The organism is Lysinibacillus sp. FSL M8-0134 (genome assembly GCF_038069745.1).
Taxonomy (GTDB): Bacteria; Bacillota; Bacilli; order Bacillales_A; family Planococcaceae; genus Lysinibacillus; species Lysinibacillus irui.
This window is the reverse complement of sequence record NZ_JBBPAJ010000002.1, coordinates 346,030-576,715: the sequence shown is the minus strand read 5'-3', so window position 1 is coordinate 576,715 and position 230,686 is coordinate 346,030. Positions and strand designations below refer to the sequence as shown.

Below are 230,686 nucleotides of genomic sequence, written 5' to 3'. Positions count from 1 at the left end.
GATGATAAACATTTATCCATTTCATAAAAGGGAAAGGTAAAAATGTTCTTCTTGGATCCAGTAGTGAAGGTATATCCAACTCTTCTAGCATCATTTCAATTTCTTTGCCACTATATCCTGCTGCGATAAATGCTGCTAAAATAGCACCTGCACTTGTACCAGCTACGCGTTTAAATCGGAAATGCTCTGCTTCTAATACTTGATAAGCCCCAACCAGTGCAAAACCCTTCAAGCCTCCACCAGAAAAAACTCCATCAATCCACAAAATTCCCTCTCCTTTTTGCTGTAATCTTTATATTATAAGATTGGTTAATGCTGAATAGAACTGAAATTTACATATTCTTGTCGTTATCATTCGATTCAATTTAAATATCTTCGATATAAAGGCAATTTTTAAAAGAAAAAGGTTTTAAGGAATTAATAAAAGGATGAAATGGAGAGTGAGTGATGCATAGAGGCAAGGCGTTAGTATAGCACAAAAGTGTGCTTTATATACGAGAATGTCTTTGTTTAACTATGTAATTAAAATCTAAGACATTTAAAGACATCTCTCACTATCTACATAATAAACACAAAAAGCTATATGTAAATAAAAAAACAGCCAGCACACAGCTGACTGTTTCATTGCCTAGCGACGTCCTACTCTCACAGGGGGAAGCCCCCAACTACCATCGGCGCTAAAGAGCTTAACTTCCGTGTTCGGTATGGGAACGGGTGTGACCTCTTTGCCATCATCACTAGACAGTTATTTAATTAAAAGATTATTCTTTCAAAACTGGATAAACGGTGCATTGAATGCTTCAAACAATTTGGTTAAGTCCTCGATCGATTAGTATTCGTCAGCTCCATGTGTCACCACACTTCCACCTCGAACCTATCTACCTCATCGTCTTTGAGGGATCTTACTTACTTGCGTAATGGGAAATCTCATCTTGAGGGGGGCTTCATGCTTAGATGCTTTCAGCACTTATCCCGTCCACACATAGCTACCCAGCGATGCCTTTGGCAAGACAACTGGTACACCAGCGGTGTGTCCATCCCGGTCCTCTCGTACTAAGGACAGCTCCTCTCAAATTTCCTACGCCCACGACGGATAGGGACCGAACTGTCTCACGACGTTCTGAACCCAGCTCGCGTACCGCTTTAATGGGCGAACAGCCCAACCCTTGGGACCGACTACAGCCCCAGGATGCGATGAGCCGACATCGAGGTGCCAAACCTCCCCGTCGATGTGGACTCTTGGGGGAGATAAGCCTGTTATCCCCGGGGTAGCTTTTATCCGTTGAGCGATGGCCCTTCCATGCGGAACCACCGGATCACTAAGCCCGTCTTTCGACCCTGCTCGACTTGTAGGTCTCGCAGTCAAGCTCCCTTGTGCCTTTACACTCTACGAATGATTTCCAACCATTCTGAGGGAACCTTTGGGCGCCTCCGTTACCTTTTAGGAGGCGACCGCCCCAGTCAAACTGTCCGCCTGACACTGTCTCCTGCCCCGCTAAGGGGCATGGGTTAGAATTTCAATACAACCAGGGTAGTATCCCACCGACGCCTCCTTCGAAGCTGGCGCTCCGAGATCTCTGGCTCCTACCTATCCTGTACAAGTTGTACCAAAATTCAATATCAGGCTACAGTAAAGCTCCACGGGGTCTTTCCGTCCTGTCGCGGGTAACCTGCATCTTCACAGGTACTATAATTTCACCGAGTCTCTCGTTGAGACAGTGCCCAGATCGTTACGCCTTTCGTGCGGGTCGGAACTTACCCGACAAGGAATTTCGCTACCTTAGGACCGTTATAGTTACGGCCGCCGTTTACTGGGGCTTCAATTCGCAGCTTCGCTTGCGCTAACCACTCCTCTTAACCTTCCAGCACCGGGCAGGCGTCAGCCCCTATACGTCACCTTACGGTTTTGCAGAGACCTGTGTTTTTGCTAAACAGTCGCCTGGGCCTATTCACTGCGGCTCTCATGCGCTTGCACGCTCAAGAGCACCCCTTCTCCCGAAGTTACGGGGTCATTTTGCCGAGTTCCTTAACGAGAGTTCTCTCGCACACCTTAGGATTCTCTCCTCGACTACCTGTGTCGGTTTGCGGTACGGGCACCTCTCACCTCGATAGAGGCTTTTCTTGGCAGTGTGAAATCAGGAACTTCGTCCATACGGACTCGCCATCACAGCTCAACGTTACAGTGTGCGGATTTGCCTACACACACGCCTTACTGCTTGGACGCGCATAACCAACAGCGCGCTTACCCTATCCTACTGCGTCCCCCCATTTCTCAAACGGTGAGGAGGTGGTACAGGAATATCAACCTGTTGTCCATCGCCTACGCCTGTCGGCCTCGGCTTAGGTCCCGACTAACCCTGAGCGGACGAGCCTTCCTCAGGAAACCTTAGTCATACGGTGGACGGGATTCTCACCCGTCTTTCGCTACTCATACCGGCATTCTCACTTCTAAGCGCTCCACCAGTCCTTCCGGTCTGACTTCAACGCACTTAGAACGCTCTCCTACCACTGACATCGTAGATGTCAATCCACAGCTTCGGTGAATCGTTTAGCCCCGATACATTTTCGGCGCAGCGTCACTCGACCAGTGAGCTATTACGCACTCTTTAAATGATGGCTGCTTCTAAGCCAACATCCTGGTTGTCTGTGCAACGCCACATCCTTTTCCACTTAACGATTACTTTGGGACCTTAGCTGGTGGTCTGGGCTGTTTCCCTTTTGACTACGGATCTTATCACTCGCAGTCTGACTCCCGTGTATAAATATCTGGCATTCGGAGTTTGTCTGAATTCGGTAAACCGGGATGGCCCCCTAGTCCAAACAGTGCTCTACCTCCAGTATTCTCATCACGAGGCTAGCCCTAAAGCTATTTCGGAGAGAACCAGCTATCTCCAAGTTCGATTGGAATTTCTCCGCTACCCACACCTCATCCCCGCACTTTTCAACGTGCGTGGGTTCGGGCCTCCAGTAAGTGTTACCTTACCTTCACCCTGGACATGGGTAGATCACCTGGTTTCGGGTCTACGACCACGTACTATTTCGCCCTATTCAGACTCGCTTTCGCTGCGGCTCCGCCTTCTAAAGCTTAACCTTGCACGTAATCGTAACTCGCCGGTTCATTCTACAAAAGGCACGCTATCACCCATTAACGGGCTCTAACTACTTGTAGGCACACGGTTTCAGGATCTCTTTCACTCCCCTCCCGGGGTGCTTTTCACCTTTCCCTCACGGTACTGGTTCACTATCGGTCACTAGGTAGTATTTAGCCTTGGGAGATGGTCCTCCCGGATTCCGACGGAATTTCACGTGTTCCGCCGTACTCAGGATCCACTCAGGAGAGAACGAACTTTCGACTACAGGGCTTTTACCTGCTCTGGCGGACCTTTCCAAGTCGCTTCATCTAACTCGCTCTTTTGTAACTCCGTATAGAGTGTCCTACAACCCCAAGAGGCAAGCCTCTTGGTTTGGGCTCTTCCCGTTTCGCTCGCCGCTACTCAGGGAATCGATTTTTCTTTCTCTTCCTCCAGGTACTTAGATGTTTCAGTTCCCTGGGTCTGCCTTCAAGACGCTATGTATTCACGTCAAGATACTACGCGATTAAACGTAGTGGGTTCCCCCATTCGGAAATCTCCGGATCAAAGCTCACTTACAGCTCCCCGAAGCATATCGGTGTTAGTGCCGTCCTTCTTCGGCTCCTAGTGCCAAGGCATTCGCCGTGCGCCCTTAATAACTTAACCAAGTTATTAAGCCTATAAAAAACTTAAAAAATAAATGTGTTTGTTACAATTTCAATGTCGTTTTATCCAGTTTTCAAAGAACAAAATTGGTGGAGCCTAGCGGGATCGAACCGCTGACCTCCTGCGTGCAAGGCAGGCGCTCTCCCAGCTGAGCTAAGGCCCCAAGAGGTATATATGGTGGGCCTAAATGGACTCGAACCATCGACCTCACGCTTATCAGGCGTGCGCTCTAACCAGCTGAGCTATAGGCCCTCTTGGAAGTTTTATAATATTTCATAAACCTTCAAAACTGAACGCAAAACGTAATCTTACAAACCCTAGGTTTGTATTCCGAAATAATCCTTAGAAAGGAGGTGATCCAGCCGCACCTTCCGATACGGCTACCTTGTTACGACTTCACCCCAATCATCTATCCCACCTTCGGCGGCTGGCTCCAAAAGGTTACCTCACCGACTTCGGGTGTTACAAACTCTCGTGGTGTGACGGGCGGTGTGTACAAGGCCCGGGAACGTATTCACCGCGGCATGCTGATCCGCGATTACTAGCGATTCCGGCTTCATGTAGGCGAGTTGCAGCCTACAATCCGAACTGAGAACGACTTTATCGGATTAGCTCCCTCTCGCGAGTTGGCAACCGTTTGTATCGTCCATTGTAGCACGTGTGTAGCCCAGGTCATAAGGGGCATGATGATTTGACGTCATCCCCACCTTCCTCCGGTTTGTCACCGGCAGTCACCTTAGAGTGCCCAACTAAATGATGGCAACTAAGATCAAGGGTTGCGCTCGTTGCGGGACTTAACCCAACATCTCACGACACGAGCTGACGACAACCATGCACCACCTGTCACCGTTGCCCCCGAAGGGGAAACTATATCTCTACAGTGGTCAACGGGATGTCAAGACCTGGTAAGGTTCTTCGCGTTGCTTCGAATTAAACCACATGCTCCACCGCTTGTGCGGGCCCCCGTCAATTCCTTTGAGTTTCAGTCTTGCGACCGTACTCCCCAGGCGGAGTGCTTAATGCGTTAGCTGCAGCACTAAGGGGCGGAAACCCCCTAACACTTAGCACTCATCGTTTACGGCGTGGACTACCAGGGTATCTAATCCTGTTTGCTCCCCACGCTTTCGCGCCTCAGCGTCAGTTACAGACCAGAAAGTCGCCTTCGCCACTGGTGTTCCTCCAAATCTCTACGCATTTCACCGCTACACTTGGAATTCCACTTTCCTCTTCTGCACTCAAGTCCCCCAGTTTCCAATGACCCTCCACGGTTGAGCCGTGGGCTTTCACATCAGACTTAAAGGACCGCCTGCGCGCGCTTTACGCCCAATAATTCCGGACAACGCTTGCCACCTACGTATTACCGCGGCTGCTGGCACGTAGTTAGCCGTGGCTTTCTAATAAGGTACCGTCAAGGTACAGCCAGTTACTACTGTACTTGTTCTTCCCTTACAACAGAGTTTTACGATCCGAAAACCTTCTTCACTCACGCGGCGTTGCTCCATCAGGCTTTCGCCCATTGTGGAAGATTCCCTACTGCTGCCTCCCGTAGGAGTCTGGGCCGTGTCTCAGTCCCAGTGTGGCCGATCACCCTCTCAGGTCGGCTACGCATCGTCGCCTTGGTGAGCCGTTACCTCACCAACTAGCTAATGCGCCGCGGGCCCATCTTATAGCGACAGCCGAAACCGTCTTTCAGTGTTCCACCATGAGGTGGAACAGATTATTCGGTATTAGCCCCGGTTTCCCGGAGTTATCCCAAACTATAAGGTAGGTTGCCCACGTGTTACTCACCCGTCCGCCGCTAACGTCAAAGGAGCAAGCTCCTTCTCTGTTCGCTCGACTTGCATGTATTAGGCACGCCGCCAGCGTTCGTCCTGAGCCAGGATCAAACTCTCCATAAAAGAAATTTGATTAGCTCAAATTGTTTTGCTGGCATCAATTTTGATGTCCAAAATTTTGTTTCGTTCACTAGCCGAAACTAGTTACTTAAAACTTTATTGATTACGTTTTGCTTGTTCAGTTTTCAAGGTTCATGTTATTTATTTCAGTGTCACCTCTTGGCGACTCATTTATAATATCAAGATTCTAAAATAAAGTCAACACTTTCTACATAAATATTTCAAAACAATGTTAATAGGTATTTCAAAACATCATTCCATTGAAAAAACTACTATTTAAATAATTCTGTCTGCTAATCTTTAAAATATGTATACTTGCTCTTAAAACTATGATAGTTCAAACTAAAGAGCATGATTTTGTTTGTAGGAAATACATTGATCAGCCTTAATAAAAAGGCAGCCATAGTCTGGTATATGGCTTGCCTATTACTTTTATATGTTTGTTATAATTCGTGAAATGTAAAAACTACGGTTTTTGCCTAAATCAAAAATTTCCCCTGAATGAATCAATTTAATAAGTGGACGTGTTGGTGCAAATTTATTCACAAACATTACTTCTCCACGTTCTAGATTAGAAAGCTCTACAATTGTTCCAATAGGAAGATCCGCAACAATATCAATTAATGCGCGCACTACTTTAATATCAAACTTACCGAACTCCGATTCATTTATCATTTCTATAACTTTAAATGAAGATTGCTTTGATCTATACACTCGTTCACAAGTCATTGCATGAAATACATCTGCAACAGCAATAATTTGTGCAAAAATAGAGATGTTAGCAATCCTTTCCCCTTTTGGATATCCACTTCCATCTAAACGTTCATGATGTTGGAAGATTGCTTCTTTCATTGTCTCCTTTAGAACGGTTAAATCTTTCACCATATTATAGCTATATACCGGATGTTTATAAATTTCATTATATTCTTGTTCTGTTAAAGGTGTCTTCTTATCTCTAATACGAGGATGTACTTTGGCCATACCGCAATCCGCTAATAATCCACCAATTGCAACTTGAATGGTAGTTCCTCTATCATATCCAAGTTTTTGAGCAATAACTGCAGAGATCAGACCTGTCGCAACACAATGATGATACAAGTATTCTTTAGGGTTTGAATACTCATTTAAATCAAAAATTATAGTACGATCATCTAATACCATCTCTACTAAAGGTAAAATAATTGTTCTTGCCTTAGCAATATCTACTTTAGCTCCCGCTTCCCAATTTTTAAATTCTCTTTTAAATTGTTCAACGGAATTATTATAAACTTTTCTAAAAGTCGGAATATCTTCTATTACAACTTCGACATCATTTTCTTTCTTTTCAAGTTGAGCATCTTGCTGATTTTTATAAACGGGAACATTGAAAATATTAAAAGCATGAAAAACTTGCAAATGTACATAGGAAATCTTTGTATCTTTAAAGATGATTGGATATTGTGTATTAGCAAAAATATCTTCAGAAATTACTTTACCAACTCCTAACTCTGAAATCGGAACATGTATAGTTTCCATAAAAAAACACCTCTCCACTGTTTCTTGCTTAAATAAGGTACTATCATTTTATCATGGAATTCAAAATAATTACTTATTTTTCATTATTTACGTAAAAAACCGATGACGACAAATTGAATGTCGTTCATCGGTTTAAAATTATTCCTCTATATCCTCTTCATCTTCTTGAGACTCTTCTTCTTTTTCAACTTTAGCCACAGTTGCAACCAATTCGTCATCTCCTAATCGAATTAAACGAACTCCCTGTGTACTACGCCCAATTAATGAAATATCATTTACATCCATGCGGATAAGCATACCGTTAATTGTAATAAGCATGAGATCCTCAGAACCATCAACTGTTTTTACAGCTACCATTGGACCGTTTTTATCTGTAATCTGGATTGTTTTCAGACCTACACCGCCACGGCTTTGTAAACGGTAGTCCTCTTCTGAAGTACGTTTACCATAACCCTTTTGGGTAACAACGAGAATTTCCTGTCCTGGTTCAACAATCTCCATGCCAACGACTTCATCACCGTCACGCAGTTTAATACCTCGAACCCCACCAGCTGTACGACCCATAGAACGAATATCATCTTCTTGGAAACGAACAAGCATACCATCACGTGTACCAATAATAACTTGTTTATGTCCATCTGTTAAACGCACAGAAATAAGATCATCATCTTCTCGTAAGCTAATAGCTATTAAACCATTTGTTCGGATGTTAGCAAATTGAGAGACAGGTGTACGTTTCGTAATCCCTGTTTTTGTTGTAAAGATAAAGTATGCATCTTCATCAAACGATCCCACACGAATCATAGCTGTTACTTTTTCGCCTTTTTCTATATTAAGTAAGTTAACGATTGGTAACCCTTTAGCCGTACGACCGAACTCAGGAATTTCATAACCTTTAGCTCTAAATACTTTACCTTTTGATGTAAAGAATAGAATAGTGTCATGAGTAGAGGTATTCATTAGATGCTCTACAAAGTCATCTTCATTTGTTCCCATTCCTTGTACACCACGGCCACCACGTTTTTGACTACGGTATGTGTTCGCAGCTAAACGTTTAATATAGCCATTATGCGTTAAAGTAACAACTGAGTTTTCTACAGGGATTAGGTCTTCATCCTCAATCATTTCTAAACCACCTGATGTAATTTCAGTACGGCGTGTATCATTAAAACGTTCTTTCAACTCTAAAATTTCAGTGCGAATAATATCAACAATTTTCGCTTCATCAGCTAGAATGGCCTTTAATTCTGCTATTAGAATCTGAAGCTCTTGATACTCCGCTTCTATTTTTTCACGCTCTAATCCACTTAAGCGAACTAAACGCATATCCAAAATAGCTTGAGCCTGTCGCTCTGATAAATTAAAACGCTCCATTAATTGTGGTTTCGCTTCTTCACCACTACGTGAACCACGAATAATAGCAATAATTTCATCAATATGATCTAGAGCGATTCGTAAACCTTCTAAAATATGAGCACGGTCCTCTGCTTTACGAAGGTCGAATTCTGTACGACGACGAATAATTACTTTTTGGTGCTCTAAATAATGGTATAGCATCTCTTTTAAGCCCAGTACTTTTGGCTGTCCATTTACTAATGACAGCATATTAATACCGAAGCTTGATTGCATAGCTGTTTGTTTATACAAATTATTTAAGACAACATTAGCATTGGCATCTTTACGAATTTCAATGACTACTCGCATACCACGACGGTCAGATTCATCACGTAAATTTGTAATACCATCTATTTTTTTATCACGTACTAGCTCTGCAATTTTTTCAATAAGCTTCGCCTTATTTACTTGATAAGGTAATTCATGAATAAGAATAGTTTCCTTACCATTGGACTTTTGCTCAATTTCAACCTTTGCACGAATAATAATGGAACCACGACCCGTTTCATAGGCTCTGCGGATACCGCTACGTCCTAAGATTAATCCCCCAGTAGGAAAATCTGGCCCTGGGATAATTTCCATTAATTCTTCTGTTGTAATAGCTGGATTTTCGGAAAGAGCTATAACGGCATCTATTGTTTCTCCCAATTGGTGTGGAGGGATATTTGTTGCCATACCAACAGCAATCCCTGCAGCACCGTTCACTAATAAGTTTGGATAGCGACTCGGTAAAACGATAGGTTCCTTTTCTGATCCATCATAGTTGTCTGTATAGTCAATTGTATCTTTATTGATATCACGGAGCATTTCCATGGCTATTTTAGACATACGTGATTCAGTATAACGCATGGCTGCTGCCCCATCACCATCAACAGATCCAAAGTTTCCATGACCATCTACTAGCATATAACGATAGCTAAAATCTTGCGCCATACGTACCATTGCATCATAAATGGAAGAGTCACCATGTGGATGATACTTACCCATAACATCCCCAACAATACGTGCTGATTTTTTGTAAGGCTTATCTGCTGTATTTCCTAACTCCTGCATCCCATATAAAATACGACGATGAACTGGTTTTAATCCATCACGTACATCAGGTAATGCACGTGACACAATTACACTCATTGCATAATCAAGAAAGGATGTTTCAATTTCTTCTGTGATATTAATTCCTTTAACACCGGAGCGTTCTTGTTCTGACAAAGTGTAGACCTCCTTTCAAGAAAAACTAAATATCTAAATTAGCGTATACGGCATTTTCCTCGATAAATTGACGACGAGGTTCAACTTCATCGCCCATTAAACGTTCAAATGCTTGGTTTGCTTTAATTGCATCATCTAATTCTACTTGTAATAATGTGCGGTGCTCTGGATCCATTGTTGTTTCCCAAAGTTGTTCAGCATTCATTTCACCAAGACCTTTATATCGTTGTACATTTGGTTTTGGCATTTTAGGTAGACGCTCTAAAATTTCCTTTAACGTTTCCTCATCATAGCAGTATTCAACATGCTTACCTTGTTTAACTTGATAAAGTGGTGGCTGCGCAATATAAATATAGCCTGCTTCCACAAGAGGCCGAAGGAAACGGAAGAAGAAAGTTAAAAGTAATGTACGGATATGTGCTCCGTCAACATCGGCGTCAGTCATGATAATGATTTTATGATAACGCGCCTTTTCTAAATTGAACTCTTCTCCAATACCTGTACCAAAAGCTGTGATCATTGCACGGATTTCTGCATTCGATAGAATTTTATCTAGTCGGGCTTTTTCAACATTGAGAATTTTACCACGTAGAGGCAAAATTGCTTGGAAGTGACGATCACGTCCTGATTTAGCAGATCCTCCGGCAGAATCACCCTCAACAATATAGATTTCACATTCAGCTGGATTTGTTGAAGAACAGTCAGCTAATTTACCTGGTAAGCTTGAAACCTCCAGTGCATTTTTACGACGAGTAAACTCACGAGCTTTTTTAGCCGCTACACGTGCACGTGCTGCCATTAAACCTTTTTCGACAATTTTACGAGCTACTGTCGGATTTTCTAACATAAAACGTTCAAAGCCATCTGAGAATAATGAATTGGTAATTTGACTTACTTCAGAATTCCCTAACTTTGTTTTCGTTTGTCCTTCAAATTGAGGATCGGGATGTTTTACAGAGACAATAGCTGTTAATCCTTCACGTACATCCTCACCTGTAAGATTTGCATCAGATTCTTTTAGTAATCCGCTTTTGCGTGCATAATCATTAATAACACGTGTAAGTGCTGTTTTAAAACCAGACTCGTGAGTACCACCTTCATACGTATTAATGTTATTAGCAAATGAAAAGATATTAGAGGAGAATCCAGCATTATATTGCATAGCAATTTCTACTGTGATTCCATCCTTTTCGCCAAGAACATCAATTGGATCATGAATAGGCTCTTTTGATTGGTTTAAATGTTCTACATAGGAACGAATACCACCTTCATAGTGGTATGTAGTTGAACGTTCTTGATCTTCACGTTCATCAGCAATGGTAATCTTAATGCCACGATTTAAATAAGCTAACTCTCGAATACGATGAGCTAAAATGTCAAATTCATAAACAGTTGTTTCTTTAAAGATTTCTGGATCAGCTTTAAAACGTGTTGTTGTACCATTGTGATCTGTATCACCAATAATCGTTAATTCTTGAACTGTCTTTCCTCGTTCGAATTTAATTTCATGGATATGACCTTCACGGTGAACCTGAACAATTGTTTCCACAGAGAGTGCATTCACCACTGATGCCCCAACTCCGTGAAGACCACCAGAAACTTTATAGCCTCCACCGCCGAATTTACCACCAGCATGTAAAACTGTCATAATAACTTCGACAGCTGGCTTACCCATTTTTTCTTGAATACTTACTGGAATCCCACGTCCATTATCTTCTACGCGAATCCAGTTATCTTTTTCAATTGTTACACTTATATCTGTACAAAATCCTGCAAGAGCTTCATCGATACTATTATCAACAATTTCCCATACTAAATGGTGAAGCCCTTTAGAGCTTGTAGAACCGATATACATCCCTGGTCTTTTACGTACTGCCTCTAAACCTTCTAATACCTGGATCTGATCAGCCTCATAAGCTTGGTTTTGTAAACCTTCGTTCTCTATAGCCACGGCTTTCATCTACTCCTTCATAACATCATTGTGTGTAAATGAATGAACAGTCAACCGAGCTGACTATTACCATTCTTTTGTAATCTAAAAAACTACCCTGGCTAACTTTTATCAATCGCTCCTTGTTTCACGTGGAACAGTTGAGCTTGTTCCATCGTTTCATGATGAATTCCATCTACACTTGTAGTTGTAACAAAGGTCTGGACTTCACCTTGAATGGTATTTAATAAATGCGATTGACGATAATCATCGAGTTCCGACAAAACATCATCTAAAAGTAGTATGGGTGTTTCATTTGTTTCTTGTTTAATTAATTCAATTTCAGCAAGCTTTAAAGATAACGCTGTAGTACGTTGTTGTCCTTGTGAGCCATAAGTTTGAACATCATAGCCATTTACTAAAAACTGCAAATCATCACGATGTGGGCCAACTAATGTGACACCCCTGTCAAATTCACGTTCTCTCGCTTCAATCAATTTTTGATGTAAAGTATTTTCAATTTCGCTAGTAGAGTGTTCTTTTTCAATACCAGCTACCGTACGATATTTTATAACCAATGTTTCCTTACCTTGCGATATACCTGCGTGTATAGGTTCCGCCCACTCCTGCAACAAATCCATAAATTGAAATCTTTTACGAATAATTTGGGTAGCTGCGTGAATATATTGTTCATTGTAGACCTCATACATCACATCATTTGATAAGGACTTGCCCTGGTTCATCTTTAAGAAATGGTTTCGTTGTTTTAAAACTTTTTGAAAGGTTAATAAATCATGTAAGTAGACAGGCGAAATTTGCCCAATCTCCATATCAATAAAACGTCGACGTATTTGCGGACTCCCCTTTACCACGTTTAAATCTTCTGGCGCAAACATAACGACGTTCATTTGACCAATATAATGACTGAGGCGACTTTGCTCTATATGATTTATCTTGCCCTTTTTACCTTTCTTTGTAATCGTAAGTTCGATCGGTAAAATACCATGCCTTTTTTTTACGGCCCCTTCTATTTTACCATAGTCTGAATCCCAACGTATTAATTCTTTATCGTTCGTAGTTCGATGGGATTTAGCCATTGCTAAAACATAGATGGACTCCATAACGTTTGTTTTTCCTTGTGCATTTTCACCAATGAAAACATTAATTTTCGGAGAAAAGTCTAAAGCTAAGGCATCATAATTACGGTAATTTGTAAGTTTTATTTGCTCAATATACATAATTTACTGTCCAGTTGGTCCTACGATTTGAAAACGACCACAGCCAGGAATATTTACCACGTCACCGTCACGTAATTTTCGACCTCGACGATCGTCTACTTCTCCATTAACATATACAGCATTTTCTTGTAAAAACCACTTGGCCATTCCACCTGAACTAATGGCATCAGTAATTTTTAATAGCTGCCCTAACGTGATGAACTCCTCATCAATTTTAATGTCCTGCATAGTGTGTTCCCCTCCGAATACAGACTGTCTATCTCTCTATCATACCTAAAATTACGCCATAAGTAAAAAAAGATAGTCACAATTAGCGACTATCTTAACGGATCTTATAATCTTAGTAAGTTCTTACAGGTAAAATTAATTGTAAAATAGCATCATCATGAACAGAACGTAAAATAAATGGTCTCATTGCCCCAGTAAATTGAATGACCACATCTTGACCATCAATTGCTTTTAATGCTTCCATCATGTATTTAGCACTGAAGGAAATTTTCAAACTTTCCCCTTCTAACGCTTCAACAGGAATTTCTTCTTGCACCTTACCAATTTCAGGTGAATTAGAAGAAACTTCAACTGCTTGATTATCTAAAATTTCAAAACGAACAACATTGTTACGATCACCTCTTGCCACAAGTGAAGCACGGTCAATAGCTTGCAACAAGGATTTCCCATTAATTGTTACATTCGTTTGATATTCTTCAGGAATTAAACGTGTTGTATCTGGATAATTCCCTTCCAGTAAGCGAGAGAAGAATAATACATCGCCAGTTTTAAATAATACTTGCTGACTTGTAATAACGATTTGCACTAAATTTGTAGAATCTTCAAGTACTTTATTTAATTCATTCAAACTTTTTCCTGGGATCACTACGCTATGTTCAACTTTCGGTAAATTTTCCAGTTGGACTTTACGTCTTGCTAAACGATGACTATCTGTTGCAACACAGATTAAAGTTTCATTTTTAATCTGCCAGTTTACACCTGTCAACACTGGTCTACTTTCTGAAGTGGCAACAGCAAACACTGTTTCACGAATAATTGTTTTTAATAGATCAGCAGGAATAGTAAATTTTTGATCTTCCGTTAATTCTGGTAGTAAAGGATATTCTGCAGCATCAGATCCAATTAAATGGAATTCAGATTTTCCTGAGCGAATATGTGTTTGAAAACCTGGTGTTACTTGAATTTCAACATCATTTGTTGGTAATTTACGTACAATTTCATTAAACATACGTGCTTGTACAACAATAGATCCGGTTTCTGCAATGTGAATAATTTGTTGTCCATCTTCTTCAACTGGAATAAAAGTTTGGATTGTAATATCTGCATCACTACCTGTTAAGCGGATGCCTTCTTCTGTTACATCAATTTTAATCCCAGTTAAAATTGGAATAGTTGTTTTAGAACTTACGGCTTTCATGACATCATTTAAACCCTCTAATAAACGGTCACGTAAAATATCAAATTTCATTCGTTTTCCCTCACATATTTATATTATTTATTTATATAAAATAAAAAAGATATAGTAATAGGCTCTGTGGATTTGTGGATAAGTATAGTTTTATGAATAAAATCAGTCTATCCACATGTAGATAGACTGTGTATAAGTTTGTGTTTAAATAGTTGGATTGTCCACAGCAATTACTTCCCTAGCATGCTACGAATTTGTTTAACATCTTGTTGAAGTTGAACGTCATTTTTCAACATAGAAGATATTTTTTCGTGTGCATGGATGACAGTCGTATGGTCACGGCCACCAAACTCTTCGCCAATTTTCGGCAGCGAAAAATCTGTTAATTCGCGTGATAAATACATAGCAATTTGACGTGGAAAGGCAATTAATTTAGTACGTTTTTTAGCAGCAAAATCTTCTAAACGTATATTAAAATGCTCTCCTACAGCATTCTGAATGTCTAATATTGTCACAGTCCGTGGCTTTGAGTTAGGGATAATGTCCTTTAGAGCCTCGGCTGCCAATGTTGCCGTAATATCTTTGTTTACCAGTGAAGAATAGGCGACGACGCGAATAAGCGCACCTTCAAGCTCCCTAATATTGGAGTCAATCTGGTTCGCAATATAAAGCATTACTTCATTTGGAACCTCTAGACCATCTGCTTTTGCCTTTTTACGCAAGATAGCAATACGAGTTTCCAAATCAGGTGGCGCAATATCAGTTATTAGCCCCCATTCAAAACGTGAACGTAGCCGATCTTCCAATGTAGGAATCTCTTTCGGAGGTCGATCACTTGATATAACAATTTGCTTTGATTCTTCATGTAAAGTATTAAAAGTGTGGAAAAATTCTTCTTGAGTTGATTCTTTTCCAGCTAGGAATTGAATATCATCAATTAGCAGTACATCCACGTTGCGGTATTTATTGCGAAAATCAAGTGCTTTATTATCACGAATTGAGTTAATAAATTCATTTGTAAATTTCTCAGATGATAGGTAGACTACCTTCGCATTAGGATTATGCTCTAAAACATAATGGCCAATTGCATGCATTAAGTGTGTCTTACCAAGCCCTACTCCCCCATAAATAAAGAATGGATTATAAGCTTTCGCAGGGGCTTCAGCGACTGCTAGCGAGGCAGCATGTGCAAAGCGGTTACCAGAGCCAATAACAAACGTATCAAAAGTATATTTCGGGTTTAACATACCTGGTGAAATATCATGGTGATCGTTATTTTTTGCTTGGATAATCGGCGCCGGCAAATCGAAATCGTCCGAATCCTGGTTTTTTTGAACAACAAATTTAATAAGCAAGTCTTCGCCTGTAAGCTCCGTTAATATACCTGTAATCAAATGAATATAATGATTCTCAAGCCAGTCTCGAGCAAACGAATTTGGCGCAGCAATCGTTACAGTAGAGCCACTACCATTGTAAGATAGTAGTTTTGTAGACTTAAGCCACGTTTCGAAGCTTGGTTTAGAAATTTTTTGTTCAACTTGAGCCAGGACATTATTCCATAGTTCTTCTAAATGTTCCAAGCTGCTAATCTCCTTTACAGTGTTCAATACATAAAAAAATCGCATTTATAGAAATGGTAAATACGTTCATTTTACAACTCGTCCACATAATCACAAGTTGTGGATAAAAGTTAACCAAAGGCTGTGATAAAAATTATCCACAGCATATTAACAGTTGTGGATAATTAAAATGTTCGTTTCAGTTTTCAACAAAGTGAAGCACAGTAATCGTATCAGAAAAACAAAGCTATTTCAATAGTTTATGAAACTTATCCACATAGCTTGTAGTTATGCACTTCAGAGTTGTCCACAAGCACTGCTTATGTGAAAAAGCTGTAGATAATTGTTGTGGAAAAAAATAATGCAAAAAATACTATACACAACTCTGTGTAAAAAAAACAAGTACTCTGTGGATAAATATTTTATGTTCATGGGAAATAATTAATCGTTATTTATGAGAATACAAATGTTAACTAAATAGAAATTGAGATGAATAAAAAAATAAGTAGAGTGGATGACTAAAAGAAATTTATGAAATACATTGACAAAATAACTAGATACTTTATATAATATTCGAGTCTGTATGTTGAAAAATTCAACTCATTCAGGAGGTGTCTATATAAATGAAACGTACTTACCAACCAAAAAAACGTAAGCACAGCAAAGTTCACGGTTTCCGCGCACGTATGAGCACGAAAAACGGACGCAAAGTTCTTGCTGCTCGTCGTCGTAAAGGAAGAAAAGTTTTATCAGCATAAAATAAGTCCACTGAGCCACATCAGTGGTCTTTTTTTTCTTTATTTTTGGTAAACCTAGAAATGAGGATCAAAAGATATTATCTAATAGCAGGTGAAAGAAATGAAAAAACGCCAAAGAGTGAAAAAAAATGATGACTTTCAAAAGGTGTTTAAAAAAGGTAAATCTTTCGCTAATCGTCAGTTTGTCGTTTATTTTTTAGCAAAAGAGGGGCAAACCGAATTTCGTGTAGGTTTATCAGTTAGTAAAAAGCTTGGGAATGCGGTAACACGCAACCAAATAAAACGCTATATTCGACAAAGTATTCAGGAATTAAAGAATGATTTAAAGCCGAATATGGATTATGTTATTATCGCCAGACAACCGGCGGCCACTATGGATTTTCATGAAGTGAAACAGAGTTTGCAGCATGTACTACGAATCGCAAAGGTTATGAAGAAAGTGTAATGTATGCAAGCAAGTGGTGAAAAATGTCTGTCCTGTTAATAGTAGTGTACAGCGAATTTGCATACGATAATAAGTAAGGGGAATATACGCATAGGGGTATATGAAATACTGTATTTCACTAAAAGTATGTAAATTTCGCAACATAACTTATGAATAAATTTATGTAGTTAGAATATTTAGTAGAGTGAACGTTATAGGCGTGATAAAATAACTGATAACTTTATCTTTATTGAGGACGTCCAAAACGCTGACAGAATTTAGGTAAAGTAGCCGGCAGATCTTGTGGTAGGAAACTGTCTGTGAATGAAAAAATGCATATAGAATTAAGAAAAAGTGAATAGTAATTGTAGGGGGAAGAAGGTTGAAAAAACAACATTGGGTAATTTTGTCACTAGTATCAGTAGCCTTACTACTTTCTGGTTGTACAGAATTCAATGAACCAATTTCCAAAGACAGCACAGGCTTCTGGAATGAATTCATTGTTTGGCCGTTGGTATCAGCGATAAAATACTTTGCTGATCTGCTCGGTACGTATGCATGGGGGATTATTGCCGTAACAATTATTATTCGTTTAGCAATTTTACCTTTAATGATTAAACAAACAAAGAGCTCTAAAAAGATGCAAGAAATTCAGCCAAAATTGAAGGAATTGCAAAAGAAGTATGCTTCTAAGGATGCTCAGACACAGCAACAATATCAGCAAGAAATGATGAAGCTAATGAGTGAATCTGGAGTAAACCCACTTGCTGGATGTTTACCAGTAATCATTCAAATGCCAATTTTAATTGGTTTCTATCATGCAATTAGTCGTATGAATGCTACATCTACATTTGATTTAGGGAATTTCTTTATCTTCCCGTTAGCAGATCCTGCACCTGCATTAGCAATTACGGCAGGTTTAATGCAATTTATCGTATTGCGTACAGGACCAGCAATGGATAATCCTCAAATGAAAATTATGATGTATATTATGCCATTCATGATCATTGCTTTTGGTATGGCCTTACCAGCTGCATTATCACTATATTGGGTAATCGGGAATATTATTTCGATTTTCCAAAACCTGTTTATTTATAAACCTTGGAATAAAGATAAAACACAACCTGCTCAAAATGGAGGGGCTAAAAAGTGAAACAACTTACGCAAATAGGCGCAACAACACAAGAAGCGATCTCATTGGCGTTACAGAAACTTGGCAAAACCCGTGAACAAGTAGATGTTGAAGTTTTACAAGAAGGTAAAAAAGGATTTTTAGGTTTTGGTGCACGTTCTGCAGAGGTACGTGTAACTATAAAGGAAGTTCAGGTTCCGACAATTGAAAACGAAAAAGCCGAACCGCAAAATACGACACAATTAGACGAACCACTGGCAGTAGATAATGTTGAAACAATAAGTTCACAAGTTTCTGAACAACCAAGTGAAATCGAAGCTGTTCAACAAGTCGTTAAAGAACAAAATGAAGAAGTAGATTCAGCAAATCCAATTGAAGATGCAAAAGCGTATTTAGTAAGCATTGCTGAACAACTGGATATTCATGATCTTGATATTGCTACGACTCGTGAAGGGAAATATGTATTATTTCAATTAAAAAGTGAGAAGGCGGCACTGCTTATCGGGAAACGAGGTCAAACACTAAATTCCTTACAGCAATTAACGCAACTAATATTAAATAAAAGTGCTAAGCAATTTTTAATGGTGAAATTAGATGTAGAAAACTATCGCGAACGTAGACAAGTAGCATTAGAATTATTGGCAGATCGAATGGCGGATAAAGCATTACGCTTAAATCAACGTGTGGCATTTGAACCAATGCCGTCTTACGAACGAAAGATAATTCATAATCAATTAGCAAATCGTCTAGATCTTGAAACGTATTCAGAAGGCACAGAACCTAATCGTTATTTAGTAATTGAACCAGTAAAAAACCGTTAGACTGTTGCTCAAAAATCATACAGACAATATATTTTGAAAGGTCATTTTATCTGCGTGATAAAATGACCTTTTTAATGTGACAGAGAATATCGATATTTGTCGAAAATAAGATTAACTATAAAAATGATTTTATCCACATTTGGAAATGATCCTTACTTTAGATTTTGCAGAAAATATGTTAGTCTAAGGTGTTAGTAAGTATTGGTCGGTTTTGATTATCCACATGTGGATAACGTTGAGGAGGTCATTAAATGGAGTTCGATACAATTGCTGCGATATCCACACCAATGGGTGAAGGTGCCATAGCCATCGTTCGTTTAAGTGGGGACGAGGCAGTAACGATTGCAGATAAAATATTCAAATCACCCGGTGGAAAAAGTTTAACTACGAAAGATTCGCACACCATTCATTATGGGCATTTAGTTGATCCTAAAACAAATGAGGTAGTAGAGGAAGTTATGCTATCGCTGATGCGTGGACCTAAAACATTCACGCGTGAGGATGTTGTAGAAATAAACTGTCATGGTGGACTAGTTTCAGTCAATCGCGTATTAAAACTTGCCTTAACAAATGGAGCAAGATTAGCTGAGCCAGGTGAATTCACAAAACGAGCTTTTTTAAATGGACGTATAGATCTTTCACAGGCTGAAGCTGTTATGGATTTGATAAGAGCAAAAACAGATCGTGCGATGAATGTTGCTTTGGGCCAAATGGATGGGAAATTGTCGAGACTTATTGGTGATTTACGCCAAGCTTTACTAGAGACATTAGCACAGGTAGAGGTTAATATAGATTATCCGGAGTATGATGATGTAGAAGAAATGACGGTCCCTGTATTAGTAGAGAAATGTACATGGGTAAGAAATGAAATTATTAAACTTCTACAAACATCTTCTCAAGGAAAGATTTTGCGCGAGGGATTATCAACTGTTATTTTAGGTCGTCCGAATGTAGGGAAATCTTCGCTTTTAAATAGCTTAGTACAAGAAAATAAGGCCATAGTGACAGATATCGCAGGTACGACTCGTGATATTATAGAAGAGTACGTCAATGTACGTGGTGTTCCACTTCGTTTAGTGGATACAGCAGGTATCCGGGAAACAGAGGATATTGTTGAACGAATTGGTGTAGAACGCTCTCGTGAAGCTCTTCGTGGAGCAGATTTAATTTTATTTGTATTAAACTATGCAGATGAATTGACTGCAGAGGATGAGCGACTTTTCGAAACAATTGATTCGATGGATTACATCGTCATTGTTAATAAAACAGATCTACCGCAAAAAATAGATTTAGCACGTGTTAAAGAATTAGCTGGTGACCACCGTATTGTCACGACTTCTCTGTTACAGGAGGAGGGCATTACTGAATTAGAGGAAGCCATTGCAGCATTATTCTTTGAAGGACAAATCGAAGCGGGCGATTTAACATATGTTTCAAATGCAAGACATATTGCTCTTCTGCACCAAGCACAAGCAACAGTAGAAGATGCAATAGCAGCTGCACAGGAGGGTGTACCAGTAGATATGGTACAAATTGATGTAACAAGAACATGGGAAATACTTGGTGAAATTATTGGTGACACAGTACAAGAAAGCCTAATTAATCAGTTATTTTCACAGTTCTGCTTAGGAAAATAAATTTATAAAGGGAAAGGAAGATACGAGCATGCCAACAAAATATGAGGCAGGCACGTATGATGTTATTGTAATTGGCGCAGGTCACGCAGGTTCAGAAGCTGCTCATGCTGCGGCTAAAATGGGCGCAAACACATTAATGCTAACAATCAATTTAGATATGATTGCATTTATGCCGTGTAATCCATCTATCGGTGGCCCTGCCAAAGGAATCGTCGTACGTGAAATTGACGCTTTAGGTGGCGTCATGGGGAAAGTTATTGATAAAACACATATACAAATGAGAATGTTAAATACAGGGAAAGGTCCAGCAGTACGTGCATTGCGCGCACAAGCAGACAAAGTTTTATACCAACAAGAGATGAAACGTGTGTTGGAGGAAACTGAAAACCTAACAATCCATCAAGGAATGGTTGAAGAGTTAATTATTGAAGATGGAGAAGTGAAAGGGGTCATTACACAAATTGGAGCAGTCTATCGTGCTAAAACAGTAGTGGTGACAACAGGTACTTTCTTACGCGGTGAAATTATTATCGGTGATATGAAATACTCAAGCGGTCCTAATAATCAACAACCTTCGATCCGTTTAGCTGATAATTTAAAAGAGCTTGGTTTTGATTTAGTTCGTTTTAAAACAGGTACACCACCACGTGTAAATAACCGTACAATTGATTATGACAAAACAGAGATTCAACCAGGAGATGATGTTCCACGTGCATTTAGTTTTGAAACAACTGAATTCATTATGGATCAACTTCCTTGCTGGTTAACATATACAAGTCCTGAAACACATGAAATTATTGAAGCGAATTTACATCTTTCACCGATGTATTCAGGGATGATCAAAGGGACAGGTCCACGTTATTGTCCGTCGATTGAAGATAAAGTTGTGCGCTTTAATGATAAGCCACGACATCAAATATTCTTGGAGCCAGAAGGTCGTAACACGCGTGAGGTCTATGTTCAAGGTTTATCAACAAGTTTACCAGAGCATGTTCAAACACGTTTACTAAAATCTATCCCTGGCTTAGAAAATGCGGAAATGATGCGTGCTGGTTATGCAATTGAATATGATTCAATAGTGCCAACACAATTATGGCCAACATTAGAAACAAAACGTATTAAAGGCTTATATACAGCTGGGCAAATTAACGGTACATCTGGTTATGAAGAAGCAGCCGCACAAGGCTTAATGGCAGGAATGAATGCTGCTGCGAATGTCCTTGGTAAAGAAGAGTTAATTTTAAGTCGCTCTGATGCCTATATTGGCGTTTTGATCGATGACCTGGTAACAAAAGGGACAAATGAGCCGTATCGTTTATTAACATCTCGTGCAGAATATCGTCTATTGTTACGCCACGATAACGCAGATTTACGTTTAATCGAGCTTGCATATAACATGGGCATGATTCCACAAGAAAGATATAATAAATTCAATGAGAAAAAAGAGCTGATTGAAAAGGAAATTGCACGTCTTCGTGAAGTCATTATTAAACCAAATGAGACAACGCAATCTGTTATTCGTTCAGTTGGTGGTAGTGAATTAAAAGATGGTATTCGTGGCGCAGATTTATTAAAACGTCCTGAAATGCATTATGAGTTAATATCTTCTTTAATTCCGGCAGAAATTGAATTGTCAGATGAAGTGAAAGAGCAAATTGAAATACAGCTTAAATATGAAGGCTATATCGAAAAGGCATTGCAACAGGTAGAGAAGCTACACAAAATGGAAAATAAAAAAATCCCTGAGAATATTGATTACGATGCTATTTCTGGTTTAGCAACAGAAGCACGTCAAAAATTAAAACAGGTTTTACCTCTTTCTATTGCCCAAGCCTCTCGTATTTCTGGAGTTAATCCAGCAGATATATCCATTCTGCTTGTTTACATTGAACAAGGTAAAATTGCGAAAGTAAGCAGCTAATAAGACAGTAAAGTAAATAAGGGGCGGGCATACCATTGTGCCCGCTTCCTATTTTTAAAGTTATCCTATTGGTAGAACAGGATAGCTAGATTAATAAAGGAGACTTTACATGAACGAACAACAATTTATAGAGGCACTGAAAGAGAAAGGCATTGTACTTTCAGATAAGCAGATCTCTCAATTTAAAAAGTACTTTGAGCTACTTGTCGAGTGGAATGAAAAGATGAATTTAACGGCTATTACAGATGTAGAAGGCGTTTATTTAAAGCATTTCTTTGATTCAATTAGTGCCTCTTTCTATTTTGATTTTTCCAAAGTAACCACTGTTTGTGATGTTGGAGCAGGTGCAGGTTTCCCTAGTATACCTATTAAAATCTGTTTCCCACATTTACACGTCACAATTGTCGACTCTTTAAATAAAAGAATTACATTTTTAAATCATCTAAGTGATGAGTTACAATTAGAAAATATGCATTTTGTACACGCACGAGCTGAAGAGTTTGGTCAAAATGTAAAATATCGTGAACAATTTGATGTGGTAACAGCACGCGCTGTAGCTCGGTTATCAGTGTTATCGGAGTTATGCGTACCTTTAGCAAAACAAGATGGATATTTTGTTGCTTTAAAAGCTGCAGCTGGGGCAGAAGAATTAAAGGATGCTAAAAAAGCTTTAACAACATTAGGTGTTAAACTAAGAGAAGAATTTTCTTTCAAGCTACCTATTGAAGAAAGTGACCGCATTTTATATATATTTGATAAAATAAAAGGAACACCGAAAAAATACCCGCGTAAGCCAGGTGTACCAAATAAAACACCGATTCAATAATTAGTGTTTCATGTGAAACTACTCAAAGTAGAAAATATTTTTTCTATTTTGAGCATACATACTAGTTATGGATGGTTCACGCAAAAGACATCTATGAACTATATACATTTGGAGAAATATAATAAATAATAATAGAATGACACAGAGCAAGATAGTTACTTAAAGGTGGTGCCACTTGGATGAAAAGTCCTTTTTCACGTTTTTTTGGAGGCGGGAGTAAAACGGAGCCTATTGTGAAAAATGAAGTAGAACAAGCAGAGGCGGTTCATGCAGCGGAAGAAGTCATAAAGTTGCCTATTAATCAAATTGTACCTAACCGTTTTCAGCCACGTACTATTTTTGATGATGAAAAAATTGAGGAATTATCAAGAACCATTCATACACATGGTGTGATTCAGCCAATTGTTGTACGTAAAACATCAGAAAATCAATATGAAATCATTGCCGGTGAGCGTCGTTATCGGGCGATGAAAAAGCTACAATGGACAGAGGTCCCTGCTATTGTACGTAATTTAACTGATAAGGAAACAGCTTCTATTGCGTTAATAGAGAACTTACAGCGTGAAGAGTTAACTGCAATTGAAGAAGCGGTAGCCTATCAAAAATTATTAGAGCTTCATGAGCTTACACAGGAAGCACTTGCCCAACGACTTGGAAAAGGACAATCCACTGTAGCCAATAAATTACGTTTATTAAGGTTGCCGGAAGAAGTGCAGCAAGCCATTTTGAAGCGCCAAATATCTGAACGACATGCACGTGCATTAATCGCAGTAAAAGATCAACCATTACAATTAGAAATTTTACAACAAACGATTGATAATGATTGGAACGTTCGTCAATTAGAGGAACAAATTCAGATAATATTAAATCCAGTAACAGACGAGCAGGAAGAATCGGCACCAAAGAAAGCAAAGCCAAAGAGAAAAGCTATAAGTAAAGATGTACGCATTGCTTTAAATACGATTAAACAATCGTTAACAATGGTAACAAAAAGCGGTATTACGGTGAAAACAGAAGAAGAAGATACAGAAGAATATTATCAAATTACAGTGAAGATACCTAAAAAGAAAAAGGTGTAATAAATTATTCTAAAAAAGTAATTTAGAGCTTTATCGAACACTGTACAGAGGAGATATCTCAGAAAGATAAATGAGATATCTCCTTTTTTGTATATATTCTTAATATTTTATACAACTCTCTTCAATTTTTTTGATAGAATGAGAGTTAGAATAGCGGATTAAAGAGTGATTTTACAAATGATTTGTCAAAGTAAACTTTGATAGATGAAAGCAGGTGCTTTTAAATGGGTAGAATTATAGCAATCGCCAATCAAAAGGGTGGCGTAGGTAAAACAACAACTTCGGTCAATTTGAGCGCTTGCCTAGCTTATTTAGGTAAGAAAGTGCTTTTAATTGATACTGATCCGCAGGGGAATACAACAAGTGGACTTGGTATTAATAAAGGAGAAATACAGGGCTGTATTTATGATGTGCTCATTGACGACGAAGATGTAGAAAATGTCATTCAAAAAACAAATGTTGAAAATTTATCAATCGTGCCAGCAACAATTTCACTTGCAGGTGCCGAAATTGAGTTGGTTTCTACTATTTCAAGAGAAGTGCGATTAAAACATGCACTGCAAAATGTTAAAGAAGATTTCGATTATATTATTATTGACTGTCCTCCTTCTTTAGGACTTTTAACAATTAATGCATTAACTGCTTCAGATGCACTGATTATCCCGGTTCAATGTGAATACTATGCATTGGAAGGGCTAAGTCAATTATTATCCACTGTTCGACTTGTTCAAAAGCATCTAAACCAGCAGCTTTATATTGATGGGGTTCTTTTAACAATGTTGGATGCACGAACAAACTTAGGTTTACAGGTTATTGATGAAGTAAAAAAATATTTCCAAGATAAAGTATATAAAACGATCATTCCTCGTAATGTGCGATTAAGTGAGGCACCAAGTCATGGTCAACCAATCATCACTTACGACGCAAAATCTAGAGGTGCAGAAGTTTATTTGGAGATGGCGAGGGAAGTGATAAAAAATGGCTAAAGGTTTAGGAAGGGGCATTGGTGCACTATTTCCAGGAGAGTCTTTAGAACAAAGTGGGCAAGTAGAAGAAATTCAATTGGATTTAATTGTTGCGAACCCATATCAGCCTCGTAAAATTTTTGATGAGGAAAGTTTACAGGAGCTAGCAGATTCTATTAAAGAGCATGGTATTTTGCAGCCAATTGCTGTTCGAAAAAAAGGACGTAAATTTGAAATTGTTGCTGGGGAACGCCGTTATAGAGCATGTCTCTTAGCTGAATTAGAGGTTATTCCTGTCATTATTAAAGAGCTATCTGATGCTCAAATGATGGAGCTAGCCATTTTAGAAAATCTCCAACGTGAGGATTTAACAGTTATTGAAGAAGCAGAAGCCTATCAGAGCTTAATGGAAAACCTACATTTAACACAAGAAGAATTATCTAAGCGGCTAGGAAAAAGTAGACCACATATAGCCAATCACGTTCGTCTACTTGCTTTACCAGAAGATGTTCGAAAATTGATGAATGAAGGCACGTTATCAATGGGGCAAGGACGGGCTTTACTCGGCTTGAAAAATAAAAGAAGAATTTCAGAAGTAGCCAATAAGGTAATTAACCTAGGCTTGAATGTACGTCAGGTTGAAATGCTAGTACAAAGTATCAATGAAGAAGTTTCACGTGAAACAATTCCACCAAAGAAGAAAGATATTTTTGTAGCAGCCAAAGAATCCCAATTACGTGATTATTTTGGAACAAATGTACAAATCAAAAAAACAAACAATAAAGGAAAAATTGAAATTGAATTTTATTCCGAAGATGATTTAGAACGTATTTTAGAAATTTTGAACTTACAGGAAGAATAAAATAATATTTCTATAACTTAATCAGAGCGCCAAGCAAACAGGCGCTCTCTATTTTTTAGAGAGAAGGAAGGCTTAAGTGTGGTAATACTAGGGGCATTGATTAATGCTGTGCTAATTATAGCAGGTGCATTAGTGGGGCGCATTTTTAAAAATATTCCTGAATCTATGAAATCTACGGTCCTATCCATTATTGGTTTAGCGGTCACATTGTTAGGGATAAAAATGGGCTTTGAAAGTGATAACTTTATTATATTAGTAGTAAGTTTAGTGGTAGGTACAGTAATAGGTGAATGGTTGGATTTAGATAAGCAAATGAATCGGCTTGGAAAATGGGTCGAGTCATTATTTCGAACAAAACGGAATGATCAAAACCAAATAAGCATCGCAGAGGGCTTTGTCACTGCTTCTCTAATTTTTGTTGTTGGGTCGATGGCTGTGATCGGTGCACTCGATAGTGGTCTACGTAATGATCACAATGTTTTAATTACAAAGGGATTAATAGATGGATTTACATCCATTATTTTAGCATCCACATTAGGTATAGGTGTTATGCTATCGGCTGTACCTGTCTTTGTTTATCAAGGCTTAATTGCACTTTTTGCGGGCGTTATAAGCTCCTTTATACCTGATGCGGCGCTAGAAATGTACATTACTGAAATGACTGCTGTTGGCGGCGTAATGATTATGGCAATAGGGTTAAACATTGCTGGTTTAGCTAAAATCAAAGCTGCTAACTTGCTGCCAGGTATTATCGTTGTTGGCGTTATGGTTGCCATCTTCTACACTTTTCAGTGAATAACGGTGGGCAGCTAATAATAAAGCTCTAGAAAGTTTTTCTGCCATAGCATAAGAAATATGAAGTCTTGTATTTTGTAAAACAAGCATTTCCATAAAGCCTCCAATATTGACGATTCCTTTAACGGAAATGTCTCCGATTGGAGGTAATTCTTTTTTTACAGCCTTGCCGGGAAAAATAGGACCGCTTTGAACTGAAATATGGCCAACATTTTGCTCACTGCCAAGACAGGCATCAATCGCAATAATAAAAGGTTTTGTAGTATGATTGTGTAGCTGTTGCATAGTAGAATCAAGATTTAGAGCATGTAAAGGATCTTCTAAAGAACCAACAATTTCATAGGGAAAGCTAACTGATTTTTTTAGAAAGCTACCTGTTAATGGTCCAAGTGTATCACCTGTACAGCGGTCACTGCCAATACAACAAAAAATTAAACGTTCATGATGAAACGGTATATGTTCTAAAAATAATGTGCTTAATTGCCAAACAGCATTTTTACTCTCGTGATGAAGGGAATAAGGTAGTAACATATTTGGTATAGTATTCATAAAAAAACTCACTTTCTTTTTATATTTAGAAGTGCTCAATTTTTATGCAGTATACGCAAATTTTTAGCAAGTTATTCAAGAGGTGGTAATGATGGAAGAGAATAAAAAAAAGTTAATGGAGAGATATTGGGATAAGCTCACATCTGAGGAACTTTGGGATCATGTGATTGATGCATCCATAGAGATTGTGCTCATTTTATTAGCATCATGGTTAGCTGTAAGATTAGGTAAAAAATTTATTAAAAAAGTGTTCTTAATACGAATGCGTTCCCCATTAAACCACTCAGAGCGACGTCAACGAACAATTGCAAGATTATTACAAAGTGTGATTTCTTATGTAGTTTACTTCTCAGCGATTATAGGAATTCTTTCTTCTTTAAATATAAAGGTAGCAGGGCTATTGGCCGGTGCAGGGATTGTTGGTTTAGCAATAGGTTTTGGTGCTCAAAGTTTAGTAAAGGATGTTATTACTGGATTCTTCATTATCTTTGAAGATCAATTTGGTGTAGGGGATTATATAAAAATAAATGCAGCAGAAGGTACAGTTGTAGAAATAGGTTTACGTACTACAAAAATTAATGGAGCCACGGGGGAGCAGTTCATCATCCCAAATGGTGCAATTGGTGAGGTCGTCAATTATTCTGTTAACAACTCCAAAATTTTTATAGATTTACAAATGACCACAGCTGCTGATTTTGGGAAAGCTGAAGCGGTTATTAATAAGTATTTAGAGACATTACCTACATTGCATAAGGAATTAATAACGACTCCGGTTTTTTTAGGTGTGCAAAATGTTAAAGGGACTGAGGTAACAATACGTATAGCGGCTGAAACATTACCACAGCAACAATATGGCGTTGCACGTACAATTCGCCGTGATGTTACAAAACTTTTTGAAGAAAATAACATACCAATGGCCTATCCAAAAATGATGTTCTATGGAAAAGATGAGGGGAGAAGTGAATAACATGGAAGCTAAAAAATTTGGTTTAAATGATATCGTTGAAATGAAAAAACAACATCCATGTGGTACAAATAAATGGAAGATTATTCGTATGGGCGCAGATGTCCGTATTAAATGTGAAGGGTGTCAGCATAGTGTCATGATTCCGCGCCGTGAATTTGAGAAAAAAATGAAAAAGGTTTTAATATCTGCTAATGAGGCTTAACATCAGGCATATTAGACTTTTTATGAGCGAATCAATATAATAGATAAGGTTATATGAGAGAAAATTTGAACTGAGTATAGAAAGGTTGTGTCCATTCATGGCATTAACAGCTGGAATCGTTGGTTTACCTAACGTTGGAAAATCAACATTATTTAACGCAATTACAAAAGCGGGCGCATTGGCTGCAAACTATCCATTCGCAACGATTGATCCGAACGTTGGTATCGTTGAAGTACCAGATGCACGTTTAGATAAATTAACAGAATTAGTTGTACCGAAAAAAACTGTGCCAACTGCATTTGAATTCACAGATATCGCAGGAATTGTAAAAGGTGCTTCCAAAGGTGAAGGATTAGGGAATAAATTCCTAGCTCATATTCGTGAAGTGGATGCAATTTGTCAGGTTGTACGTTGTTTTGTAGATGAAAACATTACACACGTATCAGGTGCAGTAGATCCAATTGATGATATCGAGGTAATTAATTTAGAGCTTGCGCTAGCTGACTTAGAATCAGTAGATAAACGTATACAACGAGTTAGTAAAATGGCAAAACAAAAAGATAAAGATGCAATGATTGAAGAGCCAGTACTTCTAAAAATTAAAGAACAATTAGAAAACGGTAAACCAGCACGTGCTGCAGAACTTTCAGATGATGAGCTAAAAGTAATTAAAGGTCTTCATTTACTAACAATTAAACCAATGCTTTATGTTGCAAACGTTTCAGAAGATGAAGTAGCAGATGCAGACAACAATGAGTATGTGAAAAAAGTACGTGAGTATGCGTCAGCTGAAGGTGCTCAAGTAATTACAATTTGCGCAAAAATCGAAGAAGAAATTTCCGAGCTTGATGATGAAGAAAAAGCTATGTTCTTAGAAGAACTAGGCATTAAAGAATCAGGTTTAGATCAGCTAATCCGTACTTCTTATGATTTATTAGGATTAGCAACGTACTTTACTGCAGGTGTACAAGAAGTACGTGCTTGGACGTTCCGTAAAGGTATGAAGGCGCCACAGTGTGCAGGTATTATTCATACTGACTTTGAACGTGGCTTTATTCGAGCAGAAACGGTTGCTTATGATGATTTACTAGAGGCAGGTTCTCAAGCAGCAGCTAAAGAAGCTGGTAAAGTTCGACTTGAAGGTAAAGATTATGAAGTACAAGACGGCGATATTATGTTATTCCGCTTTAATGTATAAAAATGGACAGGGGCAATCTACAATGGTTGCCCTTTTTTGATGGATCCGTTATCAGAATTTTTAGTAATGGGGGCAGTTATACAAATGAATCTTTTACAGATTAAAGAACGCGGGTTAGAGTTTGAGCAGCTTGGAAAGCTACCACAAGATGTACTTGATTTTATTTATGAACAAAAATTGTTTAAATTGTTCATGTCAAAAGAATTAGGTGGTAAGGATTTAGATTTAGTGGAAGGTGTAAAAGTATTTCAGCAGATGTCAGCTATAGATGGGAATTTTGGTTGGCTAATTACAATTGGTACAGGGGGGAATGCGTTTATTCCAACCTTCAGTGCAAATGTTTGTGAGAAAATTTTTATGCCTAAGGATGCAGTCATAGCAGGTAGTGGTTATCCAACAGGAATAGCTGTGAAAGAAGAGGGTGGTTATGTTGTAACGGGACAGTGGAAGTACTGCAGTGGCTCCAATTATGCGTCTACTTTTACAATGAACTGCTTTATTGAAGAAGACGGGATCAAAAAAGATGAAATTATTAGTTGTTCAGTGAGTCCACAAGACGTTGAGATATTGAATGATTGGTGTGCGATGGGATTGAAGGCAACAGCCAGTCATACGATTCGTGTGAATAATATTTGGGTACCCGAAGAAGCAACGTTTCAACTAGGAGCAATAAAAAATAGTTATGGCAACTCAGTACATAGCTTTCCATTTGTAACTTTTGCGGAGGCTTCGTTTTTAAGCGTTTGTCTTGGTATTACCGAAAATTTCTTAGAAGAAGCATATAAATTAACAAAGCAACGAAATCATGATATCAATCGAGCTGAACGGATTGGGGCATTACAATTTTTATTGATGCAGCAGCAGAAGCATTATAAGCAATATGAGGAGCGGTTCTATACAACATTGACTCTATATTGGCAAAAACACCAACAGGGTGTCCTTTTAACAGAAGATGAACAATCTCAATTTACACAAATGAGTAAAGAGATTGCTGCTGCTTGCATTGTCATAGCAAATCATTTAATACGAAGTCTTGGTATGGAGGCTATTACAGAAACATCTACGCTTAATCGTATATGGAGAAATTTATATACCGCAGCTCAGCACGGATTTTTAACGCCTTAAAGAATAGATAGAATCTGCAGCTATTTATCTCAATGCTACAGATTCTAACTTATAGTGAGTTATCTTCGTTCTGTTGAGTATATACGTAAAGTTTCGGTAATTTAGGATCATCTCGTACAAGAGCCTGTTTTGGATATTTCCTTAATTCTTTATACATGGCAAAGTCACCTATTGCACCAGCCATTAAAAAAGCTCCTACGATTATTAAAACAGTACTATTAAAATAAAACCCAGCAATTGTCGGAAGAACACCAGTCGTCCAAAAAGGTAGTAATAATGCCTTTTTCATTGCTTGGTTGGAGAGAGGTTGTACTGTAGTCGCATAAGCAACACCAAGCTCTAAATTTATGCCATATTTTAAAGCCTTCAAGGGTACTTTGCCAAAAATCATAAAACCAATTAAATGAAATGCCTCATGTAGAACAATAAAAATAATGTATAGAATCACAAAGAGTACTGTACCAACAATCATATTCCAAAAAGAAAAATGAAAATCTTTAAAGCAAATATATTGAATGGCTGTAAATAATATAACAAGACCACCTGTGATAACCAAATTATCAATCATCAATTTTTTTATATCTAATTCAATAACAATTGGCTCTTTATTTGGTAGCATTGAATCGCCCCTTTCATGGAAGATTGCAATATATATTCTTATTATATACCGAATTATTAGTTTGCGACTTGAAAGATAAGTACCTATATGTTACAATTCATTGATGTGAGTAATAATATTACTTGCTCCTTGCTCCCTTACATAGGAGAGCCTAAGTCCATAAGGAGGTGTAAACAGATGAGAAAATACGAATTAATGTACATCGTACGTCCGAACATTGAAGACGAAGCGAAGAAAGCTTTAGTTGAACGTTTCAACGAAATCTTAACTTCTAACGGTGCAGAAGTCATCGAATCAAAAGAGTGGGGCAAACGCCGCTTAGCTTATGAAATTCAAGACTTCCGCGAAGGTTACTACCAAATCGTGAAAGTAAACGCTCCTTCAGAAGCAATTAACGAGTATACACGTCTAGCTAACATTAGCGAAGACATCATTCGCCACATTGCAGTTCGCGAAGAAGCTTAATTATTGACTTTTAACAAAACGCTGAAAAGGAGGTTGTATTCTGATGATAAACCGTGTCGTATTAGTTGGAAGACTAACAAAAGATCCTGAGCTACGTTATACACCGAACGGAATTGCGTCCACAAGATTTACAGTTGCTGTAAACCGTGCATTCTCAAATCAACAAGGTGAACGCGAAGCTGATTTCATTAGCTGTGTTGCATGGCGAAAACAGGCCGAAAACCTAGCGAACTTCATGCGAAAAGGAAGTTTAATTGGGGTAGAAGGTCGTATCCAAACGGGCAGTTATGAAGGACAAGACGGTAAGCGAGTATATACAACAGATGTCGTGGCGGATAGCGTACAGTTTTTAGAACCACGTAATGGTAGCGGCGCTGCTGCTCCTCAATACGGTGGTGGACAAACTTACGGTAATAACCAACCGTCATATGGCGGTGGTCAGCCACAACAACAGTTTGGTGGCGCTATGCCAGGGCAGGGTTCCTATGGCGGCGATACTTATCAACAAAATCAACCACCTATGAATCAGCCGAATTATACACGTGTAGATGAGGATCCATTTGCGAATAGCAAAGGACCGATAGAAGTATCTGAGGATGATCTTCCATTCTAATGCTTCTATAATATAAAAAAAGATAAGGAGGAGACATACTATGGCACCACGTCGCGGAGGCCGCAAACGCCGTAAAGTTTGCTACTTCACTGCTAATAACATTACGCATATCGACTATAAAGATGTAGATTTATTAAAAAAATTCATCTCTGAGCGCGGTAAAATCTTACCACGTCGCGTAACTGGCACTAGCGCTAAGTACCAACGTAAATTAACTTCAGCTATCAAAGTATCTCGTATCATGGGATTACTTCCATTCGTAGCAGAAGATAAATAAGATTGATGACGTTAAGGTAACTGACCTTACATCAATTTTAAATACCAGCATATTACGATATTCGTATCGGGGTATGCTGGTTTTTTGTTATGGTAAAATGGAATTGGCAGTTGTTTGATAAAATTGATAACAAAGCATATAGTGATCTAAGCGATTTTTGTTCAACACTATGAAAAAATGGTACAATAAAGGATAGTAAGTTTGACTGAAAAAAAGGAAGGTTTTCAATGCCGAATAATCAAACAAAAGCGCTTGTCCAAGGCTCAATGATGGTTGCACTTTTTACGATATTAATGCTTATTTCTGCATATGTACCATTCATCTTTATAGTAGCTTTAATATTTGCTCCACTACCGATTGCTTGGTATAGCGCAAATTACAAGCGTTCCACATCCATACTTGTTGCAATAGTAGGCTGTATCCTAACAACGATAACAAGTGGAATATCCATGCTACCATTTGCCTTTATTTTAGGTCTAGTGGGTGTCGTAATGGGTAACGCAATTTATTTGAAGAAAAGTAAGCTCTTTTTATTTATGTCGACGGGGATTGCTAATCTAATTTCCATGGCAATTGTTTATATTGCTTATGTAAAACTGACGGGAATAGACTTTATTAATATGAGTTTAGAAGTAGCTCGTCAAAATTACGAGCAATCAAATGAATTTGCAAAGAATGTCACTGGCCAGGTAGCTATAAATCCAGAACAGCTTGAGGCAATGTTTAAAACAATTGAGCTAACTATGCCTGCAACAATTACAATATCAGCATTTTTTGCTGGATTTATTATCATTACATTAAACTTACCTGCATTAAAACGACTGGGAGTAGATATTCCTAAGTTTGCTCCGTTTCAAAATATGAGATTACCACGCTCTATTTTATGGTATTACATGATTGTTTTATGCATTAATTTATTTATGCGTCCAGAGGCCGGATCTACGTTAGATATAATTGTATTGAATGTTTCTTATATATTATGGTTGTTACTCATTCTACAAGGGATATCTTTTATCCATTACTTCATTTCAAAAAAAGGGATGCCAAATGGGGTAAAATGGGTTGCTACTTTGTTAGCTATTCCATTATCATCCTTCATGATCTTACTCGGTATCGTTGATTTAGGCTTTGACGTACGTTCACTTGTAAAGGGGAAGACTAAAGAATAAGGGGCTGATTGTAATGGGTACTTTTAGAAAACGACCAATTCGCTATCCGCTTTTTGTTCTTTCCATATTTGGAATTGTGACGTTCGTGCTTCTATGTATTTGGAATATCGGGATAGGTATCGGTTATGGAATAGGTTTTGTTTTATTGATGGCTTACACATGGAAGGTCGAAAAGATAGCTTTTGAAGAAACTGAGAAGCATATTGAATCCATTTCCTTCCGTATGAAAAAAGTAGGAGAAGAGGCATTGCTAGAAATGCCGATTGGCATATTGCTGGTTAACGAGCAATATGAAATAGAATGGTCCAATCCATATATGCAAGGCATTTTAAATATGGAGTCATTAGTTGGAGAAGGTATTGTTAATATATCTGATGACATCTATGTACTAATGAAGACCGAAGAAACAAATGAGGCTACGATTACACTACGTGATCGGAAATATCGTGTTTATTATAAAAAAGAGGAACGTCTACTGTATTTCTTTGATATAACAGAACAGATTGCCATTGAAAAGCAATACTACGCAGATCGTACAGTTATCGCTATATTATTTGTCGACAATTACGATGAAATCACGCAAGCTATGGATGACCAACCACGTAGTTTAACCAATACGATGGTTACATCAATTGTCAATGAGTGGGCTGCTGAGCATGGCGTATTTGTAAAACGAATATCATCAGATCGCTTTTTAGCAGTGTTAAACGAATCTATTTTAACAGAGCTGGAAAAGAAAAAATTTGCTATTTTAGATACCATTCGAGAAAAAACAGCTCAAAAGAATTTATCATTAACATTAAGTATTGGTGTAGGAGCTGGATCATCCTCGCTAGTAGAGTTGGGTGAATTGGCACAATCGAGTCTTGATCTTGTTCTAGGACGTGGTGGAGACCAAGTGGCGATTAAACAACCTACTGGTAAACTTAAATTTTACGGTGGGAAAACAAATCCAGTTGAAAAACGTACACGTGTTAGAGCGCGCGTTATTTCACATGCATTGCGTGATTTAATTCAAGACAGTGACCAAGTGTTTGTAATGGGACATAAAAATCCTGATATGGACTCTATTGGGGCATCTGTTGGTGTACGGAAAATGGCACAAATGAATGATGTAAAGGGTTATGTCATTATAAACTTTGATGAATTAAACGGTAGCGTTACACGACTAATGAATGAAATCGAGAGTAAATCGGATTTCTATGAAAATTTCCTTACACCTGAAGAAGCTGCTGGGAAAATGACAGAAAAATCATTGCTTGTTATCGTGGATACTCATAAGCCTAATTTAGTAATTGATGCACACTTATTAAAACTAGCTGAAAAGGTTGTTGTGATCGATCATCATCGTCGTAGTGAAGACTTTATCGAAAATCCTACACTTGTTTATATGGAGCCGTATGCATCGTCTACGGCTGAGCTAGTAACAGAGCTACTAGAATATCAGCCGAAGCGTGCGAAGATCAATATGCTAGAGGCCACTGCTTTACTGGCAGGTATTATTGTCGATACCAAAAGCTTTACACTTCGAACGGGAGCACGTACATTTGAAGCGGCTTCTTATTTACGGACGAACGGTGCGGATACAGTATTAGTGCAGCGCCTTTTAAAAGAGGATGTGGACACATATATTGAGCGCTCTAAAATTGTGCAAACAGTCAAATTTGTAAAACCTGGAATTGCTGTTGCTGTTGGTGAAGATTCGAAAGTGTATGACTCTGTCTTAATTGCACAAACAGCAGATATTTTGCTAACTATGAAAGATGTAAGTGCATCCTTTGTCATTGCGCATCGAGCAGATGGAAAAATTGGTATAAGTGCACGATCGCTTGGAGAGGTCAATGTACAGCTAATCATGGAGAGGCTCGGCGGTGGTGGACATTTAACGAATGCCGCCTGCCAAATAGATGCTAAATCCATTGATGGCGTGAAAAAACATTTAGAAGAGGCCATAAATGAGGTCATTGAAGGGAGTTCGGACTAATGAAAGTAGTATTTTTAAAAGACGTTAAAGGAAAAGGAAAAAAAGGTGAAATTAAAAACGTAGCTGATGGCTATGCACAAAATTTCCTTATTAAAAATGGCTATGCTGCAGAAGCAAATGCTCAAGCATTAAGTCAATTAGAGGGACAAAAAAAATTAGAAGCTAAAAATGCTGCTGCTGAATTAGCTGAAGCACAAGCGTTAAAAGAAAAAGTTGAAAAATTAACAGTTGAGCTAAAAGCAAAATCTGGTGAAGGTGGCCGTCTATTTGGCTCAGTATCTACAAAGCAAATTGCTGATGCATTACAAAAAGTGCATGGTATTAAAATTGATAAACGTAAGATGACTTTACCTGAAGGTATTCGTGCACTTGGTTTTACAAATGTTCCAGTAAAACTACATCATGAAGTATCAGCAACATTAAAAGTACATGTAACGGAAGAATAAGGAGCGACGATCCATGAGTGAACCGATGATGGACCGCGTTCCACCGCATAACCGGGAGGCGGAGCAATCGGTTATCGGTGCTATTTTCCTTGAACCACAGGCGTTAATAACAGCATCAGAAATTTTATTGGCCGATGATTTTTATTTAAATGCCCATAAGAAAATTTTCGAAACGATGCTGCGTTTGAGTGATCAAGGAAAAGCGATAGATGTTGTAACAGTTACGGAAGAATTATCAGCTAAAAAAGAGATTGAAGACGTTGGCGGGCTATCTTATTTACTAGAGCTCGCCAATGCTGTCCCTACAGCTGCCAATGTCGCACATTATGCAAAAATTGTTGAGGAAAAGGCACTATTACGTCGCTTAATTCGTGTAGCTACGAAAATCGTCGAGGACGGCTATACGCGTGAGGACGAAGTAGAGGCGTTATTAGGTGAAGCAGAAAAGAAAATGATGGAGGTTGCCAATCGAAAGAACGCAGGTGACTTTAAGCATGTTAAAGATGTGCTTGTGGAAACTTTCGATAATATTGAGCAACTGCAATCACAAAAGGGAGAAGTAACAGGAATACCTACTGGCTTCCGTGATTTAGATAACATTACTGCTGGCTTCCAACGCAACGACTTAATTATTGTTGCGGCACGTCCATCTGTAGGGAAAACCGCCTTTGCGTTGAACGTTGCGCAAAGTGTTGCCGTGCAAGCACGTGAAAATGTTGCGATCTTTTCTTTAGAGATGGGTGCAGAACAACTAGTAATGCGTATGCTTTGTGCAGAAGGTAACATAGATGCACAAGTTTTACGTACAGGTGCTTTAACTACGGAAGATTGGGGTAAACTAACGATGGCAATGGGTAGTTTATCGAATTCAGGGATATTTATTGATGATACACCAGGTGTACGTATCAATGAAATTCGTGCAAAATGTCGACGTTTAGCACAAGAAAATGGACTTGGAATGATCTTAATTGATTATTTACAGTTAATTCAAGGTAGTGGTAAGCCAGGAGAAAACCGTCAGCAAGAGGTATCAGAGATTTCACGTTCCTTAAAGGGATTAGCCCGTGAATTAAAGGTTCCTGTTATTGCACTATCACAGCTATCACGTGGAGTTGAGCAACGACAAGATAAACGACCAATGATGAGTGACTTACGTGAATCGGGAAGTATTGAGCAAGATGCTGATATTGTTGCCTTTTTATACCGTGATGACTATTACGATAAAGAATCTGAGAATAAAAATATGATCGAAATTATTATTGCCAAACAACGTAATGGTCCAACAGGAACAGTTACACTTGCTTTTAAAAAGGAATTTAATAAATTCATTAATGTGGATTGGTCACAAATGCCACCACCACCGCCGCGTGATTAGTCATCATTCAGATAAGTTGCCTCTTAAGTAATGAAATATTACCCATAGATTGAATTAATCTGAATGTTCGATAATATTCATATCATTCTGTTATTAAACACGAACGTTGAATTAGATTTTTTGATTATATGTTCGTGTTTTTTAACTTTTTTTTATTGACGGGGCGTTTCTATCATTGTTACAATGATTTAGGCTTAAAAATTGAGATACAAAGGTATCTAACGGAGGTGCTGATTATGACATCAGTAGTAGTTGTAGGAACACAGTGGGGAGACGAAGGAAAAGGTAAAATTACAGATTTCCTTTCGCAAAAAGCCGATGCAATCGCTCGATTTGCAGGTGGGGATAATGCAGGACATACCATTAAAATTGATGGTGAAACATATAAACTACATTTAATTCCATCAGGGATCTTCTATAAAGAAAAAACTTCAGTAATTGGTAACGGATTAGTTGTCAATCCAAAGTCATTAGTGACAGAGCTTAAAGGCTTACAAGAACGTGGTATTGATACAGATAATCTACGTATTTCTAATCGTGCACATGTTATTTTGCCTTACCATATTAAGCAAGATATCGCTGACGAAGCTAGTCGTGGGGAAAATAAAATTGGCACAACTTGTAAAGGGATTGGGCCTTGTTATCAAGATAAAGTAGCACGTATCGGAATTCGAATGGCTGACTTACTTGATAAAGATATTTTTGAGGAAAAACTACGTCATAATTTAGCCATTAAAAATAAATTATTTGAGAAATTCTATGAAGTTGAAGGCGTAACATTCGAAGAAATTTTTGAGGAATACTATGGTTACGGTCAAGAAATTGCAAAATATGTAACAGATACATCTAAAATTTTAAATGATGTACTTGATGAAGGCGGTAAAGTGTTATTTGAAGGGGCTCAAGGTATTTTACTTGATGTAGATCAAGGTACGTATCCATATGTAACTTCTTCAAATCCCGTAGCTGGTGGAGTAGCCATTGGCGCTGGTGTTGGTCCATCACGAGTGACAAGTGTTATTGGTGTATCAAAGGCTTATACTTCTCGTGTAGGAGATGGTCCTTTCCCAACAGAGTTATTTGATGAAGTGGGACAACAAATTCGTGAGGTTGGTCGCGAATACGGTACAACAACAGGACGCCCACGTCGTGTAGGTTGGTTTGATACAGTAGTTGTTCGTCATTCACGTCGCGTAAGTGGTATCACACATCTTGCTCTAAACTCTATTGATGTTTTATCTGGCTTAGAAACAGTCAAAATCTGTACTGCCTATAATTATAAAGGTGAAACAATAACAGAGTACCCAGCAAATCTTCATATTATTGAACAATGTGAACCAATTTATGAGGAACTTCCAGGCTGGTCTGAGGATGTAACAAGCTGCCGAACTTTAGATGAACTACCTGATAATGCTCGCCGCTACGTAGAACGTATTAGTGAGTTAACAGGAATTCAAATTGCTACGTTCTCAGTTGGACCTGCTCGTGAGCAAACAAACGTTTTAGTTGATGTTTGGGAAGCATAATTTAAGATAAATGGAAATGGGCGTGCCATAAGTGGTACGCCCATTTTTTAGTGAATATCCTTCTTCTTAAAGCGACCACCCTTTACCTCTGCGATATTACCAATGGCTAAAAAGGCATTATCATCTATCTCAGCGACAATTGATTTTAGCTTAGATTCTTCTAACCGAGTAATAACTGTGAAGATGACTTTCTTATCGTTGCCAGTATAAGCTCCTTCCCCATGAAGAAAAGTAACACCACGCCCAAGTCGATCCATAATTGTTTGTCCTATTTCATCAATGTCGTCACTAATGATATAAACGGATTTTGATTCCTCTAATCCTTGAATCACAATATCAATCATTTTATAGGCAATATAGTATGCAATAATGGAGTACATTGCTTGTTCCCAATTAAAAACAAAACCTGCCACTGTGAAAATAAGGACGTTGAAGAACATAATAATTTCTCCAACTGAAAAAGGTGTCTTGCTATTAAAAAGAATGGCTAGTATTTCAGTTCCATCCAAAGAACCACCATACCGAATGACAATTCCGACACCAACGCCTAAAATCATTCCCCCAAAAACTGTAGCCAATAATGTATCTTCCGTAAATGGATGTATGTTATGTAAGACAAGGGTTGCTAAGGAGAGTACGGTAATACCTAGCCCTGTAGACAGTGCGAAAGTTTTACCAATTTGTTTATAGCCTAAGAAAATAAAAGGTAAGTTTAAAATGAAGATGAAAATACCAAGGGGTAAATTTAATAAATGAGATGTAATGATGGAAACACCGACAATGCCTCCATCCATAATGTGGTTGGGTACTAAAAATAATTCTAAGCCCAATGCCATTATAATCGCACCTAGTGACACCATAATAATTCTTAGGAAAATTTTATGCATATTCGTTCTCTGATGTCTCAACATTTTTGTTGGATTATCAGCGGTTTGTGAATCACTCAATTTAATCGCTCCAATCAAATAGTGTACCTTCTCTTATATTTTATCGGAATATTAAAAAAGTAAAAAGTATTAAGTCAAAATTCCCTTGAAAAAATTTAGAGATTAGTATACTCACTATTCAGCATTCACTTCATTAATTACCTAATATGTAGATAAAATATCAATAAATAAAAAGTATCTAAAATGTATTCTATGTAACAATTAGTAGTTAAATAATACATTTACATTACAAAAGGGTGAAATTATTCAAACGTTATTTTCTTTATGGTACATTATAAGGGTGCAAAAAATCCTTGTGGGTAAATCATCCTACTGAAGGGTAAAGTTGGAAGGGGCTTTATTGATGAATTCGTTTTTTAAAAGAAAAGAAGAAAACAATAGATTCACCTACAATTTTTCTTCTTTTAAAAAGGCTTCAATCGTTGCAGTTTTAATGACAAGCCTAACGATTAATATGGGTTTTGCCAAGGAATATGACAAAGAAAACTTAAATAAAATTTACCACGTTTATGTGGGGAATGAATATATTGGTGCAGTATCTGATGAGAAGGTAATTCAAGATATCATTGCATCTAAAGAAAAAGCAGCGAGTCAGCAATTTAAAGGGCTTTCTATTGACGCTAGTTCAGCTGTTAAAATAATCCCAGAACAAGTTTTTGTGAATGAAACAAAAGATGCAGAAACACTATCAAAGCTTAAGCAATCATTAGTAGCGAAGTCTGATGCATTTACATTATTAGTTGATCATAAACCAGTCGTATCGTTAAAGAATACAGAGGCTTATGAAAAAACTGTTCAGCTGTTAAAGCTACAATATGTTTCTCAGCAAGAATTAGATAAACTAGCGAATACCCAACAATCTATTAATAATTTACCTGAACTGCAAAATGGTGAATCGCGTCTTTTAGATATTTCCTTTAAACAGGGAGTCTCAGGATTATCACAAAAGGTTACACCAACTGATATTTTATCGCCTGAGCAAGCAGTAAAATATTTAATGACAGGTCATCTAGAGCAAGAAACATATAAAATTCAATCAGGTGATGTATTAGGTTCGGTTGCTAAAAAACACAATTTAACAACTAGTGAACTATTAGCTTTGAACCCTGGTATTACTGTGGATACAGTTTTACAAATTGGGCAAGCATTAAATGTTACAGTGGCAAAGCCATTTGTCACAATTGAGGTAAAAAAGGAAAAGAAAGTTGCAGATGTAATTCCATTTAAAAAAGTGGTCAAAGAAGACCCGACTATGTATAAAGGTGAAAAAGTGATTAAACAAGAAGGCGCTAATGGAAAAAAAGAAACAACCTATGCATTAACATCTGAAAACGGTACGCAAACATCGAAAGTAGCATTAGAAGAAAAAATCATTCAACAACCAGTAGATCAAATTGAAGTAGTTGGCACAAAGGTAATTTCTTCACGAGGTACTGGCGAATTTGCATGGCCAGCAGTTGGGGGCTATATCTCAAGTGGTATGGGTGAACGTTGGGGAGCCTTCCATCGTGGTATTGATATCGCTCGTCCAAGTAACTATAATATTTTAGCTGCTGATAATGGTATAGTTGTTGCGGCTGGTTCTTCAGGCACTTATGGTAATCGTATTGTTATTAATCACAATAATGGCTATACAACACTTTATGGACATTTATCTTCAATTAATGTTGAAGTGGGACAAGTAGTGGAAAAAGGTTCTGTAATCGGCATAATGGGTTCAACTGGTAATTCTACAGGTACTCATTTGCACTTTGAAGTTGAAAAGAACGGTTCATTAGAAAATCCATTATCTTATGTAGGTCGATAAACGTGTTGAATAGAAGGCAGTCCGAATAGTGGACTGTCTTTTTCTATTATTTCCCGAGAAATAATTGTTGAAATATATCCTTTTATGTCACAGTATTGAATGGATTGAATATCGATTAATGCATAGAACTCGAAAGCATGATAGAGTTAAGAGTAGTGAATTTACAAATACACATTGTTTAGAATAGATAAAAAGCGAAAGGGAGAGAATGTATGAACAAAACAATATTAGTTGTTGACGATGAAAAACCAATCGCAGATATTTTGCAATTTAATTTAATAAAAGAAGGCTATAAAGTTATTTGTGCTTATGATGGAGATGAAGCGTTAAAGAAAGTGGAGGAAGAGCAACCCGACTTAATGCTTTTAGATATCATGCTGCCGAAGCGTGATGGAATGGAAGTTTGTAGAGAGGTACGTAAAAAATACGATTTCCCTATAATTATGCTAACAGCGAAAGGCTCTGAAATTGATAAAGTATTAGGATTAGAGATGGGTGCAGATGATTATGTAACAAAGCCATTTAGTACTCGTGAGCTTATTGCGCGTGTAAAAGCCAATATGCGCCGTTTACAAGTGGTTGCTCCTGTGGCAGAAGAGGCTGAGGAAGAGTCAAATGAGATTGTGGTAGGATCTCTTGTTATTCAACCAGATGCATATCTAGTAATGAAGCGTGATGAAACAATTGAATTAACACATCGTGAATTTGAGTTACTTCATTATTTAGGAAAACACATTGGTCAAGTAATGACACGTGAGCACTTACTACAAACGGTATGGGGCTATGATTACTTTGGCGATGTGCGAACTGTTGACGTAACAATTCGTCGCTTACGTGAAAAAATTGAGGATAATCCTAGTCATCCTGCTTGGATTGTCACACGACGTGGTGTAGGTTATTATTTACGAAATCCTGAACAGGAGTAATAGGAATGCAGAAAGTAAGCTTCTTTAAATCCATTCATGTCAAATTAGTGCTGATTTATATTTTATTAATCTTACTTGCTTTACAAATTATCGGTATCTATTTCGCACGTCAATTAGAACAAAATTTGAAGAGCAACTTCCAAGATTCTATTTTCCAGCGGGTTGACTTGATGCAATATAGTCTCCGTGAGGAAATTTTAAAGGAACGCGATGAAAGCATGCCAAAACTAGAGGAAAGCTTAAAGTCAATTGTCATGGAGTTTTCTACTGGTTTAAGGGATGTTTCGAATGGTGATATTCTAGAAATTCGTGTCATTGATGATAGACAAAGGATACTAGCAACATCTGAGCTTGAGAATCAAAATTTAATTGGACAACGCTCTAACACAGACCTTGTACGACGTGCGATATCGGCTGAAACGCTCTTTGATATCATTAAACTTGATAACAAAACAAGGAATCGAGTATGGGTATTGGCGAACCCGATTCGAGCGGGTGCAGGGCCAGATGATGAAATTATCGGTGTTCTATATATTGAAGCGAATATTGAGTCTGTTTTTGAACAAATGAACGAAATTAATCGTATTTTCCTTGGCGGCACAGCAATGTCGTTAGTCTTTACGATCTTTTTAGGTATTCTTGTTGCACGAACAATTACACAGCCAATTGCTGATATGCGAAAGCAAGCTCAGGCAATGGCGAAGGGAAACTATTCCAGAAAAGTACGCGTATATGGTACGGATGAAATCGGACAGCTAGCGATAACCTTTAATCATTTAACTAATCGTTTACAAGAGGCACAATCGACCACAGAAGCTGAACGACGTAAGCTCGATTCGGTTCTGAGTAATATGACAGATGGGGTTATTGCAACAGATCGTAAGGGACGTATTATTTTAATTAATGATCCTGCACTTGAGTTGCTACATATTTCAAGGGATATTACATTAGGTCGCCCTATTGCTTCCGTATTGGGAATCGATCAGGAATATAGTTTTGAAGACTTGATTTATATGAGTGATGCAATCAATTTAAACTTTAGTACAGCGGATGCTCCCTATATATTACGTGCCAATTTCTCCGTTATTCAAAAAGAGACAGGCTTTATTAATGGTCTTATTACTGTACTACACGATATAACGGAGCAGGAAAAGATAGAAATGGATCGACGAGAGTTTGTATCGAATGTATCACATGAATTAAGAACACCATTAACAACAATGCGTAGTTATTTAGAGGCACTAGCAGATGGGGCATGGAAAGATGAAAATATCGCTCCTACATTTTTAAATGTAACGCAAACTGAAACAGAGCGTATGATTCGTCTAGTGAATGATTTATTGCAATTATCACGAATGGATAGTGCAGACTACGAATTGAATAAAGATATTGTCTTATTTAATTCATTCTTTAATCGTATAATTGACCGATTTGAAATGTCTAAGTCCGATAAAGTACAATTTGAACGAATATTCCCTGAAACGTCCTTTTATGTAGAAATTGATACGGATAAGGTGACTCAGGTTATTGATAATATTATTTCAAATGCAATCAAATACTCACCGGATGGTGGTAATATTCGCTTTGGCTTTACTGGACAAGGGGATATGCTGAAAGTCATGATTTCAGATGATGGTATGGGGATTCCTAAAGAAAACGTAGGTCGTATTTTTGATCGTTTCTATCGCGTTGATCGTGCACGGGCTCGTTCAATGGGAGGAACAGGATTAGGATTGGCTATTGCTCGGGAAATGATTGAGGCTCATGGTGGTAAGATTTGGGCTGAAAGTGAGGAAGGACAAGGTACAACCATTTTCTTCACATTACCATATGATGCAGATGAATTTGGTGAGGCAGGTGAGTGGGAATGAAATATATAGAACCAGTTAAATCTGTTGTACTATTTCTACTCGTCATGCTGAGTGTGGTTTTAACCTTTTTGATCTGGACCTATACACCTGATTATAAATATATAGAAAAAACAGAGTTAGAGGAAATTCTAATTAAGCCTCAAAAAGATATGGAGGATGTTATTCGTCCATACAAGGCTATTTTCCGTTCCGATGAGGAATTTAAAGGTACAGTATCTAACGCAGCTATGAAAGATATTATGAAAGTATTTAAAGGCTGGAATGTATTAGACTTAGTGCCTGTTAACAATAATCTTTCTGCAAACTATGTCAATCAAATCATTGGCACAAATAATCGCATGACAATCTTTTTCACTGGAGAGATACCTTTTTCAGCCTTTAACACGATTTTTCAGTATACGGATAAGGAATTACCAGAAACAACATTTAATCGTATGATTATAGATTGGAGCAATTATAATAGCAAGGATTTAATGATTTATTACATTAGTGGTAATAACCAATCATTATTCCGATCACATGTCAGCGTGCCAAACATGAATCAATTTATACAGGAAGTCATAGAGCCTGCAAAAAAATATGGCACTTTTAAAGAAATTGAGCGAGAAAGCCAGACATCTCTTTATGTAGATAACAATAAAACGGAATCTGTAAAATTTACGTACTATATTGAAGAAATCTCACCAGAATTATTTAAAAATGTATTATTTACAGATTCAAATATTGTACGGCGCAATATTGAAAGTGCGTCTTCTGAAAAATATACAGATGGTATGTCATTAATGACGTTAGATACAAATCTAAAGTCATTAAATTATGTTTATCCAGCTGCAGAGAGCGGTATTAGAATTGAGCCATCAAAACTTCTAAAAGATAGCTTTGAATTTATTAACGAGCATGGGGGATTTACTGCAGATTTCCGCTATGCTTCAACGAGTACCAATAAAAATCAAATGGATTATCAATTATATTTGCAAGGTTTACCGGTCTATAGCAATCATGTCATTACCCGGATGACGACAATTTGGGGAGATAGCCGGATTTTCCATTATAAGCGTCCATACTTTTCCTTAGATATGGATATTGAAGCAGAAAAGGAAATAAAAGAATTGCCTTCTGGAGTAAATATTGCCGAGAGATTAAAAAACGCAAATAATATTGCCTTAGCTGATATTGATGAGATTGTTTTGGGTTATTATTTAACGCAAAACCAAGAACTTAATATATTTACATTTGAACCATGCTGGTTTGTCATTCGTAATGGATCTTGGATTAAACTAACTCCTGAAGTATTAGGAGGTGTTAAAAATGGATTGGAATAGAACAAAATCTATTTTTATATTCGTTTTTTTAATTCTAAACATCTTCTTGTATTCCCTTTATGTAAATCGCTATAATGAAGCGAAAGATATTGAGGTTCCAGGTGAAAAAACAATAGAAGCTCGTTTAAAAGATGATAATATTACGTATGGCACACTACCAAATAATATTGAAACTGCTTCGTATATGACAGCTCAAGTCCATAAATTCACAACAGCTGAATTTAGTAATAGCAACCAACAAATTAATATTAAGGATTCAAAGGCGGATTCAAAGGCTCGTGCTATTTTTATAAAACCTGTTAAATTACGTAATGTGAGTGATGATGCAAGCTTTACGGATTTTGTCCTTGCAAACATAACTGAAGGAGAATCTTACGCCTTATGGAAAGTAGACAGGGAAGAACGAGTCGCTGTTTTTTTCCAGAAAACCAATAATCGAATGTTTTATTATAATGGTTCATTAAAAATTAAGTGGAATGCTAACAATGAAGTAACGATGTATGAACAAACAATGATTGATAATATTGAGGAAATGGAACAACAGGAAACTGTCATTCCGCCTCTTCAAATTATTCAAACTTTATATGCAAAGGGAACGCTCAAGCCAGACTCGCGTATTACGCAAATGAAGTTAGGTTACTCCACGCTTGTTAAATTAACTCGAACTCAGGTATTAGTGCCAACATGGGAAGTTCAAGTGAAATTATCTGATGGACAAAAGGAAGAGTATTTTGTCAATGCAGTTGAAGGCAAAGTGATCGAGATCCAGGAGGACAAGCAAGAGAGCGAAGAAGAAGACTGGGGAGTTGAATAATGCGATTTAGTGTTTTAGCTAGTGGCAGTACAGGAAATTCGATTTATGTAGAAAATGACGACTACTCTTTTATCGTCGACGCTGGCCTTAGTGGGAAAAAAATGGAGCAGCTTTTTACAAAAATCGACCGTAATATGAAGCAGCTTAGTGGTATTTTTGTTACACATGAGCATAGTGATCATATTAAAGGGATTGGTGTACTGGCACGAAAATATAATGTACCAATTTATGCAAACGCCAAAACGTGGCAGGCAATGGACGGGCTAGTTGGCGACATTCCTATAGAGCAACGCTTTGAATTTGAAATGGACACAGTGAAACATTTTGGTTCTTTAGCCGTTGAATCCTTTGCCGTTTCTCACGATGCAGCAGATCCAATGTTCTACACTTTCCATGAGAATGATCGTAAGCTTGTCATTATTACAGATACGGGCTATGTCAGTGATCGTATGAAGGGTATTATACGTGGTGCAGATTCTTTTGTTTTTGAAAGTAATCATGATGTTAATATGCTTCAAATGGGACGTTATCCTTGGTCGATTAAACGTCGTATTTTAAGTGATGTAGGACATGTTTCTAATGAGGATGCCGCTATCGCAATGAGTGAAGTTGTGTTTGATAAGACGACCAATATTTATCTTTCGCATTTAAGTAAGGATAATAATATGAAAGAGTTGGCACGTATGAGCGTCACACAAACATTGCAATCTTGTGGCATTCTTGTAGGTGAGCATGTGCATCTTTTTGATACAGATGCAGAGGAACCTACAACATTAGTCACGGTTTAATCATAAGGTATTTAGGGAAAACTTGATGCTGTTCAATGCATTTCACAATGTGCATTGAGCAGCTATTTTTATGTCCATTTTAATTGTTTTTCATCTGATTTTAATGTTTGAATCGTAAGATTAGGGTAACAATTAAACAAATAGCAGTAAATGAAAGGATGAGGAACATGAGTTACTTTCAAGATGATGATAAAAACAGTGATTTCTTAAAAAAGGATGAAATACCGAAATCACCGCTGCAAGAAAGGTTAGAGCGTGAGGAGCAGGAAATGCAGGCCAAGCGTCTTAAAAAGAAAGGCGGAGGAAAAGGCGGTTATTTCTTTAGTGGTTTGATTGGTGTTATTATAGGAGCATTACTTGTATGGCTTATGTTACCGGGACTTGTCAATCAAATGCCTGGAACAACATCAAGTAGTACTGCAAAAAATAATACAACAATTAACCAAGTTGCAACAGAGGTAACGACAGATGTTACTTCAGCGGTAGACAAAGCCTCAGATGCAGTTGTTGGTATTGCAAATATTCAAGAAGTAACAAGTGGAGGTTTTTGGAGTCCACCATCAACAACTACAAAAGAAGCGGGCAGCGGTTCAGGTGTTGTTTATAAAATCGAAGGTGATAAAGCCTTTATCGTCACAAATAACCACGTTATTGAAGGGGCCAAGCAGCTAGAGGTCACAATGCAAGACGGAACAAAAGAACCTGCACAACTAGTCGGTCATGACGTTTGGACTGACCTTGCAGTTATTTCTATTAACTCTAAAAATGTTAAAACAGTGGCGACATTCGGGAACTCAGATGTTTTAAAACAAGGGGAAACGGTCATTGCCATTGGGAACCCACTTGGTCTAGAATTTTATGGCTCTGTTACAACGGGTGTTGTTTCAGGTAAAGACCGCTCTGTACCGGTAGACTTAAATGGTGATGGCACAGAAGATTGGCAACAAGAAGTATTACAAACAGATGCTGCGATTAACCCAGGGAATAGCGGGGGAGCACTTGTGAACTTAGCTGGAGAATTAGTAGGGATTAACTCCATGAAAATTGCTGAATCCTCAGTGGAAGGTTTAGGATTTTCTATTCCAATTAATTCAGCTATTCCAATTATCGAGGAATTAGAGAAAAATGGAGAAATGAAACGTCCAACAATGGGAGTTTCACTGGCTGATTTAACAGATGTCCCATCATTCTATCAGCAACAAACATTAAAATTACCTGCAGAGGTGACAACAGGCGTTGTTGTAACAGATGTTATGAATAACTCACCAGCATCAAAAGCAGGTGTTCAACAATATGATGTTATTGTTGAAATGGATGGTCAAAAAATTGAAACAACAATTGATTTACGCAAACATTTATATAATGACAAAAAAATTGGTGATAAACTAACATTAAAAGTGTACCGTCAAGGTAAATTAGTCGAACTATCACTAACATTAACAAACGGTAATACATTGTAAAGAGTATGAAAAAAACGATGGTGATCTAAAAAATCCCCATCGTTTTTTTATGAGGATGAGGAAAAACTTTAATGAAATATTGTGGATAACTAGAAAATTGTGAATACCATGAAATCGTGAGAAAAAGGCACTTCTTCCATACATGCCATTCCTTTGTTACAATAGATTGTGGATAACATAGACTGATTTGTGAATAAGTTTGTGGAAATTTCGGAAAATAAGGAGACATCAAAAAATGGAAAAGTACAGCTGTGAAAGTCATATAGATCACGCTTTAGACATGTTTGTAGCAGAGCAAAAAGAGTTCCCAATTATGGATAAAATCGAAGAGGATAAAAAGTTATCCACAAAGTGTAGCTACTGTGAACAGCCTGCGGAATATATTGTATCAAGTAAATAACTTTACACAATATATAGGTGGCGGTTGTGGATATGTTGATAACTTTTGTGGATAATTTGTTTGTAAATGAATTGTAAAGGTGGATAACGTGTGAATATAACGATTGTATCAGTCGGCAAACTAAAAGAAAAGTACTTAAAAATGGGTATCGATGAGTACGTAAAACGTCTAGGCGGCTACGCAAAAATAGATGTGATTGAGGTACCAGACGAAAAGGCGCCTGAACAACTAAGTGAAGCCGAAATGGACATCGTCAAGAAAAAAGAGGGGGAACGCATACTAGCTAAAATTAGCCAAGATGCCTACGTGATCGCTCTAGCTATTAACGGTAAAATGAAAACCTCCGAACAAATGGCAGCGGATATTGAATCTCTTATGACCTACGGCAAAAGTAAAATCACCTTTGTCATCGGTGGCTCCCTCGGCCTACATGAAGATGTCCTAAAACGAGCCGACGAACTACAATCCTTTGGCAAAATGACGCTACCGCACCAGCTCATGAAGCTCGTGCTAGTGGAACAGATTTATCGAAGCTTTAGGATTATGAAGGGTGAACCGTATCATAAGTAAGGAAGATGTCCTATACATCTAAAATGCTGCATTTTTAGAGGAAAGAGAAGACTTGAAAGATAATTATATAATGCGAATTTTGTAGAAAAGTGTCGGGTGCTATTAAAAGTGCCTGATACTTTTTTGTTTTATCGGGAGTAGATTGGGTATTAACTATCATAAGCAAGTTATATAGCAAGAGGTATTGAAGGAATAATCGAAAAAGAAAGGAGTTATAGCCAACATGTTGTTGAATAAGAAGTTACTATTAGTCTTTAGTACAATTGTAGTCTGCTTTTTGTCTGGTTGTGCTGAGAAGCAGAAGCTTGAAGACGGATCTGAATTAATAAATAAAAATCAATTTGTTTTTGCTACTTCTGGTGAATTTAAGCCATTTAGTTATATAAATGACGATCTCACAATGTCGGGCTTTGATATTGAGGTTGGTGAAGCGATTGCAAAGGAAATGGGCCTTGAGCCGGTTCAGAAACGAATCAAGTTCAAAGGGATTGTTGAAGGGGTAAAAACAGGCAGAGCAGATGCAGCCGTTGCAAGCCACACGATTAACCCACAGCGAAGTAAACATGTTTCTTTCTCTACCCCGTATTATTATTCAGGACCAAAAATTTTCACCAGACCGGATAGTAAGATAAGGACTGTTGAAGATTTAAAGGGAAAGGAAGTAGCGGTTGCAAAAGGATCAACATATGCCGATACAGCTTCTAAGTATACAGACAAAATAAAAACATATGACAGCGATATTACAGCATTAAAGGCGTTGAGTAGCGGACGTCATGATGCAGTAATCACAGATTTTGTTACAGGAAAAACTGCTGAAAAGGAAGGGTTTGAGATTAAAGGACAGCAATTAATTAATCGCAGTGAACAAGCAATCGTGCTGCCCCAGGATAATCCAAAGCTATTGAAGCGAGTAAATGAAACTTTGGAGCAACTTCGGGAAAATGGAACATTGACTCAAATCAGTATCAAATATTTTGGTGAGGACATTACCAAAAAATCAGAATAAACGAATGCTATAAAAGAAAGGAAGTAGTACTTTGCCAAGTTTTTCGCATTTTTTTCACATACTAATGGAAACAAAAGGTGTATTCTTTAAAGCTATGCTTTTAACATTAGAGCTGACGGTGGTTTCTATCTTACTTGGAATCGTCATCGGACTTGCCTTTGCCTTATTAAAAATTTCTAATATAAAAATTTTAGAACTTATTTCAGATATATATGTCTATTTGGTTCGCGGAACACCGCTGATTGTTCAAATATTTATCCTCTACTTTGGAATTAGCGGGATTTTCCTTCTTCCTGATTTTTGGGCTGCTTCACTTGCTCTAGCGTTACATAATGGAGCTTATATTTCTGAAATTCTTAGGGGAGCAATTCAGTCAGTCGATAAAGGCCAGTTTGAGGCAGGACGCTCTTTGGGAATGACAAAGACACTGACATTAAGAAGGATTATTCTCCCACAGGCATTCCGTAGAGCATTACCGCCTTTAGGCAATCAATTTATCATAAGCTTAAAAGATTCTTCGTTAGCCGCATTTATCTCCATGAATGAGCTGTTTAATGTGGCGACAACACTTGGGTCAAATAATTTTGATGAAATGACTTATTTACTCATTGTAGCAGTCTACTATTTATTACTGGTAGCGTTGATGACATTTGTAGTGAAACGAACTGAACTAAAATTAACAGTAAGCGACAGATAGGAGCTGAAAAGATTGGACACTAAGGAAATGATTAAAATAAAACAATTGAATAAATCATTCGGAGACTTACATGTATTGAAAAATATCGACATGACAGTCTACGAGAGCGATGTTGTTTGTCTAATAGGATCGAGCGGATCAGGGAAAAGCACCCTCCTTCGCTGTTTGAACTTTTTAGAAAGAAAGGATAACGGCCATATTATAATTGAGGGAAATGAAGTCAATCCACGAACAGATGACCTTAACAAGATTAGAGAAAAGGTAGGTATGGTGTTTCAAAATTTCAACTTATTCCCACACAAAACGGTTCTGGAAAATATTATTGAAGCACCTATTATGGTAAAGGGTGTAGGCAAAGAGAAAGCTATCATCAAAGCAAAACAATTACTGAAAAAAGTAGGTTTGGAAGATAAGTCGGATGTCTATCCTAGTAAGCTATCAGGGGGGCAAAAGCAACGGGTGGCGATTGCTAGAGCACTTGCGATGGAACCAGACATTATGCTTTTTGATGAGCCAACATCGGCACTCGATCCCGAGCTTGTGGGAGAGGTTTTAACAACCATGAAAGACTTGGCTGAAGAAGGTATGACAATGGTTGTTGTAACCCATGAAATGGGATTCGCAAGAGAAGTAGCTGATTGGATTGTGTATATGCATGATGGGAAAATTATTGAACGCGGCACACCTGAACAATTTTTCAACCATCCGAAAGAGGAGAGAACTCGGGAATTTTTAACTGCGACAATGCTTAAATAAAACTAAATGGCCCTGCCTATATGAAAGGAAGGACTTCTTATATTTAAGCACTAAATTGTTAATTTATAGAGGAAAGAAGCATTCTTAATATTAATAACTACATTTAGTTAAATCACATCATTAAATTTCATATAAAGCATGTACAAAAAAACTGCAATTAGACTAGTTAAGGCGAACCATGGAAATTTAATAGCAAAAAGAGAAATTGCACAGCGCAATTTCTCTTTTTGCTTGAACTAAAATTAATTATAACTCAACCTCGGTAACTTCATTATTATCTTTACCGTTGCCATTACCATTACCGTTGCCGTTACCATTACCGTTACCATTACCGTTGCCGTTGCCGTTGCCGTTGCCGTTGCCATTGCCATTACCGTTACCAGGCTTTTCAACCACCACATCAAATGTTAATGTGTGATCACCATACGTTACTGTAATTGTCGTAGTACCTTGACCTCTTCCTTTTACAGCCCCCGCTTTTACAGAAGCTATTTTATCGTTTGTTACTTCGTAGGTTGCAAGCGTTGTAACATCTTTTTCTGTTGTTTTTCCCTCAAAAGTAGTTACTTCAGTAATCTTAACTGAAACTTCTTTACCTATTCTAGTTTCAACCTTAGCTTGGTCAACTTCTAGTGTTACGATTGGTGTTTCTACAACAGGTGCTTTAACTGTAACATTTATCTTAGCTTCATTATCACCGTATGAAATAGTAATCGTAGTCGTGCCCTCACCTACAGCAGTTACTAATCCATTTGCTACTGTTGCAACATTTTCATCTCCAACCACATAAGTAGCTTTTGAAGTTACATCTTCCTCTGTTGCTTCACCTTCTGGAGGAGTAGATGTCTCTGTTACCGTAAGTTGTGCAGTTTCTCCAGCTGTTAGGTTTAGCTCTGTTGGATTGACAGAAAGCGTTACTTTTGGTTCAACTACATCTTTTTCATATATTAAGGCTTCACCAACATTCCCGGCAGCGTCTTCAATTTTTACAGATACAGCATTAGTTTCTGCTGTTACTGGGAATGTGAAGCTACCGTCTTGATTTAATTCAAAAGGAACTGGTGCTTGTACTTCGCCATTAATCGTCGAAATATAGGAAGCTTTTAATTTATCATTTAAATTGTAATTTAAACCGTATAAATATAACTCTTCATTGTAGTCGATATACTTATCTGTTACCTGTCCTGTAGCGATACCTTCAGTAACTGAACCAGTAATTTCTGGTTTCGTCGTTTTCACGATAATTGGTCCAACATAATCAGACACTACTCCTGATGCCGCAAGACCAGTAAAGTCAATTGTATAGAGACCATCTGGAATTGTTGTGGCAGGTTCTGGTCCCCATGGTTTGTACTGCCCAGCAATATTCAGCGTATAAGATCCTTTGCCTAGTGCAGTACCTGCGTGAAGATAGCCGATGTAGCCGTCACCATATTCTCCACCTTGAGGATTCATAATATCCCAAAGCTCGATATAGTTAGTTGTTACATCTCCAGTTAATGTAAATGAAAGGACAGCTGAATCTTTCACTCCATCACCGTTGAAGGATAGGTCTGTTTCTGTAATCTTTAAATCTTTAAGTTCAGTTACTGCCTCGCTGCCAAAGTCAGCTGCGAATGGTAATGAAATTTCTGTAGCTCCACCGCTGATGTGAATATACCCTAGTATTTCAGAGCCGTTTGGTGCAGTAGCTTGTGAAGCGGTTAATGTAATATTTAACACTTGCTCACCAACTAGGTTAAATGTTGGCTGGTCGACTGTAACAGTTGCATCACCAAATGTTTTTGTCACATCAATTGATACGTTATAATTACCACCGTTCCCTTTTATATCTTTTACTAAAACTTGTTTTGTTACGGAAATATCCTGATCTTTAAGTGGTTGTGGACCGAACGTAACTGTACCTTTCAAGTTTTCTGAAACAGCTCCAGTTCCATCTAAAATTGCACTATCCAGTGCATAGGCAAGAATTTCTGGATGCGCTGCAGCATAAGCATTTACACGACCTGCTCCTTGAGAGAACACATCGTATTTTGTTTTATCTAAAACCTTTGCTGTATTAGAAAGCGCCACTTTTATGTCGAACGCGTTCCAATCAGGATTTGCTTGTTTAAGTAATGCAACAATACCTGTAATATGCGGTGTTGCCATAGAAGTTCCTGTTTTACGATCATATGCTTCTGCATAATCTGCATCAGGGAAATCCTTTTTATACATTGGAATCGTTGACATAATGTTTGTTCCAGGCGCACTTACATCTGGTTTAATATCAAAGTTTGGTGTAGATGGTCCACGGGAACTTGAATCGTTTACTTCATCTCCTAGTGTCTGTGTGGAAGTAAATTGACTAAAGCTAACTTTTCCAGTTCCGCCTGCTAATGCAGCTCGAATTGCATCGCCATCCGTTTGGGACATATCAAATGTTGGTAGAAAAGCAAATGAATCACCAAGGAATGTACCTGAAATATTAGGTGCATTTGTTCCACCAGCAAAGTTATGAATAATTGTTGCGACTGCTCCATTTGCCTTTGCGTTCGCAATTTTATCAACAAAGGCGATACTGCCACGAGAGATCAATGCCACTTTACCTTCTACATCGATTCCCTCAAAGTCTTTTACTTCCCCGTTTCCAGGGATAGCAACTAGGTCAAATTCTCCTTGAAGCTGTGTTGCTAAATCCCTTCCAAAAGTTGTTCCCATTAATGGGAGCTGTTTTGTTAAGTTGTAGTCACCAACTGTAACATTTACTTCCCCGTTATACTTTGTTTCAGGATTTGTTGTGTTACCGACAGCAATTCCTAAACGAGCGGTTGCAGGCGTGCCCATTGTTCCGCGATTTGGGCCGGAGTTCCCTGTCGCAATTACTCCGATTGTTCCAGCCATCATTGCATTATTAATAGCAAATGAACCAGCATCCGTTTCAGAGTTAGCTCCCCCACCAAGAGAAAGGTTAATAACGTCCATTTTTTCTGTTACAGCGGTTTCAATTGCTTTAACAATACCAGATGTAGCTCCACTTCCATATGCACCAAGAACACGGTAAGCATAAAGGTCTACTTTTGGAGCAATTCCTTTAATACCAAATTTGTTAGCTCCGATTGCTGCAATGGTTCCAGCAACATGGGTACCGTGAGAAGTATAGAACGAGCTTCCTTTTTCATTAAATTCAGGTGTTCCGGCAGGACGCTCAGAAGGCAATGTTTCCGATGCATCGTCATCTGCTCGAGGCTTCGTGTAAGTTGATGAATTTGGAATAAAGTTTTTCCCCCCCTTGTAAATTCCAGCGAATTCAGGGTGATCTGCGTCAATACCAGTATCTAATACTGCTACTTTTATTCCTTGTCCTTCAATTCCTTCATTCCACAGCTGTTCGATCCCAAGGAAAGAAATACTTGTGTTCATTTGGGCCTCTAATTGATCTTCCTTAATAAGTTCCGATGATTTCATTGTATTATCTTCTGATGCGTAAACAATTGCATCAGGTTCGATTAATGTAATTCCTTCTATTGAAAGCAGTTTCGGGAGATCATTTGCTTTCACTGTTGCCGCAAAACCGTTTAAAACAGTATCAAATGTGTAGCCTTGAGTCATTTGAACATTTTTAGTAGCTAACTCTTTTTTTACTTTTGCTTGTTGAGCTTTTACATTTGAACGTACTTCATTTGCTCGCGCATTAGAGAACTTTTGGCCTTTCACCTGGCTCATTCCTTGCTCTAGTGCCACAGGCGTTTCAGATAAATGTACGATGACTGCAACTTCTTGATTGCCTGATACATTTTGTAAGCTTTCGTGAAGAGTTGGACCATCTTTAGACAAGCTTAGCTGTTCAGCGATGGCCGCCTTAAGTTGAAGTATACTTTCACTTTGACTATCCTGTTTAAATGGTTTAGATTCTTCAGCACTAGCGCTCGATAATGGAACCAATAGAAAAAGCACCATAACGAAAGCTATAATACTACTTAAAAACTTCATAAACGTAAACTTTTTCAAAACCCATTTCTCCCTCCACATTTAATTATCACACTAAACAGAAAAGTGTGATAATTCCAATTTATCACAGGAGTAGTAATTCGAATATCGGAATATTTGAATATACCAAAATATTGATAATAAGTATTAGTTTATCAATTATATTTTAATTCTATTTTCCTAGTAATGTAATTAAAAAATAGAACTTTAAAATGAGAAAGGACTTACAGAAATATATTCATTTTGTCAATTTAATTAGTAAAGCACAAATAGGAAAGATTTATTTAAAATCTATTTGACGTTCTGTATTATTTTTTGTACGATATGGAAGAAAAGAATGTGCCCGGACTTGTACGGGAGAGGTTCATAGCTGATACCCTCTATAAAAAACTATGGAAACATGACATTATGCCATGTCCATATCGGACGTGGCTTTTTTATGTTTTTACTTAGTTTTAATAGAATGATTGGTAATGCCTCTCTTGAAAAGTGTTGGGAAACATTTTACAAGGAGGTTTTTTTATGTCTGGTCGAAGTCATGAAGAAGGACTAAAGGATTTAACATTGTTGGGTAACCAAGGTACACAATATTCATATGATTATGCACCTGAAGTTTTGGAAGCAGTAGATAATCTTCATTCCAATCGAGATTATTTCGTTAAGTTTAATTGTCCAGAGTTCACTAGTTTATGTCCGCTTACAAATCAGCCTGATTTTGCAACGATGTATATCTCGTATATCCCTGATAAAAAAATTGTTGAGAGTAAATCACTAAAATTGTATTTATTCAGTTTTAGAAATCACGGAGATTTCCATGAGGATTGCGTTAATATCATTATGAATGATTTAATTACATTACTTGACCCAAGATATATAGAGGTTTGGGGGAAATTTACTCCACGAGGTGGTATCTCGATCGATCCATGGTGTAACTATGGGAAGCCAGGAACTAAATACGAAGAAATAGCCAATTATCGTTTAATGAACCACGATCTTAACCCAGAAAAAATTGATAATCGATAAGTGAAGCAAGAAAGAGGTTTTTAGCTACCCTCTTAAAAAAACTAAGAAGAAAGCAGCACTTTTTCTTAGAGTGCTGTTTTTTCGATATAAGGGAGTCTTTATGGATGAAGAAGGAAAAAGCGATTGTTGTATTTAGTGGAGGTCAGGACAGCACAACATGTTTGTTCTGGGCAAAAGAACGTTTTAAAGAGATTGAGGCAGTAACTTTTGATTATGGTCAAAGGCATCGTCTGGAAATTGAATGTGCGAAGGTGATAACAGAGGAGCTTGGTGTCAAGCATCACATTCTGGATATGTCACTCCTGAATCAGCTTGCCCCGAATGCATTGACACGACAAGACATAGAGGTGAAGGACGGAGAAAATGGTGAGCTTCCATCAACTTTTGTGCCTGGTCGAAATCTACTTTTTCTTTCATTTGCTGGCATCTTAGCGAGCCAAGTGGGAGCAAAGCATATTGTAACGGGTGTGTGTGAAACAGACTTTAGCGGATATCCGGATTGCCGAGATATTTTTATTAAATCCTTGAATGTAACGTTAAATTTATCTATGAATGATTCTTTTGTCATTGATACACCGTTGATGTGGCTGAATAAGGCACAGACTTGGGAGCTTGCTGATCAGCTTGGGGCGCTTGAGTTTGTTCGAGAAAGAACGTTAACTTGCTATAACGGTGTCATAGCAGATGGCTGTGGTGAATGCCCAGCGTGTAACCTGCGAAAAAAAGGGCTTGATGAGTATTTGAGTTATAGGAAGGAGTTTTAAGACATGTCAGATTATAAAATCGTCGAGAGGCTCCAAAAAATAGATGAGGATATTCAAAGAAATCAATTGAAATACCATGCAAAGCGTGTTCTCGTAAGCAAAGAATTTACCTTCGATGCTGCTCATCATTTACATCATTATGAGGGGAAATGTAAAAATCTGCACGGTCATACCTATCGTGTCATATTAGGACTGAGTGGCTACACAGATGAACGTGGTTTGATGATTGATTTTGGCGATATAAAAGAGATATGGAAACAAAAAATAGAGATTCATTTGGATCACCGTTATTTAAATGAAACACTTCCACCTATGAATACGACGGCAGAGAACATTGTTGTTTGGATTTACGAAAAGCTGACTGAGGCCTTGCTTGATGAAGGATATAACGGTGCGTGTGTAGAGTTTATCAGGCTTTACGAAACTCCTACAAGCTATGCAGAAGCAAGACGGGAGTGGATGGAAGTTGAGTAAAGTACCTATTATCGAAATTTTTGGACCAACAATTCAAGGTGAGGGAATGGTAGTTGGCCAGAAGACGATGTTTGTAAGAACTGCAGGTTGTGATTATTCTTGTTCCTGGTGTGATTCATCATTTACGTGGGATGGTAGCGGAAAGCATCTTATTGTCCAAATGACAGCAGAAGAGATTTGGTCTGAATTAAAACGTCTTGGTGGCAGTGGATTTTCATTTGTTACGATTTCGGGCGGTAATCCTGCACTCTATCCAAATTTGCAAGAGCTCATTGCGATTTTAAAAGAAAACAACATAAAGGTTAGTGTGGAAACGCAAGGAAGTAGATGGCAAAAATGGATGTATGAGATTGATGAGCTGACAATTTCACCAAAGCCACCTAGTTCTGGAATGACTACGGACTATTCGATGCTCTCAAATATCTTCGAAAAACTTAAAAATCGAAACAGTAATCACCATACATCCCTCAAAATAGTCGTTTTTAATCAAGAGGATTACGACTATGCTAAACAAATTCATCATCGTTATCCAACGATTCCTTTTTATCTCCAAGTTGGTAACGATGATCTTACGTCGATTGATAATTCACGAATAGCTATCCATTTATTAGATAAATATCATGAGCTCATTGATCGAGTAATAAAGGATGAAGAATTAAGAGATGTCAAAGTACTACCACAGTTACATGCTCTTGTTTGGGGGAATAAAAGAGGTGTATAGGGGTGCCATTACAATAATGTCTTGAAATTGATTTGAGGAGTAATAGGATGAGAATACTATTTTATTTATTATCTATTGTCGTTGCTAATGTGGTAACGGCAGCATTTGCGCCGTTACATTTTGGTATGTTTATCGTGCCAATGGGGACGCTTTTAATTGGAGCGACTTTTATTTTTCGCGATCTTGTGCAAAATAAATATGGTAGAGCAAAGACATATATAGTTATTATTACAGCTTTAATTTTATCAGCAGTAGTGTCATTCCTTCTAGGGGATACACTTTTGATTGTGGTAGCGTCAGCCCTATCATTTGTTGTCGCTGAAACGGCTGATACAGAAATTTATAGTCGATTGAAATTACCAATGGCATGGCGTGTGCTCTACAGTGGAATTGTTGGAGGATTTCTGGATTCTGCTATTTTCGTAGTAATCGGCTTGAGTCCATTGGGGGCTAATATGTTGCCTTGGGAAGCGGTGCCTGCCGCCATTTTTGGACAAATTATTGTGAAAACGATTATTCAAATGTTCGGTGCACTAATTTTAGGCCAAGTTGGTGCAATGAAAGAAAAACGTCTTATTTCAGGATAATTTTTTGAAATATGATGAAGAGAGCTTTTCTGTAAAAGAAGTGTTTCAACAACATGGCTTTAGATGAAGTATTGCATTTCCTTTTCTATATTTTTTAAGAAATATAGTCTTATACTAGTTGCGTCGGACCATAACTTAAGCAACAGAAATTATAAAAAAGTACCAGTCCTCATGGGCTGGTACTTTTTCTTCAAAGTTTAAAAATACTATTTTTATTTTATCTAGCAAGTTCAACAAGTATTATTCTCGAATTATTACTTTACCATTTCTAAGGCTGCTGGTTCTTTATGCTGTATATGACTTGAAGTCCAGCCGATGATGAAAGCGAGTAAAAGGTAAATAAGTAATATACATGCTTGTGTGATTAAGTTTGACCAGCCACCGAGAGAAACAACCTCCTGGAAGCTTTTCAATGAGTGGGCCATCGGTAAAAACCCTCCAACCCTAGCTAACATTGGATTTTCAAGTTCTCCTGGGAAAGTTCCGCCACAGGTTGCTAGTTGAAATACTAAGAGAGTGACAGCTAGTAATTTACCAAGATTCCCTAAGAGAATAATAAGCATCAGGATGAAGGTCATGAAAGTAAATGACACGATAATACTTGATAGGATAAATAACGGTACACTTGCTACTGCTAATTTAAATCCTAAAAGTACGACCAGGTCCACGATAAGTGTCTGAATTATTCCTATTATATAAACTAATCCTAGTTTATTAATAAAGTGAACTGTTCCAGTTACTTTTAGACGTTCTCTACGTCCTAAAGGTAGGATGTTGGCTGCCATAATGCCTCCTACAAAGAAAGCAAGTGATAAGAAGTAAGGAGCAATGCCAGTCCCGTAATTCGGAACTTTGGATAAATGGGATTCTACCAATTCAATTGGTTGTGCAAACATTGTTGAGGTAGAGTCATTGTATTGAAGATTAGACGTTTTTTCTGCAGCTTCATTTAGCTTTGCTGATAATTCATCTGAGCCAATTGCTAGAGAAGAAAGCCCGTCTTGTAGGTCCGCTAATCCGCTTGATTCATGACTGATTCCGTTTGCGAGAGTTGTAATGCCAGTGTTAAGTGTTGTATAGCCTGTCATCCATTTTGTAAACCCACTAGCAAATGCATTCGTACCCTCTTGTAACTGTTTTGCTCCTTCAGTAGTCTGAGTAATGTTAGCACCTAACGTTTCCATCCCAGTTTGAAGCGAAGCCTGTGCAGTAGTAATTTTTTTTGCAGCTATTTCTATCTGATCTTGGTCAGATTTTAAAGTAGTTTCTGTCGTAGATAATTTTTTAGATAAAGCAATAATTTGTTGGAGTTTCCCATCCTGATTTGCTTCAGGATGTTCTTTTACATATTGAGTTATTTGTTCCTCCAAATTCTTAGCGGTGATAGCTGCTTGTTCTTGTCCCTGAGCTAACTTTGTATTTCCAATAGACCAGTTAGTAATGCTTTGGCTTACTTGATTCATTCCCGATTGTAGAGAATGTTCACCATCCGTAAGCTGCTGTAACCCCTTATATAAGGAATTAGAGCCGGTTGTAAGTTCATTTACACCAGAAGATAAGCTCTTTTGGCCAGCTGAAAGTTCCGTGCTCCCTGTTTTAAGTTTTTGTGCCCCTTCATCTAAACTTTGAATACCTTCTGTTAACCTTCTACTTCCGTTTTGTGCATCAACAGTGCCGTTATAAAGTTTCTGTGCTCCAGTTCCTGCATCCATGAAGCCAGCTGAAACGTCCTTGAATTTAGTTAGAATTGTTTCAGAATAGATCTTCGTGACATTGGCATTGATTTTTGTATTCATTTTTTCAACGGCCGTTGTAGTAATTTGTGAGGCTACATAGTTTTTCCCTGGATTGACTTCATATAAAAGTTTAGCTGGTTTTGGTGTTTTATCCATGACCGTTGTTATGTTTTTAGAAAAATTCTTTGGAATTTTAATAATCATATAATAGTCGCCAGCTTCAAGTCCCTTTTTGGCGGTCTTGGCAGAGACAAATTGAAAATTTAACTCTTTGCCTTTTTTTAATTGAGCAACAAAATCATTTCCGATATGAATGGCTTTATTATTGATAGTAGCTCCTTCATCAAGATTGACAACTGCTACGGGAAGTTTATCTAATTGTCCATATGGATCCCAATAGCCAGCTAAAAAGAATCCTACGTAAATTAAAGGAACAAGTGTAAGAAAAATTAAAGCAATGCGTCCATGCTTATGTTTCCAAATGGCCACTAAGTCTTGTAATACTAATTGTAATCCTTTCATGAAATATCCTACCTTTCTTTATGCAAAAGATTATTTCATCTTAATCTAATATGTTGATGTTGTATAATACATAAAAGGTTATGCATAATAGATTTGAGTCTATGATAAAGGGGAGTCTGCATGGAACTTTTGCAATTAAAATACTTTCAAACAGTTGCTCGGCTGGAACATATGACGAAGGCAGCAGAACAACTTCAAATTGCCCAGCCATCCCTTAGTAAAACGATTTCTCGTTTAGAGGAAGATTTAGGAGTGGAATTGTTTGATCGGGAACATCGGAAAATAAGTCTGAATGCAGCTGGAAAAGTTTTTTTAAATCGTGTGGATCGAGCTTTTGCAGAATTGAATGAGGGTCAAAGAGAACTTAATCAATTTATCGATCAAGATCAAAAGAGTATTACATTAGCAGTTACCATTCCAAGAGTGTTACCTTCATTATTAGGTTCTTTTTTATCGAAACATCCCGATGTTCGTTTTCAACAATTTCTAAAATCTGTTTCTTCTATGAAGAAAATGCTATTAGAAGGGGATTTAGATTATTGTATTTCTTCAATTCCAATTGAAGGAGAGGGCGTAAGATGGGAGCCACTCATTACGGAAGAAATATTTTTGATTGTACCACCTAATCATCAGCTAGCAGAGAGGGAAAGTATCCGGCTTGAAGAAGTGAAGGATGAAGCATTTATTAGCATGAATACAGGGTATGGATTCCGAAACTTAACTGACCAGTTTTGCCGGGAAGCAGGATTTGTTCAACATATTGCTTTTGAGGGGGACGAACCTACCGTTATTTCAGACTTAGTTAGGCAAGGATTAGGTGTAGCTTTCGTTTCTGAATTATCATGGGTACCTAAATCAGGACAGTTTCCGCATAAGCTTCGAATAGTTGAACCAACTTGTCAACGAACAATTGGATTAGCCTGGTCCGAAAAGCGCTACTTCACACCAATTGCAAAGCAATTTCGCTTATTTGTTTTAGACTATTTTCTATCAATTTCTCAAAGTAAATAAAATGACCAATCTTTATAGTCATAGTTAAGAATATACGTTTACAAGTAAAGCAAATATAAAGGAGATTGGCATTGCCAGTCTCCTTTAATGTGGTCGATCTACTCCGTTAATACATTGGCAGTATAGGCAGCTAATAGTTCACGTACTTCCTCAGTCGAATGGGCATTTAGTAATTGAACTCTTAATTGACTAGCCCCTTTGAAGCCACGTACATATATTTTAAAGAAGCGTTGTAATGCTTTAAATGAGCGCGTTTCAAATTCTTTAGAGTAATGATCATGGAGATCCAGGTGAAGGGATAGCAAGCTAAGGTATTCTTTAGCACTATGCTCTGTCGGCTCCTTTTCAAAGGCAAACGGGTTTGAAAACACACCTCTGCCTATCATTACACCATCGACACCGTATTGCTCAACTAGCTTTAGGCCTGTTGAACGATCTGGAATATCTCCGTTGATCGTCAGCAATGTTTTAGGAGCAACTTCATCTCGCAGTTTTTTGATATCTGCAATTAATTCCCAATGGGCTGCAACTTTGCTCATTTCTTCTCGTGTACGAAGATGAATAGAAAGATTGGCGATATCCTGTTTCAGTATATGAGTGAGCCAATCACGCCACTCGGCTACATTTGTAAAGCCAAGTCTCGTTTTTACACTTACAGGTAAGCCTCCTACCTTTGCGGCTTGAATGATTTCAGAGGCACGTTCAGGATGAAGAATTAAGCCGGCTCCTTTGCCTCTTTCAGCCACATTATCGACAGGGCACCCCATATTAATATCGATACCTTTAAAGCCTAGTTCCTTCATTCCGATACTCATTTGACGGAAATGTTCAGGGTTGTCTCCCCAAATATGTGCGACAATCGGCTGCTCATCTTCTGTGAATGCTAAACGGTTACGTACATTGTCCATACCATCTGGATGACAATAGCTCGTTGTATTGGTGAATTCCGTAAAAAATACATCGGGCCGTCCAGCCTCACTAATGACATGACGAAAAACGACATCTGTCACATCCTCCATTGGAGCTAAAATGAAAAATGGCCGTGGTAAATCAAGCCAGAAATTATTTTGATTCATTGATGAATATCCTCTCTTTCCAAAATACTACCTTGCAAAAAGATATCATATTTACTTTATTTCTACATAATTAATGCTTCTGCAATTAGTGGGAGATTAAATGTAGTACCCCGCTGCAATTTATGATGGATAATAATTAGTATTTCAAAGAAATATTGACATTTATTTTTCGGGCAACTAAGCTTAATTGAAAATAGAGCTGGGAAGGGGACTGCCAGTGGAATTGATTAAATTAAATTGCCCAAATTGTGATGGGAAAATTGAATACAAAGAAGGGCAATCATTCAAATGTCCTTATTGCGATACTGAAATAATGTTGAAAGAGAATAAGGTGTATTATGTAGATCAAACCATTCATAATTATTACGGAACACCTTCTCCTAGTACGATGCCACGCCCAAAATCAAATCTAAAGGTGCTTCTTATTGTGCCGATTATAATCCTTTGTGCATTTTTTGGTTATTTTCTTTTGGGTAACAATCATACAGAATACGGCAATCAAGAGCAAATCCCAGTTCGAACAATGCCTGAAAGCGAAGTGTTATTATTCTTTTTAAAAGATATTTTTGAAAAAGGTGAAGTATTGCCCACTCAAGAAGAAATCGCAAGCATTCGTTATTTGGCCGCCTATTATTCTGACGATCAATGGCATTTTGATTACAGTCTCGACGATCCATTTACAAATAAAAACGCCAAGATTTCCACTTATATTATGATGGGTAAGTTATTGAATACACAAAAAATCCAACAGAAAGATTTTGAAGCCTTTACAGGACTGGCTGTCTTAAAGCTTATGAATGATTATGAAATCTCACAGAGTGAAAATGTAAGCTTCCTACATCTGAAAAACTTAAAGAGCTATACAGGTAGCTTTAATGAATCATTTAGTAAAATTACGGAATATTTTAGCGATAAATCTAATGTTATAGAGCTCTCAATTCAAATACGAAGTAATAATGAGCTTGCTTTATTATTAGAGTTTCCTAATCTTCAATCACTTGAAATTTCTTATATGACTGAAGAGGTTACAGATTTCCAGCTACTAAATAAATTACCACTAAAATCGCTGTCATTAAAATCTACCAACGATTTAAAGTGGTTGTCTACACTCACTAATTTAGAATCGTTAGCAATAGAAATTAGTGAGGCGACAGATTTTAACTCACTTTATTCATTGAATCAATTACAAGAATTAAAACTCTCATCAGTAAGAAATTTAAAAACGCTTGATTTTATAGATAATATGCCTAACCTACAATCACTTGATCTTGAATATATGAACATTACGAATTTAGAAAAACTTAGAAATAAATCATCTTTGACAAAGCTGCGTTTATCTTCTCCAGGACAATTAGAATTGCTTGATATTGTGAACAGTCTATCATCACTGACTGAGTTATCGGTAACTGGTTATTATGGAGATACGTCAACAATTGTAGTGCCCCATTTGAAAAAGGCCGAACTTCCAGGTTCTTTTATAGAAAAGTTAGAGGCGCCAGCTTTAAAAGATTTGACGGTTTATATAAGTGGGGGAGCAGGAGTGTCCTTTGATGGATCAGAATTACTAAAATACCCACAGCTAGAACAACTTACAGCAAGAGAATATGGTGATTTTACAGGTATTCGTTCTTTCAATCAACTACCGAATCTGCATACACTTAACTTTAATGAGACAGCGTTTTTTCAAGAAACAAGTGAATTATTCAATTTACAGCATGTAAAAACCTTAAATTGTTATAAATGTAGTCTTCAATTAAATAGTACGCAACCATTCACGAATAATGTGTTGGAGCATTTAACCTTGAATGATGTAACGAGTCGAATAGGTAATGGTGATTGGGTACAAGATGTTGAGAAGGTCATACCTTACTTTGTAGACTTTTCAGCTCTCCGTTCATTCACGTTACAAGATAGTTCCTTACAATCGTTAAATATTATGAAAAACTGGCAACAAATTGAGGTTCTTCATCTGGAAAACAACGCTATATCAAATGTAGAGCCTTTAGTGAATCTACCTAATTTGAAAAAGCTTTATATTTCAGGAAATCAGGTGCAAAATAAGTCTGTTCTAGACAAAGAAATTGAGATTTATTGAGGGTAATGAACCTTTTAGTTGCTATAGAATTTATACATTAAAGGCCTGGTCTTTCGTAATTGTTAGATTTAAAATTGTGCGAGAAGCAAGAGAATTTACCTCTTGCTTCTTTAGTAGTGTTATAGTTTTTATGGGAGGGTTGAATGATGAAAAAGGCAGAAAAGATGGATCAGCATTTAAATTCTTATGGAAGAAAAATGAGTAGTTCTGAGATTTTTCATGTTGTTGATTTAATTTTTGGTATTAATTTAGATAAAGCACCTATTCTATCTAAAAAGTTAAAAGAGACATCTTTATCTTCCGGGAGAGGGGTAATAGATTACCATCTACATCAATACGATGGGGCAATAACAGGGGCAAAGATACGCAAAATAATAAATGAAATTTTTGGTGTTAATTTAGAAGCAATATCCTCATTAGAAGGATCACGATTTTCGTTATATTCAAAAGATCAGTGGATTGTTCAACATGAAAAAGACTTATTTGTAGTACACACTGGTGCAGGAGATGTGGATGTGAAGGTCTTTCCTACAAAGTATTTCACTGAACACACAGGATTAGAAGAGCTCCCAGCTGACTTACAAGATGCTCTCACAGGTTTAGGGTATTACTACAATGAAAAAATGGCCAGCTATTATTTCTCAAACCCCTCAGGTGAAGCAGTTTCAGATGCTTTTAAAGGACAAACAATAGGGGCTATACTTGGAGTTATTCGACATTCATTTTCTAATTTGTAAACAATTCGTTAGGTTTAGAGTCGGGAACTTATAATACATAAACAGTTTATAGTAAGATCAAAAAAATCATTTAGAGGGGAGAGATTCTCCCCATCTATATGATCTTTTTATAGTTATGATGCTTTAACGGTTCTATTTCCCAAAAGACGATAAAAATTTAACTCGGTCTCCCATAGGAGGTGTGTTATGATCTGTTAAAACTACTTCCAATACAGCTGGTCCATTTAAATTCATTAAGTTATTAATCATATCGTTAGTAATATCTTGTAGTCCAGTTACTTGGAAACTCGGTATATCCATCGCTGAAGCCATAGCACTTATATTAATTGGATTTTGCTCAAAGGATGGATGAGTACGTTGAAACTGTAAAGCATGTCCATGATATACCATGCCTAAACGAGCATTATTCATGACAATAAATAAAATCGGTAAATTATACTCTTTCGCTGTTAATATTTCCATTCCATGCATGAAGAAACAACCATCACCAGTGATACATACAACAGGACGTTCAGGTTCAGCTAATTTCGAACCAATAGCAGATCCAATCCCACTTCCCATTGCGCCAAAATGAACATTTATATTAAAAGTATCATAATCTAAAACTTTCATATGATGAATGACATAGGACATAAACTCTCCGATATCGATAGTATACCTTGTAGATGCTGGTAAATATTTTTGAATATTTAACAGAACATTTTTCGTGTTATATTCCTCTGCATTTTCAAGAATTTCTTTATTTTCTTTAATCTCAAGGGAGGTTCTTGTTAAACCTTTCGCTCTTAATTCTTCAATAAGTAATAATAAACTTAGATTGATATCACCTAGCACGGGCATATCAATCTCGTATTTTCGATTGAAGACGGATTGGTCAAAGTCCATCTGTATAGAAAAGCGGTTTTTTGTAAGATTTAAATTGTAGTTATTTGTTGCTGTTTCACCTAAACTTGAACCTACAATTAATAATACTTGTCCATCTCCTTCAGCTATCAATTCTGAAGCGGCTTCGTGACCAGCAAAACCGAAAACGCCAACGAGGAGAGGATGATCCTCTGGAATGTACCCTTTGGCTTGTGGTGTTGTAATAATAGGCCAATTAAGAATTTCTGCTAATTCTAATAATGATTCAACAGAATTTCTTACCCCTTGTCCTACCAAAATATAACCATTTTTTCTTTGTATTAGCTGTTCGGCTACATTTTTAATGGTATCTATTTCAGGAACCATGGCTGTTCTTTTTGGTGAAGCTGGTATTTCTACGTTTTCAACTGTTTCATGTTGAACATCGATTGGTATAGCAATATGTACCGGACCAGGAACTCCCGATATAGCAATTTCGGAGGCTTTTACTATTTCCTTTAATAAATCCTTTGATTCTTTAACAGTTACACTATACTTGGTAACTGATTGGAAAATCGGTTGCGCATCCAATTCCTGAGAGGCATTTAGACCAATTGTATTAACAGGAACAGCACCAGTTAAAAATAAAACCGGCAAATGCTCTCGCATGGCATTTGCGGCACCTGTTACAAGATTTGTCCCCCCTGGACCACTACAGCCAATACATACACTTAGATGATTTGTATACTTTGCGTAAGCAGCAGCCATATATGATGCTGCTCCTTCATGCTTTGTGACAATCGGTGTTAATTCCTTCATATCATAGAGTTCATCAAAAAATGCATTGACTGAACCTGCTGGAATACCAAAAATATATTGCACACCGCTATTTTTTAAATACTCTAAGACCGTACGAGCTGCTTTCATTTTAAATCTCCTTTGCTTAATAAATTTAAACACTACTTGAAATATTTTTTCATAATTTCTCCAGATTTCATAGGCTTGCTGAAAAAATATCCTTGCATTAAATGACAATTTTGTGCCAATAAATAGTCTGCCTGTTCTTTGGTTTCAACTCCTTCGGCAATAACCTCCAGTTTTAAGTTTTGAGCAAGCGTAATAATCGTATTCGTAATAGCTGCTGCGTCATCCGTTAACATTTCTTGAACAAAGGATTTATCAATTTTTAATGTAGAAATCGGCAAGTTTTTCAAATAACCTAGGGATGAATATCCAGTACCAAAATCATCAATTGCTAAATTTACCCCAAGTCCTTGCAGTTGTGTCATCGTTTTTAAAGTTACCTCTGTATTTTTAACAATGAGATTTTCCGTAAGCTCTAGTTGTAAATACTCGGGTGACAAATCTGTTTCCTTTAGGACGTTTTTTACAATAGCAAATAAATCATTCTGCTCGAACTGATGGACAGATAAATTCACCGACACACTAATTAAAGGACATCCCTGGTTATGCCATTCTTTTAATTGCTTGCAGGCTTCCCTAAGAACCCACTCACCTATAGGAACAATTAAACCTGTTTCTTCAGCAATGGGAATAAACTTATCCGGTGCTATCATTCCATGTTTTCGATGATTCCATCTTAATAGAGCTTCAACACCCTTAATTCTATTTGTTTTATAATTTATTTGTGGCTGATAGAAGATAATTAGTTCATCTCGCTCTAAAGCTTTATATAAATCATTCTCAAGTTGGATACTTTCAAAAGTTCTTGTATCCATCCCTTCGCTAAAGAAATGGTAGCTAGTACCGGGTGTTTCTTTTGATTTGTACATAGCTGTGTCTGCATTTTTTATTAATGTTTCTGTAGTCTCACCGTTTTCAGGAAACAGGCTTATACCGATACTTGTTTTAATGTAAATTTCATGGTCTATTAAATTAAAAGGTTTAGAGAAGGAATCATTTATACAATTAATAACCTTCAAAATGTCGTTTTCACATTTAATATTAGGTAAACAGATTGTAAACTCATCCCCACCCTGCCTTGACACGGTTGCATCTTCTGGAACGCAAGCACTTAAACGTTTGGCAACATTTTGGAGCAATAGATCCCCATAGCTATGACCGAGTGAATCATTTACTAATTTGAAACGATCTAGATCTAAATAGAGAACTGCTAATTTTTCACCATTCACTTTTGCAGATTTTAAACCTTGAGTTAATCGGTCTAATAAAAGAATTCGGTTGGGTAAATCTGTTAAGCTATCAAAATAAGCGTGGTATTTAATTTTCTCTTCTAGTTGCTTTCTTTGTGTTATATCTTTAAATGTCACAACTTCACCTACGACCTTGTCTCCTTCTTTTATTAATGAGGTTACATATTCGACTGGAAAGTTTGAATTATCTTTTCTAAAAAAAACTTTGTAGCTATTAAAATTTGTGTTTAAGAAGGGTGAAACCATAATTTTGTCCTCTGTTTCACAGCCACTCATTATAATATCGACTGATTTTCCAATCAGTTCCTTCTCTGTTTCATATCCCAACATGTGTGCACCTGCAGGATTGCAAAATGTAATGTTTCGATCAAGATCTAACCCAAAGATCCCCTCCCCTGCGGAATTGAGAATCAACTCCTTTTCACGGCTAAGCTGCTGTAACTCTGCGACAACTCTTTCGAGCTCTTTATTTTTTTCTCTTACTTCGGAGGTTCTTTCCTCGATAATGATCTCTTGCTTTTCCATATATAACAGGTTTGATAATGCAGATGCAGTAGTATCAACAATTGATTGGGCTAATTGTAATTGAGCTTCTGAGTAGTAGAATGGCTTTTTCTCAAGATTTACAATAGAGATTTGTCCTAAAATCTCACCCATTGATATCAAAGGAAACATAACTAAACCGTTTATGCCAAAATTGCGACAGACTTCATGATTAGGTCTGTCATCCTCAAAGACATTTGGAATAAGAATGGCCTTTTTGGTTTCAAAAACCTCCTGCATTACAGCATCATTGCTTTCATCAATTTTTATTTTATTATGTGTTTTTAGCCAATTTTCTTCCGTCCAATCGCTATCCTTACTCAACTTTGCTGGTTTAATATTCTTTTCTGCTAAAGGGTCTAATAGGTGAACGCCAATATTTTTATTGTCTAGAACCTTTTCTAAGTAAAAAAAGCATTTATCAAGACTCTCTTGTAGTGAAGAGCACATTGATAAGTCACGTGTAACATCGAGCAGCAACTGTTTTTCGTTAATAAGGTGTTCTTTATAAGCTAAGTTGTTTGCGTTTTGGATAGCAACAGCAGCCATATTTACATATGCTTCAACCGTTTGAATTTCTTCCTCTGTTAAGTTCATTGGAATACCATAATCAAATAAAAAAACAAGACCAAATAATTCTTGCTCAAAGGAAATAGGTAGTACTAACAAAGATTTAATATGAAATCCTTCAACAGCTCGAGGGTCAGGTCGATTATCCTTTGACGTATCAGGAATATAGATTGTTTTCTTTGTTTCAATTACTTCTTTAGCCAGTAAATCTATTTCGGTGTCAATAATATGCATATTCAATGTCCAACCATTAATTACTTCTGGTTTTCCAACATACCCTCTAAATGTTCCATCTTTTTGTGGCAGATAAATGCCCACAGAATCACATTTGACGATTTCTTCAGATATTGCAGTTGTTACCTGCTCCAATACTTCACGTAAATCTAGCTTCATGTTAATCATCTTCGTAATATTGGCCAGTCGAGAATACCTTGTTTGTTCCATAGACATTTAAGTGAACCTCCCATTTTGTATCGTTGTCCCATAGAAATTTTTATTAAATTTTTGCTTTATTCGTATCGAATGTCTCATTATTTTCATTTTACAGTAGTAATAAACATGTTGGTAAAAAAATGTAGAAATTAGTTAAAAATTTTTAAAAGTATTCTAAGTTTTTGTTATTAGCTTTATAAAGTAGGACTACAATCCTTCTTTATGTGAAGTTCAGTTATCTTTCTTTTGATATGTATTTAATAGGAAAATTAAATCTACCATTCCTGGCATAATTGTTCTAATGGCTATGAATAATACAAAGGTTTTTATAATCTTACTGATAGGAACTACCTTGATTTGTTGTAAATAATCCGATAGTTTTATAATGAATAGACGGTTAACAAGAGGAGTTGAAAGAATATGTTCGCACGTTTTAAAGGTTTCTATTTAGTGTTTTCACTGTTAGCAATCGTTATGATGTTGACAGGCTGTGGTACTGCTAAAGATAGTGAGCAAACAGAGGGAAATACAACTAAAGAATCTCAGAAAACAGCTAATTACGCATCAGAGGTGAAGGAAAAACCAATAGTAACCATTACAATGAATAATGATGAGAAAATTGTCATTGAATTGGAGCCTACCGTAGCACCGAACACAGTTGCTAATTTTATTTCCTTAGTAAATAAAGGGTTTTATGATGGCCTTATTTTCCACCGTGTGATTCCTGATTTTATGATTCAGGGTGGAGATCCATTAGGGAATGGAACTGGTGGACCAGATTATTCGATTGATGGTGAGTTTTCTTCAAATGGTTTTGACAATAACATGAAGCATGAACGGGGTGTTATTTCGATGGCTCGTTCGAAGGACCCTAACTCTGCCAACTCTCAATTCTTCATTATGGTCAAGGAAGCTCCGCACCTTGATGGAGATTATGCTGCTTTTGGAAAAGTCATCGAGGGTATGGAAACAGTCGATGCAATTGTTGCAGCTGAGCGAGATGCTACAGATAAACCACTAGAAGATCAACAAATGAAAAAGGTTGAGGTTGATACGAAGGGCTTTGATTATCCAGCACCTAAGGTAAATAAATAGTTGATGTGAAGTAATAGATATTTAAATAAGTAAAAGGCTAAATCAATGACGATTTAGCCTTTTATATTGGCTATAAAATTCAAAATGTAAATATTTTTAAATAATATGAGAACAATTCCAAATATTAGCGATGTTTTGTATGAAGGGTCCTTTATGATTGTGGAAGAAAGGGTGTTTGGATGAGGATAACAGCTGAAAACTTTATAAAGCATCTAAAGAAAAATCGAGAAGAAGCACTTCAATACGTGATTGATGAATATATCGGAATTGTAAAAGCTATTATTTACAATGCCTTAAAATCTTATAATGATCCTCAAATAATTGAAGAATGTATAAGTGATACTTTCTTAGGTGCATATGAAAATGCTAAACAGTTCAAGGGAGATAAAGAGGATTTTAGAAAATGGATTTGCACTATAGCGAAGTATAAAGCTATTACGAAGCAAAGAAAGCTATCTAAAGCGCCATTTTTTTATGAAATTGATGAGACAGGAAATGCAGTAAAATCTGCTGAGGATGAATATTTAATTAAGTCATCTACAGAGGAGTTACTTATGATGATGAGTCAATTGGAGCAATTGGACCGTGATATTTTTACAATGAAATACTTTTTAAATATGAAAAACGAAGAAATTGCTGAGCATTGTGGTTTAACAAAAGCTGCTATTAATAACCGATTATATCGTGGGAAAAAAAGATTACAGCAAATTCATTTAGGGGGGAGTATGTCATGAAAAAGCTATATCAACAATTTAATCATTTAAATCTTGATCATATAAATATAGAGCCAATGGAAGTGAGTACGCTTGAAAAAGAGAGAATTAAAAGAAATGTGTTAAAGGCAAAAAAGAAAAAGCACCTTATTAGAAATTTTGTTGCTGCAGCAACCTTTTTCATCGCTTCTAGTATTACAATTGGCTATGCATTTCCTACATTTGCAGCGAATATGCCGATTATTGGAAATATCTTCGAGTTGTTCATTGATAACGAAAAGTATGTTTTCGACAATTATGATGAATACTCTACAAATATTGGAATGGTCCAGGAGAGTAATGGGATCGAAGTATCTGTAAACGATGCTGTATATGATGGAGAAAATATTACCATTGCGTACACCATTAAAAGTGCGAAAGATTTAGGAGAAAGGCCAGTATTATATGGTGAAAATCGTGAACTAACTGCTAAGGAATTTGGTAAAAGGTATCAATATGGAGGCTATGCCACGAATCATTTGGTTCAAAAGATAAACGACAATGAGTATGCAGTATTATATATTTTTGAACTCATCAGAGGCTCAAAGCCTGAGGAAGTTCATATTACTTTTCAAGGAGATCAAGTTGTTGATTTAAATAATGTGAATAATGCTGTGGCAGGAAATTGGTCATTTGAATTTACTTTAGGGAAGCTTGAAAGTAAAACACAGCGTATAGAAAAAGATAGCATGAAAACGGAAGCGGAAGGTATAAAAATAGAAGCTTTTAAAATAACGAAAACCCCTATCTCTACAGCAATTTATCTTTCAGAAGAGGTGTTTGTAGAGAAGGAAAATGGTGAATGGCGAGGGGCTGGCATTGAATATGTCGTGAAAGATAATTTAGGGAATGAGTATAATGTTATTCATTTTAGAGGAAATAGTCATAATACAGACTTTGTAGGTCGAGGAAATTTCCCACGCATTGTTATTAATAATTTTGATAAACAAGCAACATCTATAATGATCACTCCTGTAGTAAACTTCTACAAGATCAAGGATAGTACAGGAGCATTGGAACTTATAAAAGAACCGTATACAATAAAGCCGATCGTTGTTCCGCTGCAATAAGCATAAAAAAGGAGTATGTAAATTGATCTTACATACTCCTTTTATTTTTGAATGTCCTCTTTCATCGAAATAAGCCATAAAAAATCATCCTCTATTATTAGTTGAATGTCATGACCCTGATTTATGAGGTGTTCTGCTTTACGTTGTTTAGTACTAATACCACGACGTTTATCTCCAAGAATAACGAAATCTGTTTGCTGTGTAACGGCGCCTTGCAAGGACCCTCCACAAACTTTTACTTGTTTAGCTGCTTCTGAACGGGTCATTGTAGAAAGAGCTCCAGTAAAAACAATTTGTTTATTAAAAAACGGGTGGGTTAGGCTTTCGGCTGGATCTGTAATAAAAATGATTTCAGGGTTGTCCCTATTAGTCATACTGGTACTCCTTAAAAATTTTTTAGCTACCATTTGAGCAATAAATAAATAAATCCACAAAATTTTATATGTATGCTACATTAAAATTAAAAATTTTAAAGAGGTACATAGACATGAATTCACAATTGACTGCTTTTATTACTCTTGGCTGCACATCGGGTGTACTAAATTTGTATTTATGTTTATACGTATTTCTACAACGATTTAACTATACAAAAATTGCGCATTTGTTTATTAGTTATACCGCATTAATATCGATATATTGTTTTGCCTCTGCTTTTGGTTTAATAGCGACAACATTGGGGGCAATAAAGTTTTGGACCGCTATTCAATACGCAGGTATGGCCACTTCAACACCTCTCGGACTATTGTTTATCATGAGATATTTGGGCTTTCAACTGACACGGAAAAAGGTAATTGCACTACTTTCCATTCCCTTTATCAGCTTAATCATGGTTGCTACAAATGATATGCACCATTTTCATTATAGAGTATTTGAAATTGACCCTGTATTGGGATCACCTTATATTCATCAGGAAATTGGAGTATGGTATATCATACATGGGATATTTACATTTGGCTGTATGTTTGTAGCATTTTTATTAATAGTAAAGCAATGGAAAGAAACAAGTAAAGCCTATCGAAAACAACTCATTGCTTTAATGTGTGGTCAGCTGATCCCTATGGTAACCGCATTTATTTACTTGTTGGGCTTAACACCTCAAGGAGTTGATCCCGTTCCAATGGTGTTATGGGCTTCCTCACTGTTGTATTTATGGTCAATAAGTTCCTCTCGTTTATTTAGCGTCATGCCTATTACTAAGGATGTAATATTTCATAATATCAATGATGGTGTCATTGTGCTAGATGAATCGTCACGATTAATAGAGTTTAATCAATCGTGTAACCAAATGTTCCCTCAACTATCTAGATCCATGTTTGGTATGGACTTTGCCCAGGTGTGGCTCCAGGTAACTGGACAATTTATGCCCTTTAATTTGGAAGCGATAGAGAATACGCAAGAAATTGAGCTAAACCATATCAATCGTACTTATCAAGTACGTATATCAGCACTCCAGCATGTTAATCATGGTAATGGGTTACTGCTAATTTTCACGGATTTTACTGAAGTAAAAAAGCTACAACATATGTTAGAACAACAGGCTTACTATGATGAGCTTACACAAATCTATAATCGTCGAGCTTTTTTCAAACATCTAGAAACGTACGAAGAAGCTACTGGCTTTACAGTCGTTTTAATGGATATTGATCACTTTAAACATGTAAATGATACGTATGGACATGCAACTGGGGATCAATTACTTGTTCATGTTGTAAAGGCTTGCCAGAGTGAGCTGAAAAATGGACAATTTTTTGCAAGGTATGGCGGTGAGGAGTTTGTTCTTACACTCAAGGGCTATACATTAGCTGAAGGTGAAATATTAGCAAATCAGCTCTGTCGCAGCATAGAGACTTCTCCCCTTATGACTATTGTGGGCACTATTAGAGCGACGATTAGCTGTGGAGTGGCAGAGGGTAAAATTGGAGAAGAGTCGCTTTATCAGCTTTTGAATAAAGCCGATAAAGCCTTATATGCAGCAAAAGAGGCAGGACGTAATCGAGTCCATGTTTATAGAGAATAAAAAAAGCTAAAATATACAATCAGTCATCGATAGGGAATGATGTATATTTTAGCTTTTTACTTACCAATTTGTATGGAAAACACCTTCTGCATCAATACGTTCATACGTATGAGCGCCAAAGTAATCACGTTGGGCCTGTAACATATTGGCATTTGATGAACCTGTGCGATAACTATCATAATATGTGAGAGAAGCACTTAAACATGGGAATGCATTACCTGCTTGTATACCTTCACACACAATTTTTCTCAATCCCATTTGATAGTCCTTCGTCTTTTCTGCAAAGTATGGGTCAATTAATAAATTATCTAGAGTAGGCTGCTGTTGGTAGGCTTCACTAATAACATTTAAGAACTCTGCACGGATAATACAGCCGCTACGGAAAATTAATGCAATATCCTTTAATGGCAAGTTCCAGTCATAAAGTTCCGATGTCATTTTATATTGTGTGAAACCTTGCGCATAAGCACAGATTTTACCCATATACAAAGCTTGTCGTACGTATTCAACCCAAACCTCTTTATCAAGGCTTTGTTGATTGTAGTCAGGTCCTGTTAATACAGCCTCCGCACGAACTCGCTCCCCTTTTAATGATGAAATATAGCGTGCAAATAAGGCCTCTGTAATAATGGATGTAGGAATACCATTATCAATGGATTGCATACTAGTCCATTTTCCAGTCCCTTTTTGACCTGCTTTATCAAGAATCATATCAATTAGCGGTAATCCCGTTACTTCATCTTTTTTTCTTAAAATGTCAGCTGTAATTTCGATTAAGTAGCTTTTTAGTTCGCCTTGATTCCAAGTTTCAAAGATAGTAGCAATTTCCTCAACAGATAACCCAACATTTTTTCTTAAAAATGTATAAGCTTCGGCAATTAGTTGCATATCTGCATATTCGATTCCATTGTGGACCATTTTAACGAAGTGACCTGCACCTTTAGGGCCAATATACGTACAGCATGGCATCCCTTTTACTTGTGCTGCGATCTTCGTAAGAATAGGCGCAGCTTTTTCATAGACCTCTTGATCTCCACCTGGCATGATAGAAGGACCTGTCAATGCACCAACTTCACCACCAGAAATACCAATGCCTAAATATCCGATTCCTAGTCCATTTAATTCATCATATCTACGCTCAGTATCTTTATAGTGTGAGTTACCACCATCCATAATCACATCGCCTTTTTCAAGGAAAGGCACTACAGACTGAATAACAGAATCAATAGCGTTTCCTGCTGTAACCATTAAAAAAATCTTTCTTGGTTTCTCTAAAGATTGTACGAAGTCTTCTATATCATAGTAGGGAGTAAGCGCCTGTCCTTCGACTTTTTCTAGAAGTTTGTCGGTTAAATCTCGTGTGTAATTATAAACGGCTACTTGTTCGCCATTATTAGCCATGTTTAAAGCGATATTACTGCCCATCACACCTAAACCAATAACGCCTATTGTATTTAACATTGTGCCCGCTCCTTTTTATACATTTCTTAAACAAATAAACTAAGTAATAAAATAAATCCTAAACCAGCCACAGATACTATTGTTTCGAGTAGTGTCCATGTAGCAAAGGTTTCCTTCATGCTCAGCCCAAAATACTCTTTAAACATCCAGAAACCAGCATCATTGACATGTGAAGCAATTAAGCTTCCTGCCCCCGTTGCCAATACGACCAAGGCAAGGTTAACATCGCTTTGACCTAACATTGGAATGACTAACCCAGCTGTTGTTAAAGCAGCAACGGTAGCTGATCCCAATGAAATACGTAAAATAGCGGCGATAATCCAAGCAAGTAAGATCGGTGATAAGGTAGTTCCATGGAATAACTCAGCAACGTAATCCCCAACACCACCATCGATTAATACCTGCTTGAAGGCGCCCCCTCCACCAATTATTAAGAGCATCATGCCGATATGAGTAATTGCTGTGGTACATGATTCCATGACCTGTTTAATAGGGATGTTTCTTGCGATTCCCATCGTATAGGTAGCCACTAGTAAGGAGATTAACATGGATGTACCAGCTTCACCGATGAAGCGGATTCCTGCTAAGAAGCCATTATCTTCAAAGCCTATTGTTTTTTGTAGCAGTGTAATAATAGTAGCGATAGACATTAAAATAACAGGTAGTAGTGCAGTGAAAACACTGATACCAAAACTAGGTGTATCCTCTAGTTCAAATGTTTTTTGTTCACCAAGAGAAGCGATATTACCAGTTTTGTTGAATGATTCAGGCACTAACCTTTTCGCTAATTTTGTGAATAGCGGCCCTGCTAAAATAACGGTCGGAATGGCGATGATAAATCCATAAAGTAAAACTTCACCAATGTTTGCCCCGAATTCACCAGCGATGACAGTTGGTCCTGGATGAGGTGGTAAAAATCCGTGTGTAACAGATAATGCTGCAGTCATAGGAATTCCTAAATATAAAATAGAAACCTTTAATTGTCTTGAAATAGCGAAGACTATAGGGATTAATAGCACTAATCCTACTTCAAAGAAAAGAGCTATACCGATAATAAAGGATGCCGCTACAACAGCCCATTGGATATTCTTTTCCCCAAATTTATTAACAAGGGTCATGGCAATACGCTGTGCCCCTCCTGAATCAGCAATTAGTTTCCCTAGCATAGCTCCAAGTCCAAATATTAATGCTAAGTGACCTAATGTACCGCCTAATCCTGCTTCAATCGTCTTCACGATGCCATCTAAAGGCATCCCAAGAGCCAATGCCACTCCAAATGAAACGATAATTAATGAGATAAACGTATTTAATTTAAAGCCCATTATTAAAATTAACAGTGCGATAATACCAATACCTACAATAATTAATGGCATGTATTCTCCTCCTCTTTAGTCGGGCTTAATTAAGCTCCTTTGATATTGAGCAATGGATGCATAATCATCTGCTAACACCCTGGATAAACGAATGAAAATAGGGAGTAGCTGTCTATATTCTTTTGCTGCATCTTCGATAGGTGTATGTTTATAAGTGTCACCAATCATATCAGCGACAATGTCAAAGGAATCGATTTTTCCGATAGCATATAAGCCTAAAATACAAGCACCAAGACAGGAGCTCTCATAACTTTCAGGGACAACTACTTCCGATTCAAAAATATCAGCCATCATTTGTCTCCAAATCTCAGAGCGTGAAAAACCACCTGTCGCTTGAATACGAGTTACGGGAGTTTCCATACACTCGAGCAATGCTAAATAGACGGTATATAAATTGTAGATAACCCCTTCAAGAGCTGCTCGTATCATATGTTCTTTTTTATGCGACATGGTTAAACCAAAAAATGATCCACGTACATCTGGATTCCATAAAGGTGCACGTTCACCCGATAAATACGGATGGAATAGCAATCCATCAGCACCCGGTCTTACACGTTCTGCAATTTTGGTCAATACTTCATATGGATCAATCCCGAGTCTTTTGGCTGTTTCAATTTCAGATGAAGCAAATTCATCCCGAATCCAGCGAAGTACCATACCGCCATTGTTTACAGGTCCACCAATGACCCAATGATTCTCTGTTAAGGCATAGCAGAAAATTCTACCTTTCACATCAGTTTTAGGCTTATCAATAATAGTGCGAATAGCACCACTTGTCCCAATTGTGACAGCAATTTCACCTTCTCGAATGGCATTCACACCTAGATTAGAAAGTACGCCATCACTTGCACCAATGATAAAAGGTGTTTGTGGGTCAATACCAATTTGTTTAGCTAAAAGGTCATTGCAGTTCGAAAATAATTGAGTTGTTGGTACGAGTGTCGACAATTGTGCTCTCGAAATACCGGCAACAGTTAACGCTTCTTCGTCCCAATCTAATGTGTGGAGATTCATCATGCCCATACACGAGGCTAATGAATAATCGACGACATATTGATTAAAGAATTTTTTAAAAATGTATTCTTTAATACCGATATATTTCTTTGTTTTGCACGCGATTTCAGGATGTTCATGCACAAGCCAAGTAATTTTGCTTAGAGGTGACATTGGGTGAATAGGTGTACCTGTTCTTTTATAAATTTCATGACCATTCCAGTCATCTTTAATTTTATGTGCCCAAGCTTCACTACGATTATCTGCCCATGTGATAACAGGTGTTAACGGTAAATCATTTTCGTCTATAGCGATTACACTATGCATAGCACTGCTAAAGGACACAAATAATAATGATTTATCTGAATGGACTTTCATAATGTTAGAAATGGCTTGCAGTACAGCTTGAAAAATCTCTTCTGGATTTTGTTCAGCTGTTGAAATATCAGGCGTATATAATGGATACCCTATATTTTCTTGTTGAATAACCTTACCTTGTTCACTAAATAACACAGCTTTTGTACTAGTAGTCCCTATATCAACACCTAACATATAGTTAGTCATTTTGTGGCTCAACCCCTTTAGATAGCATTTGCTGTGACCGCCATAGGTCTTCTACCTTGCCTTGAACATCATCAAAATTTTCATGTAAGGATTTGATCATAAGCTCTCGATCTTTGGCTCTAATAGCATCAATATAGAGTTCGTGATTTTTCACAATGCGAGTAAAATCCTCATATTTTTCTTTAAAGCGCATACGCATTGATAATAAAATTAAGCCTTCCATTACTGGTTTTAAATTATTCCAAATCATGGTGATATAGGAATGTCCGATGGAGCGAATAATTGCCTCGTGGAACATAATATCCTGATAAGAAAATTCGTCTGCATCGTTATATTTAATGGCAACCTTCATCATTTCTAATGTTTTGCTAAGCTCTAGCGCTAAGTTAGTTGTATCCATTTTTATAAGACGTTCAAACACAAATGTTTCAATCAGCAATCGAACATCATAAATTTCTTCAATCTCTTTTTCCGATAAACCAAGGACAACAGCACCCATTTTTTCTAATCGAATGATATTTTCAGCCGCTAATATTCTTAATGCTTCACGAATGGGCGAACGACTTACTTCAAAATCTGCTGCAAGTTTATTTTCAGAAAGAATGGTACCGCTTTCAATTAATCCTGAAATAATACGCATTCTAAGTTCATATGCTACGCGATCGCCTGTTGAAGCCTTAGAAAGCCATTTTTGTGGATATAAGTAATCCTTTAATTCGCTCATAATATCACCTTTTCGATCCAGAGTATACTTGTATACAAGTATTATAGTCAGAAAGAAAATAAGATTGCAAGCGACTTAACATTGAAAAAGCCTCAACATTATCCTTAGCTAAATAGAAAATTTAATGCACATTCTTTTATTCCTCGATGGACAAACTTTAGAGTGAGAAGTTTAAAAAACCATATAAACGGTTTTGAAACTTTTCAAATAATCGATGGAGGATGGTTATGTCAAATATGAAAACAAATCGTAACAATGCAAAAGCAAATGGAACGAGAAGTGCAAAGCAATCAATTCAGCAGCGTCAGAAACTTCCTCAGGAAGAGTTTGGTGCTGAATTTGGGCTTGATGCGGCTTCATCACAGGTCAAGAACTTTGCTGAAACGCAAGGAAAAACAGGTATCAAACAACCGGTTAGTGAGAGAACTGCGTGGCACTAGTTTATATTTGACTATCTATTCAACACATTGAGAGGAACTAAGGATTTAGCCTTAGTTCTTTTTATGTCCTGGGAAATATTGTTTTTTAATTTTCTTCCATACATATTTCCTAAGCAATTCATAATACTACTTTTAGAACAATGAAATTTCTTTAGGAAGGGAAGATGTATCAATTGGCTAAACACTCAGATACAAGTTGGAAGCAGGATCATCCTAGTACATTGTTTAGTAATTCTGTACAAAAGGCTGATCGCATGTTAAAGCATGCAAAGTCACATCCAGAAGAAATAGCAATAGAGCATGCCTTTAACCAAATTAAGCATGCAGAAAATGCTCGTTTTAATGCAGAGCAATATGGTGAACATTTAGATACTGTTCAGCAAAATAAAGAATATTTGGATCAGATTAAACAGCAATTGCATGAAATGAAAAATGATATGAATAGATAATGACAAATATGAACGGCTTACACCCATAAAGAGGGAACTAAGCCGTTTATCATTTTAGTGATGTAACTAACACCAAACAATGATTTCATATGGTGAAGTTTGCGCAGGAATACTTCTAGTAGTAGGACCATAAATGACAATGAGGTTGCGATTAGCTGGATTATTTGAAAAAGGTTGACCGTTTTTAAGTGAAATAATAGTAGTAGAAGAAAGATTTAATTGTAATTGTCCATCATTACTAACTAATTGGTTATTAAAATAGTCCACCTTAACATTTTGATAATTACTTTCTTTGACAACAATCAATGCACGATATTGTGGTGGATAAATCATTGGTACTGGTGCATCACCATCATAATAACCTGTAACCCATTGACCTGTTGTAACGATTTCTTGATTTACAAAATAAGTAGAAGGAGAAATGATAAAATTTACGACTCCACCAGTTCCATCTTCTACAGTCATCATTTTATAACAGCCATCTCGGTCCCCATTTTGTCCTACAGGAAAATTATTTATGTTTGTTATCACACCACGAAAAGATTTAAAATTTACCATAGTCATTCCTTTCTTACATAATGATCGATTTTACCGTATTATTTTAATTTATGTGACATTATAAAATTAAGTGACAACTATAAATTAGGGATGACTACTTTATATAAACCCATCTATACTGAACATGCTTACTATAAAGTCAGGGGAGTGAATCTATTGAAGTGGACTTCTAAAAATAAGAAAATTCTTTTATTTTTCATAATCGTTATTATCATCATTGCGGGCGTACTCGATATTAAATATGAAGGACTGTTCTATCAGCTATTACCAACATCTATGCAAACATTTTTATCAAGTTTATTTTAACTAAGAACCGTACTTGAAAGAGAGTACGGTTTTTTTATTCAATGAACTCTATTATAGAAATAGGGAATGACTGAAGAAAAAAATAATACTATTAAAAATTACAAAAGGGATTGATTAATTGTTGGACAAATGGAAAACAGCACTAGAAACGTTCTTAAAAGATTGGCAAGACAGAGATGAGGTTATAGGAGCGCTTGTTTGTGGGAGTTATGTTACGGGGAATCCCTCTAAGCGATCTGACATCGATGTACATATTATTTTGGCAGAAGATGTGGCATGGCGGGAAAGAGGCAATCGAGTGATTAATGGGTTTCTAATTGAATACTTTGCTAATCCTCCAAGTCAAATTCGTCGGTATTTCCTAGATGATTTTAACAAGCGTAGAACTATGTCGATGGTGCAATTTAAAACAGGTAGAATTTTATATGATTATACTGGAATAATAAAAGACCTAAAATATGAAGCAGAAGAGTGGCTAAGCAAAAGATATAAGAAAGTGAATAAAACTGTCTTAGAAATAAAAAAATACGGATTATGGGATGCATTAGATAATTTAAAGGACTGTTATGAACAAGATAGGAAAGACTTTACCTTTACGTACCATAACGAATTAGCTAATTTGTTTACGGAGTACTGTCACTTTTTGAATTTAGAAATGATACCTTCTTATCAAATCTGTGCGTATCTTGAAGATCCACTGTATCTACAAAAATATTGTAAGACAGTATTTCCAGATGATGACTTTAAAAAATCTTTTATGAAAGCAATGCAAGAAGATGATGCTCAAAAGAAGATGGAGTTATTTGAAGCATTAGTCAATTATGTACTCAAAAAAATGGGTGGTTTTCGTATAGATGGCTGGCATATGAAAAGTCCAATCGATGATTAAACTTAAGGAGTAGGGAGTTAGTTCAGAAACAAGACGAGCTCCCTAATTTTATGTTATTATATAGATATAATAAAAAAAGAACCTATTTTTTATGAAAATGTCAACCATTTTTAGGCCGATTATTCCAAAAAGCTTAAATAATCCTAGTTTTATCCGTAAGAAAAAGTGAGTTTTTTGCTTGAATTATGAACGGAAAGACTCGAAAAAAGCGGATAACTCTCATATAAATAGTTGATATTTTATTCTTGAACTAATTGTGATAAACTGCAATAAGGTAATAATTGATACAGAAATGGTGTGCTCCGAGGTTGCTCCATGGCTTACAGTACTTCTAAAGCAGGAGTGCTTACATCCTTTCTGCAAATCTTAATATATAAGGAAGGTAAAAATGAGTAACAGACAAATTAAATCAGATGTTATCTTAATTGGTGCCGGAATCATGAGTGCAACTTTGGGAACATTACTCAAAGAATTAGCACCAGATTGGAAAATTACAGTGTTTGAAAAGCTTGAGAAAGCAGGCGAGGAAAGTTCTCACGAATTGAATAATGCTGGAACTGGACATGCTGCACTATGTGAGCTGAACTACACTTCAGAGAAAAAAGACGGATCAATCGATATCAAAAAAGCGATTAATGTTAATGAACAGTTCCATGTTTCAAGACAATTTTGGTCGTATCTTGTAAACAATAAGCTGATCAATAATCCACAAGACTTCATTATGCCTTTACCACATATGAGTTTAGTACAAGGGAAAGAAAATGTTGAGTTTCTAAAAAGACGTCATGAAACGATGACAAAAAATCCTTTATTTGAAGGAATGGAATTCTCAAAAGATCCTGAAACACTAAAAAAATGGATTCCACTTATTATGGAAAATCGTCCAGCTGGTGAAGATATTGCTGCAACGAAAATTGACACTGGTACAGATGTTAACTTTGGTGCTTTAACACGTATGTTAATTGACCACTTAAAAGCACAAGATGTAGATGTGAACTACAAACACAGTGTTGAAAGTTTAAAACAAACTAGTGATGGTTCATGGGAAGTACGTGTGCATGATTTAGACGGCTGTAAAATGGAATATCATTCAGCGAAATTTGTCTTCCTTGGAGCTGGTGGAGGAAGCCTAGAATTACTACAAAAATCTGGTATTCCTGAAGGAAAACATATTGGTGGATTCCCAATTAGTGGTCTATTCTTACAATGTAATAATCCAGAAGTAGCTGAAAAGCATCATGCAAAAGTGTATGGAAAAGCAAAAGTTGGTGCTCCACCAATGTCAGTACCGCATCTTGATACACGTTATATTGATAATAAAAAATCACTACTATTTGGACCATTCGCAGGTTTCTCACCTAAGTTCTTAAAAACAGGCTCAAATATGGATTTATTTGCTTCTGTTAAACCGCATAATATCACAACTTTATTAGCGGCAGGCGTTAAAGAGATGGGATTAACAAAGTATTTAATCCAACAGCTTATGCTTTCAAAAGAACAACGTATGGAAGAGTTACGTGAGTTCATTCCAAACGCGAAGAGTGATGATTGGGATATTATCGTTGCTGGTCAACGTGTACAAGTTATTAAAGATACAGAAGCGGGCGGTAAAGGTACACTTCAATTTGGTACGGAAGTTGTAAGTGCTGCTGATGGTTCAATTGCAGCTTTACTCGGAGCTTCACCAGGTGCGTCTACTGCTGTACATGTTATGCTTGAGGTTCTTAATAAATGTTTCCCTCAACATATCAAAGAGTGGGAACCAAAAATTAAAGAAATGATTCCATCATATGGTTTATCTTTAGCAGAAAACCCAGAGCTTCTAAAAGAAATTAATGCAACAACAGATAAAGCACTAGGTTTGAAATAAATAAGGAAGAGCTCTCAATCTATTTAAAATTGAGAGCTCTTTTTGTATGCCTTTTCCTGGGAAATTTTTAATGCTTGCCACAATTTTAACAAAGTAACTATAAAAATTAGTATAAATCTTTTTGACTTCATCATGATCTTTTTAAAACTGGAGCCATATATCCTGTTGTTTTGTTATAGGTTGTTTTCTATACTTTTCGTAAATGTAGGAAGGGAGCCATTCAATAGATGATTAAGCTAAAAGATATTGGGACATTTCAGGAGCTACCAGAGATTGCAATGCATATTTATACTGGTAATATCACCGCTTTACGAGTAGCAAAGAATAGGGGCTGGAATATTGAAGAACATTTTATATTAAGTAAGCATACCACGTTAAGTCCATTAAACTTAGCACTGATTTTACAAAAATTTGATGTAGTAAAACTGTTAGTTGAATATAATGTCAACTTGAATGTCGAAAAAAACCCTGCTTTTTTAGTTGCTGTTCGATATTGTAAGGAGAATATCATCCGTTACCTTGTCAAACAAGGGGCAAATCTAGATGGATATAATCAGGTTGGTTCTGGAGCCTTTTCACAGGCCTACTATGGGAATAAAAAAAATATCCCACTTATTCATGAGCTCGGACTAGATATTAAAGAACATGGTGGGGCCGTATTACGTGAGGCTGTAGCTAATTATGATATGAAAACAGTCACTTATTTACTCGATGAGGGGGCAGATATTAATTATCAAAAGTCTGACATGGTTTACCCCTATGCTGCCACACCGTTAACTATTGCCTCACGCATGGGGAATATTGCTATGGTGAAATATTTGGTTGAACGTGGTGCAGATGTCTCTTTAACCGAGAAAAATGGAGAAAGAGCTTATACTATTGCCGTAGGTTTGAAAAATGAAGAGCTAGCGAATTATTTGAAAGCACAAGAACCTGCGGAACTTCATTCAATAGTAAATAAAAAATATGCATTAAATAAATATAATTTACCAGATGAATTGGTCGATTTTCTAACGGGTGATAAATTGTATCTTAAACTTCCACCAAATGATTATGACATTCAGTATATTGAGTTTTTTAAGCTTACAGACACAATTGAGATGAAGCTTGGTCGTCAAAAACTTCTCCGACTTTCGGCATATGTTGATAATTATTCTGACATAGAAGTAGTGTGGAACCCAAATGGAAAGGGCCAAATTGGGTGCTATGATGTGGAGCATGAAGAATACGCTGATTTATGCAGCTTTACAGAGTTTCTTGCTAGACCAGAAGTCTACATCATCAATTTTCTAGAAGGGGAGCTTTAGCAATGTTCCTTAATACTTGATAACTGAGAATGGAACAATGATTACCTTAATAAAAAGAGTCATCGTATTGCTCAGGAAAAGGCAGTTTCCCAAAAGAATATGCCTTTTCTTGATTATTCTAAACGCGAAGTTTGGATATACAGAATACAATAGAACGTTTGATGTATGTGGCGCAAAAGAACAGAAGTACAGCTACTAGAAGTGCTAGAGGGATACTGAAAATAATAGGTATATCTACACCGTACCAGATACTCATTTTAATTTGATCCAGTCCGAATGTTCGTAAAAAGCCAGAGAATATAGATAGTATAGCACTTAAGAGTAAGCCAATGTATAGAACTGACAATACAACAAGAGCTAGTGAGCAAAAAAAAGCTTGTAGCATTTTTAGGAATATCATTCTATTTCCCTCCGAATAATATGATGCACGACTGCATTTGAATCGATTGAATAATCATCTGTATAATAAAGCCTTTCGATGAGACAATTTTCTCCTACTATAACTACTTCACCTTCCACAATTTGTGCATTTGTATAAGATAGCTTTAACTGTTTTCCACAGATTGTGTGACAAATTAACCTTTTCTTAAATAATGGAAGAAGTGTCACTCGATCTTTTTTTATCATTACATTTTCAGCTTGCAGCCTGCCAATTTTACTTTCTCCTGATAATTTCAACTGAAAGTGATTAGCTACTAATTCAGCGGCTTTCACTACACCAAGAGCCTCAAAATGTTCGCTCTGTAGTTTCCCTTCAATTATTACTTTCCCGGTACTATTGATTTTTTGGACACAACCTTTTTTTACTTTAAGGTTACCTGCATTTGTTAGTTCATCGATTTCACAATAATCTTTTAACGTACATGAACCTGTGCTGTTAAATTCATGGACAATAACGGGAAAATAAAATGAGCTATGGCCATGAGTAGACACTTTTTGCATGCGAACTTCTTGATGTATTGTTACGGCTCCACGAATATTTAATTGCTCATACTCAATATCCAAATGTTTAATACGGCCATTCGTAAGTGTTAGGGTACGCAGTTGTTGAAACATAAAAGTCACCTCATATACTTTAATTAATATATATTTTAATTACTAAAATATATATTAATTAAAGTATATGCAACTTCCCTTTGTCAAGAACAAATGAATTCCCTAATTTTGAGGCAATAAAAAAGGATTTCAATTTGTTGAAATCCTAAAAAATTTTATTCATTAATTGATTTACTTCACGTAAAATATTGGCCATATCTATGAGTTTATCCTGTGAAAACTTTAAAAAGATTTCTTGAACCTTTTTGTCCCCATTGCTTGTTAAAGTCATTTTGACGACACGGCGGTCATTATTTTCTCTAATTCGTTGTATCAGCTCTAGTTTTTCCAGTTTATCGCACATGGAAGTGACAGCTCCAGGAGTGATACTGAAGAATTCGGCAATTTCTGTCGCCTTCATACCATCATTTATTTTTAGTTGCAGGAGTAAAATTAATTGGTTTTGTGATAACGCTTCCCCTTTAGATAAAAGCTCTACAAACATTTTTGACTTTTGCTGTATATCTAGCATTTCCTTCATAATAATCTCTACATTGTGTAGACTTTCAGCCATATAATCACGTCCGTTAAAATATTTAATGGTTAAATTATATAGCAACTAAATTAACCTTTCCAATCATTAATAATTGTTTAAAAGCTACAAGTACCTTAGCCCCTTTTATAGATGAGTCCATGGTGGGAATAGTAGCGCCAATAAAAGAAAGGAAACATCATATCAAGGTATATTATGAATTTTTTAATAGACTTCTTTTTTACATTCGTTTCACAAAAGTAGCGTGATACATTCTTCTTTTATAGACATAAAAGTACATACTTAGTGGCCACCATAGTGTCACGAAAATAGGGTAAATTGCCCATATAACGCTTGGTGAAGAAATAACATTGACTGTAATGAAAAAGATACTAATTAGCAATGTAGCTGTAACGGAGAAGGCTACAAAAGTTTTGCGTTGAGCATGATATAAAGCAAGAGGCCACCACATGACTAAAAATGCGGGATAAATCGCCCAAGGATATTGTGGAGATACCATGATATTTAGCAATGCGTAATATATAATTGTAGAAGCACAGCCAATAAGTGCTGTTTGTAACGTCTTTGCTTTTTCTCCTAAATACATTAGAAGTGGCCACCAGATAATCGGATAGATGGCATAAATGAACCATAAATGATTTGGAGCGTATAGATAATTTTCGATAATAAGAAACGAGATAATTATAGCACTACAAACGATAGAGTATTGTTTATACATTTTTTTTGACATAAAAAATAATGTAATAGGCCATAGTAGAAGCAGTATGCAAGGGTAGATAAACCACATTGTTTGAGGCGATGTCGTGTAATTGACAATCCCTAAGAAAATCATTGTCATCAAGCTCCCAGCTATAGAAAAGTTAATAAAGTTCCTCATGATTATTCACCCCATCTCTTACGCGTCCACACAAAGTACATAGATAAAGGCCACCATAGAATAGCGAAGATCGGATAGATTGCCCAAATTGTATGCGGCGTGTAATAAAGATTAATGAAAATAAAAAAGGCAATAATTAAGCTACTTCCCCAAATTGAAAACTCTAAATTTAATTTTGCCATGTTTTTCTTTGCAGGCTCTTTAACGCCCAATTCTTTTTTTAAGTCTTCAATATCTCCAAATTCTACAATTGCTTTATTAATAGCATCTTCTTGTTCTTTTCCTTGATCCATCAAATAAAATACCTTTTCTTCAAGATTTTCAATAATCTCTTGTTTTACCATTTCAGTCTCGTTGTTACGAGGAATATCTTTAAAAAGCTCATCAATATGGTTTTTTATTCTTTTCATTCTAAGCCCTCCATAAATAAATCGATTATTTCTTTTACTTCCGACCATTCTTTCACTAACTCATTTAAATAGGCTCTACCTAATGGAGTAATACGGTAATACTTTCTTTTGCCTCCATGTGAAACATCTCCATAATAGGCTTCAATAATTTCCTTTTTCTCAAGTCGTTGAAAAACTGCATACAAAGTTGCTTCCTTGATTTGAAACCGATTGTTTGTACGGAGACTTATTTCCTGAGAAATTTCGTAGCCATAACGATCCTTTTCTGAAATTAGCCGTAAAATAATCGAATCCAAATGTCCTCGGATAATATCACTGCGAACCATAAGTCACCTACTTTATTTATTGCTCTATCTGTTAGAGTAATATTAGCAAACATTACTCTACCTGTCAAAGTAATTTGTTTTCTTTTTTATAGTGCTAATATGCCGAGACAATACCACACAAAAAGACTCCACTCACTGAAAATCCTAAAAGGATTCTTTCATGGTGAGTGGAGTTCGCACAATCTTTTTACATATACAATGCAGCGAGGAAAATCCCTAAAGCTTCGTCATAAATGTCATCAAACTGGCTGAGGGGGAGAGGATTTGTACCACTTCCCAGCTCAACGGTAAAGCCCGGTCTACGCCAATCTTGAATAAACCAGTCTTTATAGCCTGCATAGCTACCTGCAGATTGAATGGGCTCATAGCCACTAACTCTACTAAATTCATTCACAAGGACTTCGGATTCTGGGGGCTCAAGATTTTCAAAGCCCCAATAAATAACGCGACCTTGTGTATGAAATGCTAGAACTCTTAAAAAATCACGTTGCTTGGTCATGTTGGCCATTGCAATGGCTTCGGGTTCAGATAAAGGCCTTTCCCCACTATAATCTCTAGGGCCAGGTGATTTGGGATTGCGGGCACTTTCTAGCTCCCATTTTGCAGGAAATTGATCATTTAAATCGATCCCATGGATATTTGCTTTCCAACCAGAAAAATCGGAGCTCCCATTATTCCATGTAATCAATTGATTTTTTAATGCTTCATCACTTGGTGGGCCTTGTAATACTAAATCGACTCCATCAGGGTTCACCATGGGTACTATAGAAAGGGATGTTTGTTGATATAAAGAAAATGGAGAAATGCCACGAATACTACTTTGATTAGTGAGGGCGAGCAAATAGTCATTTAAAAATGTTAGAATAATAGGTGTAGTAATCCATTCATTCGCATGAAACGAGCCGTTATAATGAATACGTTTAGCTCCATTGCCAATTAAAAGCTCAGGGAGTTCTTTCCCTAAAACGGAGCTCCCAATGCTTGTACTTTGGAGAAAAGGATATACGTTGAGCAGCTTTTTTATATCATTCATCATATGAGTGTACGTGTAATTTTGTTTACCTTCAACTAAGCGCCATGTAATGCGTTGAGGTATGTGAATGATCTGACCTATTTGTAAGTGATTGGGGTTGAGACCAGGATTAACGAGTAATATGGCGATGAGGGGCAGGTTTCTACTCTGTGCAATCTGCCAAAAAGAGTCCCCTTGTTTGATTTGATAGCTAATGTTTAGAAAACCAGGAATACGAATGCGTTGTCCAACTCTTAAAAATTGGGGATTAATATTTTTATTGGAATCTAGAATTAGTTGAAGTGGTATGTTAAACACTTCACTAAAATGCCAAAGTGAATCTCCTGGCCTTACGATGATATCCACATGTATTCTCTCCTTAATTAGAATTCGTTCACTATATGATGTATATGAAAAAATTCTAGACTTATTAATATGAAATTGGCAAAGTTTCTTTATTGTGAATGTTAAAAGAAGAGATAATTAGTTATTTTTGCATGTATACTAGTAATAATAATAAAGTGAAAGAAAGGTAAAGGTAGGAAAACCAAATGTTAAATAAATTGAAATTGGGTATACGCTCCAAGATTACATTAGGTTATATCGTAATCATTCTTTGCTTACTTGCTGCCGTTGTCATATTAAATAATCAAATTACTTCTTTACAAAAAGAACGGAATTTTATTATTAAATACGATTCCAATGTTCAAACTTTAACCAATGAGATTGAAAAGTATGTATTAGATATGGAATCGAGTCAGCGAGGTTTCATCATTACAGGTGAACCAAGTTATCTAGAGCCCTATGATAATGCGGCTGAAAATTGGAAGTTAGATTTTAATAATCTCTATCAGCAAATGAAGGAAAAACCTTCTCAACAGGAAAAGTTAAAAGAGATAGAGGAAACGATTGAACATTGGATAAATACTTCAGGTAAGCCAACAATCCAATTGAAAAAGGATAATAATATAGAAGCGTTGAATGAATTTTTTAAAGTAGATAGTGGGCGCCAAGATATGGAGAAAATGCGCAAATTATTTGATTCCTTCCGCTCAACTGAAAATGCTTATACACAAGCAAAGGCAAGTCAATTAGACAAACAGAATAGTAAATTAACAAGTGGCTTATTTGGGATCTTAATTTTAGTTTCTGTCATTGCCATTGTGATAGCTAGTGGAATTTCACGTTCAATCGTGAGAACGATAACGGAAGTTACACAAACCATTAAAGAAATGGCTGCTACGAAAGGTGATTTCACGAGAAGAATCCATGTGAGCTCTAATGATGAAATAAATGATCTTGCTGAAGCAACAAATATACTGTTAGAGTCAGTAGAAAAGAGAGAATGGTTACAAAGTAATATTGCAGAAATCGTGACAAAATATCAAGGTGTTTCAGCAATTACAAAATTAGCTGAGATCTTCCTATCAGAAGTAGCACAGAAAACACAAGCCTCCCTTGGTGCATTCTATGTCAGAGAAGTAACAGAGGAACAAGTACATTTTGTGAAAAAGGCTGCTTTTGCTGATGGAGATGACCGTGTCGGTATTGAAAGCTTTAAAATGGGACAAGGATTAATCGGTCAATGCGCATTAGAAAAAAGGATATTATTTTATGATAATATTCCGCAAGACTATCGCTTAATTAGAACGGGTTTAGGTGAAGTAAGGCCGCAAAATATTTTATTGATCCCTATAATTTTTGAGAATGAAGTTATAGCAGTGGTAGAAATCGCAACAATGACTAAATTTAGTGAGTTGCAGCAAGAATTAGTGCAGCAAGTTACTGAAACATTTGGCTTAACAGTGAATAGTGTGTTAGGGCGTATGGAAATTGTTCGTCTATTAAATGAATCCAGAGCAATGACAGAAGAATTACAGGTTCAGTCAGAAGAACTTCAGACACAATCTGAAGAGTTACAAATGCAAACAGAAGAGCTGACAATGATTAATGAGCAACTAGAAGAGCGCACGAAAGAGGCTGAATCTAAATCTAGAGAGTTGGAGAGGGCGAAGAAGGAATTAGAAGAAAGTGCAGAACAACTAATACTTAATTCTAATTATAAATCCGAGTTCTTAGCAAATATGTCACATGAATTAAGAACACCTTTAAATAGCATATTAATTTTATCGGAGATGCTAGCAGAAAATAGTCAACAAAACTTAACAGACGAGGAAACAGAGTTTGCTAAAGTGATTCATTCTTCTGGAGAAGATTTACTTGCTTTAATCAATGATATTTTAGATTTATCAAAAGTAGAGGCTGGGAAGCTTGATATCATTTTTAATGAAGTGAATATGAGTGAAGTACCAGTGCAAATTGAACATACCTTTGCACCTGTTGCAATGAAGAAAAATTTAGCATTCGATATTTCAAAGGCAGATCATGTTGTAGATGTATTCTATACGGATGAAAAGAGATTCCATCAAATCATAAAAAATTTATTATCAAATGCGTTTAAATTTACGGAACAAGGATCTGTATCATTAGCCATTAACCAGCTAACACCACAACAATTAACAAATAATATGCAAGACATAAGCACAGATTGGCTGGAAATTACCGTATCTGATACAGGGATAGGTATTCCAAAAGACAAGCATCAGCTAATTTTTGAATCATTCCAGCAAGCAGATGGTGCTACAGTTCGGAAATATGGTGGAACTGGGCTCGGTCTTTCAATTTGTAAGGAATTTGCTAAGCTGCTTGGTGGCTGGATTACGCTGCAAAGTGCAGAGGGACAAGGAAGTAGCTTTACGTTAACGATTCCAAGTTTACCAAATGGAATTGAAGAGGAACATTGCCAAAAGCTTGCTATGAACGAAGTTGCCGCTACGACGGTAGAAGAGGAACAAATAGAAGAACAACCACAAGAAATGGAGGAAGCTCTTCAACAAGAAGTAGAGGTCTTCCAAGGGAAAAATATTTTAATAGTAGATGATGATAACCGTAATATTTATGCGTTAAAAACTGCTCTAGAAAAAAGAGGTATGAACATTTTAGTGGCCAAAGACGGACTTGAATGTTTAGAGGTCATGCAAGCTAATGCTGAGATCGATCTTATTCTGATGGATATTATGATGCCTAATATGGATGGCTATGAAGCGATGACTATTATTCGTCAACAAATGAAACGCACAGATTTACCGATTATTGCGCTGACAGCAAAAGCTATGAAAAATGATCGCGATAAATCGTTACAGGCTGGTGCATCAGATTATATTAGTAAGCCATTAAATTTAGATCAATTAATATCGGTTTTAAGAGTATGGTTGGTTTCTAAAGGGAGTTAATGAACATGGAACAATTTCAGCCTTTGGAGCAAAATATACAATTAAATAAGCAAACAAATTTAGAAATTGATTTGTTACTAGAGGCTATTTATCGTTTATCTGGGTATGATTTTCGTCAATATAATCGCTCATCGATTTCGCGTAGAATTTTCAATAGGATGAGAATAAATAACATTCCAACGATTTCACGTATACAAGAAAAGGTCATTCATGATAAGGAATTTTTAGAGCAAATTTTGAATGACTTTTCGATAAATGTAACCGAAATGTTTCGTAACCCTAGTTTTTTTAAAGCCTTTCGTGAAAAAGTGATCCCCACTTTACGAGAGTACCCAGAAATAAGGATTTGGCATGCTGGTTGTGCGACAGGTGAGGAAGTATACTCTATGGCTATCTTGCTTCAAGAAGAGGGGCTAATCGATAGGGCAGTAATTTACGCAACAGACATGAATGAGCAAGTATTAGAAAAAGCAAAGAAAGGCGCTTTTCCTATTCATAAAATGCAGGCTTATACGAAAAACTATATGCTTGCTGGGGGTGTCCACGCTTTTTCGGAGTACTATAATACAGATTATCAATATGCCTACTTCCACCCAACATTATTGAAAAATATTATTTTTGCTCAACATAATTTAGTAACAGATCAATCATTTAATGAGTTTCATGTAGTCTTATGTCGAAATGTCCTTATTTATTTTTCACCTAAGCTACAGAGTCAAGTACATCAGTTGTTTTATGAAAGTCTAAGTGAGCAAGGTTTTCTATGCTTAGGGGATAAAGAAACATTGCGCTTTGATGAGGTTATTTCAAAATATAGTGAAATTGCTAGCAATGAAAGAATTTATCAAAAAATATATTAACGAGTAAGAGGCTATCCTAACATTGGATAGCCTCTCTTTGTTATTTATATAGAAGTGCTAGTTGCTTGAATCATTAATACACACATATCATCTGGTTGATTTTCTTGTTTATCCTTCGGTAATAAATTGTCAATCAGGCATTGTGAATAATCCCACTTGGAGGATGTTAGCGTTTGCAAATGCTTTTCTGATTCAATTTCACAGGGTCCCATTGCTTCTAATACGCCATCTGTAAATAGCACAATTTGAATATCCTGTTCATATTGAATACATTGCTTTTTAACTTTAATTTCATCGAAAAAGCCAACCGCACAGCTTCCTTGATTTAATGGAATACATGTTTTTTCGTCTATTAGTGCGTATCCAGGAGGATGACCAGCATTTATATATTCGACTGTTTTTTGCTCTGTATCAATTACTAAATATATGGCTGTAAAATAATAAAGATTATTGTCTTTTCCATCTTGCAACAGGGTCATATAACGATTCAGTTCTTTAATGACAAGTTCAGGCTCGTTTAATTGTTTAACAGCCTCTCTTAAAACAGAGGAGATAAACATACAAACAAGTGCTGCAGATATTCCATGACCCATCATATCCAAAAGTATAATGGCATAGCGATGATCATCTATTTTATACCAATAATACATATCACCCGCTAAATTTGAGGATGGTAAATAAGAAACTTCAATACGGATATCCTTCTCGTTTAATGGTGGGCTTAGTAGGCTTCGTTGTACATGAGTGGCTAAATCGAGTTCATATTGTATTTTCTTTTCATGCTGAGTGTGCCAATCTAATTCCGATTTTAAACGTAATGCAACTCGAATTCTTGCAAGCAGCTCCGTTTTATTAATTGGTTTTGTAATATAATCTACACCACCGATATCTAATGCTTCTGCTAGCTTGTTTTTATCTTCGAGCGCTGTGACAAATATAATTTGAATATCTTTCAAACTTTCATTTTGTTTAATACGTTTGCAGGCCTCAATACCATCTACTTCTGGCATCATAATATCTAACAATATTAAATCTACTGAATTTCCTGTTGGATTTGGTGCATCTAATTGTAAATAATCAAATAGCTCATAAGCAGATGAAAGAGAAACACAGTTATCATAACCTGCATTTTTTAGTATTTTTTCAATGACAAATAAATTGACTTGATTGTCATCTACTAGAAGAATGGTCATAGTTACTTCTCCTTACTCTGATTGAATTGTGCAGATTATTATTCATGTATATAAAATACTTTCAACTTTATCATTATACAAAACATCAGAGAATAAAGGTATTTTGGCGATCTGAATGTATAGTTTGCTAGAAAGTGAATGAAAGAGAGTTTACATTTTAGCTTTTCTAAATCCTTGATATATATCAAATGCATTTACTAATACAGCAGTAATCATACCGAGGAGTAAAATCTTATCTATAAAAAATGTTACCTTAGCTGAAGCTGTATCTGTGATAGTGGCTATATAGGGGATGGAGGCACTATGAATAAAATCTTGATGCATTGCCAGGGCAATAAATACAACGGTTCCTCCACCTTGAAGCAGTGCATTAGTTATAGCGATTGGCATTGTCCATTGACCTGAGCGCCATTTGACGAACGTTAAAACGACACTAAGAATAATACATAGGAAGACTATAGGGGCAAACGTTTGTAAAATATTTTGATTAAAGATCGGCATAACGAATTTCAAGCTACCGTTGTCGTTTGTTGTATAAATACCTAAAAGACGATAGGCATTCCAATAAACAAAAGCAAAAATAAAGATCCCTGAAAGACTAAAAATTGTATCGCTTAAAGTGATGACTTTGTCTTTAGGAATATTTTTTATTTTTACTAAATCATCAGGGGACCATTGTTTCGCGTTCAAAAAAGGCAGTTGAATTTTATTAGAACCAGATCGCTCAACGATGATAAAGACAACCGTGATCCAAAACAATACGTGAAAAAATACAGAAATCACGGCAACAATGATCATGGAAAATGTTGAAATAATTGTTGTGAGAAGTGCCTCTTCCCCTGCAAACAGCACTATTTTTTTAATTACTTGAATAATGATCGTCATGAACATTGCCCAAGGTATGACTAGTTTGATCGTTCCGATGTATTGGTCAAAAATATCTGGGCCAATTAAAAAACGGGGTGTATCCTGATAGCTTGCAGCAATTTTTACAGGGTTACCGAGTTTTTGGAGTACGGTTTTCACATCAGATTCTGAATATTGCTCAGGCAACATATTCTCTATAGTAGCCTTTAGATCAAGCAATATTTCTTCACGCCGCGTATTCTTATGTAGCTTTTTAGACACTTCGTGAAGATAAGAATCAATTAAAGTCATTCAAATTCCTCCTTTAATCATTTTCAATGCTCATGATTTATTGTGGTAATATATGTTATTATGGCATCTAAAAATTAATATGAAAAAATCAAGAACAACATGCAATTCTTTAAAAATGGAGGGGAAATGGTGAGAGTGATAGAGAAAATAGTAAAGGAACAAGACTTTGTATCCTTTGTAAATATCGTTGTAGGAGCCTATCCGGGAAGAATGGATGGGGCACAACCGACAAAAGAGCGGCTAAAGAATCTATTTATGTACAATCAGAGCAATGACAAGTCTCTTCATTATTATGGACTATGGGAAAATGACAAACTCATAGGTGGTATGCGACTACATGACTTTCAAATGAGCCTATTCTCTAACATGCTACCAGTCGGTGGGGTAGGATTAGTTGCAGTGGATTTATTATATAAAAAAGAGAAGGTTGCAAAGGAATTAATCGAGCATTTTTTTAGTATTTTTCTTGAGAAGAATATTCACTTCGTGGCACTGTATCCATTTAGACCGGATTTTTATAAGAAAATGGGCTTTGGGTATGGACCAAAAATCTATCAATACTTAGTAGAGCCATTAAGCTTTCCTAAGGGGCCTACGAAAAAGCACCTAAAATATTTAACCATTGAAGATCAGCAACAGCTAATAGATTGCTATAACAGGGTTGCAGCTAAAAAGCATGGGATGTTTCTTAAAACAACATCTGAGGTATCCTTTATTTTTAAAAACATTGAAAATTATGTGATTGCGATGGAACAGCAAGGTACTGTACAGGGCTATATAGTCTTTTCGTTTAAAAAGCAAAGTGACGATAATTTTATGCTGAACAATTTGGTTATTAAAGAGTTCATCTATGAGACTCCACAAGCTTTATTAGAGCTTAGTACATTCTTAAACAGCCAGGCAGACCAGGTAAATAGGATTGAATGGAATACCCAAGAAGAAAATGTTCATTTCTTTCTAGGGGATGTTAGGAATGGTACAAATCAATTAATTCCAAGTGTCTATCATGCAAGTGCCATGTCAGGAGTTGGACTAATGTATCGTATTATTAATGTGAAGGGTTTTTTTGATGAGCTTAAGACGCGTAATTTTAACGGTGTCACCCTGACACTTAAATTGATCGTTATGGATTCCTTACTCGTTGAGAATAGCCAACAGCTCATTATTGAAGCCGTTAATGGTACCATTAACATTTTAGAAAGTGGTAGCTATGATGTTGAAGTAAGCATTGATGTAGCAGAGCTTTCTTCATTGATAATGGGTGTCGTAACAGTCCAAGAGCTCTTTATGCTTAGTCAAATAACGGTTAGCGATGAGCACTATTTACAGGTATTGCAGCAATTTTTCTTCGTCATTGAAAAGCCAACATGTTTATCGGCATTTTAAAAGACTCTCACGGTTTATTAATGTTCTTTTTCTATAAAAAGAGATGATCTCGAGGGTCTTTCAAGTGGTGTGATATTAATAATAAAGTAACTTATTATTAATATTAGAATAATTAAAGAATAAATTAACGTGTTCAAAGGATGATCGTGCTCTACAATAATTAAACGAATCATCGCTGTGATACCTATATATATAAAATAGCGAAGCGGGAAATGATAATCCTCTTTAAAATATTTAATAATCATTGTGATGAACTCAAAATATAAAAAGAAAATAAGAATATTGGCAAGGAATTGTTTATAATCGCCGCCTTCCTTGGCAAATAATAAAATTTTTAGAAATTCAATTAGCTCCTTAAAAAGTAAAAATGAAAGTATGAGAGCTAGTAATACAAGGCAGACATTGAGAAATAGCTGGAGAGATTTAGGCACAGCTTTAATGAGCTGTAAGTAAGTTGAGTTTTTTTGATTCATGTAATTCCTCCAATCGAATTCCTTATTAAACGTTTCTAAATAATGAGGGAGCAACACATCATTATATGGCTATGCTTTGATACATTATGATATGAATATAACAATTTATCATTAATGTTTCTATTTGGTTTTGTAAAGTTTTGGTATATTTTCATGAAAGAAAGTTTTCAAAATAATTTAGTGGTATGCTAAAATAGATGTGCATGAATATAAAATTTAAAAGGGGTTTTTAAAATGGCAAAAGCTGCAAAAACTGATGCGAAAATTACACCAGAACGTTTAGAAGAAGCGTTAAATGTTCGTGACCGTCTAATTATTGAACTACTAGTACAAGTACTTGATGAAAAGTTAGTAATTGAGCGTCCTGTATTACGTGAGCGTCTAGGTAACCTTGTAGATCTTGCTGATCATGATGCAGAACTTAAGGAAACAATCCACGCTGTTATTAACAAACTATAATAATAAAAAGAATGCTACGGACTATGCGTAGCATTCTTTTTTATAAATTCATGTAAAGCGTTCTACTAAGTCATGCATGCGCTCTGCATCTGTATGAAGTTCCATAGAGGAGTTCATGATAGAGGTTACTGCTGACTTCTGTTCGTCAATAGAAGCATTAATTTGCTCGGTAGCTACACTGGCTATTTTAATAGCTTTCATCACAATAATCCGATTATCAGCTATTTCGTTCAACCCCTTATCGAGTGAGACAAGATGCTCCGAAATGTCGCGGATGAAGTCTGCGAGGAAAGTAAAAGCCCCCTTTACTTCACTAAATGACATCGCCTGACTTTGTGAAAGTTGCAGCGTGTGTATCATCTTTGCATCTGAATTAGCGGTATCACTTCAATATAGTTATATAATAGAAAATTCTGATAACGGATATAAGTTTATAAAGAATTATAAAAGAGGTAAGGTTCATAAAAAACCCCAATTAAGATGTTTGCTCTTAATTGGGGTTACGATTTATTAGTATACTTTATCACCGTTGAAGATAGAGTTCTTCACGATCACATAATCAACATTTCGAATAGCTTCTAGTTTTGTACCACCAGCATAGGAAATAGATGATTGTAAGTCTTGTTGCATTTCAATTAAAGTATCTTTGATGCTTCCTTTATGCTCAACATACATTTTCTTACCTTCGACATTTTTACGTTCGCCTTTTTGGAATTCAGAAGCAGAGCCAAAGTATTCTTTCACTGTTTTACCATCGATTTCGATTGTTTCACCTGGTGATTCTTCATGACCAGCAAATAGTGAACCAATCATCACCATTGAAGCACCGAAGCGTACAGATTTAGCGATATCTCCGTGTGTACGAATACCACCGTCAGCAATAATTGGCTTAGTAGCAGCCTTTGCACACCAACGTAATGCAGCTAATTGCCAGCCCCCTGTACCAAAGCCTGTTTTGATTTTAGTAATACAAACTTTCCCTGGTCCAATTCCTACTTTCGTTGCGTCTGCTCCAGCATTTTCGAGTTCGCGTACTGCCTCAGGTGTTCCAACGTTACCAGCAATGACGAAGCTGCTTGGTAGGTGTTTCTTAATATGTTGAATCATACGAATAACAGCATTTGAATGACCATGTGCAATATCAATTGTAATAAAATCAGGTACTAATTGGGCAGCTGCTAATTCTTCAATAAAAGTATACTCTTCTTCTTTTACACCAACGCTTATGGAAGCGATTAAGCCATCACCTTGCATTTCTTGAATGAAGTTTTTACGTTTTTCTGGTTGGAAGCGATGCATGATATAAAAGTAACCGTTTTCAGCTAGCTTCTTAGCAAGACTTTCGTCGATAATTGTTTGCATATTTGCAGGTACTACAGGAAGTTTAAAAGTATGTCCTCCTAAAGTAACAGAAGTATCACATTCTGAACGACTTTCTACAATACATTTTGCGGGAATTAGTTGAATATCCTCATAGTCAAATACGTTATCCATTATATACACTCCTAAAATACGAATATTTTTAAAGATTTAATTTAAATTGTTCGCCATTTGGTAATTTACATGATTTTTGAGTAAATGTCAAAGCTTTTGTGAAAATAAATAAAAAATTTAAAATTAAATGTAGTAAAATTTTTGGGTAAATGAATTTTTCATTTATAATTTGTGTTCTGATTTGTAATCCATGTACAATAGAATTGTTTCAAAAAATGACAAGGGAGTGTTGGAAATGGCAGTAGAGGTATATTTAATTTTTAATGGGAATTGTCGAGAAGCTGTTACGTTTTATGAAGATGTTTTTAATACGGACAAGGCTGAAATTATGACGTTTGGAGATTCACCCCAAAATCCTGATTATCCCTTACCAGAGGAAGCGAAGGATCTTGTTATGCATACAAGACTTTCTGTATTTGGTAGTAGAATTATGTTCTCAGATACATTTCCGGGCTCACCGTTCTCAGTTGGGAATAATGTCACGCTAGCGATTGTTTCCGATGATGAAGAACAAATGCGAAAAGCGTTTGACAAGCTTAAAGATGGTGGAAAAGTGACAATGGAGTTACAAGAAACTTTTTGGAGTAAATGTTACGGCTCGCTTACTGATAAATTCGGCGTTGAATGGCAATTTAGCCATGAGGTAAATGAATAAATAGCGCAATTAAAAGCACGATGATCCTGGGTTTTACCCAACGATCATCGTGCTGTTTCATTTAGTAATTAAAACGATTTACATAGCCCTGTAATTCATCAGCCATATCGAGTAACGTTTTAGCTGAAGAAGCAATCTCCTGCATGGAAGATAATGTTTGCTCCGTTGATGCTGCCACTTCTTCAGAGGCAGCAGCATTAAGTTTTGCATGGTCTGACAGTTCAATCGCTGTTGCTGACACTTCTTCCACCACCGCAGACATCTCCTGTGCTGATGCAGAAATATCCTCCATTTTCGGTGCCATCTCTCGAAGACTTTCAACGATACTTGTAAATTTCTTTTTTGTATCCTTGGATAACTGTAGACCTTCTTGGACATCTGAGGAAGCTTTCATCATTGTTTGAACAGATTTAGCCGTATCCTGTTGAATACCTGTAATAAGCGCAGAAATTTGTTCCGCTGATTGATGGGATTGCTCTGCTAATTTTCGAACTTCATCTGCCACGACTGCAAAGCCTTTGCCGTGTTCTCCTGCTCGTGCTGCTTCAATAGCAGCATTTAGAGCTAGTAAATTGGTTTGGTCAGAAATAGCACTGATCATTTCTAAAATTGAACCGATTTCTTTAGTGCGGTCATAAAGAGTTTTAATCATTCTATCCGATTGTGTAACAGATTCATGAATATAATTCATTTGTTGTACAGTTTGTTCGACAGATTGGCCTCCTTCTTCAGCTAGTTGAATGGCTTGACTGGATAGGTCTGAAACTTGGAGTGCGCTATCAGCAACTTCGACAACCCCTTTAGCAATTTCCTCAACTGAAATAGCGTTTTGGTCAATGCTGGTTGTTTGCTTCTCAGTACTCATAGCAACCTGTTGCATAGCTTCTGTTACCTGTTCCGATGCTGCAATATTTTGCTCAGCATTTGCAGAAAGACTTTGGGCAGAATTTTGAACCTGTTGTGAGCTTTGGTCAACATTGCGAATTAGCTTTTTTAGGCTAACTTTCATCGAGACAAATGCTTCACCGAGTTGTCCTATTTCATCTTTAGAATGAATGTCAATAAACTCTGTTAAATCACCATCACTAATTTTTAAGGCACTTTGTTTAAGTTTATTAATCGGGTTGACAACCGATTTAATCATGAAGAGCATAAACAAAACGCCAACTAAAATTGAAACTACAATAATGATTAAGTTAATCTTCAATGTGGAGGTAGCAGCCTTTGCAGCCTCTGCAGTAAACATTGTACCAATTACCTTCCAACCAGTTAGTTCATTGGTCATAAACTGCATATGACGGTCCTTTTCAACAATAGATCCGCTTTCTTGTTCATAAATTTTTGTAATATAGCTTTCTGCTGCCTCGGTACCACTTTCTTTATCTGGCTGGGCAATATAAATTTTATTGTTATCTAAAAGGGAAGCAAAGCCAGTCTCTCCAATGCGAATATTATTCGTTATGTCACTTAGTGTCGAAATATTTAAATCTAGTCCTAATACGCCAGAGCCATCTGGTAATGCTTGAGTGATTGTAATAACGATGTCACCTGTAGATTGGGTTACATATGGAGCTGTAATAGAAACCCCGCCATTACTATCTAAAGCCTGTGTATACCAAGGCCGTGTACGTGGATCAAAGCCATCAGGATAGTCTTGAGCAGGCTCGTCCAATAGTTTACCATCAGAAGTACCAATATAAATCAATTCTACTTCAGGGTGCATATTAACGTATTCATTTAGTAATGATTTAAGTTTTGGAACATTTTCATCTTGAAAGAAGGATTTATTAAATTTCTTTGAAAAATATTGTACATCCTCTAATTTTGGTTTAATCATGTTCGTAATGTTGGTATTAAGAATACGTACACTTTCAGTTGCACTTGCTTGTTGTTCTTCTGAAATCTGCTTTTCAGCACTTTGGTAGGAAACAATTCCAATTAACAGTGTTGGGATGAGAAGCATTGCTAAAAACGAGAAAATAAGCTTTTTTCTTAAACTTAGTTGTTTCACTTGTATTATCCTCACATAATTTTTTTGTTCTATACTTTTCCCTAGAAGGTAAATAATTCTCATTCTATCAGAAAAAAAAGAAAAGTTAAGTACTTTAGATTAATTATTTGTGAGTAATATATATGACTATCAATTATTCGAAATTTCTCAAAATTAAATATTGTTAGAAGCTATATAAAGGTCAAGATTGATGTATACTAATCTCAAAAGAGGAGGGAGGAATATCATGATTCATCAAATTGGACAGGTAATGCTCTATGTTAATGATCAAGATGTAGCGGTAAAGTTTTGGACTGAAAAAGTAGGATTTGTTGTCGTTGCTGAACAGGAAGAAGCTGGGATGCGCTGGATAGAAATTGCCCCAACGAAGGAAGCTCAAACATCCTTTGTATTGCACAATAAAGAAATTATCGCTAAAATGCAGCCAGAACTAAATTTAGGAACACCTTCCATTATGTTTTACGCCGATAAAATTGAAGAAATGTACCAAGACTTTCAAGCAAAGGGCATTAAGGTAGGGGATCTAGTAATGATGCCAATGGGTAGAGTTTTTAATTTTGCAGACCCTGAAAATAACTATTTTGCTTTAGTTGAAAAACAAGTATAAATACCAATATCTGCTCGTTTTTGTTAGATTATTGCATTAAAACGAGCAGATTTACTTTTTATCTTATTTAATAGAGATAGTCTCTATGATAAATCCTCTCCAAAAATAGATACTGTTTGTCGGTCTATTATAAATTCACGACCATTCCATTTTAAAATATTTTCTACATAACCTAATCCGTCAGCATGATATCTACCGGCAATTTCTTGATATCCTAAAATTTCATATGTCCCATCTCGATCATAATCAACGGGATATAGTCCACTAAAAGGATCTACCCAGCCTTCAATTGGTTGCTTTAAAGTGCCATCTGGATTATAGATTTCTGCTAAGTAGTCTGTACCCTTATACTGTAAATCGATGGTGTATCGTTTAGCAGGATTCGAACTTTGAACAACAGCCTTGTAGTGATCAACATAACGGACACTATATTTTAGTTTGTTATTGAAAGACTCTGCATCAAAAATAGAAAGTATTTGGTTGTTGATCGAGGCAAATATCTCGCCATTAATTATACCTCCACTACCTCCTGTATCGGAGATTACAAAAATATCCTCAATATGATTACCAGTAAAATCGCCTAAGAAAAGGGTTGGGTTATAGCCTATATTTTGTTTCAGTGGAATTTGTTCCATTTGTCTTGTTTGACCATAAAAAATAGCGAGTGTTATATCTTTCCATAAGGGACTATCAGGCTGTTTAGTGCCCATTAAAAAAATGGTTTCAAAAAAGCCATCACCATTAATATCACCAAACTTAGTTTGAATTACTTGTGGAGCGAAATAGGATAAGGTGCCACCATTTTGTGGCGAAGTGAAGTTGTTCGTCATGTATACACCTCTTTCATTAGTCTTAGCATATGTTGTAAACAAAGCTTGGTGCATAAATAAAAGGGTAAAGTTGAATCATTTTAATTCATATTAAACTAACAAAAAAACTTGTATATTACCCATTGACATTTTTAAATGTGAAAAGTATTATAAGTGTCAACGAATCTGAAAATTCAGTACCTAATAGCATCTCCCTACAATAAGTAGGCAGAGATTTTTTTTCACTAATAATTCTTAGTAAATTTATATGATTTATATTAATTGAACGGAATACTCCTCCTCTAGAGAGGAAGATGATTCATTTCACTGGGTGCTCAATCAAGTAAACCCTTCGGAAGTATCGGATTTGAAGGGGAGCTTTTCGAGCAAGCCCCAAAAAAATTTAGATACAAATATGCCGAGGTGTAATTGATATATTGTGGGAAGAAGGAGATATACTTGAAAAATTTATTTGTAAAAACAGAGCGACAACGATTTTGGTTAGAGCAACTCGCAGCTATTGCAGAGCCGATCAAGTCCAAGGCTGTTGAGGTGGATGAACAATCTCGTTTCCCTTTCGAGGCGTATCGATTACTTTTGCAAATGGGCTACCCGCAGCTTACTTTACCGAAGCAATATGGCGGAGAAGGTCTATCAGTCTATGATATGGTGCTTGTGCAAGAAACGTTAGCAAGCTATGACGAGAACGCATCTCTATCCCTTGGGTGGACATTAGGCGTTGTCGGTGAAATATATGAAACGAAGTTATGGACTGAGAATTTATTAACAGCGTTTGCTGAAGAAATAAAGGGAGGTGCCATCATTAATAGAGCTGTTAGTGAGGCAGCAACGGGAAGTCCAACGCGTGGTGGTCGACCTGGAACAACCGCTGTTTCTACAAAAGATGGCTGGCTATTAAATGGACGCAAGATCTTTACGACTGCATCTCCAGTACTCGATTATTTTCTAACTTCAGCTTGGATTGAAGAAAAGCAACAAATTGGGTTTTTCCTCATTCATAAAGATTCGAAAGGGTTATCCATTGAAGAAAATTGGGAAATGTCTGCAATGCGAGGCACAAGTAGCCATGATCTTGTGTTAAAAGATGTCGTTGTAGCAAAGGAGCATTTAGTTGAGTTACCAAGTCATCCTAGTGGCGGTAAGATAAACGGCTGGATACTCCATATTCCAGCTACCTATTTAGGTATTGCACAAGCTGCCCGTGATTATGCCATTCATTTTGCTAATCATCATCAGCCCAATAGCTTGAATGCTCCGATTAGTACGTTACCAAATGTACAACAGCTTTTAGGAGATATTGAATTAAAGCTCCATCAAGCACGTTTTGTCCTGTATGGGGTGGCTGAAGCCTACGATGATCCAGCAAGACAAGGACTTATCACAAATGAAATGGCTGTGGCTAAACATACAGTTACAAATCTGGCTATTGAAATAGTGGATAAGGCAATGCGGGTAGTTGGAGCAAAAAGCTTACAGCTGACAAATCCATTACAACGCTACTATCGCAACGTTCGTGCAGGACTTCATAATCCGCCAATGGATGATATGACGATTATTAAATTAGCGACTGCTGCAATCGAACAGAAGAAGCTATCTGAAAGTTAATGAAAATTTACATGAGGAATAAGGAGAAATGACATATGAAGAAAAATAAAATTTTTCAACTTGCTGCGGTTGGTTTGGCTTCTATAGCACTTTTAACAGCTTGTAATTCTGGAGAATCAGCTGAAAAGGATTCAGGCGATGGTGATAAGGTTCGTACGGTTAAGGTTGCCTATGATCAAGCATCAAAGCCGATTAGTTATATTGACGATAATGGGAATCCTACAGGTTATGATGTAGAAGTAATGAAATTAGTAGATGAATTATTGCCGGACTATCAATTCGAATATGTAGGCACAACGAGTGATGATTTATTGATTGGTGTAGAGCAAGGGAAATATCAAGTAGGGGTAAAAAATGCCTTCTTTACGCAAGAGCGAACAGAGAAATTTATTTTCCCGAAGGAGTTTTTAGGGTTAAGTAGTGCAGGTCTAGTTTTACGTAAAGAGGATGAAGGTGTGAAAACATTAGCTGATTTTGCGAAAAAGGGCTATTCGTTAGCACCGATTGCTGCTAATAACGCTCAATATACAATTATTGATGAATACAATACGGCAAACCCTGATAATAAAGTTAAGCTTGAGGCTGGCGATGCATTTACAGTTGATGTTGTGCAGTGGGTAAATGAAGGACGTGTTGATGGTGGTGTCATGATTGAGGGACCATTTAAACAACAGGTTCTTGCCGAAGATGGCCCTTATTATAACTTAAAAGATGAGGTTGTTTATAACGAATTTGCTGTCATTAAAACATGGCCATTGTTCAATAAAAAGGAACAAGAATTCGCTGATGCTTATGATAAAGCGATAGCACAAATTAAGGAACAAAAGAAAACAAATGAATTAAGCACTAAGTTCTATGGCCGTGATTTATTTGAAGTATTAGAAAATGTTAATCGTTAGTTGAAAAAGTAACGAATTTATAAGGCTGTTGAGTCAGTGACACTCAGCAGTCTTTATTCATAAAAACAAAAGTTGGTGAGGAAATGGATAAATATTTTGACGCAACATATATTTGGAACGCAATCCCTGTGTTAGTACCCTTTTTAAAAATTACGTTCCTAGTTGCAGGGTCCTCTATTATTTTAGGTACACTGTTTGGCTTATTGTTAGCGGCAGCCAAACTATCTTCCTTGAAATGGTTACAAAAAATCGCAAACTTGTATACAACAATTATGCGTTGTACGCCCTCTATTGTATTATTATTTCTTGTTTATTATGGTGTCCCAGCATTAGCTGAAAATGTCGGTCTCAATCTCCATTCAATTGAGACGGCTATTTTCGTAGTCGTAACTTTCACCCTGCAGTTTGCAGCAATTATGTCTGAGGTAATACGATCCGCTTATTTAGCAATTCCCAAAGGACAGTTTGAAGCAGCTGTTAGTGTTGGGCTAACACCATTCCAGGCCTACCGTCGAATCATTTTCCCGCAGGCACTTGTAGTTGCTCTGCCGAACTTTGGGAATGGCATGATCGCTTTATTACAGGAAGGTGCACTAGCTTATACAATTGGTTTAATTGATATTGTCGGTAAGGCAAATTTAATTATCGCAAGTAATATCAATGCACATGCATTAGAAATTTATATTGCATTAGCCATTATTTATTGGGTGTTATCAATTATTATAGAAAAAATATTTGCTATATTAGAAAAGGTATTTGGCAAGGGTAAGAAGACCTTAGAAACAACGTAAGGAGGCATAACTGTGAATTATCAATTTTTACTTGAAACATTTTTTGTTGCATTATCTGGTGTTCCTATCGCTCTCCTTGTGACAGTTGTTGCTTTGTTGATAGCTCTACCACTTGGTTTTTTACTGGCACTTACGAGGATTAATAAAATTCCAGTTATCCACCATCTAGCGAAAATTTATGTTTCTTTCGTACGAGGGACGCCGATCATTATACAAATCTTTATTATATATAGTAGTATCCCGTTAATGTTAAAAGTTATTTTTGAAAAGTATCATATAGAATATGATATTTATAAAATCAATCCAATTTGGTATGCATTTATTGTTTTCGCGTTCAGTTCAACGGCAATTTTAATAGAGGTATTTCGTTCTGCATTAAGTACGATTGAAAAAGGGCAATTAGAGGCAGCGCATTCAGTAGGTTTAACAACATTCCAAGCATATACTCGAATCATCATTCCGCAAGCTTTAGTAGTTGCATTGCCGAATATTTGCACAGCTACCGTTAATCTTATTAAGGCTACCTCCCTAGGCTACGCAATGTCCCTTCCTGAAATTACATTGAAGGCAAAAGTGGCAGCAAACGTTGGCTATAATTACGTAGAAGCCTATTTGGATATCTTTATCGTGTACTTAATTTTATGTAGTACAGTCGAATACTTGTTTAAGCGCTATGAAAAGTATTTAAGCAAATACAAAGCGGCACATGCCTAAGGGGTGAATAATTATGTTAGAAATTAAAAATATTCATAAGTCATTTGGTGGCAATGAAATTTTAAAAGGTGTTGATTTAGCTATTGATAAAGGGGATGTTGTTGTTATTTTAGGTCCTAGTGGCTCAGGGAAAACAACATTATTACGCTGCATCAATTTTTTAGAAAAGGCAGATCAAGGCTATGCGACATTTGGAGATATCGAAGTTGATTTTCAACATGTAAAGAAAAAAGACGTACATGCAATTCGTCAGCGCGTCGCATTTGTCTTCCAAAATTATAATCTGTTCACAAATAAAACGGCATTAGAAAATGTTACCGAAGGGTTAATCGTTGGACGTAAGATCCCGAAGGCTCAGGCTGTGGAAATTGGCAAAAAGGCACTAGACAAAGTAGGCTTATCTGAAAAATACAACGCCTATCCTAGTCAGTTATCTGGCGGTCAGCAACAGCGTGTAGGCATTGCACGAGCAGTAGCATTGAATCCTGATATTATTTTATTTGATGAGCCAACATCTGCACTTGATCCCGAATTAGTAGGAGAAGTATTGCAAGTCATGAAAAATATTGCGGCTGAGGGTACTACAATGCTTGTGGTCACACATGAAATGGGCTTTGCCAAAGATGTCGCCAATCGCGTGATTTTCATGGATGGAGGCGTTGTTGTTGAAGAGGGTAGTCCCCATAATATATTCGTAAGCCCAAAAGAGGAGCGCACAAAGAAATTTTTAAAACGTGTCATTCCAGAAGACTATACGTTCTATATATAAAATAAACAGGAGAGTCTGTAAAATGCAGAATCTCCTGTAACCTGTTATTGAAGGAAAGAAGTTACTTTATTAATGGAATAGATGAACAACTCATGCATAGCTCTCGTACAGGCTGTATAGAAATAGTACCGTTCACTTTCTCTTGAATAATTAGCGGCAGACGCATTATAGATAATGACAGCGTCAAACTCAATTCCTTTCGCCATATACGCTGGAAGTAATAAAATACCCTTTTTAAATTGCTTAGTGCTGTGAGTAATGAGTTGAATATCTATTTGGTTTCTTAATTGTTCGTATACAGCAGAGCATTCAGCTGTAGTTTTACAAATGACTGCAATTGTTTCAAATTTGGTAGAAAGATTATTGATGTTCTGGATAATTCGATCAACTAACTCTAATTCATTTGGCACAATGGTAATTGAAGGTTCAGGACCATTGCGGTTAAAAGCCTCTACTTCACTACCATCATTTAAAATATTGGAAGTGAGTGAAATGATTTGCTTTGTCGAACGATAGCTTTTGGTTAAAATCATTTTTTCGGCCTGCCCACCATATAATTCAGGGTCAAGTAGTGAAGGATTCTCAAAGGTATGAGGGTGAATCGTTTGGTGTCCATCCCCTAAGATGGTCATTCGAGCTTTTGGAAATAGTTGCTGTAATACTGTGAGTTGGAATGGTGAATAGTCCTGTGCTTCATCAATTAAAACATGACGGATCATCGTATTTGTCTGTTGCCCTTCAATTTTGTCCTGTAAATATAAAAATGGAGCGGCGTCCTCATAGGCAATAAGGCGTTTTGTTAAATTAGTATGTGTGTGTTGGCAAATATCTTCCCAATGATCGGGCATAAGATGCTGTAAAGCTTTGTAAAAAGGGCTATTTTGATCAAAGAGTTGGCGATATATACCTAAAATATGAACAAACTTTAACTTGGTAACAGAATTACGTAACGGTTTAAAGTGTTTTTTAACAATTTGTCTCGCTAATTTTTGGCGTTCTTGATCAAAATCATCGAAGGAGTTTTCTGTATAGCTTCCCTCATATAAAAGCTCACTGTAAGACTTAGAGTAGTCTTCTTTATCTAAAAGTTCAGTTGCTTCTTCTACCCATTCCTTTGTACGCTCAGCTCTTTCAAATTTCGTTAGTTGCTGTAATAACCACTCTTTCACGAATTGTAGGCGATCCGGTATCGATATAGAGGAAGGGAAGGAATAGAAGTATTCCGAAATTTCCTGTGCAGTAATAATACGTTCCCCACGAAATACAATATTTTTAAATAATAAGCCCTTATTCGATAAATAGCTTACATAGTGATCCATTAAATCTTTGAAATCAAGGCTCGCTTTATATGAAATAATACTTAATTTAGTTTCATAATGAGCGTCATCCTTTTCTGTTAAAAGATCTTCTAGTTGCTCATAAGGGTATTCCAATTGGAATTGACGACCTAATCGTTTTTCCACATACTCTATAAAAGTTAATTGTTGCATATTGTCTTCACCTAAATCGGGTAAGACCGTATGGACATATTGATTGAAAAGTTGATTAGGCGTTATTAGTAATATTTGATCGGCAGTCATTTCATTGCGATAACGATACAATAGATAGGCGACCCTCTGTAAGGCCACCGCAGTTTTACCACTACCAGCAACACCTTCGACGATGAGGTATCGGGAGTTTACATGTCGAATAATTTTATTTTGTTCAGCTTGAATCGTTGCAACGATACTACGAATATGCTCGTTTGCATTTTGGGCAAGAATATCTAGCAATAAATCATCGCCAATTGTAAGGCCTGTATTAAACATCGATTGTAGTTGGCCATTTTTAATAATAAATTGTCTTTTTAATAACATTTCTCCATGAATTTCTTCACCTAATGTTTCGTAGGATGCATCGCCAGGTGTGTAATCATAATACATACTTGAGATAGGCGCTCGCCAGTCATATATGATTATATTTTCATCCTGTTCATCCAATAATGTAGCAACACCTATATAAATTTTTAAGGGATCTTTTTCCCCATTTTGTAAAAAGTCAATACGAGCAAAATAGGGTGATTGTTGTAAACGTTCATAGACCTTCACATTTCGAATCGCACGTTGTTGTGCAAGCTCTGAGTCAGATAAAAGCTCTACCTGTTGCTTAATGGCAAAAAAAGTTTCATCGACATCCTCAGCCGTATCTAAATTAACCCTGACGTCATTCCAAAACGTTTTCTTTAAGGCGACAGCATTTTCTTTGAAGCCTTTCTCTTTTAGCTGTATTTCTTTTATTTTGTGATGAATGAGGTTTAAAGAATCCTCAAGATAAAGCTTTTCTTCTAGCCATTCTTTTTGATTTTCCAACGTTTACTCACATTCCTCTCCGTAGTTATTTGCTTCCCTTGACAATAACCCTCACCTATATAAATGGTGAGATGAAGGTAATTGTGATTCACTTTTATAGGTTGTCCAAAGACCCTAGGAAAAAGCAAAAGAGCCTCAATGCAATTATTCGATAGGGTGATTGAAGTAGGAAATTTATCATACCTCTACTCCTGAAGGAAGTATAGTCTAGTAATTTTTGTAAATTTATGCTATAATAAATGTATAAGCTAATAAGTTATTGATATACATAGACTGCTCTAAAAAAGGTGGAGCAGTCTTTTTTATATGTAAAATTGCATCATATTATGACTGATGACCATAAATTTTTATTAGAAATGATAGGCGATATACTAAAGATGACGCCACATTACACGATATAAAAACTTGAAGGGAGGTGAAAATAATGAAGGTGATCTTTACAGTGGGGTTGCCTGGTAGTGGAAAAAGTACATTTGTAAAAGAGCTAGCGAAAAGAGAAAATGCGGTTATCCTATCTAGTGACGCTATACGGGATGAATTGTTTGGTGACGCAACTAAGCAGAAATCGCGTGTGGTCTTTCGTACATTATATGAGCGTCTTAATAACTTAGTGGCAAAAGGGTTTTCTGTCATTGTGGATGCAACCAATATTGAACGGGAGCGCAGGATATTTGCATTACGAAAGTTACCAAGTACCTTTAAAAAGGAGTGTTATTATTTTGATACACCTTATGTAACCTGTGTAGAAAGAAACCAGCAACGGAAACGGCATGTCCCATTAATGGTAATGGAGAAAATGAGAAAGTATTTAGAATTCCCGACAGTAGGAGAAGGTTTTGATGAAGTGCATATTGTACATGAATCAGGTCCTTATGATATTTCTCAACAACAATTTATTTCACTCTTACAAAGCCAGCCCACTTATGAAGAACTTTTTCAAACACTTCGATCAGTTCCACTTTTTAAAGAAATTTATCAATTCGATCAAGAAAACTCATTCCATCAATTTTTATTATGTCAGCATACGTATTTTGTGTATGCGTATATCAATGAGTATTATTTAGAAAGCGATAAACTAGCTCTACAAATAGCTGCATTGTTTCATGATGTCGGTAAACCATTTTGCAAAAAATATAAACCATTACAACAACGCTATGGCTATTTTGGACATGAAAACGTATCTGCTCAACTGGTGTGCCATTTTCTATTAGAGTTAGGCTTTGAAAAGGACTTTGTGTTAAAGGTTGTTCATTTAGTGCAATTTCATATGTTAATCCAGTATGGGGGCGATCGAGGAGGAAGCCAAATTTATCACTTATTAGATGGTGATTTATTAACAAGGCTTTATTTTTTCCGTGAGGCAGATCAATTTGCCAAATAAACAATAGGGAAAGGGAGTGAAAATATGACGAAGTTAATGAAATATCCAAGAAGCTTTCATTTGCCATGGAGCAGAGGCTACACACATGATGATAAGGTTGCTAAAAATGTAAATCATTTTGTTGGGAAAGAGGTTGTTGTAACTGAAAAGTTAGACGGGGAAGGTACAACACTATATAAAGACTATATGCATGCTAGAAGCATCCATTCCGCTAATCATCCCTCTAGACATTGGGTAAAAACATTTCATGCGAGTTTTGCTTATCATATACCGAATGATTGGCGATTATGCGGGGAAAATGTGTATGCGAAGCATTCCATTTATTATAAAGCACTAACAAGCTATTTTTATTTATTTAGTATTTGGAATGAAGAAAATATATGTTTAAGCTGGGACGAAACAGTAGCATATGCGGCTGAATTAGGTATTGAAACGGTTCCTGTTTTATATCGGGGTATTTTTGATGAAGAAAAGATAAAACGTACATTTACTGGTAAATCAATATTTGATGGTGAACAAGAGGGATATGTCATTAGAAATATTGATGCATTCCATTATGATGATTTTCGATATAATTTGGGGAAATTTGTGAGACCACAGCATGTTCAAACAAGTGAGCATTGGCTACAAGAAGAAATCATACCTAATGGCTTAAAATAAAATGGAGCTAATGAAATTAAGGTGACGAATTATACAATAAAAAGGACTGAGAAAAATGTAATACTATAATAATCTTTCAAAAATTATAAACTATGAGGAAGTGTGCAAGGATAGCATATCCCTTTTCAAAGAGATTACAGGTTCGATTCCTGTCATCCTCATCATAAATAAAAATGAACTCTCTTCATTAGGACGAGAGTTCATTTTTGTTTATTTAGTGTAATTATCAAAGTAGCCTTGAATGTAAATCATAGGTGTTCCTTTATCACCTGAACCAGATGTAAGATCAGATAGGGAACCGATTAGGTCAGTTAAGCGACGAGGTGTTGTTCCTTGTGCAGCCATTTGACCAGTTAAATCCTCATCTTTATTCTGAATATATTCCGAAATAGCAGCTTTTAATTCCTCACCTCGAAGGTCCGCAAAATCATTGTCTGCTAAGTATTTTAATTTTACTTCGTTCGGTGTACCATGTAATCCCGCTGTGAACGCTGGCGAAACAACAGGATCTGCAAGCTCCCAAATTTTGCCTACTGGATCTTTAAATGCGCCATCACCGTAAATCATGACCTCTACAGTTTTGCCAGTAGCTTCTTTAATTTTTGCTTGGATTCCGTCAACAATTGGTTGGCAAGTGTGTGGGAATAATTTCACACTATCCTCAGTTGCTTTATTCGAGCCAAGAAGGCCATACTCCGCATTGAAGCCAGAACCGTTAATAGATTCAGCTAAAATGTTATCAAGGCTGTAAACTTTTTCTGCACCATTCGCTGTTAAAATACGTTTTGTGCGGAAACGTGTATGAATGTCACATGTTAAAATACTCTTTGTATAATTTAAAATTGTTTTTGGATTATTAGAGAAGATGACCTCACAGGAAGCCCCTTCCGCTTCAATTAACTCTTTATAGTATTCAATATAATCTACACCAGTAAATGTATGTTTTTTATAGCCAAAATGCTCGCGGAACTCAACCTCATTTAGTGTATCCGTCCATGGGTTAATACCTTTTACATCAAGCTCATCAATATCTACAAGGTGATTACCAACTTCATCGGATGGGTAGCTAAGCATTAATACAACTTTTTTTACACCTTTTGCGATTCCACGTAAACAGTTTGCAAAGCGGTTGCGACTTAAAATTGGGAAAATAACACCTACCGTATCATCACCGAACTTTGCCGCTACATCTACTGCGATATCGTCAATCGTTGCATAGTTACCTTGTGCACGTGCCACGACAGACTCAGTTACTGTGACAATATCACGATCCTCGATTGCATATCCTTCAATTTTTGCAGCATTTAACACTGTATCTACAACGATTTGTTCAATATTATCGCCCTCGTTAATAATAGGACCACGAAGACCTCTTACAACTGTACCGATTACACGTTCCAATTTAATCTCTCCTCATTCTCTCTAACGTCAAATGAAATAAAATCCATATGATTTTACTATACTCTTCATTAATGATATAAGTAAAATTAATAGTTCATATAATAGCTATAAGGGGTGCTTATATGATAGGGAAATTAGATTTATATCGCGTTTTTAGTGTTGTAGCAAAAAATAATAGCTTTTCGAGGGCTGCTAAGGATTTATACATGACACAGCCAGCTGTTAGTCAGGCTATGATGCAATTGGAGAAAGAGCTCGGTACACGTCTTTTTAATCGGACCCCGAAAGGTGTGACTTTGACCACAGAGGGCAGCCTACTTTTCGAATATACAAATTCAGCTTTAGGACTTCTAGATGCTGGAGAAGAGAAGTTACTGGAATTTAAAAATTTAACGACAGGGCAATTAAAGTTTGGGGTAGGAGATACCATTTCACGCTTCTTTTTAATGCCTTATTTAGAAGCGTTTCATACTATGTATCCGAATATTAAATTACAGATGCTAAATGGTACAACCTCTGAGATTTGTAATTTTATTAAATCAGGTGAGGTAGATATAGGATTTTGTAATTTTCCAATAGAAGATTCTACTTTACAGTTAACAGTATGCACAGATATTCAAGATATCTTTGTCTGCGGGGAGAAGTATAAAACACTATCATCTAAAAGTTTACGCTATGAGGATCTGTTGAAATTCCCACTTATTTTCCTTGAGAAAAAATCAAATTCACGAAAATATGTAGAAGATTATCTCCTTGCAAGAGGGATCTATATTGAACCAGAGTTTGAGCTAGGCTCCCACGATCTAGTGCTAGAGTTTGCCCGTAGTAACCTCGGCATTGCGTGTGTAACAAAGGAGTTTTCAAAGGATTATCTTCAACGAGGTCACCTCTACGAATTAACCTTAAAGGAAAGTATCCCGGCAAGAAGTATTGGTATGTGTTATTTGAAAACAGTACCTCTTTCTAGAGCCGCGACAAAATTTGTCGAAATCATTGAATCAAAAAGTTTGAATACGAGAAGGACAATCAGGAAAGCTTAGCGACTAGAAAAGTTGCTAAGCTTTCTTTTTTAATACATCAATGAGAATGTCGACATTGCGTTTATTTTTCACGGTTGGTGAGCAAAGATAAGAAAATGTCCGCATAAAATGCTGTCCTTCAAGTGGCAAAATGGTCATATCGCCATTTTTTAATTCACGTTCAATCACACAGGCAGACAGCAGGGAAAGTCCAAGTCCTTGGATAACGCTCTCCTTGACCCCTTGATTACTGCTAATAGTCAAAAGGGAATGAATCTGTAGACCATTTGCTCTGAATAAATGATCTAAATAATAGCGTGTTCCAGACCCTTCTTCACGTGCAACCCAACTTTGCTGTTGAAGTTTGTCAGCAGTAATAGGTTGTTCCCTTGTGAGAGGATGATTGCTGGCACTGACAATAAATAGCTCATCCTTCATAAATGGTTTAATCAATAGTTCATTATCATGAGCCTGCCCTTCTATGAGACCAATATCAACTTGCAATAATTTTGTATATTGAATGATTTCTTTTGTATTGCCAATAATAACTTGAAGCTCAAGCTGCGGGAACTGCTGCTGCAAGCCTGCTATGATGGGAGGCAATATATATTCTCCAATCGTAAAACTCGCCCCTATTACTAGTGTACCTTGGACCTCTTGATGGTAGGCTGCTATGTCTTCTCTCGCTGCTTCCGCAATAGCCATGATTTGTTTAGCTCTTTTATAAAGAATTTCACCAGTTGGTGTAATTTGTACAGACTTAGGTGAACGAATAAATAAGGTTGTCTGTAATTCCTGCTCTAGATTTTTAATGTGTAGACTAACACTTGGTTGAGAAATATGAAGTAATTCAGAGGTTTTCGTAAAGTTATTCACCTCAACTAGTGTGACGAAAGTTTTTAAAGCGTCGAATTGCATAGCTCCACCTCTATTATTAGAAATATTAATAATAACGATTATATATATGTATTTTACTAATAGTGTGCTTTTTAATAAAGTAATAATCAACAAGGGAGAAAGAAGTGAACAACATGGTTATAAGACAGAATAAAGAAAAATCCACCCTTACTCCAAATTTCTTGAAGGGAATATTGTTAACGCTCCTTATTGCTTTAGTAGCGAAATATATTGCTACATTCCCTTTCTTCTCTATTTTGGGACAGTTGGTTATTGCCATTATAGTAGGAATGGCTTGGCGAGCAGCATTTAAAGTACAGGATACCTGGCAAGTGGGGATTGCATTCTCTAGCAAAAAACTCTTAAGGTTGGGAATCATACTATTGGGCATGCGCTTAAATTTAGCGGATATCTATCATGCAGGTGCGAGCGTTTTCTTGATTGCAGTTATTAATTTGTTGTTTGCGTTAATGGTTGTCTACGGATTAACAAAAATGCTCAAAGTTGATGAGAAGCTAGGAATATTAACTGCCTGTGGGACAGCAATTTGTGGAGCAGCTGCTGTAGTGGCAATCGCACCACAAATTAAAGCAAATCAAAAGGAAACGGCAGTAGGGGCAGCAATTGTGGCCCTATTAGGAACTGTATTTACACTTATTTATACAGTACTCTACTCTATTCTTGACTTAACACCGACGGAGTATGGAATTTTCGCAGGTGGTACATTACATGAAATCGCCCACGTTATTGCAGCAGCTTCAGCTGGCGGGAATGAAGCAATTGATATAGCTGTCATTGTGAAATTAACACGTGTTGCACTGCTAGTACCAGTAGCCATTATTATTGGTATTTTCTATCGAAAAATGGATAAAAGCGAAGAGAAAAAGGGATTTACATTGTCTATTATTCCATGGTTTATTTTAGGGTTTTTAGCGATGAGCGCTATCAATTCATTAGGGATAATACCAGCGAATGTGGCGCAAGCATTTGTAAATATTGCTTATATTTTAATTGCTATGGCGATGGCTGGTCTTGGATTAAATGTCGAGATTAAAACATTTAAGGAGCTTGGTGTAAAGGCATTTATCGCTGGTTTAGTTGGTTCTGTCTGTCTATCCATACTGGGCTATATACTAGTCATATTTTTGACTTGATACGGGTCTGGACAGTGTCTAATTAAATAGAAAAAAGACCCTGCATGGTAGATCAGCGTGCAGGGCTTTTTAGATAGAATCAGAAGATAAGTATTTTAGTTGTTGTTTATGAACGTAAAGCTTCAATAGAAGTTGCTAATTCTGCAACTACGATTTTGCTACCGATAATTGGGCTATCAGCTTTATCTCCCTCAGAACCCGAATTTGGACGATGATGGGCTGCAGCAAATGCATCGCTATTACGCCATGCTTGGAAATGCTCCTTAGATTCCCAATACATATTTACACTCATTTCATCATAAGTAGGATCATCGGTTGAAATTAATACCTCTACTTTATGGAAGCCTTCAAATTGTTGAAGTGGTCCCGGCTTTGTGAAGTTTGGTGCCATTCTTGCAGCAAAGCCTGGCTTTACTTGAATACGATTAGTCACAATAATCATGCTATTACCCCCCCTTATTTTATTTTTGTAGGTCTATGAATGAATTATCAATGATTATCATTCGCAATCAATGATAATTGGCGTAGGAAGACATTGTCAATAGATGCCCCCTAGATATTCTCTTACGGGGGTTATGAGCAGGGGAAGGCTGACATTTAACTGACATAATCCGATGCTATAATAAAGCCAAAAGCGAGCTAGTAGCGAGGTGAATGACGATGGTAAACATACTAGTAGTAGAGGATGAATATGCAATAAGTCAGGTTTTAAAGGTATATTTACAAAAAGTAGGGTATGAGGTGTCACAATGTTTTAATGGTGGGGAAGCCTTGGATATGTTTCTTAAGACAAAGCCAGACTTAGTGTTGTTAGATATTATGTTACCAGAAAAAAATGGTTGGGCTATTTTACAGGAGATTAGGGAGTTAAGTACGTGTCCTATTATTATGCTGACAGCATTAGGAGAGGTTAATTACCGCTTAGAAGGATTTAATCATGGAGCAGACGATTATATTGCCAAGCCCTTTATAGCGGATGAGGTTGTTGCAAGAGTAAAGGCTGTTTTAAGACGTGCCGAAGGAAGCCTAGATTCATCCACAATAAAACGTTATGGATCGCTCCAAATTGATAGGAAAGCACATAGAGTATTTCTGGGAGGCGAAGAAATTATATTAACGCCAAGAGATTTATCGGTGCTTATGTTTTTAGTTGATCATCCTAATCAAACATTTACCCGTGAGCAGCTAATAGATCAAATTTGGGGTTGGGAGTATGAAGGTAGTGATCGTGCGGTAGATTTAGCAATAAAAAGGCTACGAAGGGCTTTAAAAGATTGGGATGTGAAAGAAGGAGAAATAAAAACGCTACGTGGATTGGGGTATCAGTTAAGTGTTCAAAAAAAATAAGCGTATATCCTTACTTCATTATTGGACAAGCCGTTATTTACTTACACTTTTTATAGGATTGGCTATCATTTTTCTCATCTCGGCAGCGTGGATTCGCCATACAACATTTGAAAATCGATTAGAATTAATGGAATTTTTAGCAGACGAGACGGTCTATCGTTTAACGGATACAACAAACCCAAATAATGGTCCAATTAATGGTATACCAGGTTTTATTGGGGATCGAGAGCGTTTTAATATGAGAGAAATAGATCCTATTTTATATGTCGTTGATACAGAAGGCAATATCCTTACAAGTAACCGACCCGTACCACCTGGTAGTGCTAAAAATGTAGCGGGCTTGTTGGACGATGAAGAAGGTACGAAGGAAATAACAGGGGGGCTAGAGCCTGAATATGTGGTGAAAAGAAAGATAGAAGGTAATAATCAGTTATTGGGCTGGGTACTTGTGAAGGAGAAGAAGGACAATCTAACAAGAGTTAACCAAGCATATGGTCAGCTTGCTTTATTAATTGGAGCATTAGCCTTATTGGGTTGGATTGCTATTTACTTCTTATCAAAACGTTTAGCTCGTCCAATTAAACAAGTAGCAGAGGCAGCCAAGCATATACAGGAAGGTAATTATACTGTTGATTTGCCTCAAGATAGTAAGGAAAAAGAGGTCTATGAGCTTGTTACATCTTTTGAAAATATGGCAAACAAATTAGAGCAGCTAGAGAAAACTCGAACGGAGTTATTAGCGGGCGTTACCCATGAATTGAAAACACCTGTTACCTCCATAAGTGGCTTACTACAAGCTGTAAAAGATGGTGTTGTAACAGGATTGGATGCCATGGATTTTATTGAAATGGCTATGGTTGAAACAACAAAAATGAAAACAATGGTCGGTGACTTACTTGCCTTTAACCATTTTGCTGTGGACGCAATTCCAGTTAAAATTCAGTCCGTGGATGTTAATCAGCTGTTGCGAGATGCCGTGGCGCAATGGGAAGTTTTACAGGATGAAGACAGTGTAAAAGTAAATTTACATTTGATTGAACAAGCAGTGTATGTACAGGTAGACATTGTCCGTATTCAACAAATCATGACAAACCTATTAACTAATGCTAAGCAGGCAATGGATAAAGGAACGATCACGCTCATACTAAAGGAGCGAGGGGATAAACTATCGATTATTGTGAAGGATACAGGTCACGGAATTCCTCTAGAGGATCAGGCTTTTATTTTTGAGCGTTTTTATAGAGGAGAGAATAAAAAATATACTATTCGTGGTTTGGGTTTAGGGTTACCTCTTAGTAAAATGATGGCACAATCCAGTGGAGGTGACTTGATATTAATTGAAAGTAATGCCTCAGGAACGTCCTTTGAGTTAGTGCTACAAAGAGCTACTTCGCTATAAAAGCGGAGTAGTTTTTTATTGTAAAAATAGTTGAAGAAAGTGTAAAGCTGACATCTGTCTGACACAAATGCTCTTTATAGTAAAAAGTGTAGACGACAAACAGAGAAGACGTAGTTTGGGATCGTCATACCGCCATATTTCAATGGTCAATGAAATTAAGTAGGGAGAGTGAGTGTGAAATGCCTAGAGTAACTTCATTTAATCCAAATGGGCGTAAGGAAATTAAACAAGCCATTTCCTATCCGGATTATACATTGTTAAAAACGAAGCTTCAGCATGTTATGCAGTTAGACAAGCATGCAGGTATGGACGGAAAATATTTAATTCGTAGTACGTATTTCGATAATTTCGCGAATAAAGTGCTGAATGAGAAGAAGGAGGGTTATATCAATCGAGATAAATATCGGGTACGCATATATGGAAGATCTAGTACCGTTATTAATTTGGAAAGAAAGAGTAAACGAAATAATTTAACGTTTAAAACTAAATGTGCAATATCTCAAACAGAATATGAAAAAATACGGGTTGGAGATTTATCATGGATGGAAAAAGACAATCGAGGATTAATTCAAGACTTATATCAAGAGATGTATTATAGCCAATTAAAACCTACAACGGTGGTGGATTATGAACGAGAGGCCTATATCTATCCATACGGTAATGTGCGAGTTACTTTTGATAGTAAGGTGCAATCAAGTCTGCGTAATACAGATATGTTTAATCAAAACTTGCCTATGGTAGATGTACTCGAGTCGAATCTTGTCATTTTAGAGGTAAAATACGATGAATATTTACCGGATATCATTAAGTATTTGCTACAGTCTGTGGATACACATGCTGAGGCCTATTCAAAATATCAACTTAGTCGGATGTATGGCTAATACAAAGGAGAATAAACATGGATACAATTAAATTTAGTGATATATTTAAATCCAACTTTTTAGAAAAAACAACTTCTTTTTCATTAATCGATTCCATTATTGGTTTAGTAGTAGCGTTTTTTATCGGACTTTTCATTTACGCTGTATATAAGAAAACCTTTAATGGTGTCATTTACTCCCATTCGTTTAATATATCATTGTTAATTATGACGATGGCAACAGCACTTGTCATAATGGGAATCAGCTCAAATGTTCTGTTATCACTTGGGATGGTTGGTGCTTTATCCATTGTACGATTCCGTACACCTATTAAGGATCCAATGGATTTAGTTTATATTTTCTGGGCAATTGTTTCAGGTATTTTATGTGGTGCAGGTTTTATCCCATTAGTCATTATAGGTGCTGTATTAATTGGGCTTGTACTACTAGTATTCGTTAACAAAATTACAGTAGAAAACCCTTATTTATTGATTGTTAAGTATGAAGAAGAGCGAGCAAATGCTGAGGTGGAGAGAATTATTGCCACACAAACAAAAAAATTCGCCCTTAAGTCAAAATCAATAATGCAAAATGAAGAAATTGAAACAACATATGAAATTCGTGTCAAACAAAATGATGCTCAATTGATGGATGAACTGACAAAAGTGACTGGTGTAAAATCTGCCATCATGCTTAGCTACGATGGAAATTTCACAGCGTAATGACCTCATTAATACAAAGGATTACAAAGAGAGGTGCAAGCTATGATTAAAACACGAATAGTCTACCTGTTCATGGCAATATTACTCCTTCTCTTTGTCGTTATATATGCTGTTCTTCCAAATGTAGGAATTAAATCGAAAAATTCTGAGTTTTCCTATGAGAATCTAGTATTTAATAACAATAAAGTAACGACAGTTGATATCGAGATAAATGAGGAAGAGTGGGATGACATGCTCGAAAATGCAGCTGCTGAGGAGTTAAAACAGGCGGATATTACAGTAAACGGCAAAAAAATTGAGAATGTTGCTATTCGAACAAAAGGAAATTTATCATTACGATCGGTTGTCAACAGTGACTCTGATCGTTATAGTTTAAAAATTGATTTTGATTATTATGATGATACTCAAAGTTTATATGGACTGAAAAAATTAAATTTAAATAATAATTATAGTGACGCTACACTGATGAGAGAATATATATCTTATGAATTGATGGAGCAAATGGGTATACCAACGCCTGCACATTCTTATATGTATGTTACAGTAAATGGTAAGGATCGAGGTTTGTTTTTAGGAGTAGAAGCAGTGGATGAGACATTCTTAGCTAAAAATTATGGCTCTAATGATGGCTTTTTATTTAAGCCAGATGGGGTAGGCAGTGATCTGAAATATATAAGTGATAATATAGCAGACTATACGGGCATTGGATTGAAAACTAATGAAGGCAATATAGATCAGTCAAAGTTTATTGAAATGCTAGATGCTATAAATAATAACGGGGACATAGAAAAATATATTGATGTCGATGAAATGTTACGCTATTTTGCCGTCAATACGGCGCTTGTAAATTTAGATAGTTATCAAGGAAATATGAAACATAACTACTATTTGTACGAACAGAATGGAGTTTTTTCTATGATTCCTTGGGATTATAATATGTCCTTTGGTGGCTTTGGTGTTGGAGGAGACAGAGGAAATAGTAAAAATACAGCCGACGATTCTACTATGATGCAAAGACCGTTAGAGCAAAACAATGAATCACTTGATCAGGATTTTAATGGAAATAAGCAACGGCAGGGCGGTGGCTTTAACATGGGAATGGGGATGTCGAGCAACTTATTAACCGAGAGTGCTATAAATTTTAGTGTAACGACCCCCGTTTCTGGCACAACGTTAGAGGAGCGACCACTGTTGAATGCCTTGCTTGCACAAGAGGAATATCGTAATAAATATGAAAGTTATTTAGAAGAGTTTGCCACAACATATTTAACTGAAGACTATGTGCAATCGATTACTAAAAAGTTAGCAGTTTTATTAACTACTTATGTTGAAGCAGATCCAACTAAATTTTCTACCACAGAGCAGTTTTTAGAAGCGGTTGAAGGTGAAAATAGCTTACCTGAATTTGCTAAACAGCGCTCTCAATCTATTTTAAAGCAACTGTCGGGTGAACTTGTCGTAGAAGCCTCTACAGCCTCTCAGAATAGGGGGATACGCACTCCAAATGAAAATGGTGAAATAAATTCTATGCCAGATGATTTTGATGCGAGTCAGCTCCCAGAGGATTTTGATCCATCACAGGGCCCACCGTTTAACAAGGAGGGCAATGGTCCAAGAGAAGGACAGAATGGGGAACAAATGCAACGCCCGGATGAAAATGGAGATCTGATAGGTATGCCTATGCCGAATGCGGCTATTGAAACATCCTATCGAGCACCTGTTATCGATAAACAAACAGTATTTACAGCAGTTGCTTGCCTAGTGATTCTTCTCCTAGCACTCCTCTTTGTTGTTCGATTCAAGCGTAGGGGTCAGTAAAAAAGTAACCATATCCAAAACTTTTGGGTATGGTTTTTGCTTTTTATCGTGCTAAAATAAAGCATTCTTTTCAGAGGAGTCTTTCATATGAATGAACAGCAGTTTGATAAACTTTTGCATATTAACACGGTTGGAGAACAATATGGTTTTCCTAAGCTTGCACACTACCATCGTTATGAGCCTACACCCTACAAAGGATTGGAACAATTATTTGCAGCATATGAGATGCCTGATCATCCTGTATTTATTGATATGGGGTGTGGAAAAGGGCGTGTTCCTATTTATGTGTACCATAAATTTCATATTCCAACCATTGGGGTAGAAATGGATGCAGGGTTTTATGCAGAAGCTGAAGATAATAAACGTAATTATCTCCAAAAGGTACGAGCACATGCACCTATTACATTTATTCATACGATAGCTGAGGCTTATGAAATAAAGCCACGCGATAATGTATTTTTCTTTTTTAATCCTTTTTCGATTCATATTTTTCGCACAGTCATTCATAATATTTGGAAATCCTATGAGCAGCAAATGCGAGATATTCATATAATTTTATATTATCCACCATATGATTATTTACAGTTTTTACATCAGGGAACGCCATTTGAATTACTTCATGAAGTTAATTTAGAAAATGAAACAAATATTAATGAACGTCTTTGTGTATTCGTATTAAAAAAAGCTTAGAGCCTTGGAGAAACCCGTTCTAAGCTTTTTACTATTTTCAAATATTACACAGTTTTAAGTGACGTGAATGAGAGTTTCATGATTATTTGCGCGATTATTTTCAGGGAAATAATCGTAGTAGTAATAGGAGACATTATAATTAGCTAAACTTTATTGTGAAAAAGTGATTCTATCTAAGAGTTTAGCACTAGATTAAAAACCTAATTAAAAGATAATTCACAAATAACTAACTATACTGAAAAATCACTCTAGACTAAATATAAAGAATGTTTTACAATGTAAAAGGCTTATATGAATAATATTTTTCATTTGTTTAAGGTAGTTATAAATAATTATTTTTGCTATTGAGCAAATGAATGTAATTGTTTATAATTATCTGAAATATCTAATATTTGAGAAACTTTCAGGGGGAATTTAATTATGAAAGAGAGCAAAAAGCTTAAGAAGTTCGGTTCACTTTTAGTAGCATCTTCATTACTTGCTGGTGTTCTTGCGGGTTGCGGTAACGGAGACGATTCAAGTTCTGGTGGAGGTTCTTCATCAGGTGGAGGTTCATCTGACGGCGATACAATTAAAATCGGAGCAAACTTAGAACTTTCAGGGAATGTAGCATCTTATGGTTCTTCAATTGGTCTAGGCGCAGAACTTGCTGTAAAAGAAATTAATGATGCTGGCGGTATTGATGGTAAGAAAATTGAACTGATTAAAGTAGATAATAAATCTGAAAACTCTGAGGCAACTGCGGCCGCTATTAAACTAGCAACACAAGATAAAGTAGTAGCAATGCTTGCACCTGCAACATCGGGGAATACAGTAGCAACGGTTCAAATTGCTAATGATAATAAAATTCCGATTGTTACTGGTTCAGGTACGGCTCCAAATATTACAGTGAACGAAGATGGTAGTGTTAATGAATATGCATTCCGTACTTGCTTTATTGACCCATTCCAAGGGATTGTGGCAGCTAACTTCGCTTCTGGTGAGCTAGATGCGAAAAACGTAGCTATCTTCGCAGATAACGCATCAGATTATGCAAAAGGTTTAGCAAAATCCTTTAAAGAAACGATTACTAAGAGTGGCGGAAAAGTTGTAAAAGAAGAAGCATATGTAGCGAAGGATACAGACTTCCGTACACAATTAACAAATATTAAAGCTGCAAATCCAGACTTTATCTTTATCCCTGGATATTATGAAGAAGTTGGATTAATCGTAAAACAAGCACGTGAGATGGGTATTGATGTACCTCTAATGGGTGCTGATGGTTGGGATTCTCCAACTTTAATAGAACTAGCTGGCGCTGATGCATTGAATAACACATACATCACAAACCACTATTCTGCTGAAGACCCAGATCAAAAAATTCAAGATTTCGTAAAGGCATTTAAAGCTGCAAATGGAGACAAAGCGCCTGACGCATTCAACGCACTTGGATATGACTCAATTTACTACATTGCGGATGCGATTAAACGTGCAGGTTCTACGGATGGGGAAGCAATTAAAAATGAATTGGCTGCAACAAAAGATCTTTCTTTAGTAACAGGTACATTCTCAGTTGACGAAAATCATAACCCAATTAAAACAGCAACAGTTCTTGAATTTAAAGACGGTAAACAAGTGTTCAACTCTAAAGTTAATCCTTAATGTTTTGTAAGCAAGGGGAGGCGGGTAAACACGCCTTCCCTTTTTTATGTTTAAGATAACTAGAATGGTAGAGTAAATCATAACTTTTTAGTAAAGATGTATGTACTGATTTTTCAATTTTCAGACAATTCAAAGGAGTGAATACGCATGGAATGGATACAGCAGCTTGTGAATGGTATTTCACTTGGAAGTATCTACGCGTTAATAGCGTTAGGGTATACGATGGTATACGGGATTATTAAGCTGATTAACTTTGCTCATGGTGATGTCTTCATGATCGGGTCATTTATTGGCTTTTACGCAATTGCTAAATGGGAGCTTGGCTTCTTCCCGGCATTATTATTGGCCATGGCCATTTGTGCAATTTTTGGTGTTTTAATTGAACGTATTGCCTATAAACGTCTACGAAATGCAACACGTATCGCAGCGCTAATTACAGCGATTGGTGTGTCGTTGTTAATTGAGTATACAACGATTTTCTTCAGAGGTGCTCAACCGGCAGCCTATCCTGAAGTTTTTAAGAATAAATCATTTGATATTTTCGGGGTACAAATTAGCAGTACATCCATCTTAATTTTATCAGTCGCAATTGTACTGATGATTCTTTTACAATTCATCGTACATAAAACAAAAATTGGGAAAGCCATGCGTGCCGTTTCCCATGATGCGGATGCAGCTCGTTTAATGGGCATTAACGTTGATAATACAATCTCTGCAACATTTGCTATTGGTTCAGCTTTAGCTGGTGCAGCAGGTGTTATCTTCGGTGTTTATTATACAAAAATTGACCCGTTAATGGGGGTAATACCAGGAGTTAAGGCATTTATCGCAGCTGTTCTTGGTGGAATTGGTATCATTCCTGGAGCTATGGTCGGTGGTATGTTACTAGGTGTTGTAGAGTCATTAGTAAGTGCTTTAGGCTTCTCGTTATGGCGTGATGCTGCAGCATTCGTTATTTTAATTTTAATCTTAATCTTCAGACCATCGGGTATCTTTGGTAAAAACGCCCGTGAGAAAGTGTAGGTGAGCGGTTTTATGAAAAAGTCTAAAGTTTTCTGGGGCTATGCCGTAATAGCGCTAGTCATCTATGCCGTTGTACAATTGTTAATTACGACTGAAGTAATTGATATGTACTATAAAAATATGTTGATTACTATGTGTATTAACATCATGTTGGCTGTCAGCTTGCATATTGTTATTGGGGTTACTGGACAATTCTCGATTGGGCATGCTGGGTTCCTTGCTGTGGGAGCATATGTATCAGCTATCATAACAACAAAGTTAATGTTGCCATTCCCACTGGCTATCTTATTAGGGGCAGTTGCAGCAGCCATTGCAGGTCTTATTGTAGGTATTCCAACTCTTCGCTTAAAAGGTGATTATTTAGCGATTGCCACACTAGGTTTTGCAGAGATTATTCGTATTATCTTCTTAAATACGGATTATGTTGGTGGTGCAGCAGGGATGCAGGTTAAATATTTATCTAACTGGACGTATGCATTCTTTGGTGTAGTGTTAACCATCCTAGTTATCTCAAACTTTACAAATTCTCGACATGGTCGTGCATGTATTTCCATTCGTGAAGACGAGATTGCAGCAGATGCTATGGGTATTAATACAACTTATTATAAGGTTGTTGCATTTGCGATTGGCTCTTTCTTTGCCGGTCTAGCTGGAGCTATCTTCGCCCATAACTTTTATATTATTCAGCCGACGACTTTCGGCTTCTTAAAGTCTTTTGATATTTTAATTTATGTTGTACTGGGTGGGTTAGGTAGTCTTTCAGGATCAGTGATTGCTGCGATTTTCCTAACAGTAGTATCTACGTATCTAGCAAACTTCCCAGAGACTCGTATGATCATTTATAGTTTAGTTTTAATTATCGTAATGCTTTATCGTCCAACAGGCTTAATGGGAACAAAAGAAATTACTGATTTATTTAAGTTTGGTAAAAAAGGAGGTACGAAATAATGACTGGAAACCTTCTTATCAATGTTGAAAACATGGGTATTCAATTCGGTGGTTTAAAGGCGGTACAGGGAGTTAACATGTACCTTAATCAAGGCGAATTGGTAGGGCTTATTGGACCTAACGGTGCAGGGAAAACAACTAGCTTTAATATGTTGACGGGAGTTTATACACCGACAGAAGGCACTATTACTTTTGATGGTAAGAAATTAAATGGACTTGCACCATTCCAAGTTACACAAAAGGGGATTAGTCGTACATTCCAAAATATTCGTCTCTTTAAAGAGCTATCTGTTTTAGACAATGTTAAGGTAGCCAACCATTCGCTTGCTAAGCATTCAATGTGGTCTTCAATTTTTCGTTTGCCCAACCACTTCAAAGGTGAGGCAGAAATGGAGCTTCAATCCATAGAGTTCTTAAAAATCTTTGGATTAGACGTCTATAAAGATGAACTAGCAAAAAATTTACCATACGGGATGCAGCGTCGTTTAGAAATTGCTCGTGCATTGGCAGCAAAGCCAAAGCTCCTTTTATTAGATGAGCCAGCAGCAGGTATGAACCCACAGGAAACACATGATTTAATGGAGTTAATTGCTTTTATTCGTAAAGAGTTTGGCTTAACAATTTTGCTTATTGAGCATGATATGAGCCTAGTTATGGGTATTTGTGAACGCATATATGTACTCGATCATGGACAATTAATCGCTGATGGGACACCAGAAGAAATCCGCAACAATCCAAAGGTAATTGAAGCGTACCTTGGCGAGGAGGTTATCGGCTAATGCTAAAAGTACAAAATATAGATGTTTTTTATGGCAACATTCAAGCATTAAAGGGCCTCTCTTTAGAAGTAAACGAGGGTGAAATTGTAACGTTAATCGGTGCAAATGGTGCTGGAAAAAGTACGTTGTTAAAGACATTGTCAGGTTTATTGAAGCCCAAAGGTGGCATTATTGAATATGAAGGCTTTTCTATTGCCGGGAAAGCTGCTCAAACCATTGTGAAGTCGGGGATTTCTCACGTTCCTGAAGGTCGTCGTGTTTTTGCCAATATGTCAGTGGAGGAAAATTTAGAGCTTGGTGCATATCTAAGAAATGATAAAGCAGGTATTAAAAAAGATATGGATCATGTTTTCGAGTTATTTCCACGGCTATTAGAGCGCCGCAAGCAGCAATCAGGTACATTGTCGGGTGGGGAACAGCAAATGCTCGCAATGGGGCGTGCTTTAATGGCGAAGCCAAAGCTACTATTAATGGATGAACCTTCCATGGGACTTGCACCATTGATGGTTAAAAACATCTTTAATATTATTGAGCAAGTCAATAAAGAGGGTACAACTGTACTCCTTGTAGAGCAAAATGCGAATATGGCCTTATCTGTCGCTAACCGTGCCTATGTACTTGAAACGGGACGTATTGTTTTATCTGGTTCGGCAAAAGAGCTTCAGGAGAGCGAGCAAGTAAAAGCGGCTTATTTAGGTGGCTTATAAAATTAGAAGGGTGTCTCAGAAATGAGATGCCCTTTTGGTTTTCCTTGTTATTAAATAATCAAAAGTAGCATGTTTACTTTATTTTTTGGTAAGGTGGAAAAAAGGAGAGATGCTTTTTGAAGTATTCAGCACAATATTTTATTAAACAATTAAATTTAGCCGAACATCCAGAAGGAGGTTATTATGTATCATCATTTCGTGCTTCAGATAATATAGCAGTGAGAGATGTTCAGAGACCAATTTATACTAGTATTTATTTCTTATTACGATCGCAAGATATATCACACTTACATCGATTGCAATCAGACGAACTATGGTATTATCACGCAGGAGGCCCACTAACAGTACATATGATCTTTCCAGATGGTACATATGAGGCGAAGAAGCTAGGCTTGAACGTAGGAGCTGGAGAAGTACCACAAATTGCAGTGCCGAAAAATACAATTTTTGGCTCATCAGTTGAGGAATCTGATACGTTTAGTTTAGTTGGATGTATGGTAGCACCTGGTTTTGATTTTGAGGATTTTGAATTATTTACACAAGAGGAGCTTTTAGCGGATTATCCTCAGCATGAGGAAGTTATTCGTAAAATGGCATACAAAAAAATCATGTAGAAAAATAGCCGTCTCATTGCTTATGAGACGGCATCATTTTTTACCATAATATCTCTTCAGGATAATTGAGCTGAATTTGAATATCATGTAACGCTTTTTTAGTCGCAATCGCTGCTTCCATTAGATGGGCTTTTAAAGCAACATATTCATGGTCCTCTACCAGCAAGCGTACAGCAAATGCAGCTAAATGTGCTTTACGTTCCTCTTTACTTAATTGGATATATTCTAGATTCAGAACATCCACATACTGTGTAGCAAAGCGAAAGGTTAACGGATTTTTAGTATGAAGCATTCTTAAAAAAACCATATAATCTTCCTCATTAACTTCTTGTTCTAAACAATTAGCAATAGCTGCTTGAAACTTGCGGATAATAGCCATCTCATTATTCCACATAGCCGCTTTGTTTAATTTTTGGTGTAAATCAATAAAATCATTTAATGCAATGGTACAAAAGATTATTTCTGGCCAAAGAATTTCTGTGGCAAAATAAACATTTTTATTTGGGAAGATCAGTTCATGTTGGGTAAGGACATTCTTATTAAGTCCATTACCGACAAACTCGAGGTGATGTTCACCGAGCATAGCATGTCTTAGTTTGTAGCAAACGCTTAAAATACGTAGTCGAGGACCCTGATAATCATAGTATTTGTTTTCGTCCCCAGTTACCTTATAAATAGCGTTGATTAATTCGTCTAAATCCCAATAATCGGCACTAATTCGTACCCCTGTGAGTTGCTCTGTACTTTGAATAGCTAACATAGTCCCCGTCCTCCCTTAAATATTTTATTTTGGTGTGTAGTTGAGTAGTCTGAAAAGCTCTGCTCGTTCCTTATCTGTCAAATCACGCCATTGACCGACTTTTAAATTGCCAAGCTTGATATTCATAATACGAATACGCTGTAGACGTTTAACAGAATAACCGAGTGCAGAACACATTCGGCGAATTTGACGATTTAAGCCTTGCTCTAAAATAATTTTAAAAACTTTGTCCGAAATCTTTTCAACTTGGCAAGGTAATGTAGTGGTATCTAAAATATCGACACCCGCTCCCATTTTTTTGATAAATTGCTCTGTTATAGGCTTATCCACCTGAACAATATACTCTTTTTCATGATGGTTTTCAGCACGTAGAATTTTATTAACGATATCCCCATCATTGGTTAATAACAATAATCCCTCTGATTCCTTATCCAAACGTCCAATATGGAATATACGCAAAGGATGGTTGACAAAGTCAACGACATTGCCTTTTATATGGCGCTCTGTTGTACTTGTAATGCCGACAGGTTTATTGAGAGCAATATAGACAAGCTGTTGTTCCTTCTTTACCTCTTTTCCATCAACACAAACTATATCCCCATCCTCAACTTGACTACCAACTGTTGCGAGTTCTCCATTAATCGTTACTTTTCCATCAGCTATCCATTTATCAGCACCACGACGTGATATGATTCCTGTTTCACTTAAATATTTATTAATACGCATAATGTTCTCCTAAATTTTATATTATTGTTAAGTATACATTAACGCCATGGATACAGTGAATTCTAGAAGCTTTTCTAGCAAAAATAAATTAATTGGAAAAGTTTTTGAAAAAGTTGAAATTATTTTATGTTTCTGACAATATATTAGGTGAGAGGGTTTCTATAAAAATATTGTTATTCCGACATAAAATAACGATTTTTGTAGATAGTTCTCATTAATTTGTGTAAAGGGGAGAAGTAAAATGGTTTATGCATTTCCAAACACTGAAGGATCGGTAGTTCAATTCAAAGAGAAATATGATAATTATATTGGTGGCGAATGGACACCTCCAACGAAGGGTCAGTACTTTGATAACGTTACTCCTGTTACTGGACAAGTTTTTACACAAGTAGCACGTTCCACAGCTGAGGATATTGAACTTGCTCTAGATGCAGCACATGCTGCTAAAGATGCATGGGGCAAAACATCACCGACAGAACGCGCAAACATTTTACTTAAAATCGCGGACCGCATCGAACAAAATTTAGAAAAACTAGCCGTTGCCGAAACATGGGATAACGGGAAAGCGGTACGTGAAACATTAAATGCAGATATCCCTCTTGCAATTGATCATTTCCGTTATTTTGCTGGAGCATTACGTGCTCAAGAAGGCTCAGTGAGCCAAATTGATAACGATACAGTTGCTTATCACTTCCATGAGCCAATAGGGGTAGTTGGTCAAATCATTCCTTGGAACTTCCCGCTATTAATGGCAGTATGGAAGCTTGCGCCGGCACTTGCAGCTGGTAACTGTGTTGTATTAAAACCTGCAGAACAAACACCGGCATCTATTATGGTGCTTGTAGAATTAATAGAAGATTTATTACCGCCAGGTGTTATTAATATTGTGAATGGATTTGGCTTAGAAGCAGGGAAACCGCTTGCATCTAATCCACGTATAGGGAAGATTGCCTTTACGGGGGAGACGACAACTGGCCGTCTAATTATGCAATATGCTTCTCAAAACCTTATCCCAGTTACATTAGAGTTGGGTGGTAAATCACCAAATATCTTCTTTGAAGATATTATGGATAAAGATGATGCCTTTTTAGATAAAGCAGTTGAAGGCTTCGTATTATTTGCACTAAACCAAGGGGAAGTATGTACATGTCCTTCTCGAGCATTAATTCAGGAGTCTATTTACGATAAATTTATGGAACGTGTAATACAGCGAGTTGAAGCCATTAAAGTTGGCAATCCACTTGATCCAAATACGATGATGGGTGCTCAGGCTTCAAGCGAGCAAATGGAAAAAATCCTTTCTTATTTAGATATTGGTAAGCAAGAAGGAGCAGAATGTTTAATTGGTGGAGAGAAAAATAATGTAGGTGAAGGCTTCGAAAACGGCTACTACATCAAACCAACTGTCTTCAAAGGACATAATAAAATGCGTATTTTCCAAGAGGAAATTTTTGGCCCAGTTGTTGCAGTAACTACGTTTAAGACGAAAGAGGAAGCACTCGAAATTGCGAATGATACATTATATGGCTTAGGTTCAGGTGTTTGGACAAGAGATATTAATACAGCTTACCGTTTTGGTCGTGAAATTCAGGCAGGCCGTGTTTGGACAAACTGTTACCATGCTTATCCTGCACATGCTGCATTCGGTGGCTACAAAATGTCAGGTGTTGGTCGTGAAAACCATAAAATGATGCTTGCTCATTACCAACAAACGAAAAACTTATTAGTTAGCTACAGCGAAGATAAACTTGGTTTCTTCTAATTTGTAGGGAGGTGCATGAGCGTGGTTGAACGTGTATTAGCTACGACAGAAGCGCTGGCACTAATCGAACTTTTAAAAGAGAAACATGGACCTGTTATGTTTCATCAATCAGGGGGATGCTGTGATGGCTCCTCACCTATGTGCTATCCAGAGGGTGATTTACTTTTAGGTGATCAGGATGTTTGTCTTGGAGAAATTGGTGGTTCTCCTTTCTACATGCACAAAAATCAGTATGATTACTGGAAGCATACACAAATCATACTGGATGTGGTGGATGGAAGAGGTGGTATGTTCTCGCTTGAGGGCGTAGAAGGAAAACGTTTTCTAACAAGGTCAAGAGCCTTCACACCAGAAGAGTTACAGGAGCTAGGGTTAATTTAACAAATATGTTACAGCGGCAAAGAATTCTGCCGCTGTTTTTTATCTTGATTCAAAGATTAACGAGGCTAAATTGTGTTTAATTTTTATGGAAAAGAGTATGTAAATCAATATTATGTGATGAATTTCTTAATAATAAAAATAGTTTTAATCGATCCTTTAAGGTCATAGTAAATAATAGTTTCCTGGTGGTTTTTCCTATCATCGTCAATCCCCCTTTTTATAGTTACTAATATTTCCTATTAAAACAAATAAATTAAGTAACATACATTAAATTAAGTTTACTTTTTATGTTAATTGTTACAAAGCGTGTGAATCTTTCTCACAATATGTAACGTAAAATGAGTAAAGGAGTGTGCTAAATATGGATTACGTGATGATTGAAAATACATTTACCAATACAGTAGAGGAAGTATCCAAAGCTGCGGGCTGGACAGTGGACCGTAAAATTATATTAGCTATTGCTAGTACATTTGTTGCGTCAGGGAAAACGTTTGATACAGCGAAGTATAAAAGTGTATTGCAAGAGATGAAGAAGCAGTCGTCGTGGATGTCTCCTTTACGATCAACAGTTGGATACAGCATTGCTGCTAATTTAATGGAACAAGAAAATGTTGAAAAGGCCGTAAAGGATTTATTAACAAATGTGAGTATCTTAAGGGACGCGAAATTTAGAAGCGGCAATTTTAGCTATATCGGAGCACAATTTTTGACAGAGGATGAAAAGGATAAAAAAGCACATGCACAGGCAGCTAGATCTTTGTTCGATGCAATCCGTAAACACCATCCATTTTTAACATCTTATGAAGATATTCCTTATGCAGTATTGCTAAGTAGCTCCAATGACGATGGTGAGTTACGTGCAGAAACAATGAATCGCTACTATAAAGAATTACGTACCTATAATTTTAACGCTGGTAATGAGCTTCAATGGCTATCGCAAGTATTAACTTTTTTATCACCTCAATTTGATGGTCAACTAGTACCAAATGTTGTGATGCTAAGAGATACGCTCAAAAAGCAAAATATTAAGGTCAGGGCTATGCACTATCCTTTACTTGGTTTTTTGGCCATACTAAATCTTAATAAAACACAACTACAAGATATCATTGATCTTCATCATGAATTAAAGGATTTGAAATTATTAAAATGGCACCGCGAATTTGTCCTGTTTATGGCTGTACAAATTGCCATTTACGACATGGCGAAGGTGCAAAAATCTCTATCCATGACCATTATGTCTTCCATTGAATTATTAATTCAAGCACAGCAAGCTGCGATGATGGCAGCGGTTAGTGCAGCCGCCATTGCTTCTAGTTCAAGTTCTTCGTGATAGAATAAGAAGGAACATATTATTTGGAGGTGCATTCAAGGATGAAGGAAACAAAACTGTGGATTAATGGTCAGTGGCAAGATACAGAGAAAAGCTATGAGCTAACATCTCCATATAGTGGTGAGGTTATTGCTCATATAGCAAAAGCATCGATTCAAGATGTAGAAAGAGCGATCGAAGGCGCACAGCAGGCATTCCAATTGTTTAAAAAAACAACAGCCTACGAGCGTGCCGAAATATTATATAAAGTCGTTGATATAATGCGACAACGTAAAGATGAATTGGCCGAGATTTTAGCATTAGAGGCAGGAAAACCGATAACAGCTGGAATAGCAGAAATCGACCGCACCATTGCAACTTATCAATTTGCAGCAGAGGGCGCAAAACAGGCAAAGGGTGAAACTGTGCCGATGGATGCAGCACCTGGAGCAGGGGATCGTATAGGGTGGACAAAGCGCGAACCGTTGGGCGTTATTTCTGCCATTACACCGTTTAATTTTCCATTCAATTTAGTAGCACATAAATTAGGCCCGGCTTTCGCAGTGGGTAATACGGTAGTGTTAAAGCCAGCAACGCAAACACCATTAAGTGCTATTGTCATGGCTGATATTTTTCGTGAAGCAGGATTACCGGACGGAGCGCTACAGATTGTGACAGGAAGTGGTGGTGAGCTTAGTGATACACTTGTTACACATCCTTATGTCAAAAAGGTAACATTTACAGGTAGTGGTAAAGTAGGTTTAAAAATTAAGGAAAAAATAGGCCTGCGTAAAATAACATTAGAGCTAGGTTCTAATGCAGCGGTAATTGTCGAACCATCGACGCCAATCGATAAAATTATTAGTCGCTGTGTGAGCGGGGCCTTTAATTTTGCGGGACAAGTATGTATTTCATTACAACGTATTTATGTCCATTCTTCTATAGTTGATGAGTTTACTAAAGCATTTGTTGCAGAAACTGAAAAACTTATAGTAGGAGATCCATTAGATAAAAATACCGATGTTAGTGCGATGATTAATCCGAATGAAGTTGTAAGAATTAGGGATTGGATTAAGGAAGCTCAGGAACAAGGTGCAGTGATTGCAACTGGTGGTGTGTTTACAGAACGTTCTTTAACACCGACCGTTATGACGAATGTCACTGCTGATATGAAAATTGTTTGTCAGGAAACATTCGCACCAATCGTCTCAATTGTTTCATATGAAACATTAGACGACGCGATTCGACTTGTGAACGAGTCGGACCTTGGTTTAAATGCAGGTATTTACACGAATATATTATCCGACGCCCTTTATGCAGCAGACGAATTGCAAGCTGGTGCTGTCATTATTAATGATATTCCGACATTCAGGATAGATAACATGCCATATGGTGGAGTGAAAATGAGTGGTTATGGACGTGAAGGAATTAAGTGGGCAATTGAAGAAATGACAGATATGAAATTTATTTCGATGAAAAAGTCATTCTAGATTTGCATCAGCTCTTTTTCTGCGATACGATGACGACAGAACATACATGAAGGGAAGTTGCATGAATTATGCCAAACAACGCTGTACCTATGAGCCAATCACGTACGGTTCAATCGCGTCTCGTATTACCCCCAGACACTAATAATCACAATTCTATATTTGGCGGAAGAGTGTTAGCTTATATTGATGAAATCGCTGCTATTACAGCAATGAAACATGCTAAGGGACTTGTAGTTACGGCTTCTATCGATTCGGTTGATTTTTTATCAGCCGCACATGTAGGAGATATTCTTGAAATCGAGAGTATTGTTTCGTCTACAGGACGTTCTTCAATGGAGGTTTATGTTCGCGTTGTTTCTCGCAATATTGAGACTGGTGAGGAAAAATTAACGACAGAATCATTTGTTACGATGGTTGCGGTAGATGAGAAAGGGAAACCAGTACCGGTTCCTGCGATTTACCCTGAAACAGATGAGGAAAAGCGTTTATTCGAAACAGGGCCAGCAAGACGAGAGCACCGTAAACAAAAACGTGCATTGCCACACTAAGTACAAGGGGAGCTCCACTATTAAAATAGTGAGGCTCCCTTTGTTATTTTACATATTTAGTTCGTTGACGACATTAATGAGCGAGTCAGAAGATGAAGAAACAAGGGTAGCACCTTGTGATAATTCAGTAATTAAATTAGAAATGGCTGAAATATCTCTAGATGTATTGACATATTGCTGTTGAATCCCTGCAACAGCATCTGCAATATCATTAAATGACTTGGATAAATTCTCTTGTGTATTGACACTATGCTGAATTTTTTGATCAACGTTGATAACAGAACTAGCCATGGTTGTAATATTACTTTCTGTTTCTTTAATGAGGTGAGAAACATTCTGCACGGCATTTTTTGTTTCCTCAGCAAGCTTACGTACTTCCTCGGCTACTACTGCGAATCCTTTACCGTGTTCTCCAGCCCGAGCAGCCTCTATCGATGCATTTAACGCTAATAAATTTGTTTGATCAGCAATGCCTGTAACAAGTCCAACAATCTCAGATATTTTTTGAGAAGAGGTACGTAGCTGATTCATCGTTACCTCAAGACTGTTAACACTTTGCAATATAACTTGGATTAAATCATTTTGTTCTTTAAGCTGCTGTTGACCACGTCTTGATTTTTCTTGAGTATCTGCAACGAAGCTCAACCCTTGTTTGGTCGCGACAGCAATATCATCAGTTTGTGAGGAAATTACTAGTAGTGAAGCGGCTGTTTCTTCACTAATCGCATTAAGCTCCTCTGCAGTACTTTGAATGGTCGTAACAAGTGCATTTTTTGTTGCATCGGCAGCTGTACGAATACGTTCTTCTTCTTTTTCATAGGCCTCAATTACAAGTTGTTGCTCAAAATTAATGATTTTACAAAAAGCGTTTATGGCACGAATAGCATCCTTTTTTGAAAGATCTACTTCATTCACAAAATTTGTGAAGGTAGAAGTGAGTGATTGGAATGATGCAATATACCATTTTGATTGTAACCCAATACGCACATGAGCCTCAGCAATTGCTTTTCTTTCGGCAATATAGGCATCATCAATATGACTTTCAAAAATATCACTTAAATGTTTATGTAATGTAATTTTTAAACGATCAATATGCGAAGTTCTATTAATAATATCAAGTAAATCTTGGCTCAAACTAATGGCTGCATAAAATTGCTCCACCATTGCAGGGATTAAGTCCTTTGCTAAAGGTTGTAGTTGCTTAATAATCGCTAAATCCTCAATCGTTAAGTTTAAAAGTTGTAACTGTTTTTGGAGATTTGGATGATTCAATACATCTAGTTTTACATCGCTCTTAAAAATTTCTGGTGTTAATGAAATTGAGTAGCTAGAACTGCTTTTTTTTGAAAACCAACTCATTATTGTTTGCTCCATTCTTAATATCCATAATAAATTGAAAGTAAAAAGTACTTTTGAAATGTTTGTTTTGTAAATTTGATAAATAATTGGTACTAAATCTATTTTACTATTAATTGCTGAATATTTGGATAAAATTTTGGATATTTCTTTATTTTTTTACTTTATTATCAGACCGTTTTGTGGCAAAGTACATTTGAATTTAAATGAGGAAACCTGTAAAATACGAACTGTTTAAACAGCTACTAATTGTTCGTAAAAAAGAAATAGAGGAGGTATTGCATGGAGAAAAAACGTTTTAAATTTGTTATTCCAGTCATGGTTATTGTCGCAATTGGTTCCATTTACATGTTACGAAACTATTATGCTGAGGTACCAGATGTTGAGCAATTATTAATTGCTGTATGTGCAACTTTAGGGTCTGGGGTATTAGCATACTTCTTATTCCCGCAACAAGGGGAAAATAAAATTGATGATCGTGGGCCGTATTAACAATAGATAAATAGCACTGCTCGTTTTTTCCAAAAAAAACGAGCAGTTTTTTGTCCTTATGGTTTAAAAAGTTTAAACCAGCCTTTATGTTTAAAGATAGCAAGCATAAAGATAACGATAATAATCATGATGCCAAGTACAATAAAATAGCTATATTGACCGTGAAGTTCAGGCATATTATCGAAATTCATCCCATAGACGCCAGCAATAAAAGTTAGCGGTATAAAGATGGTCGACACAATCGTTAAAGTCATCATAATACCATTCATACGACTTGAACTCATGGCCATATAACTATCGCGCATATCTGCTGTAAGTTCTCGATTGGATTCAACCATCTCTGTTAATTTAAGTAAATGGTCGTAGATATCTCCAAAATAAGCTCGTTCTGATTTATTTAATGAAAATCGATAAGAATTAAGCACCCGATATAAAAGGTCACGCATTGGTAAAATGGTACGTCTTAAGTCAAGCAAATCGCTTCGAAATTCGAAGACAATCTTCATAGCATTTACATTGCTTTGGTATGTAAGCTCGCCTTCTAGTGCATTTAAATGATCCTCAATTTTATAAACAAGAGGGAAATAACTATCAACGATTTTATCTATAGTTTGATAAGTTAGGTAAACAGTGCCACGTTCCCAATTCTTTGGCTGGTTTTCCAAAAGTTTTTGAACCCTCTCTATTTCGGGTACAGGGTTCTTATGGAATGTCACAATATATTTATTAGAGGCAAAGATATTTACCTCTTCCGCTCCTAATGTCTCTTCGTTTAATCGATGAATAACAAAAAAATGAAAATCATCGTAAAAATCGAGCTTTGGACGCTGTAAGCGCATTAAGCAATCTTCAATAGCTAGCGGGTGGAAATGAAAAAATGAATCCAGCAAGGATTCCTCCTCTGCAGTAGGACAGTTAAAATCAACCCAATACCATTCAAACTCTTGCTGATGTATAGTTTCCAAAGGGAAATCTTTTAGTAGTTGTTGTTTTTTTGTAATGCCAATGGTGCTTATCACAGCTTTCACCTCAAAGTTATTACTACAAAATATTTATTTAATGCTCCTCTTTAAAGCATACCCATCCACCAAACAAAGTAGTGGCAAAAAATCTACTAGGTTTTATAAAACCCGCTTTCTGTAACAATGTCACAATATCTTCTTCTCGCATAAAGGAAAGGGAGCGAATGGATTTTTCCATTTCTGCTACATCGGATACCGAAAGCTTTGTATGTTGTAACCAATAGGAACGCCATAAATCAAATTGAAGCTCTGTTTCGATCGAACCGGGTTCACCATATTTTGAGACAATGACAAAGGGGGCACCGGGTTTTAAATGTTTTGCTATTTCTTTCAATGTCGATAGCTTATCCTCATAATCCTGAATAAAATGAAGGACGAGTACTAGGCTGGCTGCATCATAATTTTCAGTAGATAACTGAGTATCTAGTATTGTTCCTTGATGGTATGACATCCTATTGGTTAGTGATTTTAAACGTTCTTTAGCTATTTTGAGCATGGATTCTGAGGGATCAATGCCAGTAAATGACCAAAAGGGTCTGCCTTCTGCAAGTTGTAAAATCTCGTTGCCGCTTCCTGAACCTACGATTAATATCTCAGCCTTTTCAGGCAATGTAGAATGATAAAAGGTTTGTATTAAACGAAGCATTGCATCATAGCTTGGTAAAGTACGACGAATACCTTTTTCATATTCATTTGCTAAAGTATTGTTAAATTCCATCATGCATCACTGCCTTCCAAAAAAATTTTTAAAAATCCAATTCAATGTGAAACTATTACGGGTATAGTTCCGTAAATAGAAGTACATAAAACATAAACAAAGGATAAGAAAGGGTTGATATATATGGAGAGTAAATGGTCTAAAGTAATCATACACGCTAGTGCATTTTTTGCGCCATGGTTAGTACCCATTATTTTCTTCTTAATTAGTTCTGATGAGGAAGTGAAAGCAATTTCCATTCAAGCATTGCTATTCCAAATCGTTATGGGAGTTTTAATTGCTATTTCTGTTGTTTTAAGCTTTGTCCTTATTGGATTACCGTTTTTACTTATTTTCGGCATTATGCTATTTGTTGTACCGATTATCGGTATCGTTAAAGCACTGTCTGATGAACCTTGGCGTTATCCAATAGTTGGACGTTGGGTATAAATTTTATAAACGCAAGTATATGCTAGTTGCATATGCTTGCGTTTTTTCTATGGCTAATAAGGGTACATTAAGTGTATGAGGAAATAGAAAACCGAACAGATATGATAAAAAAAGAGCTAGTTTCAAGAGCATAAAATAGCCAATTTCAGTACTTTTCATTTTCTATGGGCGAAATCATTGCAATTATTTTCAAGCGTTTTGTATAATATACTCAAAGAAAGTCAAAGATAGTCAAAGTCAGTGAAGCAAGCGAGGTGTATTCCTAAAATGCGTAATATATCAGACATCATAGAAGGTTACTTAAAGCAAGTACTTGAATTAGGTGGAGAAGGGCATATTGAAATTAAACGTAGTGAGATTGCTGATAAATTTCAATGTGTCCCATCACAAATAAATTATGTCATTAATACAAGATTTACTGCCGAGCGAGGTTACCTTGTTGAGAGCAAACGTGGTGGTGGTGGATACATTCGAATTTTACGTGTCCGCGCGAATTCACAGATTGATTTAATCGATGATGTTCTCAGGCAAATTGAAGGTGGAGCCTCACAAACGATGGCAGAGGATTTAATATATCGGCTTATCGATGAGCAGGTAATTTCAAAACGAGAAGCGAAATTAATGTTAGCAGCAATTGATCGCTCAACGATCGATTTACATCTCCCTCTAAGAGATACCATTCGATCAAAAATATTGCGAGCGATGCTGACAACAATCAAATATGAACAGCAAAAATAGTGAGGTGATGGGAATGATATGCGAACATTGTAAACAACGTAATGCAACAGTTACAGTAACACAAGTTCAAAATGGGCAAAAGGTGGAGCACCATTATTGTGACGTCTGCGCCTCACAGTTCCATCCATTTCATGCAGAATTTAAACAAGAGCCAGTTTCTATACAACAGTTATTATCAAACTGGTTTGGCTCACCAACGTGGCAAAAGGTTGGAGAAAAACAACAAGTACAACCACAACAGCAAACATGCCCACAATGTGGATTTTCGTATAAACAATTTTTAAAAGAAGGGAAATTTGGATGCCCAAGCTGTTATGACACATTTAGTGAGCATTTACCAAAGCTCTTTAATCGCATCCAGGCAGGACCCCAACACATCGGAAAAATGCCTGGCGCTCGCAGTAATGTGTATGTAATTAAAAAGCAAATTGAGGATATTCGTAAGCGTATGAAATCGGCTGTTGATGAAGAACAATTTGAAGAGGCGGCTAAGCTTCGAGATGAAGTCAAAGAGTTAGAGAAGCAGCTGCAATTTGAAGGTGGTGATGTGACATGATGATTGAATCATTTTTAGAGCGTGCGACGCCATCTTGGATGCATATCGAGGATGATTATTCAGATATTGTCATTAGTACACGTATTCGCCTTGCTCGAAATTTAGATGGTTATCGTTTTCCGCTGGCATTCTCAGAGAATGAAGCATTGCAAGTGGAGCAGGCAGTTACACATGCAGTAAGTGATAGCCCAACGCTTCAAAATGATTATGCTTATTTTGCTATAAAGGATTTAACACCTTTGCAGCGTCAAATTCTTGTCGAAAAGCACTTAATTAGTCCGCAATTAGCTAAAAAAGAACAAGTGGGCTCTATCCTACTTTCTGAAGATGAATCCGTTAGCATTATGGTGAATGAAGAAGATCATTTGCGCATTCAATGTATGACAGCAAGTTTTCAACTTCAAAGTGCTTATGAACAAGCAAATAAAATTGATCGTATTCTAGAGAAGGTATTACCTTACGCCTTCCGAGATACATTTGGCTATTTAACAAGTTGTCCGACGAATATTGGTACGGGTCTCCGAGCATCCGTCATGATGCATTTACCTGCCCTAACCTTAACGGGACAAATGAATCAAATTATTAACGCTATGACACGCTTAGGCATGACTGTAAGAGGTATATACGGAGAAGGCAGCGAAAATTTAGGCAATGTTTATCAAGTGTCTAACCAAATTACTCTTGGTAAGACAGAAGAGGACATTTTAGCAGATATCCAAAGTGTCGCTGAAAAGATTATTCAGAAAGAACGACATGCAAGAAGTAAATTGATGGAAAAAGCGGAGCTTGCTCTAGAAGATAGAGTATATCGAGCTTTAGGTACTCTAACTCATGCGAGAATTTTAACAAGTGAGGAAGCAGCTACCTGTCTATCTAATGTTCGTCTAGGTGTGGATTTAGAGTTGATTGCAGGTATTCATGCAACAACGTTAAATGAGTGTGTTGTCAGTATGCAACCAGGTTTTTTACAGCACTATGCAGGCGAGGCACTGCCCCCTGCTGAACGAGATCGTGTACGAGCAGAAATGCTTCGTGAGGCGTTATCTCGAGAATATACGAATAAGCCTATAAATGGGGAAAAAGGAGAGGATTTATATGATGTTTAATCGTTTTACACAACGCGCGCAAAAAGTATTACAGCTTGCTCAAGAAGAGGCTATTCGTTGGAAGCACGAATCTATTGGCACAGAGCATATTCTATTAGGGCTTATACGTGAAGGCGGCGGTATTGCTGCAAAAGCGTTAGAAGCTATTGATATTAGTCCTCAAAGAATTGAAGCTGGTATTGAAGAGTTAGTTGGTAAGGGTAAAGAAGACGTTGGCCCAATTGTTCATTATACGCCAAGAGCTAAGAAAGTAATTGAACTATCAGTTGACGAATCACGAAAATTAGGTCACTCATATATCGGCACAGAGCATTTGCTACTAGCCCTTATTCGTGAAGGAGAAGGGGTGGCAGCTCGTGTCCTAAATAACGCCGGTGTCGGTTTAAATAAAGCACGTCAACAAGTACTATTGCTACTAGGTAATAACGATAATGCACAATCTGGACAACAAGCAGCACAAGCTGCCAATACTCCAACATTAGATAGCCTAGCACGTGATTTAACACAAATTGCACGTGAAGGTACATTAGACCCTGTTATTGGTCGAAGTAAGGAAATTACACGTGTCATCGAGGTTTTATCACGTCGTACTAAAAATAACCCTGTATTGATTGGTGAGCCTGGTGTTGGTAAAACAGCTATTGCGGAGGGGCTAGCACAGCAAATTATAAATAACGAAGTGCCTGAAATCCTTCGTGACAAGCGAGTGATGACGCTCGATATGGGAACTGTCGTTGCTGGTACAAAATATCGTGGTGAATTTGAGGACCGTTTGAAAAAGGTAATGGATGAAATTCGCCAAGCTGGTAATATTATTTTATTTATCGATGAATTGCATACATTAATCGGTGCTGGTGGTGCAGAAGGTGCGATTGATGCATCCAATATTTTAAAACCATCTTTAGCACGAGGCGAGCTTCAATGTATTGGGGCAACTACGCTTGATGAATACCGTAAATATATTGAAAAGGATGCAGCATTAGAGCGTCGTTTCCAACCAATTCAAGTGGATGAACCAACAGTAGAAGAAGCGATTCAAATTATTCAAGGCTTACGTGATCGTTATGAAGCACATCACCGCGTAAAAATAACAGATGAAGCAATCGAAGCAGCTGCAAAAATGAGTGACAGATATATTTCTGACCGCTTCTTGCCAGATAAAGCGATTGACTTAATTGATGAGGCTGGTTCTAAAGTACGCTTACGTTCATTTGCAGTGCCACCAAACCTAAAGGCACTTGAAGATAAGCTTGAAAATGTTCGCTCGGAAAAAAATGCAGCCGTATCGGGCCAAGAGTTTGAAAAGGCAGCATCTCTAAGAGACACAGAGCAAAAGCTGAAAGATGAAATTGAAGCTACTCGGAAAAATTGGAAAGAAGAGCAAGGCAAAGCCGAATCAAAAGTGACTGTGGATGATGTTGCAGCAGTAGTATCGATGTGGACAGGAATCCCGGTAGCTAAAATTGCTTCCGAAGAATCATCGAAGTTGTTACAACTCGAAGAGGAATTACACAAACGTGTTGTTGGGCAAGGAGAAGCGGTAGAGGCCATTTCCCGTGCAATCCGCCGTGCAAGAGCAGGCTTAAAAGATCCAAAACGACCAATCGGTTCATTTATCTTCTTAGGACCTACAGGTGTTGGTAAAACAGAGCTTGCAAGAGCGCTTGCTGAAGTAATGTTTGGTGATGAAGATGCTATGATACGTGTCGATATGTCTGAATATATGGAGAAACATTCGACTTCACGCCTAGTAGGTTCACCTCCAGGCTATGTAGGCTTCGATGATGGTGGTCAACTGACTGAAAAAGTTCGTCGTAAACCTTATTCAGTAGTATTATTAGATGAAATTGAAAAAGCACACCCTGATGTGTTCAATATTCTTCTGCAAGTTCTTGAAGATGGTCGTTTAACAGACTCTAAGGGGCGTGTTGTAGACTTCCGCAATACAGTGGTTATTATGACATCTAACGTTGGTGCTGATGCTTTAAAATATCAAAAGAGCCTTGGTTTCAATGTAGGCGGTGCTGCATCTAAACATAAAGACATGAAGGGTACAATGCTAGAAGAATTGAAAAAAGCATTCCGCCCAGAGTTCTTAAACCGTATCGATGAAATGATTGTCTTCCACTCATTAGAAAAAGAGCATTTAAAAGAGATCATTGCAATGATGGGCAATGCATTAACGAAACGCTTAAAAGAGCAAGATATTTCGTTAGAGCTAACAGATGCAGCCCTTGAGAAAATTGCAGAGGAAGGCTATGACCCTCAATACGGTGCGCGTCCACTACGCCGTGCATTACAAAAACAAGTAGAGGATCGATTATCCGAAGAATTGCTTAAAGGTAACGTAGAAAAGGGTAATCAAGTAGTCATTGATTATGTAAATGATGAATTTGTTGTGAAGAAAAAAGAGGGAGTTTCTATCTCTAAATAATTTCATGTAAAGACAGCGAGGCTTTAGGTGCCAAGCTGTCTTTTTTTCTGTACAATTGATGATAAGAACAAATATTCGAGGTGAAAAGAATTTGGCGAAGAAAAAAACGAAATTCGTATGCTCGGGCTGTGGCTATGAATCTGCTAAATGGATGGGTAGATGTCCAGGATGTGGAGAATGGAATAAAATGGTGGAAGAAGTAGAAGTCGTAGCAAAAGGACCACGTGGCGCATTTCAACATTCTGCTACAGTAACCCAGAAAGCCCTTCCGATTATACAGGTTGAAGCAACTGAAGAATCCCGTGTTGCGACGGAAATGGGCGAATTGAACCGCGTTCTAGGTGGTGGCATCGTACCGGGCTCTCTAGTGTTAATAGGTGGTGATCCTGGGATAGGGAAATCTACTTTATTATTACAAGTTTCGGCTTTACTTTCGAATAAGGGGCATCGTGTACTTTATATTTCGGGTGAGGAATCCATTCGTCAAACGAAGTTACGTGCAGAGCGTTTGGGGGTTGTTTCCCAGGAGCTTTACATCTATTCCGAAATGAACCTTGAATTTTTAAACCAAACAATTGATGAAGTACAGCCGAAATTTGTCATTGTCGACTCGATTCAAACGGTCTTCCATCCAGAGGTAACGAGTGCACCAGGAAGTGTCTCACAGGTCCGTGAATGTACAGCAGAGCTTATGAGAATTGCTAAGACAAAGGGTATTGCAATTTTCTTAGTTGGACATGTAACAAAAGAAGGACAAATTGCCGGGCCTCGTATTTTAGAGCATATGGTGGATACCGTATTGTATTTTGAAGGGGAAAGACATCATAACCATCGTATTCTACGAAGCCAAAAAAACCGCTTTGGCTCCACAAATGAAATTGCGATATTTGAGATGCTTCAAGGAGGTTTAAAGGAAGTTTTAAATCCTTCTGAGCTATTTTTGCAGGAGCGCTCACAAGGAGCTGCGGGCTCAACTATCGTTGCATCGATGGAGGGGACAAGGCCAATTCTTGTTGAGATTCAGTCTTTAGTTACACCTACAAGCTTTAACTATCCTAAACGTATGGCTACTGGTGTTGACCAAAACCGCGTGCAACTATTAATGGCGGTACTAGAAAAGCGGATGGGTCTCATGCTACAAGCCCAGGACGCATATATTAAAGTTGCTGGTGGCGTCAAACTGGATGAGCCAGCTATTGATTTAGCTGTTTTAACTAGCATTGTCTCTAGTTTTAAGGATCAAGCAGTACGAGCAACGGACTGTTTTATTGGTGAAGTAGGGCTAACAGGTGAGGTGCGTCGTGTATCCCGTATAGAACAACGTGTTATTGAGGCAGCGAAGCTAGGTTTTAAAAGAGCCTTTATTCCCGCATCTAATATTGGTGGTTGGGATTTTCCACAGGGAATTGAAATTGTCGGTGTAGAAACGATAAAAGATGCGCTTAATGCCTGCTTCAGAGAGTTGTAAAAAAATGTGCATGTTGGATATTATTCTGACATGCATTTTTTCCTTCATTTTTGACGATGAATTCGGAAACTCAAGTAAGGGGATAAACGTCCTTGTTTATAGTAAGAAAAGAGTTATGAAGAAATAATATAAAACAAACTAAAATGGATGTTTGAAGAATTTTATGTAAATAATTTATCTAAGTTCAGGAACATTAAAAATAATGATATTTGATGACCTGATGAAAGATTTTCTACTGTAAACTATGTATAATCTTAACTAACAATAGGAGGTGACAGCTTGTGAAAAAATTTGTTCAAATTGCGTTTTTACTGATTGGAGGAGCATTAGGCCTTGTTTTCTTACCGCCATTATACGAATTGCTTCATCTATCATCTAATCCTTGGCTAGATAATCCTTACGTATCGGTAGCATTAGGCGCACTTTTACTTTTTACCCTTTCGTTTGCATTTTCCGATTATTTTGTGAAGCTCATTAGCTGGATGGAAGAGGTCCTGTTTAAGGTCCCTGTCGGAGATTTATTATTTGGTACGCTTGGTTTAATAATTGGCCTTATAGTCGCTTATTTTTTAGGCTTTGCTATCGATAGTGTGCAAATTCCTGTTATTACAGAGGTACTCCCTATTATCCTGTCATTTGTATTAGGGTATTTAGGCTTTCGTCTTGGTTTTAGAAAAAGAGATGAATTAATACAGCTTTTTACCTTACGGAGTAATAATACAAAGAAAAAAGCTACTGAAGGTGCTGAGATCCCAGAAGTACGAGGGAGCTATAAGCTGCTAGATACGAGCGTTATTATTGATGGTCGTATTGCGGATATTTCAGAAACAGGCTTCATAGAAGGTATCCTAGTTGTACCCCAATTTGTCCTCACGGAGCTTCAGCATATTGCGGATTCTTCTGATACGTTAAAACGCACAAGAGGTCGTCGTGGTTTAGATATTTTAAGAAAACTCCAAGATGAGCGTAAGACAAAAGTTGAGATAACGGACGAGGATTTTGAGGATGTACAAGAAGTAGATTTAAAGCTCGTACGACTTGCAAAGAAAATGGGTAACGACACGCAAATTGTCACGAATGATTTTAACCTTAATAAGGTCTGTGAGCTACACCATGTGAAGGTATTAAATATTAATGATTTAGCGAATGCGGTGAAGCCTGTGGTAATCCCTGGAGAAGATATGCAGGTTGTGGTTATAAAGGATGGTAAAGAGCATAATCAAGGAGTTGCCTATTTAGATGATGGAACGATGATTGTTGTTGAAGGTGGTCGTAACTATATAGGACAGGCAATTACAGTTACAGTAACGAGTGTGCTGCAAACATCAGCAGGTCGTATGATATTTGCGAAGCCGAAGGACGATTAGGATGTGGAAACATGCATTATGAAGTAGTTTTACCTGCAGCGGGAAGCGGAAAACGCATGGGCGCAGGACAAAATAAGTTATTTTTAGAGCTTTTGGATAAACCAATTTTGATACACACGTTAGAAGTGTTTCAACAAGACCCTTTTTGCACAGGGATTTGGTTGGCTGTAAAGCCGGAAGAACGCGTCTATATTCAAGGATTGCTAGAGCAATTTGGGATTACAAAGGTGAAGGGCTTGCCTGCTGGTGGTGCGGAGCGGCAGCATTCAGTTCATTCCTGTATGAAAGAGATGCAACAGGTTGATATTGTGCTTGTCCATGATGCAGCCCGACCTTTTATTACGCATGATATTATCGCCAATCTTGTACAAAGTGCACATCAAAACGGTGCAGCTATTGCTGGGGTTCGAGCGAAGGATACGATGAAAAAGGTCCGTAATGGTATCATTGAAGAGACTGTTGACCGTGACAGCCTATGGATGATTCAAACGCCACAAGCCTTTCAATATGATTTAATAGTGGAGGCTGAGGACGTTGCTGAGAAAGTTGGTTTTCTTGGTACAGATGAAGCTATGCTAGTCGAACGTTTAGGACATACGGTGCACATTGTAGAAAGTAGCTACGAAAATGTCAAAATGACGACACAAGAAGATTTACTATTTGGAGAGGCCATTTTACGCAAGCGAGCATAATTTGTAGTTTAAAAAATCTCATTGGCGATTGTTGCTAATGAGATTTTATGTGTTTGTCAACAAAATACTCACTATTTGCTATCAGCTCAATTTCCTAGGAAATATGTTAAAATGTGAGGGTATAATAGTGAGTAAATATAAAAGTGAAAGAAGGTGAATGAGACTGCGTATTTAGCAAACAAGTACTGATCAAATCCACATGTTTTGTTAAAGTAGTCTCTCTATCATATGTTTCGAATTGGACAAGGTTTTGACGTACATGCATTTGAAGAAGGTCGACCATTAATTATTGGAGGTATTACTATTCCGCATGAAAAAGGGTTAGTAGGACACTCAGACGCTGATGTGCTTTTACACACAGTTACGGATGCGGCATTAGGGGCAATTGGAGAAGGAGATATCGGTCGTCATTTTCCTGATACAGATCCAGCCTTTAAAGATGCAGATTCAGCAAAATTATTAGAGTATATTTGGAAACTGGTTGAGGATAAAGGCTATGTTCTAGGGAATGTTGATTGTACAATCATGGCACAGCGTCCCAAAATGGCCCCATATATTGGACAGATGCAAAATCGCATCGCAGAACTGTTACACGCAGAACCATCACAAGTCAATGTAAAGGCAACAACAACTGAACGATTAGGTTTTACAGGTCGTGAAGAAGGTATAGCAGCTATGGCAACAATTCTATTGATAAAGAAGTGACTGCGGATTAACAACGCTTTTATTTCCAGTAACAGAGTGGTAAAATGAACAAAGTCAATTTTTGATCGAAAATTTAGGAGGCTTTTAATTATGACGAAAGAAGTTCGCGTTCGTTACGCGCCATCTCCAACAGGTTATTTACATATCGGTGGAGCGCGTACAGCATTATTCAATTATTTATATGCAAAACATCATAACGGTAAATTCATTGTACGTATTGAAGATACGGATATTGAACGTAATGTAGAGGGCGGAGAAGCATCTCAGCTAGATAACCTAAAATGGTTAGGTATTGAATATGATGAGTCCATTGATATTGGTGGACCTTATGCGCCTTATCGTCAAATGGAACGTCTTGATATTTATAAAGAGCACGCTGAAAAGCTATTGGAGCAAGGTGTAGCTTACAAATGTTTCTGTTCGTCAGAAAAACTTGAAGCATCTCGCGAAGAACAAAAAGCAAGAGGTGTGGCGGCTCCAACTTATGATGGTACATGCCGTCACCTATCTGCAGAAGAAGTTGCAGCTAAAGAAGCAGCAGGTGAGCCATACACAATCCGTATGCGTGTACCGGCAAATGTAACGTATGAATTTGAAGATTTAGTTCGTGGCCAAGTTACTTTTGAATCAAAGGACATTGGTGATTGGGTAATTGTTAAAGCTAATGGTATCCCAACCTACAACTATGCTGTTGTTTTAGATGATCATTTCATGGAAATTTCTCACGTTTTCCGTGGTGAAGAGCATTTATCAAACACACCAAAACAAATGATGATTTTTGATGCATTTGGCTGGGAATATCCTCGTTTTGGACATATGACATTAATTATTAATGAAAACCGTAAAAAGTTATCTAAACGTGATGAATCAATTATTCAATTTGTTACACAATACAAAGATTTAGGGTATCTTCCTGAAGCGATGTTCAATTTCTTTGCACTACTTGGTTGGTCTCCAGAAGGGGAAGAAGAGATTTTCTCCAAAGAAGAATTTATTAAAATCTTTGATGAAAAACGTCTATCTAAATCACCATCGATGTTTGATAAGCAAAAATTAACATGGATGAATAATCAATATATTAAAAAGCTATCTTTAGAAGAAGTTGTGGCTTTATCTTTACCACATTTGCAAAAAGCTGGCCTATTACCCGAAGAACTTACTGCGGAGCAACGTGCATGGGCGACAGATTTAATTGCCCTTTACCACGATCAAATGAGCTTTGGTGCGGAAATTGTTGAACTATCTAGCCTATTCTTTAACGATCATATTGAATATGATGAAGAAGCAAAAGAGGTCTTAGCAGGTGAGCAAGTTCCTGAAGTAATGGCTGCATTTAAAGCACAGCTCGAGGAATTAGAAGAATTTACACCAGACACAGTAAAAGCTGCTATAAAAGCTGTGCAAAAAGCAACAGGTCATAAAGGTAAAAATCTATTTATGCCAATCCGCGTTGTAACAACAGGTGAAACACATGGCCCAGAGTTACCAAATGCAATTTGCTTAATTGGGAAAGAAAAAACAATTGACCGCGTAGGAAAATTTGCACAATAAGAGAAATTTATTGACAATTCATTCTTTCGTTGTAAAATGTATTTACATTGAAAAAGCGTTGATAAGGAGAAGTAAGTGGCGCACGCTCTCAAGAGAGGACCATCACCGGCTGAAAGTGGTCTGAGTCTAGGTAAAACTGAAATGCACCTTTGAGCGTAAAGCTGAACTATAGTAGGCTTTATCGAGTCGTTCCCGTTAAAGAACGTCCAAAGTGGAAGGCTTTTTTGCCTTCAATCAGAGTGGAACCACGTTATTTTAGCGTCTCTGTCATTCCTTTTTGGGATGATAGAGGCGCTTTTTATTTTTAGTGAAGCATCTCAAGAGCGGCAATTAGGCAAGGCTTAAAGAAGCGTCCTTACCACAATCATCTACCCAGGAGAGTCTGAAGGAAAATGACAATTGCTTTGTAGGAATTCAAAGGATGTAAATTAGACCAACATGAAGAGGGGGAGTTTTTTGTGTTTAAAAGAATGAAGGAAGATGTGGCTACGATTTTTGAGAATGATCCAGCAGCACGTAGTGTTTTTGAAGTGGTGTTAACCTATTCAGGCCTGCATGCTACATGGGCACATCGAGTGGCACATTGGTTCTTTAAAAGACGCTTTTACTTTATAGCTCGTGCCATTTCGCAAATTAGCCGTTTCTTTACTGGTATTGAAATTCATCCTGGTGCGAAAATTGGCCGACGCTTTTTTATAGATCATGGTATGGGTGTTGTTATTGGTGAAACTTGTGAGATTGGTGATAATGTTACCTTGTATCAGGGTGTCACTTTAGGGGGTACAGGAAAAGAAAAAGGGAAGCGACACCCTACTTTAGAAGACAATGTGCTTGTTGCAACAGGAGCTAAAGTTTTAGGCTCTATCACGATTGGCGAAAATAGTAAAATTGGTGCTGGCTCTGTTGTTTTAAAAGAAGTACCACCAAACGCTACAGTTGTCGGTATTCCTGGTAAAATAGTAATTAAGGATGGCGTGCGTCTAGAGAAAAAGCTAGATCATCAAAATATACCTGATCCTGTAGAAGAACGTTGTCAAGGTTTCGAGAAGCAGATCGCCGAATTGCAGCAGGAAATCGAACGCTTACAAAAGGAGAGAGAAACACGATGAGTATTCAAATTTTTAACTCATTAACAAGACAAAAGGAAACCTTCGTACCGCTAGAAGAAGGTAAAGTGAAAATGTATGTGTGCGGTCCGACTGTTTATAACTATATTCATATCGGGAATTCACGTCCTGTAATTGTTTACGATACAGTACGTCGTTATTTTCAATATAAAGGCTATGATGTAAAGTTTGTATCAAATTTTACGGATGTAGACGATAAAATTATTAAGGCAGCAAATGAGCTGGGAGAAGAAGTACATGAATTAACAGAGCGCTTTATTGCTGCATACTTTGAAGATGTAACAGCACTAGGGTGCAAAAAAGCAGATGTTCATCCACGAGTGACAGAACATATGGACGATATCATTCAATTTATTCAAGTGTTAATTGAAAAAGGCTACGCATATGAATCTGCTGGCGATGTGTATTATCGTACTCGTAAGTTTGATGGCTATGGTAAATTATCGCACCAATCAGTGGATGATTTAAAAATTGGTGCCCGTATTGAAGCAGGAGAGAAAAAAGATGATGCACTAGATTTTGCCTTGTGGAAAGCGGCTAAACCAGGTGAGATTTTCTGGAAAAGTCCATGGGGAGATGGCCGTCCAGGCTGGCACATTGAATGTTCTGTAATGGCTCGTGAACATTTAGGAGATACTATTGATATTCATGCTGGTGGGCAGGATTTAACTTTCCCGCATCACGAAAATGAAATTGCTCAATCGGAAGCACATAATGACAAAACATTTGCGCGTTATTGGATGCATAACGGTTATATTAATATCGATAATGAAAAGATGTCCAAATCTCTTGGTAATTTCATTCTTGTTAATGATATCCGTAAACAAATTGACCCGCAGGTACTTCGTTTCTTTATGTTATCTGTTCATTACCGCCATCCAATTAATTTTGCGAAAGATTTAGTAGAAGCTGCTGCATCGGGCTTAGAACGCATTCGTACAGCTTACAACAACGTGAAGCATCGCCTTACTACTACGGCGAGTCTAGGCGACAACTCAGAAGAATGGCTTAGCAAAATTGCTGAACAAAAAGCGCATTTTGAAGAGGCGATGGATGATGACTTTAATACAGCTAACGCTATTTCTGTATTATTTGAGATAGCTCGTATTGCTAATATTTACTTGAATGAAGCTAATACTTGCAAGAAAGTATTAGAAACATTTATTGAAACTTTTGAGGTATTAGGTGACGTCTTAGGTATTGAATTTGCAAAAGAAGAAGAACTATTAGACGAAGAAATTGAAGCATTGCTACAAGAACGCGTAGAGGCACGTAAAAATCGTGATTTTGCTCGATCTGATGAGATTCGTGACCATTTGCAAGCCCAAGGTATCATTTTAGAAGATACACGACAAGGAACTAGATGGAAACGAGGGTAATTAAGTTGGATAAACTTCGCAATGAAGATGTTAAGCAATTAAATGCGCTAGCGTTAGCCTATATGGGTGATGCTGTATTGGAGCAAAAAATCCGTGAACATTTACTACGCTCTGGACGTGTTAAACCAAATACACTCCATCGTGAGGCGACTCGCTATGTTTCAGCAAAAGCACAATCTATGATCGTTCATCGCATGATGGATGAAAATTATTTAACTGAGGAGGAATTGGCTGTGTTCCGTCGTGGACGCAATGCCAAATCCGGCTCTGTTCCAAAGAATACTGATATCCAAACCTATCGTAATAGCTCAGGCTTTGAGGCGGTGCTTGGTAGTTTATATTTATTAAATGAACTAGAACGGGTGTATGAAATCATTGCATATGCTATTCAAATAATCGAGGAATCAAAGGGAGTGTCGAAATAATGGTAGAACAAAATGGTGAAATTATTGCCGGTAAAAACCCAGTGTTAGAAGCACTTCGTTCAGGCCGCGATATGAATAAAGTATGGATTGCAGAGGGTGTTAAAAAATCTGGTGTGAATGAATTGCTAGATTTAGCTCGAGAACGTGGTGTCATCGTTCAGTTTGTTCCAAAAAAGAAAGTCGATCAATTATCGAGTGCTAATCACCAAGGAATTGTTGCTTCTGTTGCAGCATATCAGTATGCTGAACTTGAGGACTTATTTACAGCAGCTGCAAATAAACAGGAAGATCCCTTTTTCTTAATTTTAGATGAGTTAGAGGATCCTCATAACCTAGGGTCTATTATGAGAACGGCCGATGCTATAGGAGCTCATGGAATTATTATTCCTAAGCGTCGATCAGTAAGTTTAACAGCTGTAGTAGCAAAGGCATCTACAGGAGCTATTGAGCACGTGCCAGTTGTACGTGTGAACAATCTTGCTCAAACAATTGATGAGTTAAAAGAACGAGGTATATGGATTGCTGGTACAGATGCGAAAGGTTCTGTCGATTATCGAAAAATGGATGCGACATTACCATTAGCTATCATTATTGGTAGTGAGGGCAAGGGAATGGGTCGCTTATTAAAAGAAAAATGCGATTTTTTATATCACTTACCAATGGTTGGGCATGTTACATCACTAAACGCATCAGTAGCTGCAGCGCTTTTAATGTACGAAGTGTATCGTAAACGTCAAGAAGCGAATGACTAACAATGAAAAACATTTTGCTTGTTGATGGCTATAATATGATTGGATCTTGGAAAGAGCTGCGGCCATTACGTGACACAAATTTTGAAGATGCGCGCAGAAGGTTAATCGAACTTATGGCTGAATATAAAGCAGCTATAGGTTGGCGCGTAATTATTGTTTTTGACGCACACCTTGTACCAGGAGTGGAGCAATCTTATATAGAAAATGATGTAGAGGTCATTTATACTCGGAAAAATGAAACAGCAGATGAACGTATTGAAAAAATGACACATGAATTAAAGGCTAGAAATGTACAAATACATGTAGCAACCTCTGATATGGCAGAGCAAAGCGTTATATTTGGTAATGGCGCCCTAAGGAAATCAGCAAGAGAGCTAGAAATTGATACTAGCATTATCCAACATAAAATTTCACATGATGTAAAGCGAAAACAAGAAAGCAAGCCACCTTCTCGTATAGAATTAAAGCCAGATGTTGCTCTTGCCTTTGAAAAATGGAGACGTGGCTTGAAAGATTGATTGACGCATATTTTCCAATTCCGTTATACTGTTCCTAATTATCTGTTGTGACTGAGGTGATACCATGTTTAAAAATAGCATTGTACAAGTGACACAAGATTTTGAACGATTCAATGATGAAGAACTTATTGAAATGGTGCATCAAGGTAATACAGATGCGTTGGATTTTTTAATTACGAAATACCGTTTGTTAGTAAGAGCGAAGGCAAGATCCTATTTTTTGATTGGAGCAGATAAGGAAGACATTGTGCAAGAAGGCATGATCGGTTTATATAAGGCAATCCGCGATTTTAAGGGAGATAAACTTGCATCTTTCAGGGCTTTTGCAGAGTTATGTATTACAAGGCAAATTATCACGGCTATTAAAACAGCCACTAGGCAAAAACATATACCGTTAAATTCCTATATCTCTTTGGACAAGCCCATATTTGATGAAGAATCAGATCGAACGCTTATGGATGTGCTAACAGGTGCTATTATGGATGATCCAGAAGAATTGATGATTCATAGAGAAGAGTTTGGATATTTAGAAGAAAAGATGAGTGAGATTTTAAGTGAATTAGAGTTACAAGTTTTAGCCCTATATCTAGATGGCCAGTCTTATCATGAAATTTCTGCAAAATTAAACCGTCATGTGAAATCCATTGATAATGCATTGCAGCGAGTGAAGCGTAAATTAGAGCGACATTTAGTTCTTGAGGAAATGTCTTAGCCTTATAGGCCTTTATTGACATTGACAAATATCGGTGTTAGTCTTAAAAAGACATAGTGCCGAAAAAGGTGATTAAATGGCAAAAAAAGTCGTGCTGACTTGCGAGAAATGTGGATCGAGAAATTACACGTTCCCGGCTAAAGAAGGATCTACTGTACGTCTCGAATTAAAGAAATTTTGCTCGCATTGCAATGAACATACAGTGCATAAACAAACGCTATAAAAATGATATGAAAATAGACAGATATGATTGATTCGGAGGTTAAGCTAGAATGGGCAAGATCAAAGGCTTTTTCAGCGATGTAATGTCGGAAATGCGCAAGACAAGCTGGCCAAAAAGTAAAGAACTGACGAAATATACAGTCGTTGTAATTTCAACTGTAGTCATTATGGCTTTATTTTTTGTGTTAGTTGACTTAGGCATTTCATCATTATTCCGCTGGTACTTAGATTTATAATTTAGTAAATAGCATACTTTTGAAATAGCCCGTCCATAGCAATAACGGGTTTTTTCGTTTGTTTTATCTTCATTCAATCGTAGCTCCATATTATTGGTTAGGTGAAATGAAGAGCAGTAATTTATTCTCATTATGATAAGGATGCTACTAGGAGAGTATGATAGTAGCGATAGATGACTATGCTAGTTTCGGTATATATCCGCAAGCTTTTGCTTACTATTAGCGAAAATAAGATTTTCAAATGAGATGTTTGTGAAAAGAGTAAAGAATGCGCTGAGCATATCGCAAATCATTTTCACTTTTATTTGTAAGGGAGGGACGGACGAGAAGTCCTATTAATTATGGAGAAAAATTGGTATGTTGTTCATACGTATTCTGGGTATGAAAATCGTGTAAAAGCAAACCTAGAGAAACGTGTAGAAACAATGGGAATGCAAGATAAAATCTTCCGTGTGATTGTGCCAGAGCACGAGGAAACAGAAATGAAGGATGGGAAAAAACGTACAATGATGCGTAAAGTTTTCCCTGGTTATGTATTAGTAGAGTTAATTATGACAGACGATTCTTGGTATGTAGTTCGAAATACACCGGGTGTTACGGGCTTTATCGGTTCATCTGGTGGTGGAGCAAAACCAACTCCTTTACTGCCAGAAGAAGCGGACCGTTTACTACAACAAATGGGTATGACTGATAAGGTTGTAGAAGTGGATATAACGGTTGGTGAAGCAGTGGAAGTGTTAGAAGGGCCGTTTGCTCATTTCCAAGGACGTGTTGAAGAAATTGACACGGAAAAAGGCAAAGTAAAAGTGACAGTTGATATGTTTGGTCGCGAAACGATTATGGAGCTAGATTTCGAACAAATTCAAAAATTATAGTTCCAATAATAGAACTGTGAGCATGTCAATTGGTAGATGTTTCGCAGATTTTGTTAATTACTACTTGCTTAAAAAAATTAAAAGTGGTATCATTTCATAGGTCAGACTGTCATACTTTGGTTTGACATCTGTAATGATAATTTTAATGTTATCGGCAATTAGCTGACAGACAGATATTGAGTGGGAGGGGCAACCCAATTACCACATCACGGACTTAAGGAGGTGTGTCTCGTGGCTAAAAAAGTTATTAAAGTTGTAAAACTTCAAATCCCTGCTGGTAAAGCTAACCCAGCTCCACCGGTTGGTCCTGCATTAGGTCAAGCGGGTGTGAACATCATGGGATTCTGTAAAGAATTCAATGCGCGTACTGCTGATCAAGCTGGTCTTATTATTCCAGTTGAAATTTCAGTATTCGAGGACCGTTCTTTCACTTTCATTACAAAAACTCCACCTGCAGCAGTTCTACTTAAAGTAGCAGCTGGTATCCAATCTGGATCTGGTGAACCAAACCGTAAAAAAGTGGCAACGGTTAAACGTGATAAAGTTCGCGAAATCGCTGAAACTAAAATGCCAGACCTTAACGCTGCTTCAGTAGAAGCTGCTATGTTAATGGTTGAAGGTACTGCACGAAGCATGGGTATTGTTATCGAAGACTAATCCCATTTACTTGATGTTTTGTTTTTTGGAAGGTTGCGAAGTTTCTTTGTGAACACGCAACCTTTATTCGTGGGAGGTAAAATCCGCTATAACCACAATCAAGGAGGAAATATATAATGGCTAAAAAAGGTAAAAAACTGCAAGATGCAGCAAAATTAATTGATCGTAACTCACTATACAGTGCTCAAGAAGCAATCGAACTTGCTCAAAAAACTAGCACAGTAAACTTCGACGCTACTGTAGAAGTTGCTTTCCGTCTAGGTATTGATACTCGTAAAAACGACCAACAAATCCGTGGTGCAGTAGTGCTTCCAAACGGTACTGGTAAAACTCAACGCGTATTAGTATTCGCGAAAGGTGAAAAACTTAAAGAAGCTGAAGCAGCTGGCGCTGACTATGTAGGTGATGCAGAGTACATCCAAAAAATCCAACAAGGTTGGTTTGATTTCGATGTAATCGTAGCAACTCCTGACATGATGGGTGAAGTTGGTAAACTTGGACGCGTTTTAGGACCAAAAGGTTTAATGCCAAACCCTAAAACTGGTACAGTTACTTTTGATGTAACAAAAGCTATCGAAGAAATCAAAGCTGGTAAAGTAGAATACCGCGCTGATAAAGCTGGTATCATCCACGCTCCTATCGGTAAAGTTTCTTTCTCAGCAGAAAAATTAGTAGAAAACTTCTTAGCTGTATTTGATGTAGTGCAAAAAGCAAAACCTGCTGCAGCTAAAGGTACTTACATGAAATCTGTAAACGTTACAACTACAATGGGTCCAGCTGTTAAAATTGACGCTGCTAATGTAGTAGTAAAATAATTTATATATATGTTGACAACAGCAATCATACATGATATCATGATTGCTGTTGTGAATTATCCATTTGTACCGTAGACAGTAGGAGTGACTTGTCACTTAATGTTCCTACCGAGGACATCGGAATTCAGATTCTTATTTAAAGATGATGACTTTCAGCCTCTGTGTCTATTTGACTCAGAGGCTTTTCTTTTGTCGGTATAAATGACCCATTCTAATAGGAGGTGTCATCATGAGCAAAGCAATCGAAAACAAACAAGTACAAGTTCAAGAGATTACTGAAAAATTCCAAAACGCTTCTTCTGTAGTAGTTGTGGATTACCGTGGTCTTAACGTTGCACAAGTAACTGAGCTTCGTAAACAACTTCGTGAAGCTGGCGTTGAGTTCAAAGTTTACAAAAACACTTTAACTCGTCGTGCTGCTGAAGCTGCTGGTCTTGAAGGAATCAACGACGTATTAGTTGGTCCTAACGCAATTGCGTTCTCAAATGAAGATGTTGTAGCGCCTGCTAAAATCATCAATGAGTTCGCTAAGAAAAACGAAGCTTTAGAAATTAAAGCTGGTATTATTGAAGGTACGATTTCTTCTGTTGAAGATGTTAAAGCACTTGCAGAACTTCCATCACGCGAAGGTCTACTTTCTATGCTTTTATCTGTACTTCAAGCTCCTGTGCGTAACTTCGCACTTGCAACAAAAGCTGTTGCAGAACAAAAAGAAGAACAAGGCGCGTAATTTAATACGCTGCAACACTTCTGCGGCCTGATCGCAAACAATAAAACATTATCCAATTAGGAGGAAATTATAATGAATAAAGAGCAAATCTTAGAAGCTATCAAAGCTATGACAGTTCTTGAATTAAACGATTTAGTAAAAGCTATCGAAGAAGAATTCGGTGTAACAGCTGCTGCTCCTGTAGCAGTAGTTGCTGGTGGTGCTGCTGGCGCTGCTGAAGAAAAATCAGAGTTCGACGTAGTATTAGCATCTGCTGGTGCAGAAAAAATTAAAGTAATCAAAGTGGTTCGTGAAATCACTGGTTTAGGTCTTAAAGAAGCTAAAGAAGTAGTAGATAACGCTCCTAAAGCTCTTAAAGAAGGCGTTTCTAAAGATGAAGCTGAAGAAATCAAAGCTAAACTTGAAGAAGTTGGCGCATCTGTAGAAGTTAAGTAATCTCGCGTTACTTTTTAACAAAAGGAAAGCTCGTCATTTTGGCGAGCTTTTTTCTTCATTCTGAGGAGGCGTGAAAAAATGTCAGATCATTATTATACAAGCAAGCCTCAAACTGAGAGTAAACCACGTCACTGGACATTCAAGTTACTGGGGCATTCGTTTACTTTTGAAACGGATGCAGGTGTTTTTAGTAAAAGCGAAGTAGATTTTGGATCCCGTGTTTTAATAGACGCTTTTCAAATGCCAGATATTGATGGTGCGATTTTTGATGTAGGCTGTGGATATGGTCCAATAGGGTTATCGATTGCCAAAACAAATCCAGACCGTACCGTTTTTATGATGGATATAAACGAACGTGCAGTTGCGCTTTCGCAAAAAAATGCGCAAGTGAACGGTGTTCAAAATGTGCGAATATTTGTGAGTGACGGCCTATCGATGGTTGATAACGATGTGGAAGCAGCAGCTATCTTAACGAATCCACCAATTCGTGCGGGGAAGGAAACGATTTTCCGCTTTTACGATGGAGCTTATGATCGACTAGTGTCTTCAGGTGAGCTTTGGGTAGTAATCCAGAAGAAACAGGGAGCGCCATCGACAGTGAGTTACTTGGAAGGAAAATTTTCAGAAGTCGATGTTGTTGAGAAGAAAAAAGGATACTGGATAGTACGTGCAAAAAAATAAATGAAATATGTATAATTTATTGACTTGACAAATCGGCTATGATAATATGATACAATGCAAAAATATTATTTTGAGGTCGTATGCCCTTTTTGTATAATTTTGTTTTAATGTGGGTATACTTGCCAAGATAAGTTTAGTTAACCGAAAATGAGATCTTTTTGAAGACTCGTTTTCTTTTTGTCTTTCGAAATCATACACTATTTGTATGATTTTGCAAAGACCTAATATCGCTTTATTGAGGGGTGAATGAGTTGACAGGTCAACTAGTTCAGTACGGACAACACCGCCAGCGTAGAAGCTTTGCGCGTATTAAAGAGGTGCTTGAGCTTCCAAATCTGATTGAGATTCAAACGGCGTCTTACGAGTGGTTCCTTGAAGAAGGTTTACGTGAAATGTTCCGTGACATTTCGCCGATCGAGGACTTTACAGGTAATCTTTCATTAGAATTCATCGATTATTCATTAGGTGAGCCTAAATATGATGTTGATGAATGTAAAGAGCGAGATGTTACTTACGCAGCTCCATTACGTGTGAAAGTACGTCTTTACAACAAAGAAACAGACGAAGTGAAAGAACAAGATGTCTTCATGGGTGACTTCCCATTAATGACTGAAACAGGTACGTTCATTATCAATGGTGCTGAACGTGTTATCGTTTCACAATTAGTTCGTTCACCAAGTGTGTATTTCCATGATAAAACTGATAAAAACGGTAAAAAAGGTTTTGGCGCTACAGTTATTCCAAACCGCGGTGCGTGGTTAGAGTACGAAACAGATGCAAAAGACGTAGTATATGTGCGTATCGATCGTACTCGTAAGCTACCAGTAACAGTGTTACTTCGTGCGTTAGGTTTCGGTTCAGACCAAGAGATTATCGATATTATCGGTGATAACGAGTATTTACGTAATACGTTAGAAAAAGATAACTCTGAAAGTACTGAAAAGGCACTTTTAGAAATCTATGAACGTTTACGTCCAGGTGAGCCACCAACAGTAGAGAGCGCGAAGAGCTTATTATACTCTCGTTTCTTTGATGCTAAACGTTATGATCTAGCGAATGTTGGTCGCTACAAAATGAATAAAAAGCTTCATATTAAGAATCGTTTATTTAACCAAACGATTGCTGAAACGCTTGTAGATCCAGAAACAGGCGAAATTTTAGTAGAAAAAGGTACTGTACTTGATCGTCGTACTTTAGATAAAATCCTACCTTACCTTGAAGATTCATCGAAAGGTATCGGTTTCCGCACTTTATCACAAGTTGGTGGTGTACTTGAGGATGATGTAACCATCCAATCTATTAAGATTTATGCACCAAAAGATGAAGCGCAAAAAGAAATTAATATCATTAGTAATGCGTACATTGATGAAGAAGTGAAGAATATTACACCTGCTGACGTTTTAGCTTCAGTAAGTTATTTCTTCAACTTACTTTACCAAGTAGGAGCTACAGATGATATTGACCACTTAGGTAACCGTCGCCTACGTTCTGTTGGTGAGTTACTACAAAATCAGTTCCGTATTGGTTTATCTCGTATGGAGCGTGTTGTACGTGAGCGTATGTCAATTAACGACACAGCTGCGATCGTACCACAGCAATTAATTAATATTCGTCCTGTAATTGCGTCAATTAAAGAATTCTTCGGAAGTTCTCAATTATCACAATTCATGGACCAAACAAACCCATTAGCAGAGTTAACACATAAACGTCGTTTATCTGCATTAGGACCTGGTGGTTTAACACGGGAACGTGCTGGTTTCGAAGTACGTGACGTTCACTACTCTCACTATGGTCGTATGTGTCCAATCGAGACACCAGAGGGTCCAAACATTGGGTTAATCAACTCATTATCTTCATTTGCCAAAGTAAATAAATTTGGTTTCATCGAAACACCATATCGTCGTATTGACCATGAAACAGGTCGAGTAACGGACCAAATTGATTACTTAACAGCTGATGAAGAAGATAACTACTACGTAGCACAAGCAAACTCTCCGTTAAATCCAGACGGTACTTTTGCTAACGACGAAGTAGTAGGTCGTTTCCGTGGGGATAATACAGTATTCAATAAAGCTCAAATGGACTACATGGACGTTTCTCCTAAACAAGTAGTTTCTGCAGCGACTGCATGTATCCCATTCTTAGAAAACGATGACTCGAACCGTGCACTTATGGGTGCCAACATGCAACGTCAAGCAGTTCCACTTCTTAACCCAGAAGCACCATTCGTTGGTACTGGGATGGAACATGTTGATGCGCGTGATTCAGGTGCAGCTGTAGTAGCAAAATATGATGGTATTGTTGAGCACGTTGAAGCTCGCTCTATCCATGTTCGCCGCATTGAAGTCGTAGACGGTAAAGAGGTTAAAGGCGATTTAACGAAATATAAATTACAAAAGTTCATTCGTTCAAACCAAGGTACTTCATATAACCAACGTCCACTTGTAAAAGTAGGCGAGCGTGTGAAACCACGTGACATTTTAGCAGATGGCCCTTCAATGGAAAAAGGCGAACTAGCTCTTGGACGTAACGTATTAGTTGCATTCATGACATGGAACGGCTTTAACTATGAGGATGCTGTCATTATGAGTGAGCGCCTTGTAAAAGACGATGTCTATACATCTGTTCATATTGAAGAATATGAATCAGAGTCTCGTGATACAAAGCTTGGACCTGAAGAAATCACTCGCGATATTCCTAACGTTGGGGAAGATGCACTTCGTAACCTAGACGAACGTGGTATCATCCGCATCGGTGCAGAAGTACGTGATGGTGATATTCTAGTAGGGAAAGTAACGCCTAAAGGGGTTACAGAATTAACAGCTGAAGAACGCTTACTACACGCAATCTTCGGTGAAAAAGCTCGTGAGGTTCGTGATACTTCATTACGTGTACCACACGGTGCTGGCGGTATCATTCTTGACGTTAAAGTATTTAACCGTGAAGATGGCGATGAATTACCACCAGGTGTTAACCAATTAGTTCGTGCTTATATTGTTCAAAAACGTAAAATCCGCGTTGGTGACAAAATGGCCGGACGCCATGGTAACAAAGGGGTTATCTCGCGTATCTTACCAGAGGAAGATATGCCATTCATGCCAGATGGCACGCCTGTTGATATTATGTTAAATCCACTTGGTGTACCTTCTCGTATGAATATCGGACAAGTTTTAGAGTTGCACTTAGGTATGGCTTCTCGTTACCTTGGCGTTCATATGGCTACACCAGTATTTGATGGTGCCAATGAAGAAGATGTTTGGGAAACGATGGAAGAAGCAGGTATGAACCGTGATGGTAAAACAATCCTGTATGATGGACGTTCAGGTGAACCATTCGATAACCGTGTATCAGTTGGGATCATGTACATGATCAAACTTGCTCACATGGTTGACGATAAACTTCATGCACGTTCAACTGGTCCTTACTCACTAGTTACGCAACAGCCACTTGGTGGTAAAGCGCAATTTGGTGGACAACGTTTTGGTGAGATGGAAGTATGGGCACTTGAAGCATATGGTGCTGCTTATACACTTCAAGAAATTTTAACAGTTAAATCCGATGACGTTGTTGGTCGTGTGAAAACTTATGAAGCCATCGTTAAAGGTGAAAGTGTACCAGAGCCAGGCGTTCCAGAATCATTCAAAGTATTGATTAAAGAACTTCAATCTCTTGGTATGGATGTTAAGATGTTAACAGTTAATGATGAAGAAGTAGAACTTCGTGATCTAGATGAAGAAGACGATCTTCAACCAGCTGACGCACTTAACATTGCACCACAGCCAGATACAGAAGAAGAGCCAGTAGAGTCTTTTGAATAATGGAAAACCAAATTCACAGTTGTGAATAGGTCAAACTTATTTTTCAAATTAGCCGGGCAGGATTTAACGCCCTGCCTGGCTTTTTCTTTTAATAAATCATTCTATTTCTAATCCTTTGCCAAAGAGGCAATTCTTTGCAAACGATTATCGAGCTGCGTAAAAGAGTCTTTATAAAGACCTATACTAGAGGGAGGTAGGCTCCTTGATAGACGTTAATGAATTTGAATATATGAAAATTGGTTTAGCATCTCCTGACAAGATTCGTTCTTGGTCATATGGTGAGGTTAAAAAACCTGAAACTATTAACTACCGTACATTAAAACCAGAAAAAGATGGTTTATTCTGTGAGCGTATTTTTGGTCCAACTAAGGACTGGGAATGTCATTGTGGTAAATATAAACGTGTACGTTATAAAGGCGTTGTTTGTGATCGTTGTGGTGTTGAAGTAACACGCGCTAAAGTTCGTCGTGAACGTATGGGACACATCGAATTAGCAGCACCAGTTTCTCACATCTGGTACTTCAAAGGTATTCCTAGCCGTATGGGTCTAATTTTAGATATGTCACCACGTGCATTAGAAGAAGTTATTTATTTTGCATCATACGTTGTGATTGAACCAGGTGCTACAAATTTAGAAAGCAAGCAATTACTTTCTGAAAAAGAGTACCGTGCATACCGTGAAAAATTCGGAAACACATTCGAAGCTTCAATGGGTGCAGAAGCAATCAAAAAATTATTAGGCAAAATTGACCTAGAAGATGAAACACAATCTTTAAAAGAAGAGTTAAAGTCTGCACAAGGTCAAAGACGTACTCGTGCGATCAAACGTCTTGAAGTTGTCGAATCTTTCCGTAACTCAGGTAACTCACCTGAATGGATGATTTTAGATGTACTACCTGTTATTCCACCAGAGCTTCGTCCAATGGTGCAATTAGATGGTGGACGTTTTGCAACTTCAGATTTAAACGATTTATACCGTCGTGTAATTAACCGTAATAACCGTTTAAAACGTTTATTAGATTTAGGTGCTCCAAGCATCATCGTACAAAACGAAAAACGTATGTTACAAGAAGCTGTTGACGCACTAATTGATAATGGTCGTCGTGGACGTCCTGTAACTGGTCCAGGTAATCGCCCATTAAAATCACTTTCACATATGTTGAAAGGTAAACAAGGTCGTTTCCGTCAAAACTTACTTGGTAAACGTGTTGACTATTCTGGTCGTTCCGTTATCGTAGTAGGTCCAAACTTAAAAATGTACCAATGTGGTTTACCGAAAGAAATGGCGATCGAATTATTCAAGCCATTCGTAATGAAAGAGCTAGTAGAACGTGGTCTTGCACATAACATTAAATCTGCTAAACGTAAAATCGAACGTTTAAACAACGACGTATGGGACGTTTTAGAAGATGTTATCCGTGAGCATCCAGTACTACTAAACCGTGCACCAACGCTTCACCGTCTTGGTATTCAAGCATTTGAACCAACACTAGTTGAAGGCCGTGCGATCCGTCTTCACCCATTAGTATGTACAGCTTATAACGCTGACTTCGATGGTGACCAAATGGCGGTTCACGTACCGTTATCAGCTGAAGCACAAGCTGAAGCTCGTCTTCTAATGCTTGCTGCGCAAAACATCCTGAATCCAAAAGACGGTAAACCTGTTGTAACACCATCTCAAGATATGGTATTAGGTAACTACTACTTAACACTTGAACGTGAAGGTGCTCGTGGTGAAGGTACTGTATTCTATGGTCCAAATGAAGTGTTAATTGCCTATGACACAGGTCATGTACATTTGCATACACGTATCGCTATTAAAGCAAGTTCGTTAAATAACCCAACATTCACAGAAGAACAAAATAATATGTTCTTATTAACAACTGTTGGTAAAGTTATCTTTAATGAAATATTGCCTGAGTCATTCCCGTACATCAATGAGCCAACTGATTTCAACTTAGAGCATGAAACACCTGAAAAATACTTCGCTAATTTAACAATTGACGAAGAAACGCTAAAAGAGCTTGAATCAGATAATGCTTACAAAAATCTTGATGAAAAAGGGAAAATCGATGCACAACGTACAGCTGTATTACGTAAATATTTTGCATCTGTACCAGTTGTAAATCCATTCCGTAAAAAATTCTTAGGTAATATCATTGCAGAAGTATTTAAACGTTTCCACATTACTGAAACATCTAAAATGCTTGACCGCATGAAAAACCTAGGATTCAAATATTCAACACGTGCTGGTATTACAGTAGGTGTATCTGATATCGTGGTATTACCAGATAAAGGTGAAATTTTAGCTGAAGCTCAAGAAAAAGTGGATAAAGTTCAAGCGCAATTCCGTCGTGGTTTCATCACAGAAGATGAGCGTTATGATCGTGTAATCTCAAGTTGGAGTGCTGCGAAAGATGAAATTCAAGCGAAGCTGATGAAATCACTTGAGAAAACAAACCCAATCTTCATGATGTCTGATTCAGGTGCCCGTGGTAACGCATCTAACTTTACTCAGTTAGCTGGTATGCGTGGACTGATGGCCAACCCGGCTGGTCGTATCATCGAACTTCCAATTAAATCTTCATTCCGTGAAGGTTTAACAGTATTAGAGTACTTCATCTCTACTCACGGTGCTCGTAAAGGTCTTGCCGATACTGCCCTAAAAACTGCCGATTCAGGTTACTTAACTCGTCGTCTTGTTGACGTTGCACAGGATGTTATTGTGCGTGAAGATGACTGTGGTACTGACCGCGGTTTAACAATTGGCGCATTAATGGAAGGCACTGAATTAATTGAGGCTCTTGATGAGCGTATTGTTGGTCGTCATACGAAGAAAACAATCTTCCATCCTGAAACTGGTGAAGTGATTCTAGAAAAAGACGGATTAATCGACCAAGATATCGCTCGTGCAGTTATCGAGGCTGGTATTGAAGAAGTGACAATCCGTTCAGCATTTACATGTAATACAAAACATGGCGTATGTAAAAAATGTTACGGCATGAACTTGGCAACAGGTGAAAAGGTTGAAGTTGGGGAAGCAGTTGGTATTATTGCAGCTCAATCAATCGGTGAACCAGGTACACAATTAACAATGCGTACATTCCATACAGGTGGGGTTGCCGGAGATGATATTACACAAGGTCTTCCACGTATCCAAGAGATCTTTGAAGCACGTAATCCAAAAGGTCAATCTGTTATCTCAGAAATTGCTGGTACTGTTTCAGATATCACAGAAATTCGTGAAGGCTTAAAAGAAATTACTATTCAAGGTGACGTAGAAACTCGTAAATACCAAGCACCTTATAATGCACGTCTAAAAGTTATCGAAGGTGATAATGTAGAACGTGGTCAAGTTTTAACAGAGGGTTCTATCGATCCAAAACAATTGCTAAAAGTCAAAGACGTTTCAACTGTTCAAGAATATTTATTAAAAGAAGTTCAAAAAGTATACCGTATGCAAGGGGTAGAAATTGGGGATAAACACATTGAGGTAATGGTTCGCCAAATGCTTCGTAAAGTTCGTGTAATTGAAGCTGGTGATACAGAATTACTACCAGGTTCATTACTAGATATCCACCAATTCTCAGAGGCAAATGCAGATGCTGTGATGAATGGCAAAAACCCTGCAACTTGTCGTCCAGTGATCCTTGGTATTACAAAAGCTTCTCTTGAAACAGAGTCATTCTTATCTGCTGCATCATTCCAAGAAACAACTCGTGTGTTAACAGATGCAGCAATTAAGGGTAAACGTGATGAGCTTCTTGGATTAAAAGAGAACGTAATTATCGGTAAGCTTGTTCCAGCAGGTACTGGTATGCAACGTTATCGTCAAATCCGCATCGAAAAAGATGAGCTTGACACAGAAGTCGTTTCTGCTGAATAAACATTAAAATAGGGCCGAAGAGATGTATTTTCATCATCTCTTCGGACTTTTTAAAGATATTGGTTGACAGTGTAATCTGGTAATGATAATATATTGAAGGTTGATAGTTAACTGTCTGTACTTCGGAGGATATGAAAATGTCTTATGATAAAGTAAGGGCTAGTCAAACAATCATAGGTACAAAGCAAGCAGTAAAAGCAATGCAAGCTGGTTCAGTGAAAGAACTTTTTGTGGCACTTGATGCAGACAATTGGGTAACCGATTCGGCCATATCTTTCGCGAGAGAAATCGGTATACCAGTTATTCTTGTTGAGTCCAAAAAGGAACTGGGCAAGGCCTGTGGAATCCATGTTGGAGCTGCAGTAGTTGCGATTACTGTAGAGTAGTTTTTGTGTAAAAAGCACAAAGACTTTGTTTTTACCCGAAAAATGAACCACCTGGATGTGTGGTATTAAAAAAAGAAGGAATGAAGGGAGGAAAAATCGATGCCTACAATTAACCAATTGGTACGTAAGCCTCGTAAATCTAAAATCACGAAATCAAATTCACCAGCGTTAAACAAAGGATATAACTCATTTAAAAAATCTTTAACTGATGTTAAATCTCCACAAAAACGTGGTGTTTGTACTCGTGTAGGTACAATGACGCCTAAAAAACCAAACTCAGCGTTACGTAAATACGCTCGTGTACGTTTAACTAACCAAATCGAGGTTACTGCGTACATTCCTGGTGAAGGCCATAACTTACAAGAGCACAGTGTTGTTCTTATCCGTGGCGGTCGTGTAAAAGACTTACCGGGTGTTCGTTACCATATCGTTCGTGGTGCTCTTGATACTGCTGGTGTAAACGGTCGTATGCAATCACGTTCTCTATACGGTACAAAACGCCCTAAAGAAAAAAAATAATATAAAATATATAAGTTATTTACTCAATGAAAGGAGGAAAACACATGCCTCGTAAAGGTCCTGTTTCCAAACGTGACGTGTTACCAGATCCAATTTATAATTCAAAACTAGTAACTCGTTTAATCAATAAAATGATGATTGATGGTAAAAGAGGTACTTCTCAAAAGATTTTATACGGTGCGTTCGAACTAGTTAAAGAACGTTCTGGTCAAGATCCAATCGAAGTATTCGAAGCTGCTCTAAATAACGTAATGCCAGTTCTTGAAGTACGTGCTCGCCGTGTTGGTGGTTCTAACTACCAAGTACCAGTTGAAGTACGCCCAGAACGTCGTACAACTTTAGGTCTTCGCTACCTAGTTAACTATTCTCGTCTTCGTGGTGAAAAAACTATGGAAGAGCGTTTAGCTAACGAAATTCTTGATGCTTCTAACAACACTGGTGCATCAGTTAAAAAACGTGAAGATATGCACAAAATGGCAGAAGCGAACAAAGCATTCGCTCACTACCGTTGGTAATCTAAACATAGCATAAGCCCAATATGGAAGGAGAAATACCTAATGAAACGCGAATTCTCTCTAGAGAATACTCGTAATATTGGGATCATGGCTCACATTGATGCTGGTAAAACAACAACAACTGAGCGTATCCTTTATTACACAGGTAAGATTCACAAAATCGGTGAAACTCATGAAGGCGCTTCTCAAATGGACTGGATGGAGCAAGAGCAAGAACGTGGTATCACAATCACTTCTGCTGCGACAACAGCTCAATGGAAAGGCAACCGCGTAAACATCATCGATACTCCTGGACACGTAGACTTCACTGTAGAAGTAGAACGTTCTTTACGTGTACTTGACGGCGCAGTAACTGTACTTGATGCTCAATCTGGTGTTGAACCTCAAACAGAAACTGTATGGCGTCAAGCTACAACTTACGGTGTACCACGTATCGTATTCATTAACAAAATGGATAAAATGGGTGCAGACTTCCTATATTCTGTAGGTACTTTACACGAGCGTTTACAAGCAAATGCTCATCCAATCCAATTACCAATTGGTGCGGAAGATGAATTCAAAGCAATTATTGACTTAGTAGAAATGGATGTAACTTACTACGATAACGAAGAAGGTACAGCATTACGTGAAGGTCAACCAATTCCTGAAGAATATCAAGCTCAAGCAGATGAGTACCGTGAAAAGTTAATCGAAGCAATCGCTGAAGTTAATGAAGAAATCATGGAAAAATACTTTGCTGGTGAAGAAATTACTAAAGAAGAGCTTAAAGCGGCTATCCGTAAAGCGACAATCGCAGTAGAATTCTATCCAGTAATCTGTGGTACAGCATTCAAACACAAAGGTGTTCGTAAAATGCTTGATGCAGTTATCGACTACTTACCATCTCCAGTTGATGTACCTGCTATTAAAGGTACAACTCCAGATGGTGATGAAACTGAACGTCCATCTTCAGACGAGGCGCCATTCGCAGCTTTAGCATTTAAAGTTATGACTGACCCATTCGTAGGTAAATTAACGTTCTTCCGTGTGTACTCTGGTGTTCTTGAATCAGGTTCATACGTACAAAACTCTTCAAAAGGTAAACGTGAGCGCGTAGGTCGTATCCTACAAATGCACGCAAACAGCCGTGAAGAGATTTCAAAAGTATTCGCTGGTGATATCGCAGCTGCTGTAGGTCTTAAAGATACAACAACTGGTGACACTCTTTGTGAAGAGAAAAACCTTGTTATCCTTGAGTCTATGGAGTTCCCAGAGCCAGTTATCTCTCTTTCTGTAGAACCTAAATCTAAAGCTGACCAAGATAAAATGGGTCAAGCTTTACAAAAGCTACAAGAAGAAGATCCAACATTCCGTGCACATACAGACCAAGAAACTGGTCAAACAATCATCTCAGGTATGGGTGAGCTTCACCTTGATATCTTAGTTGACCGTATGCGTCGTGAATTTAAAGTAGAAGCTAACGTTGGTGCTCCAATGGTATCTTACCGTGAAACATTCCGTGGCTCTGCTCAAGTTCAAGGTAAATTTACTCGTCAATCTGGTGGTCGTGGTCAATACGGTGACGTATGGATCGAGTTCTCTCCAAACGAAGAGGGTAAAGGCTTTGAATTCGAAAATGCTATCGTTGGTGGTGTAGTTCCACGTGAATATATTCCAGCTGTTGAAGCAGGTCTTCGTGACTCGCTTGACCGCGGTGTAATCGCTGGTTATCCATTAATCGACATCAAAGCGAAATTATTCGATGGTTCATACCATGATGTTGACTCAAACGAAATGGCATTTAAAATCGCTGCATCTATGGCACTTAAAGCTGCTGCATCAAAATGTAGCCCAGTTCTTTTAGAGCCAATGATGAAAGTTGAAGTTGTAATTCCTGAAGAATATCTTGGTGATATCATGGGTAACATCACTTCTCGCCGTGGCCGCGTAGAAGGTATGGAAGCTCGCGGTAACGCTCAAGTTGTTCGTGCGATGGTTCCACTTTCAGAAATGTTTGGATATGCAACAACTTTACGTTCTGCAACGCAAGGTCGTGGTGTATTCTCAATGGTATTCGATCATTATGAAGAAGTACCTAAATCAATCTCTGAAGAGATCATCAAAAAAAATAAAGGTGAATAATTGAAATTTCATCTTGCATAAAGTATAACTAATTTGTAAGCTATGATTGCAGGATAGGGGATGGGCCCGTTCTCTATCAGCATTCATTCTATAAATTTTAAATCTAAAACATACAATTTTGAGGAGGCAATCTCTAATGGCTAAAGAAAAATTTGACCGTTCTAAAACGCATGCTAACATTGGTACAATCGGACACGTTGACCATGGTAAAACTACTTTAACTGCTGCAATCGCTACAGTTCTTTCTAAAAAAATGGGTGGTACAGCTAAATCTTACGCTGACATCGATAACGCTCCAGAAGAAAAAGAGCGTGGTATCACAATCAATACTTCTCACGTAGAATACGAAACTGCTACTCGTCACTATGCACACGTTGACTGCCCAGGACACGCTGACTATGTTAAAAACATGATCACTGGTGCTGCTCAAATGGACGGCGGTATCTTAGTAGTATCTGCTGCTGATGGCCCAATGCCACAAACTCGTGAACACATCCTTTTATCTCGTCAAGTAGGTGTTCCATACTTAGTAGTATTCATGAACAAATGTGATATGGTTGACGACGAAGAATTATTAGAATTAGTAGAAATGGAAATCCGTGACCTACTATCTGAATATGACTTCCCAGGTGACGATATTCCTGTAATCAAAGGTTCTGCTCTTAAAGCTCTTGAAGGTGAACCAGAATGGGAAGAAAAAATCGTTGAATTAATGGACGCTGTAGATTCTTACATCCCAACTCCAGAACGTCAAACTGACAAACCATTCATGATGCCAGTAGAGGACGTATTCTCTATCACTGGTCGTGGTACAGTTGCAACTGGCCGTGTTGAACGTGGTCAAGTTAAAGTTGGTGACGTAGTTGAAATCATCGGTATTGCTGAAGAAGCTAAATCTACTACTGTAACTGGTGTAGAAATGTTCCGTAAATTATTAGACTATGCTGAAGCTGGAGACAACATCGGTGCTTTACTTCGTGGTGTAGCTCGTGAAGAAATCCAACGTGGTCAAGTATTAGCTAAACCAGGTTCAATCACTCCACACACTAACTTCAAAGCTGAAGTTTACGTTTTATCAAAAGAAGAGGGTGGCCGTCATACTCCATTCTTCTCTAACTACCGTCCTCAGTTCTACTTCCGTACAACTGACGTAACAGGTATCTGTAACTTACCAGAAGGCGTTGAAATGGTAATGCCTGGTGATAACATCGAAATGACAGTTGAACTTATCGCTCCAATCGCTCTAGAAGAAGGTACTAAATTCTCTATCCGTGAGGGTGGCCGTACTGTAGGCGCTGGCGTAGTTGCTTCTATCCAAAAATAATTTTAGCTTATGCTAATTTCAAACCAATCTGTAGGGACGCCTACAGATTGGTTTTTTTGTGTTAAAATAAAGGGAAAATAAGGTTTTTATTAGTTTATGTGTATATAGTTGTTAGCATGTCATTTAGAAAAAATATTTAAAAAGAAAGGCGTTTTGAATATGGAAATGAAAATATTGCTGATTGAAGATGATCCTTCTATTTTTAGGATGATTCAAGAACGGTTTGCGCAGTGGTCATTACATGTTTTCGGACCTAAAAATTTTCAAAAAGTAATGGATGATTTTATAGAGGAGAAGCCTCATCTTGTGATAATCGATATTCAATTGCCTGCCTTTGACGGCTTTCACTGGTGTCGAGAAATCCGTCATCTTTCAAAAGTACCAATTCTTTTTCTATCTTCCCGAGATCATCCTATGGATATGGTAATGGCCATGCAAATGGGGGCAGATGATTTTATACAAAAGCCCTTTCATATGGAAGTGTTACTTGCAAAAGCACAGGCTATATTGCGAAGAACATATGACTATGTTGATGATAAAATGGACGTCACACGTTTTAATGATGCTGTTATTGATTATGCTAGAAGTGAAATTATGTATGACGGGAGTATCGCTTCATTAACTAAAAATGAGCTCTTTATATTACGGATTTTAGTAGAAAATGCTAATCATATTGTTTCGAGAGATGAGTTAATGAGAAAACTGTGGGATGATGAACGTTTTGTAAACGATAATACTTTGTCGGTAAATGTTAATCGATTACGTACAAAGTTAGAGGATATTGGTTTACGTGATGTGATACAAACGAAAAAAGGCCTGGGGTATATGGCAGTGAGCCAAGGGATGTGAGTAATTTGATATTATTTATTAGAGAACGCATTGCATGGATAGGCTTTTTTATCTTCATTATTGTAATGTTAAATATGTTATTTCTTCTAGATGTTGGTTTAAATAGTGTCTCCATTTGGTATGTTAACGTTAGTTTGCTTGTTAGCTTTTCACTTTTTTTGATGTGGCGTTATATTTTTGAAGTTGGGAAATTAAAAGATTTCCTGGGAAATATGGATAGCCATCTTGATGATGCACATAAAGGCGGACTTGCTTTAACTCCTTTTCAGGATGTATGCTTTCGAAAAGTTGAAGATATCCTTGATGAGAAGAACAGGGAATTAAATCAAGCTAAAGTGCAGCTACAAGAGTATTCAGATGAGTTATTGGCATGGGTTCATGAAGTAAAGGCACCTTTAACAACCATTAATTTAATGTTAGAACATGTTGAAGACTTACAACTGCGTCGAAAATTAGAGAATGAATGGCTGAGGTTACATCTTTTGGTTGACCAACAGCTGCATCTAACAAGGTTAGCCTCAATTGAAAAGGATAATTATTTAAATAAAGTTGAACTGAAACCGATCGTATATAAAGAAATCAGGGATTTGCAAGCATGGTGTATTGAAAAGGGGATTGGCTTTGAAGTCGATGAGCTCACAGAGTCGGTTACAACGGATCCTAAATGGCTGGCGTTTATTGTTCGACAAATACTCTCAAATGCCATCAAGTATAGTCCAGCAAGTTCTGAAATAACGATCTTTACTGAACTTGACCCAACCGGAGCCACTTTATTACATATTAAAGATGTAGGTATTGGAATACCCTTGGAAGATCTACCTAGAATTTTTCAAAAATCGTATACAGGAACAGCAGGAAGAGAATCCTCACAATCTACAGGAATGGGTCTTTATTTAGCGTATAATGTAGCCCAGAAAATTGGTATTCGTATTAATGTTCAATCGAGTGTTGGGGAAGGCTCATTATTTACGTTGCGTTTCCCATTACAAAATGAATATATCAAACTAACAGGTAGATGACGAAAATGTCACCTACCTTTTTATATTGTCATGTAAAACGCACGAATGTTCAGATGTGACAGGGTACACTTGGAATATAGAAAGGGGCGCTATCAAGTGACAGTTTTAATTGGTCGTAAGATAAAGAAAGTATATGGTAAAAAATCAACCGCTCAAGAAGTATTAAAGGGTATTGATTTAGAAGTGAATAAAGGTGAGTTCGTAGGGATTATGGGTCCTTCTGGCTCTGGGAAAACAACACTTTTAAACGTCTTATGCTCAATTGACTTTGCGACAGAAGGTGTTATTGAAATAAACGGTCATAATTTGCGTGGTATGAAAGAAAAGGCTTTAGCGAACTTCCGTCGAGAGCAGCTTGGTTTCATTTTTCAAGATTATAATTTACTGGACACTTTAACAGTAAAGGAGAATATTCTTCTACCGTTAGCGATCAGTAAGTTACCGAAAGCTGTTGCAGAAAGTCGAGTGAAGGAACTCACATCCTTACTAGGTATCACTGAAATTTTAAATAAATATCCTAATGAAATATCAGGTGGGCAAAAACAGCGTACATCTGCTGCCCGTGCACTTATTACGAATCCATCGTTAGTGTTTGCTGACGAGCCTACTGGTGCATTAGATTCAAAATCAGCCACAGCCTTGCTCCAAAATCTACAAAACATTAATGAGACAAAAGAAGCGACAATCATGATGGTTACGCATGATGCTGTCGCTGCAAGCTTCTGTACACGTGTTTTATTTTTAAAAGACGGTCATATTTATAGTGAGCTATATAAAGGCGATAAAACAAGACAGGCTTTCTTTCAGGAAATCATGCATACTCAAGGTGTGCTAGGCGGTGATGGTTATGAGTCTTAGTAAGTTAGTGCTAAAGAGTATGAAGAAAAATATGAAGCACTACTATCTATATTTTTTTGCACTTATTTTTAGTGTTACTTTATATTTTTCCTTTGTAACATTGCAAAATAATTCTGAAGTATGGGACGCTGTTCAAATGAGCGGAACGGCCACAGCAGGATTTAAGGCAGCAACTTATATTCTATATTTTATCGTTTTGTTCTTCGTCCTATATGCAAATCACTTATTTATGAAGCGACGTAGCAAGGAAATCGGCTTGTACCAATTGATAGGCATGACAAAGGGATTGATTGTCCGTTTATTAGCAATCGAAAACATTTTATTATTTGTTGGGGCTGTTATTTTAGGAATGCTTGCTGGTTTCTTTAGCTCTCGTGTATTTGCGATGATTTTATTACGTGTACTTGAAAAAGAAGCGCTTGTAACTATGACGTTTAGTACACAGGCATTACAGCAGTCAATGATTGTCTTTACCATTCTTTTAATCATTGTCCTTGTACAGATGGCTTGGATGATCCATCACGTTTCATTATTATCATTATTTAGCGCAGCCAAACAAGCAGACGAGCGTGTAAGACGTTTTAGTGCATTACAAATGGCAATTGGCTTTATCGGGCTTGTCCTGATTGTTTATGGCTACTATGCGTCAACAAAGTTATTTGATATTGAATCTGCAGGTAACCTATTTATCAATATGATTATCATATTAGCTACTACAATAGGCGGGACATTCCTTGTCTTTCGTTTCTCAGTCGCATTTATTATGAATACGATTCGTTTAAAGAAAAAAGGGCATCTATCAATTCGAGATGTACTAGCATTAACGCCAATTATGCATCGTATGAAGAGTAACGCAAAGTCTTTAACACTTATCACCGTGTTAACTGGTGTATCGCTAGGTGTAACGACTTTATCCTATATCGCCTACTATTCGTCAGAGGCATCTGCATATAGCCAAGTACCAGGTGATTTCATTCTGCTTGATGGGCAAGGTACTCAATTTTTAGATGAGTTAGAGAACAATAACATTGCCTATGATAAAGTAGATTATCGTTTACAAGGTGTAACAGCTTCGGTAGGTCAATTAATGTCTAAAAAGCAAAAGGATAATCCTTTATATACAATGGAAGGAACCATTTATACCATCCCACTTTCGGATTATCAGCAAAGTGTTCCAGAAGCCTCATTAACAGGTAACGATGTTATTTTAACAAACTATGGAGGGTATATGGCCGAGATGTTCCCCTTAGAGAAGGATCATGACTTAAATGTAACGGCAGGGGAGCTGAAGGAAACATTTCACGTTGTAGAAGTTCATGATAAAAGTATTATTAGTGGTGTTGTAACAGCTGGTGGTGGCGGCCCAATCTTTGTTGTGACAGATGATATGTTTACAAAATTATCTACACAATCAGAGTTTTATCCTTGGCACCAACAAACAACCATTACTTTAAAGTCAAAAGAGGAGTTAGAAAGAGCAGAGGAACTATATATTCAAACTAATGCGGGTGTTGTTACGGCTACAGAACCTGAAGGTGAGACACAGCAATATACTCAATCATCTTATGAAGGGAAACGTAAAGATAATATTGAGTCATTAGGTCTTACAATCTTTACAACAGCATTTTTAGGATTAGCATTTTTAATGACGACTGGTAGTATTCTATACTTCAAACAAATGTCAGAGGCAGAGGAAGAGCGTGGTTCCTATACGATCCTAAGAAAAATTGGTTTTGCAGAAAGAGATATAATGAAGGGCATATATATGAAGCAAGCGTTTAATTTTGGTGTTCCATTAGTTATTGGCTTACTGCATAGCTATTTTGCTGTTAAATCAGGTTGGTTCTTATTTGGCACCGAGTTAACGGCCCCATTATGGATTGCGATGTGCTGTTATATCGCTTTATATACAATTTTCGCCATCCTTTCGGTAGGGTACTATAAAAAAGTGGTACGAGAATCATTGTAACAATTTAATAATGAGAAACTCAAAACAGTGTGATGATTCTATTTCACACTGTTTTTATTTTGAAACCGTGAAAATCCTTGACTTTCAATTATCAGAATAATAAAGTTTAACATGTTAGTAATTTAGCAAGTGAAAGTGAAGTGTGGTTATGAATGCAGTTATAATGGCGGTAGCCGTTATGTTAATATTAAGCTTACTCCGAATTAATGTGGTTCTTTCCTTAGTTTTAGGAGCCTTTGTTGGTGGCCTGACAAGTGGGATGGGCATTGAAGCAACCGTCCAATCCTTTACAGAAGGGTTAGGGGCAGGAGCAACAATTGCTTTAAGCTATGGTCTTCTTGGTGGTTTTGCTATTGCCATTGCCAAAACAGGAATACCAGAATTAATGATTGCTGGAATGTTAAACATCCTCAACGGAGAAAGTAATAGAAAAGGGTTAGTGAAGGTCTTAATTTTTTTCCTTATTTTCGTGATGTCTATTTTATCTCAAAATGTCATTCCTATTCATATTGCTTTTATTCCATTAATGATACCTCCCATTTTAAAAATTTTAAATATGTTGGAAGTTGATCGACGTATAATTGCAACCCTAATTGCTGTAGGCTTAATAGGTACTTACAGTTTTGTGCCTGCTGGTTTTGGAGCGATTTTTCAAGATATCGTGGCAACGCAAGTGTCGGAGGCTGGAATGACAGTATCTTCACGTGATGTTCCTGCAGCAATGGCGATCCCAGTGCTAGGCATGCTGGTAGGGTTGATTATGGCTTTCATTATTTATCGTAAGCCACGACAGTATAGACAGGATGATGTGGAGACGGAATCATTAAATGTTAACGTCACCAAGTATGTTATGTTTTCTACTGGACTTGCATTAGTTGTAGCGTTATGTGCGCAAGTACTAACAGATTCAATGATTGTAGGTTCGTTCGCTGGCATTATGATCATGTATTTTACAGGTGCGCTTAAATGGAAAGAGGCAGATGATATTCTATCTGAAGGAATGAAGATGATGGCCTTTATCGGGTTTGTAATGATTGCGGCAAATGGTTTCGCAGCAGTTATTAATGCTACTGGCGATGTGGACAGTTTAATTACAAGCTCTATTACTATTCTACAAGGAAATAGAAGTCTAGCGATCTTTATCATGTTGGTTGTTGGTTTAGTTGTAACGATGGGGATTGGTTCATCGTTCGCAACAGTGCCTATTATTGCTACGTTATTTGTTCCTTTAGCACAAGGGTTAGGATTGAGTCCTTTAGCAATACTATGTTTAATTGGTACGGCAGGTGCGTTAGGAGATGCAGGCTCTCCAGCTTCAGATTCAACACTTGGACCGACTGCAGGTTTAAACGTAGACGGACAGCACCATCATATTTGGGATACCTGTGTCCCGACATTTATTTTTATTAACATTCCCCTGATTGTATTTGGCTGGATTGCCTGTGTTTTCTTTTTATAAGTTAGAAGTAGTTTCTATAAACTATAGAGACTACTTCTAACAAGTTGTTTGAAATGTCCGAAAACGTTGATATAACAACCTTAAGTGTTGCATTATGTTTTAAAATTTTATATACTAGTAAACGGCTTAAATAAGCGAAGAAAATAGTAGTACTAAGAATATCTGCAACATTTAAAAGAATTTAGCGAAAAGACTTGCTTATTCTTTTTTTATTGTATATAATGTTGAATGTTGGTCTTTGACTGCGATGAAGCGAGAGGTTGCCGACACACCCGGCCGCTTTGCCATGGCGGTGTGTGGGAGAATTTTCGTGGAGAATGTCTAGAAAATAGGCGAGAAGGAGGGAAAATAATGGCAAAACAAAAGATTCGTATTCGTTTAAAAGCGTATGATCACCGTATTTTAGATCAGTCTGCTGAGAAAATTGTGGAAACTGCAAAACGTTCAGGTGCAAGTGTATCAGGTCCGATTCCACTTCCAACTGAGAAGTCTGTGTACACAATTCTTCGTGCGGTTCACAAGTATAAAGATTCTCGTGAACAATTCGAGATGCGTACGCATAAACGTCTGATCGATATCGTTAACCCAACACCACAAACTGTTGATGCGTTAATGAAACTTGATTTACCATCTGGCGTTGATATCGAAATCAAACTTTAATGGTAAAAACAATATAACTTTTTAAAACTTACAGGAGGTGTGACAAATGGCTAAAGGAATCTTAGGTAGAAAAATTGGTATGACACAAGTTTTCGCTGAAAACGGCGATTTAATCCCGGTAACAGTTATCGAAGCTACTCCAAACGTAGTTCTTCAAAAGAAAACTGTTGAAACAGACGGCTACGAAGCAATTCAAGTTGGTTTCGAAGATAAGCGCGTTAAGCTTTCTAATAAACCAGAACAAGGTCACGTAGCAAAAGCGAACACTGCTCCTAAGCGCTTCATTCGTGAATTCCGCAACGTGAACGTGGAAGAATACGAAGTTGGTCAAGAAGTCAAAGTAGAAATTTTCGCAGAAGGCGATGTAATTGATGTAACAGGTGTTACTAAAGGTAAAGGTTTCCAAGGTGTTATCAAACGCCACGGTCAATCTCGTGGTCCAATGGCCCACGGTTCTCGTTACCACCGTCGTCCTGGTTCAATGGGTCCAGTTGCTCCGAACCGCGTATTCAAACAAAAGAAATTACCTGGTCAAATGGGTGGCAATGTAGTTACAATCCAAAACTTAGAAATCGTGAAAGTTGATACAGATCGTAACTTACTACTTGTTAAAGGTAATGTTCCTGGTTCTAAAAAAGCTCTAGTTACAGTAAAAACTGCAATTAAAGCTAAGTAATCACTTCAGGAAAGGAGGAAACAGGAATGACAAAAGTATCTGTACTTAGTCAAACAGGTGCTTCAGTTGGTGAAATCGAATTAAACGATGCGATCTTCGGAATCGAGCCAAATGAAGCAGTATTATTCGACGCTGTAGTAGCTCAACGTGCTTCTCTTCGTCAAGGTAATCACAAGGTTAAAAACCGTTCTGAGGTTGCTGGTGGTGGTCGTAAACCATGGCGTCAAAAAGGAACTGGTCGTGCTCGTCAAGGTTCTATCCGTTCTCCACAATGGCGCGGCGGTGGTATCGTATTCGGTCCTACTCCACGTAGCTACTCTTATAAATTACCTAAAAAAGTTCGTCGTTTAGCTCTTAAATCAGCTTTATCAGCTAAAGTAGTAGAACAAAACTTCTTAGTTCTTGATGCTCTAACTCTAGCAGCACCAAAAACAAAAGAATTCACAAAAATTCTTAAAGATCTTTCTTTAGAGAAAAAATCTTTATTCGTAACTGCTGACCTAGATGAAAACGTAGCATTATCTGCTCGTAACATCCCAGGTGTAACAGTTTTAACTGCAAATGGAATCAACGTTCTTGATCTATTAGGTCATGATAAAGTTGTATTCACTAAATCTGCAGTAGAAAAAGTTGAGGAGGTGCTTGGATAATGGAAGCACGTGATATTTTAAAACGTCCGGTCATTACTGAGCGTTCTTCAGAACTTATGGCAGAGAAAAAGTATACTTTCGAAGTAGACACTCGCGCTAACAAAACTCAAGTAAAAGACGCTGTAGAAGAAATCTTTGGCGTAAAAGTTGAGAAAGTAAACGTTCTTAACTACAAAGGTAAATTCAAGCGTGTTGGCCGTTACGGTGGTTACACTAACAAACGTCGTAAAGCGATTGTTAAATTAACTGCTGATAGCAAAGAAATCGAATTATTCGAAATGTAATCCTTAATGGATATATGATTTGAACACTCAAGAAGGAGGGAAACACAATGGCGATTAAAAAGTATAAACCTACCTCTAATGGTCGTCGTAACATGACGTCATTAGACTTTGCGGAAATTACAACTAACAAGCCTGAGAAATCATTGCTTGAACCAACTAAACGCAAAGCTGGTCGTAACAACCAAGGTAAAATCACTGTTCGTCATCATGGTGGTGGTCATAAGAAGCAATACCGTGTTATCGATTTCAAACGTGTTAAAGATGGCATTCCGGCAAAAGTTGCTACTATTGAATATGATCCAAACCGTTCTGCGAATATCGCATTAATCAACTACGCTGATGGAGCAAAAGCTTACATCTTAGCACCAAAAGGTCTAGAGGTTGGTCAAACAATCGTTTCTGGTCCAGATGCTGATATTAAAGTAGGTAACGCATTACCATTAGCAAACATTCCAATGGGTACAACAATCCATAACATCGAGTTAAAACCTGGTAAAGGTGGACAATTAGTACGTTCAGCTGGTACTTCTGCTCAAGTACTTGGTCGTGAAGATAAGTACGTAATCGTTCGTCTACAATCTGGTGAAGTACGTTTAGTTTTAGCTACTTGCCGCGCTACAATCGGTCAAGTTGGTAACGAACAACACGAACTTGTACACATCGGTAAAGCAGGTCGTAGCCGTTGGTTAGGTAAACGCCCAGAAGTTCGTGGTTCTGTAATGAACCCTAACGATCACCCACACGGTGGTGGTGAAGGACGTTCTCCAATCGGACGTAAATCACCAATGACTCCTTGGGGTAAACCAGCACTTGGTTACAAAACTCGTAAGAAGAAAAACAAATCGGATAAATTTATCATCCGTAGTCGTAAAAAATAAAGTGATTAAACTACGGTTCTATGTGAGAGCCGTGGTGGAATCACGGAGGGAGGTTCCTACATGGGTCGCAGCTTGAAAAAAGGACCTTTTGTTGATGACCACTTAATGAAAAAAGTGGAAGCACAAGAGGCTTCTGAGAAAAAACAAGTTATTAAAACTTGGTCACGCCGTTCTACAATCTTCCCGAACTTCATCGGTTTAACGATTGCTGTATATGATGGACGTAAACATGTTCCTGTATACGTAACAGAAGATATGGTAGGCCATAAACTTGGTGAGTTCGCACCGACACGTACTTACAAAGGTCACGGTGCAGACGACAAGAAAACAAGACGCTAATTTTGAGAGGAGGTAAATCCTAATGACACAAGCTAAAGCTATCGCTCGTACAGTACGCATTGCTCCTCGTAAAGTACGTCTAGTTGTAGACTTAATCCGAGGTAAGCAAGTTGGTGAAGCAGTTGCAATTTTACGTCATACTCCAAAAGCGGCGTCTCCAGTCGTTGAGAAAGTATTAAAATCTGCAGTTGCTAACGCTGAGCACAATTACGATCTTGACATCAACTCTTTAGTAGTTTCTGAAGTATTTGTTGACGAAGGTCCAACATTAAAACGTTTCCGTCCACGTGCACAAGGACGTGCAAGCGCAATTAACAAACGCACAAGCCACATTACTCTAGTGGTATCTGAGAAGAAGGAGGGTTAATCCGTGGGTCAAAAAGTACATCCAATAGGACTACGCGTTGGTATTATTCGTGACTGGGAGTCAAAATGGTACGCTGAAAAAGACTATGCAACTCTACTTCACGAAGACATCAAAGTGCGTAAATATATTGAAACGGCTCTTAAAGACGCTTCTGTTTCTAAAGTAGAAATCGAACGTGCTGCAAACCGTGTAAACATTACAATTCACACTGCGAAACCAGGTATGGTAATCGGTAAAGGTGGTACTGAAGTTGAAAACCTTCGTAAATACCTTAGCGATTTAACTGGTAAACGTGTACACATCAACATTATCGAAATCAAACGTGCTGATCTTGACGCTCGTCTAGTAGCTGAAAACATCGCTCGTCAATTAGAAAACCGTGTATCATTCCGTCGTGCGCAAAAGCAAGCGATCCAACGCACAATCCGCGCTGGTGCAAAAGGAATTAAAACACAAGTATCTGGTCGTTTAGGTGGCGCTGATATCGCGCGTGCTGAACATTATAGTGAAGGAACTGTTCCACTTCATACTCTACGTGCTGACATCGACTATGCACACGCAGAAGCTGATACTACTTACGGTAAATTAGGCGTTAAAGTATGGATCTACCGTGGTGAAGTTCTTCCTACGAAGAAATCTGTGGAAGGAGGCAAATAATATGTTATTGCCTAAACGCGTTAAATACCGTCGTGAACACCGCGGCAACATGCGTGGCGAAGCGAAAGGCGGTAAAGAAGTAACTTTCGGCGAATGGGGCTTACAAGCTCAAACTGCTAGCTGGATTACTAACCGTCAAATCGAATCTGCTCGTATCGCGATGACTCGTTACATGAAACGTGGCGGTAAAGTTTGGATTAAAATCTTCCCACATAAACCTTACACTAAAAAACCTCTAGAAGTCCGCATGGGTTCTGGTAAAGGTTCTCCTGAAGGTTGGGTAGCAGTAGTTAAACCAGGAAAAGTAATGTTCGAAATTGCTGGCGTATCTGAAGAAGTTGCACGTGAAGCACTTCGTTTAGCATCACACAAACTTCCTGTTAAATGTAAGATCGTAAAACGTCAAGAAACTGGTGGTGAATCTAATGAAAGCTAATGAAATCCGTGACCTTGCTACTTCTGAAATAGAATTAAAAGTGAAATCACTGAAAGAAGAGCTTTTCAACCTTCGCTTCCAATTGGCGACTGGTCAATTAGAAAACACAGCTCGTATTCGTGAAGTGCGTAAAGCAATCGCGCGTATGAAAACTGTTATTCGTGAAAGAGAAATCAGTGCAAATAACTGATAAAGGAGGTTTTCAAGTATGACTGAGCGCAATCAACGCAAAGTTTACACGGGCCGCGTTGTTTCAGATAAAATGGACAAAACTGTAACTGTTTTAGTTGAAACTTACAAAAAGCACAAGCTTTATGGTAAGCGTGTAAAATACTCTAAAAAGTTTAAAGCTCATGATGAGTTAAACACAGCGAAAATCGGTGATATCGTACGTATCATGGAAACTCGCCCGCTATCAGCTACTAAACGTTTCCGTCTAGTAGAAGTTGTAGAAAAAGCGGTTATTATTTAATAACTATTTCGGAACAACCAATTTCCGAAGGGAGGTAACCTAAGTGATCCAACAAGAAAGTCGTATGAAAGTTGCTGACAACTCAGGTGCACGTGAAGTTCTTACAATTAAAGTGCTTGGTGGCTCTGGCCGTAAAACTGCTAACATCGGTGATATCGTTGTTTGTACAGTTAAGAAAGCAACACCAGGTGGCGTTGTCAAGAAGGGTGACGTTGTTAAAGCTGTTATCGTTCGTACTAAATCAGGCGTTCGTCGTAAAGACGGCACGTACATCAAATTTGATGAAAATGCTTGTGTAATTATTCGTGATGATAAATCACCACGCGGAACTCGTATTTTCGGACCTGTTGCACGTGAACTACGTGACAGCAACTTCATGAAAATCGTTTCTCTAGCTCCAGAAGTTCTTTAATTTCATGACAGTGCCAATCAAGGAGGTGCGACAGCATGCATGTAAAAAAAGGTGACAAGGTTAAGGTGATCACTGGTAAGGATAAAGGCAAAGAAGGCGTAATCCTTGCAGCTTACCCAAAACAAGATCGCGTTCTTGTTGAAGGTGTGAACATCGTGAAAAAACACGTTAAACCTAACCAATTGAATCCACAAGGTGGTATTGTAAGCCAAGAGGCTGCAATTCACGTTTCGAACGTAATGCTAATCGATCCTAAATCTGGCGAGCCGACTCGTGTAGGTTATAAAATCGAAAACGGTAAAAAAGTTCGTGTAGCAAAAAAATCAGGTGCAGTAATCGACTAATTAGTATAAATAGAAGGGAGGTACACACATGAGCCGCCTAAAAGAAAAATATTTAAATGAAGTTTCACCTGCTCTTATGAGCAAATTTGGATATAAATCAGTTATGCAACTACCAAAAGTTGAGAAAATCGTTATCAACATGGGTGTTGGTGATGCAGTTCAAAACTCAAAAGCGCTAGATGCAGCTGTTGAAGAATTAACAATTATCACTGGTCAAAAACCAGTAGTAACTAAAGCGAAAAAATCGATCGCAGGTTTCCGTCTTCGTGAAGGTATGCCTATCGGTGCTAAAGTTACATTACGCGGTGAGCGTATGTATGAATTCTTGGACAAATTAATTTCTATCTCACTACCTCGTGTACGTGACTTCCGTGGTGTTTCTAAAAAAGCATTCGATGGTCGCGGTAACTACACTTTAGGTGTTAAGGAACAATTAATTTTCCCAGAAATCGATTACGATAAAGTTTCAAAAGTACGCGGTATGGACATCGTGATCGTAACGACAGCGAATTCTGACGAAGAAGCTCGCGAGTTATTGACACAATTCGGTATGCCGTTCCAAAAGTAATCAAACAAGGAGGGCGAAAACGTGGCTAAAAAATCTATGATCGTTAAACAACAACGTAAGCAAAAGTTTAAAGTGCAAGAGTATACACGTTGTGAACGCTGTGGTCGTCCACATTCAGTATATCGCAAATTCAAACTTTGCCGTATTTGTTTCCGAGAACTTGCATATAAGGGACAAATTCCTGGCGTGAAAAAAGCCAGCTGGTAATCCCCTAATTTGGGAAGGAGGTAAATGTAATGACAATGACTGATCCGATTGCAGATATGCTTACTCGCATTCGTAATGCGAACATGGTTCGTCACGAGAAGTTAGAAGTACCAGCTTCCAACGTGAAAAAAGAGATCGCTGAAATTTTAAAGCGTGAAGGTTTCGTACGTGACGTAGAATACGTGGAAGACAACAAACAAGGTATCATCCGTATCTTCTTAAAATACGGTAAAGATAACGAGCGTGTTATCACTGGCTTAAAACGTATTTCTAAACCTGGATTACGTGTATATGCTAAAACAAATGAAGTACCTAAAGTATTGAACGGTCTTGGTATCGCTTTAGTGTCAACTTCACAAGGTTTATTAACAGATAAAGAAGCTCGCGCTAAACAAGTTGGCGGAGAAATTCTAGCATACGTTTGGTAATTAGCAATAAATGAATGGAGGTGCAACTAAATGTCTCGTGTAGGTAAAAAAATTATCGAGGTACCTGCTAACGTAACTGTTACTGTTGATGCAAACAACACTGTTACTGTTAAAGGTCCTAAAGGCGAACTTGTTCGTTCTTTCCACCAAGATATGAAAATTGAGCAAGAAGGTAACGTAATCACTGTATCTCGTCCTTCTGAATCAAAAGAACACCGCACAAACCACGGTACTACTCGTGCGCTTCTTGCGAACATGGTTACTGGTGTTTCTGCAGGTTTCGAAAAAGCTTTAGAACTTATCGGTGTTGGTTACCGTGCGCAATTACAAGGTAAAAAACTTGTACTTAACGTTGGTTACTCTCATCCAGTAGAGTTCACACCTGAAGATGGTCTTGAAATTGAAGTTCCTTCTAACACTAAAATCATCGTAAAAGGTATCAGCAAAGAACGCGTTGGTGCTCTTGCATCTAACATCCGTGACGTTCGTCCACCAGAGCCTTATAAAGGTAAAGGTATTCGTTATGAAGGCGAATATGTACGTCGTAAAGAAGGTAAAACAGGTAAATAATGCGGCTTAAGCATTAGAAAGGAGTGACCCTTGTGATTACGAAACAAGATAAAAATCAGGTTCGTAAAAAACGTCATGCTCGTGTACGTTCTAAAATTTCGGGTACTGCTGAGCGTCCACGCTTAAACGTATTCCGTTCTAACAAGAACATTTACGCGCAACTTATCGATGACGTAGCAGGCGTAACAATTGTTAGCGCATCTTCTCAAGAAAAAGGTTTCGAAGGTGCTGGTAGCAATGTTGACGCAGCAACTAAAGTCGGTGAAACAATCGCAAAACGCGCTACGGAAAAAAATATTACTGCTGTAGTATTTGACCGTGGTGGTTACTTATATCATGGACGCGTTAAAGCTTTAGCTGAAGCTGCACGTGAGAACGGTTTAGAATTTTAATAAGAAGGAGGGACACATTTCATGAGTCGTATTGACGCAAACAAACTTGGAGAACTTGAAGAACGCGTAGTTACTATTAACCGTGTTGCTAAAGTTGTTAAAGGTGGACGTCGCTTCCGCTTCACAGCATTAGTTGTAGTTGGCGATAGAAACGGTCATGTTGGTTTCGGTACTGGTAAAGCTCAAGAGGTGCCAGATGCTATCCGCAAAGCTGTTGAAGATGCGAAGAAAAACTTAATCGAAGTGCCACGCGTAGGTGGAACAACTCCACACTTAGTGCAAGGTCGCTTTGGTGCAGGAGAAATCCTAATCAAACCTGCTGCTCCTGGTACAGGAGTTATCGCTGGTGGTCCAGTACGTGCCGTACTAGAACTTGCTGGTATTACTGATATTCTTTCAAAATCACTTGGATCTAACACACCAATTAACATGGTGCGTGCTACAATTCAAGGTTTAACTGAATTAAAACGCGTAGAGGACGTAGCTAAATTACGTGGTAAATCAGTGGAAGAACTATTAGGATAAGGGGGGAAAGATAATGGCTAACAAATTAGAAATCACCCTTACTAAATCTGTGATTGGTACTAAACCTGCACAACGCAAAACTGTTGAAGCTTTAGGTTTACGTAAATTACACCAAACTGTAGAGAAAGCTGATAACGCAGCTACTCGCGGTATGCTTGATAAAGTAGCTCACTTAGTTACTGTAAAAGAAATTTAATTTTCAATTATTGAACAAGGAGGTGCCACCCACTATGAAACTGCATGAGTTAAAACCAGCAGAAGGTTCTCGTAAGCAACGCAATCGCGTTGGTCGTGGTATCGGTTCTGGTAACGGTAAAACAGCAGGTAAAGGTCATAAAGGTCAAAACGCTCGTTCTGGTGGCGGTGTACGCCCAGGCTTTGAGGGCGGTCAAAACCCATTATTCCGTCGTTTACCTAAACGTGGCTTTACGAACATCAACCGTAAAGAATACGCGATCGTTAACCTTGATGCTTTAAACCGTTTCGAAGACGGTGCAGAGGTAACTGCTGCATTATTACTTGAAACTGGTCTAGTGAGTAACGAAAAAGCTGGAATTAAAGTTCTTGGTAACGGAACTCTTAATAAAAAGCTTACTGTTAAGGCTCATAAATTCTCAGCTTCAGCTAAAGAAGCAATTGAGAATGCCGGCGGAACTACTGAGGTGATTTAATGTTTCAGACAATCTCTAACTTTATGCGTGTTCGAGATATAAGAAATAAAATCATTTTCACTCTTTTAATGTTAATCGTTTTCCGTATTGGAACATTTGTTCCGGTACCTAACGTTGACGCTAATGTATTAAAGGCAACTGATGAGTTTAACCTCGTTGGTTTCCTCAATACTTTTGGCGGTGGTGCTTTAAAGAACTTCTCCATCTTTGCGATGGGGATTATGCCTTACATCACAGCCTCAATCATTGTTCAGTTATTGCAAATGGACGTAGTACCGAAATTTGCTGAGTGGGCAAAGCAAGGTGAAGTCGGAAGACGTAAGCTTGCACAATTCACTCGCTACTTTACTATTATTCTTGCTTTTATCCAATCATTCGCAATGTCATTCGGTTTTAACAGAATGTACGGTGGATCATTGATTAAAGAAGAAGGCGTTCTAACGTATGTTACAATTGCTATAGTATTGACAGCGGGTACAGCATTCCTAGTATGGCTTGCTGAGCAAATTACTGCTCATGGTGTTGGTAATGGTATTTCTGTTGTCATTTTCGCAGGTATCGTTGCAGCATTGCCTACAGGAATTAACCAAATCTTTGCACAGCAAATCGAGGGTGCAGGAGATAAATTATTTATCAACATCATCATCCTTGCGTTGCTTGTATTAGTTTTATTAGCAGTTGTTGTTGGAGTTATTTACGTGCAACAAGCACTTCGTAAAATTCCAATTCAATATGCAAAACGAGTTACTGGGCGTAACCAACAGACGGGTGGTCAACAAACGCATTTACCGTTAAAAGTAAATGCTGCAGGGGTTATTCCTGTAATCTTTGCTTCGGCGTTTCTGATGACACCTCGTACGATAGTTCCGTTCTTCGGTGAAAATAATGTAACAACATTCATTAATAACACTTTTGATTATACAAAACCTGTTGGGATGATTATTTATGTTGCATTAATCATCGCGTTCACATATTTCTATGCATTCGTACAAGTGAATCCAGAAAATGTGGCAGATAACTTGAAAAAACAAGGTGCTTATATTCCGGGTATTCGTCCTGGTGAAAACACTCAAACGTATTTAACAAGCGTGTTATATCGACTGACATTTGTCGGCGCGATTTTCTTAACTGTTATTTCTGTAATGCCGATTATATTCATAAACTTTATGAATTTACCTGCTTCAGTGCAGATCGGTGGTACTAGTATTATTATCGTAGTCGGCGTAGCGCTGGAAACGATGAAGCAGCTAGAATCTCAACTTGTTAAACGTCACTACAAAGGCTTTATGAAGTAATGTTGGTTTTTAGGGAACGTTCCATCGTTTCCTTAAATCAGCAAACCTTTTGTGGGAGGAATATTTCCTAATGAATATCGTTTTAATGGGTCTGCCAGGTGCTGGTAAAGGCACACAGGCAGATAAAATTGTTGAGAAGTACGCAATTCCTCATATTTCTACAGGCGATATGTTCCGTGCTGCAATCAAAGAAGGTACTGAACTAGGCTTACAAGCTAAATCGTTTATTGATCAAGGTGCACTTGTACCAGATGAAGTAACGATTGGTATTGTTCGTGAGCGACTGGCTAAACCTGACTGTGAAAAGGGATTCTTACTTGATGGATTCCCACGTACTGTTCCTCAAGCTGAAGCTTTAGATAGCATCCTTGCTGATCTAAATAAAGCGATTGAGCATACAATTAACATTCAAGTTGAAAAAGATGAGTTAATCGCTCGTCTATCAGGTCGACGTATTTGTAAAACTTGTGGTACTTCTTATCATTTAATTTTCAACCCTCCAGCTGAGGAAGGAAAATGTGATAAAGATGGTGGCGAGCTTTATACACGTGCAGATGATAATCCTGAAACGGTTGCGAACCGTCTGGAAGTAAATATGAAACAAGCACAACCTTTACTTGATTTCTATAAAGCAAAAGGTGTGTTAACTAATATAGATGGACAGCAAGATATTAACAAAGTGTTTGCTGATCTTGATGCTCTTTTACAGGGCAGCCGCAGCTGATACCCGGCTCCGGGCGCAGAATACTGCTTCCGCGGGAGGCATGCGGGAGCAACAACGAAACATAATTTTTTTGAGAGTTGCAAAAGCATATTGTGCCCGGTATATATTTCTACCAAAAAGTGCAACATACCTTTTGGAGGAGTATAATGGGTTTCGTGGAAGCATCTGTGTAACGGGTATGAATATCTCATCCAAGACATTCCGGTATTCGTGTAAACATGGGAGATTCAGTGCCCTTACTGGTTCTGTATATTCCGTGGATTGTGTGAAGCGAAACCAGACGAGCGTCTTTCAAACATCTCTCATACAATCCAAACATATGTTGAAACGAGGTTGCTTCTATAGTTGCAGCAGATATCCGTTTGATGTAACGATGAGAACTTTAATTTGCATATAGAGAGGAGACAGAGTAGATGGCGAAAGATGATGTAATTGAAGTCGAAGGGACAGTTGTTGAGACTTTGCCAAACGCGATGTTTAAGGTAGAATTAGAAAATGGACATGTGATTCTAGCACACGTATCTGGTAAGATTCGTATGCACTTTATCCGTATTCTACCTGGAGATAAGGTTACTATCGAGTTATCTCCTTATGATTTAACTCGCGGTCGTATCACATACCGTTTTAAATAATCTTTTGCGCTCCGGACTACTAAGGAGGTTAGGTTAGATGAAAGTGAGACCATCTGTGAAACCGATCTGCGAAAAATGTAAAGTAATTCGCCGACGCGGTAAAGTAATGGTAATCTGTGAAAATCCTAAACATAAACAAAAACAAGGTTAATTCTAAAGGAGGTGCACAACGTACATGGCACGTATTGCTGGTGTTGATATTCCTCGCGACAAACGCGTGGTAATTTCATTAACGTACATTTTCGGTATTGGTAAAACTACAGCTCAGAAAGTACTAGCTGATGCAGGTATTTCAGAAGATACACGCGTACGCGACTTAACTGAAGATGAGTTAAACAAAATCCGTGAACAATTAGATTCTTACAAACTTGAAGGTGACTTACGTCGCGAAACTTCATTAAACATTAAACGTCTGATGGAAATCGGTTCATTCCGTGGTATCCGTCACCGTCGTGGCTTACCTGTTCGTGGTCAAAATACGAAGAACAATGCGCGTACGCGTAAAGGTCCTCGTAAAACAGTTGCGAACAAGAAAAAATAATTGGTAAAGGAGGTTCCTTCTTAACATGGCTCGTAAACAACAAACTCGTAAACGTCGTGTGAAAAAGAATATCGAATCTGGTATTGCACACATTCGTTCTACATTTAACAATACAATCGTAACGATTACAGATATGCAAGGTAACGCTGTATCTTGGTCAAGTGCTGGTGCTCTTGGTTTCCGTGGTTCACGTAAATCTACACCATTCGCTGCTCAAATGGCTGCAGAAACTGCTGCTAAAACATCCCTTGAACATGGTCTGAAAACGTTGGAAGTAACTGTTAAAGGTCCTGGTGCTGGTCGTGAAGCTGCTATTCGTGCACTTCAAGCTGCTGGTTTAGAAGTAACTGCTATTAAAGACGTTACTCCAGTTCCTCATAATGGTTGCCGTCCGCCAAAACGTCGTCGCGTGTAATGGGTGCGTCTCATATTGTATGAGAACATCATTTTTTGTACAGACTGTCTTGTGCAGATAATAAACGATACGTCATTGACGATCGAATCTATGATGGAAAGAACCTATACATTCGATGTTTTGAAGGAGGGTAAATAAAATGATCGAAATTGAAAAACCAAAGATTGAAACGGTGGAGATCAGCGAAGATTCCAAATATGGAAAGTTTGTTGTAGAACCGCTTGAACGCGGATATGGAAACACTTTGGGTAATTCTTTACGTCGTATCCTTCTGTCTTCATTACCAGGAGCTGCTGTCACTTCAATTCAAATTGATGGTGTTCTTCACGAATTCTCAACTGTAGAAGGCGTAGTAGAAGATGTAGCTTCAATCATTTTGAACGTGAAAAAACTAGCTCTTAAAATCTACTCTGACGAAGAAAAAGTTATTGAGATTGATGTAAAAGGCGATGGTACAGTTACGGCTGCTGACATTACACATGACAGTGACGTAGAAATTTTAAACCCAGATCTATATATTGCAACAATCGCTAAAAACGGTCATTTACGTATGCGTATGTATGCACAACGTGGCCGTGGTTACACTCCTGCTGATCAAAACAAACGTGAGGATCTTCCTATCGGCGTGATCCCGATCGACTCTATTTACACTCCAGTATCACGCGTCAATTTCCAAGTGGAAAATACTCGTGTTGGTCAGTCTTCTGACTACGACAAACTTTCTCTTGATGTGTGGACAGATGGCAGCATCGGTCCGAAAGAGGCGATTTCGCTCGGAGCAAAAATTTTAACCGAGCATCTTAACATCTTCGTTGGCATGACGGATGAGGCACAAACTGCTGAAATCATGGTCGAAAAAGAAGAAGATCAAAAAGAAAAAGTTTTAGAGATGACTATCGAAGAGCTTGATCTTTCTGTTCGTTCTTACAACTGTTTAAAACGCGCTGGTATTAATACAGTACTAGAACTTGCGAATAAATCAGAAGACGATATGATGAAAGTTCGTAACCTTGGACGTAAGTCACTAGAAGAAGTAAAAGCGAAGTTAGAAGAGCTTGGTTTAGGATTACGCAAAGAAGACTAAGCGATTTAAAACAACTAACAAGATCAGATTTTTTTCTATAAAGGAGGGAAACATCCATGGGTTACAGAAAACTTGGTCGTACAAGTTCTCAACGTAAAGCGATGTTACGTGACTTAGCTACTGATTTAATCATTAACGAGCGTATCGAAACTACTGAGGCTCGCGCTAAAGAAGTACGTAAAGCTGTTGAAAAAATGATTACTTTAGGTAAACGCGGAGATTTACACGCACGCCGTCAAGCTGCTGCATTCATCCGTCGTGAACTAGTAACAACGACTGATGCTGAAGGTAACGAAACAACATCATTTGCACTTCAAAAGTTATTTGATGATGTTGCACCACGTTATGCAGAGCGTCAAGGTGGTTACACTCGTATTCTTAAAGTAGGTCCTCGTCGTGGTGACGGTGCACCTGTTGTTGTGATTGAACTAGTTTAATCATAAGAGAAAACTTGTGGTGAAGAGGGTGGGAATCACCACCCTCTTTCTTTATAAATGATTTATACGACAAATAATTAAGCTGAGCGTTATGATGAGCGGACACTCTATGTGGTGTGGCGTCTCGTTTAGCTCTCCGCACCTCATTCAGGAGAAATAAGGGCTTGAGCACCCGTATTTCTTGTAAATGTAACGACTAGCGCATTTCTATCGAATGAGGTGCGCGCTTTTTTATTATTAAAGACAGCGCCAATTTGTGGTGCTTTTTTTAATATATGGATTTTATTTTGTTATCCATTACCCTATTATTAGTTTGACTTGTTATTGTAGTATTTTTCTTTTATCGACATACGGAATGTAGTAGAATTCATACATAAAAAAGTGTAAGTTAGTTAGTAAAGCAGAGCATGGAGAGAGGAGTACTAGATATGCCTGAAATTTTATCTTTAAATAATGTGACTTTTTCATATACGCCAGAAGATCAAGCTAGCCGTAATGCTGTCGAAAACGTTAGCTTTGCAGTTGAAGAAGGTGAATGGATTGCCATAGTAGGTCATAATGGATCTGGTAAATCCACAATCGCTAAGTTGATGAATGGTTTATTATTTCCTCAACAAGGAGATGTACGTATATTACGTGAGCCTTTAAGTGAAGATAACCTTTGGGAGTCCCGCTCTTTAATGGGAATGGTATTTCAAAACCCTGACAATCAATTTGTCGGCGCAACCGTGCAAGATGATGTAGCATTTGCACTCGAAAATAACGGTGTACCTTTTGAGGATATGGTAAAGCGTGTCCATGCAGCACTGGATCAAGTAAAAATGAGCCAGTTTTTAGACCATGAACCGCATCATCTATCAGGAGGGCAAAAACAGCGTGTTGCCATCGCTGGAGCACTTGCATTAAAGCCAAAGCTTCTTATTTTAGATGAGGCTACATCTATGTTAGATCCACAGGGGCGTGCAGAGGTGTTGCAAACTGTCCAGACCTTACGTGCGGAAACAGGATTAACAGTTATATCGATTACACATGATTTAGAAGAGGCGATGCTAGCAAATCGTGTTCTTTTTATGAATGATGGCAAGAAATTTGCAGAAGGTACACCTGCTGAAATCTTTGCACTCGGGGACAAGCTAGTTGAATTCGGACTGGATTTACCATTTGCCTTGAAGTTATCAAAGCTATTGCAAAAGGAAGGTGTTCCGTTAATGGGACAACATATGACAGAAGAAGAGTTGGTGAATGATTTATGGACATCAAACTTCAACAAGTAAGCTATGCCTATTCGCAGGGGACGCCTTTTGAAAAGCGGGCTCTTTTCGATGTAGATTTTGATATCCCCTCCCATACTTATCAAGCGATTATTGGCCATACTGGTTCTGGTAAATCGACTATTCTTCAGCATTTTAACGCACTTCTAAGACCTACTTCAGGAGAAGTACATATTGGGGATCGCATTATTGTAGCTGGTAAAAAAGCAAAGGATTTAAAAGCTGTACGTCAAAAGGTCGGTATTGTCTTTCAGTTTCCAGAGCATCAATTATTTGAAGAAACGGTTTTAAAGGATATTATGTTTGGCCCTATGAACTTTGGAGTATCAGAGGAGGAAGCAGAAGCTCGTGCAAGGGAACTTGTTAGCTTAGTTGGTTTACCTGACAACGTACTTGAGAAATCCCCATTCGATTTATCAGGCGGTCAAATGCGTCGAGTGGCGATTGCAGGTGTTTTAGCAATGGACCCAGAGGTTATTGTATTAGATGAACCTACGGCTGGTCTTGATCCACGAGGTCAAAAAGAAATTATGGATATGTTTTATCAGCTTCATCAAGAACGACATCTCACAACAATTTTAGTAACACATAGTATGGAGGATGCGGCACGATATGCGGATAATATTGTGATTATGCATGAAGGTAAGAATGTCTTAAGTGGAACACCACGGGATATTTTTAAAGATGTAGAAACATTAAAGAGTTTCCGCTTAGAGCCACCACGTATTGTTCGCTTTCAGCAGAGGGTTGAGCATATGATAGGACGTTCCTTCTCTAAGGTTTGCTTAACAGAGGAGGAGCTTGCAGCTGAAATTGCTCAAGGCCTAAGAGAGGAGCGTGCAGAGCCATGATGGAAAAAATGATATTTGGACGCTTCCTCCCTGGTGATTCACCTGTGCATAAACTGGATCCAAGGTCTAAGCTCATTTTTGTCTTTGCGTTTATTATTATTGTCTTTTTGGCTAATAATACAGTGACATACGCTATGTTACTGGCATTTACACTATTGGTAGTTTTAATATCACGGATTCGCCTATATTTTTTAATTAATGGATTAAAGCCTGTTATCTTTCTGATGGCCTTCACATTCCTTCTTCATATATTTATGACAAAAGAAGGCGTTCCTATTTTTGAATCAAAGTTCATTACCATTTATGATGAAGGAATTAGACGAGGGATCTATATTTCTATACGATTTCTAGTATTAGTCTTTATGACGTCGATTTTAACATTAACAACATCACCTATTTCTATTACAGATGGTATTGAGGTGCTTCTAAATCCATTAAAAGCATTGAAGGTACCAGTACATGAATTGGCTTTAATGATGTCTATTTCATTGCGTTTTATTCCGACCTTAATGGATGAAACAGATAAGATTATGAAAGCACAAATGGCACGAGGTTCAGACCTATCCTCTGGACCGATAAAAGATAGAATAAAAGCTGTCGTACCATTGCTTGTACCTCTTTTTGTCAGTGCCTTTAAGCGAGCTGAGGACTTAGCAACAGCGATGGAGGTAAGAGGCTATCGTGGTGGTGAAGGTCGTACTAGATATCGTAGACTAAAATGGGATATGGGCGACACATTTGCGCTTGTGCAATTAGTAGCAATAGGGGTATTGCTATTCTTCTATAGAAGTTAAAAGGAGTAAGCTTTATGCGACGATTAAAAGTAATTATCAGCTATGATGGAACGCATTTCTCAGGCTATCAAGTACAGCCTGGGGAACGTACAGTGCAGGCTGAACTGGAGCGAGTACTAGCTATTATGCATAAAGGGGAAAAGATTAAAGTAACTGCAAGTGGGCGTACAGATGCTAGAGTTCATGCAACAGGGCAAACATTGCATTTTGATACACCACTCTCCATTCCAACAGAAAAGTACCACAAGGCATTGAATGTACAGCTACCTAGAGATATTCGTGTATTATCGGTAGAGGAAGTGGCAAATGACTTTCATGCACGCTACAGCGTTGTAGGGAAAAGATACCGCTATATATGGTCTTGTGAGCTTATTCAAAGCCCATTCCGCAGACATTACACGGTTGAGACAAATGGGGTTAAGCCTAATGTTGAGGCAATGCAGGAGGCAGCAAAGGCTATAATCGGTACACATGACTTTTCGTGCTTTTGTGCGGCGAATACAAGTGTGAAGGATAAGGTACGAACAGTTAAGACTCTGCAATTTGAATGGCATGGAGAAGAGCTTCACATGGTGATTGAAGGTAATGGCTTTTTATATAATATGGTGCGTATTATTGCGGGTACACTTTGGGAGGTTGGTGTAGGTCGTCGTACAATAGACAACTTGGCACTTGTAGTCGCTTCTGAAGATCGTGATAAAGCCGGAAAAACCGCGCCACCACAAGGCTTATACTTAGAAAAGGTGTTCTATTAATAGGGTTCTGAAATTCTGAACAACATCACCAGGTGTTTAATGAAATTGCTTGACTTTAGAAGTCATTCATTATATGATAACAGATGGTATTTTCATTACCACCACAAATAAGCCCCGAAACTTATAGTGTAGTTTAATGAAAAATAACGGTAATCGAATCGATTAGGAGGATATATACATGCGTACAACATTCATGGCTAAAGGTCACGAAGTAGACCGTAAATGGTTAGTAGTTGATGCAGAAGGCCAAACTCTTGGACGTTTAGCTTCTGAAGTAGCTGCAATCTTACGTGGTAAACATAAACCAACATTCACACCAAACGTTGACACAGGTGATCACGTAATCATCATCAACGCTGACAAAATCCATTTAACTGGTAACAAATTAGAAGGTAAACTTTACCGTCACCACACTCAATTCGCTGGTGGTTTAAAAACTCGTACTGCTGGTGAAATGCTAGACAAGTACCCAACACGAATGATCGAATTAGCAGTTAAAGGAATGCTTCCTAAAAACTCTTTAGGTCGCAAAATGTTCACTAAACTTAATGTTTACACTGGAACAGAGCATCCACATGCTGCACAAAAACCAGAAGCATACGAGCTTCGCGGATAATATAAATTAAGAGGAGGATATTACTTTGGCACAAGTTCAATACATCGGCACTGGTCGCCGTAAAAGCTCTGTAGCTCGCGTACGTTTAGTACCAGGTACAGGTAAAATTGTTATCAACAAACGTGAAATCGAAGAATACGTACCATTCGCTGCATTACGTGAAGTAATTAAACAACCATTAGTAGCTACTGAAACTACAGGAAGCTATGATATCCACGTAAACGTTAACGGTGGTGGATACACTGGTCAAGCTGGTGCTGTTCGTCACGGTATCGCTCGTGCTCTACTTCAAGTAGACCCAGATTTCCGTGCTGCATTAAAATCAGCTGGATTACTTACTCGTGATTCACGCATGAAAGAACGTAAAAAACCAGGTCTACGCGGCGCTCGTCGTGCACCTCAGTTCTCAAAACGTTAATATCAGCGTTTATACAAAAACTCTTTCTACTTTTGTGGAAAGAGTTTTTTTGTTAGGAAGCAATATAAAAGAGCAATCTTTGGAGTGATCCCAAAGATTGCTTAGTATTATTTTTTATGAAACTGACGATGTAGTTGATGCACCTGTTCAGCTAGTTCTGCCACCGGGCCTTCTACGATAGTATCTTGAATTACTTCTTGTATGGATAGATTACGAACACGGGATGCAGAAGATATCTCCATATCTTTTAGCCATTGTGCTAATTGTTTAGAGGAGCTAGCATAAACAATTCTTCCTAACCCCACCCAGCCATGAGCCGCAGCGCACATTGGGCAATGTTCGCCTGAAGTGTAAACTGTTGCCGTACTTCTTTCCTCGGGACTCATATTTTTAGCTGCCCAACGTGCCAATGCAAATTCGGGGTGCTGTGTATGGTCACCACCAGATACATGATTTTGATCTTCTGCTAGCACCTCGCCATTAGCAGCCACAAGAATCGAACCGAATGGCTCATCACCAGCATCTAGCGCATTTTGGGCAAGTTCAATACATCTCTTTAGATGCTTTAAATCTGTTTCTTGAATCATGAAAAATCCTCCTTATGTTAGCTATTAGAAGAGCGCTCAGATTCTGCGTTTTTTAAAATACTTTCGATTTCATGAAAACCTAATTTTTTCGCATGCTGCAACGGTGTAATACCGTCTCTATCGCCAATATTTAAATCAGCACCATAATCGACCAATAATTGTACGACTTCCTGATGTTTCTCACCGCCATTACCTAATATGACTGCTTCTAATAGGGCTGTCCAATGTAAATGATTAATGTGATTAACATCAATATCTGAATGATTAAGTAGCTCACGAACTACTTCTACATGTCCACGTTCTGAAGCTGGTATGATAGCTACTCCCCCAAAGCGATTCGTTAGCTTTGTATCAGCTCCTGCTGCTATAGCAAGCTTTACTATTTCAAGGTAGCCTGATGCACCTGCATGTAAAAGTACATTCTCAAGATTATTATCTCTACTATTAATATCAGCGCCATGCTCAATAAGTACCCTCACAGTATCCACCTGATTATTATAGGTTGCAGCTAAGACAGCTGTTCTTCCAATTTGATCGGTGGTATTGATATTCACTCCATTTTGCAGAAGCGATAATACTTTCTCCGTATTACCGTTCGCCGCGTTAATAATCAATTGATCATCCATTTCCTACACCTTCTTTCATTATATTCCCACAATAAAGCAGCTAAGTGTTACTAGCAGAATTGATTTCGTGCTATAGCATCATTAACCGTCTTATAAAAATATGGTAACATGGAGCGATTTACACGAATAATATTTAAAAAATATGCATGGCTTAGCTTTTTCATATAATAGACAAGCACAGATTGTACAACGATGAGATCGAAGAAGATGTTTGATAAGTCAGTTACCCAATTTAAAATTATTAAAAATATTTTCGCATAAGTTTATGCTTTTTTAAGAAATTAATTAGAGGGAGTTTAACATTCCATTCTAATATAGTTTTGAAGGTATAAGAAACCTTTCGATTTTTCATAATGAGTTTGACATAACTCAAAAATATAAACAGTGGAGGTAACTAGCTATGAAAAAGTTCTTAATAATTTCTGTTGCAGCAATGGCACTACTTGCAGCATGTCAAGATAAGGAGCCTGCAAAAGGTAACACTACGAATAGTGAGGAAGTAAAAACAGAAGGTGCTACATCAGAAAATACTACGAATGACCAGGCACAGGAGCAATTAACGAAGGGCCAAGAAATGGCCAATATCCTAAGCAGTACAAACTGGCAAGGTACAAAAGTATACGATAAGGACCAAAATGATTTAACTGCGGAGAACGCAAATTTCATCGGCTTAGCAAAATATGATGTTGCAACAGGTCACTATGAATTTTTTGATGCTGCAACAGGTGAAAGTCGTGACGATAAAGGAACATTCTTTATTACAAATGATGGGAAACAAAGGATTTTAATTTCTGAATCCAAGAATTATCAAGCAGTTGTAGAGATTATTGAGTTAAACGATAGTATCTTTACTTATAAACGAATGGGGAAGGATGCTGCTGGGAATGATGTAGAAGTATTTGTGGAACATATACCTTATAAAGAAAAAGATTTGGCATTTACAGATTCGGATAAAACACTAGATGCATCAACTGGTGATATTGTTACAAACATTGATGGAGACAAAATTTTAGCAAACACACTATGGCATGGAACTGTTGTTTTAGATGAAGCGGGTCATGATGTAACAGAATTCAATTCAAATTTCATCAGCATTGCAAAATATGATGCTGATACAAATAAATATGAATTTTTCAATCCTGAAACGGGTGAAAGTCGTGGAGACTATGGCTACTTTGATGTCATCCATGATAATAAAATAAGAGCTCACGTTTCTCTTGGTGACAATAAATATGGTGTCGCACTTGAAATTACTGAAATGAATGATAAGAAGTTTACGTACAAACGAACAGGTAAAGATAAAGATGGTAATGATGTAACGGTATTTGTAGAGCATGAGCCATACGAAGGTGAATTCGAGCCAGAATTTACAATGCAATAAAATTGTTCTTCCTCCCTTTAATATAGAAGAAACTAAAACTCTCAAGTTCAATACTTGGGAGTTTTTTTTTCTTTCTGGCATAGTTCATCCACTAATTTCGTACACTATATGTAAAAGGGTGGTGGATATGGGTGAAGCGCTGGCTTGCACTAGGAGTAATTATGCTAATGAGTATAGTGGTCGTGGCATATGAAACAAATGCTTCGGACCGTAACTTCTTTTTACCAGACCCACTTGGTGGCATTAAAATTGTCATTGATGCAGGGCATGGTGGGGAGGATGGAGGAGCTTCAAAGGGCGAAGTAATTGAAAAGGATATTACACTTGCAATTGCTCAGCATGTAGAGAAGCAATTAAAGAAGAAAGGCGCAACAGTCGTAATGACACGTACAAAAAATGGAGATGTTATTGATGAGCATGCGCCATCAGAAAAATATGGGACATTAAGAGAACGGAAAAAGCAGGATATCTTTTTAAGAAAGGATATCGTGGAAAAAGAAAAACCAGATGTGTTTATTACTATTCATGCAAATGCCATACCGGAAACAAAATGGCGTGGTGCCCAAGTATTTTATCATAAGGAAGGACATGCTGATGGTGAGATATTAGCTAAAAGTATTCAGCAATCCATTCGTAATAACTTAAAAAACACCGATCGAGAAGCGTTGTCTATTAAACAAATCTATTTACTGAAGAAAGCGGAAGTACCTGCAGCATTAGTGGAAACTGGATTTATTAGTAATGATGAGGAACGTGCACTATTAATAGATAAGAATTACCAAGAAAAAATGGCAGATGCTATAGTTGAAGGTATAGAAGAGTATTTATTAGCTAAAATTGAGTAGAGCAACATCTACAACGTAAATCAAATCATTATGATATACTAACAATGAGACAAGATAAGGGGAGTGTTCGCCGTGATTACTGAACAACAAGTACGAGAAATACTGGGACAACTACAAGATCCATTTTTACATAAATCGCTTGCAGAAACAGATGGTATTACAAACGTAGCAATTAAAGAAGAAAAAAATCATGTCAGTGTAAAAGTTGCGATCGCTAAATTAAACACACCAGAACAATTACAGCTTCAAATGAAAATTGTTGAGGTTTTAAAAGAAGCGGGTGCAAACACAGTCGGTATTCGCTTTGAAGAATTATCAGCAGAAAAATTACAAAGCTTCCGTGGCACAGCTACAGAATCAGAAGCTCAGGATATTTTATCACCATTAAGCACAGTTCAAGTAATTTCTATTGCTTCTGGTAAAGGTGGTGTAGGTAAGTCTACTGTATCTGTTAACTTAGCTGTTGCTTTAGCCCGTTTAGGTAAAAAAGTGGGCTTAATTGATGCAGATATTTATGGATTTAGTGTGCCAGATATGATGGGTGTTACAGATATGCCTAAGGTAGTAGACAATCGTATATACCCAGTAGATCGCTTTGGTGTAAAAATGATTTCTATGGGCTTCTTTGTGGAAAACAATGCACCTATCGTATGGCGTGGGCCAATGTTAGGTAAAGTATTAGATCAATTCTTCCGCGATGTTGAATGGGGAGAGCTTGATTATTTACTATTAGATTTGCCACCGGGAACAGGTGATGTAGCATTAGATATTCATCAAATGTTACCGTCATCAAAAGAAATCGTTGTTACAACACCACATCCAACGGCTGCATTTGTTGCAGCTCGTGCAGGCGCTATGGCTCTGCAAACAGACCATGAAATTTTAGGTGTTATTGAAAATATGGCTTGGTTTGAATCTAAATCAGGCGAGCGAGAATTTGTCTTTGGTCAAGGCGGTGGTCCTAAGCTAGCTGAAGAGCTACGTACAGAGCTACTTGGACAAATCCCACTTGGGCAACCTGATTGGACGGATGAAGATTTTGCTCCTTCTGTTTATGCTGAAAACCATTCAACAGGTCAAATTTATTTAGATATCGCAACGAAAGTCATTGAGAAATTAAGTAAATAAATAAAAAACCGGATAATCTCCACTTTGGGGAAAATCCGGTTTTTATATTGCTATTCTGGTTATTCAGTGCCTTTTTGCTCCTTATCCGTACCGCCACCACTATCGCCACTTGCTTCCTTCTTATCGCCACTTCCAGATGAACCCGTTTCGCCGCCGCCACTCTTTTTAATAAGTTCTTGCCATTTAGATTGCATTAAAGGGCTTTCGATTGTATCCTTCACGACTTCCTCCATTTGCTTGCGCATATTGGATGATTTTAGGATGGTTTCTAACTGCTTCTGCATATCAGGTTGCCCGAAAAAAGCCTCCATATCCTTTTGGAAAGTAGGATCTTTTATTAATTCCTTCATAATATCCTGTTGCTGTTTTTGCATGCTTTTCGCAACAGTTTCTTTAAATTTTGGATCTTCAAAGGTTTTCTTCCAAAAGTCTTCTGCTTCCTTGGAAAGTAATGTTTCTTCTGTAGCCTTTTTCACTTCATCATGCTCTAAAATCAAAAGCTCACGGAAACTTGGCTCTTCTAAAAGCTGTCGCAATGCCTTCTTACCATCCTCTGTTTGTAAAGAGTCGATCATGATTTTTTTTATTTCATCATAGGACATGGTAGAGGTTTTATCTTGTGCACAGGCAGAAAGAAAAAGCATTAAAATCAATAATAAGATGAATTTTCGCATCGACAATCAGTCCTTTCTCTAGATAGACTCTTTCAATTATTGTTCACATTTCTGATGACTTTATGTATTGGATAGGATGAGAATTAGCTTTTTTAACAATGCATTGATAAAATAAGGACAGATATATTGAGAAATTGGGGGACTTTTAGTTGTGACGATACGAAATTGGGCAAAGTTTTTCTTCTTTGCAATGCTCGTTGGTGGTGTAGTCAACGGAGTTTTTAGTTTATTTATTCGCTGGGAATTCTTCCAACCCTACATAGTAAACGGTCAATGGGGCGAGTTTTTTGCTGGTCTTTTATGGATGGTTTTCTTAGGCTTTACAATGAGTGTTATTGCACAGGCAGGTTTTTTTGCTTATTTAACACTTCATCAAGTAGGTGTAAATATTTTTAGAACACTGACATTATGGAATTGGGTACAGCTTTTATTAATCGCAATTACTATTTTTGATATTGTCTTCTTCCGTTTCGTACCGGGGGTAAAGGATGGGCAAAGCTGGTTATTTTATACGGGTTTATTGATCGTTCTCATTTTTGGAGCATTAGCGACAGCGGTCCAAAAAGTAAAATTAACAGGAAAAAAACATGTATTAATTTCTGCCCTTTTCTTTATGATTGTGATTACAACATTGGAATGGACAATTGCTTTAATGGGTCGTGATGAAAACATTAATGAATATGTTGCGCTATTATTATTCCCGTTATTGGCTGTTAATGCGTATCAATTATTAGTATTACCGAAATATAATGCAAAATCCGATGAAGATCGTCAAAAATTAGAAGCACGTCGCAAAGCACGTCGTCAACAAGCAAAAAATGCATAAGAAAAATTGCCTCTACTAATGGAGGCAATTTTTTTATGGGGATTTTTTTGTTTGAACCTTATAGCCAAATATATTTTCTTCAATTGACATAAACTTATTTTGTTGTATAAGTTTATTTAGATCTTTAAAAGGTATTTTATTGTTTTGATGGAGCGGGAAAAATACAAAATCGCCTTTTTGCAATTTTGGAGTCTTCTCACCTTGCCAAATAAGAGAAGGTGACAATAAATTCATTTGTTGCTGAAACAGAGATTTTTGCAGGTCCTGTGAATATTGATGATTCCGAGTAGCGAACCACAGTGGTTTTTCCTTCAAATATTTTTCATAGGTATTAATTTCTTTTTCTATGAGAGCAATGTCTACTGGTTCATCTGTTGAATCTTCTGGGCCAAGCAACCCCGTAGGTAATTTTCGTTCATGTATGATTTTTATATGTTCGGGGGAACGCTTAATCCAATCTGTATCTAAAAGTAAAAGTGGATAAGGTTCTTTTACCGTTTGGAGCCATTCTAATAGAGAGTCATCTGAGAATGAAATCTCAACAATAAGAGACGTACCATAATGTCCTTTCGTGACTACTACTGGTGCATTAGCAATATTAAATACAGAAATCATCGTTGAATTTATAGGCTTTAGAAAAACAAAGAGAGTTACGATAAAAAGCAGTGAAATCAACGTTTTGCGGACCATAATAATAACCCCGTTTCTAAAATTTTAAAGAAAAAATGAATCTCTTTAAAAAAACTTATGATTTACTGTTGACTTTCATGAATAATCGATGTTATTATGTATAAGTCGCCAAGAGGTGACAGAGAAATCAACAACATGAACCTTGAAAACTGAACAAGCAAAACGTAATCAATAAAGTTTTAAGTAACTAGTTTCGGCTAGTGAACAAAACAAAATTTTGGACATCAAAATTGATGCCAGCAAAACAATTTGAGCTAATCAAATTTCTTTTATGGAGAGTTTGATCCTGGCTCAGGACGAACGCTGGCGGCGTGCCTAATACATGCAAGTCGAGCGAACAGAGAAGGAGCTTGCTCCTTTGACGTTAGCGGCGGACGGGTGAGTAACACGTGGGCAACCTACCTTATAGTTTGGGATAACTCCGGGAAACCGGGGCTAATACCGAATAATCTGTTCCACCTCATGGTGGAACACTGAAAGACGGTTTCGGCTGTCGCTATAAGATGGGCCCGCGGCGCATTAGCTAGTTGGTGAGGTAACGGCTCACCAAGGCGACGATGCGTAGCCGACCTGAGAGGGTGATCGGCCACACTGGGACTGAGACACGGCCCAGACTCCTACGGGAGGCAGCAGTAGGGAATCTTCCACAATGGGCGAAAGCCTGATGGAGCAACGCCGCGTGAGTGAAGAAGGTTTTCGGATCGTAAAACTCTGTTGTAAGGGAAGAACAAGTACAGTAGTAACTGGCTGTACCTTGACGGTACCTTATTAGAAAGCCACGGCTAACTACGTGCCAGCAGCCGCGGTAATACGTAGGTGGCAAGCGTTGTCCGGAATTATTGGGCGTAAAGCGCGCGCAGGCGGTCCTTTAAGTCTGATGTGAAAGCCCACGGCTCAACCGTGGAGGGTCATTGGAAACTGGGGGACTTGAGTGCAGAAGAGGAAAGTGGAATTCCAAGTGTAGCGGTGAAATGCGTAGAGATTTGGAGGAACACCAGTGGCGAAGGCGACTTTCTGGTCTGTAACTGACGCTGAGGCGCGAAAGCGTGGGGAGCAAACAGGATTAGATACCCTGGTAGTCCACGCCGTAAACGATGAGTGCTAAGTGTTAGGGGGTTTCCGCCCCTTAGTGCTGCAGCTAACGCATTAAGCACTCCGCCTGGGGAGTACGGTCGCAAGACTGAAACTCAAAGGAATTGACGGGGGCCCGCACAAGCGGTGGAGCATGTGGTTTAATTCGAAGCAACGCGAAGAACCTTACCAGGTCTTGACATCCCGTTGACCACTGTAGAGATATAGTTTCCCCTTCGGGGGCAACGGTGACAGGTGGTGCATGGTTGTCGTCAGCTCGTGTCGTGAGATGTTGGGTTAAGTCCCGCAACGAGCGCAACCCTTGATCTTAGTTGCCATCATTTAGTTGGGCACTCTAAGGTGACTGCCGGTGACAAACCGGAGGAAGGTGGGGATGACGTCAAATCATCATGCCCCTTATGACCTGGGCTACACACGTGCTACAATGGACGATACAAACGGTTGCCAACTCGCGAGAGGGAGCTAATCCGATAAAGTCGTTCTCAGTTCGGATTGTAGGCTGCAACTCGCCTACATGAAGCCGGAATCGCTAGTAATCGCGGATCAGCATGCCGCGGTGAATACGTTCCCGGGCCTTGTACACACCGCCCGTCACACCACGAGAGTTTGTAACACCCGAAGTCGGTGAGGTAACCTTTTGGAGCCAGCCGCCGAAGGTGGGATAGATGATTGGGGTGAAGTCGTAACAAGGTAGCCGTATCGGAAGGTGCGGCTGGATCACCTCCTTTCTAAGGATTATTTCGGAATACAAACCTTGGGTTTGTAAGATTACGTTTTGCGTTCAGTTTTGAAGGTTCATTCTTCCGAATGAAATACTTCAAATATTTGCTCCTGTCGCTACGCTTTCGTCGCAAAGCTGCGAAGAAGTAGAAGCAGGCAGTAACTTTGTTCTTTGAAAACTGGATAAAACGACATTGAAATTGTAACAAACACATTTATTTTTTAAGTTTTTTATAGGCTTAATAACATTAGTAAGGTTTCAAGACACGAGCAGTTCTAGGAAGCAATCGAGTGAATGAAGGAGCGTACTTCAGTACGTGACTGATTGAACGAGTGAAGCTGACAACGAAATGCGATGTGTATTGAAAGCTGTAGGTTAAGTTATTAAGGGCGCACGGCGAATGCCTTGGCACTAGGAGCCGAAGAAGGACGGCACTAACACCGATATGCTTCGGGGAGCTGTAAGTGAGCTTTGATCCGGAGATTTCCGAATGGGGGAACCCACTACGTTTAATCGCGTAGTATCTTGACGTGAATACATAGCGTCTTGAAGGCAGACCCAGGGAACTGAAACATCTAAGTACCTGGAGGAAGAGAAAGAAAAATCGATTCCCTGAGTAGCGGCGAGCGAAACGGGAAGAGCCCAAACCAAGAGGCTTGCCTCTTGGGGTTGTAGGACACTCTATACGGAGTTACAAAAGAGCGAGTTAGATGAAGCGACTTGGAAAGGTCCGCCAGAGCAGGTAAAAGCCCTGTAGTCGAAAGTTCGTTCTCTCCTGAGTGGATCCTGAGTACGGCGGAACACGTGAAATTCCGTCGGAATCCGGGAGGACCATCTCCCAAGGCTAAATACTACCTAGTGACCGATAGTGAACCAGTACCGTGAGGGAAAGGTGAAAAGCACCCCGGGAGGGGAGTGAAAGAGATCCTGAAACCGTGTGCCTACAAGTAGTTAGAGCCCGTTAATGGGTGATAGCGTGCCTTTTGTAGAATGAACCGGCGAGTTACGATTACGTGCAAGGTTAAGCTTTAGAAGGCGGAGCCGCAGCGAAAGCGAGTCTGAATAGGGCGAAATAGTACGTGGTCGTAGACCCGAAACCAGGTGATCTACCCATGTCCAGGGTGAAGGTAAGGTAACACTTACTGGAGGCCCGAACCCACGCACGTTGAAAAGTGCGGGGATGAGGTGTGGGTAGCGGAGAAATTCCAATCGAACTTGGAGATAGCTGGTTCTCTCCGAAATAGCTTTAGGGCTAGCCTCGTGATGAGAATACTGGAGGTAGAGCACTGTTTGGACTAGGGGGCCATCCCGGTTTACCGAATTCAGACAAACTCCGAATGCCAGATATTTATACACGGGAGTCAGACTGCGAGTGATAAGATCCGTAGTCAAAAGGGAAACAGCCCAGACCACCAGCTAAGGTCCCAAAGTAATCGTTAAGTGGAAAAGGATGTGGCGTTGCACAGACAACCAGGATGTTGGCTTAGAAGCAGCCATCATTTAAAGAGTGCGTAATAGCTCACTGGTCGAGTGACGCTGCGCCGAAAATGTATCGGGGCTAAACGATTCACCGAAGCTGTGGATTGACATCTACGATGTCAGTGGTAGGAGAGCGTTCTAAGTGCGTTGAAGTCAGACCGGAAGGACTGGTGGAGCGCTTAGAAGTGAGAATGCCGGTATGAGTAGCGAAAGACGGGTGAGAATCCCGTCCACCGTATGACTAAGGTTTCCTGAGGAAGGCTCGTCCGCTCAGGGTTAGTCGGGACCTAAGCCGAGGCCGACAGGCGTAGGCGATGGACAACAGGTTGATATTCCTGTACCACCTCCTCACCGTTTGAGAAATGGGGGGACGCAGTAGGATAGGGTAAGCGCGCTGTTGGTTATGCGCGTCCAAGCAGTAAGGCGTGTGTGTAGGCAAATCCGCACACTGTAACGTTGAGCTGTGATGGCGAGTCCGTATGGACGAAGTTCCTGATTTCACACTGCCAAGAAAAGCCTCTATCGAGGTGAGAGGTGCCCGTACCGCAAACCGACACAGGTAGTCGAGGAGAGAATCCTAAGGTGTGCGAGAGAACTCTCGTTAAGGAACTCGGCAAAATGACCCCGTAACTTCGGGAGAAGGGGTGCTCTTGAGCGTGCAAGCGCATGAGAGCCGCAGTGAATAGGCCCAGGCGACTGTTTAGCAAAAACACAGGTCTCTGCAAAACCGTAAGGTGACGTATAGGGGCTGACGCCTGCCCGGTGCTGGAAGGTTAAGAGGAGTGGTTAGCGCAAGCGAAGCTGCGAATTGAAGCCCCAGTAAACGGCGGCCGTAACTATAACGGTCCTAAGGTAGCGAAATTCCTTGTCGGGTAAGTTCCGACCCGCACGAAAGGCGTAACGATCTGGGCACTGTCTCAACGAGAGACTCGGTGAAATTATAGTACCTGTGAAGATGCAGGTTACCCGCGACAGGACGGAAAGACCCCGTGGAGCTTTACTGTAGCCTGATATTGAATTTTGGTACAACTTGTACAGGATAGGTAGGAGCCAGAGATCTCGGAGCGCCAGCTTCGAAGGAGGCGTCGGTGGGATACTACCCTGGTTGTATTGAAATTCTAACCCATGCCCCTTAGCGGGGCAGGAGACAGTGTCAGGCGGACAGTTTGACTGGGGCGGTCGCCTCCTAAAAGGTAACGGAGGCGCCCAAAGGTTCCCTCAGAATGGTTGGAAATCATTCGTAGAGTGTAAAGGCACAAGGGAGCTTGACTGCGAGACCTACAAGTCGAGCAGGGTCGAAAGACGGGCTTAGTGATCCGGTGGTTCCGCATGGAAGGGCCATCGCTCAACGGATAAAAGCTACCCCGGGGATAACAGGCTTATCTCCCCCAAGAGTCCACATCGACGGGGAGGTTTGGCACCTCGATGTCGGCTCATCGCATCCTGGGGCTGTAGTCGGTCCCAAGGGTTGGGCTGTTCGCCCATTAAAGCGGTACGCGAGCTGGGTTCAGAACGTCGTGAGACAGTTCGGTCCCTATCCGTCGTGGGCGTAGGAAATTTGAGAGGAGCTGTCCTTAGTACGAGAGGACCGGGATGGACACACCGCTGGTGTACCAGTTGTCTTGCCAAAGGCATCGCTGGGTAGCTATGTGTGGACGGGATAAGTGCTGAAAGCATCTAAGCATGAAGCCCCCCTCAAGATGAGATTTCCCATTACGCAAGTAAGTAAGATCCCTCAAAGACGATGAGGTAGATAGGTTCGAGGTGGAAGTGTGGTGACACATGGAGCTGACGAATACTAATCGATCGAGGACTTAACCAAATTGTTTGAAGCATTCAATGCACCGTTTATCCAGTTTTGAAAGAACAATACTTTCAACAATAAAAATGAGAGCTTCAAGACACAAGTAGAACAAGGAAGCAACCGAGTGATTGAGGGAGCGTACTAATGTACGTGACTGATTGAGCGAGAGCAGCTGACGGAGTAATACGCCGTGTATTGAAGGTCGAATATAGTCTAGTGATGATGGCAAAGAGGTCACACCCGTTCCCATACCGAACACGGAAGTTAAGCTCTTTAGCGCCGATGGTAGTTGGGGGCTTCCCCCTGTGAGAGTAGGACGTCGCTAGGCGCAAAAAGTCGCTGCTGATACACTCAGTAGTGGCTTTTTTTATTTATGCTGATAAAAAAATTGTATATAGTAAGAAAGGCGTTCCTTAATAGGAGCGCCTTTTTATTTTCAATATGTTGTTATGAATGCGTATGAACAGTAGAAGCTCGAAGTTCAATACGGCGAATCTTCCCGGATGTTGTTTTCGGTAACTCATCAATAAAGACGATACTTCGAGGGTATTTATAAGGCGCTGTTAACGTTTTTACATGCTCTTGTAGCTCCTTTATTAACTCTTCTTCATCACGGGCCTTGAAGCCGTCTCGTAAAATAATAAAGGCCTTTACAATATGCCCTCTAATTTCATCTGGCGCGGCAACAACTGCACACTCTTGTACAGCTTCATGTTTGTTTAAGGCATCCTCTACCTCGAATGGTCCGATGGTATAACCAGATGAAATAATAATGTCATCTCCACGACCTTCAAACCAGAAGTAACCATCCTCATCGCATTTTGCCTGATCACCAGTAATATACCAATCACCACGGAATGCTGCTTGAGTACGTTCAGGCTCCTTGTAATATTCTTTAAATAGAGCAGGGGAGGATTTGTGAACGGCAATATCACCAACCTCGCCAACCGGTGCTTCATTACCTTCATTGTCGATAATACGTACAATATTACCTGGTGTTGGAACACCCATTGATCCTGGACGTAATTCAGTGTTTTCAAGTGTACCAATTAATAATGTATTTTCTGTCTGCCCGTAACCATCTCGTACTTTAAGTCCAAAATGCTTCATGAAAGTTTCGATGACTGGACGATTTAATGGTTCACCAGCAGAAACGGCACTACGGAGAGAGGAAAGATTATAGTCTTGTAGATTATCAATTTTCGCCATGATACGATATTCAGTCGGTGTACAACATAGGACATTAATTTTTTCCTCTTGCATTAATTGAAGGTATGTCTTTGCATCAAACCCACCATGATAAACGAATGCTGTGGCACCAAGCATGATTGTGGATAAGAAAGGACTCCAAATCCATTTTTGCCATCCCGGGGCTGCAGTTGCCCAAACTAAATCACCTTCACGAACGCAAAGCCATTTTGAAGCAGCTGTTCGAATATGTGCATATCCCCAGCCATGTGAATGAACAACACCTTTAGGTTTACCGGTTGTCCCTGAAGTATACGAAAGGAATGCCATATCATCACGTTTTGTCGCTACAGCTGTAAATGTAGTTGGCTGTGTACTTGCTAATTCATCTAAAGAAGTCCATTCTTCTTTTGCACTACCGATAACTAATTTGTTATTTAATGCGTCTACAGTAGAAGCTATTTGATCAACCTCACCAGTAAATGCCTCATAGGCAATAACGGCACTAGCAGAAGAATGTTCCATACGATATTCCAAGTCACTTGCACGTAGCATTTCTGAACATGAAATAGGAACAATGCCAGCCTTTAAGCAGCCAAGAAAAACGAAATAGGCTTCTGGTAGGCGAGGTATAATAACTAAAACGCGATCCCCTTTTTGAAGCCCTATCTTCGTAAACGCATTGGCGTATTGGTTCATTTTTTGGACAAGTTCAACATATGAAACTGTTCTTCTCTCTTGTTGTGTATTTAACCAACGTATTGCTTGACGATCACTATCCTGCGAAAACTTTTCTAATTCCTCTGTGATGTTATAAAACTCAGGTGCAATTAAATCATTTGATACCATAAGAACATTCCTCCCCCAGGAAATTTGATAGAAAATTCATAAAACTATTTTTATTTTAACAATTACAATAATATACAGCAAGAATATTTAGTACGTAAAATAGAAATATTAGATATAATAGAGAACTATTATGCATTGAATTAATCTGTAAGCATCCTTCGACAAAAAAATATAAAAATTTTCACCAAATGTGTTGCATTATTTAGAATGCTTGCTATAATAAGAAATGTACTTAAGAGGTTATTTAAAACCGAATTGAATAGTATTGTTCCGAAGTAGCTCAGTTGGTAGTAGCACCTGACTGTTAATCAGGTTGTCGCAGGTTCGAGTCCTGCCTTCGGAGCCATTTTTTTGTCCATTTTTAAGATTCTGTTGTACATAAAAATTTTTTTGTAGAAAAGTGTTGCAACAATTAGGAAAAGATGTTATTATAAGTCTTGTCCTGTTTAAGACATAAGAATGGCCCCTTGGTCAAGTGGTTAAGACACCGCCCTTTCACGGCGGTAACACGGGTTCGAATCCCGTAGGGGTCACCAATAAAACATAGGCTTTAAAAAGAAAATAAACTGTGATATAACACCTGTTTCTATGGAGGATTAGCTCAGCTGGGAGAGCATCTGCCTTACAAGCAGAGGGTCGGCGGTTCGAGCCCGTCATCCTCCACCATTATTGTGTTATTCCGGAGGGGTAGCGAAGTGGCTAAACGCGGCGGACTGTAAATCCGCTCCTTAGGGTTCGGCGGTTCGAATCCGTCCCCCTCCACCAGTTTTATAAATGATTGGGGTATAGCCAAGCGGTAAGGCAACGGATTTTGATTCCGTCATGCCTAGGTTCGAATCCTAGTACCCCAGCCATTTTTCTTTTATGAGCCATTAGCTCAGTTGGTAGAGCATCTGACTTTTAATCAGAGGGTCGAAGGTTCGAGTCCTTCATGGCTCACTTTTTTAGAATAAAATACATTCAAAAGTGTTATATTAATTACTGATAACTAATCTCTTACTGAAAACAGTAGGAGATTTTTTTATGTTCTCTAAATTTGAATAAATATGCATATTTTTGTCGGGTTGAGCCAAGTGGTATGTAGGCTTTACAATAATCTTATAACTTTTAGGGGGTATAAAAACATGAATAAACTTAATATTTCTATTATTGGAGTACCAACAGATTACGGACAAGCACGTCGTGGTGTAGATATGGGACCTAGTGCTATCCGTTATGCGGGGGTTGTAGAACGTTTAGAAGCTATTGGACACGAAGTACAAGATCAAGGAGATATTCGTGTTAGCCAAAAGCAAGCGGATGCCGCAGTAGATGAAAAATTACTTAATTTAGAGGAAGTAGTGGAGGTTAGTACTGCTTTAGCTAATAGTGTGCATGAAGTAGTGGAACAGAAAAAGTTCCCGCTTGTATTTGGTGGAGATCACAGTATTGCGATTGGGACATTAGCGGGACTAGGTGAGCATTATAAAAACCTTGGTGTTATTTGGTATGACGCTCATGCGGATTTAAATACACCTGAGACAACACCTTCAGGTAATATCCATGGTATGCCATTAGCGGTTAGTATCGGACTAGGTCACGAACGTTTAGTCCAAATTCGCAACTATGCTCCAAAAATTAAACCAGAGAACGTTATTATTATCGGAGCTCGTTCAGTAGATCCTGGTGAGCGTGATTTGATTAAAGAGCAAGGCATCAAAGTTTATACAATGCATGAGATTGACCGACTTGGAATGACGCGTGTCATGGAAGATGCACTCGCTTATTTAAAAGAGCGTAATGTTGATGGTTTACATTTATCTCTTGATTTAGATGGATTAGATCCGCTATATACTCCAGGGGTTGGTACGCCTGTTCCAGGAGGAATTACGTATCGTGAAAGTCATTTAGCAATGGAGATGCTACAGGAATCTGGGATGGTAACATCAGCGGAGTTTGTAGAAGTAAATCCAATTTTAGATGAGAAGAATACAACGGCAAATGTAGCTGTTGCATTAATGGGATCATTATTTGGAGAAACACTAGTTTAAAGAAAATTTTACAAAAAATTGCCTGTTGCCACATTGCATAAAAATCTTTTGCTATAATTAAATTAAAACGAAACTTTTCTTATCGATGGGTCGTATAGTATAAGACAGTTGTAAAGGTGGAGAAGTCAACACGATGGATGCGTTAGTAAATAAGAGAATAAAACAAGTGCTTAAAGGCGATCAAAACGCATTTGCCGATATTGTGAGTCTCTATCAGCACAAACTGTACCAAGTATGCTATCGAATGTTAGGCAACAAACAAGAGTCCGAAGACATTGCTCAAGAGGCTTTTGTGCGTGCTTATATGAACTTGCATACATTTGATCAGAAAAGAAAGTTTTCGACGTGGCTTTATCGCATAGCGACAAACCTCTGCATTGACCGTATTCGAAAAAAGAAACCGGATTATTATTTAGATGCAGAAGTAGCTGGTACAGAAGGGCTTGATATGTATTCGCAAATCGCAGCAGACGACCAGCTACCAGAGGAGCAGTTAGAGCAAATGGAGCTGCAAGATCGCATTCAATATGAAATTGGACGTTTGCCGGATAAATACCGTTCAGTTATAGTATTGAAGTATATAGAAGAGTTATCGTTGCAAGAGATTAGCGAGATTTTAGATATGCCGCTTGGAACGGTGAAAACAAGGATTCACCGCGGACGTGAGGCATTACGTAAACAGTTAAACAATCTGTAGGAGGGGGAGCGTCATGAATACTTGTCCAGAGCATATTATAGACTATATGCATGATTATTTAGACGGTGACATTAGTCGTGAGCATGAGCAAGAGTTGAAACAACACTTGCATACATGTAATGATTGTAAACAGTTGATGCAAGAATTGAGTGAAACAATCGCCTTTGTGAAGAGTGCTTCCCATATTACAGCGCCTCCGGATTTTGAAGCAGCAGTAATGGCTCGTTTACCTAAGCCAAAAAGTCGAGTAGGTATACAAAAATGGATACGCCGGCATCCGTTTTTTGTGGCAGCAGCAGTATTTTGCTTATTTATGAGTGCTACATTATTAGGTAGCTTCATGGATGATCAGCATTTCTCCGTAACCAAACAACCAAATTTAGTTGTGGATGGTCAAACGGTGATTGTACCTGAAGGAGAAGTGGTGAAGGGTGATATTGTTGTGAAAAACGGCGATTTGATTGTTGAAGGTGAAGTTGATGGCAACGTCACAGTGATTAACGGGCAATATATGGCATCTTCAGCGGTAGTTTCCGGAAGAATTGAGGAAATTGACGAAGTATTTGAATGGCTTTGGTATACGATTAAAAATTCTGTAAAGACGGCCATGACATTTGAGGAAAAAGAAGAAACTAAATAACACTCTATACGTCCTAAAAAATAGTGCACGTGAGAGGCTGAAAGGTCTACTCTTTAGAGTAGACTTTTTATTTGAAAAAAGTTACATTTGTTAAGAATGTGATATACTTGAATGTGTATGGATTCGCAATGAAAAGTGGGGGATGCCACGTGCAAATTATCGAACATTTCACGGATTTAACTCCTGTGAATATTGTTATTAACTTCATTGATGTACTGCTCGTTTGGTACGTTGTTTATAAAGTCTTAACCCTCATTAAAGGTACAAAGGCTGTCCAATTACTTAAGGGAATTTTCGTCATTATTATTGCACGAATTGCAACAGACCTTTTAGGGTTACAAACACTAGGCTGGATGTTACAACAGGTCATTGAGTTTGGTTTCTTAGCGATTATTATCATATTCCAACCTGAAATCAGACGTGGTCTAGAACAAATTGGCCGAGGAAAGCTATTCCAACGTTCATCTAGTCAAGAAGAAGAAGAACAAACAAGACTCATTGAGGCTATGAAGAAGTCTGTTAGTTATATGGCTAAAAGACGAATTGGTGCGTTAATTTCTATAGAAAAAGAAACGGGTCTTAATGAATATATTGAAACAGGTATAGGACTAAATGCTGAAATTTCGTCAGAACTTCTCATTAATATCTTTATACCTAATACGCCGCTACATGATGGAGCGGTTATTATGCAAAAAGATAAAGTTACGGCAGCAGCATGTTATTTACCACTTTCTGAAAGTCCGTTTATTTCAAAAGAGCTAGGGACACGTCACCGTGCTGCACTTGGTTTAAGTGAAGTTACAGATGCTATTACAATTGTTGTATCAGAGGAAACGGGTGCAATTAGTCTTACATTAAACGGTAATCTCCATCGCAATCTTTCTCTAGAGGAGTTCGAAACACTGTTACGCAAAATGTGGTTCGGTTCAGCACAGGAATCTAATGCAGCCTCTAAGTTGACTTGGAGGGGGAAAAAGAATGGATAAAATGATGGATAGCCCTTGGGTATTAAGAATCATCGCGCTATTTTTAGCATTTTTGCTTTTTTTCTCAGTTCGTACTGAGCTATCTCCAATAAGTAAAACAACAACGAACGAACAAACAGATGTCATTCGTGATGTTCCAGTAGATGTTTATTACGATAATGAAAATCTTATTGTATCAGGCTTACCTGAAACAGTCGATGTTACCATTGAAGGTCCAATGCCTCTGGTTTTAAAAGCAAAAGCCGCAAAAGACTTTTCTATATTTGTTGATTTAAGCAATTTATTGATTGGAGAGCATGATGTAAAGCTAAAATACGAAAATATTTCTGATAAGTTAAAGGTTACATTAGACCCTGCAACAGTTCATGTGAATATTGAGGAAAAGGTCACACAGGAATTCCGTGTTGACCCTGAAATGAATAAGCGTCTCATCCAAGAAGGTTATATATTAAAAGATATGACAGCCAATCCTCCTACCGTTTACGTGACGGGTGCAAAAAGTGCTATTGAAAGCATAAGCTATGTAAAAGCTACTGTTACAGGTGAACAAGGTCTTACTCAGTCATTTTCACAGGAGGCAGCAGTAAAAGTATTAGATCGAGATTTAAATAAGTTAGATGTGACAATTGAACCTGAAACAGTTAAGGTTCAAGTAGATATCGAAGAATATAGTCGAGAGATACCTGTTGTGCTCAGGGAAACAGGGCAAGCGGCACAAGACATTACGATTAATTCATTAACATTTACACCGAAAATGATTAAAGTATTTGGTAGAAAATCAATTATTGATGGTTTAACTGAAATACCAATTACAGTTGACCTGTCAAAAATTACAGAGTCCAAAACATATGAATTTGATGTAAAATTACCAGATGGTGTAACAAAAATATCTGACAAAAAAATAAAAGTGAAGGCAGATATTACAAAGGTAGAGAAAGAGGAACAACCGAAAACACCAGCTTCTACAGAGGAAACGCCACAGTTACCGCCACCTCCAACTGAAGAAACTGATGAGGTTGATGATAACACTACTACTGATAAAAATACGCCAACTGAGGAAACGGAAGATATTGATTCTTAAACAATATGTGACTATAATTTTATTTTGATTCTAAATCAAAAATCCAATCGGAGTTTGTTTTGGTGAGTAGGAATTATTCTTTCACCAAACAAACTGGCTGATAGGAATATTAATAATTACCAATGAATGAACAAAACAGACTTTTCCAAAAGTAGGCGGACAAGTGTCTAATGAATTTATTCATTAGGCACAGTCTTGCATTGAAGGAGAGAATAAGTAGAATGGGTAAATATTTTGGAACAGATGGCGTCCGTGGCGTCGCGAATAGTGAATTAACACCGGAATTTGCATTTAAACTTGGTCGTATAGGTGGCTATGTTTTAACAAAGGATGCAACTGACCGTCCAAAGGTTTTAATTGGTCGTGACACACGTATTTCAGGTGAAATGCTTGAAGGTGCACTTGTTGCTGGTCTTTTATCAATTGGAGTCGAGGTAATGCGTCTGGGTATTATTTCAACGCCAGGTGTGGCATATCTTACTCGTATTATGAGCGCAGATGCAGGCGTCATGATTTCAGCTTCACATAACCCAGTTGCTGATAATGGCATTAAATTTTTTGGTCCGGATGGCTTTAAGCTAACTGATGCACAAGAAGAGGAAATTGAAGTACTACTGGACGCTCAAGAGGATACATTACCACGTCCAATCGGCGCAGAATTAGGTTCTGTAAGTGATTACTTCGAAGGTGGTCAAAAATATATTCAATACTTAAAGCAAACAGTGGATGAAGAATTTGATGGTATCCATGTCGCACTAGATTGTGCACATGGTGCAACATCATCATTGGCTACACATCTATTTGCGGATCTAGAAGCTGACATTTCTACAATGGGTGCTTCCCCAACTGGCTTAAATATTAATGATGGTGTAGGCTCAACACATCCAGAGGGATTAGCTAAATTTGTTTTAGATAAAAATGCAGATGTAGGTTTAGCATTTGATGGTGATGGCGACCGTTTAATTGCTGTAGATGAAAACGGTAAAATTGTTGATGGCGACCAGATCATGTTTATTATTGGTAAGCATTTAAATTCGGTTGGACGATTAAAGAAGCAAACAATTGTTTCAACAGTAATGAGCAACATGGGCTTCTACAAAGCTGTAGCAGACAATGATATGCAAAGTGTACAGACAGCTGTAGGAGATCGTTATGTTGTCGAGGAAATGCGTGCCAATGATTACAATTTAGGTGGCGAACAATCAGGACATATCGTTTTTCTAGATTTTAATACAACAGGTGATGGTTTACTTACAGGAATTCAGCTTGTTAATATTATGAAAGCGACAGGTAAAAAGCTTTCAGAACTTGCTGCTGACATGAAAATATTCCCTCAGCGTCTTGTTAATGTTCGCGTAACAGACAAGCATGCTGTGACGGATAATACGAAGGTTGCAGCTGTAATTGCAGATGTAGAAGCTGAAATGGCAGGCAATGGTCGTGTCTTAGTACGTCCTTCAGGTACAGAGCCACTAGTACGTGTTATGGTGGAAGCTGCAACAGAAAATGATTGTGAGCGTTTTGTTGAGCGTATTGCGGACGTTGTACGTCAAGAAATGGGTTTAACAGAATAGTGTTAATTAGAAACTCGATTTCCATTTACAGGAGATCGGGTTTTTCTTATTTGTAAAAATGTTTTAAATAAGTGAGATGGGGAACAGTAATAAGGAGTCACAATAACAAGGAGTGTTTTATTGATATGGCTAAAATTGCTACAGTTATTACGGATATGTTCGAGGACATTGAATTTACAAGTCCTAAAGAAGCTTTAGAAGCGGCTGGACATCAGCTAGTAACAATTGATACGGAAGCAGGTAAGGAAGTAAAGGGGAAACATGGAGCGACCGTAAAAATCGATAAAGGCATTGATGAAGTAAAAGCTACAGAATTCGATGCTCTCTTTATCCCTGGTGGTTTTTCTCCTGATATATTACGCGCGGATGATCGTATAGTGGCATTTGTTAAATCCTTTATGGATGATATGAAGCCTACCTTTGCCATTTGTCATGGACCCCAACTGCTCATTACAGCTAAGACTTTAAATGGTCGTGATGCAACAGGCTATAAATCCATTCAAGTAGATTTAGAAAATGCTGGGGCAATATTCCATGATGAAGAAGTCTTTGTTTGTCAAAAGCAGCTTGTAACAAGTAGAACACCAGATGACCTCCCAGCCTTTAATAGAGAAATCGTTAAATTATTGGGTAGTAAATAAAAAGCGGGCACAAGCATGAAGTTGCTTGTGCTTTTTTATGGCTCTGGCGTTGAACTGTAAATGAATTTATATGTTATTTGATCATATCAATTGGTAACTCTTTTATGATAGCTAATATTATTTTGTTTACATAATTGTCACGAAAAAGCATTATGAATAGGTCTTTTTTATAACGAAAATTTGACGGATAGCATATGATTGAGTATGATGGAGAAGTTGAAGATGAGGTCCGACCTTGTTCTTTAACGAGCGCATAAGGAGGGGAAGAAAGCGTAAAATCGGAAAACAATTATAGCGCCTGAGCTGAAGAAATCGGACGAATAGATCTTCAGCAGACGAGGTGGAGGATTATCGAAAATTCGGCGGATGCCTCCCGATCGACATACCCGATTGTCATTTTTCATTTTGAAAGCATTTAAGTGATTGAATGTACAGAAAATGAAAAAGGTATAGTTAAAAGCAAAAGATAAATAGAAGAAACTTCACATATCGAAAGAGCTCGGTTCAGAATGGCTGAATCAGTAATTTGTTTGCATGTACAGGAGGCTTTATTTTTTATAAAAATAAAGTATAGCTTGTCCATTCAAAAAAGTTCGATAAGATGAGGTCTAATTTGTCATTGCATTAAATTGACATTATCGGAGGAAGAAAAATTATGTGTGGAATTGTAGGATATATTGGGGAATCAGATGCAAAGGAAATCTTATTAAAGGGCTTAGAAAAACTAGAATACCGTGGCTATGACTCAGCGGGTATTGCAGTTCGCAATGAAGAAGGCGTAACGGTTTTTAAAGAAAAAGGACGTATTGCCGACTTACGTGAAGCGGTAGATGAGGAAGTTGCAGCAAAAATTGGTATTGGTCATACTCGTTGGGCAACACATGGTGTGCCAAATCGTTTAAATGCTCACCCACATCAAAGTGCATCAGGACGCTTTACACTTGTGCATAATGGCGTTATTGAAAACTATCATTTATTACAAAAAACATATTTAAAAGGCATTCCAATGAAATCTGATACAGATACAGAGGTTATCGTCCAATTAGTAGAGTTATTTGTGAAAGAAGGTTTGAGCACAGCTGATGCTTTCCGTAAAACTCTATCTCTATTACATGGTTCATATGCACTTGCACTATTAGATGCAGAAGCGGCAGATACGATCTTTGTAGCGAAAAATAAATCGCCACTTCTAGTTGGAATTGGTGAAGGCTTCAATGTTGTAGCTTCAGATGCAATGGCGATGCTACAAGTAACAGATCAATACGTAGAGCTTCACGATAAAGAGGTAGTTATTGTACACAAAGCAAGTGTTGAAATTACAAAATTAGATGGTTCTGTAGTAGAGCGTGCGCCATATACAGCTGAGCTTGATATGAGTGATATTGAAAAAGGGACATATCCTCACTATATGCTTAAAGAAATGGATGAGCAGCCTACAGTTATTCGTAAAATTATCCAAGCATATGAAGGGGACAATGGCGATTTAACGATTGACGCAGAGATTTTAGAGGCATTACGAGCTGCAGATCGTTTATATATTATCGCAGCAGGCACAAGCTACCATGCAGGATTAATTGGTAAGCAATATTTCGAAAAAATGGCGGGTATTCCAGTAGAGGTTCATATTTCTAGTGAATTCGGCTATAATATGCCATTACTTTCAGAAAGACCATTATTTATCTTTATTACACAATCAGGTGAAACAGCAGACAGCCGTCAAGTGCTTGTGAAAATTAAAGAGCTTGGTTACCCAACATTAACAATTACAAATGTACCTGGCTCCACACTATCACGTGAAGCAGATCATACATTGTTATTACATGCAGGTCCGGAAATTGCAGTAGCTTCTACAAAAGCTTATGTTGCACAGGTAGCGGTTCTTGCTTTAGCAGCCTATGTAACGGCAAAGGCAAATGGCAAAGGCTTAGAATTTGATTTAAAACAAGAGCTTGCGATTGCTGCAAATGGCATCCAAACTATCATTGATTCAAAAGACGTGTTAGAAGATATTGCAGAAGACTACTTAAAAATCGCACGGAACGCATTCTTCATTGGCCGTAATATGGACTTCTATGTAAGCCTTGAAGGGGCATTAAAACTAAAAGAAATCTCTTACATCCAAGCAGAAGGCTTTGCTGGTGGAGAACTAAAGCACGGAACAATTGCCTTAATCGAAGAAGGTACTCCAGTGTTTGCTCTTGTCACACAAGCATCCGTCGGGCTAAACATCCGAGGTAATGTTAAAGAAGTAGTGGCTCGTGGGGCATATCCATGTATTATCGCAATGGCTGGCATTGACGAAGATGGTGACCGTCTAGTAATACCACATGTACACGAATTACTAACACCACTTGTGTCTGTAGTGCCACTACAATTAATTAGTTACTATGCTGCTCTACATCGCCGCTGTGATGTGGATAAACCACGTAACTTAGCAAAATCAGTGACTGTTGAGTAAGGTTTTATGTTAAAAAAGTTGTGAAATAAAGGGTTATTCCAAAAAAGAGCAGCCTTTCCTCATACCGAGTGGAAGACTGCTCTTTTAATAGGGTCCATATAAAGTTGAGGCCTCTAACGACAACACTATAGTAATCTAATAAATTTTTATACTAATAGCCAATTCCGTCTGTTTCCCAAACAAATCCTACAGGCCAAAATGGAATTTTATAGAATCCCGAAAGATCATTTCGTTCTGCTATTTCTTCCACCTTGATCTCCGTATCATCAAAGGTATCCTCGTTTATTTCCTCGACTTTTTCTGGAATCTTGATATAGCCAGATGTTAATTCGGCTATATGGAAGGCATGTTGAAAAACAGCAGCCTCACCAACAGGTTCGTACTCAGGAATGAAATATGGCATAACGATGGTATGTTCAAAGTTCATCGTATGTAGAGCACCAACATCCATTGAAAAACCTACATTTGCTTTATAAAAACCAACGACTTTAAAATTCATTACTTCAGAAATCAATTCTAAGGGAATTATATCACCGATTTTATAAATCTCTTTATATGCATTCCCTAATACAATACTAATTGGTTCGTCCGGTTCTTTAAGCGTAAAATCAGATATTTGAAGATTCCTACCCTCTTCAATACTATCATCAAAGCGATTGAAGACACTTTCTCCTAATAAAACTGTCTTTAGGGGCGTTGTCATAATCTCTTTACCCTCCCAATCAAACGAAACCATATTAATTGGATTTTGGGTTTTCATTTTAGGATCTGCGGCTAGATATTCTTCATATCCATCTACAAAACTTGGATCACCATCATATTTCCCTCTATAAAATAAGGGATTTTCACTCACAAGAACATAATCAAAAGCCGTTTTCATTTCATCATACATAGCCTTTACTTCTTCAATAGGTACATCTGTTACGCCATTTGAAAGTTCTTCAAAGGCAAACACAGTTTTATAGTACGGTTCAAAATTATGTACATCAGCAATGTAATCAATGTAATCCTCGTAACTATCAAACGACGTGGGTTTTTCCGCTTCCTCTGTTTGTGATTTTTCAGGTGTGGCTGTTTCGCTCTGAGTTTGTTCTACATCTGCCCCACTATCACCCTCAGTTCCGCTACATGCTGCTAATAAGAAGATACACATAACTCCGCCAATGCTATAGAAAAGCTTTAGAAAACGTAAAAACAAGGTTTTTACTAAATTACCAAGCGTAGAAGATACGAGGTGTTGCATTTGAAACAATTCCTACAGCTGGGTGAGGGGTTGCATTGGCGATAGAACCTTTATTTAACATATTGGACCCTGTAGTATCAAGTCGTCCATTAGACCAAATTTCTGCCCGGGCAGTGAAGCGTGGCGCAGTTGCTTCTACCCAGCCAGCTGCAACATGGTCCCCTCCGTGATTATTTGGAGATACATATAACCGAACATCACTACCTAAAACTTGATAAGAAGCAAGAGTAGTAGCACGCCCTTCCATATTATCTGCTGTTGCCGTACCGTATCCACCACCTGCAGAAACGTCCATTGTATAGACTTTGCCATCCACCGTAATTGTTTCCGGCAACTCTGGAGCAGAAGTTGGTGCAGCAGAAGCGGCTGGTATACTAGAAGCCACCGTTCCAGCGATCATCAATGCCGCCGCCATGTTTCTAAAAATATTACCTTTTTTCATACTAATCATCCCTTCTGTTCTTCTTTTTCCCTTATAATTACGGAAAAATTATAAGGTTATTAAAACGTAACATTAATGGAATAATTAGTCAAATATGTATCCATTTACAATTCTATTGTTAATCAATGAGACATTAGTGCTTTTTTCATAAATAGCGTATGTTCTATTGAGCGAATATAATTGCCAATAATGATAGCTGAAATACACTTCAAGACGTGTTAATTTAACATTATCAAGCATTTGGATAAGGATAGGTTGATTACCGATACCAATATATTTAAATAATAGAAAAAGACTAACTTGGTAACATATAAATAGAAAATAATGATAAAAAATAAAATAAAAGGTTGTTTTATTTTCTCTTTGTCTTTCTTTATAATAATAGAAGACCATTTGAGACAAGGATTAACAAAAGTGTGCCAGGTTTAGTATTATTTGATATGATTTTTATCAACCTATGTTCCTTTTCTTTGCCAATAAGAGCAACATAGCCAAGCCAAAAACCAGTATTTAAATTGAAAATTAAATATGGTATTATAATATTAGTAAAATATTAACAATTACCTCTTCTTTTTTTTGCTCAAAAAGCGAACATATGTTTATTATTCGAAAAATGTCATAAGCAAAGGATGTGTTTTATTGAAAATGCTGAAATTATCCTAGTAGAATATATAAGTTCAATAAAGCTAAAATACACTAAAGCCCACTTAAAATTATTAAGTGGGCTTTTAAAGCTTATAAAGCGAATTGAAATATATTATATAGCGTTTGCGATTAACAATAAATCATTACAAACTCCCAGTAATTGAAAAACTTCTAGCTAAAGTACTTGGTCCTCCTAAATAACCAAGACCTTCGTTAGGATGAGCAAAAATCTGGCGATTACTTACCCCATTATTTAATGTTAGATAAAGCTCATGTGATGGAGCTCTGTCATGCTTACCTTCAAAGCTATAAGTACCATTACTATTAGTAACAACTCTCATGAGAATATCTATCTCATGTCCGGATATTGGTATATAGGGATTTCCGACTTTATGATAATAAGTATAGTCAGCTTTTGTATAAGTATGTGTATTTTTTACTCCATACATTAATTCATCTGATGCTGTTTTTGAAGAAATAAGTTTTTTGTTATCGTCATACGCAGTTGTTTTACCTACATTCTTACTAAAATCATGCGTTGAATCATAAGAGAAAACTGTTTTGCCCCACATTTTTGTTCGGTATTTTTCCGAATCAAAACTGAAAGTCCTATTATCTCCTCCGAAGAATGCAATTCCATTTAACGGAATAGGATCTTCAATATAATCCATTGGAAGGAATGTTTTATAAACCCAAGAGAAACTTGTAGTAGGTGTTGCTAGCGGTTGAATTGGCAATGAAGGAGGAGTTGTATCTACAATTCTAATTATGCTAACTGGTCGGCTTTGACTCATTTGTTCAATTTCTTTATCACTAAGATCAAGAAGCTCATTGTCTGATAGAAAATTCTTTGTTTCTACCTTTTCACTATCGGAAAGAGGAATTGAGAATTCAATTTCATATGTGTATGTAGAATTCTTAACTATGCTTACGTCTGTATAATTACTATCACTTATAGTAGCTATTAATTCTTGATTCCTGAAAACACGGTATTCTTCAACCCCAGGGATATCATTCCAGTCTAGATTAACCCCTTCACTTGATGCAATGCTGGTAATAGAAGTATCAATTTCGGTTGAGGATGCTAGAGTTCTCATATTTAGTTTATTTGTATTTTTAAGAGTAGTTGTAATAATATGTTGGCTGTTGGTGATGTTGCCGTCATTATAAGCAACTATATAAAAACTAACTAAACTATTCGACTCTAAATCAACTAATTTATAACTATTCTGGTCTCCGTTATAAATAATATCACCTTTATTATCGATAATTTTAAATAAATCCCCTTTAAAATTCCATTGTACGTCTATAGAGTTGAAATCTGGTGTTACACTAACTGATGGAATGGTTTTATCGGACGCACTTGCTTCCATTATATCTGAAAAGCTAAAAAACATTACAAAAGTTAGTAACAAAGTAAGAGTTAATGGTAATTTCATGCAATTTCTCCTTTTATTTAATTTTTAAACTCGAATATATACTATCATATATAAAATAGAAAAACTTGATTTTTTAATAATTAAATATTATGATATAATAAATTTATTGGAAAAATATCATAAAATTACTTAAATATTATTAAGTAGAAATGGAGTAAATATGAAAAACAAAACACTGCAGTCATCATTTCATAGACCTTATATTAAATTCCTTTCTGCAATTTTCACAGCTATCACAATACCAATATTTTTGGGAGTATTTAAATACTTTTCAGCAGGTGAAGGAAGAACCGATGAATTTTTTTCTAATTTTGGATATGAATTTACAATAACGTTGATTATTAATCTAACATTTCTTTTCATCATCATTTTTCCTTTGTCTATACTGATTGATGGATTAATTATAATGAAGGTTAAAAATAAAAAAACATTTATATTTCCATCATATGTTATTTCTTATGTTCTCATAGGAATAATAAGCGGATCAATATACTCGTATTTTATTTCAAGCTTTAATCCTATTAGTTCGATATTATATGGCCTTGAATTAACATTTCTATTTGTTATATATCAATTTACTTTTAATTGGTTAATCAACAAAATTAAAATAATTTTATCTAAAAACGCCCAGAGTTAAATCTGAGCGTTTTTTTAGATTTTTGTTGAGAATTTATGTTAATACCCTTGTTAAAAAGGT

Annotated in this window: 222 protein-coding genes, 8 tRNA genes, 6 rRNA genes, 3 pseudogenes, 1 riboswitch and 2 other annotated features (1 of these 242 cut by a window edge); of the genes and pseudogenes, 179 read left to right on the top strand and 60 right to left on the bottom strand. The window is 37.8% G+C overall.

Translation table 11 applies throughout. The features are described 5' to 3' along the window. From MKY49_RS22790 to dnaA, 13 genes are all read right to left on the bottom strand, one after another. A protein-coding gene (locus MKY49_RS22790; protein ID WP_274795113.1) for a patatin-like phospholipase family protein crosses the window boundary here: on the bottom strand, positions 1-265 show its 5' end (the start). 629 nt of this gene lie to the left of the window's left edge; only the first 265 of its 894 coding nucleotides appear in the window; it begins with the start codon at positions 263-265; the stop codon falls past the left edge of the window. Between the two features lie 361 nt (positions 266-626). Further along, positions 627-742: ribosomal RNA gene (gene rrf / locus MKY49_RS22785) — 5S ribosomal RNA — on the bottom strand. A gap of 67 nt (positions 743-809) precedes the next feature. Further along, positions 810-3,737 (bottom strand): 23S ribosomal RNA (locus MKY49_RS22780). An 87-nt stretch (positions 3,738-3,824) separates the two neighbouring features. Further along, positions 3,825-3,900, bottom strand: a tRNA-Ala gene (locus tag MKY49_RS22775). A gap of 12 nt (positions 3,901-3,912) precedes the next feature. After that, a tRNA-Ile gene (locus tag MKY49_RS22770) sits at positions 3,913-3,989 on the bottom strand. Positions 3,990-4,083: 94 nt separating this feature from the next. After that, positions 4,084-5,635: ribosomal RNA gene (locus MKY49_RS22765) — 16S ribosomal RNA — on the bottom strand. A 429-nt stretch (positions 5,636-6,064) separates the two neighbouring features. Next, the gene (locus tag MKY49_RS22760; RefSeq protein ID WP_341387118.1) at positions 6,065-7,147 is read right to left on the bottom strand and encodes an HD-GYP domain-containing protein; all 1,083 of its coding nucleotides are present in this window, start codon (positions 7,145-7,147) and stop codon (positions 6,065-6,067) included. 138 nt (positions 7,148-7,285) lie between these two features. Beyond that, complete coding sequence (gene gyrA / locus MKY49_RS22755) at positions 7,286-9,751, bottom strand: DNA gyrase subunit A (protein WP_274795110.1); 2,466 nt, start codon at positions 9,749-9,751, stop codon at positions 7,286-7,288. A 25-nt stretch (positions 9,752-9,776) separates the two neighbouring features. Next, positions 9,777-11,711 carry a DNA topoisomerase (ATP-hydrolyzing) subunit B gene (gyrB, locus tag MKY49_RS22750; RefSeq protein WP_274795109.1) on the bottom strand — a complete coding sequence of 645 codons (1,935 nt, stop codon included), beginning with the start codon at positions 11,709-11,711 and terminating at the stop codon, positions 9,777-9,779. A 92-nt stretch (positions 11,712-11,803) separates the two neighbouring features. Next, on the bottom strand, positions 11,804-12,919 hold the full coding sequence (gene recF / locus MKY49_RS22745) for a DNA replication/repair protein RecF (RefSeq protein WP_274795108.1): 1,116 nt from the start codon (positions 12,917-12,919) through the stop codon (positions 11,804-11,806). Between the two features lie 3 nt (positions 12,920-12,922). After that, on the bottom strand, positions 12,923-13,147 hold the full coding sequence (gene yaaA, locus MKY49_RS22740) for a S4 domain-containing protein YaaA (protein WP_274795107.1): 225 nt from the start codon (positions 13,145-13,147) through the stop codon (positions 12,923-12,925). Between the two features lie 112 nt (positions 13,148-13,259). Beyond that, on the bottom strand, positions 13,260-14,396 hold the full coding sequence (gene dnaN / locus MKY49_RS22735; protein ID WP_274795106.1) for a DNA polymerase III subunit beta: 1,137 nt from the start codon (positions 14,394-14,396) through the stop codon (positions 13,260-13,262). A 170-nt stretch (positions 14,397-14,566) separates the two neighbouring features. Further along, positions 14,567-15,961, bottom strand: coding sequence for a chromosomal replication initiator protein DnaA (dnaA, locus tag MKY49_RS22730; protein WP_396631744.1), 1,395 nt, complete (start codon positions 15,959-15,961; stop codon positions 14,567-14,569). Positions 15,962-16,518: 557 nt separating this feature from the next. Between dnaA and rpmH the strand changes: the two genes are divergently transcribed. The 11 genes from rpmH to MKY49_RS22675 all read left to right on the top strand — a co-directional run bounded on the left by rpmH (position 16,519) and on the right by MKY49_RS22675 (position 27,115). Continuing rightward, on the top strand, positions 16,519-16,653 hold the full coding sequence (gene rpmH, locus MKY49_RS22725) for a 50S ribosomal protein L34 (RefSeq protein WP_004233310.1): 135 nt from the start codon (positions 16,519-16,521) through the stop codon (positions 16,651-16,653). 100 nt (positions 16,654-16,753) lie between these two features. After that, complete coding sequence (rnpA, locus tag MKY49_RS22720) at positions 16,754-17,098, top strand: ribonuclease P protein component (protein ID WP_274795104.1); 345 nt, start codon at positions 16,754-16,756, stop codon at positions 17,096-17,098. Positions 17,099-17,459: 361 nt separating this feature from the next. Beyond that, complete coding sequence (gene yidC / locus MKY49_RS22715; protein WP_274795103.1) at positions 17,460-18,230, top strand: membrane protein insertase YidC; 771 nt, start codon at positions 17,460-17,462, stop codon at positions 18,228-18,230. Further along, complete coding sequence (jag, locus tag MKY49_RS22710; RefSeq protein ID WP_274795102.1) at positions 18,227-19,030, top strand: RNA-binding cell elongation regulator Jag/EloR; 804 nt, start codon at positions 18,227-18,229, stop codon at positions 19,028-19,030. The genes yidC and jag overlap by 4 nt, the downstream gene beginning before the upstream one ends. A gap of 251 nt (positions 19,031-19,281) precedes the next feature. Further along, complete coding sequence (mnmE, locus tag MKY49_RS22705; protein ID WP_274795101.1) at positions 19,282-20,667, top strand: tRNA uridine-5-carboxymethylaminomethyl(34) synthesis GTPase MnmE; 1,386 nt, start codon at positions 19,282-19,284, stop codon at positions 20,665-20,667. A gap of 28 nt (positions 20,668-20,695) precedes the next feature. Beyond that, entirely contained in the window at positions 20,696-22,588 is a 1,893-nt protein-coding gene (gene mnmG / locus MKY49_RS22700; RefSeq protein ID WP_274795100.1) for a tRNA uridine-5-carboxymethylaminomethyl(34) synthesis enzyme MnmG, read from the top strand. Positions 22,589-22,697: 109 nt separating this feature from the next. Beyond that, on the top strand, positions 22,698-23,414 hold the full coding sequence (rsmG, locus tag MKY49_RS22695) for a 16S rRNA (guanine(527)-N(7))-methyltransferase RsmG (protein ID WP_274795099.1): 717 nt from the start codon (positions 22,698-22,700) through the stop codon (positions 23,412-23,414). A 179-nt stretch (positions 23,415-23,593) separates the two neighbouring features. Then, positions 23,594-24,493 carry a nucleoid occlusion protein gene (gene noc / locus MKY49_RS22690; RefSeq protein ID WP_341387115.1) on the top strand — a complete coding sequence of 300 codons (900 nt, stop codon included), beginning with the start codon at positions 23,594-23,596 and terminating at the stop codon, positions 24,491-24,493. A 224-nt stretch (positions 24,494-24,717) separates the two neighbouring features. Then, on the top strand, positions 24,718-25,479 hold the full coding sequence (locus tag MKY49_RS22685; RefSeq protein WP_274795096.1) for a ParA family protein: 762 nt from the start codon (positions 24,718-24,720) through the stop codon (positions 25,477-25,479). After that, positions 25,472-26,320, top strand: a complete 849-nt coding sequence (locus MKY49_RS22680) for a ParB/RepB/Spo0J family partition protein (protein ID WP_312506358.1) — start codon at positions 25,472-25,474, stop codon at positions 26,318-26,320. The genes MKY49_RS22685 and MKY49_RS22680 overlap by 8 nt, the downstream gene beginning before the upstream one ends. A 78-nt stretch (positions 26,321-26,398) precedes the next feature. After that, entirely contained in the window at positions 26,399-27,115 is a 717-nt protein-coding gene (locus MKY49_RS22675; protein ID WP_274795094.1) for a DUF554 domain-containing protein, read from the top strand. On the opposite strand, the gene yyaC is transcribed toward MKY49_RS22675, so the two are convergent. After that, the gene (gene yyaC, locus MKY49_RS22670) at positions 27,032-27,664 is read right to left on the bottom strand and encodes a spore protease YyaC (RefSeq protein ID WP_274795093.1); all 633 of its coding nucleotides are present in this window, start codon (positions 27,662-27,664) and stop codon (positions 27,032-27,034) included. The two genes, MKY49_RS22675 and yyaC, sit on opposite strands and share 84 nt — an antisense overlap. 91 nt (positions 27,665-27,755) lie before the next feature. Between yyaC and MKY49_RS22665 the strand changes: the two genes are divergently transcribed. The 4 genes from MKY49_RS22665 to MKY49_RS22650 all read left to right on the top strand — a co-directional run bounded on the left by MKY49_RS22665 (position 27,756) and on the right by MKY49_RS22650 (position 31,156). Next, positions 27,756-28,631 (top strand): mechanosensitive ion channel family protein, encoded by an 876-nt coding sequence (locus MKY49_RS22665; protein ID WP_274797397.1) that lies wholly within the window; start codon positions 27,756-27,758, stop codon positions 28,629-28,631. Position 28,632: 1 nt separating this feature from the next. Further along, the gene (locus tag MKY49_RS22660) at positions 28,633-28,833 is read left to right on the top strand and encodes a DUF951 domain-containing protein (protein WP_274795092.1); all 201 of its coding nucleotides are present in this window, start codon (positions 28,633-28,635) and stop codon (positions 28,831-28,833) included. A gap of 97 nt (positions 28,834-28,930) precedes the next feature. Then, on the top strand, positions 28,931-30,031 hold the full coding sequence (gene ychF / locus MKY49_RS22655; protein WP_274795091.1) for a redox-regulated ATPase YchF: 1,101 nt from the start codon (positions 28,931-28,933) through the stop codon (positions 30,029-30,031). Between the two features lie 39 nt (positions 30,032-30,070). Continuing rightward, a complete protein-coding gene (locus tag MKY49_RS22650) occupies positions 30,071-31,156 on the top strand; it encodes an acyl-CoA dehydrogenase (RefSeq protein ID WP_312506413.1) in 1,086 nt (361 codons plus the stop codon). 49 nt (positions 31,157-31,205) lie between these two features. Here the strand turns inward: MKY49_RS22650 and MKY49_RS22645 are convergent, their stop codons facing one another. Further along, positions 31,206-31,775: a DUF3267 domain-containing protein gene (locus tag MKY49_RS22645; protein ID WP_312506360.1), complete on the bottom strand. Its 570-nt coding sequence runs from the start codon at positions 31,773-31,775 to the stop codon at positions 31,206-31,208. 177 nt (positions 31,776-31,952) lie between these two features. On the opposite strand from MKY49_RS22645, the gene rpsF reads away from it, so the two are divergent. From rpsF to MKY49_RS22605, 8 genes are all read left to right on the top strand, one after another. Beyond that, on the top strand, positions 31,953-32,240 hold the full coding sequence (rpsF, locus tag MKY49_RS22640; protein WP_274795088.1) for a 30S ribosomal protein S6: 288 nt from the start codon (positions 31,953-31,955) through the stop codon (positions 32,238-32,240). A gap of 43 nt (positions 32,241-32,283) precedes the next feature. Beyond that, complete coding sequence (gene ssb, locus MKY49_RS22635) at positions 32,284-32,853, top strand: single-stranded DNA-binding protein (protein WP_274795087.1); 570 nt, start codon at positions 32,284-32,286, stop codon at positions 32,851-32,853. A 40-nt stretch (positions 32,854-32,893) separates the two neighbouring features. Continuing rightward, positions 32,894-33,130, top strand: a complete 237-nt coding sequence (rpsR, locus tag MKY49_RS22630; protein WP_012296211.1) for a 30S ribosomal protein S18 — start codon at positions 32,894-32,896, stop codon at positions 33,128-33,130. 227 nt (positions 33,131-33,357) lie between these two features. After that, positions 33,358-34,299: a YybS family protein gene (locus tag MKY49_RS22625; RefSeq protein ID WP_274795086.1), complete on the top strand. Its 942-nt coding sequence runs from the start codon at positions 33,358-33,360 to the stop codon at positions 34,297-34,299. A 13-nt stretch (positions 34,300-34,312) separates the two neighbouring features. Continuing rightward, positions 34,313-36,283, top strand: a complete 1,971-nt coding sequence (locus MKY49_RS22620) for a DHH family phosphoesterase (protein ID WP_274795085.1) — start codon at positions 34,313-34,315, stop codon at positions 36,281-36,283. Next, positions 36,283-36,729 carry a 50S ribosomal protein L9 gene (rplI, locus tag MKY49_RS22615; protein ID WP_274795084.1) on the top strand — a complete coding sequence of 149 codons (447 nt, stop codon included), beginning with the start codon at positions 36,283-36,285 and terminating at the stop codon, positions 36,727-36,729. The genes MKY49_RS22620 and rplI overlap by 1 nt, the downstream gene beginning before the upstream one ends. A 13-nt stretch (positions 36,730-36,742) precedes the next feature. Continuing rightward, positions 36,743-38,104 carry a replicative DNA helicase gene (gene dnaB / locus MKY49_RS22610; protein WP_004233370.1) on the top strand — a complete coding sequence of 454 codons (1,362 nt, stop codon included), beginning with the start codon at positions 36,743-36,745 and terminating at the stop codon, positions 38,102-38,104. Positions 38,105-38,340: 236 nt separating this feature from the next. Then, a complete protein-coding gene (locus MKY49_RS22605; RefSeq protein ID WP_274795082.1) occupies positions 38,341-39,630 on the top strand; it encodes an adenylosuccinate synthase in 1,290 nt (429 codons plus the stop codon). Between the two features lie 47 nt (positions 39,631-39,677). On the opposite strand, the gene MKY49_RS22600 is transcribed toward MKY49_RS22605, so the two are convergent. Then, entirely contained in the window at positions 39,678-40,541 is an 864-nt protein-coding gene (locus tag MKY49_RS22600; protein WP_274797396.1) for a YitT family protein, read from the bottom strand. Between the two features lie 379 nt (positions 40,542-40,920). Between MKY49_RS22600 and MKY49_RS22595 the strand changes: the two genes are divergently transcribed. The 12 genes from MKY49_RS22595 to MKY49_RS22540 all read left to right on the top strand — a co-directional run bounded on the left by MKY49_RS22595 (position 40,921) and on the right by MKY49_RS22540 (position 52,994). Then, entirely contained in the window at positions 40,921-42,384 is a 1,464-nt protein-coding gene (locus MKY49_RS22595) for a M23 family metallopeptidase (protein ID WP_312506361.1), read from the top strand. A 212-nt stretch (positions 42,385-42,596) separates the two neighbouring features. Further along, a complete protein-coding gene (gene yycF, locus MKY49_RS22590) occupies positions 42,597-43,310 on the top strand; it encodes a response regulator YycF (RefSeq protein ID WP_274795080.1) in 714 nt (237 codons plus the stop codon). Positions 43,311-43,315: 5 nt separating this feature from the next. Further along, entirely contained in the window at positions 43,316-45,181 is a 1,866-nt protein-coding gene (gene walK / locus MKY49_RS22585; RefSeq protein WP_274795079.1) for a cell wall metabolism sensor histidine kinase WalK, read from the top strand. Beyond that, positions 45,178-46,503, top strand: coding sequence for a YycH family regulatory protein (locus tag MKY49_RS22580; RefSeq protein WP_341387112.1), 1,326 nt, complete (start codon positions 45,178-45,180; stop codon positions 46,501-46,503). The genes walK and MKY49_RS22580 overlap by 4 nt, the downstream gene beginning before the upstream one ends. Next, on the top strand, positions 46,490-47,317 hold the full coding sequence (locus MKY49_RS22575; RefSeq protein ID WP_274795077.1) for a two-component system regulatory protein YycI: 828 nt from the start codon (positions 46,490-46,492) through the stop codon (positions 47,315-47,317). The genes MKY49_RS22580 and MKY49_RS22575 overlap by 14 nt, the downstream gene beginning before the upstream one ends. Next, positions 47,317-48,105, top strand: coding sequence for an MBL fold metallo-hydrolase (locus tag MKY49_RS22570; protein ID WP_274795076.1), 789 nt, complete (start codon positions 47,317-47,319; stop codon positions 48,103-48,105). The genes MKY49_RS22575 and MKY49_RS22570 overlap by 1 nt, the downstream gene beginning before the upstream one ends. Before the next feature lie 167 nt (positions 48,106-48,272). Then, positions 48,273-49,565 (top strand): S1C family serine protease, encoded by a 1,293-nt coding sequence (locus tag MKY49_RS22565; protein ID WP_274795075.1) that lies wholly within the window; start codon positions 48,273-48,275, stop codon positions 49,563-49,565. Between the two features lie 235 nt (positions 49,566-49,800). Then, positions 49,801-49,965 (top strand): CxxH/CxxC protein, encoded by a 165-nt coding sequence (locus MKY49_RS22560; RefSeq protein ID WP_274795073.1) that lies wholly within the window; start codon positions 49,801-49,803, stop codon positions 49,963-49,965. 90 nt (positions 49,966-50,055) lie between these two features. Then, positions 50,056-50,535, top strand: coding sequence for a 23S rRNA (pseudouridine(1915)-N(3))-methyltransferase RlmH (gene rlmH / locus MKY49_RS22555; RefSeq protein ID WP_274795071.1), 480 nt, complete (start codon positions 50,056-50,058; stop codon positions 50,533-50,535). Positions 50,536-50,758: 223 nt separating this feature from the next. Further along, on the top strand, positions 50,759-51,541 hold the full coding sequence (locus MKY49_RS22550) for a transporter substrate-binding domain-containing protein (RefSeq protein WP_274795070.1): 783 nt from the start codon (positions 50,759-50,761) through the stop codon (positions 51,539-51,541). A gap of 31 nt (positions 51,542-51,572) precedes the next feature. Beyond that, a complete protein-coding gene (locus MKY49_RS22545; protein ID WP_274795069.1) occupies positions 51,573-52,238 on the top strand; it encodes an amino acid ABC transporter permease in 666 nt (221 codons plus the stop codon). Between the two features lie 27 nt (positions 52,239-52,265). Continuing rightward, complete coding sequence (locus MKY49_RS22540; RefSeq protein ID WP_396631789.1) at positions 52,266-52,994, top strand: amino acid ABC transporter ATP-binding protein; 729 nt, start codon at positions 52,266-52,268, stop codon at positions 52,992-52,994. A gap of 246 nt (positions 52,995-53,240) precedes the next feature. Here the strand turns inward: MKY49_RS22540 and MKY49_RS22535 are convergent, their stop codons facing one another. Continuing rightward, the gene (locus tag MKY49_RS22535; RefSeq protein ID WP_341387111.1) at positions 53,241-56,984 is read right to left on the bottom strand and encodes a S8 family serine peptidase; all 3,744 of its coding nucleotides are present in this window, start codon (positions 56,982-56,984) and stop codon (positions 53,241-53,243) included. A gap of 332 nt (positions 56,985-57,316) precedes the next feature. Then, a riboswitch (PreQ1 riboswitch) is annotated at positions 57,317-57,363 on the top strand. Positions 57,364-57,485: 122 nt separating this feature from the next. On the opposite strand from MKY49_RS22535, the gene queF reads away from it, so the two are divergent. From queF to MKY49_RS22510, 5 genes are all read left to right on the top strand, one after another. Then, positions 57,486-57,986 carry a preQ(1) synthase gene (gene queF, locus MKY49_RS22530; protein WP_322605765.1) on the top strand — a complete coding sequence of 167 codons (501 nt, stop codon included), beginning with the start codon at positions 57,486-57,488 and terminating at the stop codon, positions 57,984-57,986. Positions 57,987-58,090: 104 nt separating this feature from the next. Then, entirely contained in the window at positions 58,091-58,750 is a 660-nt protein-coding gene (gene queC / locus MKY49_RS22525) for a 7-cyano-7-deazaguanine synthase QueC (RefSeq protein WP_312506366.1), read from the top strand. 3 nt (positions 58,751-58,753) lie between these two features. Continuing rightward, positions 58,754-59,224: a 6-carboxytetrahydropterin synthase QueD gene (queD, locus tag MKY49_RS22520; RefSeq protein WP_312506367.1), complete on the top strand. Its 471-nt coding sequence runs from the start codon at positions 58,754-58,756 to the stop codon at positions 59,222-59,224. Beyond that, entirely contained in the window at positions 59,217-59,945 is a 729-nt protein-coding gene (gene queE, locus MKY49_RS22515) for a 7-carboxy-7-deazaguanine synthase QueE (protein WP_312506368.1), read from the top strand. Before queD ends, queE begins: the two co-directional genes overlap by 8 nt. A gap of 47 nt (positions 59,946-59,992) precedes the next feature. Continuing rightward, a complete protein-coding gene (locus MKY49_RS22510) occupies positions 59,993-60,532 on the top strand; it encodes a VUT family protein (RefSeq protein WP_274795061.1) in 540 nt (179 codons plus the stop codon). 254 nt (positions 60,533-60,786) lie between these two features. On the opposite strand, the gene MKY49_RS22505 is transcribed toward MKY49_RS22510, so the two are convergent. Continuing rightward, positions 60,787-62,790 (bottom strand): YhgE/Pip domain-containing protein, encoded by a 2,004-nt coding sequence (locus tag MKY49_RS22505; protein ID WP_341387110.1) that lies wholly within the window; start codon positions 62,788-62,790, stop codon positions 60,787-60,789. Between the two features lie 120 nt (positions 62,791-62,910). Between MKY49_RS22505 and MKY49_RS22500 the strand changes: the two genes are divergently transcribed. After that, positions 62,911-63,801, top strand: coding sequence for a LysR family transcriptional regulator (locus MKY49_RS22500; protein WP_274795059.1), 891 nt, complete (start codon positions 62,911-62,913; stop codon positions 63,799-63,801). Between the two features lie 98 nt (positions 63,802-63,899). Here the strand turns inward: MKY49_RS22500 and MKY49_RS22495 are convergent, their stop codons facing one another. After that, positions 63,900-64,877, bottom strand: a complete 978-nt coding sequence (locus tag MKY49_RS22495) for a tRNA dihydrouridine synthase (RefSeq protein ID WP_341387109.1) — start codon at positions 64,875-64,877, stop codon at positions 63,900-63,902. A 217-nt stretch (positions 64,878-65,094) separates the two neighbouring features. Here MKY49_RS22495 and MKY49_RS22490 point away from each other — a divergent pair, with 217 nt between their 5' ends. Further along, positions 65,095-66,972 carry a leucine-rich repeat domain-containing protein gene (locus tag MKY49_RS22490; RefSeq protein WP_341387108.1) on the top strand — a complete coding sequence of 626 codons (1,878 nt, stop codon included), beginning with the start codon at positions 65,095-65,097 and terminating at the stop codon, positions 66,970-66,972. 146 nt (positions 66,973-67,118) lie between these two features. Continuing rightward, positions 67,119-67,709 carry a hypothetical protein gene (locus tag MKY49_RS22485; protein ID WP_341387107.1) on the top strand — a complete coding sequence of 197 codons (591 nt, stop codon included), beginning with the start codon at positions 67,119-67,121 and terminating at the stop codon, positions 67,707-67,709. 132 nt (positions 67,710-67,841) lie between these two features. Here MKY49_RS22485 and MKY49_RS22480 read toward each other — a convergent pair whose 3' ends face one another. Both MKY49_RS22480 and MKY49_RS22475 read right to left on the bottom strand, forming a co-directional pair. Further along, a complete protein-coding gene (locus MKY49_RS22480) occupies positions 67,842-69,479 on the bottom strand; it encodes a thiamine pyrophosphate-binding protein (RefSeq protein WP_274795055.1) in 1,638 nt (545 codons plus the stop codon). A gap of 32 nt (positions 69,480-69,511) precedes the next feature. Further along, the gene (locus MKY49_RS22475) at positions 69,512-72,289 is read right to left on the bottom strand and encodes a bifunctional diguanylate cyclase/phosphodiesterase (protein WP_274795054.1); all 2,778 of its coding nucleotides are present in this window, start codon (positions 72,287-72,289) and stop codon (positions 69,512-69,514) included. A 402-nt stretch (positions 72,290-72,691) separates the two neighbouring features. Between MKY49_RS22475 and MKY49_RS22470 the strand changes: the two genes are divergently transcribed. From MKY49_RS22470 to MKY49_RS22460, 3 genes are all read left to right on the top strand, one after another. After that, a complete protein-coding gene (locus MKY49_RS22470) occupies positions 72,692-73,366 on the top strand; it encodes a peptidylprolyl isomerase (RefSeq protein WP_274795053.1) in 675 nt (224 codons plus the stop codon). A gap of 179 nt (positions 73,367-73,545) precedes the next feature. Beyond that, the gene (locus MKY49_RS22465) at positions 73,546-74,100 is read left to right on the top strand and encodes a sigma-70 family RNA polymerase sigma factor (protein WP_274795052.1); all 555 of its coding nucleotides are present in this window, start codon (positions 73,546-73,548) and stop codon (positions 74,098-74,100) included. Continuing rightward, positions 74,097-75,188, top strand: coding sequence for a DUF4179 domain-containing protein (locus tag MKY49_RS22460; protein ID WP_274795051.1), 1,092 nt, complete (start codon positions 74,097-74,099; stop codon positions 75,186-75,188). The genes MKY49_RS22465 and MKY49_RS22460 overlap by 4 nt, the downstream gene beginning before the upstream one ends. 41 nt (positions 75,189-75,229) lie before the next feature. Here MKY49_RS22460 and MKY49_RS22455 read toward each other — a convergent pair whose 3' ends face one another. Continuing rightward, the gene (locus tag MKY49_RS22455; protein WP_274795050.1) at positions 75,230-75,562 is read right to left on the bottom strand and encodes a BRCT domain-containing protein; all 333 of its coding nucleotides are present in this window, start codon (positions 75,560-75,562) and stop codon (positions 75,230-75,232) included. A gap of 113 nt (positions 75,563-75,675) precedes the next feature. Between MKY49_RS22455 and MKY49_RS22450 the strand changes: the two genes are divergently transcribed. Then, positions 75,676-77,205 (top strand): histidine kinase N-terminal 7TM domain-containing diguanylate cyclase, encoded by a 1,530-nt coding sequence (locus MKY49_RS22450; RefSeq protein WP_341387105.1) that lies wholly within the window; start codon positions 75,676-75,678, stop codon positions 77,203-77,205. Between the two features lie 60 nt (positions 77,206-77,265). On the opposite strand, the gene gnd is transcribed toward MKY49_RS22450, so the two are convergent. Genes gnd through MKY49_RS22430 form a run of 4 tightly spaced genes read right to left on the bottom strand, consistent with a single transcriptional unit; the run spans position 77,266 to position 82,320 of the window. After that, positions 77,266-78,666, bottom strand: a complete 1,401-nt coding sequence (gene gnd / locus MKY49_RS22445) for a decarboxylating NADP(+)-dependent phosphogluconate dehydrogenase (protein ID WP_341387104.1) — start codon at positions 78,664-78,666, stop codon at positions 77,266-77,268. 26 nt (positions 78,667-78,692) lie between these two features. Continuing rightward, positions 78,693-80,039 carry a GntP family permease gene (locus tag MKY49_RS22440; protein WP_322605774.1) on the bottom strand — a complete coding sequence of 449 codons (1,347 nt, stop codon included), beginning with the start codon at positions 80,037-80,039 and terminating at the stop codon, positions 78,693-78,695. A 15-nt stretch (positions 80,040-80,054) separates the two neighbouring features. Further along, entirely contained in the window at positions 80,055-81,596 is a 1,542-nt protein-coding gene (gntK, locus tag MKY49_RS22435) for a gluconokinase (protein ID WP_274795046.1), read from the bottom strand. Further along, positions 81,589-82,320: a GntR family transcriptional regulator gene (locus MKY49_RS22430; RefSeq protein ID WP_274795045.1), complete on the bottom strand. Its 732-nt coding sequence runs from the start codon at positions 82,318-82,320 to the stop codon at positions 81,589-81,591. Before MKY49_RS22430 ends, gntK begins: the two co-directional genes overlap by 8 nt. 227 nt (positions 82,321-82,547) lie before the next feature. On the opposite strand from MKY49_RS22430, the gene MKY49_RS22425 reads away from it, so the two are divergent. After that, positions 82,548-82,760: a hypothetical protein gene (locus MKY49_RS22425; protein WP_274795044.1), complete on the top strand. Its 213-nt coding sequence runs from the start codon at positions 82,548-82,550 to the stop codon at positions 82,758-82,760. Between the two features lie 173 nt (positions 82,761-82,933). Further along, entirely contained in the window at positions 82,934-83,209 is a 276-nt protein-coding gene (locus MKY49_RS22420; RefSeq protein WP_274795042.1) for a hypothetical protein, read from the top strand. A 66-nt stretch (positions 83,210-83,275) separates the two neighbouring features. On the opposite strand, the gene MKY49_RS22415 is transcribed toward MKY49_RS22420, so the two are convergent. Beyond that, positions 83,276-83,767, bottom strand: coding sequence for a hypothetical protein (locus tag MKY49_RS22415; RefSeq protein WP_274795041.1), 492 nt, complete (start codon positions 83,765-83,767; stop codon positions 83,276-83,278). Positions 83,768-83,923: 156 nt separating this feature from the next. On the opposite strand from MKY49_RS22415, the gene MKY49_RS22410 reads away from it, so the two are divergent. The 4 genes from MKY49_RS22410 (at position 83,924) to MKY49_RS22395 (ending at position 88,139) form a co-directional block, all read left to right on the top strand. Beyond that, on the top strand, positions 83,924-84,073 hold the full coding sequence (locus tag MKY49_RS22410) for a hypothetical protein (RefSeq protein ID WP_274797399.1): 150 nt from the start codon (positions 83,924-83,926) through the stop codon (positions 84,071-84,073). A gap of 118 nt (positions 84,074-84,191) precedes the next feature. Beyond that, positions 84,192-84,962, top strand: coding sequence for a nucleotidyltransferase domain-containing protein (locus MKY49_RS22405; RefSeq protein WP_312506378.1), 771 nt, complete (start codon positions 84,192-84,194; stop codon positions 84,960-84,962). Between the two features lie 388 nt (positions 84,963-85,350). Then, positions 85,351-86,832: a malate:quinone oxidoreductase gene (locus tag MKY49_RS22400; protein ID WP_274795039.1), complete on the top strand. Its 1,482-nt coding sequence runs from the start codon at positions 85,351-85,353 to the stop codon at positions 86,830-86,832. Positions 86,833-87,059: 227 nt separating this feature from the next. Further along, the gene (locus MKY49_RS22395) at positions 87,060-88,139 is read left to right on the top strand and encodes an ankyrin repeat domain-containing protein (RefSeq protein WP_274795038.1); all 1,080 of its coding nucleotides are present in this window, start codon (positions 87,060-87,062) and stop codon (positions 88,137-88,139) included. Positions 88,140-88,257: 118 nt separating this feature from the next. Here the strand turns inward: MKY49_RS22395 and MKY49_RS22390 are convergent, their stop codons facing one another. The 7 genes from MKY49_RS22390 to MKY49_RS22360 all read right to left on the bottom strand — a co-directional run bounded on the left by MKY49_RS22390 (position 88,258) and on the right by MKY49_RS22360 (position 92,718). Continuing rightward, positions 88,258-88,539 carry a hypothetical protein gene (locus MKY49_RS22390; RefSeq protein ID WP_313469637.1) on the bottom strand — a complete coding sequence of 94 codons (282 nt, stop codon included), beginning with the start codon at positions 88,537-88,539 and terminating at the stop codon, positions 88,258-88,260. After that, entirely contained in the window at positions 88,536-89,195 is a 660-nt protein-coding gene (locus MKY49_RS22385) for a hypothetical protein (protein WP_312506379.1), read from the bottom strand. The genes MKY49_RS22390 and MKY49_RS22385 overlap by 4 nt, the downstream gene beginning before the upstream one ends. Before the next feature lie 145 nt (positions 89,196-89,340). Further along, positions 89,341-89,748: a MarR family transcriptional regulator gene (locus tag MKY49_RS22380; RefSeq protein ID WP_312506380.1), complete on the bottom strand. Its 408-nt coding sequence runs from the start codon at positions 89,746-89,748 to the stop codon at positions 89,341-89,343. A 199-nt stretch (positions 89,749-89,947) separates the two neighbouring features. After that, on the bottom strand, positions 89,948-90,604 hold the full coding sequence (locus tag MKY49_RS22375; RefSeq protein ID WP_312506381.1) for a hypothetical protein: 657 nt from the start codon (positions 90,602-90,604) through the stop codon (positions 89,948-89,950). Between the two features lie 2 nt (positions 90,605-90,606). Then, complete coding sequence (locus MKY49_RS22370; RefSeq protein WP_274795033.1) at positions 90,607-91,014, bottom strand: permease prefix domain 1-containing protein; 408 nt, start codon at positions 91,012-91,014, stop codon at positions 90,607-90,609. Beyond that, positions 91,011-91,340 (bottom strand): PadR family transcriptional regulator, encoded by a 330-nt coding sequence (locus MKY49_RS22365; protein ID WP_274795032.1) that lies wholly within the window; start codon positions 91,338-91,340, stop codon positions 91,011-91,013. Before MKY49_RS22365 ends, MKY49_RS22370 begins: the two co-directional genes overlap by 4 nt. A 187-nt stretch (positions 91,341-91,527) precedes the next feature. Beyond that, positions 91,528-92,718, bottom strand: a complete 1,191-nt coding sequence (locus MKY49_RS22360) for a M14 family metallopeptidase (protein ID WP_341387102.1) — start codon at positions 92,716-92,718, stop codon at positions 91,528-91,530. Between the two features lie 185 nt (positions 92,719-92,903). Here MKY49_RS22360 and MKY49_RS22355 point away from each other — a divergent pair, with 185 nt between their 5' ends. Both MKY49_RS22355 and MKY49_RS22350 read left to right on the top strand, forming a co-directional pair. Then, positions 92,904-95,645, top strand: a complete 2,742-nt coding sequence (locus tag MKY49_RS22355) for an ATP-binding protein (protein ID WP_322605778.1) — start codon at positions 92,904-92,906, stop codon at positions 95,643-95,645. 5 nt (positions 95,646-95,650) lie between these two features. Continuing rightward, a complete protein-coding gene (locus MKY49_RS22350) occupies positions 95,651-96,505 on the top strand; it encodes a CheR family methyltransferase (protein WP_274795029.1) in 855 nt (284 codons plus the stop codon). Between the two features lie 44 nt (positions 96,506-96,549). Here the strand turns inward: MKY49_RS22350 and MKY49_RS22345 are convergent, their stop codons facing one another. Further along, positions 96,550-97,698, bottom strand: a complete 1,149-nt coding sequence (locus tag MKY49_RS22345) for a fused response regulator/phosphatase (RefSeq protein ID WP_274795028.1) — start codon at positions 97,696-97,698, stop codon at positions 96,550-96,552. 150 nt (positions 97,699-97,848) lie between these two features. Continuing rightward, entirely contained in the window at positions 97,849-98,856 is a 1,008-nt protein-coding gene (locus MKY49_RS22340) for an HAAS signaling domain-containing protein (RefSeq protein ID WP_341387101.1), read from the bottom strand. Between the two features lie 126 nt (positions 98,857-98,982). Between MKY49_RS22340 and MKY49_RS22335 the strand changes: the two genes are divergently transcribed. Then, the gene (locus MKY49_RS22335; RefSeq protein ID WP_341387100.1) at positions 98,983-100,242 is read left to right on the top strand and encodes a GNAT family N-acetyltransferase; all 1,260 of its coding nucleotides are present in this window, start codon (positions 98,983-98,985) and stop codon (positions 100,240-100,242) included. Positions 100,243-100,259: 17 nt separating this feature from the next. Here the strand turns inward: MKY49_RS22335 and psiE are convergent, their stop codons facing one another. Beyond that, positions 100,260-100,715 (bottom strand): phosphate-starvation-inducible protein PsiE, encoded by a 456-nt coding sequence (psiE, locus tag MKY49_RS22330; protein ID WP_274795025.1) that lies wholly within the window; start codon positions 100,713-100,715, stop codon positions 100,260-100,262. A 234-nt stretch (positions 100,716-100,949) separates the two neighbouring features. Between psiE and MKY49_RS22325 the strand changes: the two genes are divergently transcribed. Next, positions 100,950-101,174 carry a hypothetical protein gene (locus tag MKY49_RS22325; protein WP_004233486.1) on the top strand — a complete coding sequence of 75 codons (225 nt, stop codon included), beginning with the start codon at positions 100,950-100,952 and terminating at the stop codon, positions 101,172-101,174. A 48-nt stretch (positions 101,175-101,222) separates the two neighbouring features. On the opposite strand, the gene MKY49_RS22320 is transcribed toward MKY49_RS22325, so the two are convergent. Both MKY49_RS22320 and guaC read right to left on the bottom strand, forming a co-directional pair. Next, positions 101,223-101,534: a hypothetical protein gene (locus tag MKY49_RS22320; protein ID WP_322605780.1), complete on the bottom strand. Its 312-nt coding sequence runs from the start codon at positions 101,532-101,534 to the stop codon at positions 101,223-101,225. Positions 101,535-101,684: 150 nt separating this feature from the next. Continuing rightward, on the bottom strand, positions 101,685-102,668 hold the full coding sequence (gene guaC / locus MKY49_RS22315; RefSeq protein WP_274795023.1) for a GMP reductase: 984 nt from the start codon (positions 102,666-102,668) through the stop codon (positions 101,685-101,687). Positions 102,669-102,903: 235 nt separating this feature from the next. Between guaC and MKY49_RS22310 the strand changes: the two genes are divergently transcribed. Next, positions 102,904-103,323 (top strand): VOC family protein, encoded by a 420-nt coding sequence (locus MKY49_RS22310; protein WP_274795022.1) that lies wholly within the window; start codon positions 102,904-102,906, stop codon positions 103,321-103,323. Between the two features lie 61 nt (positions 103,324-103,384). Here the strand turns inward: MKY49_RS22310 and MKY49_RS22305 are convergent, their stop codons facing one another. Beyond that, positions 103,385-105,334, bottom strand: coding sequence for a methyl-accepting chemotaxis protein (locus tag MKY49_RS22305; protein ID WP_313471399.1), 1,950 nt, complete (start codon positions 105,332-105,334; stop codon positions 103,385-103,387). A 226-nt stretch (positions 105,335-105,560) separates the two neighbouring features. Between MKY49_RS22305 and MKY49_RS22300 the strand changes: the two genes are divergently transcribed. Next, complete coding sequence (locus tag MKY49_RS22300; RefSeq protein WP_274795020.1) at positions 105,561-105,941, top strand: VOC family protein; 381 nt, start codon at positions 105,561-105,563, stop codon at positions 105,939-105,941. 83 nt (positions 105,942-106,024) lie between these two features. On the opposite strand, the gene MKY49_RS22295 is transcribed toward MKY49_RS22300, so the two are convergent. Continuing rightward, on the bottom strand, positions 106,025-106,771 hold the full coding sequence (locus MKY49_RS22295) for a hypothetical protein (RefSeq protein ID WP_313471401.1): 747 nt from the start codon (positions 106,769-106,771) through the stop codon (positions 106,025-106,027). Between the two features lie 438 nt (positions 106,772-107,209). On the opposite strand from MKY49_RS22295, the gene MKY49_RS22290 reads away from it, so the two are divergent. The 5 genes from MKY49_RS22290 (at position 107,210) to MKY49_RS22270 (ending at position 111,549) form a co-directional block, all read left to right on the top strand. Further along, entirely contained in the window at positions 107,210-108,376 is a 1,167-nt protein-coding gene (locus MKY49_RS22290) for an acyl-CoA dehydrogenase family protein (RefSeq protein WP_341387098.1), read from the top strand. Between the two features lie 35 nt (positions 108,377-108,411). After that, positions 108,412-109,275, top strand: a complete 864-nt coding sequence (locus tag MKY49_RS22285; RefSeq protein WP_274795017.1) for a transporter substrate-binding domain-containing protein — start codon at positions 108,412-108,414, stop codon at positions 109,273-109,275. 83 nt (positions 109,276-109,358) lie between these two features. Next, positions 109,359-110,066, top strand: a complete 708-nt coding sequence (locus tag MKY49_RS22280) for an amino acid ABC transporter permease (RefSeq protein WP_274795016.1) — start codon at positions 109,359-109,361, stop codon at positions 110,064-110,066. Positions 110,067-110,078: 12 nt separating this feature from the next. Continuing rightward, on the top strand, positions 110,079-110,780 hold the full coding sequence (locus MKY49_RS22275) for an amino acid ABC transporter permease (protein WP_274795015.1): 702 nt from the start codon (positions 110,079-110,081) through the stop codon (positions 110,778-110,780). 13 nt (positions 110,781-110,793) lie between these two features. Further along, the gene (locus MKY49_RS22270) at positions 110,794-111,549 is read left to right on the top strand and encodes an amino acid ABC transporter ATP-binding protein (protein WP_274795013.1); all 756 of its coding nucleotides are present in this window, start codon (positions 110,794-110,796) and stop codon (positions 111,547-111,549) included. Positions 111,550-111,593: 44 nt separating this feature from the next. On the opposite strand, the gene helD is transcribed toward MKY49_RS22270, so the two are convergent. Further along, on the bottom strand, positions 111,594-113,897 hold the full coding sequence (helD, locus tag MKY49_RS22265; RefSeq protein ID WP_274795012.1) for an RNA polymerase recycling motor HelD: 2,304 nt from the start codon (positions 113,895-113,897) through the stop codon (positions 111,594-111,596). 424 nt (positions 113,898-114,321) lie between these two features. Between helD and MKY49_RS22260 the strand changes: the two genes are divergently transcribed. Together MKY49_RS22260 and MKY49_RS22255 are read left to right on the top strand one after the other, a co-directional pair. Beyond that, positions 114,322-115,278 carry an AAA family ATPase gene (locus MKY49_RS22260; protein ID WP_274795011.1) on the top strand — a complete coding sequence of 319 codons (957 nt, stop codon included), beginning with the start codon at positions 114,322-114,324 and terminating at the stop codon, positions 115,276-115,278. Positions 115,279-115,302: 24 nt separating this feature from the next. Then, positions 115,303-115,938, top strand: coding sequence for an RNA ligase family protein (locus MKY49_RS22255; RefSeq protein WP_312506387.1), 636 nt, complete (start codon positions 115,303-115,305; stop codon positions 115,936-115,938). A gap of 210 nt (positions 115,939-116,148) precedes the next feature. Here MKY49_RS22255 and MKY49_RS22250 read toward each other — a convergent pair whose 3' ends face one another. Further along, on the bottom strand, positions 116,149-117,339 hold the full coding sequence (locus MKY49_RS22250) for a coenzyme F420-0:L-glutamate ligase (RefSeq protein ID WP_274795009.1): 1,191 nt from the start codon (positions 117,337-117,339) through the stop codon (positions 116,149-116,151). Between the two features lie 122 nt (positions 117,340-117,461). Here MKY49_RS22250 and MKY49_RS22245 point away from each other — a divergent pair, with 122 nt between their 5' ends. Next, positions 117,462-118,379 carry a LysR family transcriptional regulator gene (locus MKY49_RS22245; protein WP_341387097.1) on the top strand — a complete coding sequence of 306 codons (918 nt, stop codon included), beginning with the start codon at positions 117,462-117,464 and terminating at the stop codon, positions 118,377-118,379. 15 nt (positions 118,380-118,394) lie between these two features. Here the strand turns inward: MKY49_RS22245 and MKY49_RS22240 are convergent, their stop codons facing one another. After that, the gene (locus MKY49_RS22240; protein ID WP_274795007.1) at positions 118,395-119,276 is read right to left on the bottom strand and encodes a LysR family transcriptional regulator; all 882 of its coding nucleotides are present in this window, start codon (positions 119,274-119,276) and stop codon (positions 118,395-118,397) included. A gap of 113 nt (positions 119,277-119,389) precedes the next feature. On the opposite strand from MKY49_RS22240, the gene MKY49_RS22235 reads away from it, so the two are divergent. Next, positions 119,390-120,409: a YeiH family protein gene (locus MKY49_RS22235; protein ID WP_341387096.1), complete on the top strand. Its 1,020-nt coding sequence runs from the start codon at positions 119,390-119,392 to the stop codon at positions 120,407-120,409. A 106-nt stretch (positions 120,410-120,515) separates the two neighbouring features. Here MKY49_RS22235 and MKY49_RS22230 read toward each other — a convergent pair whose 3' ends face one another. Then, on the bottom strand, positions 120,516-120,851 hold the full coding sequence (locus MKY49_RS22230) for a heme oxygenase (RefSeq protein WP_274795005.1): 336 nt from the start codon (positions 120,849-120,851) through the stop codon (positions 120,516-120,518). Between the two features lie 218 nt (positions 120,852-121,069). On the opposite strand from MKY49_RS22230, the gene MKY49_RS22225 reads away from it, so the two are divergent. From MKY49_RS22225 to MKY49_RS22170, 12 genes are all read left to right on the top strand, one after another. Beyond that, complete coding sequence (locus tag MKY49_RS22225; RefSeq protein ID WP_312506389.1) at positions 121,070-121,756, top strand: response regulator transcription factor; 687 nt, start codon at positions 121,070-121,072, stop codon at positions 121,754-121,756. Then, positions 121,740-123,155, top strand: coding sequence for a sensor histidine kinase (locus MKY49_RS22220; protein WP_322611868.1), 1,416 nt, complete (start codon positions 121,740-121,742; stop codon positions 123,153-123,155). The genes MKY49_RS22225 and MKY49_RS22220 overlap by 17 nt, the downstream gene beginning before the upstream one ends. Positions 123,156-123,334: 179 nt before the next feature. Further along, the gene (locus MKY49_RS22215) at positions 123,335-124,036 is read left to right on the top strand and encodes a polyphosphate polymerase domain-containing protein (protein ID WP_312506391.1); all 702 of its coding nucleotides are present in this window, start codon (positions 123,335-123,337) and stop codon (positions 124,034-124,036) included. Positions 124,037-124,053: 17 nt separating this feature from the next. Then, entirely contained in the window at positions 124,054-124,737 is a 684-nt protein-coding gene (locus MKY49_RS22210) for a DUF4956 domain-containing protein (RefSeq protein ID WP_274795000.1), read from the top strand. Between the two features lie 42 nt (positions 124,738-124,779). Beyond that, on the top strand, positions 124,780-126,555 hold the full coding sequence (locus MKY49_RS22205) for a CotH kinase family protein (RefSeq protein ID WP_341387095.1): 1,776 nt from the start codon (positions 124,780-124,782) through the stop codon (positions 126,553-126,555). 87 nt (positions 126,556-126,642) lie between these two features. Beyond that, on the top strand, positions 126,643-127,245 hold the full coding sequence (locus MKY49_RS22200; protein WP_274794998.1) for a class I SAM-dependent methyltransferase: 603 nt from the start codon (positions 126,643-126,645) through the stop codon (positions 127,243-127,245). Between the two features lie 420 nt (positions 127,246-127,665). Then, positions 127,666-128,886 (top strand): ABC transporter substrate-binding protein, encoded by a 1,221-nt coding sequence (locus MKY49_RS22195; RefSeq protein ID WP_312506394.1) that lies wholly within the window; start codon positions 127,666-127,668, stop codon positions 128,884-128,886. A 147-nt stretch (positions 128,887-129,033) separates the two neighbouring features. Beyond that, a complete protein-coding gene (locus tag MKY49_RS22190; protein ID WP_274794996.1) occupies positions 129,034-129,909 on the top strand; it encodes a branched-chain amino acid ABC transporter permease in 876 nt (291 codons plus the stop codon). Between the two features lie 12 nt (positions 129,910-129,921). Then, entirely contained in the window at positions 129,922-130,857 is a 936-nt protein-coding gene (locus tag MKY49_RS22185; RefSeq protein WP_274794995.1) for a branched-chain amino acid ABC transporter permease, read from the top strand. After that, complete coding sequence (locus MKY49_RS22180) at positions 130,857-131,636, top strand: ABC transporter ATP-binding protein (protein WP_274794994.1); 780 nt, start codon at positions 130,857-130,859, stop codon at positions 131,634-131,636. Before MKY49_RS22185 ends, MKY49_RS22180 begins: the two co-directional genes overlap by 1 nt. Beyond that, positions 131,636-132,343, top strand: a complete 708-nt coding sequence (locus MKY49_RS22175; RefSeq protein ID WP_048395515.1) for an ABC transporter ATP-binding protein — start codon at positions 131,636-131,638, stop codon at positions 132,341-132,343. The genes MKY49_RS22180 and MKY49_RS22175 overlap by 1 nt, the downstream gene beginning before the upstream one ends. Positions 132,344-132,459: 116 nt before the next feature. Then, the gene (locus tag MKY49_RS22170; RefSeq protein ID WP_341387093.1) at positions 132,460-132,957 is read left to right on the top strand and encodes a cupin domain-containing protein; all 498 of its coding nucleotides are present in this window, start codon (positions 132,460-132,462) and stop codon (positions 132,955-132,957) included. Between the two features lie 40 nt (positions 132,958-132,997). Here the strand turns inward: MKY49_RS22170 and MKY49_RS22165 are convergent, their stop codons facing one another. After that, positions 132,998-133,717 (bottom strand): DUF6904 family protein, encoded by a 720-nt coding sequence (locus MKY49_RS22165; protein ID WP_274794992.1) that lies wholly within the window; start codon positions 133,715-133,717, stop codon positions 132,998-133,000. A 24-nt stretch (positions 133,718-133,741) separates the two neighbouring features. After that, the gene (rluF, locus tag MKY49_RS22160; RefSeq protein WP_274794991.1) at positions 133,742-134,443 is read right to left on the bottom strand and encodes a 23S rRNA pseudouridine(2604) synthase RluF; all 702 of its coding nucleotides are present in this window, start codon (positions 134,441-134,443) and stop codon (positions 133,742-133,744) included. A 241-nt stretch (positions 134,444-134,684) separates the two neighbouring features. On the opposite strand from rluF, the gene adh reads away from it, so the two are divergent. From adh to MKY49_RS22135, 5 genes are all read left to right on the top strand, one after another. Then, entirely contained in the window at positions 134,685-136,205 is a 1,521-nt protein-coding gene (adh, locus tag MKY49_RS22155) for an aldehyde dehydrogenase (RefSeq protein ID WP_274794990.1), read from the top strand. A 21-nt stretch (positions 136,206-136,226) separates the two neighbouring features. Further along, positions 136,227-136,586 carry a DUF779 domain-containing protein gene (locus MKY49_RS22150; RefSeq protein ID WP_274794989.1) on the top strand — a complete coding sequence of 120 codons (360 nt, stop codon included), beginning with the start codon at positions 136,227-136,229 and terminating at the stop codon, positions 136,584-136,586. A gap of 361 nt (positions 136,587-136,947) precedes the next feature. Beyond that, positions 136,948-137,916, top strand: coding sequence for a DUF4003 family protein (locus MKY49_RS22145; protein ID WP_274794988.1), 969 nt, complete (start codon positions 136,948-136,950; stop codon positions 137,914-137,916). Positions 137,917-137,957: 41 nt separating this feature from the next. Beyond that, on the top strand, positions 137,958-139,385 hold the full coding sequence (locus tag MKY49_RS22140) for an aldehyde dehydrogenase family protein (protein ID WP_322611861.1): 1,428 nt from the start codon (positions 137,958-137,960) through the stop codon (positions 139,383-139,385). Positions 139,386-139,453: 68 nt separating this feature from the next. Beyond that, positions 139,454-139,933, top strand: a complete 480-nt coding sequence (locus tag MKY49_RS22135; protein ID WP_274794986.1) for an acyl-CoA thioesterase — start codon at positions 139,454-139,456, stop codon at positions 139,931-139,933. Between the two features lie 48 nt (positions 139,934-139,981). Here MKY49_RS22135 and MKY49_RS23085 read toward each other — a convergent pair whose 3' ends face one another. Together MKY49_RS23085 and MKY49_RS23080 are read right to left on the bottom strand one after the other, a co-directional pair. Next, positions 139,982-140,494, bottom strand: coding sequence for a methyl-accepting chemotaxis protein (locus MKY49_RS23085; protein WP_404809743.1), 513 nt, complete (start codon positions 140,492-140,494; stop codon positions 139,982-139,984). Positions 140,495-140,746: 252 nt separating this feature from the next. Continuing rightward, a pseudogene (locus MKY49_RS23080) lies at positions 140,747-141,292 on the bottom strand (protoglobin domain-containing protein); the annotation flags it as partial. 279 nt (positions 141,293-141,571) lie between these two features. Between MKY49_RS23080 and MKY49_RS22125 the strand changes: the two are divergent. Beyond that, the gene (locus MKY49_RS22125) at positions 141,572-141,781 is read left to right on the top strand and encodes a hypothetical protein (RefSeq protein ID WP_274794984.1); all 210 of its coding nucleotides are present in this window, start codon (positions 141,572-141,574) and stop codon (positions 141,779-141,781) included. A 56-nt stretch (positions 141,782-141,837) separates the two neighbouring features. Here the strand turns inward: MKY49_RS22125 and corA are convergent, their stop codons facing one another. After that, positions 141,838-142,800, bottom strand: a complete 963-nt coding sequence (corA, locus tag MKY49_RS22120; RefSeq protein WP_274794983.1) for a magnesium/cobalt transporter CorA — start codon at positions 142,798-142,800, stop codon at positions 141,838-141,840. Positions 142,801-142,837: 37 nt separating this feature from the next. Continuing rightward, positions 142,838-143,524 (bottom strand): class I SAM-dependent methyltransferase, encoded by a 687-nt coding sequence (locus MKY49_RS22115; protein ID WP_341387092.1) that lies wholly within the window; start codon positions 143,522-143,524, stop codon positions 142,838-142,840. A 120-nt stretch (positions 143,525-143,644) separates the two neighbouring features. On the opposite strand from MKY49_RS22115, the gene MKY49_RS22110 reads away from it, so the two are divergent. The 72 genes and pseudogenes from MKY49_RS22110 (at position 143,645) to rpsI (ending at position 202,223) form a co-directional block, all read left to right on the top strand. Then, entirely contained in the window at positions 143,645-143,950 is a 306-nt protein-coding gene (locus MKY49_RS22110) for a DUF4870 domain-containing protein (RefSeq protein WP_274794981.1), read from the top strand. Positions 143,951-144,217: 267 nt separating this feature from the next. Continuing rightward, the gene (locus MKY49_RS22105; RefSeq protein ID WP_274794980.1) at positions 144,218-144,688 is read left to right on the top strand and encodes a CtsR family transcriptional regulator; all 471 of its coding nucleotides are present in this window, start codon (positions 144,218-144,220) and stop codon (positions 144,686-144,688) included. Positions 144,689-144,701: 13 nt separating this feature from the next. Then, positions 144,702-145,244: a UvrB/UvrC motif-containing protein gene (locus MKY49_RS22100; protein WP_274794979.1), complete on the top strand. Its 543-nt coding sequence runs from the start codon at positions 144,702-144,704 to the stop codon at positions 145,242-145,244. Next, on the top strand, positions 145,241-146,350 hold the full coding sequence (locus MKY49_RS22095) for a protein arginine kinase (RefSeq protein ID WP_274794978.1): 1,110 nt from the start codon (positions 145,241-145,243) through the stop codon (positions 146,348-146,350). The genes MKY49_RS22100 and MKY49_RS22095 overlap by 4 nt, the downstream gene beginning before the upstream one ends. Then, the gene (locus tag MKY49_RS22090) at positions 146,340-148,784 is read left to right on the top strand and encodes an ATP-dependent Clp protease ATP-binding subunit (RefSeq protein ID WP_274794977.1); all 2,445 of its coding nucleotides are present in this window, start codon (positions 146,340-146,342) and stop codon (positions 148,782-148,784) included. Before MKY49_RS22095 ends, MKY49_RS22090 begins: the two co-directional genes overlap by 11 nt. Positions 148,785-148,875: 91 nt before the next feature. After that, the gene (gene radA / locus MKY49_RS22085; protein ID WP_341387091.1) at positions 148,876-150,252 is read left to right on the top strand and encodes a DNA repair protein RadA; all 1,377 of its coding nucleotides are present in this window, start codon (positions 148,876-148,878) and stop codon (positions 150,250-150,252) included. Between the two features lie 281 nt (positions 150,253-150,533). Further along, positions 150,534-151,619 carry a PIN/TRAM domain-containing protein gene (locus MKY49_RS22080; RefSeq protein WP_274794975.1) on the top strand — a complete coding sequence of 362 codons (1,086 nt, stop codon included), beginning with the start codon at positions 150,534-150,536 and terminating at the stop codon, positions 151,617-151,619. An 11-nt stretch (positions 151,620-151,630) separates the two neighbouring features. Further along, positions 151,631-152,311: a 2-C-methyl-D-erythritol 4-phosphate cytidylyltransferase gene (gene ispD / locus MKY49_RS22075; protein WP_312506403.1), complete on the top strand. Its 681-nt coding sequence runs from the start codon at positions 151,631-151,633 to the stop codon at positions 152,309-152,311. A gap of 228 nt (positions 152,312-152,539) precedes the next feature. Further along, the gene (gene ispF / locus MKY49_RS22070) at positions 152,540-153,016 is read left to right on the top strand and encodes a 2-C-methyl-D-erythritol 2,4-cyclodiphosphate synthase (RefSeq protein WP_274794973.1); all 477 of its coding nucleotides are present in this window, start codon (positions 152,540-152,542) and stop codon (positions 153,014-153,016) included. Positions 153,017-153,106: 90 nt separating this feature from the next. Beyond that, a complete protein-coding gene (gltX, locus tag MKY49_RS22065) occupies positions 153,107-154,567 on the top strand; it encodes a glutamate--tRNA ligase (protein ID WP_312506404.1) in 1,461 nt (486 codons plus the stop codon). A 49-nt stretch (positions 154,568-154,616) separates the two neighbouring features. Continuing rightward, positions 154,617-154,836 (top strand) — a binding site (T-box leader). 189 nt (positions 154,837-155,025) lie between these two features. Beyond that, positions 155,026-155,676 carry a serine O-acetyltransferase EpsC gene (epsC, locus tag MKY49_RS22060; protein WP_322611860.1) on the top strand — a complete coding sequence of 217 codons (651 nt, stop codon included), beginning with the start codon at positions 155,026-155,028 and terminating at the stop codon, positions 155,674-155,676. Next, positions 155,673-157,073 carry a cysteine--tRNA ligase gene (cysS, locus tag MKY49_RS22055; protein WP_322611859.1) on the top strand — a complete coding sequence of 467 codons (1,401 nt, stop codon included), beginning with the start codon at positions 155,673-155,675 and terminating at the stop codon, positions 157,071-157,073. The genes epsC and cysS overlap by 4 nt, the downstream gene beginning before the upstream one ends. After that, positions 157,058-157,498, top strand: coding sequence for a Mini-ribonuclease 3 (locus tag MKY49_RS22050; RefSeq protein WP_396631745.1), 441 nt, complete (start codon positions 157,058-157,060; stop codon positions 157,496-157,498). Before cysS ends, MKY49_RS22050 begins: the two co-directional genes overlap by 16 nt. Further along, the gene (gene rlmB / locus MKY49_RS22045; RefSeq protein ID WP_274794968.1) at positions 157,498-158,250 is read left to right on the top strand and encodes a 23S rRNA (guanosine(2251)-2'-O)-methyltransferase RlmB; all 753 of its coding nucleotides are present in this window, start codon (positions 157,498-157,500) and stop codon (positions 158,248-158,250) included. The genes MKY49_RS22050 and rlmB overlap by 1 nt, the downstream gene beginning before the upstream one ends. Positions 158,251-158,252: 2 nt before the next feature. Continuing rightward, complete coding sequence (locus tag MKY49_RS22040) at positions 158,253-158,768, top strand: NYN domain-containing protein (RefSeq protein ID WP_274794967.1); 516 nt, start codon at positions 158,253-158,255, stop codon at positions 158,766-158,768. Positions 158,769-158,832: 64 nt separating this feature from the next. Further along, positions 158,833-159,480 (top strand): RNA polymerase sporulation sigma factor SigH, encoded by a 648-nt coding sequence (sigH, locus tag MKY49_RS22035; RefSeq protein WP_274794966.1) that lies wholly within the window; start codon positions 158,833-158,835, stop codon positions 159,478-159,480. 76 nt (positions 159,481-159,556) lie between these two features. Beyond that, entirely contained in the window at positions 159,557-159,703 is a 147-nt protein-coding gene (rpmG, locus tag MKY49_RS22030) for a 50S ribosomal protein L33 (protein WP_274794965.1), read from the top strand. 49 nt (positions 159,704-159,752) lie between these two features. After that, the gene (secE, locus tag MKY49_RS22025; protein WP_205446172.1) at positions 159,753-159,938 is read left to right on the top strand and encodes a preprotein translocase subunit SecE; all 186 of its coding nucleotides are present in this window, start codon (positions 159,753-159,755) and stop codon (positions 159,936-159,938) included. A 341-nt stretch (positions 159,939-160,279) separates the two neighbouring features. Then, positions 160,280-160,813, top strand: coding sequence for a transcription termination/antitermination protein NusG (gene nusG / locus MKY49_RS22020; protein ID WP_274794964.1), 534 nt, complete (start codon positions 160,280-160,282; stop codon positions 160,811-160,813). A 231-nt stretch (positions 160,814-161,044) separates the two neighbouring features. Beyond that, positions 161,045-161,470 carry a 50S ribosomal protein L11 gene (gene rplK, locus MKY49_RS22015; RefSeq protein ID WP_004233593.1) on the top strand — a complete coding sequence of 142 codons (426 nt, stop codon included), beginning with the start codon at positions 161,045-161,047 and terminating at the stop codon, positions 161,468-161,470. Positions 161,471-161,586: 116 nt separating this feature from the next. Continuing rightward, positions 161,587-162,285 carry a 50S ribosomal protein L1 gene (gene rplA, locus MKY49_RS22010; RefSeq protein ID WP_274794963.1) on the top strand — a complete coding sequence of 233 codons (699 nt, stop codon included), beginning with the start codon at positions 161,587-161,589 and terminating at the stop codon, positions 162,283-162,285. Between the two features lie 51 nt (positions 162,286-162,336). Then, positions 162,337-162,482, top strand: a sequence feature (ribosomal protein L10 leader region). A gap of 32 nt (positions 162,483-162,514) precedes the next feature. Then, entirely contained in the window at positions 162,515-163,015 is a 501-nt protein-coding gene (gene rplJ / locus MKY49_RS22005; protein WP_025116453.1) for a 50S ribosomal protein L10, read from the top strand. A gap of 72 nt (positions 163,016-163,087) precedes the next feature. Beyond that, the gene (gene rplL, locus MKY49_RS22000; RefSeq protein ID WP_274794962.1) at positions 163,088-163,450 is read left to right on the top strand and encodes a 50S ribosomal protein L7/L12; all 363 of its coding nucleotides are present in this window, start codon (positions 163,088-163,090) and stop codon (positions 163,448-163,450) included. A 78-nt stretch (positions 163,451-163,528) separates the two neighbouring features. Further along, positions 163,529-164,131 carry a class I SAM-dependent methyltransferase gene (locus MKY49_RS21995; RefSeq protein WP_312506407.1) on the top strand — a complete coding sequence of 201 codons (603 nt, stop codon included), beginning with the start codon at positions 163,529-163,531 and terminating at the stop codon, positions 164,129-164,131. Positions 164,132-164,373: 242 nt separating this feature from the next. Beyond that, positions 164,374-167,949 (top strand): DNA-directed RNA polymerase subunit beta, encoded by a 3,576-nt coding sequence (gene rpoB, locus MKY49_RS21990; protein WP_274794960.1) that lies wholly within the window; start codon positions 164,374-164,376, stop codon positions 167,947-167,949. 202 nt (positions 167,950-168,151) lie between these two features. Then, positions 168,152-171,835: a DNA-directed RNA polymerase subunit beta' gene (gene rpoC, locus MKY49_RS21985; protein ID WP_274794959.1), complete on the top strand. Its 3,684-nt coding sequence runs from the start codon at positions 168,152-168,154 to the stop codon at positions 171,833-171,835. Between the two features lie 137 nt (positions 171,836-171,972). Continuing rightward, complete coding sequence (locus MKY49_RS21980; RefSeq protein ID WP_132362679.1) at positions 171,973-172,221, top strand: ribosomal L7Ae/L30e/S12e/Gadd45 family protein; 249 nt, start codon at positions 171,973-171,975, stop codon at positions 172,219-172,221. A gap of 99 nt (positions 172,222-172,320) precedes the next feature. Then, positions 172,321-172,740: a 30S ribosomal protein S12 gene (rpsL, locus tag MKY49_RS21975; RefSeq protein ID WP_004233609.1), complete on the top strand. Its 420-nt coding sequence runs from the start codon at positions 172,321-172,323 to the stop codon at positions 172,738-172,740. Positions 172,741-172,784: 44 nt separating this feature from the next. Beyond that, positions 172,785-173,255: a 30S ribosomal protein S7 gene (rpsG, locus tag MKY49_RS21970; protein ID WP_004233610.1), complete on the top strand. Its 471-nt coding sequence runs from the start codon at positions 172,785-172,787 to the stop codon at positions 173,253-173,255. Positions 173,256-173,297: 42 nt separating this feature from the next. After that, entirely contained in the window at positions 173,298-175,376 is a 2,079-nt protein-coding gene (fusA, locus tag MKY49_RS21965; protein ID WP_274794958.1) for an elongation factor G, read from the top strand. 136 nt (positions 175,377-175,512) lie between these two features. After that, positions 175,513-176,700, top strand: coding sequence for an elongation factor Tu (tuf, locus tag MKY49_RS21960; RefSeq protein WP_274794957.1), 1,188 nt, complete (start codon positions 175,513-175,515; stop codon positions 176,698-176,700). Between the two features lie 159 nt (positions 176,701-176,859). Next, entirely contained in the window at positions 176,860-177,549 is a 690-nt protein-coding gene (locus MKY49_RS21955; protein ID WP_341387087.1) for a response regulator transcription factor, read from the top strand. A 5-nt stretch (positions 177,550-177,554) separates the two neighbouring features. Next, positions 177,555-178,568, top strand: coding sequence for a sensor histidine kinase (locus tag MKY49_RS21950; RefSeq protein WP_341387086.1), 1,014 nt, complete (start codon positions 177,555-177,557; stop codon positions 178,566-178,568). A 96-nt stretch (positions 178,569-178,664) separates the two neighbouring features. Next, positions 178,665-179,426: an ABC transporter ATP-binding protein gene (locus MKY49_RS21945; RefSeq protein ID WP_274794954.1), complete on the top strand. Its 762-nt coding sequence runs from the start codon at positions 178,665-178,667 to the stop codon at positions 179,424-179,426. After that, positions 179,416-181,395: an ABC transporter permease gene (locus MKY49_RS21940; protein WP_341387085.1), complete on the top strand. Its 1,980-nt coding sequence runs from the start codon at positions 179,416-179,418 to the stop codon at positions 181,393-181,395. Before MKY49_RS21945 ends, MKY49_RS21940 begins: the two co-directional genes overlap by 11 nt. A gap of 148 nt (positions 181,396-181,543) precedes the next feature. Beyond that, on the top strand, positions 181,544-182,854 hold the full coding sequence (locus tag MKY49_RS21935) for a Na+/H+ antiporter family protein (RefSeq protein ID WP_274794952.1): 1,311 nt from the start codon (positions 181,544-181,546) through the stop codon (positions 182,852-182,854). A gap of 351 nt (positions 182,855-183,205) precedes the next feature. Continuing rightward, a complete protein-coding gene (rpsJ, locus tag MKY49_RS21930) occupies positions 183,206-183,514 on the top strand; it encodes a 30S ribosomal protein S10 (RefSeq protein ID WP_004233624.1) in 309 nt (102 codons plus the stop codon). 46 nt (positions 183,515-183,560) lie between these two features. Then, a complete protein-coding gene (gene rplC / locus MKY49_RS21925) occupies positions 183,561-184,190 on the top strand; it encodes a 50S ribosomal protein L3 (protein ID WP_004233625.1) in 630 nt (209 codons plus the stop codon). 26 nt (positions 184,191-184,216) lie between these two features. Further along, a complete protein-coding gene (gene rplD / locus MKY49_RS21920; protein WP_004233626.1) occupies positions 184,217-184,840 on the top strand; it encodes a 50S ribosomal protein L4 in 624 nt (207 codons plus the stop codon). After that, on the top strand, positions 184,840-185,124 hold the full coding sequence (gene rplW / locus MKY49_RS21915) for a 50S ribosomal protein L23 (RefSeq protein ID WP_004233628.1): 285 nt from the start codon (positions 184,840-184,842) through the stop codon (positions 185,122-185,124). The genes rplD and rplW overlap by 1 nt, the downstream gene beginning before the upstream one ends. Before the next feature lie 47 nt (positions 185,125-185,171). Continuing rightward, complete coding sequence (gene rplB / locus MKY49_RS21910) at positions 185,172-186,002, top strand: 50S ribosomal protein L2 (protein WP_036124661.1); 831 nt, start codon at positions 185,172-185,174, stop codon at positions 186,000-186,002. A gap of 60 nt (positions 186,003-186,062) precedes the next feature. Beyond that, a complete protein-coding gene (gene rpsS, locus MKY49_RS21905; RefSeq protein ID WP_004233637.1) occupies positions 186,063-186,341 on the top strand; it encodes a 30S ribosomal protein S19 in 279 nt (92 codons plus the stop codon). Positions 186,342-186,363: 22 nt separating this feature from the next. Then, positions 186,364-186,708 (top strand): 50S ribosomal protein L22, encoded by a 345-nt coding sequence (gene rplV, locus MKY49_RS21900; RefSeq protein ID WP_004233639.1) that lies wholly within the window; start codon positions 186,364-186,366, stop codon positions 186,706-186,708. Between the two features lie 3 nt (positions 186,709-186,711). Next, positions 186,712-187,365, top strand: a complete 654-nt coding sequence (gene rpsC / locus MKY49_RS21895; RefSeq protein ID WP_004233642.1) for a 30S ribosomal protein S3 — start codon at positions 186,712-186,714, stop codon at positions 187,363-187,365. Between the two features lies 1 nt (position 187,366). Beyond that, positions 187,367-187,801, top strand: coding sequence for a 50S ribosomal protein L16 (gene rplP, locus MKY49_RS21890; RefSeq protein WP_004233644.1), 435 nt, complete (start codon positions 187,367-187,369; stop codon positions 187,799-187,801). Further along, the gene (rpmC, locus tag MKY49_RS21885) at positions 187,791-187,991 is read left to right on the top strand and encodes a 50S ribosomal protein L29 (protein ID WP_004233646.1); all 201 of its coding nucleotides are present in this window, start codon (positions 187,791-187,793) and stop codon (positions 187,989-187,991) included. Before rplP ends, rpmC begins: the two co-directional genes overlap by 11 nt. Before the next feature lie 18 nt (positions 187,992-188,009). After that, a complete protein-coding gene (rpsQ, locus tag MKY49_RS21880; protein WP_004233648.1) occupies positions 188,010-188,273 on the top strand; it encodes a 30S ribosomal protein S17 in 264 nt (87 codons plus the stop codon). 43 nt (positions 188,274-188,316) lie between these two features. Beyond that, positions 188,317-188,685 (top strand): 50S ribosomal protein L14, encoded by a 369-nt coding sequence (gene rplN, locus MKY49_RS21875; protein ID WP_004233650.1) that lies wholly within the window; start codon positions 188,317-188,319, stop codon positions 188,683-188,685. Positions 188,686-188,720: 35 nt separating this feature from the next. Continuing rightward, positions 188,721-189,029 (top strand): 50S ribosomal protein L24, encoded by a 309-nt coding sequence (gene rplX / locus MKY49_RS21870; protein WP_053482809.1) that lies wholly within the window; start codon positions 188,721-188,723, stop codon positions 189,027-189,029. A gap of 28 nt (positions 189,030-189,057) precedes the next feature. Next, positions 189,058-189,597, top strand: coding sequence for a 50S ribosomal protein L5 (gene rplE, locus MKY49_RS21865; RefSeq protein ID WP_004233654.1), 540 nt, complete (start codon positions 189,058-189,060; stop codon positions 189,595-189,597). A 21-nt stretch (positions 189,598-189,618) separates the two neighbouring features. Beyond that, positions 189,619-189,804: a type Z 30S ribosomal protein S14 gene (locus MKY49_RS21860; protein ID WP_004233656.1), complete on the top strand. Its 186-nt coding sequence runs from the start codon at positions 189,619-189,621 to the stop codon at positions 189,802-189,804. A 29-nt stretch (positions 189,805-189,833) separates the two neighbouring features. Next, on the top strand, positions 189,834-190,232 hold the full coding sequence (gene rpsH, locus MKY49_RS21855) for a 30S ribosomal protein S8 (RefSeq protein WP_004233658.1): 399 nt from the start codon (positions 189,834-189,836) through the stop codon (positions 190,230-190,232). 30 nt (positions 190,233-190,262) lie between these two features. Then, positions 190,263-190,802, top strand: coding sequence for a 50S ribosomal protein L6 (gene rplF, locus MKY49_RS21850; RefSeq protein ID WP_274794950.1), 540 nt, complete (start codon positions 190,263-190,265; stop codon positions 190,800-190,802). 32 nt (positions 190,803-190,834) lie between these two features. Then, positions 190,835-191,194, top strand: a complete 360-nt coding sequence (rplR, locus tag MKY49_RS21845; protein WP_274794949.1) for a 50S ribosomal protein L18 — start codon at positions 190,835-190,837, stop codon at positions 191,192-191,194. 21 nt (positions 191,195-191,215) lie between these two features. Further along, positions 191,216-191,719, top strand: a complete 504-nt coding sequence (gene rpsE, locus MKY49_RS21840) for a 30S ribosomal protein S5 (protein ID WP_004233664.1) — start codon at positions 191,216-191,218, stop codon at positions 191,717-191,719. Between the two features lie 13 nt (positions 191,720-191,732). Continuing rightward, positions 191,733-191,915 (top strand): 50S ribosomal protein L30, encoded by a 183-nt coding sequence (gene rpmD, locus MKY49_RS21835; RefSeq protein ID WP_004233668.1) that lies wholly within the window; start codon positions 191,733-191,735, stop codon positions 191,913-191,915. A 34-nt stretch (positions 191,916-191,949) separates the two neighbouring features. After that, positions 191,950-192,390, top strand: a complete 441-nt coding sequence (rplO, locus tag MKY49_RS21830) for a 50S ribosomal protein L15 (RefSeq protein WP_004233670.1) — start codon at positions 191,950-191,952, stop codon at positions 192,388-192,390. Beyond that, positions 192,390-193,685: a preprotein translocase subunit SecY gene (secY, locus tag MKY49_RS21825; protein ID WP_274794948.1), complete on the top strand. Its 1,296-nt coding sequence runs from the start codon at positions 192,390-192,392 to the stop codon at positions 193,683-193,685. The genes rplO and secY overlap by 1 nt, the downstream gene beginning before the upstream one ends. A gap of 70 nt (positions 193,686-193,755) precedes the next feature. Continuing rightward, positions 193,756-194,409, top strand: coding sequence for an adenylate kinase (locus MKY49_RS21820; protein ID WP_274794947.1), 654 nt, complete (start codon positions 193,756-193,758; stop codon positions 194,407-194,409). Positions 194,410-194,658: 249 nt separating this feature from the next. Then, positions 194,659-194,736, top strand: a pseudogene (locus MKY49_RS21815) (type I methionyl aminopeptidase); the annotation flags it as partial. 86 nt (positions 194,737-194,822) lie between these two features. Continuing rightward, positions 194,823-195,041: a translation initiation factor IF-1 gene (gene infA / locus MKY49_RS21810; protein ID WP_004233690.1), complete on the top strand. Its 219-nt coding sequence runs from the start codon at positions 194,823-194,825 to the stop codon at positions 195,039-195,041. 37 nt (positions 195,042-195,078) lie between these two features. Next, positions 195,079-195,192, top strand: a complete 114-nt coding sequence (gene rpmJ, locus MKY49_RS21805) for a 50S ribosomal protein L36 (RefSeq protein WP_000868344.1) — start codon at positions 195,079-195,081, stop codon at positions 195,190-195,192. 24 nt (positions 195,193-195,216) lie between these two features. After that, on the top strand, positions 195,217-195,582 hold the full coding sequence (gene rpsM, locus MKY49_RS21800) for a 30S ribosomal protein S13 (RefSeq protein WP_004233729.1): 366 nt from the start codon (positions 195,217-195,219) through the stop codon (positions 195,580-195,582). 25 nt (positions 195,583-195,607) lie between these two features. Beyond that, on the top strand, positions 195,608-195,997 hold the full coding sequence (gene rpsK / locus MKY49_RS21795; RefSeq protein ID WP_004233731.1) for a 30S ribosomal protein S11: 390 nt from the start codon (positions 195,608-195,610) through the stop codon (positions 195,995-195,997). A 139-nt stretch (positions 195,998-196,136) separates the two neighbouring features. Further along, on the top strand, positions 196,137-197,081 hold the full coding sequence (locus MKY49_RS21790) for a DNA-directed RNA polymerase subunit alpha (RefSeq protein ID WP_004233733.1): 945 nt from the start codon (positions 196,137-196,139) through the stop codon (positions 197,079-197,081). 56 nt (positions 197,082-197,137) lie between these two features. Beyond that, on the top strand, positions 197,138-197,518 hold the full coding sequence (gene rplQ / locus MKY49_RS21785) for a 50S ribosomal protein L17 (protein WP_012296051.1): 381 nt from the start codon (positions 197,138-197,140) through the stop codon (positions 197,516-197,518). 428 nt (positions 197,519-197,946) lie between these two features. After that, positions 197,947-198,792, top strand: coding sequence for an energy-coupling factor ABC transporter ATP-binding protein (locus tag MKY49_RS21780; RefSeq protein ID WP_341387084.1), 846 nt, complete (start codon positions 197,947-197,949; stop codon positions 198,790-198,792). After that, entirely contained in the window at positions 198,768-199,640 is an 873-nt protein-coding gene (locus tag MKY49_RS21775; protein WP_341387083.1) for an energy-coupling factor ABC transporter ATP-binding protein, read from the top strand. Before MKY49_RS21780 ends, MKY49_RS21775 begins: the two co-directional genes overlap by 25 nt. Then, positions 199,637-200,434 carry an energy-coupling factor transporter transmembrane component T family protein gene (locus MKY49_RS21770; RefSeq protein WP_341387082.1) on the top strand — a complete coding sequence of 266 codons (798 nt, stop codon included), beginning with the start codon at positions 199,637-199,639 and terminating at the stop codon, positions 200,432-200,434. The genes MKY49_RS21775 and MKY49_RS21770 overlap by 4 nt, the downstream gene beginning before the upstream one ends. 14 nt (positions 200,435-200,448) lie before the next feature. Then, entirely contained in the window at positions 200,449-201,189 is a 741-nt protein-coding gene (truA, locus tag MKY49_RS21765) for a tRNA pseudouridine(38-40) synthase TruA (protein ID WP_274794943.1), read from the top strand. Positions 201,190-201,367: 178 nt separating this feature from the next. Beyond that, complete coding sequence (gene rplM, locus MKY49_RS21760) at positions 201,368-201,805, top strand: 50S ribosomal protein L13 (protein ID WP_004233742.1); 438 nt, start codon at positions 201,368-201,370, stop codon at positions 201,803-201,805. Between the two features lie 25 nt (positions 201,806-201,830). Continuing rightward, complete coding sequence (gene rpsI, locus MKY49_RS21755) at positions 201,831-202,223, top strand: 30S ribosomal protein S9 (protein ID WP_004233744.1); 393 nt, start codon at positions 201,831-201,833, stop codon at positions 202,221-202,223. Between the two features lie 107 nt (positions 202,224-202,330). Here rpsI and MKY49_RS21750 read toward each other — a convergent pair whose 3' ends face one another. Both MKY49_RS21750 and MKY49_RS21745 read right to left on the bottom strand, forming a co-directional pair. Continuing rightward, a complete protein-coding gene (locus MKY49_RS21750; RefSeq protein WP_274794942.1) occupies positions 202,331-202,810 on the bottom strand; it encodes a nucleoside deaminase in 480 nt (159 codons plus the stop codon). Positions 202,811-202,827: 17 nt separating this feature from the next. Next, positions 202,828-203,436, bottom strand: a complete 609-nt coding sequence (locus MKY49_RS21745; protein WP_341387081.1) for an ankyrin repeat domain-containing protein — start codon at positions 203,434-203,436, stop codon at positions 202,828-202,830. Between the two features lie 553 nt (positions 203,437-203,989). Here MKY49_RS21745 and MKY49_RS21740 point away from each other — a divergent pair. The 3 genes and pseudogenes from MKY49_RS21740 to MKY49_RS21730 all read left to right on the top strand — a co-directional run. Further along, positions 203,990-204,817, top strand: a pseudogene (locus tag MKY49_RS21740) (DUF4822 domain-containing protein); the annotation flags it as partial. 131 nt (positions 204,818-204,948) lie between these two features. Beyond that, the gene (locus MKY49_RS21735) at positions 204,949-205,662 is read left to right on the top strand and encodes an N-acetylmuramoyl-L-alanine amidase (protein ID WP_274794939.1); all 714 of its coding nucleotides are present in this window, start codon (positions 204,949-204,951) and stop codon (positions 205,660-205,662) included. A gap of 72 nt (positions 205,663-205,734) precedes the next feature. Continuing rightward, a complete protein-coding gene (locus MKY49_RS21730) occupies positions 205,735-206,790 on the top strand; it encodes a P-loop NTPase (protein ID WP_274794938.1) in 1,056 nt (351 codons plus the stop codon). Between the two features lie 59 nt (positions 206,791-206,849). Here MKY49_RS21730 and gerD read toward each other — a convergent pair whose 3' ends face one another. Next, positions 206,850-207,464, bottom strand: a complete 615-nt coding sequence (gerD, locus tag MKY49_RS21725) for a spore germination lipoprotein GerD (RefSeq protein ID WP_274794937.1) — start codon at positions 207,462-207,464, stop codon at positions 206,850-206,852. A gap of 151 nt (positions 207,465-207,615) precedes the next feature. On the opposite strand from gerD, the gene MKY49_RS21720 reads away from it, so the two are divergent. Next, complete coding sequence (locus MKY49_RS21720; protein WP_274794936.1) at positions 207,616-208,290, top strand: KinB-signaling pathway activation protein; 675 nt, start codon at positions 207,616-207,618, stop codon at positions 208,288-208,290. 33 nt (positions 208,291-208,323) lie between these two features. Here the strand turns inward: MKY49_RS21720 and MKY49_RS21715 are convergent, their stop codons facing one another. Beyond that, a complete protein-coding gene (locus MKY49_RS21715; protein ID WP_274794935.1) occupies positions 208,324-208,980 on the bottom strand; it encodes a hypothetical protein in 657 nt (218 codons plus the stop codon). Between the two features lie 268 nt (positions 208,981-209,248). Between MKY49_RS21715 and MKY49_RS21710 the strand changes: the two genes are divergently transcribed. The 3 genes from MKY49_RS21710 (at position 209,249) to rrf (MKY49_RS21700) (ending at position 214,404) form a co-directional block, all read left to right on the top strand. Next, positions 209,249-210,800, top strand: a 16S ribosomal RNA gene (locus MKY49_RS21710). A 366-nt stretch (positions 210,801-211,166) separates the two neighbouring features. Beyond that, a 23S ribosomal RNA gene (locus MKY49_RS21705) occupies positions 211,167-214,094 on the top strand. Positions 214,095-214,288: 194 nt separating this feature from the next. Further along, positions 214,289-214,404 (top strand): 5S ribosomal RNA (gene rrf, locus MKY49_RS21700). A gap of 119 nt (positions 214,405-214,523) precedes the next feature. Here rrf (MKY49_RS21700) and mbcS read toward each other — a convergent pair. Then, positions 214,524-216,113 carry an acyl-CoA synthetase MbcS gene (gene mbcS, locus MKY49_RS21695; protein ID WP_274794934.1) on the bottom strand — a complete coding sequence of 530 codons (1,590 nt, stop codon included), beginning with the start codon at positions 216,111-216,113 and terminating at the stop codon, positions 214,524-214,526. Positions 216,114-216,382: 269 nt separating this feature from the next. Here mbcS and MKY49_RS21690 point away from each other — a divergent pair. The 14 genes from MKY49_RS21690 (at position 216,383) to glmS (ending at position 226,220) form a co-directional block, all read left to right on the top strand. Further along, positions 216,383-216,459, top strand: a tRNA-Asn gene (locus MKY49_RS21690). Positions 216,460-216,574: 115 nt separating this feature from the next. Next, a tRNA-Glu gene (locus tag MKY49_RS21685) sits at positions 216,575-216,649 on the top strand. Between the two features lie 54 nt (positions 216,650-216,703). Beyond that, a tRNA-Val gene (locus MKY49_RS21680) sits at positions 216,704-216,779 on the top strand. A gap of 15 nt (positions 216,780-216,794) precedes the next feature. Beyond that, positions 216,795-216,878 (top strand) — tRNA-Tyr (locus tag MKY49_RS21675). 14 nt (positions 216,879-216,892) lie between these two features. Then, positions 216,893-216,967: transfer RNA gene (locus tag MKY49_RS21670), tRNA-Gln, on the top strand. Between the two features lie 12 nt (positions 216,968-216,979). Beyond that, positions 216,980-217,052: transfer RNA gene (locus MKY49_RS21665), tRNA-Lys, on the top strand. A gap of 185 nt (positions 217,053-217,237) precedes the next feature. After that, complete coding sequence (rocF, locus tag MKY49_RS21660) at positions 217,238-218,143, top strand: arginase (RefSeq protein ID WP_274794933.1); 906 nt, start codon at positions 217,238-217,240, stop codon at positions 218,141-218,143. A gap of 133 nt (positions 218,144-218,276) precedes the next feature. Then, positions 218,277-218,840 (top strand): RNA polymerase sigma factor SigW, encoded by a 564-nt coding sequence (gene sigW, locus MKY49_RS21655; RefSeq protein ID WP_004225410.1) that lies wholly within the window; start codon positions 218,277-218,279, stop codon positions 218,838-218,840. A 13-nt stretch (positions 218,841-218,853) separates the two neighbouring features. Further along, positions 218,854-219,480 (top strand): anti-sigma factor family protein, encoded by a 627-nt coding sequence (locus MKY49_RS21650; RefSeq protein ID WP_312506593.1) that lies wholly within the window; start codon positions 218,854-218,856, stop codon positions 219,478-219,480. Positions 219,481-219,629: 149 nt separating this feature from the next. Further along, on the top strand, positions 219,630-220,466 hold the full coding sequence (cdaA, locus tag MKY49_RS21645) for a diadenylate cyclase CdaA (protein ID WP_274794931.1): 837 nt from the start codon (positions 219,630-219,632) through the stop codon (positions 220,464-220,466). Beyond that, positions 220,459-221,547 (top strand): CdaR family protein, encoded by a 1,089-nt coding sequence (locus tag MKY49_RS21640; protein ID WP_274794930.1) that lies wholly within the window; start codon positions 220,459-220,461, stop codon positions 221,545-221,547. The genes cdaA and MKY49_RS21640 overlap by 8 nt, the downstream gene beginning before the upstream one ends. A gap of 221 nt (positions 221,548-221,768) precedes the next feature. Next, on the top strand, positions 221,769-223,121 hold the full coding sequence (gene glmM / locus MKY49_RS21635) for a phosphoglucosamine mutase (protein ID WP_341387077.1): 1,353 nt from the start codon (positions 221,769-221,771) through the stop codon (positions 223,119-223,121). Positions 223,122-223,246: 125 nt separating this feature from the next. Further along, positions 223,247-223,762, top strand: coding sequence for a type 1 glutamine amidotransferase domain-containing protein (locus MKY49_RS21630; protein WP_341387076.1), 516 nt, complete (start codon positions 223,247-223,249; stop codon positions 223,760-223,762). Positions 223,763-224,417: 655 nt separating this feature from the next. Beyond that, positions 224,418-226,220 carry a glutamine--fructose-6-phosphate transaminase (isomerizing) gene (gene glmS / locus MKY49_RS21625; RefSeq protein WP_322610530.1) on the top strand — a complete coding sequence of 601 codons (1,803 nt, stop codon included), beginning with the start codon at positions 224,418-224,420 and terminating at the stop codon, positions 226,218-226,220. Positions 226,221-226,371: 151 nt separating this feature from the next. Here glmS and MKY49_RS21620 read toward each other — a convergent pair whose 3' ends face one another. From MKY49_RS21620 to MKY49_RS21605, 4 genes are all read right to left on the bottom strand, one after another. Beyond that, positions 226,372-227,463, bottom strand: a complete 1,092-nt coding sequence (locus MKY49_RS21620; RefSeq protein ID WP_341387075.1) for a hypothetical protein — start codon at positions 227,461-227,463, stop codon at positions 226,372-226,374. Beyond that, complete coding sequence (locus MKY49_RS21615; protein ID WP_341387074.1) at positions 227,432-227,905, bottom strand: hypothetical protein; 474 nt, start codon at positions 227,903-227,905, stop codon at positions 227,432-227,434. Before MKY49_RS21615 ends, MKY49_RS21620 begins: the two co-directional genes overlap by 32 nt. Before the next feature lie 788 nt (positions 227,906-228,693). Next, a complete protein-coding gene (locus MKY49_RS21610; RefSeq protein WP_341387073.1) occupies positions 228,694-229,989 on the bottom strand; it encodes a hypothetical protein in 1,296 nt (431 codons plus the stop codon). A 198-nt stretch (positions 229,990-230,187) separates the two neighbouring features. Then, positions 230,188-230,352, bottom strand: coding sequence for a hypothetical protein (locus MKY49_RS21605; RefSeq protein ID WP_341387072.1), 165 nt, complete (start codon positions 230,350-230,352; stop codon positions 230,188-230,190). Between the last annotated feature and the right edge of the window lie 334 nt (positions 230,353-230,686).

Coding starts and splice junctions, on each gene's coding strand:
- rpsK (WP_004233731.1), top strand. CDS start 195,608: ATGGCTCGTAAACAACAAACTCGTAAACGTCGTGTGAAAAAGAATATC.
- ispD (WP_312506403.1), top strand. CDS start 151,631: ATGCATTATGAAGTAGTTTTACCTGCAGCGGGAAGCGGAAAACGCATG.
- MKY49_RS22480 (WP_274795055.1), bottom strand. CDS start 69,479: ATGAAAGCAGCTCGTACGGTCTTAGAGTATTTAAAAAATAGCGGTGTG.
- MKY49_RS21770 (WP_341387082.1), top strand. CDS start 199,637: ATGATGGAAAAAATGATATTTGGACGCTTCCTCCCTGGTGATTCACCT.
- MKY49_RS22245 (WP_341387097.1), top strand. CDS start 117,462: ATGATAGGGAAATTAGATTTATATCGCGTTTTTAGTGTTGTAGCAAAA.
- rplP (WP_004233644.1), top strand. CDS start 187,367: ATGTTATTGCCTAAACGCGTTAAATACCGTCGTGAACACCGCGGCAAC.
- MKY49_RS22180 (WP_274794994.1), top strand. CDS start 130,857: ATGACTGGAAACCTTCTTATCAATGTTGAAAACATGGGTATTCAATTC.
- MKY49_RS22215 (WP_312506391.1), top strand. CDS start 123,335: ATGCCTAGAGTAACTTCATTTAATCCAAATGGGCGTAAGGAAATTAAA.
- MKY49_RS22660 (WP_274795092.1), top strand. CDS start 28,633: ATGGAAGCTAAAAAATTTGGTTTAAATGATATCGTTGAAATGAAAAAA.
- dnaA (WP_396631744.1), bottom strand. CDS start 15,961: ATGCGATTTTTTTATGTATTGAACACTGTAAAGGAGATTAGCAGCTTG.
- MKY49_RS22335 (WP_341387100.1), top strand. CDS start 98,983: ATGGTGAGAGTGATAGAGAAAATAGTAAAGGAACAAGACTTTGTATCC.
- MKY49_RS22320 (WP_322605780.1), bottom strand. CDS start 101,534: ATGATACACACGCTGCAACTTTCACAAAGTCAGGCGATGTCATTTAGT.
- MKY49_RS22565 (WP_274795075.1), top strand. CDS start 48,273: ATGAGTTACTTTCAAGATGATGATAAAAACAGTGATTTCTTAAAAAAG.
- recF (WP_274795108.1), bottom strand. CDS start 12,919: ATGTATATTGAGCAAATAAAACTTACAAATTACCGTAATTATGATGCC.
- MKY49_RS21790 (WP_004233733.1), top strand. CDS start 196,137: ATGATCGAAATTGAAAAACCAAAGATTGAAACGGTGGAGATCAGCGAA.
- ychF (WP_274795091.1), top strand. CDS start 28,931: ATGGCATTAACAGCTGGAATCGTTGGTTTACCTAACGTTGGAAAATCA.
- MKY49_RS22510 (WP_274795061.1), top strand. CDS start 59,993: ATGAGAATACTATTTTATTTATTATCTATTGTCGTTGCTAATGTGGTA.
- MKY49_RS21715 (WP_274794935.1), bottom strand. CDS start 208,980: ATGGTCCGCAAAACGTTGATTTCACTGCTTTTTATCGTAACTCTCTTT.
- MKY49_RS22425 (WP_274795044.1), top strand. CDS start 82,548: ATGTCAAATATGAAAACAAATCGTAACAATGCAAAAGCAAATGGAACG.
- MKY49_RS22570 (WP_274795076.1), top strand. CDS start 47,317: ATGCGATTTAGTGTTTTAGCTAGTGGCAGTACAGGAAATTCGATTTAT.
- rpmG (WP_274794965.1), top strand. CDS start 159,557: ATGGCAAAAAAAGTCGTGCTGACTTGCGAGAAATGTGGATCGAGAAAT.
- MKY49_RS22580 (WP_341387112.1), top strand. CDS start 45,178: ATGAAATATATAGAACCAGTTAAATCTGTTGTACTATTTCTACTCGTC.
- queF (WP_322605765.1), top strand. CDS start 57,486: ATGTCTGGTCGAAGTCATGAAGAAGGACTAAAGGATTTAACATTGTTG.
- tuf (WP_274794957.1), top strand. CDS start 175,513: ATGGCTAAAGAAAAATTTGACCGTTCTAAAACGCATGCTAACATTGGT.
- rpmH (WP_004233310.1), top strand. CDS start 16,519: ATGAAACGTACTTACCAACCAAAAAAACGTAAGCACAGCAAAGTTCAC.
- MKY49_RS22185 (WP_274794995.1), top strand. CDS start 129,922: ATGAAAAAGTCTAAAGTTTTCTGGGGCTATGCCGTAATAGCGCTAGTC.
- rplX (WP_053482809.1), top strand. CDS start 188,721: ATGCATGTAAAAAAAGGTGACAAGGTTAAGGTGATCACTGGTAAGGAT.
- MKY49_RS22285 (WP_274795017.1), top strand. CDS start 108,412: ATGAAGAAAAATAAAATTTTTCAACTTGCTGCGGTTGGTTTGGCTTCT.
- MKY49_RS22260 (WP_274795011.1), top strand. CDS start 114,322: ATGAAGGTGATCTTTACAGTGGGGTTGCCTGGTAGTGGAAAAAGTACA.
- ssb (WP_274795087.1), top strand. CDS start 32,284: ATGATAAACCGTGTCGTATTAGTTGGAAGACTAACAAAAGATCCTGAG.
- MKY49_RS22255 (WP_312506387.1), top strand. CDS start 115,303: ATGACGAAGTTAATGAAATATCCAAGAAGCTTTCATTTGCCATGGAGC.
- MKY49_RS22090 (WP_274794977.1), top strand. CDS start 146,340: ATGATGTTTAATCGTTTTACACAACGCGCGCAAAAAGTATTACAGCTT.
- rplA (WP_274794963.1), top strand. CDS start 161,587: ATGGCTAAAAAAGGTAAAAAACTGCAAGATGCAGCAAAATTAATTGAT.
- MKY49_RS21995 (WP_312506407.1), top strand. CDS start 163,529: ATGTCAGATCATTATTATACAAGCAAGCCTCAAACTGAGAGTAAACCA.
- nusG (WP_274794964.1), top strand. CDS start 160,280: ATGGAGAAAAATTGGTATGTTGTTCATACGTATTCTGGGTATGAAAAT.
- dnaN (WP_274795106.1), bottom strand. CDS start 14,396: ATGAAATTTGATATTTTACGTGACCGTTTATTAGAGGGTTTAAATGAT.
- MKY49_RS22575 (WP_274795077.1), top strand. CDS start 46,490: ATGGATTGGAATAGAACAAAATCTATTTTTATATTCGTTTTTTTAATT.
- MKY49_RS22450 (WP_341387105.1), top strand. CDS start 75,676: ATGAATTCACAATTGACTGCTTTTATTACTCTTGGCTGCACATCGGGT.
- rplQ (WP_012296051.1), top strand. CDS start 197,138: ATGGGTTACAGAAAACTTGGTCGTACAAGTTCTCAACGTAAAGCGATG.
- rpsS (WP_004233637.1), top strand. CDS start 186,063: ATGGGTCGCAGCTTGAAAAAAGGACCTTTTGTTGATGACCACTTAATG.
- sigH (WP_274794966.1), top strand. CDS start 158,833: ATGTTTAAAAATAGCATTGTACAAGTGACACAAGATTTTGAACGATTC.
- MKY49_RS22665 (WP_274797397.1), top strand. CDS start 27,756: ATGGAAGAGAATAAAAAAAAGTTAATGGAGAGATATTGGGATAAGCTC.
- MKY49_RS22380 (WP_312506380.1), bottom strand. CDS start 89,748: ATGGCTGAAAGTCTACACAATGTAGAGATTATTATGAAGGAAATGCTA.
- MKY49_RS21650 (WP_312506593.1), top strand. CDS start 218,854: ATGAATACTTGTCCAGAGCATATTATAGACTATATGCATGATTATTTA.
- rluF (WP_274794991.1), bottom strand. CDS start 134,443: ATGCGTATTAATAAATATTTAAGTGAAACAGGAATCATATCACGTCGT.
- MKY49_RS22340 (WP_341387101.1), bottom strand. CDS start 98,856: ATGACTTTAATTGATTCTTATCTTCACGAAGTGTCTAAAAAGCTACAT.
- yyaC (WP_274795093.1), bottom strand. CDS start 27,664: ATGAATACTATACCAAATATGTTACTACCTTATTCCCTTCATCACGAG.
- MKY49_RS22165 (WP_274794992.1), bottom strand. CDS start 133,717: ATGTTAGCTATTCAAAGTACAGAGCAACTCACAGGGGTACGAATTAGT.
- MKY49_RS22650 (WP_312506413.1), top strand. CDS start 30,071: ATGGATCCGTTATCAGAATTTTTAGTAATGGGGGCAGTTATACAAATG.
- rpsQ (WP_004233648.1), top strand. CDS start 188,010: ATGACTGAGCGCAATCAACGCAAAGTTTACACGGGCCGCGTTGTTTCA.
- infA (WP_004233690.1), top strand. CDS start 194,823: ATGGCGAAAGATGATGTAATTGAAGTCGAAGGGACAGTTGTTGAGACT.
- ispF (WP_274794973.1), top strand. CDS start 152,540: ATGTTTCGAATTGGACAAGGTTTTGACGTACATGCATTTGAAGAAGGT.
- MKY49_RS22460 (WP_274795051.1), top strand. CDS start 74,097: ATGAAAAAGCTATATCAACAATTTAATCATTTAAATCTTGATCATATA.
- MKY49_RS22385 (WP_312506379.1), bottom strand. CDS start 89,195: ATGTTTCAACAACTGCGTACCCTAACACTTACGAATGGCCGTATTAAA.
- gntK (WP_274795046.1), bottom strand. CDS start 81,596: ATGACTAACTATATGTTAGGTGTTGATATAGGGACTACTAGTACAAAA.
- rpsL (WP_004233609.1), top strand. CDS start 172,321: ATGCCTACAATTAACCAATTGGTACGTAAGCCTCGTAAATCTAAAATC.
- rpmJ (WP_000868344.1), top strand. CDS start 195,079: ATGAAAGTGAGACCATCTGTGAAACCGATCTGCGAAAAATGTAAAGTA.
- MKY49_RS22115 (WP_341387092.1), bottom strand. CDS start 143,524: ATGATGGAATTTAACAATACTTTAGCAAATGAATATGAAAAAGGTATT.
- adh (WP_274794990.1), top strand. CDS start 134,685: ATGGTTTATGCATTTCCAAACACTGAAGGATCGGTAGTTCAATTCAAA.
- rlmB (WP_274794968.1), top strand. CDS start 157,498: ATGGTAGAACAAAATGGTGAAATTATTGCCGGTAAAAACCCAGTGTTA.
- MKY49_RS21750 (WP_274794942.1), bottom strand. CDS start 202,810: ATGATTCAAGAAACAGATTTAAAGCATCTAAAGAGATGTATTGAACTT.
- MKY49_RS22325 (WP_004233486.1), top strand. CDS start 100,950: ATGGCAAAAGCTGCAAAAACTGATGCGAAAATTACACCAGAACGTTTA.
- rnpA (WP_274795104.1), top strand. CDS start 16,754: ATGAAAAAACGCCAAAGAGTGAAAAAAAATGATGACTTTCAAAAGGTG.
- MKY49_RS22040 (WP_274794967.1), top strand. CDS start 158,253: ATGAAAAACATTTTGCTTGTTGATGGCTATAATATGATTGGATCTTGG.
- MKY49_RS22415 (WP_274795041.1), bottom strand. CDS start 83,767: ATGGTAAATTTTAAATCTTTTCGTGGTGTGATAACAAACATAAATAAT.
- secY (WP_274794948.1), top strand. CDS start 192,390: ATGTTTCAGACAATCTCTAACTTTATGCGTGTTCGAGATATAAGAAAT.
- MKY49_RS22440 (WP_322605774.1), bottom strand. CDS start 80,039: ATGCCATTAATTATTGTAGGTATTGGTATTATCGCACTGTTAATTTTA.
- MKY49_RS22370 (WP_274795033.1), bottom strand. CDS start 91,014: ATGAAAAGAATAAAAAACCATATTGATGAGCTTTTTAAAGATATTCCT.
- noc (WP_341387115.1), top strand. CDS start 23,594: ATGAAAAGTCCTTTTTCACGTTTTTTTGGAGGCGGGAGTAAAACGGAG.
- MKY49_RS21610 (WP_341387073.1), bottom strand. CDS start 229,989: ATGAAATTACCATTAACTCTTACTTTGTTACTAACTTTTGTAATGTTT.
- MKY49_RS22485 (WP_341387107.1), top strand. CDS start 67,119: ATGAAAAAGGCAGAAAAGATGGATCAGCATTTAAATTCTTATGGAAGA.
- MKY49_RS22280 (WP_274795016.1), top strand. CDS start 109,359: ATGGATAAATATTTTGACGCAACATATATTTGGAACGCAATCCCTGTG.
- MKY49_RS22050 (WP_396631745.1), top strand. CDS start 157,058: ATGGAAACGAGGGTAATTAAGTTGGATAAACTTCGCAATGAAGATGTT.
- MKY49_RS22470 (WP_274795053.1), top strand. CDS start 72,692: ATGTTCGCACGTTTTAAAGGTTTCTATTTAGTGTTTTCACTGTTAGCA.
- sigW (WP_004225410.1), top strand. CDS start 218,277: ATGGATGCGTTAGTAAATAAGAGAATAAAACAAGTGCTTAAAGGCGAT.
- gnd (WP_341387104.1), bottom strand. CDS start 78,666: ATGTTAAATACAATAGGCGTTATTGGTTTAGGTGTGATGGGCAGTAAT.
- rpmD (WP_004233668.1), top strand. CDS start 191,733: ATGGCTAACAAATTAGAAATCACCCTTACTAAATCTGTGATTGGTACT.
- MKY49_RS22140 (WP_322611861.1), top strand. CDS start 137,958: ATGAAGGAAACAAAACTGTGGATTAATGGTCAGTGGCAAGATACAGAG.
- MKY49_RS22475 (WP_274795054.1), bottom strand. CDS start 72,289: ATGTCTATGGAACAAACAAGGTATTCTCGACTGGCCAATATTACGAAG.
- rplV (WP_004233639.1), top strand. CDS start 186,364: ATGACACAAGCTAAAGCTATCGCTCGTACAGTACGCATTGCTCCTCGT.
- MKY49_RS22400 (WP_274795039.1), top strand. CDS start 85,351: ATGAGTAACAGACAAATTAAATCAGATGTTATCTTAATTGGTGCCGGA.
- MKY49_RS22505 (WP_341387110.1), bottom strand. CDS start 62,790: ATGAAAGGATTACAATTAGTATTACAAGACTTAGTGGCCATTTGGAAA.
- cysS (WP_322611859.1), top strand. CDS start 155,673: ATGAGTATTCAAATTTTTAACTCATTAACAAGACAAAAGGAAACCTTC.
- yycF (WP_274795080.1), top strand. CDS start 42,597: ATGAACAAAACAATATTAGTTGTTGACGATGAAAAACCAATCGCAGAT.
- MKY49_RS22190 (WP_274794996.1), top strand. CDS start 129,034: ATGGAATGGATACAGCAGCTTGTGAATGGTATTTCACTTGGAAGTATC.
- MKY49_RS22560 (WP_274795073.1), top strand. CDS start 49,801: ATGGAAAAGTACAGCTGTGAAAGTCATATAGATCACGCTTTAGACATG.
- queD (WP_312506367.1), top strand. CDS start 58,754: ATGTCAGATTATAAAATCGTCGAGAGGCTCCAAAAAATAGATGAGGAT.
- MKY49_RS22135 (WP_274794986.1), top strand. CDS start 139,454: ATGCCAAACAACGCTGTACCTATGAGCCAATCACGTACGGTTCAATCG.
- psiE (WP_274795025.1), bottom strand. CDS start 100,715: ATGAATCAAAAAAACTCAACTTACTTACAGCTCATTAAAGCTGTGCCT.
- rsmG (WP_274795099.1), top strand. CDS start 22,698: ATGAACGAACAACAATTTATAGAGGCACTGAAAGAGAAAGGCATTGTA.
- MKY49_RS21940 (WP_341387085.1), top strand. CDS start 179,416: ATGAGTCTTAGTAAGTTAGTGCTAAAGAGTATGAAGAAAAATATGAAG.
- MKY49_RS21640 (WP_274794930.1), top strand. CDS start 220,459: ATGGATAAAATGATGGATAGCCCTTGGGTATTAAGAATCATCGCGCTA.
- MKY49_RS21615 (WP_341387074.1), bottom strand. CDS start 227,905: ATGAAAAAAGGTAATATTTTTAGAAACATGGCGGCGGCATTGATGATC.
- MKY49_RS21935 (WP_274794952.1), top strand. CDS start 181,544: ATGAATGCAGTTATAATGGCGGTAGCCGTTATGTTAATATTAAGCTTA.
- rpsE (WP_004233664.1), top strand. CDS start 191,216: ATGAGTCGTATTGACGCAAACAAACTTGGAGAACTTGAAGAACGCGTA.
- MKY49_RS22230 (WP_274795005.1), bottom strand. CDS start 120,851: ATGATTATTGTGACTAATCGTATTCAAGTAAAGCCAGGCTTTGCTGCA.
- MKY49_RS21775 (WP_341387083.1), top strand. CDS start 198,768: ATGGACATCAAACTTCAACAAGTAAGCTATGCCTATTCGCAGGGGACG.
- rpsF (WP_274795088.1), top strand. CDS start 31,953: ATGAGAAAATACGAATTAATGTACATCGTACGTCCGAACATTGAAGAC.
- rplI (WP_274795084.1), top strand. CDS start 36,283: ATGAAAGTAGTATTTTTAAAAGACGTTAAAGGAAAAGGAAAAAAAGGT.
- rpsM (WP_004233729.1), top strand. CDS start 195,217: ATGGCACGTATTGCTGGTGTTGATATTCCTCGCGACAAACGCGTGGTA.
- MKY49_RS22300 (WP_274795020.1), top strand. CDS start 105,561: ATGATTCATCAAATTGGACAGGTAATGCTCTATGTTAATGATCAAGAT.
- MKY49_RS22205 (WP_341387095.1), top strand. CDS start 124,780: ATGATTAAAACACGAATAGTCTACCTGTTCATGGCAATATTACTCCTT.
- MKY49_RS22345 (WP_274795028.1), bottom strand. CDS start 97,698: ATGACCATTCTTCTAGTAGATGACAATCAAGTCAATTTATTTGTCATT.
- MKY49_RS22620 (WP_274795085.1), top strand. CDS start 34,313: ATGGGTACTTTTAGAAAACGACCAATTCGCTATCCGCTTTTTGTTCTT.
- mnmE (WP_274795101.1), top strand. CDS start 19,282: ATGGAGTTCGATACAATTGCTGCGATATCCACACCAATGGGTGAAGGT.
- glmS (WP_322610530.1), top strand. CDS start 224,418: ATGTGTGGAATTGTAGGATATATTGGGGAATCAGATGCAAAGGAAATC.
- walK (WP_274795079.1), top strand. CDS start 43,316: ATGCAGAAAGTAAGCTTCTTTAAATCCATTCATGTCAAATTAGTGCTG.
- rpsH (WP_004233658.1), top strand. CDS start 189,834: ATGACAATGACTGATCCGATTGCAGATATGCTTACTCGCATTCGTAAT.
- rplE (WP_004233654.1), top strand. CDS start 189,058: ATGAGCCGCCTAAAAGAAAAATATTTAAATGAAGTTTCACCTGCTCTT.
- MKY49_RS22760 (WP_341387118.1), bottom strand. CDS start 7,147: ATGGAAACTATACATGTTCCGATTTCAGAGTTAGGAGTTGGTAAAGTA.
- glmM (WP_341387077.1), top strand. CDS start 221,769: ATGGGTAAATATTTTGGAACAGATGGCGTCCGTGGCGTCGCGAATAGT.
- MKY49_RS22105 (WP_274794980.1), top strand. CDS start 144,218: ATGCGTAATATATCAGACATCATAGAAGGTTACTTAAAGCAAGTACTT.
- MKY49_RS22210 (WP_274795000.1), top strand. CDS start 124,054: ATGGATACAATTAAATTTAGTGATATATTTAAATCCAACTTTTTAGAA.
- rplD (WP_004233626.1), top strand. CDS start 184,217: ATGACAAAAGTATCTGTACTTAGTCAAACAGGTGCTTCAGTTGGTGAA.
- gerD (WP_274794937.1), bottom strand. CDS start 207,464: ATGCGAAAATTCATCTTATTATTGATTTTAATGCTTTTTCTTTCTGCC.
- rplJ (WP_025116453.1), top strand. CDS start 162,515: ATGAGCAAAGCAATCGAAAACAAACAAGTACAAGTTCAAGAGATTACT.
- MKY49_RS22430 (WP_274795045.1), bottom strand. CDS start 82,320: ATGAGCGAATTAAAGGATTACTTATATCCACAAAAATGGCTTTCTAAG.
- MKY49_RS21780 (WP_341387084.1), top strand. CDS start 197,947: ATGCCTGAAATTTTATCTTTAAATAATGTGACTTTTTCATATACGCCA.
- MKY49_RS21745 (WP_341387081.1), bottom strand. CDS start 203,436: ATGGATGATCAATTGATTATTAACGCGGCGAACGGTAATACGGAGAAA.
- truA (WP_274794943.1), top strand. CDS start 200,449: ATGCGACGATTAAAAGTAATTATCAGCTATGATGGAACGCATTTCTCA.
- MKY49_RS22680 (WP_312506358.1), top strand. CDS start 25,472: ATGGCTAAAGGTTTAGGAAGGGGCATTGGTGCACTATTTCCAGGAGAG.
- MKY49_RS22295 (WP_313471401.1), bottom strand. CDS start 106,771: ATGACGAACAACTTCACTTCGCCACAAAATGGTGGCACCTTATCCTAT.
- rplL (WP_274794962.1), top strand. CDS start 163,088: ATGAATAAAGAGCAAATCTTAGAAGCTATCAAAGCTATGACAGTTCTT.
- MKY49_RS22600 (WP_274797396.1), bottom strand. CDS start 40,541: ATGTTGAGACATCAGAGAACGAATATGCATAAAATTTTCCTAAGAATT.
- gyrB (WP_274795109.1), bottom strand. CDS start 11,711: ATGAAAGCCGTGGCTATAGAGAACGAAGGTTTACAAAACCAAGCTTAT.
- rplC (WP_004233625.1), top strand. CDS start 183,561: ATGGCTAAAGGAATCTTAGGTAGAAAAATTGGTATGACACAAGTTTTC.
- MKY49_RS22465 (WP_274795052.1), top strand. CDS start 73,546: ATGAGGATAACAGCTGAAAACTTTATAAAGCATCTAAAGAAAAATCGA.
- dnaB (WP_004233370.1), top strand. CDS start 36,743: ATGAGTGAACCGATGATGGACCGCGTTCCACCGCATAACCGGGAGGCG.
- MKY49_RS22355 (WP_322605778.1), top strand. CDS start 92,904: ATGTTAAATAAATTGAAATTGGGTATACGCTCCAAGATTACATTAGGT.
- MKY49_RS21620 (WP_341387075.1), bottom strand. CDS start 227,463: ATGCAACACCTCGTATCTTCTACGCTTGGTAATTTAGTAAAAACCTTG.
- rpsR (WP_012296211.1), top strand. CDS start 32,894: ATGGCACCACGTCGCGGAGGCCGCAAACGCCGTAAAGTTTGCTACTTC.
- mbcS (WP_274794934.1), bottom strand. CDS start 216,113: ATGGTATCAAATGATTTAATTGCACCTGAGTTTTATAACATCACAGAG.
- rplM (WP_004233742.1), top strand. CDS start 201,368: ATGCGTACAACATTCATGGCTAAAGGTCACGAAGTAGACCGTAAATGG.
- rplB (WP_036124661.1), top strand. CDS start 185,172: ATGGCGATTAAAAAGTATAAACCTACCTCTAATGGTCGTCGTAACATG.
- mnmG (WP_274795100.1), top strand. CDS start 20,696: ATGCCAACAAAATATGAGGCAGGCACGTATGATGTTATTGTAATTGGC.
- MKY49_RS22240 (WP_274795007.1), bottom strand. CDS start 119,276: ATGCAATTCGACGCTTTAAAAACTTTCGTCACACTAGTTGAGGTGAAT.
- MKY49_RS22195 (WP_312506394.1), top strand. CDS start 127,666: ATGAAAGAGAGCAAAAAGCTTAAGAAGTTCGGTTCACTTTTAGTAGCA.
- MKY49_RS22310 (WP_274795022.1), top strand. CDS start 102,904: ATGGCAGTAGAGGTATATTTAATTTTTAATGGGAATTGTCGAGAAGCT.
- MKY49_RS22270 (WP_274795013.1), top strand. CDS start 110,794: ATGTTAGAAATTAAAAATATTCATAAGTCATTTGGTGGCAATGAAATT.
- rocF (WP_274794933.1), top strand. CDS start 217,238: ATGAATAAACTTAATATTTCTATTATTGGAGTACCAACAGATTACGGA.
- MKY49_RS21955 (WP_341387087.1), top strand. CDS start 176,860: ATGGAAATGAAAATATTGCTGATTGAAGATGATCCTTCTATTTTTAGG.
- queC (WP_312506366.1), top strand. CDS start 58,091: ATGAAGAAGGAAAAAGCGATTGTTGTATTTAGTGGAGGTCAGGACAGC.
- MKY49_RS22110 (WP_274794981.1), top strand. CDS start 143,645: ATGGAGAGTAAATGGTCTAAAGTAATCATACACGCTAGTGCATTTTTT.
- MKY49_RS22395 (WP_274795038.1), top strand. CDS start 87,060: ATGATTAAGCTAAAAGATATTGGGACATTTCAGGAGCTACCAGAGATT.
- MKY49_RS22235 (WP_341387096.1), top strand. CDS start 119,390: ATGGTTATAAGACAGAATAAAGAAAAATCCACCCTTACTCCAAATTTC.
- MKY49_RS21980 (WP_132362679.1), top strand. CDS start 171,973: ATGTCTTATGATAAAGTAAGGGCTAGTCAAACAATCATAGGTACAAAG.
- MKY49_RS22365 (WP_274795032.1), bottom strand. CDS start 91,340: ATGGTTCGCAGTGATATTATCCGAGGACATTTGGATTCGATTATTTTA.
- MKY49_RS21605 (WP_341387072.1), bottom strand. CDS start 230,352: ATGAAAAGAAATGTTAGATTAATAATCAACGTTATTGTAAATTCATAT.
- MKY49_RS22595 (WP_312506361.1), top strand. CDS start 40,921: ATGAATTCGTTTTTTAAAAGAAAAGAAGAAAACAATAGATTCACCTAC.
- MKY49_RS22200 (WP_274794998.1), top strand. CDS start 126,643: ATGAATGAACAGCAGTTTGATAAACTTTTGCATATTAACACGGTTGGA.
- fusA (WP_274794958.1), top strand. CDS start 173,298: ATGAAACGCGAATTCTCTCTAGAGAATACTCGTAATATTGGGATCATG.
- rplF (WP_274794950.1), top strand. CDS start 190,263: ATGTCTCGTGTAGGTAAAAAAATTATCGAGGTACCTGCTAACGTAACT.
- MKY49_RS22540 (WP_396631789.1), top strand. CDS start 52,266: ATGATTAAAATAAAACAATTGAATAAATCATTCGGAGACTTACATGTA.
- MKY49_RS22350 (WP_274795029.1), top strand. CDS start 95,651: ATGGAACAATTTCAGCCTTTGGAGCAAAATATACAATTAAATAAGCAA.
- MKY49_RS22125 (WP_274794984.1), top strand. CDS start 141,572: ATGGAGAAAAAACGTTTTAAATTTGTTATTCCAGTCATGGTTATTGTC.
- MKY49_RS22095 (WP_274794978.1), top strand. CDS start 145,241: ATGATGATTGAATCATTTTTAGAGCGTGCGACGCCATCTTGGATGCAT.
- gltX (WP_312506404.1), top strand. CDS start 153,107: ATGACGAAAGAAGTTCGCGTTCGTTACGCGCCATCTCCAACAGGTTAT.
- MKY49_RS22605 (WP_274795082.1), top strand. CDS start 38,341: ATGACATCAGTAGTAGTTGTAGGAACACAGTGGGGAGACGAAGGAAAA.
- MKY49_RS21820 (WP_274794947.1), top strand. CDS start 193,756: ATGAATATCGTTTTAATGGGTCTGCCAGGTGCTGGTAAAGGCACACAG.
- rplW (WP_004233628.1), top strand. CDS start 184,840: ATGGAAGCACGTGATATTTTAAAACGTCCGGTCATTACTGAGCGTTCT.
- MKY49_RS22175 (WP_048395515.1), top strand. CDS start 131,636: ATGCTAAAAGTACAAAATATAGATGTTTTTTATGGCAACATTCAAGCA.
- MKY49_RS22495 (WP_341387109.1), bottom strand. CDS start 64,877: ATGAATCAAAATAATTTCTGGCTTGATTTACCACGGCCATTTTTCATT.
- MKY49_RS21630 (WP_341387076.1), top strand. CDS start 223,247: ATGGCTAAAATTGCTACAGTTATTACGGATATGTTCGAGGACATTGAA.
- secE (WP_205446172.1), top strand. CDS start 159,753: ATGGGCAAGATCAAAGGCTTTTTCAGCGATGTAATGTCGGAAATGCGC.
- MKY49_RS22455 (WP_274795050.1), bottom strand. CDS start 75,562: ATGACTAATAGGGACAACCCTGAAATCATTTTTATTACAGATCCAGCC.
- MKY49_RS22550 (WP_274795070.1), top strand. CDS start 50,759: ATGTTGTTGAATAAGAAGTTACTATTAGTCTTTAGTACAATTGTAGTC.
- MKY49_RS22685 (WP_274795096.1), top strand. CDS start 24,718: ATGGGTAGAATTATAGCAATCGCCAATCAAAAGGGTGGCGTAGGTAAA.
- MKY49_RS22625 (WP_274795086.1), top strand. CDS start 33,358: ATGCCGAATAATCAAACAAAAGCGCTTGTCCAAGGCTCAATGATGGTT.
- MKY49_RS22645 (WP_312506360.1), bottom strand. CDS start 31,775: ATGCTACCAAATAAAGAGCCAATTGTTATTGAATTAGATATAAAAAAA.
- guaC (WP_274795023.1), bottom strand. CDS start 102,668: ATGGATAACGTATTTGACTATGAGGATATTCAACTAATTCCCGCAAAA.
- rpsG (WP_004233610.1), top strand. CDS start 172,785: ATGCCTCGTAAAGGTCCTGTTTCCAAACGTGACGTGTTACCAGATCCA.
- MKY49_RS22500 (WP_274795059.1), top strand. CDS start 62,911: ATGGAACTTTTGCAATTAAAATACTTTCAAACAGTTGCTCGGCTGGAA.
- MKY49_RS22375 (WP_312506381.1), bottom strand. CDS start 90,604: ATGAGGAACTTTATTAACTTTTCTATAGCTGGGAGCTTGATGACAATG.
- yaaA (WP_274795107.1), bottom strand. CDS start 13,147: ATGCAGGACATTAAAATTGATGAGGAGTTCATCACGTTAGGGCAGCTA.
- rplO (WP_004233670.1), top strand. CDS start 191,950: ATGAAACTGCATGAGTTAAAACCAGCAGAAGGTTCTCGTAAGCAACGC.
- MKY49_RS22390 (WP_313469637.1), bottom strand. CDS start 88,539: ATGATATTCCTAAAAATGCTACAAGCTTTTTTTTGCTCACTAGCTCTT.
- MKY49_RS22225 (WP_312506389.1), top strand. CDS start 121,070: ATGGTAAACATACTAGTAGTAGAGGATGAATATGCAATAAGTCAGGTT.
- rpmC (WP_004233646.1), top strand. CDS start 187,791: ATGAAAGCTAATGAAATCCGTGACCTTGCTACTTCTGAAATAGAATTA.
- MKY49_RS22145 (WP_274794988.1), top strand. CDS start 136,948: ATGGATTACGTGATGATTGAAAATACATTTACCAATACAGTAGAGGAA.
- rpsJ (WP_004233624.1), top strand. CDS start 183,206: ATGGCAAAACAAAAGATTCGTATTCGTTTAAAAGCGTATGATCACCGT.
- MKY49_RS22100 (WP_274794979.1), top strand. CDS start 144,702: ATGATATGCGAACATTGTAAACAACGTAATGCAACAGTTACAGTAACA.